This window comes from Achromobacter sp. T5-5 (assembly GCF_055397965.1).
This window is the reverse complement of the sequence record NZ_AP027919.1, coordinates 2,204,103-2,430,155: the sequence shown is the minus strand read 5'-3', so window position 1 is coordinate 2,430,155 and position 226,053 is coordinate 2,204,103. Positions and strand designations below refer to the sequence as shown.

Below are 226,053 nucleotides of genomic sequence, written 5' to 3'. Positions count from 1 at the left end.
CGCGAACAGGCACTGCGGCGACAGGGTCAGAAGGTCAGGCTCTTGAATTCGCGCGTGGCGGCGGTCAGCGCCTGCTCGGTCGGCAGGCGCTCCATGGAGCTGGCGCCGTAGAAGCCGTGGCAATGCCTGCACGCGCGCAGCACGTGGACGGCATCGGCCGGCGTGGCGATCGGGCCGCCGTGGCACAGCACGATGATGTCCGGGCGCACCGCCAGCGCCGCGTCGGCGATGCGGTCGATCGCGCGCACGCAGTCGTCCAGGGTCAGGGCCGTCTCCGCGCCGATGGACCCGCCGGTGGTCAGGCCCATGTGCGCGACGATGATGTCCGCGCCGGCCTGGGCCATGGCCACGGCGTCGTCCTCATTGAAGACGTAAGGCGTCGTCAGCATGTCCTTCTGGTGCGCCAGCCGGATCATGTCGACTTCCAGCGCGTAGCCCATGCCCGTCTCTTCCAGATTGGCGCGGAAATTGCCGTCGATGAGCCCCACCGTGGGAAAGTTCTGCACCCCGGCAAAGCCCTGCCGCTTCAGGTCGTCCAGGAACACGTCGAAGTCGCAGAAGGGGTCGGTGCCGTTCACGCCGGCCAGCACCGGCGTCTTCTTGACCACCGGCAGGACTTCGCGGCCCATGTCCACGACGATCTCGTTCGCATTGCCGTAGGCCAGCAGGCCCGCCAGCGAACCGCGGCCCGCCATGCGGTAGCGGCCCGAGTTGTAGATCACGATGAGGTCGATGCCGCCCGCTTCCTCGCACTTGGCCGACAGCCCGGTGCCCGCGCCCCCGCCCACTATGGGCGTGCGGGCGCGCACCATGGCGCGGAACGTGTCCAGCAGTTCGTGACGGTCAAAACGCGGCATGGCGGCAATCCTCAATGTGCGGCAATTTCAAGAAAGTGGTCGACCGCCGTTCTGGCGAACAGCGGGTCGTTGATATGGCAGGGCACGCGGATCAGCCGGCGGTCGGCCGTCTGCCGCAGATTGGCCTCCAGCGCGGCGAACAGCGCGGCGTCGGCCTCCGGGTCCCAGAACGCCTGGCCTGGCGCATCCAGCGCGGACACGCCGCCCTCGGGGATCAAAAAGCGCACCGGCCCGTCGCAGCGGTTCAGCCGGTCGGCGATCCATTCGCCCTGGCGGGCGTTTTCCTCGATGGTCGTGCGCATCAGCGTGACCTGCGGATTGTGGGGATAGAACTGCCGGCCGCGATAGCGCTCGGGCACGGTGTCCATCGCGCCGAAGTTCACCATGTCCAGCGCGCCGCACGACCCGACATAGGGCGCGCCGGTGCGCGCCACCGCGCCGAAGCGGTCGTCGGTACAGGCCAGCACGCCGCCGAACAGGAAGTCGCAGACTTCGGTGGTGGTCAGGTCCAGCACGCCGGCCAGCAGGCGGCTGTCCAGCAGCTTTTCCATGGACTGGCCGCCCGTGCCCGTGGCGTGAAAGACCAGGCAGTCAAAGCGCGATTCCAGCAGCGGCGCAACCTGCTGCACGCAGGCGGTGGTGACGCCGAACATGGTGACGCCCACCGCGGGCCGGTCATCGTGGTCGGGAGCGGCCTGGGCCTGGCGGAACGCGCCGCCGATCGCGCCGGCCGCATTGGCCAGGACGCGGCGCGAAATGCGGTTCAGCCCCGCCACGTCGGTCACGGAGTACATCATGGCGATGTCCGACGGGCCCACATAAGGGGCCACGTTGCCCGAGGCCATCGTGGACACCATGACCTTGGGCGTGCCGATGGGCAGCGCCCGCATGGCGGGCGTGATGAGCGCGGTGCCGCCCGAGCCGCCCAGGCCCAGCAAGGCGCCGATTTCCGGGTTATTGGCCGTGTAGCGCTCGAACGCCAGGGCCATCGCCGCAATGGCGGTGCCGCGGTCGCCGGTGAAGACCGCGCCGGCGCCCTCGGGGTGGCTCCGGGCCACCTCCTGCGCCGACACCTGCGCCGCGCTGGGCGCGGCCGAGGTCGACACGTCCACCGACACCACGTCCAGCCCCTCGCGCCGAAGCAGGTCCACCACGTACTCGGCCTCTTGGCCCTTGGTGTCGTAGGTTGCGGCGACAAACACCCGCTGCCTGGTATGCGTCATGACTCCTCCGCGGGCGGCTACACTGCGTGCGCGCCTCGATATGTGAGGCCAAAGGCCCGTAGAATACAGAAATGAGACGAAAGAATCATACTGAGACGCCTGTCTCACGTCAAACCCGAACACCCGCCGAAAAGGCGCCCGCCCCGGCCGCCGGCACACGGCTGATCGCCCCCGCCAGCCCGCAGGCGGCGGCCAGCGGCGAACCGCCGCACGGGCCGCGCGCCCGCATGCGCAAGACGCTGCTCGACGCCGCCCATCGATTGATGGCGCAGGGCGTCACGCCCTCGGTCGCGGAACTGGCCGAACACGCGCAGGTGTCGCGGGCCACGGCGTACCGCTACTTTCCCAGCCAGAGCGCGCTGATCGCCGCCGTGGTCGACGAAAGCCTGGGCCCCATCCTGGCGTGGGACTCCGATGCGCCCGACGCCGCCGCGCGCGTCGATGAACTGCTGCGCTTTGCCTATCCCCGACTGGAAGCCCACGAGGCCCCGCTGCGCGCCGCCATCCTGGTTTCCTTGCAGCAGCACGCGCAGGCCAGCGCCGGCAAGGGCGGCGCCGAACCCAGGCTGGTGCGCGGCCACCGCGTCGACATCCTGAAGCGCGCCATCGCGCCACTGGCCGCCGACCTCACGCCGGCGCAACAGGACCGCGTGGCGCAGGCGCTGTCGCTGGTCTACGGCACCGAAGTGTTCCTGGTGCTCAAGGACATCTGGAAGCTCGATCTGCCCGAGGTCACCGACGTGGTCCGCTGGACCGCCAACGCCATCATCAAGCAGGCCCTGGCCGAGGCCGCGCCGAAAAAGAAATAGTTGCCCGGCGCGCTGCGCTGTCATTCCCCCGTCATTGCCCGTCTGCATAGTTGCGCCCTTCGCGGCATTGCGTGTTGCATGCCGCCATGACGTTGGAGCGTTGCAAATGCAGTTCGAAGTATCCCGCTTGCGGCGGGCCATCATGCCCTTGTCGCTGGCTTGCGTCACCTTGTTGAGCGCCTGCGGCGGCAGCGATGACGACGACGAGGTCGCGCCCGATCCCGCGCCGCCGGTGGTGACCGACCCCACGCCGCCCGCAGAGCAGCCCAAGCCGGTCGAGACCGGCGCGTGGTCCACGGGCGACCTGCACGTGCACACCTACCAGTCGGACGACGCGCAGGTCAGCCTGGAAAGCGCGTTGGACCAGGCGTTCGACCGCTACAAGCTGGACTGGGCCGCGATTTCGAATCACCTGCGCCTGTCCGCACGCGACCACACCGGCGTGAACCTGGCGGGCGGATCGATCCCGTTCTCGCAAGGCATGGCGCAGTACGAAGTGCCCTACATCAAGCAGGCGCAGGCCGCGGGCCGCTATGCCGGCAAGATCATCTTCTCGTCGTTCGAATGGGACATGCCCACGCACGATCACGTGAACATCGGCATCGGCTACGACGATCCGCAGTCGGCCAAGTCGCTGGAGGCCGTGGCCGAGTTCGAGTACCTTTTCACCAACCGCGATCCCAACCTGTTCGACCCGCTGCTGGTCTCGCGCCTGTCCGGTGAAACGCGTGCCTACACCACGCACGCCGACTCGCTGGCGGCGCTGAAGTGGCTGCGCGACAAGCATCCCGACAGCTACATGCTGCTGAACCACCCGTCGCGCTATGCGGGCAAGTACACCGTTGCCCAACTGCGCGAAATGCACGACCTGGCCCCGACCGTGTTCTTCGCGATCGAGGGCATGGTGGGCAACCAGATGGAGCCGGACCGCGGCGGCTACGCCACCGCCTACACCAACGCCTTCCTGCCCAACCGCACCTACGGCGGCGCCGACTACCTGGTCGCGCACCTGGGCGGCACCTGGGACGCGCTGCTGGGCGAAGGCCGTCGCATCTGGAACGTGGCCGACTCGGACTACCACTTCCGCACGGCCTCGGGCCTGTACAGCAGCGGCTACGCGCCCGGCGAATACGCCAAGACGCACGTCTGGAAGGACGGCGACGACATGGCCGCCGTGGCGGCGGGCCTGAAGAGCGGCCGCATGTTCGGCGTATTCGGCGACCTGATCGACGCGCTGGACTTCCAGGCCAAGGGCGCGGCCGGCGCGGCGCACATGGGCGGCGAACTCAAGGCGGCCAAGGGTGAAGAAGTGGAGGTCACCATCCGCTTTCGCAGCCCCGAGCGCAACAACTACGAGTACCCGATCGAAAGCGGCAATCCCACTTACGTGAAGCCCACGGTGCACCACGTGGACCTGATCGTGGGCGACGTGACCGGGCGCGCCGAACCGGGCACCGCCGAGTACGACAGCGACACCAACCCCACGACGCGCGTGCTGGCCCGCTACACCAGCGCCGACTGGACGGTGGACGAAGACGGCTACAACGTCATCAAGACCACCATCACCGCCGACAAGAGCCAGTACCTGCGCCTGCGCGGCACCAATCTTGGCGTGGACGTGGCCGGCGAAACCGCCGCGGGCGAGCCGCTGCCGGACGCAAAGATCGACCTGGCCGACAACGTGGCGCGCTTTAACGCCATCAATGCCCGCAACTACAACGACCTGTGGTTCTATTCGAACCCGGTGTTCGTGACGGTCGAGCAATGACCTGACGGCCGCGCGGCGGCGTCGCTGCTCGCGGCGCTGCCGCGCCGCGGCGCAGGCAAAAAAACGCCCGGCTCACGCCGGGCGTCTTGTTCAGGGCAACGCTTCAGCGCAACCCGATCACTGCAGCGTGCGCGTGAAGACGAACTTCCCATCCTGCCAATCCACCGGCACCACATCGCGCGGTCCGAACCGGCCTTCGAGGATGAGGCGCGCCACCGGGTTCTCGATCTGCTGCTGGATCGCGCGCTTCAAGGGGCGCGCGCCGAACACCGGATCGAAGCCCGAGCGGGCCAGTTCCGCCAGCGCCGGCTCCGTGACTTCCAGCCGCATCTCCTGCTTTTCCAGGCGTTCGCCCAGGCGGCGAAGCTGGATGCGGGCAATGGACTCGATGTGCTGCGCTTCCAGGCCATGGAACACGACCACTTCGTCGATGCGGTTCAGGAATTCCGGCCGCAGCGTCTGCTTGAGCTCGTCCCACACCACTTCCTTGACCACGTCATAAGGCTGCCCCGCCAGGGACTGGATGTGGTGCGACCCCAGGTTCGACGTCATGACGATGACGGTGTTGCGGAAGTCGACGGTGCGGCCCTGGCCATCGGTCAGGCGGCCGTCATCGAGCACTTGCAGCAGCACGTTGAACACGTCCGGGTGCGCCTTTTCGACTTCGTCCAGCAGCACCACGCTGTAGGGCTTGCGCCGCACGGCCTCGGTCAGGTAGCCGCCCTCTTCGTAGCCCACGTATCCGGGCGGCGCGCCGATCAGCCGCGCCACCGAATGCTTCTCCATGAACTCGCTCATGTCGATGCGGATCATGTGCTCTTCGGAGTCGAACAGGAACTCGGCCAGCGCGCGCGTGAGTTCGGTCTTGCCCACGCCGGTCGGGCCCAGGAAGAGGAACGAGCCATACGGCCGCGCCGGATCCGCCAGGCCCGCGCGGGAACGGCGGATGGCGTCGGACACCAGGCGCACGGCCTCGTCCTGCCCCACCACGCGCTTGTGCAGGAATTCTTCCATGTGCAGCAGCTTTTCGCGTTCGCCCTGCATCATCTTGGACACGGGAATGCCCGTGGCGCGCGAGACGACTTCGGCGATTTCCTCGGCGCCGACGCGCGTGCGCAGCAGGCGGGGACGGGACTCGTCGCCTTCGGCGTTCTCCGCAGCCTCGGCGGCGCCCACTTCGGCGGCCTTCAGGCGCGCTTCAAGATCCGGCAGCTTGCCGTACTGCAGCTCGGCCAGCTTGTCGAACTGGCCCTTGCGCTGCAGCTCCGCCATTTCGGCGCGCACGCTGTCGATCTCTTCCTTGATGGCCTGGGTGCCCTGCACCGCGGCCTTCTCGGCCTTCCAGATTTCCTCGAAGTCGTTGTACTCGCGCTGCAGCTTTTGCAGCTCGTCCTCGATGACGGCCAGGCGACGCTTGGAGGCGTCGTCCGTCTCCTTCTTGACCGCCTCGCGCTCGATCTTGAGCTGGATGATGCGGCGGTCCAGCTTGTCCATCACTTCCGGCTTGGAGTCGATCTCCATGCGGATGCGCGCGCCGGCCTCGTCGATAAGGTCGATGGCCTTGTCCGGCAGGAAGCGGTCGGTGATGTAGCGGTGCGACAGTTCCGCCGCGGCCACGATGGCCGGGTCGGTGATCTCGACGCCGTGGTGGATTTCATAGCGCTCCTGCAGCCCGCGCAGGATGGCGATGGTGGATTCCACGTCGGGTTCGTCGACCAGCACCTTCTGGAAGCGCCGCTCCAGCGCCGCGTCCTTTTCGATGTACTTGCGGTATTCGTCCAGCGTGGTCGCGCCGATGCAGTGCAGCTCGCCGCGCGCCAGCGCCGGCTTGAGCATGTTGCCCGCGTCCATCGCGCCCTCGGCCTTGCCCGCGCCCACCATGGTGTGCAGCTCGTCGATGAACACGATGTTGCGGCCGTCGTCCTGGCCCAGCTCCTTGAGCACGGCCTTCAGGCGTTCCTCGAATTCGCCGCGGAACTTGGCGCCCGCAAGCAGCGCGGCCAGGTCCAGCGACAGCACGCGCTTGCCGCGCAGGGTCTCGGGCACTTCGTCGTTGACGATGCGCTGCGCCAGGCCTTCGACGATGGCGGTCTTGCCGACGCCGGGCTCGCCGATCAGCACCGGGTTGTTCTTGGTGCGGCGCTGCAGGATCTGGATGGTGCGGCGGATTTCGTCGTCGCGGCCGATGACCGGATCCAGCTTGCCCTGGCGGGCGCGCTCGGTCAGATCCAGGGTGTACTTGGCCAGGGCTTCACGGTTGGCCTCGCCTTCCGCGCCGGAGACGTTCTCGCCGCCGCGCACGGCGTCGATCGCGGCTTCCAGGGCCTTCTTCTGCAGGCCCGCGTCGCGCAGGATGCGGCCGGCCTCGCCCTTGTCGTCGGCCAGGGCCAAAAGGAAGAGCTCGCTGGCGATGTACGTGTCGCCACGGCGCGCGGCTTCCTTGTCGGTCCGGGTCAGCACGCCCTGCAGGTCGCGGCCGACCTGCACGTTGTCATCGCCTTGCACCTGCGGCAGGGCCTTGAGGGCCGTTTCCAGCGCCGGGCCAAGCCGGTTGACGGCCACGCCGGCGCGCGCCAGGAGGCTGCCGGCGCCGCTGTCGGCATCCGACAACAGGGCGGACAACACGTGGATGGGTTCGATGTAGGGGTGGTCGTTGCGGGCGGCCAGACTTTGCGCGTCGGCCAGCGCTTGTTGGAACTTGGTGGTGAGTTTGTCGAATCGCATAGTGGTCGTAGTGGCTTGTGGGGAGCCTGACCGATACGTGCCGGCTGGCTCGATAACCTGAATATGCGGCCGGATGAGACAATTTCAACACCCCCGGCCGCCCCATGGTCGTCTTCGACGTGCAGCAGCGAACTAAGCAATGAGCATATACGTTTTTGTGTACGGAACCCTACGCGCGGGCGAAATCAACGACCTCGCCCGGGCCGCCGCTGCGCGGGGACTGCCGCCGGCCCGCCATGTCGGCCCGGCCACCGTGCCCGGCATGCTGGTCGATTTTGGCGAATGGCCCGGCCTCATCCCGGTGGACGATGGCCGGCGCGTCCGGGGCGATGTATTCCAGGTGGAACCGGCGCTGGTCGCGCTGATGGACGAGATCGAAGAATACGAGCCCGGCAAGCCCTGCTGCTTCGTGCGCAGGACGGTGTGCGCCCGCCTGGAAGGCCCCGGCCACACCGGGCTGCTGCCCTGCGAGTACTACCCCATCGACCCCGCGTGGCGGGCCCTGGCCGTCGATATTCTCGGGGACGACTGGATCGCCCACCGGCTTTCTAAGACCAGCTCCGAGGCCCGGTAAGACACCCGTAGTAACAACGGACTACAATAGACGCCTGTCTCGTGCTCCACACCCGTTCCGGCGCCCGCCGCGCAATGGGCACTCTAAAGGTCATCGTATGCAAAAACGGGTACCCATTGCCCCTGATGCCGCCCACTGTTCCACGTGCATGCTGGGCCACGTCTGCGTTCCCGTGGGCATGGCAGCCGCCGAAGTCGAAAAGCTGGACGAACTGGTGAAAGAGCGTGTCCGCGTGGAAAAGGGCAAGACGCTTTATTCGCTGGATCATCCGCTGGACGCCGTCTATGGCGTGCGCTTCGGCAGCCTCAAGACGCAGCTCGAAGACGCCACCGGCCAGATCCAGATCACCGGCTTTCACCTGCCGGGCGAAATCGTCGGCATGGACGGCATGCTGGATGGCAAGCACGTGTCGGCCGCCGTGGCGCTCGAAGATTCCGAGGTCTGCGTCATCCGCCTGAACGAAGTCGACCGCGTCGCCTCGCACCTGCCGTCGCTGCAGCAGCAGTTCCGCCGCCTCATGAGCCGCGAGATCACCCGCTCGCACCAGATGCTGGCCTCGCTGGGCTCGATGCGCTCCGAGCAGCGCCTGGCCGCCTTCCTGCTGAATCTGTCGCAACGCTACGCCTCGCTGGGCTACTCCTCCACCGAATTCGTGCTGCGCATGAGCCGCGAAGAAATCGGCAATTTCCTGGGCCTGACGCTGGAAACGGTGAGCCGCCTGTTCTCGCGCTTTGCGCGCGACGGCCTCATCAAGATCAACCAGCGCGAAGTCCGCATCCTCGACCTGCCGGCGCTCAAGCAACTGCTGGGGCACGAAGGCTGCTGAGCGGCCGCCGCGCCATGCGCCGCGCGCCCGCCGCGTTCCTCTCCCGCGCCGCCCGGGCGGCATCCCTGTCGATCGTTGCCCTGCTGGCGTGCGCCGCGGCGCACGCGCAGGTGCCGCTGCCCGATCCCTACGACTACGACGAGGCCACGCCCGCGCCCCGGCGCGCGGCGCCCCTGCGTTGGCAGGCGGTTGAGCTGGGCCGCCCGGGCCACCGCTACAAGATGCCGGTCTACGCCAACCGGGACCTCGCCAAGGACGACCTGGGCGGCATCCGGCAGGTGCTTATCGTCATCCACGGCGTCAAGCGCGACGCCGACCAATATTTCGAGACCGCCGCGGCCCTGGTCGCCGCCAATCCCGCCCGCGCACGCGACACGCTCGTGCTCGCCCCGCGCTTTTCGGGCGCGATCGACTCCGGATTCGCCGGCATGGCGGCCTGGCGCAAGGCCAGCTGGGAAGACGGCGAAGACAGCGTCCAGGCCGCCGGCCGGCCCGCGCCGGTCAGCTCGTTCCAGGTGCTCGACGACCTGCTGCGCAGCTTGGACGACCGCAAGCGCCTGCCTGCCCTGGCTGGCCTGGTGCTGGCCGGACATTCCGCGGGCGCGCAGCTCGTGCATCGCTACGCGGTGCTGAACAACGTGGACGGATCGCTGCGCCGCGACGGGCTGGCCCTGCGCTATGTCATCGCCAATCCATCCTCCTACCTGTACCTGACCAACGAACGGCCGCGCCCCGACGGCAAGGGTTACGCCCGCTACGAACGCGGCATCTGCCCCACCTACAACCAGTACAAGTACGGCACGGACAAGCTGCCCGCCTACGCGCGGGAGACCGACGATTCGCGGCTCTTCGTGCGCTACGCGGCGCGCGACGTGGTCTACCTGCTGGGCGGCGCCGACAACAACCCGGAACACCGGCTGCTGGACAAGGCCTGCGGCGCCGAAGCCCAGGGCGCGACGCGCCTGGCCCGGGGCACGGGCTACGTGAGGTACGAGCACGTGCTGGCGGCGCGCGGCGCCAAGCCGGTCGCGCTGCGCCACACCAGCTTCGAGGTCGGCGGCGTCGGCCACGACGGCAAGCGCATGTTCGGGTCGATCTGCGGCGTGCGGGCGCTGCTGGGCGAAGACGCCGAGGCGGGCAGCGCGGCCGCGGCCTGCGACGTCATCAAGCCGCGCGGCCAGTAGCGCCGCCGCCATCACCTAGGGAAACTCCGGAGCCTGCCGGCTTGACACCCGCTCGCTGCAGGCCTAAAAGTTAACCTTATGGTTAAGTTAAATGACGACAAGCTGGATGCCATCTTTTCCGCGCTGGCGGACGGCACGCGGCGGCGGGTGCTTGCGGACCTGGAAAGGGGGTCGGCGTCGGTCAGCGCGCTGGCCCAGCCCCACGCGATGTCACTGCCCGCGTTCATGAAGCACCTGCGGGTGCTGGAAGCGGCCGGCCTCATCGCCCGGGCCAAGGATGGCAGGGTCGTGAGCTGCACCTTGTCGGCCGAACCCATGCGCGCCGCCGCCGATTGGCTCGGCCGCTACGAAAAGTTCTGGACCGGACAACTGGATTCACTGGCGCGGTATCTCTATCACGAAGAGGAAGTCCACCCATGGAAAACCGAATCTCCCCCCTCGAACTGCGGCTCCAGCGACGGTTCGACGCCCCCGTCGAGCGCGTCTGGCGCGCCTGGACCGACCCGCAAGCGCTGATGCGCTGGTTCGGTCCGGCGGGCACCCAGCGCGTGCTGCTGGCCGAGACCGACGTCAGCGTGGGCGGCGCCTACCAGGTGGGCTTCGTCACCGCGGACGGCGGTGAACACTACGCCAGCGGCCGCTACCAGGAAGTGGAGCGCCATCGCCGCCTGGTGTTCACCTGGGCCTGGCGCGACACGCCGCAGGAAGTGTCGCTCATCACCTTGGAATTCACGGTCGACGGGACGGGCACGTCGCTCGCCTTCCTGCAGGCCCCATTCGTCGACGAGGCCACGCGCGACGGCCACGAGGACGGCTGGTCGGGCGCCATGGACCGCCTGGCAGAGCACCTGGCAGGCGCGGACTGACACCGGCCGTGAAAGGCGGGTCTGTCGCCGGCCTCGCATGAGGCCCTGACGCGCCCGCCGTTCGCGCCTATCCGGGCCCCGGGCCCGACACGCAAAGGAGCCGTACGATGCAAACTGATCATCCCGTCGTATCCCGCCACGAATGGACTCTCGCGCGCGACGCGCTGCTGCGGCGCGAGAAAGAACTGACCCGCGCCGAGGACGCGCTGACGCGCTCGCGCATGGCCCTGCCGTGGGTCAGGATGGACACGGCCTACACCTTCGACGGCGCGCACGGCCCCCAAGGCCTGGCGGACCTCTTCCAGGGGCACAGCCAGCTCATCGTCTATCACTTCATGTTCAGCCCCGATTGGGAGGACGGCTGCGTGGGCTGCTCGTTTCTGGCCGATCACCTGGACAGCGCGCTGATGCACCTGCGCCACCATGACGTCTCGGTGGTCGCCATATCGCGCGCCCCGCAGGCCAGGCTGGCGGCCTTCAAGCAGCGCATGGGCTGGAAGTTCGACTGGTATTCGTCCGAGCGCAGCGATTTCAACTTCGACTTCCAGGCGTCCGTGGCGCAGGCGGACGGCGCCGTGGAGGAGCGCCCCGGCGCCAGCGTCTTCTTCCGCGACCCGGACGGCGAGATCTTCCATACCTACTCAGCCTTCGAACGCGGCGTGGAGCGGCTGTCCGGGGCCTACAACTACCTGGACATCGCGCCGCTGGGCCGCAACGAAAACGGCCCGTACTTCGATGTGCGCGACTGGGTGCGCCACCATGACCGATACGGCGAAACCGCGCACGGTACGTGCCGCCACCAGGCCTAGGCGCGGGGCTGCGCCGGCCGCGGGCATGGCGAGCCTGTGGCTGGCCTGCATGGCCGCGATGGCCGCCGGCCTGTTGGTCGACACATGGCGCACGCCCGCCGCGCTGCTGGCCAGCGAATGCGGCGCGCCCGGCACGCTGGCGCAGCTTGCGTGGCGGCATGCCGCGCTGATGCCGGCGAGTTCCGCGGCCATGGCGTTGGCCGCCCTGCTGCCTTGGCCCGGTTCGCAAGCCAGGCTGGGCGAGCGCGCGCTGTGCGCCGTCCTCATGGCGATCGGAATGGTGCTGGGTGCGCGTCTGGGCGTTCAGACCGCGCTGAATGTGGACGCGTCGCCCTTTGCGGGCATGGTGCTGGGCATGGTTGCGGGCATGACCGCCGCCCTGATGCCCGTCGGCGCCCTCAGCGCCTGGCGCCGGTAAGCGGGCGCACGGGCGCGACCGCCGGTTCGATGGGCGCGGCGCCCGGCGCCTGGATTTCCAGCGCGCCGGTGGCCTGCGCCACGCACGGCAGGATCCAGCCTTCTTCTTTCTCGTCGCGCGACAGGCCGGGCCATTCGATGCCGTACGCCACGGAACCCTCCAGCATCAGGCACATGCAGGCCCGGCACGTGCCATTGCGGCACGAGCTGGGCAACTTGATCCCGGCCGCCTGCGCCGCCATCAGCACCGACGTGCCCGCCGGCGCGTCAAAGCGCAGGCCGGACGGCTGGATGAGCACGGGATGGGAAGCCATGGCCGTCGTGTCGGCGCGCGCCGCTCAGGCGGCGTGGTCCTGCCAGTCCAGCTTCCAGGCGCCGGACAGCACATTCTGCATCCACAGCACGCAGGTCAGCGTCTTGGCGTCGGTGACCTCGCCCCTGCCGCAAGCCTGGACCAGATCTTCGGGCCGCGTGCTGATCACGTCCAGGAACTCGTCCTGGTCGAGCTGGCGCTCTCCCGCCCGCAGGCCGCGCGCAAAGAAAATGTGGATGATTTCGGTGGAATAGGCGATGGCCAGGTGCAAGGCGCCCGCATGGGCCCACTGGCCGGCGGTGTAGCCCGTTTCCTCAAGCAGCTCGCGCTTGGCGCACACCAGCGGGTCCTCGCCCGGATCGAGCTTGCCCGCGGGGAATTCGGTCATCACGCGGCCGATGGGATAGCGGAACTGGCGCTCGAGCAGGACCCGTCCGTCGTCCAGCAGCGGGATGACCACCACCGCGCCCGGATGCACCACGTATTCGCGGATGCCGGTGTGGCCATTGGGCAAGCTGACGGTGTCGCGGCGGATCTTCAGGAAGCTGCCGTCGTACGGCGCCTCGCTGCTCAGGAGCGTTTCGACGAGATGGGTATCGGTTGGGCGGGTCATGAGGACGTCTGGATCAGGAGTATGCGCGGGACCGGCGCGGGCACGCCTGCGAGCTTACCATCGGCCCGCCGACCGCCGCGCAGCCCACCCCGTTCAGCCGAACTTTCGCGCCGCGTCCAGCGCCAGCCCGGCGCCGATGCTGCCGAAGAGATCACCCTCGACGCTGCGCGCCTCGGGCACCAGCCGGGACACGCTTTCGCGCAGGCGCGGCACGCGGCTGGAGCCGCCCGTGAAAAACACCGTATCCACGTCCGCCGTCGACACCCCCGCGTCGCGCAGAAGCTGGCCCACGGTGGTCTCGACTTTGTCGATCAATCTTCCCACGCAGGCGTCGAACGACGGGCGCGTCACCTCCACCCCCAGCTCGGGCGCGACGCGCGACAGATCGATGCGCGCGGCCGGCGCGTCCGACAGCGCGATCTTGGCTTCTTCCACCTGCACCGCCACCCAGTGCCCCGCCCGTTCCTTGACCAGGTTCAGCAGCAGGTCGATCTTCTGGCGGTCGCCGGCCTCGGCACGGATATAGGCGAAGTGTTCGGCCGCCTTGCGCGTATAGGCCTGGTTGATGGTGTGCCAGCAGGCCAGGTTGCCGTACTGGGTCGACGGCACATCCTTGCCGCTGCGCAACTGGCTGCCCAGCCCCAGCAGCGGCATGACGTGCGCCAGGCTCAATTGCTTGTCGAAATCGACCCCGCCGATGTGCACGCCGCCGTAGGCCAGGATGTCGTCGCGGCGATCGGGCTTGGCCGCGCGGTCCGGTCCCAGGCGGATCAGCGAGAAGTCCGACGTCCCCCCGCCGATGTCGATCACCAACACCAGTTCCTCGCGGCGGATCTGCGACTCGTAGTCGAATGCGGCCGCGAGCGGCTCGAACTGGAACTCGATGTCGGTGAATCCCACGCTGCGCGCTATCTCTTCCAGCGTGTCCTGGGCGGTCTGGTCCGCAGCCGGGTTGTCGTCCACGAAGAACACCGGACGGCCCAGCACGGCGCGTGTAAAGCCACGGCCGGCGGCCGTCTCGGCGCGCGCCTTCAATTCGGCGATGAAGCGCGTGAGCAGCACGCGGAACGGGATCGAGCGGCCCTGCACTTCCGTGGAACCGTCGATGAGCGAACTGCCCAGGAGGCTCTTCATCGAGCGCATCAGGCGGCCGTCATAGCCCGCCAGATAGTCGGAGATAGCCGCGCGGCCATAGCTGACCTCGGCGTCCTCGTCGTGAAAGAAGATGGCCGACGGCAAGGTGGTCTTGCCGTCCTCCAGCGCCAGGAGCGCGTGTTGGTCGGGACGGCTCCAGCCGACGGTGGAATTGGAGGTGCCGAAGTCGACGCCGCAGGCGGTGGGAATCATGGGAATTCAGGCGCTGAAAGCAAAACGGCGCACAAGTGTACCCGCTTCGGCTCCGCGCCCGGCCTTCCCCGGGGCTATTGCTGCTGGCGACGCTGCTCCAGTTCCCGCAGGCATTGCTCCACGCCGGCCTGCATCTGCGCGTTGGACACCGCGGCCCGGTCCGACACCTGGCGGCAGCGCTGGAACTCGGCCTGGCTGGCCGGCGTGTCGCGGATCACCACCGGCGGGGTCTCCGGCGTCACGGTCATGCGCAGCGTCGATGGCGGCGACAGGCTGCCCTCGCGGGAGGGGAACTGCATTTCCTGCGTGGCGGGCGCGGCGTTCTGGGCCTGCGCGGCGCCCGCCGCGCACAGGGCGGCAAGGAGGAAAGCGGTGATGTGGCGTTTTTTCATGGCGACCTCCGTTCGATAAGACGGCGCCCGGGCGGCGGGCCGACGGCCGGCCCCAGGGCGCGCCGCTTATGGTAGCCCCAGCCGCCCCGGGGCGTCGTGCCAAGACGCTACATGAGGCGCGCCAGATGTTTCCTGCCGTTTCCGGGACGCAGATCAGCGCCGGCGCGGGGTCTTGCGCAGCGGATCCAGCAGCGAAGACAGGCCGTTGTGGTCCAGTTCAAGCATGAGGGCCAGCAGGCGCCCCAGTTCACCGGGCGGAAATCCCTTGCGCGCGAACCACGCCAGATAGGCCCCCGGCAGATCGGCGATCAGCCGCCCCTTGTACTTGCCGAAGGGCATCTCGCGGGTCACCAGCAGGGACAGCAGTTCCGGATCCATCGCATTCACCGCGGCGAGGTTTCGAAAAGCGCGCGTTGGACGTCGATGACGATAAGAGCGGAGGTCATGGGGAATTCCATGCGCTCATCCCACCGTACCAATGCGCGGCTCGCACCGCACCGGGAAATTCACCGAGTTGGCGATGAAGCAGAAATGATGCGCGCGTTCGTGCAGTTTTTCCGCCAGCGCGACGTCGTCGCCAGCGCGGATCGTGACCTGGGGCCGCAGCGTGACCTGCGAAAACGCGCCGCCGCGCTCGGGGTCTTCGATCATCACACCCTGCGCCTCGTCGCGGTATGCCTCGACCGTCACGCCCTCGACCGCGCACAGGTGCAGATACCAGAGCTTGTGGCAGGCCGAGAGCGAGGCCACGAGCATGTCCTCGGGGTTCCAGCGCGACGGGTCGCCTCGGAACGCCGGGTCCGATGACCCCGGCACATCGGGCTTGCCCGCGGACTGGATGAGGTGGTCGCGGGAATAGGCCGCGTAGCCGGACGTGCCGGCGCCGGTATTGCCGGTCCAGTCCACGGTAACGGTGTATTGGTGTTCGCCCTTCATGCCTGTCGTCCCAGTCGGCGCGCCGGCGGCCCCATGCCGCCCTGTGCGCGCAAAGCAGGCCGAGCTTAGCGCAGGCGCGGGGCGCGCGGTAGCGGTTGGCGTGGCGTCGTCGCCTTACATCCCGTTTCAGCACGCCCCGGTTACTGTCCGTATCGTGGATACGCGTCTAGCCGCCAATCACCCGCCACACAGGAGCTCGCCATGATGAAAACCACCCTGACCTGCACCCTGAGTCTTGCGTTGCTTGCCGGCTGCGCCCCGTCCAAGCCCATCACCGCCCGCTCGGTGCCCGTGGACAATCACACCGCGCGCAACTCCCTGGACTGGGAGGGCAGCTACGACGGCACCCTGCCCTGCGCCGATTGCCCGGGCATCCGCATGCGCCTGACGCTCATGAAGGACGGCCGATACGAAAAGCTGACCCAATACCTGGACCGCCAGCCCGAACCGGAGATCGTGACCGGCACCTTCAGCTGGGAGTCCGACGGCAGCACGATCCGGCTCGACGCGGCGGGCGACAGCCAGCGTTTCTTCGTCGGCGAGAACCAGGTCACGATGCTGTACCGCGACGGCACGCGCCCCACCGGCCCGCTCGCCGGGCAATACATCCTGCGCCGCGCCCAATAGGCCATCGCACCGCGGAGGGCTTTGGCGCTATCCTCTCTGGCATCGACCGCGCCCGGCGGCGCGTCCCCTCCAGCAAGGAAGCCATGAAGACCGAATCCGAAATGCTCTCCGCCTTTGCTCCCACGGGCGTGCTGCGCGCGTCCATCAACCTGGGCAACCCCATCCTCGCCAACACCGATCCCGCCACCGGCCAGCCCGGCGGCGTGTCGGTGGACCTGGCCACGGAGCTTGCGCGCCGTCTGGACGTGAAGCTGGAACTTGTCGTGTTCAAATCCGCCGGCGAATCCGTCAACGCCGTCGCGGCAGAGCAGGCGGACGTGGGATTTTTCGCGATCGACCCGCTGCGTGGCGAGCAGATCGCCTTCACCGCGCCGTATGTCGTGATCGAGGGCGCCTACCTGTTGCGCGAGGATTCGCCCATCAAGAGCCGGGAAGAGGTCGACAGCAAGGGCCAGCGCGTCGTCGTGGGCAAGGGCAGCGCCTATGACCTGTATCTGACCCGCGAACTCAAGCAGGCCGAGATCTTCCGCGCCCCCACGTCGCCCGCCGTGGTCGACACCTTCCTGCAGGAAAACATGGAAGTGGCCGCGGGCGTGAAACAGCAGCTCGAAGCGGATGCCCGGCGGCTCGGCGGACTGCGCCTCCTGGACGGCCATTTCATGCTGATCCGCCAGGCCATGGGCGTGCCCAAGCGCCGCGGCGTCAAGGCCAGCGCCTACCTCTCGGCGTTTGTCGAGGCCATGAAGCAGTCGGGCTTCGTCGCCGATGCGCTGGCGCGCCACAAGATCCAGGGCGCCGCCGTGGCGCCGGTGGAGGCTGAGGCGAAGGCCTAGCCGCCCGCTGCGGGCGAGGCGTCAGCCAACATCTGGCGCAGCCGGAACTTCTGCACCTTGCCGCTGGGCGTCGTGGGCAAGGCCTCCCGGATCTCCAGGCGCTCCGGAATGTACTGGACCGCGACGCCAAGCCCCTTCAGAAAGCCCACCAGTGCGGCCAGCTCCAGTTGCTGGCCGCGCTTCAACGTGACGACGGCGCACGCCCGCTCGCCCAGCCGCTCATCGGGATAGGCGACGATGGCGGCGCTTTCCACCGCCGGATGACGATACAGCAGCGATTCGATCTCCACCACGGGGATGTTCTCGCCCCCGCGGATGATGACGTCCTTGCTGCGGCCCGTGATGCGCAGATACCCGTCCGCATCGATGCGCGCCATGTCGCCCGTGTCGAACCAGCCATCGGCGTCCGTCGCGTTGAGCTGCGGCCGCTTCAGGTAGCCGCCGAAGTTGGAAGCGGATCTCAACCACAGGCAGCCTTCCTGGCCCGCCGGCAGCACGGTCCCCGACGCGTCCGTGACCTTGATCTGCACCCCGGGCAGCGGCCGGCCGTCGGTGGTGCAGGCGCGCTCGTCCGCGTCCTCCGGCAGCGTCAGCGTGACCGCGCCGTTCTCGGTCATGCCCCAGGCCGAGATGATCTTGGCGCCCAGCGTGCGGCTCGCCTGTTCAACCAGGGGCCCCGGTATCGGCGCGCCCGCGCACAGAAAGGTGCGCAGCGTCGGCACCGGATTGCCCGACTGCGCCACCTCGCGCGCGATGTCGGTCAGAAAGGGGGTGGAGGCCATGCTGAAGGTGACGCCGTGCTCGCGCATCAACCGCGCGGCCGTCGCTGCGTTCCAGATATCCAGCGTCACGGCGCTGGCCTGAAGGTAGAAAGGCATCATCAGCCCGTACATGAAGCCGGTCTGGTGAGCCATGGGCGAACCCATCAGCACCACATCGTCCGGCCCCAGACGCAAGCGGTCGGCGTAGGCGGCGATGTTGGACAGGCACGTGTTGGCGGTGTGCATCACGCCCTTGGGCTCGCCTGTGGTGCCCGATGTGTACATGAGCTGCGTGACGTCGTCCGGACCGGGCCGGGAACGGGTCAGGATGGCGTGCGCATCCGGCTCGCGCTCCCAGGCCGGGTCGCTCAGCCGGGCCTCGAAGCTGTCGGGCCCCGCGCCGCCCACAACGATCACATGTTCCAGCGCGGGCACGGCCGCGCGCAGGCTCTCGACCATACCGGGGTAATCGAAGCCGCGAAAGCGATCCGGAATGATGAGCACGCGGGCTTCGCTGTGATGCAGCATGAACGACAGCTCGCGCTGACGGAAGATGTGCATCAGCGGATTCATGACCGCGCCGATGCGCGAGCACGCCAGGTACGTGACAACGAACTGCCAGCCGTTCGGCAACTGGCAGGCCACCACGTCTCCCCGCCCCACGCCCAGGCGCGCCAGCCCGACGGCCACCCGATCGGCAAGCAACGCCAGCTCGCGGCTGGTGAACTGCCTTGCCACGCCGTGCTCTGCCTGCACTGCGGTCAGGGCAATCTTGTCCGGCCGCGACGCCGCGTAATCGTCCAGCAGATCGTTGATCGTGCGGTCCGGCCACCAGCCGCGCGCGATGCTCTCGGCCCGGCGCGGCGCAATCAGTACGGCGTCGAATTCCATGGCTACGTCTCCCTTATGGTTGTGATGTCCGCTGTCACCCGCCCCACTATGCCGGCACCGCCCCGCGTCCAGCCCGATGGCGCGCGATGATGAGTTTCATGATCTGCGCGGTACCGTCCCCGATCTGAAATCCCAGCACGTCTCGCAGCCGCTGCTCCATCACGCCGCGGTCGTAGCCCCCGTGACCGAACGTCAGCAGGCACTGGTGCACCACGTCATACGCGAGCTTGGGCGCCCACCATTTGCACATGGCGGCCTGCGACCCGTGCGGCTGGCCCCGGTCCTTGAGCCACAGCGTCTGCAGGCACAGCAGCCGCGCCGCCTCGACCTGCGTGTCGCCTTCGGCAAGCGGATGCGACACACCCTGGAACGCGGACAGCGGCTTGCCGAACGCCTCGCGCTGCGTCGCGTAGTCCCAAGCCTCGTCCAGCGCGGCGCGCGCGACGGCCAGGACCTGTAAGCCGATGAGCGCCCGCGAGTAGTCAAAGCCCTGCATCACCTGCGCAAAGCCCCCGCCCTCCTCGCCCAGCAGGTGGTCGGCCGGCACACGGACGTTCTCAAAGAACAGCGACCCGCGCCCGATCGCGCGCTGACCATGGCAGTCGTACCGGTTGCGGGTGATGCCGGGCAGGTCCAGCGGCACGAGCACCGCGGTCACGCCGCGCGCGCCCGAGTCCGCCGGGCCGCTGCGGCCGAACACGACTGCGGCGTCGGCCTGGTCGGCCGCGGAAATGGATGCCTTTTCCCCGTTCAGCACGTAATGGCCGTCAACACGCTCCACGCGCAACTGCAGATTGGCGGCATCGGAGCCGCCACGCGGCTCGGTCAGCGCAATGGCCAGCAGCGCCTCGCCTTGCGTCAACCGTGCCAGCCAGGGCCTGGCGACGTCGGGGCGGCCATGCTGCGCCAGGATCTGCCCGTTCAGGGATGCGAGCAGATTCACGTACGACATGCTGAGGTCAGCGCGCGCCACCGCTTCATGGATGACGCCCGCCGCGAGGCACCCCATGCCTTGCCCGCCGCAAGCCTCGGGCAGTTCGGGGGCAATAAAGCCCATGGCGCCCATGTCCCGCATCAGGCCGCGATCCAGCACGCGCGTCCGGTCACGCTCCTGGCAACCCGGCGCGATGCGCCCGTCGGCAAAACGCCCCGCGTGTTCAGACAACGCGGACAGGTCCTCGTCGATATACGGATTCATGCCGTCTCCTTCGGGCTCGCCCTTCCGGGCGGCCCGCTGTTATTCCTCGCCCGTACACGACGGGCGCGTGGCCGCGGTGCGCCTACTTCGCGAACTGGCGGAAATCGGGCTTGCGCTTTTCCTGGAACGCGCGCACGCCTTCGCGCGACTCGTCGGTGTCGTAATAGAGCTTGAGCGCATACATGCCCATGCCGGCGATGCCGGCCTGGTGCGCCGTGTCCATGTTGAAAGACCGCTTGGCGATCGCGAGCGCAGTGGGGCTTTTTTCCATGATCTCGGCGCACCACCTTCCGATCTCTTCGTCGAGCTGCTCATGCGGCACCACCGCATTGACCAGCCCCATGGCCAAGGCCTCGGACGCGGGATAGCGGCGGCACAGGTACCAGATCTCGCGCGCCTTCTTTTCGCCGACCACGCGCGCCAGGTAGGCGGTGCCGTAGCCCGGGTCCACCGAGCCGACCTTGGGTCCGACCTGTCCGAATACCGCTTTTTCCGATGCGATCGTGAAATCGCAGATGGTGCACAGCACGTTGCCGCCGCCAATGGCATAGCCCTGGACGCGGGCGATCACCGGCTTGGGCACGTCGCGGATGGCATTGTGCAGTTCCTCCATCGGCAGCCCGATGGTGCCGCGGCCATCGTATTGGCCGGCATGGGCCGACTGGTCCCCCCCCGTGCAGAAGGCCTTTTCTCCGGCGCCGGCCAGCACGATCACGCCGATCTCGGGCGCATAGCCTGCGCGGTTGATGGCGTGGATCAGCTCGTCGCAGGTCCGGCCGCGGAACGCATTCATTTTTTCGGGGCGGTTGATCGTGATCCAGGCGGCGCCGCCGCGCACGTCGTACAGAATGTCTTCGTAGTTCATCATGGCTCCATGAAGGGAAGGTGGGCCGCGCGGCCTCAGCCGTTCATCGTCAGTCCGCCGGACACGCTGAGCACCTGCCCCGTGACGTAGGCCGCGTCGTCGCTGGCAAAGAAAAGGATTGCGCCGGGCAGATCATCGGGCTGACCGATACGGCCCAGCGGAATCGCGCGCGTAAAGGCTTCGACGAGCTTTTCGGGGTTGCCCGCGCCCTCCTTGTAGTCGGCAAACAGCGCCGTATCCGTCGGCCCGGGGCAAACCACATTCACGGTGATGCCCTGCCGCGCATGTTCGCGCGCGATGGTCTTGGAAAACGCCACGACGCCTCCCTTGCAGGCGGCATAGACCGCCTCGCCGGAAGACCCGACGCGCGCCGCGTCCGACGCGATGTTCACGATGCGCCCGGCCTTGCGTGCGGCCATGCCGGGCAGCACCGCGTGGTGCAGGTGCAGGGCGCCTAGCAGATTGATCGCGATGAGCCGTTCCCATTGCGCGGGCTCGGTCTTGGTGAAGGGCTTGAACACGTCCCATCCTGCGTTGTTGACCAGGATGTCGACCGGCCCCAGCGCCGACTCCGTTTGCGCGACGGCGGCATCCACCTGCGCGCGCTGCGTGATGTCGCAGGCAATCGCCAACGCGCGCCCGCCAGCCGCTGCGATGTCGTCCGCCACGCGCTGCGCGTGCTCTGCGTTGAGATCCAGGACCGCCACGGCGGCGCCTTCCTGGGCGAAGCGCCGGCAGGTAGCCCCGCCGATGCCGCCACCGCCGCCCGTCACGATTGCCGTTTTGCCCGCCAGTCTTTGCATGATTTCCTCTGCCCAGGTTGCTGGCTTGGTATCCTTGTCCCACTGATACGGAATCAAGCCGATATACGTAAACATGTTTACGCATATTAGAAGCAGCCCTACCCGCGATCAAGCACCGGACGCGCAAATAAGACCTATGACAAACCCTAATAAAAACACCGAAATAGCCCGAATGGAGCTGGCCAACCGGCTATTCTTCCGACTGTATCAATGTGCAAACATGCTGCATAAAACGGGAAGCCGCGCAGTGGAACACCTGGGGCTCACCACGCAGCAATGGGCCGTGCTGGGCGCCTTGTCGCGCCCCGAAGCCGAAGGCGGCATGAGTGTGGGCGATCTGGCGCGCTACCTCATGGTCAGCCGCCAAAGCCTGTCTGGACTGATCAGCCGTATGGAGCGGGACGGCCACATTGCCAGTGCGCCCGACGGCCGCGACCGGCGCTCTCGCCTGGTCACCATGACCGAACGCGGCCGCAAGGTGTGGACGCAGGACGCCACGCCCCGCATCCACGACTACTACGAAGGCGCGCTGGCGGAATTCTCCATGGGCGACCTCAGCCACACCCTGCACTACCTGCTCAAGCTGCTGGACAATATGCAGCAACTGGACCGGGACGTGGGACAGGAAGAGGCTCAGTAGCGGCGGGCACGGGTTCCACGAAGCGCAGCCGGCAAGCCCGCGCGACGCGGGGCCTGCCGACACGCTTGCCGGCGAACTGATCGCCAGGCTAGTGGCTGATCATCCACGGCCTCGCGCCCGCGAATGACTTGGCGCCGTCCGCCGACGTCCGGGTCTTGCCGCGCGAACGCGGGCCGGTGCAGCACCCGCAGTTCATGCCGTGCCCGCCGCGCGTGCTGCGCGGCTCGTTCGCGCTGCGCTCGTTGGCCGCCCGCGCCCGATTGACCGCGGAGGACAGCGCCGAAATCGCCGGCGCCCCGCCCACGATGCGGCCGGCCATCGCACCGCACTGCGGACACGCCGCCGGATCTCGCCACTGCGCCAGCGGCCGCAACGCGGCGAATTCCCCGCAATCCCCGCACGCATAGTCATACATCGGCATCGTCGTGTCTCCTAAAGGTCGCGAGACAGCGGCATGTCCACGCCGCCCTGGATGTGCTTGACGGGGCCCGACGCCGACGGCTGGATATCGAAATCGAAGATCTCCGTGGGCAGCCAGAGCGTGGCGCACGAGTTGGGAATATCGACGACCCCGCTGATGTGCCCTTGCACCGGCGCGCAGCCCAGCAGCGAATACGCCTGCGCGCCCGAATAGCCGAACTTCTTCAGGTACTCGATGGCGTTCAGGCACGCCTGACGGTAGGCGACGTTCACGTCCAGGTAATGCTGCTTGCCCGCTTCGTCGACCGAAATGCCTTCGAAGATCAGGAAGTCCTTGTAGGCCGGCGTGATCGGGCTGGGCTTGAAGATCGGATTCCTGATGGCGTACTTGTCCATGCCGCCCTTGATCAGCGACACACGCATGTGCACCCAGCCAGCCATTTCGATCGCCCCGCAGAACGTGATCTCGCCATCGCCCTGCGAAAAATGCAGATCGCCCACCGACAGCCCGCCGCCCTTCACATACACCGGGAAAAACACGCGCGCCCCGCGCGACAGGTCCTTGATGTCGCAATTGCCGCCATGCTCGCGCGGCGGCACCGTGCGCGCGCCCTCGCCTGCCGCCTTGTCGCGGTCCACGCCTTGCAGCGCGCCCATGTGCGCCGTCTTGGGCGCGGGGGGATTGGCCAGCGGCGGCACGCGATTCGGATTGGTGTCGATCAGCGCCTGCTCGCGCCGGTTCCACTCGTCCAGCAGCTTCCTGTCCGGCAGGCAGCCGATCAGGCCCGGATGGATCAGGCCCGCGAAACTGACGCCGGGAATATGCCGCGACGACGTGAACATGCCATGGAAATCCCAGATGGATTTCTGCGCGTGCGGAAAATGATCGGTGAGGAAGCCCCCGCCATTGTTGCGGCTGAAAAAGCCATTGAAACCCCACAGGCTGTCGGGCTTGGCGCCGATATCCAGCAGATCGACCACCAGCAGGTCGCCGGGTTCCGCGCCCTCCACGCCCACGGGACCGGACAGGAAATGCACGGTGGACAGATCCACATCGCGCACGTCGTCGGCGCTGTCGTCGTTCTTGATCGCGCCGCCCGTCCAGTCATAGGTTTCCAGAATGAAATCGTCCCCCGGCTTCACCCACACGGCCATCGGAATATCCGGATGCCAGCGGTTGTGGATCTGCTCGTTGTCGTAGGGGGATTGTTCCAGATCGACACTGATAAGCGTGTTGGTCATTCTCTTTCATCTCCGTCGTGACGAGTTGATAAAACAGAACTTCAGCCGGATACAGGTCCAAATGCACGTCCAAATCCCGTTGCGGGTTGGATCTTGGGATCGATTGAACCGTCAACGATGGTAGACGCGTTCACGCGTTTGGACATACTGGTTTTCCATGCAGTGGCAGCGCGCGTGCCGCCCGGCGCAACGGGGCCATTTCGCAGCAGTTATCATGCAAGCCACGCTTTCACGCACTACCAAGGTTTCATACGCATGGCCGCAATCCACCGCCCGTCCTTCGCCGCCCTCCTGATCATCGCCGTCTGCGCCAGCGCGCCCGCGATTGCCGCCGATGACTGCATCGCGCGGGTAGACGCGGAATTGGCCCGCATCGATCAGGCGCAGGACATCCAGCGCACGCGCGAGGCGGCCAACAACCTGGAGCTGAATCGGGAGTTGTGCCAGGGCCGGCTGGACCTGCTGGATGCGCGTTTTGCGCTAAGCGACGACTTCGAGGCTTGCCGGCGCAAAGGCGTGCAGTTCTCGGATCAGGTCACGCGCACGCTGACGGGCGCCTCCGACGATCTCACGGACATGAAGGCCTCGTGGATCCGGGTCTGCGGCCTGCAGATGAAGGACTGATCGGGGTGCGGGAAGCAGCCCGAAAAGGGGCTGCGGAATGATGGCAAAGGTTGCGACTGCGGCTGCAAAGGCAGCCACAGTGATCAGCGCCCGACGCCGCTTTACGCGGCCTTCTTCTCCACATCGCGCGGAAAGAAGATCGCGCGGCTCGGATCAAAGCCGTACAGATGCTCGTACTCCGGCGCGTCGGCCGCCAGCGCGAGCACCGATTCCAGGATGAAGTCCGCCTTGTCATCCGACAGGAGCGCGCTGAAATTCAGCCGCACAAAGCCGGGCTTTTCGATCTCGCGTCCATCCAGGATGGCTTGCCGCATCTGGAGCGACTGCGCCTCGTCGATATCCAGCAGGCGATGCACATAAGGCCCCGCGCACGCGCAACCGCCGCGAGCCTGGATGCCAAAGCGATCGCTCAGCATGCGCGTCACCAGCTGTTGATGCACGAAGCCGCCCTTGCCGTCGCGAACCCGGAACGAAAAGATCGGCAGACGATGCGCGGTCAGCGAGCCCAGCAGCTCCAGACGCTCCGCGCCCTGCCACGCCGCCAGCGCGCGCTGCACGAAATGCGCATGGCGCTGCTGCATGAAATCGGCGCCCAGCGCTTCCTTCACCAGGACGACCAACGCGGCGCGGATGTCTCCCACCACATTCGGCGTGCCCGCTTCCTCACGCGATTCCAGGCTGCCGCTGTAATCGTGCCCCACGGGCGACACGAACTTCACGGTGCCGCCGCCGGGCCAGGTCGGCGTCGTGTCGCGCACCGCATCGCGGCGCACGATGAGCACGCCCGACGCGCCGGGACCGCCGATGAACTTGTGCGGTGAAAACACGATGGCGTCGATCTGCGCATCGGCCGCCGGCGACATCCGGACCGGCAGGTACGGCGCGCCGCCCGCATAATCCCACAGCATCTTCGCGCCACTGGCCTTCACGAGCCGCGTGATGCCCTCGACGTCCGCCACGATGCCTGTCACGTTCGACGCCGCCGACAGCGCACAAACGACCAGCGTGTCCTCAGTCGTTTTCAGCGCTTGCGCCAACTGCGCCAGATCGGGACCGCCTTCCGGGCTTTCTTCCAGCTCGACGATGTCCGCGCCGCATTCGCGCCACGGCAGGATGTTCGAATGATGCTCATAAGGCCCGATGATGACCCGCACCTTCCGGCCCGCGGCCACCGCCGCGTCCACGCCGAACAGATGCACAAGCCGATTGATGCCCGCCGTTGCGCCCGATCCCGAGAAAATCACCGCATGCGCATCGCTCGCGCCACAGCACCGCGCGATCGCCGCGCGCGCCTCGCGCCGCAGGCGCGTGATGAAGCCGCCGCAGTACGAGGCTTCGGTATGCGAGTTCGCGTAGAACGGAAGCACCTGTTCAAGCACGAAGCGCTCCACCTGCATCAACGCGCGGCCAGAGGCAACGTAATCCGCATAGACAAGGGGCTTGGCGCCGAACGGCCCGTCAATGCAGGCGTCCTTGCCGATCAATCCGTCAGCAAGCGCCGCGGCCACATCCGGGGTTTTCAGGCTGTCTTGGAATTGCTGCAACGGCGAAACGGAAGTGCGCACCGGAGCCGCGGGGAGAGGCATATTCATGGGGAGATCACATCAGGAACAGTTCGCAACTATCATACGATGGAAGCACCAGATAAAACATCACCGTTTTTTTGCTTAAATTCCGCCAAAACGGGTCAAATGAACGACGCAATGGAAAAAATAGACAAACTTGATCTAAGCATCATCGCCTGCCTGCAAAAAGACGGATCCCTGTCCCAACGCGAGCTTGCCGATCGGGTCGGCCTGTCGCAGAACGCCTGCTGGCGCAGACTCCAGCGCTTGAACGCCTGCGGCATCATCCGCGGTACGCGCGCGGAGGTCAGCCTGGTCGAACTGGGCCTGGACCTAACAGTATTCGTCATGATCCGCACCAGCCACCACGCCAAGGCCTGGGCCGACGGCTTCCGCGAGCACGTCGAACGCCTGCCCGAAGTCACGGAGTTCTATCGCATCGGCGGAGACTGGGACTACCTGATCAAAGTCGTCTGCCGCGGCATGGCGGGCTATGACCGCTTCTATCAGAAGCTGATCACGGACTTCGAGTTGTCGACGGTGACGGGGTTTTTCAGTATGGAGGCCATTATTGAAAACCGGCCGCCGGATCTGCGGATGCTGGAGGAATGAGGCCGGGTCCGTCTAAACCCTGCTCCAGATTGCCGCTTGCGTCTTGCGCAACGTTGACCGGCCATCTCGTCACGGACATTAATGTTAGTCGTGGAAGCTTGCGGGTTCGCGGCATTAGTCCCGTGGACCTATCCAGCGTTGCAGGCGATAGCATAACCACCAGGACCGTGGGGGGAGACCTTCACCTATCTCAGCGCCCTATCCACATAGCTGGAACTTACTAAGTTTCGAGAAGCTTGAATCAGGCCAATGTCTAAGGCGCCTCGATTTTTCTTGGCCCCGGCAGAGCTTTGATTGCGTCATCTGCGACTTCCACCGCTCCAGTTCCTTTAACACCTAGCATTAATTAATTAATAACTTTTCCACCCTCCTCCTATCAGCAGACCGGAAGAAAACCTCGAACTCGTGTTCCTGATCGCCGCCCCAATCAAGAGCGGAGTCTCGCAATATCTCAAGATAAACCTTCAAATCTTCTTCTGGCAAGCCTGGCAAAGCCTCATGTACGAGAACGAGCTTGCGATATGGAATCCATGCGAGATCCCTCAAACAGTCATACAAGGCATCCCAATTAAAACCAAAATACCCCGGAAACCAAAGAAGGTAATACAGGGACTTCAAAAGTTCATCCGAGATAGAGAGATTTGGATCAACACGTACATAGAAAACTTCCGCCGCATCATACGACGGAGATTTATCCAAGAATTTGAATGGCAGCATTTTCACAACTCTCAATTTTTTATCGGAATAAATGTCTTGTAGTGATCGGCTGTGTAATACATTTCACCACCTTTCCCAACGACTATTCGCTGAGGGCCTGGGCCCGAGACACCAGGAGTTGGATGTACGTACTCCGTATAATATCCCGCTGGCTTTTTCGGCAAGTCTCCACCGCGATTCTGAAATATAGAACCATCATTTCGATGCGGGAACGATCCACCTGACTTTATCCTATCCAAGGTTGGACCAAGATCAACAGTCCCTTGGAATACCTGGCCCGTTTTTTGATCAACGACCTTAACGCCATCGATGAAGCGAATTGGCTCTTTTGGACCACCCACCTTCCCAATATCAAGCGCCTTATCCGCCTTCGCGAATACATGTATCGCTTCACCGCCCTTCTTGAGCATGCCACCAACCACCGGCACAAGACCGATCGCAGCAAAATAGCGATTCGCCTCGTCTCCTGTCGCCGCCTTACCGGTCACCAGTTCATACAGCGCACTGGCGTTTGACACACCCGGAGCCAAATCTAACACCGCCTGCGCAAGCGCGTCGCCTTTCTCCTTGGTCAGGTCGGGATAATGGGCCAGCGTAAGCACTTCGTCGTACGACGCCGTCATTCGGTCAGCGTCAGCCCAACCTGCCTGCAAGCAGCTCGTGTCATTGCCGCATTGCCCTTCCAAACGCCCCACAAGCTCGGCCTTCATCCGGGCGACCTTGTCGCGGTTCCTGTACTGGCTGTTGTTCTCCACCTCTATGCGCGCCGCTATCTCAGCCGGCACCGCTGCTGCGGGATCAATCGACGCAGCAATGCCTGCGACGACGCTGCTTATCAGATTGACGCGCGCTTGTGCTTCCTCAGGAGACAGGTCCTTGCCATTGGCTCCATCCATGCTCTCCAACAGTTTGCTTAGCACAACGCCCGAAAGCGCGCCTGCGCCACCTGCGCCACAAGATGCGCTTTGCGCAGCCGCTCCTGCGCAGCCCAATACCGCATGCAGCGCGGTATGCCCGATAGACCCCTCCCCGCCCAGAGCACCGCTCAACTCCTTAACTTTGGCCGCGCCCAGTGTTTGCAGGTAATTGACCGCGGCGGCCTGGATTAACTGGCTGGTGCCACCGGTCACATTTCCACTGGCCGCCCCCAGAATGACCGTCGCCCACTGGCTGTAGGTGCCCTGGGCGCCCCAATTGCTTTCCAAATCCGCGTATTCCTGAGCCGCTTTAGCGCGCTCCGCGTACGAAAGAGACTCGTCTTCCGAACGCTCCTTCGCGTCTTGGATTTCCTCGGCGCGATTCGCCATGAACTGCCCGACCTGCCGACTAGCCTCCCCAACAACCTCAAACCCCGTCCGAATCTCCTTCTCATCAAATATCGGATCCAGGCTGTTCAGCGTGTCCTTGGTGTCACGGTTCAACCCCGCAATCACCTCTGCCACCGTCTGCCCCGTCAGCGCCTTCTGCCCCGCCTCGTCAGCGATGACGATCGTGCCGCCGCTGATCCCGCTAAGCGTGGTCGAGCTGGCTTCTCCACTGGCTCCAGCCACCACCGGCGCGCCCATGCTCACCCCGTTCGAGCTGGGCAGGTTGGAGTTGGGCGTGGCCTTGCTTCCGCCCGCGACTTCGCCCTTGCCGTCGGTGCCGATGTTGCTCTTGTCCAGGCCATCGTCGTTGCCGCCGCCAAAGCTCACGCCACCGCCCAGTTGGATGGACTGGCCTTCGTAGCTGGCGTGATTCTCGATGTCGCGGCTGGTGAGGGTGCCGGTGATCAGGACGTTCTTGCCGTCGGCGACCGCTTTGTCGCTGCTGGCGATGACGCCGCCGATCAGGCCGGTGTTCTTGGCGACATCGAGTTGGAAGCCGCCATCGCCCGCCCACAGGCCTGACTGCTCAGTAACGCTGGCGTATTGGCTGTTGGTCTTGGTGTTGCCGTAGTTGCCGCTGACCGAGCTGGCGCCATAGCAGATGGGAGGAATGCACAGGCTTATCTGCACGCCCACGCTGCGGTCGCGCGCCGTGTAGTTGCTGATGTCCTGCAGGCTTTCGATGGTGAGGTCACCGCCCACCGTGGCCAGGATCCGGTCGGCGCTCGCTTGCGCGCCGCGCAGGACCGTGTCGCCGCCGGAGTTCATGGTCAGCACGTTGCCGGCCTGCACGTGCGTGTTGTTCCACGTCAGGTCCTCGCCATTGCTCTTGCTCTTGCTGCCGCCCGCGCCCAGGTTGATGCTGAAGCCGTTCTGGGTTCCCCCAATCGAGAAGCCCACGCCAATGCTGGCGCTGCTGCTCTTGCCGTCGATCTTTTGGCTGGCGGTGTTCTGCTGGGCGGTGAGCAGGATGTCGCCTTGCGCATCCAGGACAATGTTGCGGCCCGCGGCCAGGTCAGAGCCCGACACGATGATGTCGGACTTGTCGCCCTTGCCGGCAGCGATGATCGTCATATCGCGGCCCGCTGATATGGCTGCGCCGCTTGCGGTACTGCTTTGGCCGGTGCTGGTCTGGCTGGCGCTGCTGGCGCCCAGGTCGACGTTGATGTTGATGCCGCCGACCTTGGCGGGGTCTTTGGCTACCGCGTCGTAGGCATTCTTGGCCGCCAGGCCCGCCGCGACTGCCGCGATGGCCTGGAGGCGGCCATTGTTGGTCTCCTGGGCGGCCTCGCGCATGCGGTTGGTGCTCTGCACGGCGCTGACGACCGGATTGCTGGCGCTGATGGTTACGCCGATCTGGCTGCTCTCCTGGAACTGGCGATAGACGCTGGTGTCGTAGCTGCCTTCGATGGCGACTGACTGACCGGCCATGAGCAGATCCCGGCCTGCGCGGATATCGCTTCCGCGCACCAATACGTCCTCCATGGCGACGATAGAGACGTCACCCAGATGGCTGGTGATGGTGCTGCCGGCTGCGCTTGGCGTGCTGCTGCGCTCATCCAGGCTGCCGCTGCTGCTGCGCACCCCAACGGAAAAGCCGCTGCCCTCACGCCCCAGATCGCCCACCGTCTTGTTGCTATAGCTGCTGCTGTGGTCGCGCGTCGCGCTGCCCGTGTCGATGACGATCGATCCGCGGTTGGCCAAAAGGCCCACGTTGTTGATGGCGTCGATGGCCGATCCGGCGATGCGGATGTCGCCGTCACGGCTGTTCAGATGAACGCTGTTGCCGGTGATGAGCGATGAGGTCTGCCACGTGCCGGAGGACAATTCATCGGACTGCGCCGATTCGCTGCCGTAGGGGAACATCTTGACGCCGCTGGAATTGGGCCCGCCATCGATCGCGCGTCCAATGTCGCCCAGGCTCATGCTGCCTATCGAGAAGCTGGTGCTCTTGCTCGATTCCTCGCTGGTCTGATTTTGACGATTGTCGGAACCGACGACGGCGATGTTGCGCTGGGCATCCAGTACGACACCGCCCTGGGCGCGCAGGCTGGAACCGGAGATCAGAATGTCGCCATCCTGCGCCCGGCCCGAGGCATCGCGCGAACCGTTCCCGGTCGCACGAATCACGATATCGCCCGCGGCGCTCAGCGAGGAACCGCTACTTACCTGGCTGTACGAGTCGAACGCGCCGCCGCTCTTGCTGCTGCTGTAGGACAGCGACACCCCCGGCGTCGTAGCCCCGCTGTGACCGAGCTCTTGCGCCTTGGATTTGGCGGAACCTGCGGCGGACACGTTCTTGACGGTGTCCATCAAGGTGCCGACAACGGAAACTCCGAAGCCGCTTTGCTTGAGCGAGTACTCGCTGTGGGTGTTCTCGACATCGCGGCCGGCCACGATTGCAACGTTCTCGCTCTGGATATCGATGTTGCCCGTGCTGCCCGCGATATCGCCTGCAGCCTTGCCCGCCACGACGTCGCTGCCGGCAACCAGGACGTCCCGGCCAGCCGTCATGATGACATTTCCGCCCGTGGTGCCCAGGAGGCTGCGCGCGTCGCTCTGCGTCATCCCGTCGACGGTCTGCAGTGTCTTGGAATCGCTGCTCTTGTATGAAATGCCAAAGCCGCCGGAGGACAGGCCGCTTTTCTTCACGCGTTCGTAGTGGCTTTCTCCGTAGGCGTTGGTTCCCGCCGTCACCGACAGATCGCGGCCCGCGTCGACGATGAGATCCTTGCTGGCAAGAACCTGCGAGGCGTTGAGCGAGAAGTCCCTGCCGGCCTGGAGAACCGCCTCTTCCCCGCTGAAGGTCGACCCTTGCGCTCGAGTCCAGGCCATCGAGTCGGCCTGATGCGTGGTCTTGCTGGAGAGAAATCCGCGGGTTTTGTAGTGCACCTCGTCGTGGGCGGAGGCCGAGGCTTCTCCGGCGCCGATGTTGATGTCGCGGCCTGCTACGACACCCAACTGATTGCCGGCCATGACATCCGCTGCACGAGCGTTGAAGTCCTGCCCCGCAATCAGCGTGAGATTGCCGTCAGCGGCAATGACCGTCCCGACTTCGCTGCTGGTGCTCAGATCGTGGCGGTTCTTGCTATTGCGCACAAGCGATTCGTTATGGCTCTGCGTAAGCGTGGCAAGGTTGATATCCCGGCCCGCCTGCAGGCGCGCGTCTTCCGTGGCGGTGACTTGCGCCGCCGTCAGGTTGATGTCGCGACCGGCCTGCATGCTCAGGTTGCCCGCGTCCACACGCGATACCCCGGAGATGTACGAGCCCCACGAAGCGCCGTGGTTCTCGGATGCCGACGTGGAGGTCAGCGCGATGTCGCGACCCGCGGACAGCGCAACGTTGTCGCCCTTGATCAGCGACACCAGATTGATCAGGTCTTCGCGCGCGGCCAGGTCGACAATGGAACCTTGGATCAGTCCTCCGGCCTGGTTGACGATGTTGGCCGCCGTCATCACGGTGGCGTCGCGCGCGCCGATGGTGCCGCTGTTGTTGATGTCGCCGTCAGCCGCAAGCTTGACGTCGCGGCCGGCCATGAGGGTGCCGTCGCCCTTCAGGTCGCCTTCGCGCACCAACAGGTAGACCTGCGGGACCAGCACGGTCTCGGTGGTGCCGTCAGGCAGCGTGACGGTCTGCTCGACCAGCCAGACGAGGTCGGTGGTGAGCTGGCGCTGCTGGGCTTCGGTCAGCGCGACGCCAAGCTTGATGCCGTTTTCCAGGGCGAACCGGGCGCCGTTGGCAAGCAGTTGCTTGTACTGGCTGTCGTTGTCGCCGAAGCCTTCCAGGAAGCGCTGGCCGGTGGTGGCCAGGATCTGGTCGGCGACGAGTTTCTGTTCGTAGAAGCCGTCGCCCAGGCGGCGGGGCTGACCGGACGGCGTGAGGAATTTTGCGCCGGCGGGGATCATGGCGTTCAGGCCGCCGGGGTTGTTGCCCAGGCCGGCGTTGACGGAGCCGGAGGCGCCGCTGTTGCCGACGGGCGCGCCGGGCTGCTGCAGCAGGTCGAACAGGTAGTCGCTGGAGACGGTCGGGCGGTTGCCGACAAAGCGCGGGTCGGTGGCGACGACGTAGGGCGCATCGGGCGTGCCATTGACGGCGAAGAGTTGGCTGTCCGGGATGGTGGCCGGGTTGGAGACCGTGCGCACGACGTTGCCGCCAGGCAAGCCGATGCTGGCGATGAGAACCGGGCCGGGCGCCGTGGCGCCGCTGGCGCCGGGCGCGCCGCCGCTGAGTGAAACAGACAGGTTGCCGCCGGAAGTGCCCACAGGCAGTTCGATGGATTCCGCGGCCAGGGTTTGCGTGTAGGCGCTGGCGTATTCCTTGCGGTCGCTGTCGCGGGCCTGGGTGACAGTGGCGGTGCCGTTGCGGACGACGACGCGCTCGCCTGCGGCGCCGATGTTGTTGATGGCGGGACCGCTAACCGACAATGTGCCGCCAGCCGCGATCTGGCTCTTGTCGTTGTTGACGGTGCCGGTAAGCGTCATGGCCCCGCCCGACAGAATCTTGGCGGGATCCGATGACACCGTGCGGGTTTCGGTGACGGTTTCTTCGACTTGGTAATAGGTGAAAGTGCCTACGAGGCGGTTGTCAAAGTCAGCGTTGAATTCGCGGATGCGCTGGTCCAGCTCGATGTGCGGAGCTCGGAATGCAGCATAGGCATCTTCGTATGCCTGGCGACGCGCTGCCTCCGCCGCGCACGCTTCCGTGCCAAAGCACTCTCGCAGCGGCGGTTGCCACACCGGCATGGGTCCGGACGGCGGGGTTACGCCAAAAACGGCCCAAACTGGCGCATCGTTGCTGTAGAAGAACGACTCGGGAACGTCCGAACAATCGCCGCCGTTGTCTCCTCCCGAACACGCAACGGTTTGGGGGGTGAAGGTGACAGGGATGGGCGCAGTCTCGCCAGCCCGGCCTTTCTTGTTTGGCACGTAATCGAACGGCGGCCCATAACGCGACGCGGGATACTTGTCCGACGGCAACAGGAAGCGGCGCTCGGGATCGTCGTCCAACCATTCAGGGACCTTGCCGCACATGGGCGTTACCTGGTCGCAGAACCAGTTGGTTTCCATGTCGTACATGTCCGTCGACCCCTCCGGGGTCACGTACAGTTTGGGGACCGTGAGAACCGGCAACGTATGGCTGACGAAGTTGGTGTTGACGTTCTGCAGGGACGCGGCCGAGATTGCCGCATTGCCCGCTGCCTCGATGGTGGCCGACGCGTTCAGCAGCGATACGGCTTGGCCGATGGCCTGGCCGTTCGTATCCAGCGCACCGCCGATGCGCAGGTCGGCGCCTGCGTAGATCAGTCCATGCTCGCGATTGACGAGCGATCCGATGCCCAGATCCAGGTCGCCGCGCGATGCGATGACGGCGCCGCCGCCGGGGCCCGCGCCGTTGACCAGTTCGCCCGCGCGAATCGAGATGGTATTGCCGTAGATGCGCCCGAAGTTGTCGACGCGGCCGGCGGTGATGTTGGTCGCGCCGCCGTCGATGAGGCCCGAGTTGGTCAGGCCGTTGGTGACGTTGATGGTGTTGTTGCGCCCGGCCAGCAGTTCGCCGTCGGCCTGGTTGTTGAGCGAGGCAGCCGTGATGGTCAGGTCGCGGCCGGCGCTGACGGTGGCGCTGTTGTCCATGGCGCCGCCAACGGACATGCTCAGGTCGCGGCCGGCGGCGATGTCGCCGGTCTGGTTGAGCGAGCCCGTGTAGGTGAAGGACAGGTCCTGCGCGGATTGCAGGGCGCCCAGGCCTTGCAGGGCCTGGATCATGATGGCGAGGCGTTCACCGGCCATCACCTTGCCCTGGCTGTTCTTGAGCAGTGCGGCGTCTATCGTCGCATAGCGCTGGGCGGCGACTTCGCCGCCGGCGTTGTCCAGTTCCCCGGTGGTGATCGTGAGGTCCTGGCTGGCACTGAGGGAGCCGCCCTGGTTGTTGACGCGGTCGGCAACGATGGTGACCAGCTTGCCCAGCACGCCCTTGGGCGGCGCGGAAGCGGCGGTCAGCGTGGCGCTGTTGTCCAGGCTGGCGGCGTTCAGGGTCAGGGTTTCGTCGGCCTGGATGAGGCCGCCGCGGTTGTCGACGGCGCCGGCCGTGGCCAGGGTCAGGTCCCCGCCCGCCAGCGTGCCAGCGGCGTTGCCGACGCGGGCCGCTTCGATCTGCACGTTGCCGGCGGCGGCGATCAGTCCGGTGGTGTTGTCGAGTTCGCCGCCCAGTTTCAGCACGGCGTCGCCGGCGGACGTCAGTTTGCCGCCCTGGTTGCGCAGGTTGGCGGCGGAGATGTCGAGGCTGCCGCCGTGCAGCACGGCGTTGCGCGTGGCGATGTCGCCGGGCGAGGCCAGCGCGAGTTTGCCGATGGAAGACAGGTTGCCGGCGGACAGGTCCATGCCGCCCGCGGACAGGGTCATGTCCTTGCCGGCCGCGCTGATGCCCGGATGGGTGATGAAGGCGGCGGTCAGCTTGACGCTGCCGGGCAGGCTGAGCGCGCCGTCTTCGCCGACGCCCGCGATGAAGCGGCCGGCGTTGCTGAGCGCACCCGATGCGGTGGCGTTGGCGTCGCCGCCCGCCAGCACCGAACCGGTGTTGTCGAGGGTGGTTCCCGCCAGCAGCGTGGCTGCGCCCGCCGCCGACAGAATGCCGGCGTTCTGCAGCGCGCCGCCTGCCTGCAGGTCGATGGCGTCGGCGGCCTGGATGCGGGCGTCGGCGGTGGTCGCCAGATTCTGGTTGGCGGTGACGGTGACACTGCCCGCCTGCGCGGCGGCGATGCCGCCCAGCGTGGCGTCCGAGCCCGCGCGCAGCGTCAGGCCTTGCCCGGCGGCGGTCGATCCCAAAGCCTGCAGGGCGCCGCCGGCGGTGGCGGCCAACGCCCCGCCCGCCTGCTGGTTCGACGCGGCGCCCAGGACCAGATTGCCCCGCAGCGTTTCCAGCGTCAGGTCGCCCTGCAATGCCGCGACGGTGCCGTCCACGGTCATGTCGTCGCCGGCCGTGAGCGTCTGGGTGACGCCGGCCAGCATGCTACCTGCGGCGAGCAGCGTGTCTTGCGCCGTGGCGGCGAGCGTGCCGGCGGCTTGCGCCAGGCCCGCCGCGCCCACGGCCACGTTGCGGCCGGTCAGCGACAGGTTCGCGTCGCTGGCCGCCGTGCCATCCACCCGCGCATCGCGCGCGGCGGTCAGCATCATGTCTTCCACCGAGGCGAGCGCGCCGGCGGCAACCAGATCGCGCCGGGCTTGCGCCTTCAGCGTTCCCGCGGCCTGCACCTGCCCGCCCTGCTTGATGGTCAGATCGCGTCCGCCCAGCAGCAGGTTGCCCGCGGCGGCGTCGCCCAGCGCGGCCGCGGTGCCGCCCAGGCGCGCATCGCCTGTGGCCATCAGCGTCAGGCCGCCGCCCGCGACGATGACGCCGTCGGAGTCCAGGTCGCCGCCGGATCGGGCGGTCAGCTTCTGCGCGGCCTGCATGCGGCCCGCTGCGCCGACGCGCAACTGCCCGCCGGCGTCGGCCGTCAGGCCGCCCGCCAGCGCCGCCACCGTGCCGTCGATGCCGAGGTTGCGCGTGGCGGACAGGCTGGCGGGCGTGCCCGCCGTCACGACGCCGGTCACGAAGAAGTCCCGCGCCGCCTGGGCCTGCAGAAAGCCCTCGGCCCCCTGCCCCATGTCCGCGGTTCCTGCCGTGCCCGTCACGCGCAGGTCCTGGCCCGCGCCCAGAAACAGCTTGCTGCTGCCTTGCGCCAGGCCGGCCTGTCCGATGGTCAGGTCCGCGCCGGCTTCGGCGCGCAGGGCGCCGTTGGCGACCGTGGTGCCGTTCAGTTCGGCGTGGGTCCCCGCGGCAAGCCCGATGTCTGTTTCACCGGAGATGGTGCCGTCCGCCAGCAGCTTGCCGCCGGCCTGCGCGTCCAACTGCCGGCCCGCCTGCAGCACGCTGTCGCTGCCCAGCGTCATGTCGCCGCCGCTGACGGCCTTGAGCGTGCCCGCGTCGGCCAGCATCGTGCCGTCCACGCGCAGGCCATCCCGCGTGTTCACTTGCACGGATTGGCCCGCAATGAGCAGGCCTGCCAGCGATGCATTGCCCGCGGCAACCGTCACCGAACCGTCCGCTTGCAGCCGCGACGCAGAAGACGCCGCCAGGGCCTGGCCTGCCTGCAAGCGCAGATCGCCGGTGGCGAGCGTTTCGCCGTCCAACGCAAGGTTGCGCGCCGCCTGCAGCGACAGGTCTTTCAGCGACGTGACCTTGCCGAAGCTCTGCAGATCGCCGGCGGCGTTCAGGCCGACGGGGCCGGCCGCGGCCACCTGCGCTTGCGCGCCCACGGACACATCGCCGCCTGCGGAGACGTTCATGCCGCCGGACGCGGCCGAGACCGCGCCGTCGATCGCCAGCTTGCCGCCGGCCGTGAGGGCCGTCTCGCCGTTGGCGCGCAGCGCGCCGGCCAGCGCCATGTCGCCGCCGGCATTTGCGGCCACGGCGCCTTCGGCGTCCCATTGCGCGGGCGCGTCAAGCCGCAGGTCGCGCCCGGCGTCCAGGGCGAGGCGGCCCGTGACCGCGCCCTTGCCGGACACCTGGGCGTCGCGTCCCGCCATCAGCGACACGTCGCCGCGCGCGCCGACCAGGCCGCCCACGCGCAGGTCCGCGCCGGCGCGTATCGTCGCCGGTCCGCCCGACTGCAACTGGGCGGTAGCGCCCGTGGTCAGGTCCGCGCCCGCCTGCGCATGCAGCGCGCCGGCTGCCGTCACCTGCGCGGGCAGCGTCATGTCGCGCCCGGCCTTCAGGGCGATGCCGCCCTTGGCGGTCACCAGCCCGCTCGAATCGGCGCCGGCCTGCGCCGCGCCGCCGGATGCTCCAGACGCCCCGCCGTCCGTGACCGGACCGCCCGCGCCAGCGCCGCTTCCTGCCCCCGCGCCCCCCGACGGCGTTTCGCCGCCCGCCTCGGGCCCGGAGCCCGAGCCGCCGATGGCCGGCGGCGTCGCGCCCGGCGTGGACGCATCGCCGCCGATCCGCACATGGCGTCCGGATTCCATGCGCACGTCCTGGCCGCCCATCAGCAGGGAACCGCCCAGCGTCAGGTCCTTCCCGGCCGTTACTCGAAGCGCGCCCTGGGTCTGCAGGGCGCCTTGCGCGGCGACGATCACGTCGCCAAGAGCGTCCATATCGACTGCCCCGCCGGCGCCGACCGCGCCCTGGATCTGGGCGTCGCGTCCCGCCGAAAGCGCGACGCCGCCCGCAGCCTGCGCGACGCCATCCACGGCCAGATCGCGCCCGGCCGCCAGGCGCAGATCGCGCGCCGCCTGGACGGCGGCGCTGGGCGCAATGCGCACGTCACCCGACGCGCTGACATGCAGGTCGCCGGTCAAGGCCACCAGGTTGCCGCCCATGTTGACGCCCACGCCGGCCTCGGTGCCGATCAGCCGGATGCTGTTGGCGTACATGCCGCCCAGCGCGGCGGTGTCCAGCGCGACCACGGGCGCCGGGCCTTCGCCCGCCTGGGCCGACACCGCGCCGGTCGCATAATCCACGCGCGCGGCGCCCGCCGTCACGTTGAGGCGATCGGCCCAGACGCCCGCGTTGATTTCCAGGGTCCGGGCGATCAGGTCGACCTGGCTGGCGCTGGTTCCGTTCAGGCCTTCGCCTTCGACGCGGATCTTGCCCGCGGCCACCTCCAGCGCGATGCTGCCGTCAGGCCCGACATGGGGCCGTCCGGTGGTCAGGGTCGCGCGGTCCGAGTTCAGGAAGCCGCAGCCGTTGCAGGTAATGCCCGCCGGGTTTGCCACGATGACGTTGGCCCGGTTGCCCGCGACTTCCAGCGTGCCCATCAGTTGCGACGGATTGGGCGCGGTGACCTGGTTCAGGATGGTGGTGGCGCGCTGGTTGCCCAACATGACATTGCCGGCCACCTGGCCGGCAAGCTGCGTCTGGCTGGCGCCGCCGCTGTTGTTCAGCACCACGCCCGACGGCCCCACGTTGAACTGGGTGTAGCGGTTGTTGGAGACGCCGCCAGCCGACGGCGGCGCGATATTCACGACAGGAACGCCATTGCTGACGCCCACGATCGGCTTCTGCCCCGGGACACCCTTGTCGACCGAGATCGGCAGCGTTTGCGCCAGCACGGGCGTCCAGACCTGCGTATAGACGAGGGACCAGACAATCAACGAACGGAGCTTGGACATCATGCGCACCTGATGAGCAACATCTGATTTAGAACTCGAACATCACGGCCATCGCGAAGACGGTGGATGCGGTTTCGAGCGATTCGGGTTTCTTCAGCGGCCAGCCGGCCGACAGGTCATAGCTGGCATTGACGTAGGGAATGGAGAAACGACCGCGGACGCCGACGACAGCCCCGACCAGCGTGCGGCCGGACAGGTAGGCGGCGGATGGGCCGCCCACGCGTCCCACGTCCAGGCCGGCGTAGAGTTGCTGCCCGGGCAGGTCGGTCACCGCATCCAGGTTCCACGACAGTTCATTGCGCAATGTCCAGCCGTCTTCGGCGGCCAGCGTCATCTGCCCGTCGAAGCCGCGCACGGCGTAGCGGTTGCCGATGGTGAAGTAGTCGGCGGGCACGATGGCGGTCTTGGCGTGCTGGATCTGCCAGTTGGCCTGGTAGGCGAAGGGCTGGTCCGCCACCTTGAAGGGCAGGTACAGGCCGGCGTTGGCGGTGTAGAGGGTGCTGCGGCCGTTCCAGTCCGGGTCGCCGTAGACGTAACCGGGCTGGTCGGAGAACTGCGGCAGCGTGCCCCGCACGCCACCACCGATGTCCAGCACGGCCTGGCCCACGTAGTGGCGATGCCCGAAGCCGATCTCGTAGCCGGTGACGTCGCGGCGCTGTACGTCGATGGGAACGTCGTTCAACGTGCTTTCTGTGCGCTTGCGCAACAAGCTCACGGACAGGTTGCCTTTGTAGGCCGTGCCGCGATACGGCACGACCGACACGCCCGCCTGGATCTGCTTGGTGGTGCCGCCATAGATGATGGGATCTTCGAAGCCCGCGACGGTCTGGCGATACGTGGACTTGCTGGCACCCGTGAAGAAGGTCCAGTAGCCGAAGGGAATGCTGTAATTGACGGAGGCCGCGCGCGTGTGGGATTCCGTATCACGCCAGTGCGCATTGCTGTTCCAGGACACCGACAACTGGTCATACAGGAACAACGGAGAGTCGAGCGTCAGCCCGGCGTTGATCTGGTATTTTCCGACGCTATCCATCCCGCCGTTGTCACCGCCCAGATAGCCGTGCCAACGCTTGCCGGTGCCAGGTTTGATGAGAAGGTCGGAGTCGCCCAGCTCGGGACCGGGCACGATGTCGATGGCGGCATCGGCCTGGCTGCCCAGCCGGCGGATGGTCTCGATCGCCTGATCCAGGTCGCGCTGGTTCAATTCGCCGCCTGGTCCCGTGGGCAGCGCCGTGCGCCACCAACCGACGGTTCCCTCCCCCTTGACGGCCGAAATGCGGCCAGGCAGGTAGCGCAGCGTGACGGTGCCGGCCGCCAGGGACTGCTCCGGCACCACGACGCGCGCAGTGACTTGACCATTGTCGATGAGCCGACCGATCAGGTGTTCCTGCAGGGCGCGCAACCGCTGCCCGCCCACGCACTGCCCGACAACGTGCTGGGCAGCCAGGGCCAGCGCGCGGGGAGGCGGAGCGCCTTCCCAGGCGACTTCGCGCAAAGGGAAGCAAGGGGTTTCGGCTGGAAGATCAAGCCCGCGCGCGCGCTGCGCGGGCGAGGAGGACAGCGCGTCGGGGCGCTCGGCGGCTCGGGCGCGCTGGGCATCGACTTCCTGTTCTTGCCGGCGCTGGAGTTCCGTGGCCCGAAGCACGGCGTCCGGCGCCGTCTGCGCCACTGCGGGCCCGCCGACCGCCACCGCACACAACATGGCGGTCCACTGCAACAGCCAGAGCCTTGCTGCACGACAGGGCGCACCCGAACATCCGCTGAAGCGCCGCGTGCGGGGCGCTCGGTCAGCCGGCAACGCTGCTTTCGCCAATTCCCCTGTTCGAAGGCACAACCCACTTATCTGTTTTATCTGTTTTATCTGTTTTATCTGCCTTATCTGTCTTATCTGTCTTATCTGTTCGACGACGAATCGGATTCGCTTTATTTGTTGCATGTACGCATTCTTCGGACGTTTTTTGATGGAGCTGCGTGCTGGCGCATGCCGCCCCCCGGAGCCGCTGGCTTTGTAGACGGCCGCCCACCCCGACAAAAATCAGAACAATCCGAAAATGCGCCCCACTCCGGGTTATCCCGTATGTCCCCTAAATCAACAAATCATCAATAATTCGCCAACGTTTTATCGTCGATCCGTCCTTTCGCCTGTCTGCCCCATGCCTGTATCCGTCCGGGACGCCATCGTTTCCTCTTCCCATCTGGCTTCGTCCGCGCCCGAACTGTCCGAAGTCGAATTCGGCCTGATCATCGCGTCGCACGCCTTCAATCGCTGGATGGTGCGGTGCATGGCCTGTGCGGGCCTGCCCGAGCTGACGTCGCTGGACATCCTGGTGCTCAACCACGTGTTCCACCGCGGCCGCGGCAAGAAGCTGGCGGACATCTGCTTCACGCTGAATGTCGAAGACACGCACCTCGTCAACTATTCGCTGAAGAAGCTGGAACGGCTGGGCGTGGTGCAAAGCGCCAAGACCGGCAAGGAAGTGATCTACACCACGACCGACGCTGGCGCGGCCGCGATCCAGCGCTATGCCGAAGTGCGCGAGCAATGCCTCGTCAAGCCCTTCATCGACTCCCCCGCCGCGGATGAGGCCAGCCATCAACTGGCCAATACCCTGCGCGCCCTCTCGGGCCTGTACGACCAGGCCGCCCGCGCCGCCACCTCGCTGTGAGAATCCACGTTGTCTAGCACTACTGTTTCTTCTACCGCCCCGCTGCTGTCCGTGCGGGGCGTCTCGGTCGACTTCACCACCGAGACCGGCGAATTCCGCGCCGTCGACAACCTGGATTTCGATGTGCGGCCCGGCAGGACGCTGGCCATCGTCGGCGAGTCCGGGTCGGGCAAGTCGGTGACGTCGATGGCGATCATGCGACTGACGGACTACAGCGGCGGCCGCATCTCGACGGGACAGATCCTGTTTCGCGACGGCGACGACCGCGAGGTGGACCTGACCCAGGCCAGCGACGAGCAGATGCGCGCGATCCGCGGCAACGACATCGCGATGATCTTCCAGGAGCCGATGACGTCGCTGAACCCGGTGTTCACCATCGGCGACCAGATCGTCGAGGCCATCATGCTGCACCAGCAGTTGTCGCGTTCGGCGGCCCGCCAGTCGGCTCGCAAGCTGCTGGAGAAAGTGCGGCTGCCGGACGCTGAACAGTTGCTGGACCGCTATCCACACCAGTTGTCGGGCGGCATGCGCCAGCGCGTGATGATCGCGATGGCGCTGTCGTGCCAGCCGCGCCTGCTGATTGCCGACGAGCCGACCACGGCGCTGGACGTGACGATCCAGGCGCAGATCCTGAACACCATCCGCGAACTGCAGCGCGACCTGGGCACCGCGGTCATTTTCATCACGCATGACATGGGCGTGGTGGCCGAGATGGCCGACGATGTGGTGGTGATGCTGCGCGGCAAGAAGGTGGAGCAAGGCACCGTCGAAGACATTTTCAAGGCGCCCAAGCATCCGTATACGCGCGCGCTGCTGGCTGCCGTGCCGCGCCTGGGCAGCCTGACGGGCCGCGACCTGCCGCTGCGCACGCCGCAGACCGTGCTGGAAGGCGAGACGCTGCGCGAAGTGGGCGAAACCCGCGAGCAGGACACGGCCCGCTACGATGAGCCCGTGCTGCGCGTCGACAAGCTGACCACGCGCTTTGACGTGGGCCACAACCTGTTCGGCCGGGTCACGCATCGCGTGCACGCCGTTGAAGAAGTGAGCTTTGACGTCTACCCCGGCGAAACACTGGCCCTGGTGGGCGAATCGGGCAGCGGCAAGTCCACCATCGGCAAGACCCTGCAGCAGCTCGTGGCGCCCACGTCCGGCGCGGTGCGCTACAACGGCCAGGACATTTTCTCGATGGACAGCGCCGGCCGCCAGCGGCTGCGCCAGGAAATCCAATACATTTTCCAGGACCCGTACGCGTCGCTGGATCCGCGCAAGACCGTGGCCTTCAGCATCGCCGAGCCGATCCGCACGCACGGCCTGCTGTCCGGCGAGGACGCGATTGCGCGGCGTGTGGGCGAATTGCTGGAGCAGGTGGGCCTGAAGCCCGAGCACGCCCGGCGCTATCCGCACGAGTTCTCCGGCGGCCAGCGCCAGCGGGTGTGCATCGCGCGCGCGCTGGCCAGCAATCCCAAACTGATCATCGCGGACGAGTCCGTGTCGGCGCTGGACGTGTCGATCCAGGCCCAGATCCTGAACCTCTTGATGGATCTGCAGAAGGACCGCGGACTGTCCTATCTGTTCATCACGCACGACATGGCGGTCGTGGAAAAGGTGAGCCACCGCGTGGCGGTGCTGTACCTGGGCCAGATCGTCGAGCTGGGCACGCGCCGCCAAATCTTCGAATCGCCGCAGCATGCCTACACCCGCAAGCTGCTGGCCGCGGTGCCGGTGGCCGAGCCCGGCCGCCACATCGACACGTCCCTGATCGAAGGCGAGATTCCCAGTCCGGTGCGCCGCGTCGGGGATGAGCCCGCCATCGTTCCCCTCTTTGAAGTCGCGCCCGGCCACCAGGTCGCACGCGCCGCCTGAACCCCTTTTTATCCGTCGGTCCGACCCGATTCCCCGTCCCTGGAGGCGACCATGCAGTTCCTACGCACCACTTTCACCGCCACCGCCCTGACCCTGGCGCTGGGCGCCGCGCTGCCCTTCTCGACGGCGCACGCCGCCGGCACGCTCAACGTCGCCATCAACCAGGATCCGGGAAGCTGGGATCCGATCGACACCTTCGTGACGTTCTGGGGCTCGGTCGGCAGCAACCTGTATGACGGCCTGACCATGCGCGGCGCGGACCTGAAGCTGCAGCCGGGCCTGGCCACGAGCTGGGAATACCAGGACGACAACAAGCGCCTGCGCTTCAAGCTGCGCGAGGGCGTGAAGTTCCATAACGGCGAGCCCTTCAACGCCGAGGCCGTGAAGTTCACCTTCGAGCGCCTGCTGGGCGCGGAAGGCGCCAAGGGTCCGCAGAAGTCCAACTACGACTCGATCGGCGAGGTCAAGGTGGTGGACGAGTACACGGTGGACTTCATCCTGAAGCAGCCCGATCCGGTGCTGCTCACCAAGCTGGCCGGCTACGGCGCGATGATTGTCCCGCCCAAGTACATCAAGGAAAAGGGCGAGGATTTCTTCAACACGAACCCGGTCGGCACCGGCCCGTTCAAGTTCGAGAGCTATCAGCCCAAGGTCAACGTGACGCTGGCGCGCAACGACGACTACTGGGGCGGCAAGCCCAAGCTGGACAAAGTGGTGTACCGCTTCATCGGCGAGCCCGGCACGCAGGTCGCCGAGCTGCAGGCTGGCCGCATCGACATCGCCACGCTGATCCCGCTGGGCCTGATCGAAACCGTGAAGAAGTCGGGCAATGCCGACGTTATCTCGACGGGCGGTCCGGTGGCCTTCGCGCTGCGCTACAACACCAAGAACGGCATCACGCAGAGCCGCGACGTGCGCCGCGCGCTGATCATGGCGGTCGATCGCGACGCCATTGTCAAGCAGCTGCTGCTGGGCCAGGCCAAGACCATCGCCAGCTTCCAGGGCCCGCAGTCGTTCGGCTACAACCCCGAGCAAAAGCCCCTGCCCTTCAACCCCGCCGAAGCCAAGAAGCTGCTGGCTGCCGCGGGCGTGAAGCCGGGCGCCACGGTGCAGATCGACGTGCGCGGCAGCGATTCGAACTTCCGCGAAGTAGCCCAGGCCGTGTCGGGCTACCTGCAGGGCGTGGGCGTGCGCGCCACCATCAAGCCCTACGAAACCGGCGTGCTGCTCAACGACATCATCCCCGGCGGCAAGACCGGCGAGATGTGGCAGAACCAGTGGGGCGGCTGGACGTACGACTACGACAACACCGCGTACCTGATGTACCACTCGGGCCAGAAGTGGAACCCGTACGACAACGACGCCAAGCTCAATCAGATGCTGGAAGCGCAGCGCACGGTCTATGACGTGAAGAAGCGTGAAGCGATGCTGCAGGAGATCGCCGCGTACGTCGCCGATCAGGCGCTGGAGCTGCCGCTGTACAGCCTGAACACGATCGTGGGCGTGAACAAGCGCGTGAAGAACCTGGAGGTTCCGGGAGACATCCGCTTCCGCTTCGTCAACGCCAGTGTGGAGTAGTCCCCCCCCCGAAGCGCTTTGCGCTTCCCCCCCAGGGGGGCATGCCTGCGGACCGGCGGAGCCCGGATCCGCGAAGGAGACGCCCCCCCCGAAGCGCTGCGCGCTTCCCCCCAGGGGGCATGCCTGCGGACCGGCGGAGCCCGGATCCGCGGCATCCCACTGGGATAGCGCCTCGTTGAAGCATTGACGATGCTCGTTACAGCATTAACATTACCGATCCGCGACGGCGTAAGCCGGCGCGGCGCCTTATGACCGGATTTCTCATCAAACGCGTGTTGCAGGCGATCTTCGTGATCGTGGCCGTGACGCTGCTTGTCTCTTATGCCGTGCGCCTGACCGGCGACCCCGCGCTGATGCTCAGCCAGGGTTCGGGCAGCGTGACGGAGCAAGACCTGGCCAACATCCGCCAGGCGCTCGGGCTGAACCGGCCGTTCCACGAGCAGTACCTGTCGTACATGCAGGGCCTTTTGCACGGCGATTTCGGGCGCAGCTTCATGGGCGGCACGTCGGTCGCCAAGCTGATTGGCGATGCGCTGCCGGCCACGCTGATGCTGGCGTTCACGTCCCTGATCGTGTCGATCCTGATCTCGCTGCCGCTGGGCATCCAGGCCGCCATCAAGCGCGGCAAGCCCACGGACCAGGCCATCCGCATCCTGTCGCTGGTGGGACTGTCGTTTCCCAACTTCTGGCTGGCGCTGATGCTGGTGCTGCTGCTGTCGATCACGTTCCCGCTGCTGCCGCCTTCGGGATGGAGCGGGCCGGCGAGCCTGGTGCTGCCGTCGCTGACCATGGCGATCATCCTCAGCGCCACCAACATCCGGCTGGTGCGCACGACGATGCTGGAGACGCTGTCCGCGCAGTACATCATGGTGGCGCGCAGCAAGGGCCTGAAGGAACGCGTGGTGCTGTACAAGCACGCGCTGCGCAATTGCGCCATTCCGCTGATCACGTACCTGGGCCTGCAGTTCGGCGGCCTGATCGGCGGCATCGTCGTGATCGAGATGGTCTTCAACTGGCCGGGGCTGGGCACGCTGGCATTCGACGCCATTTCCGGCCGCGACTATCCGGTGCTGCAAGGCACGGTCACCGTGCTGGCCACCGTCATCGTCCTGGTCAACCTGATCGTCGACATCGCCTACGGCATCGTCGATCCCCGTATCCGCACGCGCTGAGCATCATGCAGACAACCACTTCCCCCGCCGCCCCGAAGGCCGTCAAACCGCGCAGCCGCTACCGCTCGCTGGAATTCGTGCTGGGCGCGCTGTTGACCGGCGTCATGGTCCTGCTGGTGCTGGCCTCGGGCTGGCTCTTTCCGGATGGCGGCGAATCGATGGACCTGGCCGGCCGCCTGATGGCGCCTTTCGCGTCCGCCGCCCATCCCTTCGGCACCGACCCGCTGGGCCGCGACGTGCTGGCGCGCGTGATCGTCGGCGGCAAGATCTCGCTGCTGGTGGGCTTTGCGTCCGTGCTGGGCGGCGCGCTGCTGGGCATCGTCATGGGCCTGATCGCGGGCTACTACCGCGGTTTCTGGGACATGATCGTCATGCGCTTTGCCGACGTGCAGCTCGCCCTGCCCTTCATCCTGGTCGCGATCACGTTCATCGCCATCCTGGGCGGGGGCCTGTTCAACGTCATCTTCTTCATGATCGTGTCGCAATGGGTGCAGTACGCCCGGCTGGTCCGCGCGCAGGTGCTGGCCCTGCGCGAGCGCGAGTTCGTGCTGGCCGCGCGCGCCTTCGGCGTGCGCGACCTGGCGATGATCCGCCACCACATCGTGCCGAACCTGCTGGGGCCGCTCGTGATCCTGATGACCCTGAACGTGGCCAACAACATCCTGCTGGAAAGCAGCCTGACCTTCCTGGGCCTGGGCGTCGATCCCATGATCCCGAGCTGGGGCGGTATGCTTGCCGACGGCCGCACGTATATGCAGACGGCCTGGTGGGTCAGCGTCTTTCCCGGCCTGGCCATCATGTTGACCGTGCTGGGCCTGAATCTGCTGGGCGACTGGCTGCGCGACCGCCTGGACCCGACCGGCAAGGTCTGAAATATCGATCCGGCCCGCGCGGCCGGAAGGAACACCGAGCATGACGTTGCTGGAAAAGACATTCGACCGCACGCTGGACGCGTGGACGCACGCCTACCTGTCGCCGGCCTGGCGCGGCGCGGTCGTGGAAGGCTGGCTGTTCGAGGACGTGGCGGCCCGCCGCGCGGCGCAGGCCCGGTTGGAACAGGCTGGCGTCAAGGCGCGCTTTCGCAGCGCCTACAAGCCCTTGCTGCATTACTTTCTTGAAGAGGTGGAGCGCGAGGGGCTGTTGTCGGCCGAGATCCGCTATCCACTGCACGAACATGCGCAGGCCAAGCGCTTCACGCTCGAGGCGTATCCGCTGGTCGCCCTGCTGCAGGGCGTGCGCGTGACCCTGCTGCCCGGCGCCGCCGACCTGCACTACGACGTCAGCCTGGCCTACGCCGACGGCCGCAAGGTCGACACCCGCGTGTTCGCGCCCAACGCGCTCGGGCACGCGCCCGACGGCACGCCGGAACTGTCGCCCACGGGCTGGCTGCGCGTGCGCGATGCGGACGGCGTCGTGCGGACCGATGCCGCGCAGGCCACCGAATACCAACTGCTCTTTCGCAGCATCATGGACACCGTCCGCAACCATGCGTGGGGCGCGCACGAGCCCTACTTCGACCGCCTGGAAATCCGCGTGGACCTGCCGGGCATCGACTTCGCGCTGCCGGTGGACGAGGAAATCGTCAGCACCTTCGAGGCGCTGCACGAGGACCTCTATTTCTCGCTGCTCGAGCACTTCCAGCAGCACTCGGGCCGCCCGTCCGGCGATCGCGGCCTGCAGCCCGGCCAGATCATTCCCGACATCCGACGCCACGACGGCGCGGCGCGCGTGCAGATGTCGGTGGAGACCTTCGCGCCCGTGGCGCCCGTAATCCCGTCGCCGCCCGCGCAGCCGCTGGCGCAGGCGCGCGAACCGCTGCCGGCCGCGCAGATCGCCGGATGCATGGCGGCATTCGGCGGCGACACCTTCCAGGCGATGTCCCGCCAGGGCCGTCCGGTGCTGGGCACCTACGTGCGCGGCCCGGGTCCGGCCGTCTTCATTTCCGGCGCGCAGCACGCCAACGAGACCTCGGGCGTCGTGGGCGCGCTGCGTGCGGCGCAGACCCTGGCCGCGCGCGGCGATGCGCATTTCGCGCTGATCGCGTCCGAGAACCCCGATGGCTACGCGCTCTTTAACCGTCTGCGCGAACAGCATCCCCGCCACATGCTGCACGCGTCGCGCTACAGCGCGCTGGGTGACGACATCGCGTACCGCGAGCGCGCGCCGTTCTTCGAACGCGATGGCCGGCACCAGGCGCACGCGATCAGCGGCGCGCAGCTTCACATCAACCTGCACGGCTATCCCGCGCACGAATGGACGCGCCCGCTGTCGGGCTACCTTCCGCGCCACTTCGAGCTGTGGACCATTCCCAAGGGCTTTTTCCTGGTGCTGCGCCATCATCCGGGATGGGCTGAACGCGCACGCCGCCTGATCGAAGGCGTCACCGCGCGCCTGGCCCGCAACGTGCCGGACCTGGTGCGGTTCAATGCCCGCCAACTGGAACTGTTCCACGCGCATGCGCTCGAAACGGGCTTTGACGTGCTGAACGGGATTCCGGTGCAGATCACGGAGACCGACCGCGAAGACCTGCCGATGGCGCTGATTTCGGAGTTTCCGGATGAAACGGTCTACGGCGACCGTTTCGTTTTCGCGCATACTGTGCAGATGGAAACCGTCCTGGCGGCCACCGACATCTATCGCGCAGGGCTTTAGCGGCCAAGGACCGCCATCGGCACACGACCTACAGAATCAATAAGAAATGAACATCCGAGAACGCAACCACGGCGACGATCTGGCCTTGGTGGATATCTGGCTCCGCTCGGTACGTGCCACCCATACTTTCCTTTCCGAAAAGGAAATCCAGGCCATGTACCCACAGGTGCTCAACACCTACCTGCCATCGGTGAGGGTCTGGGTCTGCGAGGACGATGCCGGCGAGGTGGCCGGCTTCATGGGCCTGGCCGGCAACAAGGTCGAGATGCTGTTCGTCGATGCCAACAAGCGCGGCAAGGGCGCGGGCCGGCGCCTGCTGAATTTCGCGCGCTCGCTGCACGGCACGCTGCTGGTCGACGTGAACGAGCAGAATCCGCAGGCGCACGGCTTCTACAAGCACTACGGCTTCGAGGACGTGGGCCGCTCGGCCTACGACGACGCGGGCCGTCCGTTTCCCATCATCCACATGAAGCTGCCGGGCTGATCGCTGCCCGGCGTTCGGGCGCTCGGGGCGTTCAGGGCTGCTGCGGCTCGTGCCGCGCGCGCCAGGCCTTCAATGCGTCCCGATAGCGGTCCATGGCTTCGTCGTAGAGGTCATAGACGCAGGGGATGCAGCCGCTGTGGCAGCATTCGTCGGGCGCGGGGCGCTCGGGCGCAACGGGCGGCGGGTCATCGGCGGGCACGGCAACGGGCGTTGCCGTGGCGCGGCCGGCGCCGGATTTGCCGGCAGTGGATTTCCTGGTGCTCATCGCGCCATGTTAGCGCCGCGCGGCTGGCGGCTCACACGCCTTCCAGCCTGCGCCAGTCCACGCGCCGGATTTCGTAGCAGACCTTGGGCTCGGGCGTGTCGCCAGTCATGCCGACGTAGCGCAGCCCGGTCTTTTCCATGACCCGCTGCGACGCCACATTGGACCGCAGCGCCACGGCGCCCAGCACATCCACCGGCAGCAGACGGAATCCCAGCGCGATCAGCGCGCGGGAAATCTCCGGCGCAAACCCCTTGCCCCAGCAGTCGGGATGCAGCGCATAGGCCAGCTCGACGCCCGCGCGGCCGGGCGACGTCGAGGCTTTCAGTCCCGCCCGGCCCGCGGGCAAGCCGGTGTCGCGGTCTTCCAGCACGTACATGCCGTAGCCGTGCTCGGTCCAGTGCACGATGTTCTGCGCCACGTAGCGGCGGCTGGACGCAGCGTCGCGCGTGCCGCCCATGGACTGCATCAGGTCGGCATTGGCGTGCATTTCGATCATGAACGGCAGATGCGCCTGCGACATGCGGCGGGCGCGCAGGCGCAGGGTCTGGAAATCGTCGGGAAACTCGGCGGACGGCATGGTTGTCGAGAGCGGTGGCGGACCTGCCGATCATACCGGCCCGGACGGCGCCACGCACTCCAGCCTAACCCTCATCCGCGCGGCCCGCTCATTGCGGCGGATAGGCCCGCATGGCCGCGGGCTGGTCGGCCTTGAGCGCATCCAGGATGCGCTTGCCGACGCGGCCATCCTGCGGCAGGTTGAGCCGCGCCTGCTCGGCGCGCACCGCGTCGCGCGTCTTGGCGCCGGGAATGCCGTCGGCCACGCCGATGTCATGGCCGCGGCCGTAGAGCTGTTCCTGAAGCTCCTTGATCTGCGCCCGCGACAGGCCGGGATCGTCGGTGGGCCAGGCGGTCGCGAGCGCCGGGCCGCCCTGCAGGCGGTTCAGCAGCAGCGACACGGCCAGGCCGTAGCGGCGCGACTGGTTGTAGTGCAGGATGGCGTCGAAGTTCACGGTGGCCAGGAACACCGGGCCGCGCGCGCCGGTGGGCGCAAACAGGTACGCCTGCTGGTCGTTGCCCGAAGGCAGCTTCAGCACCGAGCCGTCGCCCTGCTTGACGCCAGCCTGTGCCCATTGGGCGATGGTGCGGCGGTCTTGCGAGCCGACGTATTCGGCGTCGGGCTCGGGCGGAATCGCGGCGGCCAGTTCGGCGGGCACGCGCACCTCCACCACGGCCGGCAGGCCGTGCGTCCACTGGGCGCGGCGCTTGCGCAGGTGGTTGGCCGTGGAGGCCAGCGCATCGGGCAGCGAGTTGTAGAGATCGATGCGGCCGTCGCCGTCGCCATCGGCGGCCAGTTCGTAGAACGAAGTCGGGATGAATTGCGTCATGCCGAAGGCGCCGCTCCAGGAACCGACGAACTTGTCGGCGGGCACGGTGCCGTCGCGCAGCAGGCGCACGGAGGCGTAGGCGTTCTTTTCCCAGAGCGTCTTGTTCTCGGTGCACGCGCGGGTCAACCACGCGTTGAGCACGTCGGTCTTGCCGACCTGGCGGCCGTAGTTGGTTTCGATGCCGAAGATGGCGACCAGCGTGGCGGGATCGACCTGGTACTGCTGGCTGATGGCGCCAAGCTGGGCGCCGTACTTGCCCAGCACGGCCTTGCCGTCCTGCACACGCTCGTCGTCCACCGTCTTGGCGATGTAGTCCCACCAGCTTTCACGGCCTTCGGGCTGGCCCTTGGCCGAGGCGACGGTCGTGGGCAGCAGCGTGGCGTTGGCGGTGTACTTGTCCCAGTCCGCGACGGTCAGGCCGTTGGCCGTGGCGCCCTTGCGCAGCTTGTCGATGCACGCCTTGGTGTCGAGTTCGGTGGGGACGATGACAGTGGGCGCGGCGGCCGCAGCCGCGGGGGCCGCAGCGGGCGCTACAGGCGCGGCTGCCGGTGAGGTTGCGGGCGTGGCTGCGGCTGCGGGCGCAGCCGCAGCGGCCGGGGCCGGGGTGTCATCGAAGCTGCGCTTGGGCTTGAGGACCGGCTGCGGCTGTTCCGGCGCGGGCGTCTGGACGCGCGACCCGGTCGCCGACCCGGGCGACTGCGCCTGCGCGGCGCCCGCGGCGCCGGCGCTCAACGCAGCGGCCAGCAGCACGCGGGAAAAGCTGTCGATTCGAGGACGTAGGGAACTCTGGCGCATGGCTTTCCTGAAAAATCGAAGTCAGCCGGGATCGTACCGCGACCGGCGGCCGAAATCGAACCGGCGCCGGGCCCGGCGCGGCTCAGGCCGGCGCGAATCCCGCGGGCGGCGCGCGCAGCACGCGCCGGCACAGCGCCATCGCGATCAGGCTGAACAGCGCAAAGCCGCCCATCTGCCCCAGCATCACCCCTTCCGGCCCGCCCAGGCGAGCGCCCACCCAGACGAAGGGCACGGTGCCGATCGTGGCGCGCAGCCAGCCGATGACAGTTGAATACGTGGCGTATCCCAGGTTGTTGAACACGGCGATCGACACGAAGAACAGCGCATTCAACGCCCAGGCAAAGCTGCCGTAGCGGCAGAAGAAGACGATCAGGTCGCGCCCCGGTCCGGTGACCCGGAAGATGTCCGGCATCCACGGCGCCAGGATCGCCAGCCCGACCGCCGCCGAAAACCCGTACAGCAGCGCCCAGCGCGCCGCCAGGCCGGCGGTCTGCCTGACGCGGTCCCACTGGCCGGCGCCCAGGTTCTGCCCGAGGATCGGCCCGATGGCGCCGGGCAGCACGAAAAACAGCGAATACGCGAGTTGCAGCAGCCGGTCCACGACCGTGGCGCCCGCCAGCACGCTGGGGCCGAAGCTGGCATACGTGGACACGGTAAAGATCACCGCCGCCGGCGTGGCCAAGGTGGTCAGCGCGGCCGGCAGGGCGATGGCGCCGATCGCGGCCAGGTGCTCACGCAGTTGCTCGACCGCCGGCCACGCGACCAGGCGGTGCCTGCGAAACACCAGCCAGGCGCCCAGCGCCACGGTGGCCAGGCGCCCCGCGCCGCTCGCCCATGCGATGCCCACCATGCCGCCGTCCAGCACGAAGATGACGATGGGATCGAGCACGGCGACCGTGCCGGTTCCCGCCAGCAGCACCCACATGGATTGCCGTCCATGGCCTGCCGCGCGCAGCAGGTTGGACAGCATCATGCCGATGCCCATGACCACCGCGAACGGCGTGGTGATGAGCACATACGACAGCAGATGCGCGCGCACGTCCTCGGCCAGGCCGTTGGCGGCGGTAAACGGACCGATCGCGGCAAGAAACACCGCGCCGGCCGCCAACGCGGTGGCGGCCATCAGGATCAGGGACGCGCCCGCCAGCGTGCGCGCCCGGGCCGCGTCCTGCGCGCCCAACGCCCGCGACACCAGGGCCGCGCCGCCCACCGTCACGCCGATGCAGACGGCGATGATGGTGAACTGCGTCATGGACCCGAATCCCACGGCGCCCAGCACCGCCTCGTCCTCCAGCGTGCCCAGGTACAGCAGCGACAGGAATTCCACGGCAAACACGGCCAGCATGCTTGCCCAGCCGGTCAGGACCATCTCGAGGACGTGCCCGCCGAGCGGGCCGGACACGAAGCGGGCGTGCTGCGCGGTCGCGTTCAAAGGGAATCGCTATTTCGCGGACGCGGACGCGGGCGCCTGCCGCAACGCCTCAAGACGCTGCGCCGCCAGTTCGTAGCCCTGCGCCGCGGCCGCCTCGTACCAGCGCAGCGCCTCCTTCATGTCGTAGTGCTCCATGATGAGGCCCTGCATGTACTGGGCACCCGGGTTGCCGCGTTGCGCATCGGCCAGCAGCGCGCGGTCGGCCATGCCGTCGAGGCGCGGCGACTCGCCGTAGATGTGCACGTCGCCGCCCACCGGATGTCCGCCCAGCTCGCGCAGCGACGGCGGCGTCTGGTCAAAGAGCTGGCGCCAGAACAAGGCCACCAGCACGACGAACAGCGCGAAGAAGAAAGTCCAGGTGAAAAGTCGCTTTGCGGTCATGAGGCACTCGGTGATGGCAGGCGCACGCCTGCGCGGTTGAAGATTTCAAGCGGGGTCGGCGGCGGGCGCAAACCAGTATTGGAACAAATCGCTGTCGTTGGTGTACCAGGGCAACAGCATGCCAAGGGTGTCGGACTCGCGCTGCACGGTCACCAGCAGGCCGCCCGCCTCCTTGCGCAGGATCGCAACGTGGCGGCGCACGCCGATGGATTCATGCTGCCGCCAGTCCTGGCGCACGCTGACCCATAGACGCCCTTGCGTGCAGCCCGCCACGCGCTGGACCGTGTCGCGGGACGGAAGGCCAGCCTCGTCCGCCGACGCGGGCGGGATTGGACCGGCTTGCCGCAACGGCAGGCGCCCCACGGCCCGCGCGCCTTGGCCGTCCAGCGCCAGCACGTCCCAGCCCGCCGCGGTCCGGGAAAACGACACGGTGGCTTGTGGCGACGCGCGCCAGGGCGTGGGCGTCTCACGCAGGCCCGGCAGGTCCAGGGGGTAGGCCAGAAAGTCGCGCAGGTCGGCAAGCGATGCCGATCCGGCCTCCCCCGACCGGCGCTCGCCCTGCGCGCGGTAGGTACCGGCCAGATCAGGGCATTGCGCCGTGTCCGCGGGCAGGGTCACCAGCGTGCCTTCCTTGAATGGTGGCCATTTCACGGCGACGCCGTCCACCCGGGAGACGCCGCATGCGCTCAACGTTGCTGCGGCCAACACGGCGCCCGCGCATCGGATTGCACGTTGCGCGCGGCGCATCCTGGCATTCATGGCTTGTTCCTCCCGTTGCAGACCGATGCATGATCGCCGGCTGGCCGGCGGGCGAGGAACTATATCCGACTCCCGCAATGCCGCGGCCCGCGCCGCAATCCCGGACACACGGAAAGCGCATGGTCCGCGCCGGGCAAGCCGGACTGTACTACGATGCGCCAACCGCCCATGCATGCGCCCAGGCCGGTGGGCCAGGCATCCGCGCGCAGACATCAACACCGGCTGGCCGCGCCTGCGTCCGGCCGGGCCTTCCTTGCGACAACCCAGAGACCAGACATGAACCAGCCGAACGTTCCTTCGCCCTCGACCCCGCAGGACGCCGCCGCCCCGCCCTACGGCGCGGCGCCCCGGTCCGGCGCGCCGGACGGCCGCAGGAAGGTCACCGTCAGGACCATCGCCGACATGCGCCAGGCCGGCGAAAAGATCTCCATGCTGACCGCCTACGATGCGACCTTCGCCGCGGCCGCCGATGCCGCCGGCATCGACAGCATCCTGGTCGGCGACTCGCTCGGCATGGTCTGCCAGGGCAAAACCAGCACGGTCGGCGTGTCGCTCCAGGACATCGCCTATCACACGCAGTGCGTGGCCCGCGGCCTGGACAAGGCGAACGGCCACGCCTTGCTGGTGGCGGATCTTCCTTTCGGGTCCTACCACCAGTCGACCGACCAGGCGATGGCCTCCGCCGTGCGGCTCATGGAGGCGGGCGCCCATATGGTCAAGCTCGAGGGCGGCGGCTGGACCACCGAGATCGTCCGGTTCCTGGTCGAGCGCGGCGTTCCGGTATGCGGCCATCTGGGACTCACCCCTCAGACCGTTTCCGCGCTGGGAGGCTACCGCGTGCAGGGACGGGACGACGACGGCGCCGCCCGGCTCTTGCGGGACGCGGGCGAGCTCGACCAGGCCGGCGCCTCGATGCTGGTGCTGGAAATGATCCCGGCCCGATTGGCCGCCGAACTCACGCGCGCGATGACGTCCTGCGCCACCATCGGCATCGGCGCCGGCTGCGGCACCGACGGCCAGGTGCTGGTCATGCACGACATGCTGGGGCTCAACCTTGGCAAGATGCCCCGGTTCGTGCGCAACTTCGCGCAAGGCGCCGACGGCATCCAGGGCGCGTTCGCCGCCTACGTGCACGACGTCAAGGCAGGCGCGTTTCCGGTGGACGCGCAGCACGCCTGGTAGGCGGCGCGTTGCCAAGCGGCGGGCACCGGAGAATAATCGGCACATCATCCCTGTCGCCCGCGCCATGACACCGTTCCGAGGCAAACTCCGCATCCGTCACCTGGAAATCGTGCTGACCGTCTCCGAACTGGGCAACCTGTCCAAGGCGGCCGCGCAGTTGCACAGCACGCAATCGGGCCTGTCCCGCGCGATCGCCGAGATCGAGGAACTGGTGGGCGCGCGGCTGTTCGAGCGCACCGCAAAGGGAACGACCTGCACGCCGCTGGGCGACGCCATGTGCCGCCACGCGCGCCAGCTTCTGACCGGTTTTCGCAAGGCAGAGGTCGATCTGGCGGCGGTCTCGCGCGGCGATGAAGGCAGCCTGACGGTGGGGTGCTTCTCGATGTTCGCGGGCTGGCCCGTGGCGCAGGCGGCGCGCGACTACCGCGAGGCCCATCCGCGCATCACGCTGACGATCGAGGTCGGCACGCACGAGCGCCTGATCGAGGACCTGGACACCGGCGCGCTGGACGTGCTGATCAGCCGCTTTTCGTCCACCGTCAATCCGCAGATATACCGCTCGACCACCCTGCTGGAGGATCCCGTGGTGCTGGCCTGCGCCCCGCAGCATCCGCTCGCCCGGCAACCCGGCGTCACCCTGGCCGACTGCGTGTCCTACCCCTGGATCACCGCCCTGCCCGGCAGCCGCATCCGCGGCGAGCTCGAACTGTCCCTGCGCCAGGCTGGCCTGGCGATTCCGGATATGATCGGCGTCCTGTCGCTGGAATTCGGCCGCGAACTGCTGCTGGACGGGCAATACCTGTGGATGCTGCCCGGCAGCGTCGCGGCCGTCCGGCAGGCGCGCGGCGAACTCGCCGTGCTGCCGGCGCGGCCCGCCCTGCGCAAATCACCCCTGGCCGCCATCTGGCGGCGCGACCGCCCCAGCACGCGCCAGGCGCGCGCCTTCGCAGCCCAGCTCGAACGCACCATCCAGGCTGACGGCATCGCGCTTGCCGCCTGAGCCGCGCGCCGTCTTCCGACCACGCACCTTCTTTTTACCGGAGCTCCCATGTACGACTGGCTCAACGCATTGCCCAAGGCGGAACTGCACCTGCACCTGGAGGGCACGCTCGAACCCGAGCTGCTATTCAAACTGGCGCAGCGCAACGGCGTCGCGCTGCCCTGGCCCGACATCGAGGCCCTGCGCGGCGCGTACAACTACAACAACCTGCAGGAGTTCCTGGATCTCTACTACATGGGCGCGGACGTGCTGCGCACCGAGCAGGACTTCTACGACCTGACCTGGGCCTACCTGCTCAAATGCCGCGAACAGAACGTGGTGCATACCGAGCCCTTCTTCGATCCGCAGACCCACACCGATCGCGGCATCCCCTTCGAGACCGTGCTCAACGGCATCAGCCAGGCGCTCGACGACGGCCGCAAGCAACTCGGCGTGACCAGCGGCCTGATCCTGAGCTTCCTGCGCCACCTGCCCGAAGAACAGGCGATGCGCACGCTGGACCAGGCGCTGCCCTACCGCGACGCGTTCATCGCGGTGGGCCTGGACAGCAGCGAGCAAGGCTTTCCGCCGCGCATCTTCCAGCGCGTCTTCGACCGCGCCCGCGCGCACGGATTGCCGGCCGTGGCGCATGCGGGCGAGGAAGGCCCGCCCGAATACATCTGGGAAGCGCTGGATCTGCTGAAGGTGCTGCGCATCGACCACGGCGTGCGCGCGGCCGAAGATCCCAAGCTCATCGCGCGGCTCATCGACGAGCAGATCCCGCTGACCGTCTGTCCGCTGTCCAATACCCGCCTGCGCGTGTTCAGCCACATGCGCGAGCACAACATCCTGTCGTTGCTGGACGCGGGCGTGAAGGTCACCGTCAACTCCGACGATCCGGCCTACTTCGGCGGCTACGTCAACGAGAACTTCCACGCGCTCTACGAACACCTGGGCATGTCGCAGGCGCAGGCGCAGGCCCTGGCGGACAACAGCCTGGACGCGCGTATCGCCCGATAGCCTGCATAGCCATGCGCATTGCGCATGGCTATGTTCAAAACCGGAATGCCCGGCGCGGCGCTTTCCTCCCTACCATAGTCCGGCGGCTGCGGCGCCCGCCACGGCCGGACGATGCACAACAATGCAAGGGGGAAGCTCATGCGTGAATGCGTGAAGGCAACGCTGCGGGATGGCACGCTGGTCGGCGTGCGCGAGGGCGGCGTGTGCCGCTATGGCGCCATTCCTTATGCGCAGGCGCCGGTGGGCGACCTGCGCTTCGCGCCGCCGCAACCCGCGGCGTGGCGCGGCGAACTGGACGCCACGGGCACGGGGACCGTCGCGCCTCAGCTTGCGTCGCGGCTGCGCGGCGCCATGGGCGACTTCGACGCCCAGCAATCCGAAGACTGCCTGCACCTCACGGTCTGGACGTCGGCGGCCGATGGCAAGCGCCGCCCGGTCGTCGTGTGGCTGCATGGCGGGGCCTGGCAGAGCGGCGGCGGCGCCCTGGACTGGTACGACGGTTCCCGCCTCGCACAGCGCGGCGACGTGGTCGTCGTGGCCGTCAATTACCGGCTCGCCGCGCTGGGCTGGCTCTACGTGCCGGGGCAGACAGCCAATGCCGGCCTGCTCGACCAGGAAGCGGCGATCGACTGGGTGTGCGCCAACATCCAGGATCTGGGCGGCGATCCCGAGCACATCACGGTCATGGGCCAATCGGCGGGCGCATCGTCGATCTGCGCCATGCTGGCGCGCGCGCCGCGCTTCTCACGCGCCATCCTGCAGAGCGCCGCGCTGGGCCGTGGCTTTCGCAGCGCGCAGCAAGCCGATGCGCTGGGGCAGGTCTTTCTGCGCGCCGCCGGCGCCGATTCGCTCGCCGCGGCGCGCGAGCTGCCCGTTTCCGCGCTGTTGGCGGCGCAGCAGGCGCCCGAGGTCGTGCAGGCGCTGCGGGACGAAGGCAGCAGCCGCAGCCTGTTCGGCCCAGTGCTGGACGGCCAGGTGCTGCCTCAGGACATCGCACCGGCGCTGCTGAAGGCTGCGGGCCGCGCCGACGTATTGACGTGCTACACGCGGGACGAGATGGCCGCCTTCCCCGACCACGGCACGGATGCCGCAAGCCATGAAATGGGCGACGCGGTGTTCGGCGCGCCATCGCGGCTGTGGGCACGGCAGGCCGTCGCCCAGGGCCGCGATGCCTGGCTGGCACGATTCGACGTTGCGCCCACGGACCGTTTCGGCGCCTGCCACTGCATTGAACTGCCCTTCGTGTTCGGCTCCTTGCGGGCGTTTGCCGACGCCCCCATGCTGGCCGGCCTGTCCGCCGCGCACGGCGAGCAGTTGGAAAACCGGACACAGGCCGCATGGCTGGCGTTCATCCGGGGCGAGGCGCCGGACTGGCCCCAGGCGCCGCACCTGCAGATCCTGGCCTGAGGCGACTCGCCAGCCCGAGGCGCCGGCCTTGCCGCCGCGCCTTCTCAACAACGACACAAGGGGAATTCCATGTTCAAGCAAACCGCATTCGCACTTACGCTCGCGCTGCTGATGCCACTGGCCGCCACGGCCGCCTATCCCGAAAAACCCGTCAAGATCATCGTGTCCAATCCACCCGGCGGTCCCGTGGACGTCATGCTGCGCGTCCTCGCCAGCAAGCTTGGCGCGGCCTGGGGCCAGCCCGTGGTCGTGGAGAACCGGCCTGGCGCGTCGGGCATCATCAGCACGGGCGCGCTGGTGAAATCCGCGCCCGATGGCTACACGCTGGGCATGGTGGTGGCATCGTCCGTCACCATCGTGCCTTTCGCGGTGGACAGCCTGCCGTTCGACACGCAAAAGGACCTTCAGCCGATCTCACTGGTGGCGCGCACGCCGTTCATCTTCATCGTGCCCAAGGACAGTCCGCTCAAGACCTGGGAGGACTTCGTGCGCGAAAGCCGGGTGCGCAACCTCAGCGTGGGCTCTTTCTCGATCGGCACCGCGTTTCATCTGGTGTGGGAGCAGACGGCGCGCCGCGCCGACATCAAGGCGCTATACGTGCCCTCCTCGTCGTCCGGCAAAACGCAAAACGACCTGATTGGCGGGCAGCTCGACGTGGCCCTGGACGCGCCGTCCAGCTCCAGGGGCCTCATCGACAGCGGGCGCCTGCGCGCCCTGGCGATCACCAGCCCGCAGCGCTTCGGTGGCCTGCCCGACACGCCCACGCTGAAGGAGTCTGGCCTGGACTATGCGCCGCAGCCATGGATCGGCCTGATGGGCCCGGCGGGCATCCCCCGGGACCGCGTCGCGCAGATCCAGAAGGACGTGGCGGATATCCTGAAGGACCCGGCGATGAAAGCGCAGATGGAAACCCTGGGCATGATCCCGATCGGCAGTTCTCCCGAGGAACTGGCGGCCACGATAACGGCGGACCGCGCCGAGATGGGGCCGCTCATCAAGGAGCTGGGCATCCGGCTGCAGTGACGGGAAGCGCCGCGCGCCAAGCGGTCCTGCGGGCATCCCGCATTGACGCGCGGCCGGCCGCTCGCCTACAGTGGCCGGCAGCCTCGCGCGGCGCCCGCCGCGCCGCGCTTTCGAACCGCCTGCGGTCCGTCCGCCGGCCCAACTTTCCGGATACCCATGAACAGCTACCGTGTCGGCATCGCCGGCTTCGGCGCCATCGGCCAGGCCGTGGCGCAATCCCTGGATGCCGGGCTGCCCGGCCTGACGCTCGCCGCCGTCGCGGTGCGCGATCCCGCCGCCCCGCCCGCCTTCTCCTGGAACAACGGCGCGCCTACGTTCACCACCCTGGACGCCCTGGCCGACCATTGCGACGTTGTCGTTGAATGCGCCCCGGCCGCCGTGTTCCGCGACATCGCCGAACCCGTGCTGCGCGCCGGCAAGAAAATGGTGGTGCTCAGCTCCGGCGCGCTGCTGCGCCACGAAGACCTCATCGACCTCGCGCGCCAGCATGGCGGCCAGGTCATCGTGCCGTCCGGCGCCATCCTGGGGCTCGATGCCATCACCGCCGCGGCCGAAGGCGTCATCCATTCCGTCACGATGATCACCCGCAAGCCGGTGCGCGGCCTGCTGGGCGCGCCCTACCTCGTCGACAACAACATCGACATCGAAGGCATCACCGAGCCGCGCCTGATCTTCCGCGGGTCGCCGCGCGAAGCGGCCGTGGGCTTTCCGGCCAATCTCAACGTGGCGGTCAGCGTGTCGCTGGCCGGCATCGGGCCGGACCGCACCACGCTGGAAATCTGGGCCGACCCCTCGCTGGAGCGCAACCTGCACCGCGTCGAAGTCGTGTCCGACGCCGCCTCGTTCTCGATGGAAATCCAGAACATCCCGTCGGCCAACCCCAAGACCGGCCGCATCACCGCGCAAAGCGTCGTTGCCGCCCTGCGCAAACTGACCGGACCGCTGCGCGTCGGCACCTGAGCGCGCTCACGACGTAGAAATGGCCGCGGGAAGCGGCCGGTTTCATCCTGCGACGGCCCTCAGGCCGCCGCGCGCTGCAGGGTGTCCGAAGCGTCGGCTCGTCGCGCCGCAGGCATCGGGCCGACCTGCCAGCGGCCCGCGCCCTGCAGGTCCAGCCGGTGCGTATGAAACCCATCCAGCGTGCTGCGATGCCCCACGCTGACCAGCATGCAGTCCGGCAAGGCGCCGCGCAGCAGGCTGTACAGCATGTGCTCCAGGCCTTCGTCGGTGGCCGACGTTGCCTCGTCCAGGAACACGATCGCGGGCCGGTTGACCAGCACGCGCGCAAAGGCGATGCGCTGCTGCTCGCCCAGCGACAGCACGCGCGACCAGTCCTGCACCTCGTCCAGTCGCCCGGCCAGGTGGCCCAGGTTGACCTGGCGCAGGGCATCGGCCAGGCGCGCGTCGTCGGCCGGCTGCGCGAGGCCGGGGTACGCGACCGCGCCGCGCAGGTCGCCCAGCGGCAGATACGGGCGCTGGGACAGGAACAGCGCGGACTCGCCCTGCGGCCGCCGCACGGTACCCCGCGCATACGGCCACAGGCCCGCCAACGCACGCAGCAGCGTGGTCTTGCCGCTGCCCGACGGCCCCTTGATCAGCAAGGCCTGCCCCGGATGAAGCTGCAGGGTCAGGTCTTTCAGCAGAGAGGCCCCGTCCGGGCGCGACACGTCCAGGCCTGCGATGTCCATGCCGTCGGACTTGGCCTGCGTCTGCACCTGCGGCAGCGCGCGCGCCGCCTCGTTGGCATCCAGGAATCCGTTCAGGCGGTCCAGCGTGGCGCGGTACTGCGCGAACGCGTCATAAGAACTGCGAAAGAACGACAGCGACTCCTGCACCTGCCCGAATGCCTGCGAGGTCTGCATCACGTCGCCCAGCTTGATCGCGCCGCTGAAGAACCGCGGGGCCTGCAGGATGAACGGAAACACCACGGCGATCTGGCTGACCGACAGGTTGAAGCCGTCGAACTTCAAGCCCCGGTACACGCGGGCCCACAGGTTGGCGATGTAGGACGTGAAGCGGGTCCACAAGGTGGCGCGCTCGACTTCCTCGCCGCGATAGAACGCGACGTTCTCGGCGTTTTCGCGCAGGCGCACCAGCGCATAGCGGAAGTTGGCGGTCAGGCGCTCGGACAGGAAGTTCAGCTTGATCAGCGGCCGGCCGATCTTGAACGCGAGCCAGGTCGCGACGATGACGTAGAGGTAGACCACGAACACCATGGCGCGCGGAATTTCCACGCCGCCCAAGGACAGCGGCCCGGACAGGCCCCACAGGATGGCCGTGAAGGCGACCAGCGACACGATGGCGCTGAGCGCGCCGATGGCGAGCGTGCGCGAGCCGGTCACGAACTGGGCAATGTCCTGCTCGATCCGCTGGTCGGGGTTGTCGACGGGCTCGTCCAGAAAATGGCCGCGATAGTAGGCGCCGTTGCCCAGCCAGTCGCGCGTCAGGCGTTCATTCAGCCAGACCCGCCAATGGATGTCGAAGGCCTGGCCCACGTAGCTGTCGGCCAGGCTGCGCACCACGTGCACGGTGGCCAGCACCGCGAAGATGCCCAGAAAGCGCCAGAAGGCCACCTGGTCCAGCGCCTGCAGCGAACTGTAAAAGCCGTTGTACCAGAACGAAAACAGCACGGTCATGCGCACCGCGAACATCGCCAGGAACAGCAGCAGCGCCAGCGTGAGCAACGGCCGCCAGGAGCGGCGCGGCGTCAAATAGGGCCAGGCCAGGCGCCAGAACTTGCATCCCCAGACCGTGGTGCGCGCCAGCACCAGAGTGGCCAGCGCCAGCGCGACGGCCGACATGCCAAACGCGCGCGCAAGCCACCAGGCGCTTTCCGCAAGTTGCTGCTGCCAATTCAGATCCATGAGCCGGAACCCCACCAAGACGTTCCCGGTTAGACCCCATGGTCATGCCAAGTTCCGGCCGGAGGGTGCCCTTAAGCCTGGCTTAAGTCTTTTTGAATGAAGTTGAAGGCAGGATGAAAGGAGTTCGGCGCATCACCCCCGCTGCCCCAGGTCGAGATTGGCAAACATGTCCGCCAGCGTGGGCACGCTGCGCGCGGGCCAGATCGCGCTCAGGTCGAAACTGGGCAGGCGTTCGCCGTCGCGCACTTCGCAAAAGCGCACGCCGCGAAAGTCCATCGACCGGATCCAGCTTGGCAGCAGGGCCACGCCGCACCCGCCCGCCACGCAGGACAGCACCGTCAGCGTGCGGTTGGCCTCCTGCGCCACGTGCGCATCGTGGCCGCCCTTGCGCATGGCGTCCAGGATTTCCGCATAGAAGTTGGGCAGTTGCGACTGCGGGTACATCACCAGTCCCGCCTGCGCGATCTGCGCCATGGACACCTGGCCGTCGGCGCCCAGCTCGAATTCGTCGGGCACCGCCGCGACCAGCCGGTCGCGCAGCAACTGGCGCTCGCGCATGCGCCCGCCCACCGCCACGGGCGTGTGCATCAAGCCGATGTCGATCTCTCCGGTCTGCAGGGCTTCGGCCTGTTCGGCGTTGCTCATCTCGCGCAGGATGATGCGCACGCCGGGCGCCTGCCTGCGCATCTCGCGCAGCGCGCGGGGCAAGGTGTCGAACAGCGCCGAGGACACCAGTCCGACCGTCAACTGGCCCGCGCTGCCGCGCCCGATCTCCCGCGCACGCCGGGCCGCGGCGTCGATGCGCGCCACGCTGGCGCGCACGTCCTCCAGGATGGCCTGCGCGGCGGGCGTGGGCGTGGTGCCCTGGCGCGAACGCTCGAACAGCCGCACGCCCAGGTCCTTCTCCATGCGGGTCAGCGCCTGGCTCAGCGCGGGCTGCGCGATGCCCAGCCAGTCCGATGCGCGGCTGACGCTGCCGTGGTCGACCACGGCCAGAAAGTACCTCAGGTGCCGGGTTTCCATATCATTTCAATATATAAAATTCGATTTTCCAGAATGGAAAACTATACATCGACTTCCTAGAATGCCGACAAAAGAGCATGACAAAGTGCATCGCCGACTCTGAACCGGCATGCAGAACGAGGAGACCGATTTGCCCTCGCCCATTCCAGGCGCCGTCGACACCCACGCGCACGTCTTTCACCAGGGACTGGCGCTTGCCGACGCGCGCCGCCACACGCCCGACTACGACGCGACGCTGGCCGAATACCTGGGCCTGCTGGATACGTACGGCCTGACCCATGGCGTGCTGGTCCAGCCCAGCTTCCTGGGCACCGACAACCGCCACCTGACCGAGGCGCTGCGCGCCTGTCCCGCCCGCCTGCGCGGCGTGGCCGTGGTGGCGCCGGACGTTGCCGAATCCGAATTGCAGTCCCTGTCCGAGGCCGGCGTGGTCGGCATCCGCCTGAACCTCATCGGGCTTGAGCTGCCCGCCCTGCAGACGCCGGCCTGGCAGACGCTGCTCGCCCGCGTCAACGCGCTGGGCTGGCATGTGGAAGTGCACCTGCAGGCGGCGCGCCTGGACGGCGTGCTGCCCGCCCTGCTGGCGGCCGGCTGCCGCATCGTGGTGGACCATTTCGGGCGCCCGGATCCGGCGCTCGGCGTCCTGGACGCGGGCTTCCAGTACCTGCTCAAACAGGCGGACAGCGGCCGCGTCTGGGTCAAGCTGTCGGCGCCTTACCGCAACTGGACGGCCCCGGCCTGCGCCGCGTCGGGCCGGCTTGCCACGCAGCAGCTCCTGGACGCCTACACCCCTGAAAGACTGATGTGGGGCAGCGACTGGCCCCACACCGAACACCGCCACCTCGCGTCCTACCCCGCGGCCACGCAGTGGCTGGACGCCTGGATCGACGACCCCGCGCAACGACGCGCCGTGCTTGCCGACACGCCGTTGCGGCTATTCCAATTCCAAGGAGACACACCATGAACCCTCTCTTCAAACGCCTGGCGCGCCGCAGCGCCCTGTGCGCCGCGGCGGGCCTGCTGGCCGGCGCGGCCGGCGCCGCGCATGCCGCCTACCCCGAGCGCGCGGTGACGCTGGTGGTCACCTATCCGCCCGGCGGCACCGTGGACGTGGTGGCCCGCCTGATCGGCCCGAAGCTCGCGGCCGAACTCGGCCAGCCCGTCGTCATTGAAAACCGCGGCGGCGCGGGCGGCATGATCGGCGGCGCGGTGGTCGCCAAGGCCAAGCCCGACGGCTACACGCTGATGCTGGATGCGTCCAACCACGCCCAGAACCCCGCCCTGCACAAAAAGATGCAGTTCGACACGCTGGCGGACTTTGCGCCCGTGTCGCTGCTGCTGCGCGTGCCCAACGTGCTGGTCGTCACGCCCTCGTACGAAGTGAAGACCGTGGCCGACTTGATCAAGCTGGGCCAGCCCGGCGCCAAGGAGCCGGTGTACTTCGCCTCCGCGGGGCCCGGTTCCGCCCAGCACCTGGCGGGCGAACTGTTCAACCTGCTCGCCAAGACCCAGTTGCAGCACGTGGCCTACAAGGGCGGCGGCCCGGCCATGATCGACGTGATGTCGGGCCAGGTCCCGGTCATGTTCGCCAGCATGGGCTCGGCCTGGCAGCACGTGAAGAACGGCAAGCTGCGCGCCGTGGCCGTCGGCGGCACGCAGCGCTCCAAGACCGCCCCCGACCTGCCCACCATCGCCGAGTCCGGCGTGCCGGGCTACGAAACCTATGAATGGAATGCCGTGTTCGCCCCGGCCGGCACGCCGCCGGCCATCGTGGACCAGGTGTCGCAGGCGCTGGCCAAGGTCCTGAAGGACCCCGCCATCGCCGAACAACTGGCCGGCATCGGCGCCGAGCCCATCGGCTCCACCCCCGCCGAACTGGACACGTTCCGCCGCGCCGAGATCGAAAAGTGGCAGCGCGTCGTGAAGGAAGCCGGACTGAAGCTGGATTGAGTACTGCCGGGCCAGCACGGCCCGGAGACCGCGTAGCCGGTTTGCGGCGCTCCTTGGGGCGCCGTTTTTTTTGGGCCGCGAGCGCGGGGCTATCATGGCGGCTTGGACAGCTTTACCGCAGGAAATCGCAGGATGGACAAGATCCGGCTCGACAAATGGCTTTGGGCGGCGCGCTTCTACAAGACGCGCAGCCTGGCCTCGCAGGAAATCGGCAAGGGCCGCGTGTTCGTGAACGGGCAGCCCGCCAAGCCCGCGCGCGAAGTCGGCGCGGGCGACGTGGTCGCGGTGCGCAAGGAAGATCCCGCCGTGCAGGTGCGCGTCGTGGCCGTCAGCGGTGTACGCGGGCCCGCGCCGGTCGCGCGCCAGCTCTACGAGGAAACCCCGGAAAGCATCGCCGCGCGCGAGCGCGCCGCGGAAATGCGCCGCCTCGCGCCGGAGCCCGCGCTGGGCATCGAGGCCGGGCGCCCCACCAAACGGGACCGCCGGCTCATCGACCGGATGCGAGGGGAAGGCTGATGAAGCGCAGCGCCGCCGGCGGCCTGGTCTATTCCACCGAGTCCGGGCGCATGTGCCCGCAGTGCCGCCAGCCCATCGCACAATGCCTGTGCCAGGAGGCTGCGCGCGCGACGCCCGCCGGCGACGGCGTGGCGCGCGTTTCCCGCGAAACCAAGGGCCGGGGCGGCAAGAGCGTGACGCTGGTCCGCGGCCTGGCGCTGGCGCCCGACGCGCTCAACGCCCTGGGCAAGCAGCTACGCACCGCCTGCGGCTCGGGCGGCACCGTCAAGGACGGCGTGATCGAGGTGCAGGGCGACCACTGCGACCGCATCCTCGACGCGCTCGCCAAACAAGGCCACCGCGCCAAGCGCGCGGGCGGCTGAACCGGAACGACCCGAGATGATGGATATTCCCGTGACCGATGTCGCCAGCTGGCACGCCCATGTGTACTTCGACGCCGCCACCCGCGACGCCGCGTTCGCGCTGCGCGAACGCGTGGTCGACAGATTCGGCGGCAAGATGGAAATGGGGCGCTTCCATGAGCGCCCCGTGGGCCCGCATCCGCAGTGGAGCTACCAGATCGCCTTTGCGCCGGAACACCTGGCCGAGATCGCGACCTGGCTCACGCTGAACCGCGGCGCGCTCGACGTGTTCATGCATCCGAACACCGGCGATGCGCTGCGGGACCACCGCGATTGCGCCGTGTGGATCGGGCGCAGCCATGTGCTGAATCTGGCGGCGCTGGGCGGGTGACGCTGGGTCGGAAAAAACCACCCGCTCGTAGCCGGTTTATCACATTACACCGTCTCATTAGTTCCGGTCCGCCTTTAGAAGAACTCAAGCGCACGTTTCTCCAGCAGCCTGCAAGGCAAGCGGCGGTCGTCCTAAATAAGCAGGCTCGCAGTTGAGTTCGTTCCTGCCAAGAATCGGGACGGCTTTTTTTGTCCGCTTTCGCCCCCTCCTCCGTTTTCGCCCCCACAAAAAAGACACGCAATTGTTGATTGATGGCGTGCACCTGCCATACAAATTCTCGAATAAGGGCAGTATCGGCTGGCTTACCCACCAAATAATTCTCCCGCGCAATCCGTAGAATTCTGCGACTCTGCCGCGTGCGGCGCGAACCGCGCAATCCATCGAGATTCATTAATTCAAAATACTCGGTGAATAATGGTTCAGCGCATATCAGGGCAAGGCTGCACCAACCTTAGAACCATAAGATGCTGACCATCACTGACGAAGACAAGCACCTGTCCCTCCCTCTTAGCGGCCGCGATCCGTTGGGAACTCAGCCCATCTGGCAGCACCGCGCTCGTGACGTAGTTCCCCATCTGACCGCAGCCAGCCGACGCGCGGAGGGATTCCATATCCTGTTGGTTGCACTTGCGTGGTGGCCGGAATACGCAAGGCAATTCAACGCCTCAAAGAATGATCTGCCCAATTTTTTCATCCTGCTTGAACAGGCATTTGCACGGGCGTGCCGCACCGCGGAGATAGACTGGCTCCTTCCCGGCAGGCAGAGACTATATTCCGGAGCGCCAGGTCTGTGGATAGGCTTAGGCCCAGAGGCCCGCCTGCTCGATAACCAATCCGCCAACGGCGTCTGGGGCTTATATCGAGGGCCCGCGAAGCAGGCTGGCTTGATCACAGACGATAATCACATCGCTTCGGAAAGGCTGCTGCACGACATCCGCAGTAATTCACTGTTCATCAAAGATCTCTTCAGAGACATAGCGAAATTATTGCAGTCGCCTGCTGGGTTGCGCCTGTCGCTTGCAATAAGGAAAAACCATCGCCTCGTCGTCAGTTTTTCTGAACTCGTCAGGCGGCTGCCGTTCAGGGGACTCATCAAGAGCACATTCGTAACTCCAACGGACTCCCAGATAACTATCGACGTCGCGTCGCTTACGCTCACCCATCCTGCGACCGACATCGCTGAATTCGTCAAACAGGCGATCGCGCAGCTTCCCCAGCACAAAGAAACACTCACGAACATTGTTCGCTGTGAGCAGTTCTTGGCGACCCTCGACGCCGCCTTTGAATTCATTTGCTGCTCGGAATACACCGATTTGCGCCTGGTCGCCGCCGACATCCCGATCAACCTGAAACATCTGAGCGCCGCCAGCAACCTATTCCGCCAGTCAGGATCCTATTCGAACCTCGCCGCAAAGCGCGTGGAAGCACTGTTGAGCTTGAACTTGGACAGCAAGCTGGAGTTTGTCAAATCACTAATCGAACATCACGCCAATATCAGCCGAGCCCGACGCGTCGCTCCCTGGATATCCATCGAAGAAAACGGCAGGCTTGATTGCCGTCTGTCGCTCGATGCTCCCGCAGACTGGAACCTAGTTCCCGCCCAGGCTTGGCGATATACCTACTATCTGGGCGCGCTCAGTGATCTGCATATTCAGCTTGTATCCAAGGGAAAAAAATGAGCCTGTTGATCCGCGAGAGGCTCGCCTCCGTAGCCAAGGTCTTTGAAAAGCTCGAAGTCGCGCTATTTACGAGCTTCAATTTCAACGGCGATTTCTTCGAACAGAATGTACTTCCCGCGCTTTTCGGCGTTGAACCGCACGTGCCCCGCACAACGCGTAACCAGCAGGTGCATCGCGGGTTGCTGCAGACACAGGTCGGCGTGTTTTACGACCCTTCCCAATTGAAGGCCAGCCGCGAGCCGTTCCGCTACACGCAATACCCTGTTCTCGTGCCAGGAAGCCTGTTTCATCCCAAGAACATTTTCTTGATAGGACGTGATGCTGCGGGGACTCGGTGGCTATATGTCGCATCGTCGTCCGCCAACCTCAGCCTGTCCGGGTGGGGCCGAAACTGCGAAGGATTCGCTGATACTTGGGCGCATGCCCACAGCGAACAACCGGCGGAAGCGACCAAGCAATTCCTCGGCTGGTTGAAAGAGCAGGTAGGAAATGAAGTGGCCAACGACCCGCTTGGACAAGCACTTCATGCGCTCGAAGGGCTGCAAACGCGCAGAAGCAAGATGGCTCCGCATGGCGCCGATGGCGCGGATTCGACTGACCGGCGGGGCGTTAGCCTTTACTTCTCCCCAATGCACCGTTCAATGTGGGGCTTTATCAACGAAAAATATGGAGCAATATCTTCGCTTCGCGCGGCATCACCCTACTGGGGGGACGCAGAAGCGAGTGCGGCGGCGTTGGCGGGCATTCCGGTTTCACTAGTGGCGTCGCCGGCGCCGAAACAATTTATCCGAACCAATCTGGGCAAGGATACCGTTCAAGCGTTCGCGCAAGAAGACCACCGTCCGGACCTGCAGAAATGGACCGCGAAAGCGGGCCGCTTCTACCATCTCAAGCTGTATGAACTTTGCACGCACCACGGAATAGTCACCGGCGTCGGTTCCTGCAACTTCACGCAACGCGGCCAATTCTGGCTGGACAATGCCGGAGCTCGCGTCGGCAACGTGGAAAGCATGCTGTTTGATCTTGCCAAGTTCGAATGGCCGCCGACGGAGACATTGCCCGCCCAAGATCTTCCACCGACCAGTACTGATGAAGACGCCCCCCAACCGTGGCCCTTCTACGTGTTCGTTCAATATGACTGGAAGACCGCCCAGTATTCCTGGAAGCTGCAAGGCGAAATAGGGCAAGACTCCGTGGAATTGCAACTCGCCCGCCACCTTGCCCCTGTGCTCGTGTCGGCCAAGCAGTCCAAAGGAAAATTGAAAGCGGATCTGAAGGCGGATACCTTTCACCTCATTTGGCAAGAACACCGGCTGGAAGGCGCAGTTACCCAAGTCAACCTGGACAACTCCACGCGCCAATACGGAAAGCCGCTTAGCACCAACGACATTCTGGACGCCTGGAAAACGCGCACGGATCCTTCCGACGATGGACACGACGACGGCGGCGATACGCAGGAACCCGGCGACGAAGACGATGAAAAGGAAAAAAAGTCTGGCTCCGCCGCGGAATCCGATCCGTCCGCCGACACATTCGATTTCTTCCTCTTCTTCCAAGCAGCCAAGGCCTTTCGAATTGAACTAGAAGAGGCCGGCGACCGCCAGGATCGCATTCTCGACTTGCTGGCGGGAAGACCTGCCAGCGTGCGCGCATTGGCCATAGCCGTCCAGAATGGCAGTTTCCCGGGTGCCGCCAAATTAGTTGTGCTCGGAGAATGCTTGGCCCTGATCGCACCATTTCGACGACTGATCCCAATCGCTGCAATAGAGCGTGCGCTCAAATCCGAATTCAAAGCGCTCCAACGTGAGGTCGCTGTGGATCTGAAGGATGAATTGCGCGTCAGGAAGCTGGCGGACAATAGCGACAACATCCTCGACTGGTACATGACGAGACTGAAGAAGTAGGCACGACATGATCATCTCAACTAAAAACATCGAAGCGCTACTGGACTTCGGATGCCAACGCAAATTCAATGCGGGCGAATCGATGATCAGGCTGCAGACGGAAGGCGTTGCCGCGCTCTGCAACATCCTGCGCAAGCGTGGCGTTGCCTACCTTGCGGACGAAGTGGGCCTTGGCAAGACCATGCAGGCGCTGGGCGTGGCAGCATGGTTCATCAACCAGAATCCCGCCGCAAGGATTTTGGTGATAACTCCGCGCGAAAATGTGCAAGACGGGTGGAGAAAAGAGTTCGATCGCTTTAGAGAACTGGTGTGGAAGGGGGAACCAAGACTCCACATGGTGCAGCGTGGCAACCTGTGTAGCTGGCTGGCAGACCTTAAGAGATCTGAAGACGATGGCCTGCCGAGAATCGACTTGCTGCGTCATCCGAGCTTCACCCGGCCGATCTTCCTTCCGACAAACGAGACCGACTGGCGCGGCGCAGTTGCAAGGCTCGGCCTTACCCACATCGACACGTTTCCACAACATGTCCCGAGCGGTCCCGTCGAAGACCGAAGCTACCGGTTCAACACCGTATTTGCGACACGGGTGAATGCCTGGCTGGAGCAACAAGACATCGAATTCGACCTGATCATCGTCGACGAAGCCCAATGCCTACGCAACGAGAATCAGACCAACGACGTGCTTCACAATATCCTGGCTGGTAGGGGAAAAAATTGGCTCTTCCTGAGCGCTACTCCGGCGCACTCCGGAGTGGGTAACATTGCGACGATACTGAACAGGTATCCGGGAAAAGGCGAACTGATCACCCAGGACAAGCTGGCGGACGCCGGCAACTACAAGTCATTGCGACAAGTCTTGAAGCAATACATGATCCGCCGTCCCAGGACCTTTCAAATTGGCAAACGGACGCTTCACAAAACGGACTACCGCCACGAAGACCGAGAGTCGCTCGCCATCGCATGCGAGTCACCTCTTGGCATTCTTTCCGTCGCGCTGGTCCAGAAACGGCTGGTCGATCTGTTGGAAGGTCGCGGCAACCGATTCCGCAGCGGATATATGGCCTCCTTCGAGAGCCTGGAAGAGTCACTGCGTAATCATAAGCGGCGGCGGCAATCAGAACAGCGCGCACCGATCCAGGCGAGGGACGAGGCGCAGGATCCCGAAGCGCATCAGTCGGACTTTCACAACGAAGCACATGTGCGCCCCCAGGAAACCACGGCGCCGGATTCGGAACTTGTCAGCGCGCTGGCCGGCGACTTCCACAAGCAGTTCAACTTGACGCTGCCTCACCCTAAGGTGGATGCGGTGGAAGAAGATCTTTCACTTTACGCGTTGGGCGACAGAAGCAGCGGACTGGCTGGCGGCGTAAAGACGCTGGTGTTTTGCCGCCGGATCAGCAGCGTAAAGGTTCTACGACAGCGGATAATGCAACGGTATCTGTCGTCGATCGAAACCCGCTGCGCGACAGTGTGGAACGAGCCGTTGAACTGGGAAACGGGCTTTCCCGCCGTTGATGAGCCGGTCAACGAGCATTCCGAAGATGCTGGAATGCCTTACGAGACTACCGAAGCAGGCGAGGACGAAGACGACACCAACAAATTTCGGGTCGCTCTGCGCACCCAGAATTGGCTCCACAAATTCCGGGCGACGTTCGACGACGGACAGAGACATGCGCTGTTTTTCGAACAAAACTGGTTTTTGCGTCTATGCAGCGAGGGCGGTGTCACTGTGGACGACGCCGTCGCTCGCATACCACGCCCGCTTTGGCAAGAATCTCATGCTTTCGCAACTCGGAACGGCAAGCGCCACCGCCGCGCTCAGTTTCGATATCTGGTCTGGCATTGCCTGGACCGGCATGCCGATTCGGTCTTTCAGCTCTCGGATGAAAGAGCTGCCTTTTGGCGCGACGTGCTCCGCCACGTTTACGTCAAGGAAATCGCCGTGCATCAAGGAGAAGCCACGGAGAAGACTGACGACCGAGTCGACAAGAATCTGCTGGGCTTTGCGTCTCTCTGGGATCGCGTGGAGGAGTCTGAACAAGGGGAGAACCTTGCTCTCCCGGGTTCGAAAGTGGGGGAGACTTGCTGCAAGCTGCTCCTATGGAGGCAGGTAATCAGTTCGGTGCTTAGCCAGTATCTGCGGCTAACCGACACCCTGTTAGACCTGTGTTGCGCGGACAGGCAAGCTCGGAGACGTGGCGGAACGATGTTGGACGCCTTCGTGCGATGGCTGAACAGCGAAGATATTGACGCAGTGCGCCTGCGTGGCATCTGGCATGCATGGACGACCCAGTATGAACTGATCTTCTCGTCAGCTATAGGCGAGGCAATGAGTAGTAATTTGCAGCAACGCGCCGGCCAGGACGATTTCGATTTCCTCCATGCGCTGGATCCCGTCGTTGGCATCACTGGCGGAGGCGGCGGCAATAAGCGTGCGATTCAGCAGTTCAACACCCCCGGCATGCCCTACGTCATGATTGGGACCGACACCATCCGCGAAGGAGTGAACCTGCATCTATATTGTGATCGGGTGATGCACTACGGTCTGGCATGGACGCCCGGAGATCTGGAACAGCGAGTGGGTCGGGTAGATCGCTACTTCGGCCAAATCGAACGTCGCTTGACGGTGGCACCGAACGATGCGCCAAAACTGCACATTTCTTATCCGCACCTCGTCGATAGCGTCGAGCGCCAACAGATCGACGCTGTCATGCAGCGCAAACTTCAAAGCGATTCGGCTGTGGATGGAGCTTTTATCTCGACGCTCGCGAGCCATGGAGACGACGAGATTCAGATCGACGCCGTGACGCCCCGCAGAGCCACTGTCTTTGTCCCAACTATTGACAACAGCTTCGGCACGGCTCGGCACCTGCCAAGATGGGACCGACCCACTGACCAGATCTGACTGAACCCGGCCTCTCATCTTCACAATGGGAGGCCGGATACCTCTATGGCGCTCGCATCGCTACAGCGCCCGTCCCACGATCAACGAATCGATCGCCATCTGCGGATCGTCGCTCTTGCCTTCGTACGGCACGCGGCTCAGCACATAACGCATGGCGTTCAGCCGCGCGCGCTTCTTGCAGTCGGACTTGACCACGATCCAGGGCGCGTCCGCAGTGTCGGTATGCGCGAACATGGCTTCCTTGGCGCGCGTGTAGTCGTCCCACTTGTCCAGCGACGCCAGGTCCACCGGGCTCAGTTTCCATTGCTTGAGCGGATGCACCTTGCGCTGCATGAAGCGGCGGCGCTGCTCTTCCTGGCTGACCGAAAACCACAGCTTGATCAGGATGATGCCGCTGCTGACCAGGTGGCGCTCAAAATCGGGCGTCTGCCGCAGGAACGCAAGGTATTCGTCCTGCGTGCAAAAGCCCATCACGCGCTCGACGCCCGCGCGGTTGTACCAGGACCGGTCGAACATGACGATCTCGCCGGCGGTCGGCAGGTGCTGTACGTAGCGCTGGAAATACCACTGGCCCTTTTCGGTATCGGACGGCTTTTCCAGCGCGACCACGCGCGCGCCGCGCGGATTCAGGTGTTCCATCATGCGCTTGATGGTGCCGCCCTTGCCTGCCGCGTCGCGGCCTTCAAACAGGATCACGACGCGCTGGCCGGTGGCCTTGACCCAGGCCTGGAGCTTGAGCAGCTCGACTTGCAGCTGGTACTTCTGCTTTTCGTAATTGCGGCGCAGCATGCGGTGGCGGTATGGGTAGATGCCTTCGCGCCAATCCACCGCCAGTTCGTCGTCCGGATTGCGGCGCGAGCGAGGCGCCTGCCTATTGGCCTCGAGCAGCGCGCGATGCACGGCCTGCGCGTCGTCGGCAGACAGCTCGTCGATGACGCTGCGCAGGGCCTCATGGGCCTGCCCGGGCTCGCCGACCCGATAGCGGCCCGCAATGTCGGCCAGCACCGCCACGGTCTCCTGCCGCGCCGCGTCCTGGCGCGCGGCCACGCGCTTGCGGATTTCGACGACGGGTTCTGCGGCGGCGTTGGCGGCGGTCCCGGCGTCGGCCACGGTCCCGGCGGCGGGCTGCCCCTCGGGCGCGGCGTCAGGCGCCGCGGCGGCTTTCAAGGCCGCTTGGCTCCCGGCCACGGCCCCCGCGGAACGCTTGGCGGGCGCGCGGCGGCCGCTCGCCGTGCGCTTGGCAGCGCCCGCGGTGCCGGCAGCACGCTTTTCTGCGGTGGCGGCGTCTTGTTCGAGGGCTTGAGATGTCTTGTCGGTCATTGATCCTGTCCTTGCTGCGCATGATTGCCCGGCCAGGGCGGCCAGTCGCCGGCGACCCGTCAGGCAAAACTCCAACCCTAACGCGCCGCTGGGCGCGCGGCGTTGATGGGGATCAATGGTTGTAACATTTTTGCACCGACCCGCCCCCATTACACTGCGCGTTTCGTCACTCAGTTCGCACCGCCATGTGGTCATTCATCAGAAAATGGCTGGCCGGCCCGCCGGCGCCCGAGGATCCCTTGCGCGAAACCGTGCGGTTCGAAGACGCCGGCCTCACGCGGTCGGGCGAACTCGCGCGCGCCATGGGGCTGCAGGAGTTCTGGCCGTGGAGCGACATCCACGAATTCGGATTCCTGTTCACGCAGGCGATCTATCCGGACCCCTGGTTCGGCGATTACATGGAAGGCCTGTGGTTCGTGCGCGTGCCCAGCGACGGCGGCGGACTGATGCGGATGGATTTCGACGCCGCCGTGCTGGACGTCGACCATCTGCCCCCCGCCCTGCTGCGCAACCTGCCGGGGCTGGACTTGGAAGTCCTGCGGGCCGGCCTGGCCACCGCCGCGCGCGGCCCGCGCCACTTCGAGGGCGAAGGCGAATGGGTCGCCTGGCGGCGCGCTGGCGCCGATTGACGGGGCTGGAACGAGTCTTTACAGTCCAAGGGCCATATCCCGTTTTCGTGCGCGACATGACCCATCCGCAAGCGCCCGCCTCGACCGCCGGCCCGGCGGCCCCGGCAGCGAAGCCGCCTGAACCGGGCTGGCTCCTGAAAGCCGCCACCTGTCTGGTCTATTCCGGGATGCTGGCGTGGACGGTCTACAGCCGCCGTCCCGGCACCCTGCAGGAGGTCGCCATGCTGGCCGTGGGCAGCGCGCTCGTGGTGGCTGTCTTCCTGCTCATCGTCCTTGGCGTCTTTTCTCTCTGGAAGCGCTTTCGCACGCCGCGCAACCGGCTGCGCATCGTGCTGGGCACGGGCGTGTTCCTGCTGGCCGCCGTGGCCGCGCCCCTGGCCGAGCGCCATCACCAGGACCGGCAGCGCGACATCGCCAATGCCGAAATCCGCAAAGCCATCGACGCGTTGCGCCTGCAGGCGGGCGGCGGCAGCGGCGCGCCCGAGGACGTGCCCGACATCGACCCCGCGCCCAAGGCCTCGGGTCCCTACGGCGAAATGGAGCGGGCCCTGAAGACCGTGGCCGGCGAACGGCTGGCACAGCATCGCGCCTATCTGCAGGAACTGAAGGAGATCGGCCTGCCGCGGCTCTTCGACGCCAGCCGGCTGGCGCGCGACTCGGGCCTGATCGAAAGCCGCCTCATCCTGGAACAGGCGGAAAAGCTCGTGCCCGGCTACCGCCAGCGCAGCCTGGAGATATTGAACGCCATGCCCGCGTTGGTGCGTTCGCTGTCGATTTCCGATTCCGAAAAGGCGAAGATCCTGAAAGCGCTGCAGGACTCCCGGGCGGCCAGTACCGAGAAACTCACCCGCGTCTGGGACCTGGAGACGCGGATCCTGCGCGAATTCGGCCTGATGATCACGCTGCTCGATGACAACCGGCAGTTCTGGTATGCGGACCGGACCGAGCTGATGTTCGGCCGCGACGACGACCTGCGCCGCTTTCATCAGCACCAGGACGCCGTCAACCGCATGGCCCGCGAGCAGGAGCGGCTGGCGACCCAATCCCTGGCTGCCATGCCGCAGGCGCAACTGCGCTGATCCCCGCGGGCTGCCGGCCGCGCGCCGCGCCTTGCGCCGCCGCCTAGAAAGGCTTGACCACCACCAGCGTCACGATGGCCGCGGCCGCCAGGACGGTGAACGGCGCGTGCAGGTCCAGCATGGGCGGGCGGCGGTCGCTGCCGCCGGCCATGCGACGCAGCGATGCGCTTTGCATGCCCAGCAAGGCCGACAGGCTTAGCGCGAAAGCCACTTTGACCCAGATCCAGTTCATGGCGAACCAGCCGAAGGTCATGGCCAGGTGCAGGCCGATGAGCCAGGTGATGACCATGGCGGGGGTGGTGACATAGAGCGTCCAGCGGCGCAGGACGTGCAGCATCCTGCGCTCCTTGGGCGCCTCGTCGCCGGACTGCGGCTGCGAGGTCAGGAGGAACATGGACACGAAGAGCGAGCCCGCAAGCCAGGCCACGGCGGCCGCGACGTGGGCCATTTTCAGAAGTTGGTAGGTCATGGCCGGCATTATCGCCGCCCGCGGCCAGGGCGGCGCGCCGGGCCGGCGCGGGCGGCTTGCGCTACGGCAAACCCGCGCGCGTTCTGCGACGGGCGCGGGCCAATGCGTTACCGCGCGCCAGTCAGTTCGCCGTCTGCGCGGCAGGCGGATTTTCGGGCGATCCTGCGGCAGGCGATCCTGCGGCAGGCGACCCTGCGGCAGGCGCTCCTGCACCAGGCGCCCCCGCGGCTGACGCCCCCTCGGCAGGCGTTGCAGCGGGAGATGCCCCCGCCTCGGGCGACCCGGCCTTTGCCGCGCCATCAATGGACGGGGCCGGCGCCGCCGCAGGCGCGGCTTTCTCGCCGTCCGCGGCTGCCGGATTCAGCGTGTCCGCGGGCGCATCCGGCGACGCGACGGGTTCGGCCGGCGCGGGCGTCGGCTTGGGCGCGGCGGTCTTGCCGCGGGCGGGTGGCGGCTGGTGCGGCGCGGCGGCGGCCTGCGCATCCGGCAGGAAACGCTGCAGCAACTGGAAGAACCCGTCATAGAACTTGGGCCGCGTCACCGTCTGGCTGGCGGTCTTGACCAACGAGTCGTCGCTGCCGCCGAACGGCATGGACACCTGGCCCAGGACGCTCACGCCGACGCTGGCGGAATTGCCCGTGCGCTTGATCGAATAGCGGTCCTGCACGGCATTCGCAAAAACGGTCGCGCGCTCGTTCGAGCTGGCGTCCGACGCGCACTCGACGTTGAAGCTGATCTGCGTATGCTGCCCGTCCTCGCCTTCGAAATTCTTGTGGCCCGTGACGCGATTCGGTTCGTATTTGTCGATGTTGTATCCCTGGCTGAGCAGGGCCCGGCGCCCCGCGTCGCAAGCCGCGCTGCTGGCGGCCGAGAAACTGCGCGAGTAGGTGTCGCTCTGCGCGAAGTCCTCGCGCTCATAGACGGGCTTGGGGGTGGAACATCCGGCCAGGACGGCCGCCGCAAGGGCGGCCAGGGGAAAGGCAATACGGCGGGTGACGCGAGGCATGACGGGTCCTGCTCTGGGCAACGAGGTGCATTATGGGCCAGGATACAGGACCCGTTATTGGGGACGGGCCGCATTGGAGACAGGTTGAAACAGATTCCAGGGCGTCGGTTTCACACCCTCACACAGCGCACCTCATGTCCCGGCGCGACCGGCACGATGCCGGGCACGGCCTCCCGGCAGCGCGCCTCGGCGTAGGCGCAGCGCGGCGCGAAGGCGCAACCCGGCGGCAAGGCGGCCAGATCGGGCGGCGACCCCGGAATGGTCTGCAGGCGTTGGCCCTTTTGCATGGCGCCGTGCGCCCGGCCGTGCAGCAGGGCCTGCGTGTACGGATGGCGCGGCGCACGCAGCAGGTCCGCCAGCGTGCCCTGCTCCACGATGCGCCCGCCGTACATGACGGCGACGCGGTCGGCGATTTCGGCCGCCGCGCCGATGTCATGCGTGACGAAGACGATGGACAGTCCCAGCTCGCGTTGCAGTTCCCGCAACAGCAGCAGGATCTGGATCTGCACCGTGGCGTCCAGCGCCGTCGTGGGTTCGTCCGCCAGCAGCACCTTCGGCGAACACGACAAGGCCAGCGCGATCATCGCCCGTTGCCGCATGCCGCCGGACATTTCGTGCGGATAGGCCTGCAGCCGCCGTTCCGGACTGGGAATGCGCACGCGCTCGAAGAGCGACAGCGCCCGCGCGCGCGCCTCGGCCGCGCTCTTGCCGGTGTGCCGCCGCACCATTTCCTCGATCTGCCGGCCCAGCGTGTAGACCGGGTCCAGCGCCAGCAGGGGCTCCTGAAAGACCATGGACACCACCGGGCCGCGCATCGCGGCAAGCTCGCGCGCGTTCATGCCCAGCACGTCGCGTCCGTCGACGATCATCTCGCCGCGCATGCGGGTGCGGCGTGGCGGATGCAGGCGCATCAGCGCGCGCAGCGTGACGCTCTTGCCGGAGCCGGACTCGCCGATGAGCGCCACGGCCTCGCCGCGCGCCACGTCCAGGCTGACGCCGCTGAGCGCCTGCACCGTCTTGGCGCCCGCCTGGAAGGCGACCTCCAGGTTCCGGATGCTGACCAGGGGTTGTGCGGCGGGCGTCATGACAGGGCTCCAGAGGCGGCGTAGCCGGAATCGGGCTGATGCATGAGGCAGCGCACGGCGTGGCCGTCGTTCTGCGTCATGACGGGGGCCTCGCGCGCGCACGCGGCCCGCGCCTGCGCGCAGCGCGTGTGGAAGCGGCAGCCCGAGGGCGGATCGATGGGATTGGGCGGATCGCCCGACAGCGGCGCGGTCTCGGTGCGCACGCCGGGTTCGGTCGATGGCATGGACCGCAGCAGCGCCTGCGTATAGGGATGGCGCGGCGCGTCGAACACCTGGTCCACCGGCCCCAGTTCGACGACCTGGCCCAGGTACATGACCATCACGCGATCCGAGATGTACCGCACCACGTTCAGGTCGTGGCTGATGAACATATAGGTCAGGCCGAAATCGTCCTTCAGGTCCAGCAGCAGGTTCAGCACCTGCGCTTCCACGGACTTGTCCAGCGCCGACACCGCCTCGTCCAGGATCACGAGGCGCGGGTTCAAAGCCAGCGCGCGCGCGATGTTGACCCGCTGGCGCTGCCCGCCGGACAGCTCGTGCGGATATCGGCCCGCAAAGCGCTGCGCGTCGAGCCCCACCCTGCCCAGCAGGCTGCGCGCGGCGGTGATGGCCTCGCCCGCGCGGCTGCCGTGCACGCGCGGCCCGAAGGCAATGGAGTCCTCGATGGTCATGCGCGGATTCAGCGACGAATAGCTGTCCTGGAACACCATCTGCGTCTGCCGCCGGAATTCGCGCAGCGCCAGCGCGCGCGATCCGACCGCCACGCCGTCGAACACCAGCTCTCCGCGATCCTGCCCGATGAGCTGCATGACCAGCCGCGCCGTGGTGGATTTGCCGCAGCCGGACTCGCCCACCACGCCCAGCGTTTCGCCCTTCTTCACGTCGAAATCCACGCCGTCGACCGCGCGCACGGCGCCGCCGCCGCGTCGCGACAGAAAATCGCGCTTGAGCGGAAAGTGCTTGACCAGGCCGCGCACGCTGAGCAGCGGCTGCGCCGGTCCGCCCAGGTCCGGGTGCGCGGGAGGCCGCGCGTCGATGAAACCGTTCATTCCTTGACCTCCATGGCGGAGCGCAGTCCGTCGGACAGCAGGTTGAAGGACATGGACGTGATGAAGATCATCACGCCCGGCAGCGCGGCCACCCAGGGCTGGGTGTAGATCGCGGTGCGCAGGGTGTTCAGCATCAGCCCCCATTCCGGCTCCGGCGGCCGCACGCCCAAGCCCAGGAACGACAGCCCGGAGGCCAGGATCATCGACACGGAAATGAGGCTGGTCGAATACACGAAGATCGGGCCCAGCACGTTGGACAGCACATGTGCCCGCACGATGGTCAGCGGCGCCGCGCCGGAGGCCCTGGCCGCATCCACGTAGTCGCTGCGCCGCACCTGCGTGGTGACGCTTTCGGCCACGCGCACGATCTGCGGCACGAACACGATGGTGAGCGAGAGGATCGCGTTGAAGATGCCGGCGCCCAGCGTGCCGGACAGCGCGATGGCCAGCAGCACCGACGGGAACGCATAGAACACGTCCACCACGCGCATGATGAGGGTGTTGGTCCAGCCGCCCGCATACCCCGCCAGGATGCCGATCGCGCTGCCCACCACGAAGGCGGCGATGACCGGGACGATGCCCATGAAGAGCGACAGGCGCGCGCCCAGCATCAGGCGCGAGAGCATGTCGCGCCCCAGTTCGTCGGCGCCCAGCGGATAGCCTTCGGTGCCGATGGGGCGCAGGCGCTTGAGCATGGATGCCTGGAAGGGATCGGCCGGCGAGATCCACGGCGCCAGGATCGCCATGACGATCAGGGCCAGGATGAGTGCGCCGGCGGCCAGGGCCACCGGGTCGCGGCGCAACCGGCGCACGACGTTGGACCAGTAGCCGGGAGAGCGCGCGATGGGCGTCGCGTTCGCGGGCGCGGCCAGGCTTGCCACGGAATCGGTCATGATCTCAGTTCCTTTCGATGCGCGGGTCGAACAGGCCTTGCAGGATGTCGACCACCAGGTTCAGGACCACGAAGAACAGCGCCAGCACCAGGATCGTGCCCTGCAAGAGCGGCAGGTCGCGCTGGAAAATGGCCGCATTCAGCAGAAAGCCCGTGCCGGGCCAGGAGAACACTGTCTCGATCAGGATGGAGCCGCCCAGCAGGTAGCCCAACTGCAGGCCCATCACGGCCAGCGCCGTGGGCGCGCAGTTCTTCACGACGTGCAGGAACACGCCCAGGTCGGTCAGGCCGCGCGCGCGCAGGCCCACGACGAATTCCTGCGACAGGGTCTCGGCCACCAGCGCGCGGACGGTGCGCGCGATGATGCCCATCGGGATCACGGACATCGTGACCGCAGGCAGGATCATGTGCCTGAAATGCGCCCAGTCCGCCACCCATTCGCCCGAGCCGCCCGGCCCCGCGCCGGTTGGCGGCAGCCACATGAGCTGCGTCGAAAAGACGATGACCAGCACCATGCCCAGCCAGTAATGCGGCACGCTGACGCCGACGACCGACATGAACGAGGCAACGCGGTCCAACGGCGAGTTGCGGTAGTAGCCGCCCACGAAACCCAGGAAGGCGCCCACGACAAAGCCCAGCAGCGTCGCCAGACAGGCGAGCCGCAAGGTGTTGCCCACGGCGTTGAAGACTTCGGCGGCCACCGGCCGGCCGCTGGCGATCGACGTGCCCAGGTCGCCATGCAGCGCGCGCCACAGCCAGCCCGCGAATTGCTCGACCAGCGGACGGTCGAAGCCGTAGAGCTGCATCAGCTGGCGCTGCAGGTCCGCCGACGCATCGGGCGGCAGGATGGAGACCAACGGATCGCCGGGCGCCAGGTGGATGAGCAGGAAACAGAGCAGCGCGACCCCCACCATGATGGGCAGGGCATACACCACGCGCCGGAAGATGTAAGACAGCATAGGCGTCACCGGCTAGGGTCCGAAGACCGCTGGAGGAGCCGCGCGCGGCCCCCCGGGAAAAATGCGCCGGACACCTCGTGGCGAGGCGTCCGGCGCGTTCAAGGTCAGTCCATGGACATCGTGGCGATGTCGATGAACCAGCTCTTGGGCTGCACCACGCCCTTGACCTTCGGCGAGATGGCGCGCGGACCCACGTCGTGCGCGATCCAGACGAAGGGCGCCTCTTCCACCACGCGCGCATGCAGCTTGGCCAGGGCGGCGTCGCGCTCGGCGGGCGTGAAGGTCGTGCGCGCATCCTTGATCAACCCGTCGATCTCGGCATTGCCGAAATAGCCCCAGTTGTTGGACGCGGGCGGGAAGGTCTTGGTGCTGACGAAACGCACGATGGCGAAGAACGGATCCATGGCCGCGAAGCTGACGTTGATCGCATCGCTGCCATTGGCGGACGGATCCTTGGCGCCCTTGCGCCAGTTGGTGAAGAGCGTGTTCCACTCCACCACGTCAAAGCTCACGTCGAAGTAGCAGTCCTTCAGGTTCTGCTGCACGAACTCGTTCATGGGCAGCGGCTGCATCTGGCCCGAACCGGACGCGGACGTCTGCACCTTGACCTTGATGGGCTTGGCCTTGGAGTACCCCGCCTCGGTCATCAGCTTGCGCGCGGCGTCCGGGTCGTACTTGATGTCGAACTTGGGATTGCCCCACCACGGGTGGCCCGGCGGCACCGTGCCCTTGGGTTCACCCATCATGCCGCCCAGCAGCTGCTTGAGCTCGCCGCGGTTCACGCACAGGTTGGCGGCCTTGCGCACGCGAGCGTCCAGCCAGGGCGAGCCTTCCTTGAACGACAGTTGCCACGGCCACACATGCGGCTGTTCGTTGGAGTAGATGATGAAGCCGCGGCCCTTGATGGCCTCGAACGCATCCGGCGCGGGCGCCTCGATCCAGTCGACCTGGCCCGACATCAGCGCCGCGGTGCGCGAGTTGGCCTCGGGCAGCGGCAGCATCACCACGCGGTCGATCTTCGGCCGGCGCTTCTCGTCCCAGTAGCCGTCGAACTTCACGACTTCCAGGCGCTCGCGCGGCACGAACTTCGACATCTTGAACGGACCCGTGCCCGAGGCATCCGCCGCGAAGGCGGCCCACGCCTTCTGCGAACGCTCGGCCGCATCGGTCACCGACGCCGGGACCTCGGCCAGCTTCTTGTTCCATTGCGCCGGCGAGGCCATGTACAGATTGGTCAGGTTGATGGGCAGGAACGAATCCGGCTCGGACGTCGTCAGCTCCACCGTCAGGTCGTCGATCTTGCGCGCGGATCTCAGCGTCGGCATGCGCGAGGCCGTCACGCCGACCTGGCTGGGATCGAATTGCGGCGCGCTCTTGTCCAGCACCTTGCCCACGTTCCACACCACGGCGTCCGCATTGAAATCGGAGCCGTCATGGAACTTCACGCCGGGACGCAGCTTGAAGACCCACTTGGTCTTGTCCGCGCCGTCCACTTCCCACGACACCGCCAGCGCGAGGATGAGCACGCTGGGCTCATCCTTCTTGGAGAGGTCCCATTGGGTCAGCCCGTCGTACATCGGAATGCCGGTAAAGCGATTGCCCTCGAAGCCCTGGTCGGGCTGGCCCAGCGTGCGGGGGATGTCGCCCGCCGTCATGCCGATGCGCAGCACCTTTTCGGCGTGCGCCGCGACGGGCGCGAGCGCCCCGGCGCCTGCGGCGGCCAGCGCGATGGCGGCGGCCAGGGTTTTGATGCGGATACTCCGTGTCTGCATTGTGATTCTCCAATGTCTTGCATGGGGTAAAGCCGTGGGAGGAATCCAACTCTGGCGCGGCGCCTGCCCGCGAGCGCGCGGCGCACGTGCACAGAGTTAGTACACAAAGTTTGTGTAAGCAATATCCATGCCATATGAAGAGGCCGCAGGCGCCCCGAGACAAGGCAGACAAGGGGTCAGGGAATACCAGAACGCCGGGCGGACCCGGCCGCGGCACCAGGGCGGCGCACCGTGCGCCGCCTTGGTGCAGGCTGACGGATCAGGGAACGAGGCCGGCCTGCGCCAACATGGCGCGCAGCAGGACGTTGCATCCCGCTTCCAGGTGTTCGGGGCGCGCGTCCTCGATCTCGTTATGGCTGATGCCGTCCTTGCACGGCACGAAGATCATGGCGGTCGGCGCCACGCGCGCCAGATAGACCGCGTCGTGGCCCGCCCCGCTGACCACGTCCATGGCCGACAGCGACAGGTCGCGCGCACCGTCGCGCACGGATTGCACCAGAGCGGGCGCAAAAGGCTGCGGCGCAAAGTGCACCACCTGCTCGACCTGCGCCGCCACGCCGCGGGCCTGCGCCGCCTTCTCCGCCGCCGCCCGCAGGGCCGCGTCCATCGCCGACAGCGTGGCGTCGTCGGCCGCGCGCAGGTCCACGGTCATGCGCACGCGGCCCGGGATGACGTTGCGGGAATTGGGAAACACGTCCATCCAGCCCACCGTGCCGCGCGCATCGGGGGCATGCGCCAGCGCGATCTCGTTCACGGCATGCACCAGGTCGGACGCGGCCAGCAGCGCATCGCGGCGCAGCGGCATCGGCGTGGGGCCGGCATGCGCCTCCACGCCGGTCAGCACCACGTCGTACCAGCGCTGGCCCAGCGCGCCCGTCACGATGCCGATGACGGTGTCGGCGGCCTCCAGCACCGGCCCCTGCTCGATGTGCGCCTCGAAATACGCACCCACCCCGCCCGGTTGCGCGGGCGGCACGGCGTGCGCGCCGTCGTAGCCGATCGCGGCCAGCGCGTCGCGCACGCTCACGCCTTCCCGGTCCTGCTGTTCCAGCGCGTGCGCCAGCGTGAACGCACCCGCATAGACCCCGGACCCCATCATCACCGGCACAAAGCGCGAGCCTTCCTCGTTGGTCCACACCGCCAGTTCCAGCGGCGCCTCGGTCTGCACGCCGGCGTCGTTCAGCGTGCGCAGCACCTCCAGGCCCGCCAGGACGCCATAGTTGCCGTCGAACTTGCCGCCCGTGGGCTGCGTGTCGATGTGGCTTCCCGTCATCACGGCGGGCAGCGCGGGGTTGCGCCCCGGGCGCCGGGCAAAGATATTGCCGATCGCATCCACGCGGACCTCACAGCCGGCCTCGCGCACCCAGCGCACGAAGAGGTCGCGTCCCTGACGGTCCAGATCGGTCAGCGCAAGCCGGCAGACGCCGCCTTTTTCGGTCGCCCCGATGCGGGCAAGATCCATCAGGGACTGCCACAGGCGCGCGCCATCGATGCGCAGGTCGGCCAAGGTCTCGGATGCGGGGGCAAGGCTCATGTGAACTCCTGGTAGGGAAACGGCCGCGGCGCCACGGCCAGGCATGCGCACGATTCTGGGCTGTGTACCAGCGCCTTGCAAATACCGGCGTCTTGCGGCCTTTCTACTTGGAACCGGGGGCTTTACCAGATGGTCTGAACGTGCGGGTAATCGCGAATCTTCATGTCGGCAGAGATCAAAGGCACCGAATGATGCCGCGCCGTCGCCACAATGATGCGGTCGGCGGGATCCTTGTGGAAGTCCCCGGGCAGGTCCACGGATTGCACCGAAATTCGCACATCCACCGGAACAAACCGAATCGCTGGCACCTGGGCAACCGTATCCAGCCAAGCCTCTGCGTCCATGGTCAGTGCCAGACGTCCCGCCTTGGTCAACATGGCCACTTCCCATGCGCTGATGGCCGAAACCAGGATTTCGCCATCCTGCAGCTCAGCTTCGATCGCGTCGCGTGCGGGGCGACTCAACTGCGAGTCGCCCGCTGCCCACCACACCAGCGCATGGGTGTCCAATGCGATCATTGCGCAGCCTCCCACGCATCGTCGCCGACCGGAGACAAAGGGTCGTCAAACCGTATGACCGAGCCGCGCAGCACATCCAGCGGATCGCGCTTCGCCACGGCCCGATACGGCCGAATTTCAAGGGCAGGCCTGCCGTGGTCGGTCACGACAATGGGCTCCCCCGTTGCTTCAACCTGCCGGAAAAGTTCAAGCGCACGCGCTTTGAACTCGGTTTTGGAAACGTGCTGGCTATGCATGGCGCCCTCTCAGAAAATGGTCAGTTCAGGCGGTCATTTTATCAACAAATGACTATAACAAATAGTCATTTTATAGCCATTGCCCAGCCGGGCGTCATCGCCACAGGCCGGATCCGCGCCCCCTTCAGCGCGCGGCACGGCCCGGGGCCGGCGGTTTGTCCAGCGCCCCCAGGATCTCGGCCGCCAGCCGCACCCGGGCCTCGTTGGGATAGTTGCGGTTGGCCAGGATGACGATGCCAAGCTTGCGCGCGGGCACGAAGGCCACATAGGCGCCAAAGCCGTTGGTCGAACCCGTCTTGTTGATCCAGGTATCGGCCTGCGGCGCCAGGGGCGGCAGCAAGGCCTTGGCCGGATGGCTCTGGCTGTTCAGGGTGCCGGCGTTGGCGGTCAGCAGGGTATCCAGCGCCACGGGATACGGAAACTGCTCCCACGCCATGTCCTGCGTCATCCCGCCCACCTGGTAATAGCCGACGTGGGTATCCGCGATGGCGCGGCGCACGTCCTTGTCCAGCACGTCCATGTCCATGCTGGCCTCGACGTAGCGCAGCATGTCGCGCGCGCTGGATTTCACGCCGTAGGCCTCGGCCGCCAGCACGCCCGGATTCACGCGCACGGGCGCGCCCTGCTTGTTGTAGCCCTGCGCATACCGCGACGCCTTGGCCGCGGGCACATTGACATAGGTGCTGGACAGGCCCAGCTTCGGAAAGAGGTCTTTTTCCAATGCCTGCGCGAACGGCTGCTTCATGCTTGCCGCGGTAGCCACCCCCAGCATCCCGATGCTGGGATTGGCGTAGGTGCGCGTCGTGCCGGGCGCGTCTTCGGGCTTCCATGCCTTCAGGTACTGCATCAGCTGCGCGTCGTCGCGCACCGCGTCCGGCACCTGCAGGGGAAACCCGCCCGTCGTGTGCGTGGCCAGGTTCAGCAGGGTCAGCTTGGCAAAGTCGGTGCCGGCCAGCTCGGGCAGGTGCTTGGCCGGACTGTCCGTCAGCGCCAGCAGCCCCTTGGCCTGCGCGTAGGCGGCCAGCGTCGCCGTGAAGGTCTTGCTGATCGAGCCCAGTTCGAACAACGTGTCCCGGTTGACCGCGCGCCGCGTCTCCAGCGATTCCACGCCATAGGTGAAGAAGCGTTGCCGCCCCTGGTGCGTGACGGCGATCACCATGCCCGCGATGTCATGCTGGCGGATGACCGCGCGGGCCGCCTCGTTGATGACGCTGTCGATGTAAGGCAGTTCGGAGCGCCCGAAGGCCGGGCCGGACACGGCGGCAAGCAGGCCGGCGCAGACGACGCCGGCGCAGAAGTGTCTGCGGATGTTCATGCAAGGTTCTCGGGGTGGCGCCAGACAGCCGGCGGGACGCGCGGCGCGGCAATGCGGAATCGTACCGCGCCAAAGCCCCCCCTGATCGCGCGCCCCATGAAAGCGGGCGAAGCGACGCCCCCTGCCCTGAACGCCGCCCGGACCCTTGCCTCACGCCAGCGCAGGCTCGGCAAGCGGGACGGTGGCGGCATCCAACCCCGCCGCGCCGCCCTGAACCGCTGCCCCGGTGTCCTTGTAGACCTTGCCGTCCTTCAGGACCAGGACGATCCGGTCCGGATCGGCCAGCAACGCAAGGTTCTGTAGCGGATTGCCATCCACCAGGACGACATCCGCCATGTAGCCCGGCCGCAGCATGCCCAGCTCATCCGGCCGCTGCATGATCTGCCCGCCCAGTCGCGTTGCCGCCACCAGCGCCTCGACCGGACTCATGCCGATGTAGTCGACGAAATACTGGAGATCGTTGGCATTCGTGCCATGCGGCATCCAGGCAAAACCGTAGTCGCCGCCGGGCAGGATGCGTATGCCCCGTTTGTGCATCTTGCGCAGGCTCTCGGCCGCGATCTCGAGCTCGCGCTTGTAGCCCATGCGCTCGGCGACGGCGGGCGTGATGCCGTAGTCGGACGCGTGGTAGGCGGTGCGCACCAGCCAGCCGATGCCCGGGGCGACGAAGTGCTTGTCCTTGTTGGCCTCCAGCATGTCCAGCGCCTCGTCGTCCGCGAAGCTGGCGTGATAGATCATCTCGATGCCGTGGCGCACGCATTGCTTGACCGATTCGCTGGACCGCGCGTGCGCGGCGACGCGTTTGCCGTACCGCTTGGCCTCGTTCGCCAGCATGGCGATCTCGTCCTCGGCGAACGGCGACATCTCGGCCGGCAGGCCGGCGATGTACTCGCCCGAAAGGTTGATCTTCAGATGGTCGACGCCGTACTTGATGAAGGTGCGGACCGACCGGCGGATCTCCTCCGGGCCGCTGCACACGCTGCCAAAGCTCAGTTCCTCGAAGTGCATGTGGGGCAGCGTGTTGTCGCCCAGCGCGCCGATGGTCGTAATCTCCTGGCTGCCGGCCAGGTAGCGCGGCCCCGGACATTCGCCGGCCTCGATCGCGTTGCGCAGCACCACGTCCAGCCGGGGCTTGGCGGCGGCGGCGCCGATTGCCGAAGTCCACCCCATTTCCAGGTAGCGCCTGGCCACCCGCACGCACCATAGGATATGTTCTTCTGGCGGCATGAACTGGATGGCCGCCAGCGTGGGCTGGTCGTTCCAGGAAAAATGCGTGTGCGCCTCGGTCATCCCGGGCATGAGGAATCGGCGCTTGCCGTCGACGACGCGTGCGCCCTCGCGGCTGACCCGCTCGGGCAGGCGCGCGACCTCGGCGATGCGCGTGCCGTCCACCAGGACTTCGCCGTCGAAGACGTCCTCGCCGCTTCCATCGAAGACGACAACGTTGGTAATCGCAATTCTGGACATGAAAAGTCTCCTCGCGGCCCGTCGGGGGCCGGCATTCTTATGGGGGGGGAGCGTCGGAATGTTCCGAAAAGACCCTAGCCGGACCGGGCCGCGTGAAACGCCGCGAATGCCTCAGCGCAGGCCTGGGGCTGCTCAAACGTGGTCCAGTGGCCGCAGCCTTGCAGGATCGTGTGTCGGCTGCCTGCGATGCGCCCCGCCATGGCCTGCACGTTGACCGGCGGCGCGACGCCGTCTTCGTCGCCCGTGACAAGCAGCGCCGGAATGCCGAGGCGTTCGAAGTCCGCGGCCTGCGCATCGGCAAGCGCTTCGCAGCTCTGCGCATACCCCTCCGGCGGCTGGCGCATCACGCTTTCGCGCACGAGGGCCAAGACGGCGGGCTGTTGCGCCTTGGTGCGGCTGCTGGTGGCGCCCTTGACGATGGCGTCGGCGATCTCCTGCAATGCCACCTCGCCCTCCCGCGCCAACGCCGCCCGCGCGCGAATGCCGGGCCTGCCCGCATCGGGCGGCGAGGTCAGCGGGCCGAACAGGGCCAGCGAACGGACCTTGGCCGGGTGCCGCAGGGCAAGATGCTGGGCCACGATGGTGCCCAGCGAGTGCGCCGCGACATGCACGGGCTCACCGCCCAGTTCATCGATCACGCGTGCCATCGATTCGACATAGCCCTCGATCGACAAGGGCCGACCCGGCAACGGCGATCGGGCGCTGCCCGGCAGATCCGGGCGGATGACCTGAAAGCCCGAAAAGGCGCTCATCAGGGGGGTCCAGGTGTTGGAGGAACCGCCCAGCCCATGGATGCACAGCAGCGAGGGGCCTGCGCCGTCGATTTCGACCGAGAGGCCATTGATGATGCGCGTCGTCATGCCTGCTCCTGGACAAATGCGTTTTCGATGGCCCCCAGGCCATCGATCTCCACCCGCACTACATCGCCTGCCGCCAGATAGCGAGCGGGCTTCATGCCCATCCCGACACCGGCCGGTGTCCCGGTGGCGATCACGTCGCCCGGATAGAGCGTGATGCCGCGCGAAATCGTTTCAATCAGGGAGGGAATGTCAAAGATCATGTTTTCGGTAAGGCCGTCCTGCCTGAGTTCGCCGTTGACCCAGCAGCGCACGCGCGTCCTGGTCCCATCGAACTCATCCGCCGTGACGATCCAGGGGCCCATCGGACAGAAGGTGTCGAACGATTTGCCCATGTCCCATTGTTGGTGCCGCATCTGCACGTCGCGCGCGGTGACATCGTTAATGACGGTGTAGCCGAAGACGTAGTCCAGGGCTGCGCCGCGCGATATGTTCTTGCCCGCCTTGCCGATGACCACGCCCAGCTCGGCTTCGTAGTCGATCTGTTCCGACACGCCGGTTGGCAGCAGGACCTGGGCCCGAGGCCCCACCACGCATTCCGGCACCTTGGTGAACACGATGGGCCAGGATTGCGGGTCCGCATCGTTATCCTTGAAAACCGACTCGGAGAGCTCCTTGGCATGCGCATGGTAGTTGCGTCCGACGCACCAGAGATTGCGCCGCGGACGGGGCAAGGGCGCGCGCAGGACCACGTCCGCCAGCGGCAGGGGCGCGCCCGCCTCCGCAAGCCTGCCGCCCGCCGCAAGCAGGTCGATCACGGCCTGCACGCCGATCTGCCTGGCCGCGTTGTCAAGCGCCAGCGGCGTCACCGACAGGCCATCGCCCGACACCAGCCCGACGCCGGGCTCCCCGTTGAATACGTAACTTGCAATGCGCACCGCAGTCTCCTTCAAGCCTTTGAAAATCGGTCGGCAGACTTTCGCCACACCGGTAGGCACCACTGTAAAGACGGCACGGGGCCGGCGCTTATCGTCGAGTGCGGGAACTTATCGCAGAGTCAGATGGCGTGCTAGGTGAATACACCTAGCCCCTGCGGGTACCTGAAAACGTGTCAAGCGCCCCTAAAATTCCCGAAAAAGGCCGGGGCACAACGAGGCTCCCCGACGGCGATGAACGCGCTCATCGTCCGACCAAAACCATGGAGACAATCATGCAAGAGACGTATGCCTTGCACGAAGGCGCATTTGGCCGCGCGGTCGTACTCGAATTGCGGGGCGACCTGATCGCCCACGCGCATGCCGAGGTGCAGCTGGCGCTTTGGCTGGGCGGCTCCAGAGCCGAGGCCCGAGTCGGGTCGAAGCTGGTGCGCTACAACGAGCACCTTGCGCTGGGCACGAACACCTATGAATCCCACGACGCGCGATTGCTCGATCGCTCGGGGCCTGCGGTGTTCCTCGTCTTGTACATTGCCCGGCCGTGGCTGGACGAACGCCGCGCCGCCACCGGCCGGCCGTTTCAGTTCGCCACGCCCGGCGTGCCCATCGACGCAGCTGTCCGCCAGAGCTGCTGGAGCCTCCTGGACAAGATCGTCGCGCCGCTAGGCCACACGCGCGACGATATCGACGCCGGGGTGCAGGCGCTGCTGCAGGCGGCGATCGAATCCTCCTCGCAGGCCGGACGGCCGCCCGGCGTGGCGCCCCGGCCGCAAACGCTGGATCACCGGCTGCGCAGCGCCATCTCCTACATGCGCGAAAACGTCCACGAACCCGTTGCAGTGGAAGACATCGCGGCCAAGGTCGGCCTGTCGCGCGGCCATTTTTTTGCGTTGTTCCGCGACCAGCTCAACACCACGCCCCAGGTGTTCTGGAGCGCGGTCCGCGTGGAAGAAGCCGTACGCAGGCTTGTGCATCAGGAACAGCCGCTCACGTCGGTCGCCATGGACCTGGGCTTTTCCACTCCCGGCAATTTTTCGCGGTTCTTCCGCGATCACATGGGCGTTTCGCCCTCGCGCTTTCGGCGCGCGGCTTCAGGCGCGGCGCCGCACCTGCTGACCGGCGTTTCATGACGCGGGGCAGGTGGCAATGCCCCGCGGTGCACGGCGGGGCTCAGAGATGAATAGTCCCGCGCAGGTACAGCGCCGCCTGGCCGCTGATGACCACGCGCCCGTTGTCCTGCACCTCGCACACGAGCTGGCCCTTGCGCGCCCCGCCCTGCTGCGCGGTAAGCGTGCGCTTGCCCAGCCGCTGCGCCCAGTAGGGTGCGAGCGAGGTGTGCGCGGAGCCGGTCACGGGGTCTTCGTTCACGCCCACGCGCGGGCCGAACCAGCGCGACACGAAGTCGAAACTCGACGACGGCGCGGTGACGGCCACGCCGCGCACGTCGAAGGCCGCCAGCGCCGCGAAGTCCGGCTGCAGGCCGGCGATGAGCGCCTCGTCCTCGATCACTACCAGGTAGTCGTCGGTGCGGTACAGGGCCTGCGCGGCCGGCAGGCCCAGCGCCTGCAGCAGTCCGGGCGGGATCTCTTCGGCCTGCGGCTGTTTGGCCGGAAAGTCCATCGCCAGGCGGTCGCCCGCGCGCCGCACGCGCAGCTCGCCGCTGCGCGTGGCAAAGCGCAGCACGTCTTCGCCGGCGTTCAGTTGCTCGAAGAGCACATAGGCCGATGCGAGCGTCGCGTGACCGCACAGGTCGACCTCGACCGCGGGCGTGAACCAGCGCAGTTCGTACCCCTCGCCGTTGCGAACGAAGTAGGCCGTTTCGGACAGATTATTTTCTTCGGCGATGCGCTGCAGGATGTCGTCGGGCAGCCAGGCATCCAGCGGCACGACCGCCGCGGGGTTGCCGCCAAAGGGCGCGGCGGAGAAGGCGTCTACTTGATAGAGATCGAATTGGGGCATGATGAATCCGGGGAATGTGTCGCGCGCGCGGCGCCAGACCGCATTTTGCTACATTTGAGGCCCCTGCCCGGACGTGTGCAACAACCGCCGCGTTCCCCGGGCGGGCGGCAGAAGAAAACCGCTTTCGACCACGGACCGACCATGCGCCTACCGTTTGCCGTTTTTGCTCGCCCTCCCGGCATCCCGGGTTTGAACGCCCGCCGCCTGCTGCCCGCAATGGCCGCGATCGCCGCAACGGCCACGCTATTGGCCAGCGCGGGCGCGCAGGCGCAGCAATGGTTCGACGTGCCGCCGCGGCCGGACCACCCCAACGTTTCCATCCGGATCGGCGCCCTGCCCGACACCCGGCAGGCGTCCGGCAACGCCAGGGGCAAGATGGAACTGCGCTACACCGCCGCCCAGACCATCCCCGGCGCGGACAAGGGACGCGGCCGCTTCAACCGGTCGGTGACGGACGTGCTGTTCAATTGCCGCCAGTCGCGCGTGGGCTTTTTGCCGACGACCAGCTACTACATGGACGAAAGCCTGGTCGCCGCCATCAAGGACGAGGGCCTGGACGAAAGCCAGGTGCAATTCGTGCGCTTTCCCGACGGCAGCCCGCAGATGAAGGCATTGCAGGCCGCCTGCGGCAAATAACCCGCCTACGCCAGCCTCAGCGTGCCGGGCGCGCGCAGCGGCGCCGCGTCCTGCCCGCGCCGCGCGCCATCCTCGGCCAGCCGGAACACGCCCACCGCCCGCACCAGCTCGCGGGCCTGGTCCTGCATGGAGCCCGCGGCGGCGGCCGCTTCTTCGACCAGGGCCGCATTCTGCTGCGTCACCTCGTCCATCTGCGCGACGGCGCGGTTCACCTGGTCGATGCCGCTGGCCTGTTCGTGCGATGCGGCCGCGATCTCACCCATGATGTCGGTCACATGCCGGACGGCCGTGACGATCTCCTGCATGGTGGCGCCGGCGCCTTCGACCTGGCGTGCTCCCTCGCCCACCTTGCCGGCGGATTCCTCGATCAAGGCCTTGACCTCGCGCGCGGCCTGGGCGCTGCGCTGGGCCAGCGAGCGGACCTCGCCCGCCACGACCGCGAAGCCCTTGCCCTGCTCGCCCGCGCGGGCCGCTTCGACCGCCGCATTGAGCGCGAGGATGTTGGTCTGGAACGCGATGCCGTCGATCACGGATACGATGTCGGAGATCTTGTGCGAACTGGCAGAAATGTCCTGCATGGTGCCCACCACGGCGGACACCGCGGCGCCCCCGCGCACGGCGATTTCTGATGCGCTGGCCGCAAGCTGGTTGGCCTGGCGGGCGTTGTCGGCGTTCTGCTTCACGGTGGAAGCCAGTTCCTCCATCGAGGCCGCCGTCTCTTCCAGCGACGCCGCCTGTTCTTCCGTGCGGCTGGAGAGGTCGGCATTGCCCGCGGCGATCTGGCCCGAGGCGCTGGAGATCGTTTCAGACCCATTCCTGATGGCGCGCACCGCGCCCGCGAGCCTGTCCTGCATGTCCTGCAGCGCATGGAGCAGGCGCCCGGTCTCATCCTTGGAACCGGCCTCGATGCGCTGGCCCAGGTCGCCCCCCGCCACGGTTTCGGCTGCCTTGACCGCGCGCGCGAGCGGACGGGTGATGGATCGGCTGACCTGCCACGCAAACAGCGCGCCCAGCGCCAGCGCAAGGCCCGACAGCGCGAGGTTCAGGCGCTCGGCCTCCTCGATGACCGCGCGGCTGGCGAGGCCGGCTTCGTCCATGTCGGCGGACTGCTGGCGCGACAGCGCGATGATGTGATCCTGCAGGCTTTCCAGGGTGGGCAGGGTTTCTTGCAGCAGGCGCTGGCGGGCGGCCTCGCGCTCGCCGCTGCGCAGCATCGCGCCCACTGACTGGAACGACTTCACGTAGCGGCCCCGCGCCGCTTCCAGCGTGCGCAGCCGGTCGGTGGCGTCCGGCGTTTTCATCAAGGGGCGCAGCGTGGCCAGCGCCTCGTCGATGCGCTGGCGGTTGGCGTCGATCTGCTGGAACAGCTTGTCGGCGGCCGCCGGATTCGCGTCGACGAACAGTTCCAGGTTGAGCCGCGCATTGGCGCGCGTCGTCACGTCGACCGTCGAGATGGCGCTGGCCTTGATCCAGGTCTCCTGGGTGATCGTGCGGTTGATGTTGCCGATGCGTGAGAGCTCGTAGTGCGAAACGCCGGCCAGGGCCAGCAACAGCGCCAGCACGGCGCCAAAGCCCAGGGCCAGGCGCGAGCCGATGGCCAGGTTGACGAAATAGGTGCGGAGGGTCTTCATGGGGTCTTTCGTCCAGGAGCGTCGATCTCCAGTCATCGCCGTGCAATCAGGCACAGCGCCAGCACACGGAAATGTCATAGGCCATCGAACAAGGGAAAACCCTAGTGTATTGGTCCTGACACATTTCGCAAACATTTGCGTGACGGTTGTTTGCGTTCGGACAAAGACAACCAACTGCCTGCGCGCCACGGCGACATTGCTAAGATCGGCACAACGTCCCGCACCGCCCGGTGCAGCACTGGGAGACCCCGCATGAAACCCTTGGAAAATGGCGTGGATGTCGCACTGGCGACGCAGGCGGACGACACCCTGGTGCAGGCGTTCGCGCGCCTGCTGCCCCAGTTGTCACAGAGCGCGCCGCCCCTGTCCAAGGCGGACCTGGATGAAATCATCCATGCCCCGTGCAATCACCTGTTCATCGCCACGATGGGACCTGACCGGCGCATCGTGGGCACGCTGACGCTGGTGCACTTTCGCATTCCCACCGGCGTGCGCGCATGGATCGAGGATGTGGTGGTGGACACGCAGGCGCGTGGGCTGAAGGTTGGCATGGCGCTGACACGCGCGGCCATTGCCAAGAGCCGCGAACTGAAGGCCCGCACGCTGGACCTGACCTCCAATCCGGGACGGCTGTCGGCGCACCACCTGTATGAGTCGGCCGGCTTCGTGATGCGCGACACGCGCGTCTACCGCTACCAGGGCTGAACCGCCGCGGCTATTGGTAGCGTTCGCGATAGCCCACCGGCGACATGCCGCAGTACTTGTTGAAGATGTCGCGAAAGGCCTTGGTGTCGTTGTAGCCGACCTCGTACATGACCTCTGCGACGCTCTTGCGCGAGGTCTCCAGCCGCTGCTTGGCGGCCTCGACGCGCACGCGCTGCAGGTATTCGACGATGCTGTTGCCCGTGGCCTGGCGGAACCGGCGTTCCAGCGTGCGGCGGCCCAGCGCGTGGCGGCCGGCCAGTTCCTCGACCGTGATCTTTTCCGGATAGCGGCCTTCGATGTATTCCTGCACCGCGCGCACGATGTCATCGGCATGCGACTTCTGGCCCATGAAGACGGAAAACGGCAACTGGCTCTGGCGGCTCCAGTCCAGCTGGAAGTACTTGGCGCACCAGATCGCGGTGTCGCGGTCGGTGTATTTCTCGATCAGGTGCAGCACCAGATGCGCCGCCGAAAACGCGCCGCCGCTGGTGTAGACCCCGTTTTCGGCCAGCACCACGCGGTCGCTGGTCCACTGCACCGAGGGAAACAGGCTGGCATAGAGGTTCTGCGCCACCCAATGCACGACCGCCTGCTGGCCGTCGAGCACGCCGCCCGCCGCGAGCAGCGCGGCGCCGACGCAGAGGCTGGCGACCTCGCCCCCGTTGCGGTGATGGCGCGACAGCCATTCGATGAGTTCGCGATTGGACAGCACGGCGTCCGACACCGACCCCAGCAGCGGCGGCGCGATGCAGATGTCGATGTCGGTGGCGTCGGCCAGCACCATGTCGGCCACCACCTTGATGCGTCCTTCGTCCAGGCTGACCTCGCGCGTCAGGGCCAGCGTGCGCACGTGAAAGCGCGGCTCGCGGCCATGGGCGCGCAGGTATTCGTTGGCCACCATGAATCCGTGGCGCGCGGTTTCCAGGGACGCAATATTGGCCCCTTGTGGCAGCAGGAACGCGACGTTTTTCATGTCGCCAAGCATACCGCCGCAGGCTGACGCAATCCACCCGCAAGATTGTCGCAATCTCCTATCTGAAAGCGGCGCCGATCCCGATACAGTGGCACCAGCCGGTCCAGAAATCCGGACGGCGGCCCGGACGGCTTGCGGGCGTCCCGGCTCGAACCAGAACAACACGGACGTGAGGAGTGATCGATGGACAAATACATAGACGGTTTCCTGCTGTGCGTACCCAAGGCCAACCTGGAGACGTACAAGAAAATGGCGCAGCATGCCGAGGGCATCTGGCGCGAACACGGCGCGCTGGACTACCGCGAAGGCGTGGCCGACGACATCGACGGCGAAGGCTTTGCGTCGTTCAGCGCGGCGGCCGGCGCGCGCGGGGGCGAGGTCGTGGTGTTCGCCTGGATCCTGTATCCCAGCAAGGAAGACCGCAACCGGATCAACGCCAAGGTCATGGCCGACCCGCGCCTGGCGGACATGTGCTGCGAAGGCGTGTTCGACGTCAAGCGCATGTGCTGGGGCGGATTCGCCACCCTGGTCGGCAACTAGCACAACTCGCACGCAAGGCCCGCGCCGCGCACACCGCCGCGGCCGCGCGACAACCTGGAGACACATCATGGCCACCCAAGCAGTCAAGCCCATCCCCGACGGCATGCACACGCTGACGCCGCACATCGTGTGCGAGGGCGCGTCCGACGCCCTCGCCTTCTACAAGAAAGCGTTCAACGCCGAGGAGCTCATGCGGCTGCCCGGTCCCAACGGCAAGATCATGCACGCGGCCGTGCGCATCGGGGACTCGGTCCTCATGCTGATGGATGATTTTCCGGAATGGGGCAGCCTGGGGCCGAAGGCGCTCAAGGGCACGCCCGCCGTCCTGCACCTGTACGTGACCGACGCGGACGCCGCCATCGCGCGGGCCGTTGCCGCCGGCGCGCAGGTGACGATGCCCGCGGCCGACATGTTCTGGGGCGACCGCTATGGGCAGGTGGTGGATCCGTTCGGCCACCGCTGGTCGATCGCCACCCACAAGCAGGACCTCACGCCCGAGGAAATCCAGCAGAACATGGCGAAGATGGGCGCAATGGAAGGCTGCGGCGACCCGGCCAAGCGATAAGCGTGCGGGGCGGCCCGGCCAGGCGGCGCGCCGACCGGCCGCCCGCCTGCCCCAGGGCCAGCTACTTGGGCGCGGGTTGCGGATACGCGCCCAGGAAATCCAGCTTGCCGATCGGCACGCCCGCCTGGCGCAGGATGCCGTAGGCGGTCGTCACGTGGAAGTAGAAGTTCGGCAGCGCGAACGTCAGCAGGTAGTCATCGCCCTGGAACTCGGGCTTGAATTCGCCGAAGCTCAGCGTGATGCGGCGGCCTTCGGCGCCCTCGATCTGTTCCGGCGTCACGCTTTGCAGGTAGGCGACCGTGTCGGCGATGCGCTGCTGCAGTTGTGCGAGCGTGGTCTCGTTGTCCGGAAACTTCGGGGCTTCGCCCTGCGACAACCGCTGCGCCGCGAATTTCGCGGCGTCGCTCGCGCGCTGGATCTGGCCCGACAGCGGATACATGTCGGGCGCGAGGCGCGCGTTCACGAGCTGGGCAGGATCGATGCCCGCGGCCTGCGCGTGCGCGGCGGCTTTTTCGAGCAGCGCGGCCAGCACATTCAGGCCGCGGAGAAAGACAGGCACGGACGCCTGGTACATGGACAAGGGCATGGCGATGATTTCCGTCAGGGTGATGGGCCCGGCGCGCCGCGCTCCGGACGCCGCGGGACTGCCGCGATGTTACGCCGCGCCAGGGCTGGCTGGCCACCGGCAGCGTCGACATGACCATTCTTCGCGTCCGAACAATGCGCCGGGCCGTTCGGGCGCCGGCTGGAAAGCCCCTGACCCCGTCACCCTGGCATCCCTGCACCCGCCGTGACCGCCGCGCCCACGCGGCGCTGGGTCTGGAAGAACCGCCACACCAGCGCGGACGCATCCGGCCCGGTGCGCGCGTGATACCGCACGGCGGGGTCGCCGCCGCTCCACGCATGCTCCAGCCGCGTGATCTCGCACAGGCGCAGCACCGTCTTGCGGCCGCGCATCAGATCCACCCGGCGGTAGGCCTTTTCCGTCCCCAATCCCATCACCCGCTCGATCGGCAAGACATGCGGGTCAGGGGCATTCACGGCGCGGAACTGCTCGAACAGCTGCTTCGCATTGCGCGGGGCGACGGCCGGATCGAGCTGGCCGTGCAGGATCAGCACGGGCATGCCGAGCTGGAACACGGCGGGGTCCGCCACCGACGCCAACAGCGGCACCAAGGGCTTGATGCTGCCCCGGCGCATCGTGCCGATCCCGCCCGCCGCGCTGTGCGCATCGCCCACGACCGGTCCCGAGTGCATGGCCACCGCCGCGATCAGGCGGGGATGCCGCAAGGCGACCAGCGCGGCCATGCCCGCGCCGGCCGACAGGCCCGCCACGTAGACCCGCTCGGGGTCCAGGCCATGGCGCTCGACCTCGTTGCGGATCAGGGCCGCGATCAGGTCGGCCTCGGCGCCGCCGTGATCGTCGTTCGGCTGGAACCAGCGCCAGCAGCGCTGCACCTGGCGCGTCATGGACTGCTGCGGATACAGCACCATGAAACCGCCGGCGTCTGCCCACTGGTTCATGCGCGACCCTTGCGCGAACGCCGACGACGTCTGCCGGCAGCCGTGCAGCATCACGACCAGCGGCCGGCCGCCGGGCGTTTCCGTCAAGGGGGTATAGCGGGCGAAGGCCAAACGGCGTCCCGCGCCGTCGGAGAATTGGCGCGAGGCTTCCCAACGCCCGGCGCCCAGCGAGGCCGCGGCAGGCGCTGCCGCCCGCCCCGCCCCGGGCGCACGGGCCGTCTTGACTGCTTTGACTGCCTTGGCCGTCTTGCGCGCCGTCGTCGCGCGCTTGCGCGGCGGCTTGGGCGTGGCCATGCGCATCGCCGCGCGCTGCAGGCGCGAGATCTTTTTTGCCGCTTTGAAAAACAGACTGCTGAAACTGCGCGCCATGGCTGGGGCCTGTTCGGTAGATGCTGTTTGCCGCACGGCCCAGCGGGCCAAGGGGCGCGGCGCCGGACGGCAGTCGTCGCGGCCAGGCCGCTCCGCAAGGCGGATGCCTGGCGCCGGATGCGGGCGCCGCGCCGGCGATGCAGCCAGGGCGCCGTCTGTGCCACGGCGGTCCGCCAGGTGGGCCGCCAGTTCGTTCTCGTGTTAAATGTATCACAGAGTAACTAACCGGCCGCCCCGTGAACGGTCGGCCGCGGCCCGCGCCGTTTGCACCAGATCAAACCCGCGCCGCATCCGTCGACGCCAGGCCGCGCGCGCCCTTGAGCACCCGCGGCAAAAGGCCTATGGTGGACGACTTGTTCCAAGCAGGCGCCGATATGTTTCCCAACGACCGTCCCCAGACCCTGGGCGAAGAAATCGCCAACAGCATCAGCCACGGGCTGGGCGCCGCCGGCGCGCTGGCCGGCACGCCGCTGCTGATCGCGGCGGCCGCGCGCCAGGGCGATGCGGCCTTCATCGCCGGCGCCGCGGTGTTCGCGGCCTCGATGTGCCTGCTGTACCTGGCGTCCGCCATCTATCACGCGCTGCCCCGCTGCCGCGCCAAGCAGATCTTCAACGTGCTGGACCACTCGGCCATCTACCTGCTCATCGCCGGGACCTACACGCCGTTTGCGCTGGGCGCGTTGCGCGGGCCCTGGGGCTGGACCCTGTTCGGATTGGTCTGGGGGCTGGCCCTGCTGGGCGTGGGCCTGAAGGCCAGCAAGCGGCTCAACCGGCCCGCGCTGTCCACCGGGCTGTACCTGGCGATGGGCTGGATCGTCGTGATCGCCGTCAAGCCCTTGCTGGAGCGGGTGCCCTCGGGCGGCCTGTGGTGGCTGGTGGCGGGCGGCCTGGCCTACACGGGCGGCGTGGTGTTCTTCGTGTTCGACAACCGCTGGCGCTACAGCCATTTCATCTGGCATCTGTTCGTGCTGGCGGGCACGGTCTGCCACTTCTTCGCGGTCTTCTGGTACGCCGCCTGACGCGCGGCCGCCGCATCCGGCGGGCGTCGGGACGCGCTCGGCGACGCCGTCCACCGCGCGTTCGTCCATCCCGTCCGCCTGTCCCGTCCGCCTGCCCCGTCGGCTTATCCCGTCCGCCTATCCCGGACCCACCGATCCCGGCCCCGCGCCCGGCAGGCCGCCCTGCCGCGGTTCGGCCTGACGCAGGTATTCCTTCGGCGGCCGGCCCAGCACGCGCCGGAACATCGTGGAAAACGCCGCAGGGCTCTGATACCCGAAGTCCAGCGCGATCGCCGTGACCGGCTCGCCCTCCGCCAGGCGGGCCAGGGCCAGCACCACGCAGGCGCGCTGGCGCCATTCGGAATACGCCATGCCCGTCAGCCGCCGGAAGGTCCGGCTGAACGTACGCGCGCTCATGTGCAGGCGGTCCGCCCATTCCTGCGGCGGCAGGCGCGCATCGGGCGCCGCGATGAAAGCGCGGCATAGCGGCGCAAGCCGCTTGTCGCGCGGCAAGGGGATATGCAGCGGCAGCACCGCCGCGCGCTCGACCTCGTGCAGCAGCAAGGCAGCCAGCGCCCCGTCGCGGCCCCGCGGGTCATAGGCGGCGGGCATGTCCACGGCCTCCAGCAGCAGCGCGCGCAGCAGCGGCGACACCTCGATCACCTCGCAGGACTTGCTGCCCGCGCGCGCCGCGCCCGGCTCGATATAGGCGCTGCGCGTACTGACGCCCAGCATGCGGACCCGATGCGTCACGCCTGCCGGAATCCAGACGGCGCGTTGCGGCGGAACCACCCAATTGCCGTCGCGCGTGGCCACGTGCATGACGCCGGTGGCGCCGTAGAGCAACTGCGCCCGCCGATGGGCGTGGTCGGGCAGCAGTTCTCCCCGGGGATAGTCGTTGCCGATCGCGACCACCGGACGTGCGAGGCCGTCGTGCCGGTCGATATGGGTGTTGCGCATGGTGCATGCCGCGTTCGCGAGGCGGCGGCTTGGCCGAAACGAAAACATCATTGTCCCATCCTCGAAAGCGGGCCAGGCGCGGCGCCCCTATCGTGGCGGCTTTCCTGCAAGGAATGGCGGCATGTTCTACCTGGCGTTGGTCTTCATAGGCGGCCTTTGCGGCATCACCACGGTGCTCTTCGGCTTTGGCGGCGGCTTCGTGGTGGTGCCCGCGCTGTACGGGCTGCTGACGGCCATGCATGGCGCGGATGACGCAATCGGCCAGTCGGCGATGCACATCGCCGTGGCGACCTCCACATGCGTCATGATCGTCAGTTCGGCGTCTGCCACGCACAGGCACCTGCGCGCGGGCAACATCGTTCGCGACTACGTGTGGCCGCTGGCGGGCTACATTGCGGCGGGCGCCCTGCTGGGCGCGTGGGCCGCCACCCGCGTCGACGGCGGCTTCGTGCGCCATGCCTTCATCGCCTACCTGGGCGTGACGATCCTGGATTGCCTGTTGCGCCAGGGCTTCATGTCGCAGGGCGCAGGCGCGGCGCCGCGTGCGCTGGGCCGTGCGGCTACGATGGCCGGCGGCTTGGGCATCGGGGCGATTGCCGCCTTCCTAGGCGTGGGCGGCAGCGTCATGACCGTTCCATTGCTGCGCCGGCGCGGCTTGCCGATGGCCAAGGCCGCCGCCATGGCCAACCCGCTGACCCTGCCGGTCGCGCTCGCGGGCACGCTTGCCTACCTGGCCGCGGCGCACCAGGCGCCGCAGGCGCTGTCGCCGTGGATCGTCGGTTATGTGGACCTGCTGGCTTTCGCTGCGCTGGCGCTGGGATCGCTGGCCGGCATCCGGCTGGCCGCCCCGCTGATTCCGCGCATTGCCGACCGCCTGCACGCACGCGTCTACGTGCTGCTGCTGATCCTCGTGATGATCGGCATGATCGCGCTCTAGCCGCCCTTTTCGCAAAAACCTGCGGACACATCGCCGCCAGCAGCGACTACCAAACCGCGCAAAACGTTTCGGACGCGCGTCCTGGGGCCGCCCTGCAAGGGCTTGCCCGGCAAATGGTGGCCTGGCGACACAGGAAAACACATCGCGAAACTTGTGCCCGGCCCGCCCCGCTCGTCATCATGGTCGGACTTTCAACCGGAACTAGGAGATTTCATGCAGCGTTCCACTTATGGATTCCTGTCCGCCGCCATCCTGACGACGGCGCTGTCCGGTGCCCCTGCCCTGGCCCAGCAGGCCAGCCAGCCCCAGGCGCAGAGCCAGGCGCAGACTCAGGCTCAACCCGGCATGGCGCCCGCCGTGCGGCAGCCCACGGACCAGCAATTGCAGAAGTTCGCCTCGGCTTCGCAGAAAATCTCGGGCGTCGTCACCGAGTACCGCCCCAAGGTCGATGCCGCCAAGACCGACGACGCCAAGCAGAAGGTCGTCCAGGAAGCGGACGCAAAGATGGTGCAGCTGGTTCGCGCCGACGGCCTGACCGTCGAAGAGTTCAACGGCATCGGACAGGCCGTGCAGCAGGACCCGCAGCTCAGGGAGCGGCTCATGAAAATGGGCCCGGGCACGCCCGCGCCTCGCTGAGCGGCCTGCACACGCCGCCGTGGCCCCGCCGCGGCAAGGCGACGCGACCGCCTGCCCGGGGTACGCGGCGCCTCGCCCAGGGCGGGACACGTTTGCCGGCGATGGCCGAGCGGTTATCCTAGGCGCCAGACCCTTGTTTGGACGCCCTCCAGGAGCACCGCAACTTGACCCCGGAACTCACCCTCTACGATCTGGCCGGCGCGGATGCCGCGTTGCGCTTCAGCCCGCATTGCTGGAAGACGCACATGGCGCTGGCCCACAAGGGCCTGACAGCCGAGACCATCCCCTGGCGCTTCACCGAAAAGGAAGCCATCGGCTTCTCCGGCCAAAAGCTCGTGCCGGTGCTGGTGCACGGCGAGCACGTCGTGAGCGACTCCTGGCAGATCGCCTGCTACCTCGAAGACACGTTTCCCGAGCGGCCCTCGCTCTTTGGCGGCGATCACGCCCGTCCGCTCAGTCAGTTCGTGAATGCGTGGGCCGACACCACGCTGGTGCCCGTGCTGGCACGCCTGCTGCTGCCCGAGATCCACGGCCTGATCCACGACAAGGACAAGGACTATTTCCGTGCGACGCGCGAGAAGCGATTCGGCCGGCTCGAAGACCTGCCGGCCGGCTACGCGGACCGCATCGCCGAGCTGCGCGCCGCGCTGCTGCCCCTGCGCCAGACGCTGGGCAAGCAGCCCTATCTGGCAGGCAGCGCGCCCGGGTACGCGGATTATTCGGTCTTCGGGATGTTCATGTGGGCCCGTTGCACCAGCCCCTTGGCGCTGCTGGACGCGGACGACCCGGTGTACGCCTGGCGCGAGCGGCTGCTGGACGCATTCGGCGGGCTGGCGCGCCGCGCGGCGGTGAGACCGGCGGCGCAGGCGGCCTGAGCGCGGCGCGCGGCGCTCAGGCCTCACGCCGCGGGTCTTGACGCCGCGGGGCTTGACGCCGCAGGTCTTGACCCTTCACGTCTTGAGCCGATAGCCCGTCTTGAAGATCCAGCGCACGCCCACCAGGCAGGCCAGCAGAAACGCCACCGTCATGCCCACGCTGATCTCGACGCTGACGTCGGAGACGCCAAAGAATGCCCAGCGAAAGCCGCTGACCAGATACACGACCGGATTGAACAGCGTGACGGTCTGCCAGAACGGCGGCAGCATGTTGATGGAATAGAACGTGCCGCCCAGGAAGGTCAGCGGCGTGATGATCATGAGCGGAATGATCTGCAGCTTTTCAAAGCCGTCGGCCCAGATCCCGATGATGAAGCCGAACAGGCTGAACGTCACGGCGGTCAGCACCAGGAAGGACAGCATCCATAGCGGATGCGCCACCTCGAACGAGACGAACAGCCTTGCGGTCGCCAGCATGATGAGGCCCAGGATGATGGACTTGCTGGCCGCCGCCCCCACGTAGCCCATCAGGATTTCCACGTAGGAAATGGGCGCCGAGTGGATCTCGTAGATCGTGCCGGAAAAGCGCGGCATGTAGATGCCGAACGAGGCGTTGGCAACGCTTTGCGTCAGGAGCGACAGCATGATCATGCCCGGCACGATGAACGCGCCGTAGCTGACGCCGTCGATCTCGACCATGTGCGACCCGATGGCCGACCCGAACACGACGAAGTAGAGCGAGGTGGAAATCACCGGCGAGAGCACGCTTTGCATCAGCGTGCGCCAGGCGCGGGCCATTTCAAAGAGGTAGATGGCGCGAATGGCGTAGAAATTCATGATTGACCGTGCACCAGGCTGACGAAGATGTCCTCGAGCGAGCTTTCCGAGGTGTTGAGATCCGCGAATTCGATATTCAGGCGGCTCAGGTCCTGCAGCAGCCGCGAGATGTCGCCGCCACGCTCGTTGTCGTAGGTATAGACGAGCTTGTAGCCGTCGGCGGACAGGTCGAGCTGGTAGGCGTCCAGCGCCGTCGGGATGCCCGGCAGCGGCGCCTTCAACGTCAGCGCGAGCTGGCGCTTGCCCAGCTTGGCCATGAGCGCGTTCTTTTCCTCGACCAGGATGATCTCGCCGCGGCGGATCACCCCGATCCGATCCGCCATCTCCTGGGCTTCCTCGATGTAGTGCGTGGTCAGGATGATGGTGACGCCGCTTTCGCGCAGCCGCCGCACCATTTCCCACATGCCGCGCCGCAGCTCCACATCGACGCCCGCGGTGGGTTCGTCCAGGAACAGGATGGCCGGTTCGTGCGACAGCGCCTTGGCGATCATGACGCGCCGCTTCATGCCGCCCGATAGCGCCATGATGCGGCTGTCCTTCTTGTCCCAGAGCGACAGGTCGCGCAGGACCTTTTCGATGTAGGCGGGATCGGCCGGCTTGCCGAACAGGCCGCGGCTGAAGGTGACGGTGTTCCAGACGCTTTCGAAGGCGTCCGTGGAGATTTCCTGCGGCACCAGCCCGATCTTGGAGCGGGCCGCGCGAAAGTCCGTGACGATGTCGTGGCCGTCGGCCAGCACCGTGCCGTGGGTGGGATTGACGATGCCGCAGATGATGCTGATCAGCGTGGTCTTGCCCGCGCCGTTCGGCCCGAGCAAGGCAAAAATCTCGCCGCGCTGGATGTCCAGGCTGACGTTCTTGAGCGCCTGGAACCCCGACGCATATTGCTTGGATAAGCCTTGTACCGATATGACTGGCTGCACGCGAGCCCCCAACTTGACCATAGCCGGAGGATTTTACCCGCCGCGCAGCCCCCGCTTGTTCAACGTGGCGGAACGGTGTGTTTGGTTTTTGAGAAAACTAGAAGTCTTCGTCTTCTTGCACCTTGGGCATCAGGTAGGCCGTCAGCGCGCTGGACAGGCCGGCCATCACCCACAGGACAAAGAACGACACGGTGTAGAAACCCATCCGGCCCGTGGGGACATGTCCGAAGATGGTCACGTCCAGCGGGTCGATCAGGGCGAAGATCAGTGCGCTTCCCACAGCGGCGGCCAGAAAGGACGGCCACAGGATCCACATCAAAGATCGCAGTCCCATGCGTGAACTCCCCGGTTCAAGGTTTGGCGGCGGCCGGGCTGGCGTTCGGCGCCGCCCGGCCCTCGGCCGCGCTGGCCGCGACCTGTTCGATGACCAGTCCGCGCTTGACCACGCCCTCGCCGATGGGCTGGTCGGCAAACTGGGCCATGGCCAGATAGATCGTGATGAAGCAGCCCACCATCGCGGCGAACGGGCCGGCCATCAGGATCCACGGCCAGGGCTCGCGGTACCAGGGCTTGACGGGAGGGGCCGCATCCGCGGGGTCGAGGGTGATTCGTGCAGCGTTCATGTAGATATCCTTGTGGCGTTCAGGGCTAAGGGCCGCCCTACTCGGGCACATAGAAACTGGCGGGCTCGTCGGTTTCGACCGGCTGGTTGTCGCCGTCCTGCCCCCGGGCGCGCAGGGTGATGGGATGGGCGCCGGGCGTCGAGCCCGCCGGGGCGCGAATGACCATGGGCACCAGCTTGTTGGCGGCGGCTTCGACCTCGACGACGTCCGACCCCTGCTGGCCCGCCAGCACGGCCAGGTCCGGCATGCCCTCGGCCGACAGGCGCAGGCGCATCGGCACGTCCGACGTGTTGATGATCTGCAGCCGGTAGACGTTTTCGATCAGGCCGCCGGCGACCTCGCGGCCCAGCGCGCCGCGGTCCCGGATGACGTCGACGCGCAGCGGATTGCGCAGGGCCAGCGACACCACGAAGGCCACCGCCAGCGCCAGGATCAGCGTGCCATAGACCAGGACGCGCGGCCGCAGCAGGTGCGACCGTGCGCTCTTGGTGGACAGGCCATCCAGCATGGCGCGCTCGGACGTATAGCGGATGAGGCCCGGCTCGTACTGCATCTTGTCCATCACCTGCTCACAGGCATCGATGCACGCGCCGCAGCCGATGCACATGTACTGCAGGCCGTCGCGGATGTCGATGCCGGTCGGACAGACCTGCACGCACAGGCTGCAATCGACACAGTCGCCCAGCCCCGCGGCCTTGTGGTCCACCTTGCGCGAGCGGCTGCCGCGCGGATCGCCGCGGCGCTTGTCGTAGGTGACCACGAAGGTGTCCGGGTCGACCATCACGCTCTGGAAGCGGGCGTACGGGCACATGTACTTGCACACCGATTCGCGCATGAAGCCGGCGTTGCCCCAGGTCGCAAAGCCGTAGAACAGCATCCAGAACCACTGCCAGCCGCCAAGCTGCAGGGCGAACAGCTCATGCCCCAGCTCGCGGATGGGCGCGAAATAGCCGATGAAGGTCGAGCCCGTCCACCACGCCAGCGCGATCCAGAGGAAATGCTTGGTGAATTTCAGGCGGAACTTGTGCCAGGACCAGGGCGATTCATCCAGGCGGATGCGCGCGATGCGGTCGCCTTCGACCTTGCGCTCGATCCACATGAAGATTTCGGTGTAGACGGTCTGCGGACAGGCGTAGCCGCAGAACAGACGGCCGGCCACGGCGGTGAAGAGGAACAGCGCCAGCGCGGAGATGACGAGCAGCACGGCAAGATACACGACGTCCTGCGGCCACAGCACCAGGCCAAAGAGATAGAACTTGCGCGCCCCCAGGTCGAACAGGACGGCCTGGCGGCCGTTCCATTGCAGCCAGGGCAAGCCGTAGAAAATGAGCTGGGTAAGGAAGACGAACGCGATGCGCCAGCGGGCGAAGATGCCGCTGACGGATCGCGGATAGATCTTGCTGCGCACCCCCGCCAGCGTCTGTTCCAGGGTTTCCTGGCCCGGACGCGGTGGCCGCGTATGCGGCCGCCAGGGCGGCGGGTCACCGCCAGGCGAACTGCCGCCGACGCTTGCGGTTGACCCATCATTCATTTGCTGCTCCGTACGGTAAGTGCTGGCGGTATGGGGGGCCGCCGCGCGGCCCACCACCTACGTGCTGCGGTTTCACTGCTGGGCGGCGTCGGCGGGCGCCGCGGCGGCCTGCTTCTGCGGCTCGGCCTTGTTGGAAAGACCCCAGACCCAAGCCGTCAGGATCTTGATCTGCTCCGGCGTCAGGACGTGTTCGTGCGCCGGCATGCGGTTTTCGCGGCCGTCGAGAATGGTCTTGACGATGGTCGCCTCCGAACTGCCATACAGCCAGACGTCGTCCGTCAGGTTGGGCGCGCCCATGAGCGGATTGCCCTTGCCATCGACACCGTGACAGGCCACGCAGTAGGTGGCGAACTCGCGCTTGCCGCGGAACACGCGCACCGGATCGGCCGTCAGGCCCGACAGCGAACGCACGTATTGCGCGATGTCGCCGGCCATCTTGGGATCGATCGAGTCCTTCCAGGGCGGCATCACGCCAAGGCGCCCTTCCTTGATGGTCTGCATGATGGTTTCGGGCGAACCGCCATGCAGCCAGTCTCCGTCCGCCAGGTTGGGAAAGCTGGGGCCGCCCTTGGCATCGGAACCGTGGCACTGCGCGCAGGTGTTCAGGAAGAGGCGCTGGCCGATTTCTCGCGCGCCCGGATCCTGCGCGATCTGCGGGACCGACATGGTCTCGAAGCGCGCATAGATGGGGCGAACGGCTTCGGCCATCTTGGCCTGTTGCTGCGCCACTTCCTGCGCGCTGCTGAAGCCCAGCTTGCCCTGGTAGGCGCCCAGCCCCGGCATCAGGAACAGATAGCCCAGCGCGAACACGCAGGCCAGCAGGTACATCCAGGTCCACCAGGTGGGGACCGGATTGTTGAGCTCGGTCAGGTCGCCGTCCCAGACGTGGCCGGTGTCCTCGACCTGGCCGTTGGCCGGCATCGCGCTGAGCCAGCGGCGCTGCGTGTACAGCAGCCACAAGCACCACACCACCCCGCCCACCGCGACGATCGCGATGAAATACCCCCAGAAGCTATTGACGAAATCGCTCATGACCGATTCGCTCCATCTTGTTGTGCCTGACCGAATTCATCGGGCAGTGCGAACGGCAGCATGGCCGATTCGCGGTTGGCGCCCTGGCGGCCGCGCGAGCAGGCCCACCAGACGATGCCGAAAAAGGTTGCCATCGAGATGGCGGTGATGATTGCGCTCAGGTAGGCGACCATGGTCAGCCTCCCGTGGCCGCTTGCGCGGCAGGCTGCACGGCGGACTGCCGGGCCTTCTTGGCTTCTTCGGCCTTCTTGGCCTCTTCGGCCTGCTTGGCAAGCTGCGCCTTGCGCACACCCACGCCCAGCCCTTGCAGGTAGGCCACGAGCGCGTCTTCTTCCGTCTTGCCCTCGATCGCCTTGGGCGCCGCGGCGATTTCCTCGTCGGTGTACGGCACGCCCAGGGCGCGCAGGGCGCGCATGCGCTGGTCCACGTTCTGGCCCGTGAGGACCGTCTTTTCCAGCCAGGGATAGGCGGGCATGTTGGATTCCGGCACCACCTTGCGCGGATCGCGCAGGTGGATGCGGTGCCAATCATCGGAATAGCGCTCGCCCACGCGCGCCAGATCGGGACCGGTACGCTTGGAGCCCCACAGGAAGGGGTGATCGAAGACCGATTCCGCGGCGACCGAGTACGACCCGTAGCGCTGGACTTCCGCAGCCAGCGTACGCACCTGCTGCGAGTGACAGCCCACGCAGCCCTCGCGGATGTAGACGTCGCGGCCCATCAGCCGCAGCGGGCTGTAGGGTTCGACGCCGGCCACGGGCTGGGTGGTGCTGTGCTGGAAGAACAGCGGGATGATCTGGACCAGGCCCGCGAAGGAGACCACCAGGATGCTGGCGATGATCATCCAGCCGATGTTCTTCTCGAGGGTCTGGTGGGAAAAGAAGCCATGATTCTTGTTGGCCATGATGTCCTCGTCAGGCAGTGGCCGGCACGGCGGTCGCGGGAACCGGCGCACGCGCGGCTTGGGGTTCGTCTTGCGGAATGGCGGGGTTGACCGACTGCGCGCCGCGCACCGTCTTCCACACGTTCCAGGCCATGACGAACACACCGCACAAGAACAGGGTTCCACCCAGCAAACGGATCAGGTAGTACGGAACGCGCGTCTTCAGTTCCTCGACGAAGCTGTAGACCAGGGTGCCGTCCGAGGCCGTGTCGCGCCACATCAGGCCCTGCTGCACGCCGGCGATCCACATGGCGGCGATGTACAGCACCACGCCGATGGTCGCGATCCAGAAGTGCAATTCGATGGCCTTGACGCTGTACATCTTTTCGCGGCCGTACAGGCGCGGGATCAGGTAGTAGAGCGAGCCGAAGGAGATCATGGCGACCCAGCCCAGCGCGCCGGAGTGCACGTGGCCGATGGTCCAGTCCGTGTAGTGCGACAGCGAGTTCACCGTGCGGATCGACATCATCGAGCCTTCGAAGGTGGACATGCCGTAGAACGACAGCGCGGTGACCATGAACTTCAGGATGGGATCGGTGCGCAGCTTGTACCAGGCGCCCTGCAGGGTCATGATGCCGTTGATCATGCCGCCCCACGACGGCGCCAGCAGGATCAGCGAGAACGTCATGCCCAGCGACTGGGTCCAGTCAGGCAGCGACGTGTACAGCAGGTGGTGCGGACCCGCCCACATGTACGTGAAGGCCAGCGCCCAGAAGTGGACGATGGACAGGCGGTACGAGTAGATGGGGCGGCCGGCCTGCTTGGGCACGAAGTAATACATCATGCCCAGGAAGCTGGTCGTCAGGAAAAAGCCCACCGCATTGTGGCCGTACCACCATTGCACCATGGCGTCCTGCACGCCCGCGTAGGCGGAGTAGGACTTCCACAGCGTCACCGGCATCTCGATGTTGTTGAAGATGTGCAGGATGGCGATGGTGAGGATGTACGAGCCGAAGAACCAGTTGGCCACGTAGATGTGCTTGGAACGGCGCTTGATGATGGTGCCGAAGAACACGATGGCGTAGGCGACCCAGACCAGGGTGATCAGGATGTCGATGGGCCATTCGAGTTCGGCGTATTCCTTGCTGCTGGTAAAGCCCATGGGCAAGGTGATCGCGGCTGCGACGATGACGGCCTGCCAGCCCCAGAACGTGAAGGCGGCGAGCTTGTCGCAGAACAGGCGCGCCTGACAGGTGCGCTGCACGACGTAGTACGACGTCGCGAAAAGTGCGCTGCCGCCGAAGGCGAAGATCACGGCGTTGGTGTGCAGCGGGCGCAGGCGGCCGTAGCTGAGCCATGCGGTGTCGAAATTCAACTGAGGCCAAATAAGCTGCGCGGCCAGAAACACGCCCACAGCCATGCCGACTATGCCCCAGACTACCGTCATGAGCGCGAACTGCCTCACGACCCTGTAGTTGAAGGTATCGGACTTGCTTGCGATTGCGGCGCAATCGTTCATCACCCTTCCCCTAAAGTAACAAGAACTTCCAGGCTTCGATGATGGGACTAGTCACAGGAGTCGGCGTTGATTTGGATCAACCGGGATGCGACGCCCCGAACTTCGGCGCATAACCGCAACGCTTGAAGGGGTATCGGGGTGGCGCAGCGGCGTTTCCGGCGCCGCGCAGACGCTTCAGCGGCGGCCCGCGGCGGCGCTGTCGTCGTCGCGCAGGATGGCCGTGCCGGCATCCTCGGTATCGTCGTACTGGCCGTTGAAAACCGCCCACCACAGCGACACGCCGATGGCCAGCACGAAGAGCAGCGACAGCGGCAGCAGGAGATAAAGTATGGTCACGGCGCCGCCCCGAGCGCGGCGCCCGGCGCCACGCTGCCCGACCAGTCGCGGCGGCACAGGCGCCACGAGTTGTAGGCAACCGCCAGCGACGACAACAGCATGGTGATCGCGGCCAGCCAGGGCGTGACCCATCCGGCGAGCGCCAGCGGCGTCATCAGCAGATGCCAGACCAGCGAGCCGTACAGGTTCTGCCGCGCCTTGCGCCGCGCCTCGGCGAGCAAGGCATCCAGCGCCGCGTCCGGCAGGTCCGGATGCGCCGCCAGCGCGCTGTGCGCGGAGGCCATCGCGGTGGGCACGGCCATGGACATGGCGCAGGGACAGCTCATGACCAGCAGCGCCACCATCACGGGGATGCTGTGGGCCGGGTCGATGTAGGCCCAGCCCGCCGCGGCGGCCAGCGCCAACGCGACCTGGATCATGACGAAACGCGACGCCACGCGGTCGGCGCGCGCGCCCAGCCGCAGCCGTTGTTCTTCCACGCGGGCGTGGCGGCGGCCCGCCGCCCCCGCGCCGCCGAAGGACTGGCGCGCGCACAGTTCGAGGTAACGCGCGGTCAGCAGGAACGCCACGAACATCGTGACCGAATCGAAATAGACTTCGCCCCGGCCGGTCCATGTGGCGAGGACGCTGGGAATGAAGGCGGCGACGATGCCCAGCGCCACCGGCACGTCCATGCCCGCGCGCCCGGCGCGCAGATTGGCGCCGGCATGGCGCCAGATGGGCCATGCCGAATACAGCACGACCGGCACCGTCAGCGCAAAGCTGGCCCAGTTCATGAGGACGATGGCCCAGTCCAGGGTCTCGAGCGCATCCGCCGGCATGCTTTCGTGGCGCAGATAACCCGGCCACGCGAACATCATGACCTGCATCATCGCCAGCCAGGCGAGCGACAGGCGCACCAGCGCATGGCGGCGCTGCTGGCGGTCGGCATCGGGCAGGTTGGCCGGGACGGCGAAAATCGATTTGGCTCGCATGTGCCGATGGTAGCCAGCCCGGGTCCCGGGCGTCTTGATCTGAATCAAGGCGCCCGGGGCGATTTGCCGGCGCCCCGGGGGGCGATGCACCGGGGGTCGATGCACCGGGGGTCGATGCACCGGGGGTCGATGCACCGGGGGCCGATGCACCGGGGGCCGACGCACCGGGTGTCGACGCACCGCGAGCCCGGACGCCGCCCCATCCGTCCCTGCGCCCCATCCGTCCGGCCATGACCGATCTGGCCGGTGGCGTGCGCGGCTTGCGGCTGATACAAAATCATTCTGATGCCCCGCATTTATTTACCGAGGGGCCTGGCAGGCCTGGGCGCCGCGCCCTGGCCGCGTGTGCACGAACAAGGGGCCACGGTGACGTATCACCGGGCCCACGGTATGTGGAAGAACACCATGCGACGGCCCAATGGCGTTTTCGTGACCGGCACCGACACCGGTATCGGCAAGACCCTGGTGTCGGCGATCCTGGCGCGCGCCTGGAACGCCGACTACTGGAAACCGGTGCAGACCGGCGTGGCCGAGGAACCCGGCGACACGGACACCGTGGCGCAACTGGCCCGCCTGCCGCCGCAGCGGCTGCACCTGCCCGCCTACGTGCTGGAGGCGCCGCTGTCGCCTTGGGCGGCCGCCACCCTGGAAGACACGGTGGTCGACGCCACCAGCATCGTGCCGCCCGCGACGCGCGCCCCGCTGATCGTGGAAGGCGCCGGCGGGCTGTACGTCCCCATCGACGACACGCACATGATGATCGACCTGATCGCGCGGCTGGGCATGCCGGTGGTGCTGGCGGCGCGCAGCGGGCTGGGCACCATCAACCACACCCTGCTCAGCCTGGAAGCGCTCCGGCGGCGCGGCATTCCGGTGCTGGGCGTGGTGATGAGCGGACCCCCGTCGGCGGGCAACAAGGAAGCGATCGAGCGCTTCGGCGGCGTGCGCGTGCTGGCCGAGATCCCGCCGCTGCCGCGCGTCGACGCCGAAGCCGTGGACGCGCTGGCGCGGGACATCGCGCCGCTGGCCGACTGCCTCGCGGCACTGGACGGTGCGCCGGCCGAAGCGGGTTGAGCGCGCAGCGACAAGCAGACTGCGGCAACTACGTTCTTGCCAATTTTTGCCAAGCCTCCTAAGCTATGGCGATGGGCACCATGAACATTTCTTTGCCGGACTCGCTGAAATCCTTCGTTGACGAACAGGTCACCGAGCGGGGCTACAGCACGAGCAGCGAGTACGTCCGCGAACTCATCCGCAAGGACCAGGATCGGCTCCAGCTCCGAGGGCTGCTGCTGGCGGGCGCCTCGTCCGAACAGGCTGCCCCGGTCGACGCCGCTTACTTCGCCGGCCTGCGAGCCCGCGCCAGTAAGAATTCGGGCCCCGACTCCCAAGCGTGAAGGCCAAACCCGTCATCCCGCGTGTGCAGGCGAACGCGGATATCGACACCGCGATAGCGTATTACCTGAGCACGGCGTCCGAGCAGATTACGCTCGGGTTCATCGAGGCCCTGGAACGGGCGTACCTGCATCTCGCCCGCCACCCCGCGACAGGATCCATCCGATACGCGCTGGAACTGAACCTGCCCGGCCTGCGCTCCTGGCCGTTGACTCGCTACCCCTATCTGGTCTTCTACGTGGAACACCAGGACCATATAGATGTCTGGCGCATCCTCCATCAGCAACGGGACATCCCCGCGTGGGTGGAAGGCCCCGGCGCGGTGTAAATGCCACGCCGGGCAGGCCGGGACCCGCTCGCTCACTGCCGCGCCATGTCGATGAACGCCCGCAGCGCCGACGACACCCTGCGCTGCTTCGGGTAATACAGCATGAAGCCGGGGATCGTCTGGCACCAGTCGTCCAGCAGCCGCACCAGCGTGCCCGCCGCAAGCTGGGCGGTCACGTAGTTCTCCGGCACGTAGCCGATGCCGATGCCGTCGGTCGCGGCGCGCACCTCGGCGTGGACGTCGCTCAGGGCGATGCGCCCGGGGAAGTCGAATTCCAGCGTCTCGCCGTCCTTCGTGAACGCCCACTTGAAATAGCGGCCGCTGGGAAAGCGGTAGCGGATGCATTCGTGATGCATCAGGTCGGCGGGATGCTGCGGCGGTTCGCGCCCTTGCAGGTAGCCGGGCGAGACCACCACCACCGAACGCAGCGGCGGGCCGATGGGCACCGCCACCATGTCCTCGGGCACCGCTTCCAGCAGCCGCACGCCCGCGTCATAGCCCGATCCCACGATATCGACGAAGCTGTCGTCTTCGCCAATTTCCAGGCGGATGTCCGGATAAGCCGCGAGGAATCGCGCCGCCATGGGCATCAGCAGCAGGTACGAGGCCGCGCGCGAGGTATTGATGCGCAGCGTGCCGGCGGCCGCGCCGCGGAAGTGGTTCATTTCGTCCAGCGCATCGCCCAGGTCATGCAGCACGGGCTGCAGACGTTCGGCCAGGCGCTGGCCGGCGTCGGTCAGCGCCACGCTGCGCGTCGTCCGGTTGAACAGGTTCACGCCCAGACGTTCTTCCAGGTTGCGGATGGCGTAGCTGACCGCCGACGTGGACAGGCTCAGTTCCTCGCCGGCCTTGCGAAAGCTGGCTAGCCGGGCAACGGCCGCGAAGGCGGCCAGGTGGGACAGGTTGTCGAGCGGCATGATTATGCAAATTTATTCAATAAATCATGCCGAAATTCTAGCTTGAACGCCCACAAGCGCCGATTTATTGTTGCCGCCTGCTCAACAAATTCGCAAGAGGCCGTCATGATCCAAGCCCAAGGCTACGCCGCCCACAGTGCCGACACTCCCCTGGTCCCCTTCAGTTTCACCCGCCGCGAACCGGGCGATGACGATGTGCTGATCGACATCCTGTACAGCGGCATCTGCCATTCGGACCTGCACCAGGCGCGCGGCGACTGGGGCAATTCCATGTATCCCATGGTGCCGGGCCACGAGATCGTCGGCCGCATCGCGCAGGTCGGCAAGAACGTCTCCCGGTTCAAGGTGGGCGATTACGCCGGCGTGGGCTGCATGGTCGACTCGTGCCGCCACTGCAAGGCCTGCCGCCTGAACCTGGAGCAGTACTGCGAGGAAGGCGCCACCCTGACCTATAACGACAAAGCACGCGGCAGCGACCAGCTCACCTTTGGCGGCTATTCCGACCGGATCGTGGTGCGCGAGCATTTCGCCGTGAAGGTCTCCGACACCCTGGACCTCAAGGCCGTGGCGCCGCTGCTGTGCGCCGGCATCACCACGTATTCGCCGCTGCGCCACTGGAAGGTCGGCCCCGGCATGAAAGTCGGCGTCATCGGGCTGGGCGGCCTGGGCCACATGGGCGTGAAGTTCGCGCACGCCATGGGCGCGCACGTCGTGATGATCACCACCTCCGCCGACAAGGCGCGCGACGCGAAACGCCTGGGCGCGGACGAGGTTCTGGTCTCGCGCGACGCCGACGCCATGGCGGCCCACGCCAACTCCTTCGACTTCCTGCTGAACACCGTCCCCGTCAGCCACGACGTCAATCCCTACATGGCGCTGCTTGCGCTGGACGGCACCATGGCGCTGGTGGGCGCGCTGACGCCGCTGGATCCGATCCCTGGCGCCAACCTGATCATGGGCCGCAAATCGCTGGCCGGCTCGGCGATCGGCGGCATGGCGGAAACGCAGGAGATGATGGATTTCTGCGCCGAGCACGGCATCGTCAGCGACGTGGAGATCGTGCCGATCCAGGCCGTCAACGAGGCCTACGAGCGCCTGGTGAAAAACGACGTGAAGTACCGCTTCGTGATCGACATGGCGACCCTGAAAGACACGCGCGCCGCGGCGTAGCGGGCGGGTGCGCGGCCGGGCGGAAAAAAAGAGGGTGCCCGCAGGCACCCTGAATCCACCCTACAACAGCACCTGCAACTACACACCTGCAAACCGCAGTCAACAGCAGAAGAACGGCGCCCGGCGTTCCGCGAAACGGGCCGGGGCGGCCTGCCCCGGCCGCCGGGCGCCGCCGGCTTTACGCCGCCTTCTGCGACTTGCCGTGTTCAAACTGCGCTTCTTCCGTCGAGCCGGTCAGCGCGGTCGTGGACGACTTGCCGCCTTCGATCGTCTGGGTCACGGCGTCGAAGTAGCCCGTGCCCACTTCGCGCTGGTGCTTCACGGCGGTGAAGCCCATTTCGGCGGCGGCGAATTCCTTCTGCTGCAGTTCCACGAAAGCGCTCATCTGGCGGCGGGCGTAGCCGTGGGCCAGCTCGAACATGCCGTAGTTCAGCGCGTGGAAACCGGCCAGCGTGATGAACTGGAACTTGTAGCCCATGGCGCCCAGCTCGCGCTGGAACTTGGCGATGGTGCCGTCGTCCAGGTTCTTCTTCCAGTTGAAGGACGGCGAGCAGTTGTAGGCCAGCAGCTTGCCCGGGAACTGGCGATGGATGGCGTCGGCGAACTTGCGGGCATATTCCAGGTTGGGCGTGGAGGTTTCGCACCAGATCAGGTCGGCGTACGGCGCGTAGGCCAGGCCACGCGAGATGGCCTGATCGATGCCGGCGCGGGTGCGGAAGAAGCCTTCCACGGTGCGCTCGCCGGTGATGAACGGGCGGTCGTTCTCGTCCACGTCGCTGGTCACCAGGTCGGCCGCGTCGGCGTCGGTGCGCGCCAGCAGCACGGTCGGCGTGCCCATCGTGTCGGCGGCCAGGCGGGCCGACACCAGCTTGGACACGGCTTCGCGGGTCGGGACCAGCACCTTGCCGCCCATGTGGCCGCACTTCTTCACGGACGCAAGCTGGTCTTCGAAGTGCACGCCCGAGGCGCCGGCCTCGATCATGGCCTTCATCAGTTCATAGGCATTGAGCACGCCGCCAAAGCCGGCTTCTGCGTCCGCCACGATGGGCGCGAAGAAGTCGATGTAGCCTTCGTCGCCGGGGTTCTTGCCTTCCATCCACTGGATCTGGTCGCAGCGCGTCAGCGAATTGTTGATGCGGCGAACCACCTGGGGCACCGAGTTGGCGGGATAGAGCGACTGGTCGGGATACATTTCACCAGCCAGGTTGGCGTCACCGGCGACCTGCCAACCGGACAGGTAGATGGCCTTCAGGCCAGCCTTGACCTGCTGCATGGCCTGGTTGCCGGTCAGGGCGCCCAGCGAGTTCACGAAAGGTTCGCTGTGCAGCAAATCCCAGAGGCGGGTGGCGCCGCGGCGGGCCAGCGTGTGTTCGACGCTGATCGAGCCGCGCAGGCGGATGACGTCTTCGGCACTGTAGTCGCGCTTGATGCCTTGCCACCGGCTGTTTTCAGCCCAGTCTTTTTGCAGGTTGCGGATTTCGGTTTCGCGATTGCTCATTGTGATGCTCCTGGTCAGTGATGTGAGAACGGTTGGAACTTCAGAGAACGTCTTGGAACTTCAAAAACGATTCGCGTCTGGCGTTGCGTGAATCGTTGGAGAAAGTCTATGCCTCTGCTGCGGAGCAATGTGATGGCGAGTCTTATAGAAGACAAAAAATCTTCGCTATAAAAATCAATAGGTTGCAAAGACGATTTTGTATAATGAAACGCGATTGTCGTTTGTGAAATGGCGTGGCGCTGCTGCGCAGCAGGCGCTTTCACAATACGAGGGTTACATTTCACATCGCGGAAATTCGGGCCTTTTCCAAGCGCCTACAATGCCGTCATCCTCCCGGACTCCCCTTCTTTGCTATGACCCTGTCTCACGGCCCGCTCGGGCAGAGCGTGGCCTATGCCTCGCAATACGATCCCTCGCTGCTTTTTCCCATCGCGCGTGCGCACAATCGCGCGGCGCTGAATCTGCGCGACGACAACCTGCCCTTCCAGGGCGTGGATCTGTGGAACGCCTATGAACTGTCGTGGCTGGACGCCAAGGGCAAACCGCGCGTCGCCATGGCGACGTTCTCGGTGCCGGCCGACAGCCCCAACATCATCGAATCCAAGTCGTTCAAGCTGTATTTGAATTCGTTCAACCAGACCCGCCTGGTGAATTCGGCCGCCCTGCGCGGCCGGCTGGAACGCGACCTGAGCGCGGCCGCCGGCGCGCCGGTCGGGCTGGACTTCTTCCTGCCGCAGCGCTTTGCCGAGTTGCAGATGGGCGAGATGGACGGCATCTATATCGACAAGCTGGATATCGAGATCGACACCTACGAGCCCGCGCCCGAGCTGCTGCGCACCCGGCCGGGCGACGTGGTCGAGGAGACGCTCGCCTCGCGGCTGCTGAAATCGAACTGTCCCGTGACCGGCCAGCCCGACTGGGCCACGGTCCAGATCCGCTACCGCGGCGCCCCGATCGACCGCGAATCGCTGCTGCGGTACGTGGTGTCGTTCCGCCAGCACGCGGAATTCCACGAGCACTGCGTCGAACGCATCTTCAGCGACATCATGCAGGCCTGCGGTCCCGAGCAATTGACGGTGTACGCGCGCTATACGCGCCGAGGCGGGCTGGACATCAACCCGTGGCGCAGCAATTTCGAGGCCGCGCCGCCGGCGGACAGGCGGACCGTCCGCCAGTAACGCAGGCCCCGCCCAGCCAGACGGCCGCCCACAAGGGCGGCCGCGTTGTTTTTACTTGAGGAACGGCTCGGGCCGCGGGGTGTCGTCTTCGGACGGCGGCAGCACGGGGTATTGGATGACCGGCTGGTCGCCCGTGAGGGTCTTCAGGAAGGCCACGATCTGGCCGTTCTCTTCGGGCGTGAACGTGCGGCCCAGTTGCAGGCGGCCCATGACGTCCACGGCCTGCGTCAGCGTCGCCGCTTCGCCGTCGTGGAAGTACGGGTAGGTCAGGGCAACATTGCGCAGCGTCGGCACCTTGAAGTTGAAGCGGTCGGCGTCCTTGCCGGTGACCCCGGCGCGGCCTTCGGCCTTGTTCTCGGTGACGTAGGGCGTGACCACGCCCATCTTCTGGAACGAGTTGCCGCCCACCGCCACGCCGTTGTGGCAGGCCACGCAGCCGCTGTTCTTGAAGAGCGCGTAGCCGGCCGCTTCGCGCACGGTCAGCGCTTTCTCGTCGCCCTTGAGCCACTGGTCGAAGCGCGAGTTCGGCGTGACCAGCGTTTCCTCGAAGGCGGCCAGCGCGCTGGTCACCTCGCCGATGGTGATCTGGTCCTTGCCGAAGACCTGCTTGAACTCGGCGCGATAGCCCGGGATGGAGTTGAGCACCTGCACCGCCAGTTCGTGCGACGAGGCCATTTCCATCGGGTTCTCGATCGGGCCGCCCGCCTGCTCGCGCAGGTCCTTGGCGCGGCCGTCCCAGAACTGGGCGATGTTCAGGCTGGCATTGAGCACGGTCGGCGAGTTGATGCCGCCCTGCTGCCATTTGTGGCCGATGGACGCCTTCAGGTTGTCCGAGCCGCCCATGGCGAGGTTGTGGCAGGAATTACAGGAGATCGCGCCGGAACGCGACAGGCGGGGATCGAAAAAGAGCTTCTTGCCCAGTTCGACCTTGCCCGGGTTCTGGACCACGGCGGGTTGGATTGGCTGGATGGGTTCCTGCGAGGCGCTCCAGGCCTGCCCTGCCCACAGCGCCATGACGATGCCCGCCGCCAGCAGCATGCTTTGCTTTCTCATTTGCTTCTCCTGTGAATAACCTATTCGTGCTCAGGGTTATTACAGCGAGCAAGCGCCGCGGCGGCCTTGCGGGGCGTCAAGCCGCGCCGGCCGCCGCCTGCGGGCAAAACTGAAGTTTGACCGCGCGCAAGAAAACGCCCGCGCGGGCGGCGCGGGCGGAGGTCAGGCGTCAGCAGTCAGGGGCGGGGTGTCGGGCGTGCGGTGCCTGACGTCGGGCGTCAGGATCGCGCCATCGCCGCAGGCGCCGGCGGTTCGGCGCGGCGCGCCTGCACCGCGATCCACTGGGCCAGGAATGCCGCGACCGCGAACGCGACGCCTGCGCCCACCCACGGGCCCTGGCGCAGCCCGGCGTCCAGCAGCAGGCCAAAGGCCAGCGGCCCCAGGGCCGAGCCCACGTCCATGCCGGAGTACACCAGGCCGTAGACCGATCCGGTCGACCCTTTGGGCGTCACGCGGCGGATCAGCATGTCGCGCGACGGCGCGGCCACGCCCGAGCAAAAGCCCGCCAGGCCGACGACGGGCGCGGCCAGCACCGCGGGCACCATACCCAGCGCCAGCACAACCAGCGTCAAGCCCGCCAGGATCAGCGCCACCATGACGGTGCGCTCGGTGCGCGGATTGGCCGACACCAGGAAGCCGCCCGCCGCCATGCCCACGGCCGAGGCGACCATATAGCCCGACAGTGCGGAGCTGGCGGTGACCTTGGACAGGTCGTAAAGCTGGCCCAGCAGCGGAATCGTGTAGTTCTGCACCGACGACAGCGCGATCGACGTGCAGGCAAAGAACAGGAAGGCGCCCCAAAGCGCGGGGCGGGACAGCAGCGCGGTCAGCGTGGCCAGCACGCCCTCCTGCGGCTTGGCGGCGGGCTTCGCCGCACTGCCCGAGTCCCGGGCGTCGTCCCGGGCATCGGCCGGCGACGGGCCGCCCAGCAGGTCGCGTCCCAGCACGGTCAGCAGCAGCACCAGCGCCACCAGGCCGGCGGCGCTATAGGCCGCGACGCGCCAGTTGGCGAGCAGCGTGATGGTCGTGATGAAGACCGGCGTGAGCGCCCAGCCGAGGTTGCCGGTCAATCCGTGCGTCGAGAACGCATGGCCCAGCCGCGGCGCGGTGATGCGATGGTTGATGATGGAATAGTCCGCCGGGTGGAAGACCGAGTTGCCGATGCCGCCCACGACGGCCGCGGCCATCAGCATGGCGTAGCCGGTGGCCGACCCGATCAGCACGCCCGACAGCACGAAGCAGCCCAGGCCGAACCACAGCACCGGGCGCGCGCCGATCCGGTCGACCACGAAGCCCGAGGAGGCCTGGCCGATGCCGGACACCACGTAGAAGGTGGACACCAGCAAGCCCAGCCGGGCGAAGTCCAGCCCGAATTCCAGGCCCAGGGCGCCGTAGAGCGACGGCAGCACCAGCTGGAAGAAGTGGGACGAGGCATGCGCCACGCCGATGAGCAGGATGATTTTCCAATCGCGCCGGCGTACGGCGGCATCCGAGAGCAAAGTGTTGGCGGCGGTGGCGGTGTTCATTGCAAAAAGCCGCGGGGACGCGGCAGGATGCGCTCCGCCAGGGGCGGACCGCGGGTTGTCTCCGGCGACGCGCGGACTTGCGCCCGGGCGTCGTGTTCGTGGCGATTGCGGCGCGCGCGCCGTGCCGGATCGAGCCGGCGTATCGCTCTTGGATCGGTGTTACAGGGCCTTTTCGCGAATGGCGGGCCAGGCGCGCTGCAGGTAATACAGCATCGACCAGACCGTCAGCACCGCCGCGACGATGATCAGGATGTCGCCCAGCAGCTTCGTGTTGACGCCGTAGATCGACTGGTTGTACAGCAGGCACGGAATGGCGATCATCTGCGCGGCCGTCTTGAACTTGCCCAGCCGGTGCACGGCCACGCTGGCGCTGGCGCCGATCTTGGCCATCCATTCGCGCAGGGCGGAAATCGTGATTTCGCGGCCGATGATGATCAGGGAGATGAAAGCGTCGACCCGGCTGAGGTCGAGCAGCACGATCAGGGCGGCGCAGACCATGAGCTTGTCGGCCACCGGGTCGAGGAATGCGCCAAATGCCGACGTCTGGTTCCAGCGCCGGGCGAGCCAGCCGTCGAACCAGTCGGTCAGGGCGGCGATGATGAAGGCCCATGCGGCCAGGGTGTCGCGCGTCGGGACAGCCATCCAGCTTTCGGGCAGGTAGAACAGCCCGACCACCAGCGGAATCATGGCGATGCGCAGCCACGTCAGGATTATGGGAACGTTAATTGGCATAGTGTCCGTATGCTAACAGAGGGTTTCCACCCCCGAAGCGCCTTTGGCGCTTCCCCCTCAAGGGGGCGCCTCTGCGGACCGGCGGAGCCGGATCCGCGCGGCCCGGATTGCTCGTAGGGGCGGGTGGTTGAATGGGGGTGGATTGGAGAGGCGTCGACGTGGATCGGACCGCTAGGGCCGACAAGACGCCGAGCGTATCGGCGTGAAAGCAGGTTCCAGCATCGGCATTGATCGACGGCGGAGGTTACGCGGAGTGGCGGCATCTTGGTTGGCTCCAGCTTCAGCGCAGCGCCTCGTAAATGCGGATGGCCAGGTCCTGGGAGATGCCGTCCACCGACGCCAGGTCTTCGATGCTGGCGCGGGCGACGCCGGAGAAGCCGCCGAAGCGGGCCAGGAGGCGTTGGCGGCGGCGGGCGCCGACGCCTTCGATTTCTTCCAGGCGCGAGACGTTGCGGGTCTTGGCGCGGCGGGCGCGCATGCCGGTGATGGCGAAGCGGTGGGCTTCGTCGCGCACCTGGGCGATCAGCATCAGGGCGGCGGACTCGCCGCCCAGGGCCACCGGCGGGCGGCCGTCGGCAAAGACCAGGGTTTCCAGGCCGACCTTGCGCCCTTCCCCCTTGGCCACGCCCACCAGCGTCTGGATGTCCAGGCCCAATTCCGCGAACACCTGGCGCGCGACTTCGACCTGGCCCTTGCCGCCGTCGATGAGGACAAGCCCGGGCATTTGCGCGTCGCCGTCCGCCACCTTGGCGAAGCGGCGCGTCAGCACCTGGCGCATCGCCGCGTAGTCGTCGCCGGGGGTGATGCCGGCGATGTTGTAGCGCCGGTACAGCGAGGGCTGCATGTCGTGGTGTTCGAAGACCACACAGGACGCCTGGGTCGCTTCGCCCGCGGTGTGGCTGATGTCAAAGCATTCGATGCGCAGCGCGTCGAGCGCGGCTTCATCCGTGTCCAGGTCCAGGGCTTCGGCCAGCGCCAGCGTGCGGGCCGCGCGGGCGCCGGACTCGGTCAGCGCGCGGGCCAGCGCCATCTCGGCGTTCTTGGTGGCCTGCTCCAGCCACGACCGGCGGGTGCCCTGCGGCCGCGTCAGCACCCGCGACGGCCGGCCGCCCGACTGCTCGACCAGCAGCGCGATCAACTCGGGATCGGGCAAAGTGTGGGAACAGACCAGGATGGGGGGCATCGCGTTGTCGGTGTAATGCTGCGCCACGAAGGCTTCCAGCACCTGCGGCGCGGCCTCGCCCTCGGCGTGCGAGGGAAAGAACGGCTTGTCGCCCAGGTGGCGGCCGCCGCGCACCATCGCGAGGTTGACGCAGACCTTGCCGCCGGCAATGGCCACCGCAATGATGTCCGTGTCTTCCCCGCTGACGTTTTCCATGGTCTGCTGGTGCAGCACGCGCGCCAGCGAACCCATCTGGTCGCGCAGCGCGGCGGCTTCCTCGAACCGCAGTTCGCTGGACGCCTGCAGCATGCGGGCCTCGATCTCGCCCATGACGTCCTTGGCCTCGCCGTTCAGAAAGCGCACGGCGCGTTGCACGTCGCGCTCGTACTCGGCGGCTTCGATCGCGCCCACGCAGGGCGCCGAACAGCGCCCGATCTGGTGCAGCAGGCAGGGACGCGAGCGGTTGGCGAAGACGCTGTCCTCGCAGGTCCGCAGGCGGAACACCTTCTGCAGGATCTGGATGGTTTCGCGCACCGCCCAGGCGTTGGGAAACGGGCCGAAGAACTGTCCGCGCTTGTTGGTGGCGCCGCGGTAATACGCGATGCGCGGCCAGTCGTGGCCGGTGATGTGCAGGTACGGATAGGACTTGTCGTCGCGGAACAGGATGTTGTAGCGCGGCTTCAGGCTCTTGATGAGGTTGTTTTCCAGGATCAGCGCTTCCGCCTCGGAACGCGTCACCGTCACTTCCAGCCGCGCCACCTTCGCCACCATCTGGGCGATGCGCGGGCTGGACAGGTTCTTCTGGAAATACGACGAGACGCGTTTCTTCAGGTCGCGCGCCTTGCCGACATACATGACCTCGCCGGCCGCATCCAGGTGCCGGTATACGCCCGGCAGATGCGGCAGGTCAGACAGGAACGATTTGAGATTGAAGTCGTCGGGCATTCTGGTAACGGCTTTCGGCTTGCAGGGTGTCCCAGTCGGGCGCGTCGAAACGCGGCATCAGGCGCCGGATGCGCGCCACGGACTCGGGCGCGTGATCGAACGTCAGGCGCGACAGCAGGTCGTCCGCCAGGTCCGGGCGGTTGCACACCAGCACCATGTCGCAGCCCGCCCGCAGCGCGGCGTTGGCGCGGTCCAGGATATCCCCGGCGACCGATGCGCCTTCCATCGTGAGGTCGTCCGAGAACACGACACCATCGTAGCCCAGGCGCTTGCGCAGGATCTCCTGCACCCAGCGCTTGGAGAATCCGGCCGGGTGCTTGTCGACCTTGGGGTAGATCACGTGCGCGGGCATGACGGACGGCAGCACGGCGTCGCCCAGCCAGGCGTAGGGCGCGGCGTCGTCCTTCAGGATCTCGTCCAGCGTGCGCGGGTCCACCGGGATCTCGTGGTGCGAATCGGCGCCCACGTAGCCATGGCCAGGGAAATGTTTGCCGCAGGCCGACATGCCGGCCAGCGCCAGGCCCTGCACCAGCGCGCGCGACAGCATCGTCACCACACGCGGATCGTGGTGGAAGGCGCGGTTGCCGATCACCTTGCTGGCGCCGTAGTCCAGGTCCAGCACCGGCGTGAAGCTCATGTCCACGCCGCAGGCGCGCAGTTCGGCGGCCAGGACGTAACCGGCCTCGGTCGCCAGGCGCATCGCCTGCAGCGGATCGCGGTCCCACAACTCGCCCAGCGCGCGCATCGGCGGCAAGGCGGTGAAACCGTCGTCGCGGAACCGCTGCACGCGGCCGCCTTCGTGGTCCACCAGGATCAGCAGCGGCTCCTTGCGGGCCTTGTGGATCTGGCGCGTCAGTTCCGTGAGCTGGGCGCGGCTTTCAAAATTGCGGGCAAAGAGGATGACGCCGCCGACCAGCGGGTGGCGCAGGCGCTTCTTTTCCGCCTTCGTGAGCGTATATCCCGCCACATCGACCATCACGGGGCCGGGGGGCAGGACCGCCTTGTTTTGCTTCTTGGCCATGGAGGCTGTCCTTGTGTCTGTGTGCGGCAAGCCGGCCGGGACGGACCCGGACTCAGGGCTTGCGTTCGACCACCACGTACGCGGCGGCCATATCGGATTCATCGGTAATGGAAACGTGGGCCGCCCCGAATCGCTCGGCATACCAGGCCAGCAATTCGGGCGCGATCACCAGCACCGGACGGCCGCCCGGCGCGTTCAGCGTCTGCACGCGCCGCCACGTCATGGGCATGCGCATGCCCAGCCCGATTGCCTTGGAAAACGCTTCCTTGGCCGCAAAGCGGGTGGCCAGGAAACGCAGGCCCCGCACGGGATCGCGCGCGCGGCGGGCGTGGAACTTCTGGAGTTCCTCGGCGCCCAGGATCTTTTCGGCGAAGCGGTCGCCGTGGCGTTCGAGGGCGCGTTCGATGCGGTCGATCCGCAGCAGGTCCATGCCGATGCCGGCGATGGCGCCGGCGGGCGTGGCGGGGGAGTTGTCAGGCATGGGCGTCGTCGGCAGGCTGGCGGTCAAAACGGGTCATGGGCCCGCGTTCAAAGCCCGCGCAGCGCTTGCAGGCGCGCTTGCACCATCAGCGCCTTCATGTCGCGCACGGCCTTTTCCCAGCCGTCGAAGATCGCCTGCGCCACGATGGCGTGGCCGATATTGAGCTCGGAAATGCCGGCCACCGCGGCCACGGGCTTGACGTTGCCGTAGTGCAGGCCGTGTCCGGCGTTCACGCGCAGGCCGTGGCGCAGTCCTTCGGCCACCGCCAGGCGGATGCGCTGCAGTTCCGCCTCGGCGGCCTCGCCTTCGGCTTCGGCATAGGCGCCGGTATGCAGCTCGATCACGGGCGCGCCGGCCTTGGCCGCGGCGGCGATCTGCACGGGGTCCGGATCGATGAACAGCGACACGCGGATGCCGGCTTCGGTCAGCAGGGCCACGGCGTCGGAAACCGGGCCCATGGCGCCCGCCACTTCCAGCCCGCCCTCGGTCGTGAGCTCGGTGCGCTTTTCGGGCACCAGGCAGACGTCACTGGGTTTGACCGCGCAGGCGATTTCCAGCATTTCAGGCGTGACCGCGCATTCGAGGTTCATGCGGGTGCGCAACTGCGGGCGAATCGCATAGACGTCGGCGTCCTGGATGTGGCGCCGGTCTTCGCGCAGATGCAGCGTGATCAGGTCGGCCCCGGCGTCTTCGGCGCGCAGCGCGGCGGCGATCGGGTCGGGATACGCCGTGTGGCGCTGCTGCCGCAGCGTGGCGACGTGATCGATGTTTACACCAAGTTCCATCATTGCACTTTCGTTGTTTCTTCCCAGCCGCCGCCCAGCGCCTTGTAGAGCTCCACGCGGTTGATGAGCGCGGCCAGGCCGGTCTGCACCAGCGACAGTTGGGCGTTGAAAAAGTCCACCTGCGCGGTCTGGACCTGCAGGTAGCTGTCGATACCGTTGGTATACCGCAAATTCGACAACTCCAGCGTGCGCGCCGAGGAATCCTGCAACGCGCGCTGGGCGTCGAGCTGCGCCCCATACGTGGCCTCGCCCGCCAGCGCGTCCGACACCTCCCGGAATGCCTGCTGGATGGTCTGTTCGTATTGCGCCACCGCAATATTGTCGCGCGCCTTGGCCAGGCTCAGTCCTTCGCGGATGCTGCCGCCCGCAAAGAGCGGCGTCGTGATGGACGGCGAGAAGCTCCAGTAGCCCTGGCCGCCCTTGAACAGGTCGCCCAGCGACGGACTGGCCACGCCCAAGAGGCCCGTCAACGAGATGGTCGGGAAAAACGCCGCCCGCGCCGCGCCAATGTTGGCGTTGGCGGACAGCAGCTGGTTTTCGGCCGCGGCGATGTCGGGCCGGCGTTCCAGCAGGTCGGACGGCAGGCCGGACGGCACCGAGGCCAGCAGCTGGTCGCGCCCGAATTCGGCAGGCGCAGGCAGCGTGTCGGGCAACGGCGTGCCCACCACCAGCACCAGCGCGTTCATGGCCTGCGCGCGGGCGCGGGCCAGTTGCGCCAGGTCCGCCGAGGCCGTGTCCAGCAGGGACTTGGACTGGTTCAGGTCCAGCTCGGAGGCCACGCCGCCGTCGAAGCGGCGCTTGACCAGGTCATAGGATTCCTGGCGCGACGCCAGCGTGCGCTGGGTGAGGTCGAGCTGGACCTCGGCCGCGCGCAGGTTGAAATACGACTGCGCGACCGAGCCGACCAGCGAGATCTGCACGGTCTTTTGCGCCTGCTCCGTCGACAGGTATTGCTGATACGCCGCCTCGGACAGGTTGCGCAGGCGGCCGAACAGGTCGATCTCGAACGTGGTCAGGCCGATCCCGGCCTGGTACGAACTGCTGATCGAACTGGCGTCCGCGCCGCCCTGCCGCATGTTGGCCGGCAGATGCTGGCGCTGGCCCTGGATGCCGGCGCCGATGCTGGGCCATTGCGCCCCGCGCTGGATGCCGTACTGCGCCCTCGCCTCTTCGACGCGCTGCACCGCCACGCGCAGGTCGCGGTTGTTGACCAGCGCCAGCTCGATCAGGGCTTGCAGGCGCGGATCGCGGAAGAACTCGCGCCAGCCCAGGTCCGCGGCCGGCGTGCCCGCTTCCGGCACGACGTCGGAGGCCGGCTGCGTGCCCAGCGTGGTCGCACGCGAGTACGCGCCGTACTGCACCTTGGGCTGATCGGGCCACGTGGCGCTGATGGGCGCCTCGGGACGCTTGTAATCGGGAGCCAGCGAGCAGCCGGCCAACGCCACCGCCACCAGGGCGGACAAGGCGGTCTGTCTGAACATCAGGGCTTTCATTCCTTGCCCTCCTGGCCACCGGTCGGTTGTGCGGGTTGCGGCGTCGTGGGGGCCGCGGCCTGTTCGGCCTGCGCCTTCTTGGCGGCCTGTTCTTCCTCGAAGGCACGCAGCTCGGCGCCCAGCAGGCGCGGGCGCGTCTTGAACAAGCCCAGCACGACCACAAAGAACGTCGGGACGAAGATCACGGCGAACGGCGTGGCGGCCAGCATGCCGCCCAGCACGCCCAGGCCCACCGCGCGCTGGCTCGCGGCGCCGGCGCCGGTCGCCATCGCCAGCGGAATCACGCCCAGGATGAACGCCAGCGACGTCATCAGGATCGGCCGGAACCGCAGGCGCGCCGCCTCCACCGCGGATTCGTACAGGCCCATGCCGCGCGCGTACTGGTCCTTGGCGAATTCCACGATAAGAATCGCGTTCTTGGCCGCCAGACCGATCACGGTCACCATCCCGACCTGGAAGTACACGTCGTTGGACATGCCCAGCGCGCTGACCAGCGCCACCGCGCCCAGCATGCCCAGCGGCACCACCAGCATGACCGAGATGGGAATGGCCCAGCTTTCATACAGCGCGGCCAGCACCAGGAACACGACCAGCAGCGACAGGCCCATCAGGATGGGCGCCTGGTTGCCGGCTTGCCGCTCCTGGTAGGACAGGCCCGTCCACTCGTAGCCGAAGCCTTGCGGCAACTGCCCGACCAGGCGCTCCATTTCCGCCATGGCTTCGCCGGTGGTGTAGCCCGCGGCCGAGCTGCCGCCGATACGCATCGACTCGTAGCTGTTGTAGCGCACGACCTGCACCGGGCCCTGGACCCATTCGGCCGTCACGAACGTGGACAACGGCACCATCCCGCCCTGCGTGTTGCGCGCGTTCAGCTTGAGCACGTCGGAAAGCTGCATGCGGTACGGCGCGTCGGCCTGGACCCAGATGTTCTGCATCCGGCCCATGTTCGGGAACTTGCTCAGGTAGGCCGAGCCGACCGCCGTGGAGATCAGCGACGCGGCTTCGTTGAAGTCCACGCCCAGGGCGGCCGCCTTGTCGCGGTCGATGTTCAGGCTGAGCTGCGTGCCCGCCGCCAGGCCCGTGATGCGGACCTGCGACAGCACCGGGCTCTTCATGGCCTCGCCCATCAACTGGGCCGTGGCCGCGGCCAGCGCGTCGGTGCCGGCCGAACCGCGATCCTGCAGGCGCAGGTCGAAGCCGGTGGCGTTGCCCAGCGACGAGATGGCCGGCGGCACCAGCGTGAACACCTGCGCGTCATGGATGCCCATGAGCTGCTTTTCGAACGCCGTAAAGGCGATCGCGCCGGCGGAATCCTTGCGTTCCTTGCGGTCCTTGAAGTCCTTGAGCGTGGTGAACGCGATGGCGGCGTTCAGGCCGTTGCCGTTGAAGCTGTAGCCCTGCACGGCGATGATGTTCTCGACCGCCGGGATGCTCTGGAAGTACTTTTCGACCTGTTCGATGACCTCGACGGTGCGGTTGGCGCTGGCGCCGGTGGGCAGTTCGATGTTGCTGACCACATACCCCTGGTCTTCCTCGGGCAGGAACGAGGACGGCAGGCGCAGGTACAGCCAGCCCAGCAGCAGGACCAGCACCAGGAAGACCAGCATCATGCGGCCGCCCTTGTGCAGGATGCGCGACACCCAGTTCTGGTAGCCGTGGGTGGTGGCATCGAACTTGCGGTTGAACCAGCCGAAGAACCCCTTCTTGTCCTCGTGGTGGCCCTTGGGCACCGGCTTGAGGATCGTGGCGCACAGCGCCGGCGTGAAGGTCAGCGCCAGCAGCGCCGAAAAGAAGATGGACACGGCCATGGCGACCGAGAACTGCCGGTAAATCACGCCCACCGACCCGCTCATGAAGGCCAGCGGCAGGAACACGGTCACCAGCACCAGCGTGATGCCGATGATGGCCCCGCTGATCTGCGGCATCGCTTTCTTGGTGGCCTCCTTGGGCGGCAGGCCCTCGGTAGCCATGATGCGCTCGACGTTCTCGACGACCACGATGGCGTCGTCCACCAGGATCCCGATCGCCAGCACCATCGCGAACATGGTCAGCACGTTGATCGAGAACCCGAACGCCAGCATCACCGCGAACGACCCCAGCATGGCCACTGGCACCACCAGTGCCGGGATCAGCGTGTAGCGCACGTTCTGCAGGAACAGGTACATCACCAGGAACACCAGCACCATGGCTTCGGCCAGGGTGTGCAGCACCTGCTCGATCGACACCTTCACGTAGGGCGCGGTGTCATACGGCACGGAGTACTGGATGTTGCCCGGGAAGTACTTGGACAGTTCTTCCATCTGCTGGCGCACGCCCTGCGCCGTGGCCAGCGCGTTGGCATTGGGCGACAGCACGATGGCGAAGGCCGCCGTCGGCTTGCCGTTCAGGCGGGCGCCGAACTGGTAGTTGTCGGCCCCCACTTCGATCCGGGCGACGTCGCGCAGCAGCACCTTGGAACCGTCGGTATTGGCGCGCAGGACGATCCTGCCGAATCCGTCCACCGTGCTGAGCTGGCCGTTGGCCGTGACGGTGGCGGTGATGCGTTGCGATTCCGGATTGGGCGGCGCGCCGATGCTGCCGCCGGAGATCAGCACGTTCTGGCCGGCGATGGCGTTGTTGACCTCGGCCATGCTGAGGTTGAAGCCCACCAGCTTGGCCGGGTCCACCCAGATGCGCATCGCGCGCGGCGCGGCGAAGAGCTGGAACTGGCCCACGCCCGGCACGCGCGAAACCGGGTTCTGCACGTTGCGGGTGATGTAGTCGGCCAGCGCCGTCTGGTCCAGCGAGCCGTCGGGGGACGACAGCGTCACGATCATCAGGAAGCCGGTACTCGTCTGCTCGTACTGCAGGCCCTGCTGCTGCACCGCGCCGGGCAATTGCGCGATCACGTTGGACACGCGGTTCTGCACATCCACCTGCGCCAGGTCGGGATTGGTGCCCGGCGCGAAGGTGGCGGTGATGGTCGAGGTGCCGTAGGAATCGCTGACGGACTCGTAGTAGATCAGGCCCTTGGCGCCGTTGAGCTGGTCTTCGATGATGCTGGTGACCGACTCGGCCACTTCCTTGGCCGAGGCCCCGGGGTAGGTGGCGGTGATCGTGATGGCCGGCGGCGCCACGTCGGGATACTGCGCGACCGGCATGTTCGGGATGGCCAGCACCCCCGCCAGCAGAATGAATAGGGCAACTACCCAGGCGAAAATTGGTCGATCGATGAAAAATTGCGGCATGTGGGCTGACTCTGAAAGCGATGCTCACCAAAGAGGAACGCGGCGCCTGCTGCGCCGCGTGCCGCTTACGATTTCTGGCCTGCGGCCTTGTCCTGCTGGGCAGGCTCGGCCGGCTTGGCGCCGGGCTGCGGGGTGGATTCGGCGGGCTTGGCGCCGGCTTCGGCGGGCTTGGCGCCAGCTTCAGCAGGCTTGGCGCCCTGTTCCGCGCCTCCCCGGTTCCATTGGCTGACCTGAACCGGCGCGCCGGGACGAATCTTCTGGAACCCTTCCACCACGACCACATCGCCGGCCTTCAGGCCGCTGGTGATCAGCCAGTTGTTGTTCAAGGCGCCGCCGGTGGTGACCGGCACCTGCGCAATCTTGTTGTCGCGCACGAGCATCAGGCTCTGCTTGCCATCCGCCGTGCGCTGCAGCGCCTGCTGGGGAACCATCAGCGCGCTGTCGTCGAAGCCCTGCTCCAACCGAACCCGCACATACATGCCGGGCAACAGGATGGCGTCGGGATTGGGGACTTCGGCGCGCAGGTTTACCTGGCCCGTGGTCGGATCGACGGTGATGCCCGTGAACAGCAGCTTGCCGGGGTGGTCGTATTCAGTGCCGTCCTCGAGCACGACGGTTGCGCGGGCCGCATCCTGGCCGACCTGCTGCAGGCGGCCGCTGGCGAAGGCGCGGCGCAGCGCGGCGAGGTCCGTGGTGGATTGCGTGAAGTCGACGTAGATGGGGTCAAGCTGCTGCACCGTGGCCATCTGCGTGGCGGAGGTGGATTCGACCAGCGCGCCTTCGGTCACGAGCGGCTTGCCGATGCGTCCGGTGATGGGCGACGTGACGTCCGTGTAGCCGAGGTTGATGGCGGCGTTGTCCTGCGCGGCCTTCGCGGCCGCGACGGCCGCGTCGGTTTGGCGATAGGATGCCACGGCGTTGTCATATTCCTGCTTGCTGACGGCGTTGGCCTTGACCAGCGGCGCATAGCGGTCGGCCAGCAGCTTGGCGCTGAACAGGTTGGCCTGCGCCTGCTTCAACTGCGCCGTCGCCTGATCGTAGGCGGCCTTGTAGGGCGCCGGATCGATCTTGAACAGCAACTGGTTTTCCTTGACGTCGCCGCCCTGCTCGAACGCGATGCGTTGGACGATGCCAGTGACGCGGGCGCGGATCTGCGCGTCGCGCACGGCGTCCACGCGGCCCGGCAATTCGGAGACGATGGGCGCGCGCTGGGGCTGCACGGTGATGACGCTGACCTGTGGCATGCCCGGGTTCATTTGGGGTCTTTCACCGCACCCCGCCAACATCAGCGCGAGGACGCCACCGGAAAAAGCCAGACCCGAAAATCGTTTAGGCGAAAACCGCATTGAAACCCCCGCGTAGCGAAATGAACCGCGTCGTGAAATTGCGTCAACTCATGGCAGCCGTTCGATCGTGCCGGCAGGCAGGGATCAAAACATGACCAAGCGTCACCAACGACACGTGAATAGCCCAGTAATGTAACTCAGTTATTGGGGAAATCACGTACTTTCGGGCGTTTCGGGGGAACTTTCAGAAGTAATTCCGCAACAATTTTCTAGTCGGTGGACAGCTCCCGAAGGTTGCCGAGAAACGCGTAGCCGACCCCATGGACGGTGTGCAGCGGCAGCCGCAAACCGGCCTGCCGCACCTTGCCGCGCAGCCGGCAGATCGCGACGTTGAGGGACCGCATGTTCAGTCCGCTGCGGATGGCTTTGAGTTCATCGCGCACCAGTTCGCGGCGCGGGTTCTTTACCAGGCAGGCGAAGCAGGCGCGTTCGATCTCGGTGAGATCCAGGCGAGCGCCGCTGGGCATCTGCAAGGTCCAGCCCCAGTAGAGCAGGCTCCACCAGCCATCGGCGGGGTCATGGCCGGCGCCGGTCCGCCGGCGGGCTGGCGTCTGGATTCGACAGGCATCGCCGGCGGGCGCGTGCCGCCGGGCGGAACGCGGGCCCGCGAGACCGGGGGCAACGTCGGGGGCAAGATCGGCAGCAACATCAAGAGCAACATCGGGAGCAACATCGAGCGCAACAACGGCGGCAAGAACGGGTGCAAGAACGGGGGCATCCAAGACGGTTCTCCAAGGGGACGGCTGCCGGCATGCGGTGGCGGACGGTCCCGAAACAAGGTTGCGGTTTGTCCCGCAAGACTACCGCCAAGGCGCGGTCCCCAGCCTGCCGACGCTCACCTTTCAGACCAATCCTACAAACCGCCCGCAAGAAGCGGTGGCGCCCCCCGCGCCGTCATGAATGCTTGGTGCCGTTGCGATGGATATCGTGCGTGACGAAACAGCTGTCCTGCGTGGGACGGGCCAGGATGCCCGGTTTCTGCAGGGTGAGCCGGATGTCGGCGAGTCCCGATTCCCAGTGCTCGCGCATCGCCTCGGTGCCGAATTCGTAGTCCTTGGAGTAGCGCTCCAGGTGCTTGGCTTCGTAGATGAGGTTGATGATGTTGGTGGCCGGCGTGTGCGACAGCTTGCGGATGTCGGCAAGGTCCGGCGCCTTGCGATCGGCTTCGGGCAGGCGTTCAAGCAGACGTTGCAGGCCATGGCGCAGCTTGAGCACGCGCCGCAACTGGTCGGTGACCAGCCGGGTGCGGCTGGAATACTGGATGTCCTTTTGCCGTTCGGCCACTTCTTCCAGCGACGTGGGCAGGGCGCCGCGCGCGGGCCAGAGGTCCACCTGGAAGGCCAGGGTGTCGCGCATGTTTTCGGTGGTCAGCACCTGCGCGAGCGGCGTGTTGGACACGACGCCGCCGTCCCAGTAGTGCTGGCCCTCGATCTCCACGGACGGAAATCCCGGCGGCAAGGCGCCCGAGGCCATGATGTGCTCGGGTCCCAGCGTGCGCTCGGTGCTATCGAAGTACGCGAAATTGCCCGACTGCACGTTGACGGCGCCAAAGCTGGCCCTCACCGCGCCGCTGTTGAGCACATCGAAGTCCACGTACTGGCGCAAGGTATCGGCCAGCGGCGAGGTGTCGTAGAAACTGGTGGAGGCAGCCCCGCGTCCCCGGACCATGTAGGGAGGCGGAAAGCGCGGCTTGAAAAAGCCCGGCTGGCCCGTCAGCAGCGCCTGCAGCGCCGACACATGCCCGTTCATGGCAGGCGAGCCGAAGCCGAACGGAACACCCTCGAACATGCGCCCCAGCGACTCGCCCCACGGCATCGACGCAAACCCGCTGGGCCGGCAGATGCTTTCCCAGAAGCCGCGCAGGCGGTCGACCCGCTCGTCTTCCGGCGAACCGGCGATGATGGCCGCGTTGATGGAACCGATGGAGATCCCGGAAATCCAGGTGGGCCGGATGCCGGCCTCGTGCAGGCCCTGGTACACCCCCGCCTGGTACGACCCGAGCGCCCCGCCGCCCTGCAGCACGAGCGCAACGGTGTCGTAGTGCGGCATTTCCTGGGGGTCTTTGGGGTCTTTGGGGTCTTTGGCGTCTTCGGTGTCTTTGGTGTCTTCGTTGCGGGCCTTGGGGCGTACAGTCATGCGGCGTCCTATCACACTTGGTCCAACGCGGAATCCGATGCGGGTCTAGCGTTTGGTCTTGTCGGGAACCTGCGGCGCGGCAACGCCGGCGCGGAAGGGGTACTTGGCAAAGACTTCCGCCACGACCTTGTTCACGTTCTCGGACGACCCGGCGCTGGAGGGGTTCTGGATTTCACCCACGGCGACGCCTTCCCAGACCAGTTGCCGGCGGCGCGCGTCCACGAGATCGATGCTGAGCGTGCCTTCGGTGTATTGATAGACGTCGTCGCCCCACCCGTAGCCAGGCCAGCCGCCGTAGAAGCCCGCGCGGTAGCCGTAGTAGGGACCCATGGGCGCGGGTCCGGGCACGACCTCGGTCTGTTGCTGGAGCTTGGCGCCAAAATTGACCAGCAGGTCGGGATTGGTGGCACTGTATGTATAGCCGCGCATTTCCATCTGGCCGCGCGTGGCGCTCTTCAACCGTTCGGTCAGCAAGGTGTTGTAGCCCGCCTTGTCCGTACCCAGCGGCGTCATGTAGCCGAAAGTCCGGTACTGCGCAAAATCAGCCTGGTGGTCATAATCGCTCTTGACCGTGGGGCCAGAGGCGCAGGCCGCCAGTAATGCCGTCATGGAACCCGCCGTCAGCAATTTCAACGCTTTCATGTCGATCTCTCCGTGAGTTCAAGGCGAGAACATAGTGCCGCGAAGCCACCAAAGTTTCAACAGAATCTCATTCGCAACCCCGCCCACCGCGCAAGGGGTTGCGAAATGGCCGGTTCATGAGCACCCCGGCCACCCTCGCTCGCGCCGGTCCATTACACTTCCCGACGCTCCCTGCCATGGATAACGACACCCCCAAGACCATGCTCGAACTCGACGGCTCTATTTGGTTTCGCTCCGGCGCCCAGACCTGGGGCGGAAAGAACCGCATCGACCTGCTGGCGCAGATCGACGCCACCGGTTCGATCACGGCGGCGGCGCGCGCCGTGGGCATGAGCTACAAGGGCGCGTGGGACGCGATCGACGCCATGAACAACCTGGCCGGCGAGCCGCTGGTGCTGCGGGCGGCAGGCGGCAAGGGCGGCGGCGGCACGCGGCTGACCGACAGGGCGCGCCGCCTGATCGCGACCTTCCGGGCGCTCGAGGCCGAGCATCGCAAGTTCATGGACAACCTGACGCGCGCGGGGCTGGATGCCAGCGGCGACATCGACCTGATGAGGCGATTCATGCTCAAGACCAGTGCACGCAACAAGTTCCTGGGCACCGTCATCGAGATCCGCGAAGGCGCGGTGAACGACGAGGTGCTGCTGCGCATCGCCGGCGGCCATGCCGTCACGGCCACCATCACGCGGGAAAGCACGAAAGAGCTGGGCCTGGCGGTGGGCAAGGAAGCCATTGCGCTGGTCAAGGCGTCGTCGGTCATCGTCGGCGCCCCCGGCCCGGGCCTGCGGCTCTCGGCCCGCAACCAGTTGCTGGGCCGCATCGCCGAGCTGCGCCCGGGCGCGGTCAACACCGAAATCCTGATCGACATGGACGGCGGCGCCACGCTGGCGGCCATTGTCACGAACGAGAGCGCGACGGACCTGCAGCTCGACGTCGGCGCGCCGGCCGTGGCCATCTTCAAGGCATCCAGCGTGATCCTGGGCGTGCTGGACTAGCCTCTTCCCGCGGGCAGCCAGGGGGCCATGCGCCGCCCGGGCCGGTCAGAGCCCCACGCGTTCGTCGCCGCGGCCCACCCTGCCCTCGCGCACCTGGAACACCTCGTCGGCCAGTGCCTCCACATCCGCCGGATCGTGCGTGATCAGCAACATCGGCACGTCCAGCTGCCGTTGCAGCGCGTCCAGTTCCTGGCGCATCTTGCCGCGCAGTTGGGAGTCCAGCGCGGAAAAGGGCTCGTCCAGCAACAGGATGTCGGGCTGCAGCATCAGCGCCCGCGCCAACGCCACGCGCTGCTTCTGCCCGCCCGAGATTTCGTTGGGATAGCTGCCCACGATGGCGCCCAGCTCGAACGCATCCACCCAGCGCTGCGCCTCGCGCGTCGCCTCGCGCCGGCGCGGATTGAGCCAGCCGCGGCGCAGGCCGAAGGCGATGTTCTGCGCCACGGTCAGGTGGGGAAACAACGCATAGTCCTGGAAAAGGTAAGCCACGCGGCGCGACCGGGCCGGCAGGCAGATGCCGGCCTGGCTGTCGAACAGCACCCGGCCGTTGATCTCGATGCGCCCGGCGTCCGGACGCAGCAGCCCGGCCACGGCCCGCAGTGTCAGGCTCTTGCCCGCGCCCGACGGGCCGAACAGCGCGATGCGCTTGGCGGACGAACTGAATTGCACGTCCAGGTCGAATCTGCGGTCGCCCGACACCATGGTCTTGCGCACCTGGATGTCCACGCTCATCGCCCGCCTCCGTTGCGCTGGCCGGCGCCGATCGGCACGAGCTTGCCCGCGGCCAGCAGCACAACGACGCAGGTCACCGAGGTGACCAGCACCAGCATGTTGGCGGTGGCATCGTCGCCCGCCTGCACCGCTTCGTAGATGGCGACCGACAAGGTCTGCGTGCGGCCCGGTAGGTTGCCGGCGATCATGAGCGTGGCGCCGAACTCGCCCAGCGCGCGCGCAAAGGCAAGCAGCACGCCGGCGGCGATGCCGCGGGCGGCCAGCGGCAGCGTCACGCGGAAGAACACCCCGGCCTCGCCCACGCCCAGCACCCGGGCCGCGTTCTCGAGCTGGCCGTCGACGTTTTCGAACGCGGCGCGGGCCGACTTGAACACCAGGGGAAAAGCCACCACGGAGGCCGCGATCACGGCGCCCTGCCAGGTGAAGACCAGCTCGATGCCCCAGCCCGCCAGCGTCTCGCCGATGATGCCGCGCCGGCCCAGCAGCACCAGCAGGTAATAGCCCAGCACGGTGGGCGGCAGCACCAGCGGCAACGTCAGGATGGCATCGAGCAGGTCGCGGCCGGGCCAGCGCCAGCGCGACAGGCCATAGGCCGCGGCCGTGCCGGCAATGGCTGCCAATAGGGTGGCCCACCCTGCCACTTTCAGGGAAAGCAGCAGGGGAACCCAGACCGGATCACTCATCGATGCCTACGATTGAACGGGGACTCAAGGCTTCTGGAAGCCGTAGCGCGACAGTATCGCCTGGCCGGCGGGCGACAGCACATAAGCGACAAAGCTTTCGGCTTCCTTGGCCGCGGCCTCGCGCGTGGTCAACGCGATGGGATAGGTCACCGGCGTTTGCGAGGGCACGCGCACGGCGATCTTGACCTTGTCCGGCATGATGGCCGCATCGGTCGCAAAGACGAAGCCGGCGTCGACCTCGCCGCGCGCCACGTAGTCCAGGCTCTGGCGCACGTTCTGGGCCAGCACGCTCTTGGCCTGCACCGCGTCCCACAGGCCCGCGGCCTGCAAGGCCGCCTGCGTGTAGCGCCCCACCGGCACCGAGGCGGGATTGCCGTAGGCGATGCGTTTCACCTCGGCGCGCTCCAGATCCTTGAGCGCCGTGATGTTGGCCTTGCTGTCGGCCGGCACGATCAGCACGATCTGGTTGGCCGCAAAGTCCACGCGCGAGGCGGGCTTGACGGCCTTTTCCTCGACCGCCTTGTCCATCGCCTTCTGGTCGGCCGAGGCGAACACGTCCGCCGGCGCCCCCTTCACGATCTGCTGCAGCAGCACATCGGACGCGCCGAAGTTCAGGATTACCTTGGTGCCCGCGTGCGCTTTCTCAAAACCCTGCGCCACTTCCTTGAACGCGTTGGTCAGGCTGGCGGCGGCCGATACCACCAGCTCCCCGGCGCTGGCATGGGAGCTCCAGGCGGCGGCAAGCGCCAGAGTCAGCGCAGCGAGCGGGCGTTTGTACAACATGTCGTTCTCCAGGGGATAGGGGCGGTTCAGGATCGAAATATATCCAGGTATATAACGGTAGTCAATTTGCAGGGGCGCGGCGTTTACGAAATATCAAGGGCAGTGTTTGGCCGAACGGCGCCGTGCGATGTCAGCCGCGCGCCACGGTAGTGACGCGCACCGCTTCGGGGGCCAGCGCGGCGCGCAGGAAGTCCAGCGCCGCTTCAGGCCGGGCGGCGCCGCACATGAAGATGTCCAGGGCCGCGAACCGGTGCTCCGGCCAGGAATGGATGCTGATGTGGGATTCACTGAGCAGGATCACGCCCGTGACTCCCGCCCCTTCGCCGAAATGATGGAAATGCGCGCTGAGCACTTGCGCGCCCGCCGCGCGCGCCGCCGCGGTCATCTGCCGTTCCAGGGCGGGCGCGTCGGCCAGCAGGCCGGGCTCAACGCCGCGAAAGTCCGCCAGCACGTGCCGGCCCGGGGTGGCGTGCCCCGTCACTTGTGGGATCCGCCCGACGACCAGCCGGACCCGCCGGAATAACCGCCGCCCCAACTGCTGCCGCTGCCGCCGCCGACCAGGCGCGAGCCCGGCGCGCTGGCGCTGGTGGTGGCCAGCACGACCACCACGGCATAGATGGCATACAACACCTTGCCCTTCATGCTATTCATCCTTCCCTGTCAGCGTGTCGGCCAGGAGGGCCGGCACCCAGAGAAACGCCATCCCGACCAGGACCGGAATGAAGCGGCCGTCGAAGATGTTGTCAAAGTTCAGGAACACCAGGGCGATCAGCGCCGCCTTGGCCCATTTCCGGTAGCCGCCCGCCGCTTTGGCGGCAGCGCCCGCCATGGCCTTCTGCCGGTTGAGTTCGGGCCGGTTGAACCACTGGGCCAGTTGCGCCGGCGACACCGGCGCCGACGCCGACCACCCCAGTTCCTCGTCGCCCAGCTCGCGCGTGAGCTTCAGCGTGCCGACTTTGTAATCGGTGATGCGCGTGCTGTCGCCGACCTTGACCCGCCAGTTGAAGGCGCCCAGCGCCATTTCCACGCGCGAGGTGTAGTCGTACAGCTTCTGGTACAGCCGGTTGCGCCAGCGCACGCTGGTGGCGTTGTTGTGGCTGGGCCAGGTGTCGCAGACCTGCACGCGCTCCCACCCCTCTTCGGATTCCACCAGCCAGACGAATCCCTTGGCCGGGTTGAACAGCAGGTATTCGGTCCAGCTGGAGGGCTCTTCGGGATCGGGGTCGGCGCACTTCATGAGGCCGATGAGGGTGTAGTCCACGCCCTCCATCTTTGCGACCGAGCCCAGCGCCAGCGTGGCCCGGATCTTCTGCACCCGGCGCGCCTTTTCGATGACTTCTGCCGTGGGGCCCGAGCAATCGACGGCCGCCGCGCACGAGGGGCAGACCACGTTCGTGGCCATCGCGGCGACAAAGGTGATCGGCGCGCCGCAATTGGGGCAGTCCAGCGCCTTGATCTGGCCGCGGAAGCGTCCGGCGGTCTCCTCGACCTGCTCCTTGGTGCGCAGCGACCCGGCCTGCATGGCCGACAGGTCGAACGCCTTGCCGATGTAGAGCTCGGGCTGCGGGCCATCGGAAAAGTCCAGCGTCAGGAAGGCGTCCAGGCTGCGATAGTCGGCCACCTTGGCCTGCCAGCCGTCGCCCGGCACGAACGGCAGCTCGCCCTGGGCGCCGCCGGCCTGGCTGGTGCGCACGTCCGCCGCCACGAAGCGCTGTCCGTCCAGCTTGAACTCGTCGCCCGGCGCGATGTCCTCGAACGCCGGCAGGCTTTGCGTGGTCTTGGCCTGCCGCCGCCGCGTGACGGCGTACTGGCCCGAGGCGTCGGACAGCCAGCCATCGGTGCCATCTTCGAACCACAGGTACCACTCGTTCCAGAAGCCTTCGTCAAAGCGCAACTGGATGCGGCCGATGACGTCGAAGCGCTTGCCGTCGTGGACGCCCGCCGCGCCCAGGCACAGCGGCGAATAGTCTTCCAGGACCTCGGCCGCCTCGCCGATGCGTTTGACCGACTCGGCATCCTTGAGCAAGGTGCTGCGGCACGCGCCGCAGACCGCCATGACGGAAGCCGCGGACGTGAACTTGACTGGGGCGCCGCACTGCGGACACAGAACCTGCTGCATGGGGCCTTAGCTGGTGAGTTTCTTCAGCACGTCGGCCTTGGCCGTATCGTAGTCCGCCGCGGTGATGAGGCCCTTGTCCAGCAATTCCTTGAGCTGCTGCAGGCGCTGCACGGGGTCGGCCTGCGCGGGCTGGGGTTGTTGGGACGGCTGCCCGGGCTGCGGCTGGCCCTGCGCCGCGCCCAGCCCCTGCGCCATGGTCTGGCCCAGGGCCGCGCCGGCGGCCAGACCAGCGCCGATGCCCGCGATGCCGCCTTCGTTCTGCGCGGCCAGCGGGATGGACGTCGCGGTCTGGTATTGCGTGAACTTGCCCAGGTCGCCGGCCATGCCCATCGAGATCCGGGTGTCCAGCGCCTTCTGCAGTTCTTCGGGCAGCGACACGTTCTCGACGGTGAAGTTGTCGAGCTTGACGCCGTAGCGGTCGAATACGGGCGCGAGCTGCTCGGCGATGCTCTGCGACATCAGGCCCTGGTTGGCGGCCATGTCCAGGAACGGCACTTTGGCGCCGCCCAGCGCGGTCGTCATGGCGGCCACCACCATGTTGCGAAGCTGCGCCTCCAGGTCATCCACGGTATAGACGTCGCGCGTGCCGCTGATTTCGCGGTAGAACTTGCCGGGGTCGGAGATCTGGTACGAATACACGCCGAAGGCGCGCAGGCGCACCATGCCGAATTCGCTGTCGCGCAGGGTCACCGGCTGGGCCGTGCCCCAGCGGCGGCCAAGCTGCAGGCGCGTGCTGAAGAAAATCACGTCCGACTTGAAGGGCGACTCGAAGAGCTTGTCCCAGTTCTTCAGGTAGGTCAGGATCGGCAGCGTCTGCGTGGTCAGCTTGTACATGCCGGGGCCGAACACGTCGGCCACCTTGCCTTCGTTGACGAACACCGCCATCTGCGATTCGCGGACGGTCAGGCTGGCGCCGTACTGGATTTCAAAATCCTGCATCGGATGGCGCCAGGCGAGCACGCCGTCGCGATCCTCGTTCCATTGCAGGATGTCGATGAATTGCTTGCGAATGAATGAACCGAGACTCATGGAAAGTCCTCCTGTGTCGGATCGGATGGCGCGGCGGCCTCAGGTCAGGCAGGCGGCGTTGACGATGCCCGCCGCCAGGGAAATCGCGCCGAGCAGGCCACCCATGGCGATGTTGTTTTCCACGATGGCGTCGTTCATGCCACGTATGGCGTTGGCGACGACGACATACACGACGATCTGCACCGCCATCGCCGCCACGCCCCAGACCAGGAACATGACGAAGCTGGCGTGGATCGCGATGCTGGAAGCCAGCGTGAGGCTGAAACCGACCAGCGCGCCGCCGTAGGACATGGCCGCGGCGATGTTGCCCTCGCGGACGAGGTCGAATTCCTTGTAGCGCGTGACGGCCGTGTAGACCGCCGTGAACACGCCCAGCATGACGAGCGCCGAAACGATATAGATCAGATAGGTCACCGCCGGATGCATTGCTTCTCCCATTGCCAGCCTCCCAATTGCGCGCAGTATATACGTGGCGTTCGATATACTGCGAACGCATTTTTCGGCTCGGACACTCCATGCGCGACCGCGTTCTCATTCTCTCGGTATTAATCGTTGCATCCTGCGGTTTGGGCTACGAGCTCATCAGCAGCGCGCTCGCCAGCTATTTACTGGGGGATTCGATCCTGCAGTTCTCGTCGGTGATCGGGTGCTATCTCTTCGCCATGGGCATCGGTTCATGGTTGTCAAAATATGTAAGAGACGAAGACGTTCTGAATCGCTTCATCGACGTGGAGCTGCTGGTCGCGCTGCTGGGCGGGGTGTCCGCCGCGGTGCTTTTCCTGGTGTTCGCGTGGCTGTCCGCGCCCTTTCGCGCGGCGTTGTATGTCGGCGTCTTCATCATCGGCCTGATGGTCGGCATGGAGATCCCGCTGGTGATGCGCGTCTTCAACCAGCGCAAGGCGGAGTTCCGCGAGATCGTCAGCCGCGTGCTGACCTTCGACTACCTGGGCGCGCTGGCGGTGTCGCTGATCTTCCCCCTGCTGCTCGCGCCCAAGCTGGGGCTGCTGCGCACGAGCTTCCTGTTCGGCATCCTGAACGCCAGCGTGGCGCTGTGGACGACCTGGCTGTTCCGCGCCGAAGTCACCCGCCCAGGCGAAAAGGCCATGCGCGCCGGCGTGGTGATCGGCATCCTGGGGCTGGGTTTCGTGTATTCGGGCAGCATGACGGCCTGGGCCGAGAAGGGACTCTATGGCGATGACGTCATTCATGCCGAGACCACGCAATACCAGCGCCTGGCCGTGACGCGCTGGCACGACGACCTGCGCCTGTACATCAACGGCAATCTGCAGTTCTCGTCGCGCGACGAACATCGTTATCACGAATCGCTGGTGCACCCCGGCCTGCAGGCGCTGCCCTGGGCGCGCAACGTGCTGGTGCTGGGCGGCGGCGACGGCCTGGCCGTGCGCGAGATCCTGAAGTACAAGCACATCGAGCACGTCACGCTGGTGGACCTGGACCCCGCCATGACGAATCTCTTCTCGCGCTCCGAGCCGCTGGTCAAGCTGAACGAAGGCGCCTTGAAAGACCCTCGCGTGACGGTCATCAATGACGACGCGGGCCGCTGGCTGGAGACGCATGCCGAGGTCTACGACTTCATCGTGGTGGACTTTCCCGATCCGTCCAACTTCGGCCTCGGGCGCCTGTACTCGGTGCCGGTCTATCACCTGATGGCGCGCCACCTGGCCGAAAACGGCTACCTGGTCGTGCAGTCCACGTCGCCCTACTTCGCGCCGCGCTCGTTCTGGAGCGTGGACGCCACCCTCAAGGAAGCCGGCCTGAACACGTGGCCGTACCATGTGTACGTGCCGTCGTTCGGCGACTGGGGCTTCATCCTGGCCAGCAAGCGGCGCGACTACACGCCGCCCGAGACGCTCACCGTGGCCACGCGCTACCTCGACCCGGTCACCGTGCGCGAACTCTTTCACTTTCCCGCCGACATGCCGGCGTTGGCCATGCCGCCCAACCGCCTGAATGAGCAATCGCTGGTGCGCTACTTCGACGAGGACTGGCGCAAGGTGATCCGCTGATGCGGCGCCGCAGCTTCCTGCTGGGCGCCGCCACGGCCGCGGCCGCGGGGTCCGTGGGCTATTGGCGCTCGCGCATCGTCGAGACCACGCCCGACGTACGCTATCCGGGCATGCAGGCCGGGCACGCGCTGCGCGATGGCGCCGCCCTGCCGCAGCCGTCGGCCACGCGCCGGCACGAGGTCGCAATACTGGGCGCCGGGGTCGCCGGACTGTCCTGCGCCTGGAAACTGGCGCGCGAAGGCTTTACCGATTTCGTCGTGGTGCAGGGCCCGGAATTCGGCGGCAACGCGGCGGCCGGCCAGCGCGAGGGCCTGGACTATCCGCTGGGCGCGCATTACCTGCCGCTGCCCTCGCTGGCGTCTTCCCACGTGCGCGAGATGCTGGCGGACTTTGGCCTCATCGAACACGGCGCGGGCGAGGTGCGTCCGTATTACGACGAGTCCGTCCTGGTGCATTCGCCGCAGGAACGGCTGCTGCGCAACGGCCGTTGGGAAGAGCACCTGCTGCCCATGACCGGCGTGCCCGAAGCCGACGCCGCGCAGCATCGCCGGTTCCTCGAATACATCGAACGGCTGCGCACGCAAATGGGCAGCGACGGCCGCAAGGTGTTCAGCATCCCGCTCGTCCTGTCGTCGCGCGATCCGGCCTGGCGGGCGCTGGACAACCTGACCTTCAAGCAGTGGCTGGATCGCGAAGGCTATACCTCGCCCGCCCTGCACTGGTATCTGAACTACTGCTGCCGCGACGACTACGGCGCGCGCTACGACGTGGTGTCGGCATGGGCCGGGCTGCATTATTTCGCCAGCCGCGACGGCCATGCGGCCAACGCCGGCGAAGGCGCCGTGCTGACCTGGCCCGGCGGGCTGGCGGTCCTGGCCGACCGGATGCGCGACGCCATCACGCAACGGCTCGGCCACGCCGGCTGGCTGCTGCCGGGCACGGCGGCGCGCGTCGAGGAGCTGCCGGCCGGTCCGCGGGTCACGTGCCTGACGCCCGGACCGCAGGGCGCCCCCCGCGCCTACGCCATCCAGACCCGCCGGACGGTCTGCGCCATGCCGCTCTTCGTGGCGCAGCACCTGCTGCCGGACATCCGCGCGTATGGATACGACCCCGCGGCGCACGCCGCCCCGCACGCGGCCTGGATGGTGTCGAACTTCGTCATGGAAGGCTATCCCCTCGAAGCGCCCGGCGAACCCCTGTCCTGGGACAACGTGGTCTACCAGGGCGAGGCCCTGGGCTATGTGGTGTCCACCCATCAGTTGCTGCGGGTGGCGCGGTCCCCGCGCAGCGTGTTCACGGCCTATCACGCGCTGAGCGGCCAGGCGCCGCACGCCGCGCGCGACTGGCTGACCCGCGCCAGCCCGCAGGCGCTGCGCGACATGGCGGCCGTGGACCTGGTCGCGGCGTATGGCAAGGACTTCTGGCGCCACGCCCGCCAGTTGGAGATCACCGTGCGCGGCCACGCCATGGCTACGCCGGTCTGCGGCTACCTGTCCAATCCAGGGCTGGCCGCGCTGCGGGCCGTGGACGGGCCGGTGCTGTTCGCGCACGCCGACCTGTCGGGGTATTCGGTCTTCGAGGAGGCCTCATGGTGGGGCGTCCAGGCGGCACGGCGTATCCTGGGGCACCAAGAACAAGGATGAAAAAAGACATGGGCAATCACGTCATCGTGCTGGGCGCGGGCATCGTCGGCGTCTGCTGCGCGCTGGAACTGCGCCGGCGCGGCATGACGGTCACACTGGTCGACCGCCAGGAGCCGGGCATGGAAACGTCAATGGGCAACGCCGGCGTACTGGCCCGCAGTTCGCTGATGCCGTTCAATCATCCGGGGCTGTGGGGGCAACTGCCGCGCCTCTTGAAGAACGACACGGTCCAGTTCAGGTATCGCTGGCAGTATCTGGCCGCGAACCTGGGTTGGGCGACGCGCTTCCTGGCAAGCGCGCGGGCGTCCGTCTTCCAGGAAACCGCGCGCGCGCTGGACGGCCTGATCCGGCTGTCCGCGCCCGAACACATCAAGCTGCTGGACGAGAGCGGCGCGCGCCACCGGCTGCGCGATACCGGCTGGATCTTCCTCTATCGCAAAGAAGCGGCCTGGCAGGCCGGCGCGCTGGCGCGCCGCACCTTCGCGCAGTACGAAGTGCCGACGCGCGAACTGGCTCCCGCCGAACTCGCCGGACTGGAACCCGCGTTGTCGCCCATCTTTCCCCGCGCGCTGTGGATACAGGGCTCGTACTCGGTGGACGATCCGCATGAGGTCGTTGCGGCCTACGCCGACCTGTTCCGGCGCGAGGGCGGCGCATTCCAACGCTTGACCGCCAGCGCCATCCGCCGCGATGGCGGCGGCTGGACGGTGCAAGGGACGAACGCATCCGAATCCGTATCGGCCGACCGCCTCGTCGTCGCGCTGGGACCGTGGTCCAAGGCCTTGTTGAAAACGACCGGCATCGACCTGCCGATGGCGTTTGAGCGCGGCTATCACATGCACTACAGCGGACGCGAAGGCGCGCGCGTCACGCGCCCGGTGTACGACACGGGTGGCGGCTACGTGCTGTCGCCCATGGCGCGCGGACTGCGCCTGTCCACGGGGGTCGAGCTGGACGCCTGCGACGCGCCCGCCCGCCCCGTCCAGTTGGACCTGGCGGAACAGCGCGCGCGCGAAGCCTTGCCATTGGGAGAGCGCCTGGACGCCGCCGCCTGGCTGGGCCGCCGTCCCACCCTGCCCGACAGCCGCCCGATGATCGGCGAGGCGCCGCGCCATCCGGGGCTATGGCTGGCGCTGGGTCACCAGCACATCGGGTTCAGCACGGCGCCGGGAACCGCGAAAATCCTGGCCGAGCTGATGCGGGGCGGCGGCGGCGACCGCCATCGCGCGTTCCGGCCCGGCCGGTTTATCTAGCGCGATCACCCCAGCAAGAGCGCGTCGTCCGACAGCTTCTCGCCCCGCACCCGCTCGAACATGGCAAGCAGGTCCGGCACGTCCATGCCGCGGCGCTCGTCGCCCGACACGTCCAGCACGACCTGGCCCTGGTGCAGCATGACGGTGCGGTCGCCGACGTCCAGCGCCTGGCGCATGCTGTGCGTGACCATCATGGTGGTGAGCTGGTTCTCGGCCACGATGCGCGCCGTGAGCTGCAGCACGAAGTCCGCGGTGCGCGGATCGAGCGCGGCGGTGTGTTCGTCCAGCAGCAGGATGCGCGAGGGCTGCAATGCCGCCATCAGCAGGCTGACCGCCTGGCGCTGGCCGCCGGACAAGAGGCCGATGCGATCGGTGAGCCGGTTCTCCAGGCCCAGGCCCAGCGTGGCCAGACGCTCGCGAAAACCGTCTTTCATGGACGCCTTCACCGCGCGGCTGTAGCCGCGCGATGCGCCGCGCATCTGCGCCAGCGCCATGTTTTCCTCGATGGTCAGGTCTTCGCAGGTGCCCGCCATGGGGTCCTGGAACACGCGGGCCACGCTGCCCGCGCGCGCCCAGACCGGCTGGCGCGTCACGTCCACGCCGTTGATGTCGATGCGCCCGGAGTCGACCGGCAGGTCGCCCGACACGGCGTTCAGGAACGTGGACTTGCCCGCGCCGTTGGAACCGATCACGGTCACGAACTGGCCCGAGGGGATCTCCAGCGACAGGCCGCGCAGCGCGCGGGTCTCGATGGGCGTACCCGCGTTGAAGGTGATTTTCAGGTCTTTTGCGGACAACATATCAGCGCCCCTTCTTGCCGACCAGGCGGCGCTTGAGCATCGGGATGACCAGGGCGATCGTGACGAGCACCGCGGTGACGAGGTTCAGGTCCTGGGCCTTCAGGCCGATGAAATCGCTATTGAGCGCCAGGGCGATGAAGAAGCGGTAGACGATGGCGCCGATGATGACGGCCAGCGTCGCCAGCACCAGCTTGCGCGACGGCAGGATGCTTTCGCCGACGATGACCGCGGCCAGGCCGATCACGATGGTGCCGATGCCCATCGAAATGTCCGATCCGCCCTGCGTCTGCGCGAACAGCGCGCCCGCCAGCGCGACCAGCGCGTTCGACAGCGCCATGCCGCCCAGGATCATGCGGCCGGTATTGACGCCTTGCGCCCGCGCCATGCGGCCGTTGGAACCGGTGGCGCGCACGGCCAGGCCCGTCTGCGTGGCGAAGAACCAGTCCAGCGCCAGCTTGCACAGGATGACGATGACGATCAGGATCAACGGGCGGGCGACGTAGTCGGCAATCCCGCCCGGTTGCAGGATCGTGAAGACGGTAGGCTCAGTGATGAGCGGCACGTTGGGCTTGCCCATGATGCGCAGGTTGATCGAATACAGGGCGATCATCATCAGGATGCTGGCCAGCAGGTCCATGATCTTGAGCTTGACGTTCAGCCAGCCGGTGACCAGCCCCGCGGCCGCGCCGGCGATCGTGGCGATGATGGTGGCCGAAAACGGATCGGTGCCCGAGGCGATCAGCGTCGCACAGACCGCGCCGCCCAGCGGGAAGCTGCCGTCCACGGTCAGGTCCGGAAAGCGCAGCAGGCGAAAGGAGATAAATACACCCAAGGCCACCAGGCTGAAGATCAGCCCGATCTCCAGCGCGCCTAACAACGAGAACAATGACATGGGTCAGATCCAATCAGGTAAGAAACGAGCATATTAAAGAAGTGAAACGTGGGATTTCTTGCGTTCCAGGGTCAGTTTTACCCGAGCTTTCGCAACAAACGTTTCCCGCAACGCATTTTCTCCCGTTTCCCGCCCAGGCGTCCGCGCGCCGGCGGCGCCTGCGGATGCACGGACTTTCCCATGGAAAAACGCAAGAAAAACCCCGCCACGCCGGTCAGGCATGGCGGGGCGGATGTCGCGCCGGATTATTTCACGACCACCGCGGCCGACTTGATCAGCGCCTCGGGCAGCGTGACGCCCTGCTTGGCGGCGGCGCCCGGATTCACGTAGAGCTCCAGCTTGGAGCTGGTTTCAGACGGAATCGCGCCGGGCTTTTCGCCCTTCAGGATGCGCACGACGACCTTGCCGGTCTGCACGCCCAGGTCGCGGTAGTTGATGCCCAGGGCCGCGATGCCCCCGCGCTTGACGCTGTCGGTGTCCGACGCGATCAGCGGGATCTTGGCGTCGTTGCCCACCTTGACCAGCGATTCGTAGGCCGACACGACGTTGTTGTCGGTGTTGGTGTAGATGACGTCGACCTTGCCGATCAGGCTGCGCGCGGCGGAAGCCACGTCCACCGAGCGCGGGGCGGCGGCTTCGACCAGGCTCATGCCCGACTTGGGCAGGATTTCCTGCAGCTTCTTGACGACCACGACCGAGTTCGCCTCGCCCGGGTTGTAGACGATGCCCACGCGCTTGGCGTTGGGGACGATCTTCTTGATGAGTTCGACCTGCTTGTCCAGCGCCAGCAGGTCCGACACGCCGGTCACGTTGGTGCCCGAGGCGTCCATGCTGGACACGAGCTGCGCGGCGACCGGGTCGGTCACGGCGGAATACACCACCGGCACGTCCTTGGTGGCCGCGACGACGGCCTGGGCCGACGGCGTGGCGATCGCGACGATGGCGTCGGGACGGTCGCCGACGAACTTGCGCGCGATCTGGGCGGCGGTGCCGTTGTTGCCCTGCGCGCTTTGATACTGCCACTTCAGGTTCTTGCCCGGCTCGTAGCCGGCTTGCTTGAGGGCGTCCTGCACGCCGTCACGCACGGCATCCAGCGCCGGGTGCTCGACGATGGCGGTGACCGCGACGGACTTCTGCTGCGCGGCGACCGGCGCGGCGATAGCCATCGCCAGCGCCATCGCGCCAACCGTCAGAAAATGTTTTTTTCCGATCAGCATATGTTTGCTCCTTGAACCCTGGTATTGCTTGTTGAATGTGCCGGTATCTTCATGGCCGGCCGCGGAATGTGCCATCCGTTCGGCCTGCCATAAAGCCGTATAGTCTAACGTGCCGCCTGCCAAATGGCGTGGGGGGAATCCCTGTAATGGTGCATGCATACAGGCTCGCCCCGCCATGGGTCAGCGGCGTGAATATACTGAAAACCGCCGGTCAAACGCCGTTCATCCCGTTTCGCGCGCCCGCCGGCGGTATCCCGAGGCCAACCATGATCAAACGCGCATTGGGCCGATCCGGCCTGCAGGTTCCCCCGCTCACTTTCGGCGGCAACGTTTTCGGCTGGACCGTCGACGAGGCCGGCACCTTTTCGCTGCTGGATGCGCTGGTCGACGCGGGGCTGAATTTCATCGACACCGCCGACGTGTATTCCCGCTGGGTGCCGGGCAACCGGGGCGGCGAATCCGAAACGCTGATCGGCAAGTGGCTCAAGCGCTCGGGCAAGCGCGACCAGGTCCTGATCGCGACCAAGGTCGGCATGGAGATGGGGCCTGGCGAAAAGGGCCTGTCCCCCGCCCACATCCGACGTTCGCTGGACGCGTCGCTGGCCCGCCTGCAGACGGACCACGTGGATCTTTACCAATCCCACCAGGACGACCCGGACACGCCGCTGACCGACACGCTGGGCGAATACGCCAAGCTGATCGAGGCGGGCAAGGTGCGCGCGATCGGCGCGTCCAACTACACGGCCGTGCGCCTGTCCGAAGCGCTGATCGCCAGCGAGCGGCACAGCCTGCCGCGCTACGAAAGCATCCAGCCCGAGTACAACCTGTACACGCGCGAGCCCTTCGAGTCCGGGCTGCAAAGCTTGGTGAAGACGCAGCAGATGGGCACGATCAATTACTACGCGTTGGCCAGCGGCTTTCTCAGCGGCAAGTACCGCGGGCCCGATGACGCGGCCAAGAGCGCGCGCGGCGGGAAGATCGTCGAGAAATACCTGAACGACCGCGGCTACCGCATCCTGAAGGCGCTGGACGAGGTGTCCGAGGACGCCGGCTGCACGCCCGCGCAGGCCGCGCTGGCCTGGCAGATCGCGCAGCCGGGCATCACCTCGCCCATCGTCAGCGCCACCTCGCTCGCCCAGCTGGACGAACTGGTCAAGGCCGCCAGCCTGACGCTGACGCATGACCAGCTGGCCCGGCTCAGCCAGGCCAGCGAGTGGCGCTGAGGCATCAGTCCAGCGTGACGCCGGAGTCCTTGACCACCTTGGCCCAGCGCGTGACCTCGCTGTCGACGAACTTGCCGAACTCGGCGCCCGTCAGCGTGGGCACGCCCGAGCCGTTGCCCGCCCAGGTCTCCTTCAGCTTGGGCGTGTTCAGGGCCTTGGTGATCTCGGCGGCCATCTTGTCGACCGCTTCCTTGGGCGTTCCCGCGGGCGCCCAGATCGCGTACCAGGTCGACACGGTGTAGTTGGGCACGCCGGCCTCGGCGGCGGTGGGCACGTCGGGCAGCGAGGGCGAGCGTTCCTTCGCGGCCACGGCCAGCGGCTTGATCGCCCCGGCGCGGATGTGGCCGGCCGACGAGCCGAGGCCGTCGAACGCCAGGTCCACCTGCCCGCCGATCAGCGCCGACAGCATCGGGCCCGCGCCCTGGTACGGCACGTCCACCAGCTTGATGCCCGTCTGCATCGCAAACAGTTCGCCGGCCAGGTGGTGCGTGCTGCCCTTGCCCGCCGTGCCGAAGTTGATTTCCCCGGGGCGCTTCTTGGCGTAGTCGATGAACTCCTGCAGGGTCTTGACCGGCAGCTTGCCCGCGTTGATGACGACGACCTGCGGCGGCTGGGCCACCAGGGCGACCGGCACGAAATCCTTCTGGATGTTGTAGCTCAGGTTCTTGTAGAGGGAAGGCGCCAGCGCATGGTGCGCGCCGCCCATGAAGAAGGTGTAGCCGTCGGGCTTGGCCTTGGCCGCAACGCCGGCGCCCACGGTTCCACCCGCGCCGCCCTTGTTGTCGATGACCACCGTCTGGCCGAGCTGCGTGGTGAGCTGCGCGGCCAGCGGACGGGCGAAGGTATCCGTGCCGCCGCCCGCGGGGAACGGAACGATCAGCGTGATGGGCCGCTCGGGCCATTGCGCGGCGGCAACGCCGCCGAAACCCAGGGCTGCCACGGCGAACACGGCCGCGGCGGTGGTGCGATATTTCATTTTGTCTCCTCTTGCTGCATCGGGGGACGGCGCCTGTTTTTTGGCGTCTCGTCGCTGGAATATTTTTCTTGTTGAATGCGGCTGGCAGGTCTTGCGGGGCACTGGATGGGGATGGGTCTCCTTGCTGTCGTCGGGTCGTCGGGTCGTCGGGAAGCGGGCTGCAAAAAAAACTGAAAAAATGCCGGTCCCGCGGGACCGGCATGAACGGGGCTACAGCGCCTTGTAGGTCTCGCGCAGCACGTTCTTCTGCACCTTGCCCATCGTGTTGCGGGGCAACTGGTCGATGATGTGCACGCGCTTGGGCACCTTGAAGTTGGCGATGCGCGACTTCAATTCGGCCTGCATGGCCGACGCGTCCAGCGACGCGCCGTCCTTGGGCACCACCACCGCCACCACGGCCTCGCCGAAGTCCGGGTGCGGCACGCCGATGACCGCCGACTCCGCCACGCCGGGCATGTCGTCGATCAGCGTCTCGATTTCCTTGGGGTAGACGTTGTAGCCGCCGGAGATGATGAGGTCCTTGCTGCGGCCCACGATGGACAGGTAATCGGCGGGCACGTCGCGGCCGGCCGACTCGCCGCCCCAGCGGCCCACGTCGCCGGTCTTGAACCAGCCGTCGTCGGTGAACTCCTCGCGCGTCTTTTCCGGCATGCGCCAGTAGCCCGAGAACACATTGGGACCGCGCACCTGCACATTGCCAATCTCGCCCGGCGCCAGCGCGACGCCGGCATCGTCGACCACCCGCACCTGCACGCCCGGCAAGGCGCGGCCCACGGTGCCGGCCAGGCGTTCGCCCTGCGCGGGATCGTAGGGATTGGAGGTCAGCATGACGGTTTCGCTCATGCCATAGCGTTCCAGGATGGCGTGGCCGCTGCGCGCCTTGAAGTCCGAGAACGTCTCGGCCAGCAGCGGCGCGGAGCCCGAAATGAAGAGGCGCATGTTGGCGCAGACCTCGCGGTTAAAGCGCGGGTCGGCCAGAAGGCGCACGTAATACGTGGGCACGCCCATCATCACCGTGCTTTGCGGCAGGTAGTGCAGCGCCTGGTCGGCATCCAGCTTGGGCAGCCAGATCATCCGCGCGCCCGCCAGCAGCGCGCCGTGCGACGCGACGAACAGGCCGTGCACGTGGAAGATCGGCAGCATGTGCAGCAGCACGTCGTCCTCGCGCCAGCCCCAGTACTCATGCAGGACGCGCGCATTGGCGGCCAGGTTGCCATGCGAGAGCATCGCGCCCTTGCTGCGGCCCGTGGTGCCCGAGGTGTACAGGATCGCGGCCAGGTCGTCCGGCTTGCGCGGCACGGTCTTGAACGTCTGCGACAGGCCACCCGCGGCGTCGAGCAGGCTGCCGGTGCGGTCCTCGTCCAGCGTGTAGACGTGCGCGCAACCGGCCTTGTCGGCGGCCCGCTTGACCCAGTCCAGGTTCTTGCTGGCGCAGACCACCACCGAGGGCTCGGCGTTGCCCAGGAAGTATTCGATTTCGGATTCGCGATAGGCCGTGTTGAGCGGCAGGTACACCAGGCCCGCGCGCAGCGTGGCCAGATACAGCAGCAGGGCTTCGGGCGACTTTTCGACCTGGACGGCGACGCGCGCGCCGTCGGGCAGGTCCAGCGATTCCAGCAGGTTCGCCAGGCACGCGGTCGCGCGGTCGATGTCGTCCCAGGTGTATTGGAGGTCGGGCGTTTCCAGCGCGACTTTGCTGCGGTCTTTGGGAAAGCCGCCTTGCAGGACAGCATATAGGTTGGCGTTGCTCACCTGTCTAGTCTCCGGAAAAGGAAGGGTCTTCGCCGGCCAGGAAGGCGCGCACGCCTTCTCTGTGGTCCCGGCTTTCGGCATAGGAGAAATAATCGCGATACTCGTCCTCGGTCAAGGCGGCGCCGGTGGCGAGCCTGGCGGACAAGCGCTTGTTGATGCGGGCGGCCAGCGGCGCGCCCTGGGCGATACGGTCGGCGCTGCGGCGGGCCGCCTCGGCCACCTGGCCGTCGTCGACGATACGGGTCAGCAGGCCCAGTCCGCGCGCCTCTTCGGCGCCGAACACGCGGCCTTCCAGCAGGATGGCCAGCGTCGCGGCCCGGCCGGCCAGCGCCAGCAGGCCGCGCATTTCATCGGGCGCCATGGGAAAGCCCAGCCGGTTGATCGGCACGCCGAAGCGGGCCGACGCGCCGGCGATGCGCAGGTCGCACTGGCTGGCGATTTCCAGCCCGCCGCCCACGCACACGCCCTCGATCTGCGCAATGACCGGTTGCGGGCATTGCGCCACGGCCTGCAGGGCGGGCGCCAGGATCTCGCGGTGGTAGCGTTGCACGCCGGCCATGTCGGCGCGCACGGCAGGAAACTCGCGGATGTCGGCGCCGGCGGCGAAGTTGCCGCCTTCGCCGCGCACGATCACGCAGCGCAAGGCGTCCTCCTGCGCGATGCGCGTGAAGACCTCGCGCAGTTCGCGCCACATGCCCACCGTGATCGCATTCAGGCGCCCCGAGTGCGATAGCGTCACCCAGGCCAGCGGCCCCTCGCGCTCAAACCGCACCTGGCCGTGGCCAGCCACGTTCTCCGTCATGTCCCCTGCCCTTGTTGTGGTTGATATTGTCTGCCGCCGTGTTTCCGGCAGTCAGGCCACGCGCCCCACGCCGCGGCTGATCTGCGGCTTGCCGTCGTTCAGGCGCTGAAGATTCGTGTCCAGCTCGTCCAGGTCGTACAGGTAATTGACCATCATGGCGCAGGACTGCTTGAGCCCCTTGGGCGACGTATCCGCCGCCCAGTTCAGGCGCTCGATGCGCGCGCCGTTGCCCAGGTGAAAACGCGCCACTGCGTCCACCGGCAGTCCGTTCTTCATGGATTGCAGATAGGTGGCGGCCAGCCGGAAGCCCGCGCGCTTGACCACGTCGGACGTCTGGCCCTGCGCGGCCTTGGCCAGGCGCGCAACCCAGCGCTGCCCGTCCGGCACGCCTGCGCGCTTGCTGTCCTTGGCGCGCGTCTTGTCTTCGCGCACGATGGCCTCCACCGCTGCCGCATCCAGCTTGCCCAGCCAGTCGGTGAATCCGGGAATGGGCGACAAGGTGGCGAACGCCTTCAACTTGGGCAGTTCTTCGAGCAACTGCTCGACCACGCGCTTGAGCAGGAAGTTGCCGAAGCTGATGCCCTTCAGGCCGGGCTGCGTGTTCGAGATGGAATAGAAAATCGCCCAGCGCGCCTTGTCCAGGTCCTGCGGCGGCAGGGTGCTGTCCAGCAGCACCTGCACGTTGTCGGCCATCTGGCTGGCGAAGGCCACTTCCACGAAGATCAGCGGCACGCCCGGCATCTGCGGGTGGAAGTACGCATAGCAGCGGCGGTCGGGCGCCACGCGGTGGCGCAGGTCGTCCCAGGATTTGATCTCGTGGACGGCCTCGTAGAGGATCAGCTTTTCCAGCAGCGACGCCGGCGAATCCCAGGTCAGCGGACGCAGTTCCAGCAGGCCCACGTCAAACCAGGCCGAGAGCAGCCCTTCCAGTTCCTTGTCCAGCGCCTGGATGCCCGCCACCTGCTTGCGCCAGCGCAGCATGTCAGCACGCAGGTCGACCAGGAAACGCAATCCCTGGGGCTGGGCGTTGAACCGCTTGAACAGGCGCACGCCTTCGCCGCCATCGCCGGCGTAGGTGGCGCGGATCTGCGCCAGCGCGGCCAGCATCAGCCGGCGGTCCTTGCCGTCGGCGGCGGTGTATTGCTCGCACCAGCGGCGCGCCAGCTTGTTGGCGGCTACGTCGGTCAGGCGGGCCTCGAACAGGCGCCGCACTTCGGATTCGCTGGGCAGGCGTCCGCGGTCCCACAGCCGTCCCAGCCGCGTGATGAGGCTGGCGCTTTCGGCCGCGGCAGCGGCGTCGACGAGGTCGGCTTCGGGCTCAGGCGTGCGTGCGCCGCGCGCGGGCGCGAGATTGGCGGGTGCGGACATGGGCGGGCTCCTCGATAACGATGGGATCGGACGGCGCCGCATCGGCGGCGTCTTCGTTGCTTAGTGCGCGCAGCGCTTCAAGCTGGCGCATCAAGTGCGTGTGCGCCAGCGCCTGCGCGGCGTCGGGGTCGTGGGCCTTCAGGGCCTCGAAGATGGCGAGATGTTCGGCGCAGGACTCGTCGATGCGGCCGGGCCGCGACAGGCTGCGATGGCGCGACAGGCTCAGGACCTTGCGCAGGTTGCCCACCATGTCGGACAGCCATTGATTGCCGGCCAGGGCCTGCACGGCCTCGTGGATCAGGTAATTGGTTTTGTAGTAAGCGTCGATGCGCCCCGCCTTGGCGTGGCCCGCCAGCGCGGCATGCAGCGGTTCCAGCTCGGCGAGCTGCGCGTCGCTGGCCTTGCGCGCCGCCTCGAAGGCGCAGCGCCCTTCCAGCATGGCCATCAGCGGAAAGATGTCTTCAAGATCCTGCAAGGACAGCTCATTGACGAAGCAGCCGCGCCGCGGTTCCAGCCGGACCAGGCCTTCGGTGGCCAGCACCTTCAGGGCCTCACGCAAGGGCGTGCGCGAAATGCCCATTTCGCCGGCCAGCCGCAATTCGTCGATCCATTCGCCGTTTCGGAGCGCGCGCGCATGAATCATGCCGCGCAGGCGGTCCGCGACTTCCAGGTACAAGGCTTGCCGGACGATGGGATGGCTCAGGCTCATGGGCTGACGGCGCGGGTGACGCCGTAATTCATAATTATGAATAAGGCCATGATAGACCTGGGCGGGAAGAAAGGTAAACCCCGGGCGCCTCGGTACCTTCCCTAACAGGAAGCTGACAATCCGGGGTTAAGACGCCAACCCAGAACCCGTGATACTGAAAATCGGGCGGAAGTAGGACTGAATTAAGACTAAACTCAGTCCGATCTCGCCTAACATGCCGGAGTCCAGTCCATGAAATACTCCACCCAAGTGAAACCTATCTCCTACCTCAAGAGTCACGCGGCTGAAATCGTGACCACGTTGACCGAGACCCGGGAGCCGCTGCTCATCACCCAGAACGGAGAGGCCAAGCTTGTCGTCATGGACGTGCAGAGCTTCGAGGAGCAGGAGCAGGCCATGGCGCTGCTTCAACTGCTGGCGGGCGGCCGTAAAGACATCGAAGAAGGACGCGTCAGGCCGGCGACGGACGTGTTCGCGCAGATTGAATCGTTGGACCGGGATGATGCGGAATGAGCCGGACGGTGGTCTTTCTGCAATCGGCCGCCGATGATCTGCACGAAATCCGCCACTACGTCAGAAAGCACTTTTCCCATGCGGTGTGGTTGGATTCCTATGCCAAGATCAAGACGGCGATTCTGAATCTCGAACAGTTCCCGCAAGCGGGGCATCCACTCCCGGAGCTGCCTGCGACCCACTTCCTGCAAATAATTGCCGTCAAAAATCGGGTTATCTACGAAGTCGTGGGAGACAAGGTGTACGTCCACCTTATCTGCGACAGTCGCCAGGACTTCAAGATCAAGCTTGCCCGGCGGCCGCTCAGGACCCTGCACCCCTGAAATCCTCTAGAAGTGCAGAACCCCGTCGACCGCATGGCGCGTCAGTGAGCGCGCCCACCGGCGCGCCGGCAGCCCGTACTTGCTCTCCACCACCTCCGCGCGGGCCAGCAGCTCCGCCGGCGTGATCGCCAGGCGCGGGCCGGAAAAGGCCAGGACGATCTGGTTGCCAGCTTCGACTTCGGGCAGCAGCACGATGCGGTCCTCGAACGCCTTGGACAGGTTGTCGATGTTCTTGCCAAAGCTTTCATGACGGCCGAACAGGTTCACGGCCAGGATGCCGACCTCGCCCAGCACGCGGCGGCAGTCGCGGTAGAACTTCACGCTGTCGCGCACCGGCCCTTCAGCCGCGGCGTCGTACAGGTCGACCATCAACACGGGGCAACGGCCGGCGTTGAGCGGATCGGCCACCCACGCGCCAGCGTCGGCATGTTCGACCTGCAGCCGGTTGGCGCCGGGCAGACGGAAGAACATGTGGCAGGCGGCGGTCACGCGCGGATTCCATTCCACCGCCAGCAGCGGAACGCGCGTGTGCTTGGCGCAAAAGCGCGCGAGCGATCCGGCGCCCAGGCCCAGCATGCCGATGGCCTCTTCCTTGGGCGGTTCCAGGAACAGCAGCCAGGCCATCATCTGGGCGGTGTACTCCAGCACCAGGTCGGCCGGGCGCTTGATGTGCATCGCGCCCTGCACCCATTCGGTGTTGAAGTGCAGATAGCGCACGCCGTCCACTTCGGAAAGCGTGGGCTGGTCGAGTTCGGAGGGAAAGTTGGATTTATGCATGGGCGCGATTGTAGGCCCGCCGCCCCGGGGCCGGCGGCTACGCCGCGGCTGCCCAGATGCGCTCCAGCAGGTCCGGGCCGGCGCCGCAGCCGGGACCTCGCGGGCCGATGCGCGCCCCGCGGATCAGATCCGCTCGAAGATCGCGGCGATGCCCTGGCCGCCGCCGATGCACATGGTCACCAGCGCATAGCGCCCGCCCACGCGCTGCAGCTCGTGCAGGGCCTTGGTGGCGATGATGGCGCCGGTGGCGCCGATCGGGTGGCCCAGGCCGATGCCGCTGCCGTTGGGGTTCACCTTGGCCGGGTCCAGCTTCAGTTCGCGCGACACGGCGCACGCCTGCGCGGCGAATGCTTCGTTGGCTTCGATGACGTCAAGCTGGTCGACGGTCAGGCCGGCCCGCTTGAGGGCGGCCTGCGTGGCCGGCACGGGGCCGATGCCCATGATGTCGGGGTCCACGCCCGCATGCGCGTAAGCCACCAGGCGCGCCAGCGGCTTGACGCCGCGCTTGGCCGCCACCGACGCGTTCATCAGGACCAGCGCGCCCGCGCCATCGTTCAGCCCCGAGGCGTTGCCTGCCGTGACCGAGCCGTTTTCCTTCTGGAACACGGGCTTGAGGGTGGCCAGGGTGTCGACCGTGACGTCGCGGCGCACGTGCTCGTCGGTGTCGAACACGATCTCGCCCTTGCGCGACTTGATCTTGACCGGCACGATCTGGTCGCGGAAGTAGCCCGCGTCGATCGCCGCGGCGGCGCGTCGATGCGATTCGGCGGCCATGGCGTCCTGGTCCTGGCGATTGATGCCGAAACGCGCCGCCACGTTCTCGGCCGTGACGCCCATGTGCATCTTGCCGAACGGATCGGACAGCGCGCCGGTCATCATGTCCAGCATGACGCTGTCGCCCATCCGCGCGCCCCAGCGCTGGGCCGGCGCGATGTACGGCGCGCGGCTCATGCTTTCGGCGCCCGCGCCCACCGCGATCTCGGCGTCGCCCAGCATGATCGTCTGCGCCGCGGACACGATGGCCTGCAGCCCCGAGCCGCACAGGCGGTTGACGTTGAAGGCGGGGGTTTCCTTGGAGATGCCGGCGTTCATGGCGGCCACGCGCGAGAGATACATGTCGCGCGGCTCCGTGTTGATGACGTGGCCGACGGCGACATGGCCCACCTCATCGCCCGAGACGCCCGCGCGCTCGAGCGCGGCCTTGATGACGGTGGCGCCCAGATCGCAGGGCGGCACGTCTTTGAGCGCGCCCCCGAAATCCCCGATGGCGGTGCGGACGGCCGAAGCAACGATGACTTCATTCATGGTGTTTCCTCCTTGTGGTGCGTTTCGTATGGTGCAATGCATTTGATGACGTGCATTCCATCATACTGCCCGCCCCTTGCGCGTCGGCCTCATCCTTGCGGCTTGCGCGCGGCGCGGCGCGCGATGAACTGGTCCACGGCGTCGGCGTGCGCCTGCGTCTTGTGGGCCAGCGCCTGATAGGCCGCCGACAGTTCCAGCAAGGTGTCCAGCCGCACATGCTGGCTTTCGCGCAGCAGCCGCTTGGTCAGCCGCACCGCGTCCGGCGAATTGGCCGCCATGCGCGCCGCCAGCGCATGCGCGGCGGGCAGCAGCTCGCCTGACGGCACCACGCGCGATACAAGCCCCCATTGCAGCGCCGTGGCCGCATCGATCGCGTCGCCGGTAAAGGACATCTCCGCCGCGCGCGCCTGCCCGATCAGCCGTGGCAGGAACCAGGCGCCGCCGTCGCCCGGCACGATGCCCAGCTTGACGAAGCTTTCGGCAAACGTTGCCTCCTGCGCCGCGATGCGCACATCGCACATGCACGCCAGGTCGCAGCCCGCGCCGATGGCCGGGCCGTTCACCGCGGCGATGGTCGGCACCTCCAGCGCGTACAGCGCCAGCGGCAGGCGCTGGATGCCGTGACGGTATTCCTGGCGCAGCGCCGCGCTGCCCACCTCGGGGCGGATCTGCCGCTGCATGTCCTTGACGTTCCCGCCCGACGAAAACACGCTGCCCGCGGCGGTGACGATCAGCACGCGCACCGAGTCATCACGCTCGATGCGCGCGAATTCGGCCAGCAGTTCATCGACCATGGCGCTGCCCGTGAGCGCGTTGCGGGTCGCCGGATCGTTCAAAGTCAGGGTGACCACCCCGTCGGCGCTCTGTTCAACCTGTACCAGCTCTGCCATGCCTGCTCCTTCTTCAATCGCAACAATCACTGTTTCGGGATGCCGGCGCGCTGGGCGGCCTCATCCCATTTGCGGATCTCCTGGCGCTGGAACTCGCCCAGCTCCTTGGGGCCCACCGGAAACACCTCCCAGTTGGTGCGCGCCAGGAACTCGGCGGCGTCGGGCGTGCGATAGATCGCCAGCAAGGTGTCGGCCAGCGCATCGATGATGGGCGCGGGCGTTTTGGCCGGCGCGAAGGCGGCCGTCCAGTTCACCATGTAGTAGCCCGGAAAGCCCGATTCCTGCAAGGTCGGCGTGTCGGGCGAACTTTTCAGCCGGCTGTCCCCGGTGACGGCCAGCAGCCGCATCCGCCCGCTCTGCACGAAGGGGATCACGGCGCCATAGTCCGCGAACACGAAGTCCACCTGCCCGCCCGCCAGGTCGGTCAGCGCGGGCGCCGCGCCGCGATACGGCACGTGGTTGGCCTTGACGCCGCCCATCGACAGGAACAGCTCCGTGGCGATCTGGTACGAGGCGCTGCCGCTGCCATAGTTCAACGCCCCTGGCCGCTGGCGGGCGGCATCGACCAGATCCTTCACCGACTGGTAGGGCGCGTCGGACTTCACCGCCAGCGCCATCGCGCCATAGCCCAGCCGCGCCACGGGCGCGAAATCCTTGACCGGGTCGTAGGGCAGGTTCTTGTACATGGCGGCGTTCGTGGCCACCGGCGAATTGCTGGCCAGCAGCAGCGTGTAGCCGTCGGCCGGCGCCGTGGCCACGGCCTGCGCGGCGATGAAACTGTTGCCGCCGGGCCGGTTCTCCACCGTGACCGCCACGCCCAGCTTTTCCTCCATCTTCCTGGCCACATAGCGCGCGTTGCTGTCCGTCCCGCTGCCCGGCGGGAACGACACGATCAGCCGGATCGGCTTGTCGGGGTAGGCGGCCAGCGCCACCGTTGCGGGCTGCGCCAGCCACACGGCGCCTGCCAGCGCCGCCAGGCGTATCACCTTGTTCATGCTGTCTCCTTTGTTGTGTGCCGCCCGGTCCGCGCGGGGCGCGGCAGGGCGTGGCATGAAGCGTAGGCACGCAGGCAGGTGACGTCTAATATTAATTTTTGCGCGGGTGATATCCCTGCCGTATCGGCGCCCCGCCGCGCCCCTGGGCGCCGCCGTCGATACGAAACACATATCGCAAATCCAAAAAATAATATTGGACAGCTTTCAGCGCGCTCCCGGATAGTGAGCCCCGGCGCCTGTCGCGGCGCCTTTGTCCGACCCGGAGCGCCCGATGATCGATACGCTGGAACTCACCGCCATTCCCCCCGAGGACGAAGCCTTGCGCGCCGAGGTGCGCGCCTTCCTGGCCGATACGCTGGACGGCCTGGAACCCGACGAACGCGCCCGCTCGTGGATGGGCTTCGACGCGGGCTTCAGCCGCCAGCTTGCCGAGCGCGGCTGGCTGGGACTGACGCTGCCGCGCGAATACGGCGGCGCGGCGCGCGGCCACTTCGCGCGCTTCGTGCTGTCCGAGGAACTGCTGGGCGCGGGCGCCCCCGTGTCCGCCCACTGGATCGCCGACCGCCAGAGCGCGCCGCTCATCCTGAAATACGGCACGCCAGCGCAAAAGGATTTCTACCTGCCGCGCATCTGCGCCGCGCAGGCGTTCTTCTGCATCGGCATGAGCGAACCGGGCTCCGGCTCGGACCTGGCCAGCATCCGCACGCGGGCCACGCCCGTGTCCGGCGGCTGGCGCCTCAACGGCAGCAAGATCTGGACCACCAACGCGCACCGCTCCCACTACATGATCGCGCTCGTGCGCACGTCGGGCACCGCCGACGACCGGCACCAAGGCCTGTCGCAGGTCATCGTGGACCTGTCGCTGCCCGGCGTGTCGGTGCGCCCGATCGAGGACCTGGCGGGCGACGCGCATTTTTCCGAGGTCTTTTTCGACGATGTCGCGCTGGCCCCCGATGCGCTCATCGGCGAGGAAGGCGCGGGCTGGGCGCAGGTCAATGCGGAGCTGGCCTTTGAACGCAGCGGACCCGAGCGCCTGTACTCCAGCATCGCGCTGCTGGAATGCTGGCTGGCGCACTGCCGCGAGGCCGAGGCCGACGCCGCCGACCGCGCCGCGCTGGGCAGCATCCTGTCGCAGATGGCGGTGTTGCGCGCCATGTCGCTGGCGGTGGCGGGCAAGCTGGCGGCGGGCCTCAGCCCCGCCACGGAAGCCTCGCTGGTGAAGGACCTGGGCACCGAGCTGGAACAGGCCATCCCCCGCCTCATCGGCGATACGCTGGGGCGGCATCCGCAGCGGCCCGTGCCCTTGCCGCTCTTGCGCACGCTGGCGTACCTGGACCAGGTGGCGCCGACGTTCTCGCTGCGCGGCGGCACCCGTGAAATCCTGCGCGGCATCATCGCCCGCGGCCTTGGCCTTCGATAAGGACGACCGTCATGGACAACATTTTTGGCGACGCCGCCGAACGCCTCTTCGCCCAGACCTGCACGCCGGACGTGATCCGCGGCGCCGAGCAGGGCCAGCCGCAGGCCGCCGCCTGGCAGGCCTGCGAGGACGCCGGCTTCGCGGCTGCGCTGGTGCCTGAGGAACAGGGCGGCGCCGGACTGGGCCTGGCCGACGCCCTGCCCATCGTGCTGGCGGCCGGCCAGCACCTGTGCCCCTATCCCATCGCCCACACCCTGCTGGCCCGCGCCTGGCTCGCCCGCGCGCGGCGGCCGCAGGCGTCGGGCGCCGTCGCGCTCGCCCCGCACGGCCTCGCGATCGACGGCCAGCGCATCGCCGGCCTCAGCGTGCCCTGGGCACGCTGCGCCGATTACGTACTGGCCGGCATCGATGGCCAGGCCTGGCTGCTGCCCATGCAGGCGGCGCGCGTGGAGCCCGACGGGGTGCACGGCAGCCTGGACGCGCAGGTTTCCTGGGCGCGGGCCGATGCCGAGCGCATCGACGGCGCCGCGCCGCTGGACACGCTGGCGGCGGCCGCCTGCGCGGGCCTCATCGCCGGCGCCATGGACCGGGTGCTGACGATGACGCTGGACTACGCCAACCATCGCGCCCAGTTCGGCAAGCCCATCGGACGCTTCCAGGCGGTGCAGCAACAGATCAGCGTCATGGCCGAACAGGTGTGGGCCGCGCGCATGGCGGCGCAACTGGCCTTCCAGGGCGAGGACGGCCTGCCGCGCCCCCTGCTCGCGGCGCTGGGCAAGGCCCGCGCCAGCCAGGCCGTACCGCTGGTCGCCGACATCGCGCACGCCGTGCACGGCGCCATCGGCGTCACCGAGGAATACGACTTGCAGCTTTACACGCGCCGGTTGCGTGCATGGCGTCTTGCGGCCGGATCGGAATCCCATTGGCACGAACGCATCGGCGCCGATGCCCTGGCCAGCAACGCGGACGCGCTGACCTACCTGCGCACGGCGCTGTACGCCAAGGAAGCGCAATGAGGGCGGAGATAGGTGGCGAGATGCGCGACAAAATTCGGGACGAAATGCGCGACGAAATGGGCCTGAACATCGGCGTGGACCTGGGCCAGGACCTGGGCCAGGACCCGCGCGGCGACCTGCCGCTGTCCGGCGTCCGCGTGCTGGACCTGAGCCGCGTGCTGGCCGGTCCCTGGTGCACCCAGACGCTGGCCGACCTGGGCGCCGAAATCTGGAAGATCGAAGCGCCCGGCCAGGGCGACGACACGCGCGGCTGGTCGCCCCCCGACGTCGATGGCGAATCCACCTACTTCATGTGCGCCAACCGCAGCAAGGCGTCGATCGCCGTCAACCTGAAGCACCCGGAAGGCCAGCGCCTCGTGCGCGAGCTGGCGCGCGAGGCCGACGTGCTCGTCGAGAACTACCGGCTCGGCGCCCTGGACGCCTTTGGCCTGGGCTATGAAGACCTGTCTGCGCTCAACCCGGGCCTCGTGTATTGCTCGATCAGCGGCTACGGCAGGACCGGGCCGCGCGCGGACGAGCCGGGTTACGACTTCGTGATCCAGGCCGAAAGCGGACTGATGTCGATCACCGGCGAGCCGGGCGGCGCGCCGATGAAGCTGGGCGTGGCCATCACGGATCTCGTCACCGGCATGAACGGCGTACAGGCGATCCTGGCCGCCCTGCTGGCGCGTGCGCGCAGCGGGCGCGGGCGCGGGCAGCACATCGACCTGGCGCTGCTGGACGGCGCGGTGTCCGTGCTGGCCAATGTCGGCGCGGGCTATCTGGCCGCGGGTCAGACGCCGCGCCGGCTGGGCAACGCGCACCCCACGGTCGTGCCCTACCAGATCTTCGCGACCCGCGACGGCTCGTTCGCCCTGGCGGTGGGCAACGATGCGCAGTTCGCCCGGCTTTGCGACCTGGTCGGCCGGCCGGAATGGCGCGACGATCCAGCCTATGCCACCAGCCGCGCGCGCGTGCTGCACCGCGAGCGGCTGATCCCGGAGCTGGAACGCATCTTCGCCGGCGAGGACACCGCGCATTGGCTGCGGACCGTGCGCGCGGCCAGCATTCCGGCTGGCGCGGTGCGCAGCGTGGACGAGGCGCTGGATGCGCCCGAGATCGCCGCGCGCGGGCTGGTGGCCGACACGCCGGACGCCCGCCATGGCACGCTGCGCCTGTTGCGCTCGCCCCTGCGCCTGCTCGGCACGCCGCCGCGCGAACCGGCCGCGCCGCCGCGCCTGGGCGAACACACCGACGCGGTGCTGGCGCGCGTGCTGGCGCTGGACGACGCCGCGCTGGACCGCCTGCGCGCGCAAGGCGCCATCGCCTGACCCGATCGGGATCCGCCGCCCCGCCGTATCATGCGGCGTCTTCCCCGCCTGGAATTCCGCCATGGATTTGCGCCATCTCCAGCAGTTCCTCGTCCTTGCCGAAACGCTGAACTTCCATCGCGCCGCGGAAAAACTGCATATGTCGCAGCCGCCGCTGTCGGTGTCGATCCGCAAGCTCGAAGCGCAGGTGGGTGCGGCGCTGTTCGTGCGCGGCCGCCAGGGCGTCAAGCTCACGGAGGCCGGGCTGGCCGCGCTGGATGAGGCGCGCCGCGCCCTCTTCCATGCCGAGCAGTTCCGGCTTGCCGCCCGCGCCGGGGCGGCAGGCGAAGGCGGCACGGTGCGCATCGGATTCGTGGGGTCGGCCACGCACGACGTGCTGCCGCGCATCCTGCCGCGCTTTCGCGAACGCTATCCGGGCGTCACGGTGGTGCTGCGCGAGGCCACATCGATCCGCATCATGCAGGAACTGGAGGAAGACACGCTGGAAGTCGGCATCGTGCGCGTGCCGGTGGCGATGGGATCGAGCGTGCGGCTGTCGCCGCTGACGACCGAGACCTTCGCGCTCGCCGTGCCCAAAGCGCACCCGCTGGCGCGGCGCAGCCGCGTGCGCCTGACCGATCTGGCGCAGGAGCCGTTCATCATGTACACGGCCACCGAAGCCGCGGGACTGCGCATGGCGGCGATCAATGCCTGCCAGTTGCGTGGCTTCACCCCGCGCATCACGCAGGAGGCGGTGCAGGTGCAGACCCTGCTGAGCCTGGTCGAGAGCGGACTGGGCGTGGCGCTGGTGCCCGCGGGGGGCCGGCGCCATCCCGGCACCGGCGTGGTCTACAAGGCGCTCGCCGACTTCCCCGCCGGGGCATCCATCGGCATTTCGCTGGCCTGGAATCCCGCCACCGAGCGCAGCGCCACGCGCAATCTGCGCGAAATGGCCGGGCTGGCGTTTCGCGACAAAAACCCGAAATAGCCGCCCCGCTTGCGGCAATGCCGCGGGCAGGCTTAGGATGGAGCATGGTCACGCGGCGGCAACCGGCCGGATTTCCGGTCCGGCGCCGGGGCGGACGTTCGAACCTCGTCACCGATTCGGGAGCACATCGTGAAGACAGTTGCTGAGCTTCTCAGGGAAAAAGCCAATCACGCCGTCGTGACGGTGTCGCCGGACTCGTCGGTGTTCGACGCCGTCAAGACGATGGCCGACCGCAGCATCGGGGCGGTGGTGGTGGTGGAAGGCGAGGTGGTGCTGGGCATGCTGACCGAACGCGATTACGCGCGCAAGATCGTGCTGCAGGACCGGTCATCGCGCACGACCAAGGTGCGCGACATCATGACCGACTCGGTGTATTACGTCAGCCCGACAGATACGCGGGAACACTGTATGGCCATGATGACCGAACGGCACTTTCGCCATCTTCCGGTCATCGAGAACGACAAGCTCATCGGTCTGCTGTCCATTGGCGACCTGGTCAAGGACGTGATGAGCGAGCAGAAATTCATCATCCACGAACTCGAGCGCTACATCACGGGCGAACGCGGCTGACGGGGTGTTGCCTGGCGTGTTGCCTGCATGAAGGCCGGCGGCGCACGCCTCTGCGCGTCCCGCCGGGCCCCGCCGCACCTAGCCCGCCGTCAAGATCCTCGACGCCGGCACGATCAGGCCCAGGCCGGCGGCCAGCAGCAGGAAGAACACCATGCGCTTGACGGTCTTCATCGAATTCTCGGTGCTGTAGCGCCGCGCAAACCACGTCACTCCGATGACGATCGGCAACGCCTGCAGGCTCAGCCAGAACGACGACGCCGTGAAAGCCCCCTGCCCCGTCACTAGCGCCAGGCGCACCGTGGCGTTGAGCGAGAACAGGATGAGCAGGCTGTTGCGGATGGTGGCCAGCGGCAGCGGCTGGCGGTACAGGTGATAGACCATGGGCGGGCCGGCGCTGGAAAAAAGCCCGCCCAGCACCCCCGACACGCCGCCGAAGAACACGCTGGAAGCGCGGGAGGAAAGCTGCGCCAGCGGCTGGGTGCGGGCCACGAGCAAAATGGCGCAAGCCAGGATGGTGATGCCCAGGAGCAACTGCAGCAACACCGCCATGGACCCGCTGATCCACGTCAACGCGGCCACGCCCACCCCGACACCCGCCAGGCTGCTGATCGCGGCCGGCGTCAGCAAGGACCAGTTCACTTGCGGCCGGGCGCGCAGCAGCGTCACGGCGGCATTCGCCAGCGACAGCACGCTGACCACGTTGGCCACTTCGGACACGGTGGCAAGCTGGAACACGCCCGACAGGCCCAGCAGCACCAAGCCGAACGCAAAGCCGGTCATCGTCTGCGCATAGGTGGCAAGCGCCACGCAAGCCAGAAACAGCAGATGTTGATAGATGCTCATGCGGGGGAGCCAGACCTCGGCTCGGCCCGGCTGCGCGCCAGGGCGGCAGTGAGCGGATCGACGGGAGACGGCGTGGTAACGGGTTAACGGGTTAACGGGTTAACGGATTTTTGACGCCGGGCATCATAGCACTGGCCGCAGGGGCCGACCGCAAGGCCCCCTTGCCCCCGCGTCGGGGTTGCACGGACGGGGCGATTGCACACATTTGGTCACAAGTTGATGCGCTCCCGCACCGCGTCCACAGCGGGACGCCGCTATCCTTGCCGCCCGGCTAGCCCGACATGCCCGCCCCCGCCGCGCCATCCCGGCCCGCGCCTGGGGACCGCACGCCCGCCCCGCGAGAATGACGCCCAAACAGACCACGATCAACACGGTGACGCTGACCTGCTCCACCTGCGGCAGCGCCCAGTTCACCAAGCTGGACACCAACGAATACCAGTGCAGCCACTGCCACGCGGTCACGCTGGTCGAAGACAACGTCGCGCAGCGGCTGGAAAAGATCCTGCGCAACATCCAGAGGCCGCGTTCCGCGCCCATGAAGCCCATCGCGGTCGCGGCGATCTCGGTGGCGATCGTGGCCGGCGTCCTGGTTCCCCTGGCCGTCGGGTTGCTGGGCTCGCGCCCGGCGCCCTCGCCCGGCCGCAGCGCGGAACCGCCCATCGACGCCGCGCGGGTCAAGCTGACCGACGTCCAGGAAATCAAGGCGCGCGGCCGCACGCAACTGGTCATGATGGTGCGCAACGAGACCGGCCGGAAGATCGACGTGCCGCGCGTCACGGCGTCGTTCTTCCAGGGCGACCTGTCGCTGGCGACGGTATCCGGCTCGGCGCCCGCCCGCTCGCTGGAGCCGGGCGAATACACCCCCATGACGATCGCCGCGCCCGCCAAGGCGTTCAGCCGCTACGACCTGCAGGTCGGCACGCCGTCGCCCGCCCGCGGCAGGAACAATGACGTGGCCGCCAGCAAGGTGCAACTGGTCCGCAATGACGGCACTTACCGTCTGGTCGGCCTGATTCGCAACCGGGGGGCCAGCCCGGCCGGCAGCACGCAGATCACCGTGATGCTGTACGGCGCCGACGGCAGGCTGATCGGCACGGGCAACGGCTACGCCACGGCCAGCCCCCTGGCCCCGGACGCGCTGACGTCCTTCGACGTGCGCTGCGAGATGCTGCGCGACGGCGAGGTGGCCTCCTACGACTACATGGTGCAAAGTGAAAGCTGACCAGAACGCTGCCCCCGGCACGACCCGGCGCCTGGCGCGGCCCGCCCTGGCCGGCCTGGCGCTGATCCTGTTTGCCGCCGGCGGATACGCCGCCTGGAAGTACACGGCCCTCGGGCCCGCGCGCCAGCCGTCCGGGGCCGCGGTCACGGCCAGCGCCGCACCGCCGGCGGCCGAGCCGCCCGCCAGCCGCATCGTGCGCGTCAGCCCCGCCAATACGCGCGTCATCGGCCACGTGCGCCTGACCACCGAAGAGCTGCTGGACCCGGATTTCGCCCTGTTCGATGCCGCCGCGCTCAAGCTGTCGGCGCCGCGCCGGTTGCTCGACGAAATCGAGCGTCCGGTCCTGTATGCGGAACTGGTCAACACCAGCGACCGGTACGTTGCCCTGTCGCCCCGCGCCGAGATCGCGGTGTTCGACGGGTCGCGCCAGCTCGACCTGCGCCAGTCCTGGTCCCTGCCCACCCACCTGTACCCCGGCGAGCGCGTGCCGGTGGCGCTGACCGGGCGCGTGGAACGCTATTCGGAAGTCAAGACGAACTGGCTGCCGGCCAAGCGCGCGGCCCTGCCCGGCCCCCGCCCCGCGCTTGCCGTGACGGTGGAAAACACCGAGGCCGGCATCGGCACCGGCACGCTGAACTTCAGCTACCGCTTCCGTTACAAGTACGTGACCGTCCACGGCCGGGTTCGCAACGACAGCGCCGACGACGTCGACACCGTGCGCGTGTGGGTCAGCCTGTACGACGCCCAGGACCAGATCACAGGCGCCACGTTCAAGGAGCTGCGGCTGCCGCGCCTGCCGCCCGGCGACAGCGCGCCGTTCGAGGTCGACGTCAAGCAGTACGGGGGCAATTTCGCCCGCGTGGGCGTGGTCTACGACGCCAGCACGCCCTGAGCGGCCGGCCGCCCCCAATCGGTCAGGACGCCCTGATCCCCCGGCGGCCCGCGCGGCCGCCGTTTTGCGCGGCGCCTCTGGCCGCGCCGTCGCCCCCGAGCAACAGCGGCAACGAGCAAGTCTTATATAAGATATAAGACATTTGCTTGCCGCCCCCACTTGCTTCTACAATTCCGGCCGACAACCCTTCTTCCAACCCGACTTTGAGCAGGCCTCACATGCTGGATACTTACCGCCAACACGTTGCCGAACGCGCGGCTCTGGGGATTCCCCCGCTGCCCCTTACGGCCAAACAAACCGCCGAACTGATCGAACTGCTGAAGAACCCGCCCGCCGGCGAAGAACAGAACCTGGTCGAACTGCTGACGCATCGCGTGCCGGCCGGCGTGGATGACGCCGCCAAGGTCAAGGCTTCCTACCTGGCCGCCGTGGCCCTGGGCAAGGAAGCTTGTGCGCTGATCAGCCGTGCCAAGGCGACGGAACTGCTGGGCACGATGCTCGGCGGCTACAACATTGGCCCGCTGGTCGAACTGCTGGACGATGCGGAAATCGGCACCATCGCCGCCGATGCGCTCAAGAAGACCCTGTTGATGTTCGACGCCTTCCACGACGTCAAGGAAAAGGCCGACAAGGGCAACGCCAACGCCAAGTCCGTGATGCAAAGCTGGGCCGACGCCGAATGGTTCACCAGCCGTCCGGAACTGCCGGAAAGCCTGACCATCACGGTCTTCAAGGTCCCCGGTGAAACCAACACCGACGACCTGTCGCCCGCCCCCGACGCCACCACCCGTCCCGACATCCCCATGCACGCGCTGGCGATGCTCAAGAACAAGCGCGACGGCGCCGCATTCGAACCCGAAGAAGACGGCAAGCGCGGCCCGGTCAAGTTCATCGAATCCCTGAAGGAAAAGGGCCACCTGGTCGCCTACGTGGGCGACGTGGTCGGCACCGGCTCCTCGCGCAAGTCGGCCACCAACTCGGTGCTGTGGTTCACCGGCGAAGACATCCCCTTCGTCCCGAACAAGCGCTTTGGCGGCGTGTGCCTGGGCAACAAGATCGCCCCGATCTTCTACAACACGATGGAAGACGCCGGCGCCCTGCCGATCGAACTCGACGTGTCCAAGATGGAAATGGGCGACGTGGTCGAGCTGCGTCCCTATGAAGGCAAGGCGCTCAAGAACGGTGAAGTCATCGCCGAATTCGAAGTCAAGTCCGACGTGCTGTTCGACGAAGTGCGCGCCGGCGGCCGCATTCCGCTGATCATCGGCCGCGGCCTGACCGCCAAGGCGCGCGAGGCCCTCGGCCTGGCGCCGTCCACGCTGTTCCGCCTGCCCAAGGACCCGGTCGACTCCGGCCGCGGCTTCACGCTGGCCCAGAAGATGGTCGGCCGCGCCTGCGGCCTGCCGGAAGGCCGCGGCATCCGCCCGGGCACCTACTGCGAACCGAAGATGACCTCGGTCGGCAGCCAGGACACCACCGGCCCCATGACCCGCGACGAACTCAAAGACCTGGCCTGCCTGGGCTTCTCGGCCGACCTGGTGATGCAGTCGTTCTGCCACACCGCCGCCTACCCCAAGCCCGTGGACGTCAAGACGCACCACACGCTGCCTGAATTCATCAGCACCCGTGGCGGCGTGTCGCTGCGCCCCGGCGACGGCGTGATCCACTCGTGGCTGAACCGCATGCTGCTGCCCGACACCGTCGGCACCGGCGGCGACTCGCACACCCGCTTCCCCATCGGCATCTCCTTCCCCGCCGGCTCGGGCCTGGTGGCCTTCGCCGCCGCCACCGGCGTCATGCCGCTGGACATGCCGGAATCGGTGCTGGTCCGCTTCAAGGGCAAGCTGCAACCCGGCGTCACCCTGCGCGACCTGGTCAACGCCATTCCGCTGTACGCCATCAAGCAAGGCCTGCTGACCGTTGCCAAGCAGGGCAAGAAGAACATCTTCTCCGGCCGCATCCTCGAAATCGAAGGCCTGCCCGACCTGAAGGTCGAACAAGCCTTTGAACTGTCGGACGCTTCCGCCGAACGTTCGGCCGCCGGCTGCTCGGTGCGTCTGAACAAGGAACCGATCATCGAGTACATCAACAGCAACATCGTGATGCTCAAGTGGATGATCGCCAACGGCTACGAAGACGAGCGCACGCTGGGCCGCCGCATCAAGGCCATGGAAGCCTGGCTGGCCGATCCCAAGCTGCTGGAACCGGACGCCGACGCCGAATACGCCGCCGTCATCGAGATCGACCTGGCCGACGTGCACGAGCCCATCGTGGCCTGCCCGAACGACCCCGACGACGTCAAGACGCTGTCGGAAGTCGCCGGCGCCAAGATCGACGAAGTGTTCATCGGCAGCTGCATGACCAACATCGGCCACTTCCGCGCCGCCTCCAAGCTGCTCGAAGGCAAGCGCGACATCCCGGTCAAGCTGTGGGTCGCTCCCCCGACCAAGATGGACGCCACGCAACTGACCGAGGAAGGCCACTACGGCGTCTTCGGCACCGCCGGCGCCCGCACGGAAATGCCGGGCTGCTCGCTTTGCATGGGCAACCAGGCGCAGGTGCGTGAAGGCGCCACCGTCATGTCGACCAGCACCCGCAACTTCCCGAACCGCCTGGGCAAGAACACCAACGTGTACCTGGGTTCGGCGGAACTGGCCGCCATCTGCTCCAAGCTTGGCCGCATCCCGACCAAGGACGAGTACATGGCCGACATGGGCGTCATCAACAAGAGCGGCGACCAGATCTACCAGTACCTGAACTTCGACAAGATCGCCGACTACAAGGATGTTGCCGACGTGATCGAAGTCTGATCGCTGCGCGCATCGCAGGCCTGACGGCCTGACGACGGCCCCGGTGCAATCGCCCGGGGCCGTTTTTTTTGCCTCTGTCCGGGCATTTAGGGTCGGCGCGCGGCCTGTATAACGAAACGTTTCAATACAATCTCCGCACGCGGCCGCGACTCGGCCGCCATGGCCGGGGAAGCCCTGGCGCATTTTTCCTGGAGGAAGCCTGCCAATGATCCGGCTATTGCCGCCGACGCTGTTGCTGACGCTAGCCGGCTGCGCCACCGCGCCGCCTTCGAATCCCGACAATATCTGCGCCATCTTCCGCGAAAAGCCGGAATGGCACGACGCGGCGCTGAACGTGCAGAAGAAATGGGGCGCGCCGGTGCCGGTGCCCATCGCCATGATGTATCAGGAGTCCTCCTTCAAGCATGACGCGCTGCCGCCGCGCTATTACTTCCTGGGCATCATCCCGTGGGGCCGCGTGAGCTCGGCGTATGGGTATGCGCAGGCCAAGGATGAAACCTGGGCCGACTACAAGCGCGAAGCGGGCGGCTGGACGTCCAGCCGCGACAACTTTGCCGACGCGCTGGACTTCATGGGCTGGTACATGACCAAGACCCAGCGCATCAACGGCATCTCGAAATGGGACGCCTACGGGCAGTACCTGAACTACCACGAAGGCTGGACCGGCTACCGCAACCGCAGCTACGACCGCAAGGCGTGGTTGAAGACCGTGTCGCAAAAGGTGCAGGCGCGCGCCGAGAAGTTCACGGCGCAGTACAAGAGCTGCGAAGCCAGCCTGTCGCGCGGCGGATGGTTGTGGTGAGGCGCGCCTCTCCCCGCTGACGACGCAAAAAAATCCCGGCGCGGGGCCGGGATCGGTGGAGCGATGATGCGTGCGGGCCAGGCCCGCGTCGATCAGAAGTCCATGCTGGCCGACAGCGAGAACGTGCGCGGGCCGCCCAGGACGAGATAGCCGTTGCCCGGATAACCGCCCACCGACGACCAGTAGTTGCGGTTGGCGATGTTGTCCACGCGGGCACGCAGGGTCACGACGTGGCCGTCCACGTCCATCATGTAGCGCAGACCGGCGTCAAAGCGCGTCCAGCCGGGCACCTTGAGCGTGTTGGCGTCATTCGCATAGGACGACCCCGTGTAGACCACGCGGCCATCGATCGCCAGGCCTTCCACGCCCGGGATATCCCATTCCACGCCCATGTTCGCCTGGAAGCGCGGCACGCCGATCACGCGGTTGCCGTCCAGCGAGGCCGTGCCGGTCGAAACCTGCTTGGCGTCCAGCCACGTCAGGCCGCCCAGCAGGCGCACGCTGCGCACGGGCTCGCCGAACACGGTCAGTTCCACGCCCTGGTGGCGGTCCTTGCCCGAATTGGTCAGCTCGTTGTTGGCGTTGTAGGCCGCGCGCGGCTTGTCCGTCGAGAAGTACGCCAGGCCGGCGCCCAGGCCTTCCCGTTCAAACTTCACGCCGACTTCCTTCTGCTTGGACACGAAGGGCGGCAGGCTCTGGCCCACGTTGGGCACCGGCTTGCCGCCTGCCGTCGCGGGCGCGGTCGGACCGGCGACCAGGGCTTCGATGTAGTTGGCGTACAGCGAAACGCTGGGCGCGACCTTGACCACCAGGCCAAACGCCGGCGAGTTGTGGCTGGCGTCGTAGGCGCCGCTTTCATTGCCGGTGTTGTACGCGTAGTCGCGCTGCGACATGCGTTGATGGCGGATACCGGCCGTGAACAGCACCTTATCGTCCAGGAAGGACATCGTGTCGCCGATGGCGTAGCTGCTCAGGCGCGTGCGGCCCTGCAGCGCGGGGTTGTCCAGGTCGTTGCCGCGCAGCGCGGAAGCGCTGAAGGCAGGCTTGTCGTAGGAAATCGGATCGTAGATGTTCGTGGGGAACGTGTTGCGAAAGTCCATCACGTACGCGTTCTTCTTCTTCAGGTCGAAGAAGGAGGCGGACACGACGATCTCGTGGCCCACGGGGCCGGTCTGCGCCTTGGCGCGCAGGCCCAATTCACCGGTGTTGACGCTGTCTTCGCGCGTGTTGTCGAAGCGGTAGAAGGTCCCGTCGCCGGTGCTGCCATTGGTGAGCGTGATGTTGCCCAACGAGTTGGCTTCGTCGCTGCGGCGCATGCCGAAGGCGCCATATACCGTCAGCTTGTCGCTGAAATCGTGTTCGGCGCGCACGGTGCCGAAGACGTCGCGCTCATTGGAATAAGACCAGGGCTGCGCGTAATTGGAGCTGGCGTCCGGGGCGTCGGGCACCGTCGTGACGCCCGCGCCCAGGGTCACGTTCGGACGCGGGCGCTTGAGCTTGTTTTCCTGCCAGCCGATGTCGGCCGACAGGCGCGTATTCGCCGACCGCCAGTCCAGTCCCAGCGACACCACGCTGGTGCGGGAATGCTCATCGTCGATGCCCGTGTCGCCGCTGCGCTGCGCTGCGTTCAGGCGAATGCCGGTGCTGTCGTCCGGGCCGAAGCGGCGGGCGATGTCGGTCGACAACAGGAACTGGCCGCCGCTCGACACACCCGTGGTCACGCGGGTGAGTGGTTCGTTGGGCGCGCGCTTGGGTACCAGGTTGATCACACCGCCAATACCGCCGCCGCCGGGCGTCGCGCCCGTCAGGAACGCCGTCGCGCCGCGCAGCACTTCCACGCGCTCGAACAGCTCGGTAGCGATGTACTGGCGCGGCAGCAGGCTGTACAGGCCGTTGTAGGCCACATCGTCGGAGCTCAGGATGAAGCCGCGAATGAAGTACGACTCCTGGAAATTGCCGAAGCCGCGCGCCACGCGCACGCCCGCGTCGTTCTGCAGCACATCCCCCACGCTCTTGGCCTGACGGTCCTGGATCAGTTCGTTCGTATAGCTAGTGACGCTGAACGGCGTGTTCATGAAATCTTCCGTGCCCAGAATGCCGACACGGCCGCCGCGCGCCACCTGCCCGCCCGCGAAGGGCGCCGACAGGCCACCGGCCGACGCATCCGCGCTGGCCTCGACGCGGATGGCGTCCATCGAGGTCACCGGGCTGGTGGTCGTGGCGGATGGGGTCTGGGGTGCGGTCTGGGCGTGGACGGCGCCGAAGCACGGCAGCGCGGCTGCCATGCATGCAAGAGTTCGAATTTTCATAACGGGACGCGGTAGGGCGGAGTGGATCCGCGTTGCGGGGCAGATCCGCAAAATCCCGCGCTGAACCGACGTGGCGTCCGGAAGAACCGGCGCCAGCAAAGCCCGTTCGCCCTGGGGTCTTGAGGTCTAACGCCGCAGATGTTACCAAAAGAGAATCGTTCTCATTGATTCTTTTATGAAGAAACAGCCCTCGCCCGTTGCGGCATGACAACACAATGCTCCGGCGGGCGGATGCGGCGCCCGCCGCCCGAACCGCTAGGCCGCCGCGTCCTCGCGCTCCAGTTCGGCCTGGATCTCGGCTTGCGCTTGCGCCTCTTCGGCCTGGTAAGCCGCCAACGCCTGCTCCAGCGACCCCAGTCCCTGCTGCGCCGGCATGCCCTGGCCCGCGGCGGGAAGGTCGACCGCCGGGCCCGCGATCAGCACGAAGTGCGAAGGCGCGCATCCCGCCATCAGCAGCAGCACCCCTTCTTCGCCGTCCGGCTGCGCGGTGGCGGCCACTGCCCAGCCCGTCCGGACCACCGCGAAATCCGGATCGCCGCCCGCCACCTTGGGCAAGGGATTCGCGCCCCGGCGGCAATGCCTGGCGCGCACGCCCAGATCGCCGTGGATCGCGGTGATCCAGGCGTTCCAGCCTGGCTGCAACGGCACCAGCGTGGTCGCCCCGGGGCGCAATTGGCCGTCCAGGATCAGCAGCGGCGCGGGCGTTCGCAGCGGCGACTCGCTTTCCCCGTGCTGGCCCGATACCACGCGTATGCGCCCGGAAGGGCTCTGGATCACGGGAATCTCCGCGGTGCGCAGCAGCGAAGTCGAGGGCGCCTGCGATTTCAGATCACCCGGCAGGTCCATGAAAATCTGCAGACCGTGCAGCCTGGCTTCTCCCACGGGACGCTGCGCATGCACGAGGCCGCGCCCCGTCTGCGCCCAGTACAGGTCGCCCGCGCGGATGTCGCGGCTGTCCGCGGCGCCCTCCAGGTTCTGCAGGACGCCCGTGCTGTCATCCAGCAGCAGCGTTGCCGCGCTGATGCCCGCATGCGAGTGCGGGCCAAATGCCGGCCCCGTCATGACGAAATGGTCCACCAGCACGACCGGCGACACGCTCGTCGAAAAATCGGTATGGCGAAACTGCCGGATCTCGCACGAGTCGCCCTGGGACTTGATGGCGCCGGGGACAACGGCGCTGAGCTTAAGAGTCAAAAAAAACGCTACCTGAGTAATGGCTGAATGCGGCCACAGCTTATGCGTTCCCACAATCGGACAGTAGACGCTGATTTCAGGAATAATTGTCCTGTCCGACAGGACAATTGCCACGATTCCGCCCCGTTTTCCCTATTAAAACGCTGTATGCCTACCTACATTCACCGCGTCGATGACCTGCTTTTATTCAATGAAGTCGTCGAAAAAGGCGGCTTTTCCGCAGCCGCACGTGTGTTGAATATGCAACGTTCCAAGCTCAGCCGCCGGGTTGCGGACCTGGAAACCCGGCTGGGACTGCGGCTGCTCCAGCGCAACACGCGCCGCGTCTCGCTGACGCCGATGGGCGAGCAGGTCTACGCCCATGCGCAGGCCCTGGCCCGGGAAGCGCGCACCGTCTATGACCTGGCTGCGACCGTGGGCGACGCGCCCGCCGGCTTTCTGCGCATCACCGCCCCCTCGCCCCTGGCGGTGACCGTGCTCGGCGGCCTCGTGGCGCGGTTTTGTCTCGCCCACCCCAACGTGCGCGTGCTGCTGGACACGCGGGATCAGATCATCGACCTGATCGCCGAAGGCTATGACCTCGCATTCCGCGCCCAGGCGTCGTCCCTGACCGACTCGCGGCTGAACGCGCACGAAGTCGCGCCAGCGCCCTTGGTGCTGGTCTGCAATCCGACCATGGCAGCCGCCGCGCCCCGGCATCCCCGCGATCTGGCGGCAATGCCCCTCCTGGCGCTCGCCACGCAGGACGGCCCGCGGACGTGGCGCTTCACGGGCCCGTCGGGTGAGACCGAGTCCGTGGAATTCCAGCCGCGGTGCCTGAGCAGCAACATGGACGCCCTGAGGGCGATGGCCTGCGCGGGCCTGGGCGTGGCGCTGGTGCCCCGCTACCTGTGCGCCGCCCAATTGGACTCGGGCGAACTCGCGCAGGTCCTGCCCGCCTGGGTCGCGCCGCCCGCACGCATCCACGCCGTCATGCCGGCGCGCGGCGGCGAGCCGCTGGCGCTGCGGCGCTTCCTGGAATATGCGGCGGCGGAGCTTCCCGCGCGCCTGGCCTGAGCCCCGATTGCGGACACGGGGTATTGCAGGCTTTGCGCGCGTCCGCCAAAGTAGGGGCTTCGCCGTATCCGGGCCTGGCCGGCGCGAAACCAAGGGCCGGAACTTTGACGCGCCAGACAAGTCTTATATAAGATATAAGACACAAACCAAGATATAGCCCCTCGGCAAACTTGTCCCTGAGACAATGACAAACGCGCCGAAACGCTTGAAAATGCCGCCTTCAGCTGGGCAAAACCACGGAGTCCATCATGCCGCACAACACCCTAGACACACTCAAGAATTTCAAGATCGGCAACAAGTCCTGTCAGTACTACTCGCTGCCGGCGCTGGGCAAATCGCTCGGCATCGACGTGCAGCGGCTGCCGGTCTCCATCCGCATCGTGCTGGAGTCCGTGCTGCGCAACTGCGACGGCAAGAAGGTCACTGAAGAACACGTCCGGCAGCTCGCCAACTGGCAGGCCAACGCCAAGCGCGAAGATGAAATTCCCTTTGTGGTCGCCCGGGTCGTGCTGCAGGATTTCACCGGTGTGCCGCTGCTGGCCGACATCGCCGCCATGCGTTCGGTGGCCGACAAGATGGGCAAGAGCCCCAAGAGCATCGAGCCCCTTGTGCCCGTGGACCTGGTGGTGGACCACTCGGTCATGATCGACTACTTCGGCACCAAGAACGCGCTGGACCTGAACATGAAGCTGGAGTTCAAGCGCAACCAAGAGCGCTACCAGTTCATGAAGTGGGGCATGCAGGCGTTCGACACCTTCGGCGTCGTGCCCCCGGGCTTCGGCATCGTTCACCAGGTCAACCTGGAATACCTGGCGCGCGGCGTGCACCAGGACAAGCAGAACAACGTCTACTACCCCGACTCGCTGGTGGGCACCGACAGCCACACCACCATGATCAACGGCATCGGCGTGGTCGGCTGGGGCGTGGGCGGCATCGAAGCCGAAGCCGGCATGCTGGGCCAGCCCGTCTACTTCCTGACGCCCGACGTGGTGGGTGTCGAGCTCAAGGGCCAGTTGCGCGGCGGCGTCACCGCCACCGACCTGGTGCTGACCATCACCGAAATGCTGCGGCGTGAAAAGGTCGTGGGCAAGTTCGTCGAATTCTGCGGCGAAGGCACCGCCAGCCTGACCGTGGCCGAACGCGCCACCATCGGCAACATGGCGCCGGAATACGGCGCGACCATGGGCTTTTTCCCGGTCGACGAACGCACCATCGACTACTTCCGCGGCACCGGCCGCACCGAAGAGGAAATCGCCGCCTTCGAAGCCTACTTCAAGGCGCAGAAGATGTTCGGCATTCCCTCGGCGCAGGACATCAATTTCACCAAGCTGCTGACGCTGGACCTGGCCACCGTCGCGCCCTCGCTGGCCGGCCCCAAGCGCCCGCAGGACCGCATCGAAATCGGCAACGTCAAGAACACCTTCATCGACCTGTTCTCCAAGCCGGTTGCGGAAAACGGCTTCAACCAGCCCGCCGAAAAGCTGGACCAGACCTTCACCACCAGCGCCGGCACCAAGATCAAGAACGGCGACATCCTGATCGCCGCCATCACGTCCTGCACCAACACGTCCAACCCCAGCGTCCTGCTGGCGGCCGGCCTCTTGGCCAAGAAGGCCGTGGAAGCCGGCCTGACCGTGCCCAAGCACATCAAGACCTCGCTGGCGCCTGGCTCCCGCGTGGTCACCGAGTACCTGACCAAGACCGGCCTGCTGCCGTACCTTGAAAAGCTGGGCTTCGACGTGGCGGCCTATGGCTGCACGACCTGCATCGGCAACGCGGGCGACCTCACCCCGGACCTGAACGAAGCCATCACCAGCAACGACCTGATCTGCTCGGCCGTGCTGTCGGGCAACCGCAACTTCGAGGCCCGCATCCATCCGAACATCAAGGCCAACTTCCTGGCCTCGCCGCCGCTGGTCGTGGCCTATGCGCTGGCTGGCACCGTCACGCGCGACCTGATGACCGAACCGGTCGGCCGCGGCAAGAACGGCGACGTGTGGCTGGGCAACATCTGGCCGACCACCGAGGAAATCAACGCCCTGCTGAAGTACGCGCTGGATCCCGAAGCCTTCGAGGCCAACTACGGCCAGGTCAAGAGCAATCCCGGCAAGCTCTGGGAAAACATCAAGGGTGTCACGGGCGATACCTACAACTGGCCCGATTCCACGTACATCGCCGAACCGCCCTTCTTCGAAGGCTTCGGCATGACCCCGGGCGCGATGCCCACGGTCAAGGGCGCGCGCGCGCTGGGCGTCTTCGGCGACTCGGTCACCACCGACCACATCTCGCCGGCCGGTTCCATCAAGGAAACCTCGCCCGCGGGCAAGTGGCTGAAGGAGCACGGCGTCATGAAGGCCGACTTCAACAGCTACGGTTCGCGTCGCGGCAACCATGAAATCATGATGCGCGGCACCTTCGCCAACGTGCGCATCAAGAACCTCATGATCCCGTCGCTGCCCGACGGCAGCCGCTTCGAAGGCGGCGAGACCCTGTTCCAGCCCACCGGCGAACAGATGTCGATCTACGACGCGGCCATGAAGTACGTGGCTGCCGGCACCCCCACCGTGGTGTTCGGCGGCGAAGAGTACGGCACCGGCTCCTCGCGCGACTGGGCCGCCAAGGGCACCCAACTGCTGGGCGTCAAGGCCGTCATCGCCCGCAGCTTCGAGCGCATTCACCGCAGCAACCTGGTGGGCATGGGCGTGCTGCCCCTGCAGTTCAAGGGCGGCGACAGCGTCCAGTCGCTGGGCATCACCGGCGAAGAAACGTACGACATCTCCGGCCTGGAAAACGGCATCAAGCCGATGCAGGACGTGACGCTGACGATCACGCGCAAGGACGGCTCCAAACAGGACGTGACCGTGCTGCTGCGCATCGACACGCCGATCGAGGTCGATTACTACCAGCACGGCGGCATCCTGCCCTTCGTGCTGCGTCAGTTGCTCGCGGCCTGATCCTCGACGGTTGCAGCGCAGTACAAGCGCCCCGGGACCTTGCGGTTCCGGGGCGTTTTTCATTTATGGCACTGCCCGGTGTCTGACACCCAGGAGAGATGACCGTCAGCTTGCCCAGCGTCTCATGGGTGTCAGACACCCCTAGGAAAGACGACCGTCAGCTTGCCCAGCATCTCCACGGGTGTCAGACACCCATTCAAAGATCAATCGAACTGATAAGCGTCCATCGCCAGCGCGCCGTACGACACTTCATCGTTCAGTCGCGTTGCCGCCGGCCCGCCCGCCCCCAGCGCCACGTACAACGGCATCAGGTGGTCGTCGTGCGGATGCGCCTGCAGGGCACCCGGCGCCTGCGCCTGCCAGTCCAGCAGCGCGGGCACGTCATGCCCGGCCAGCTTCTCGGCATACCATGCCTGAAAGCCCGGCACGTAGTCCACCGCCGGCGCGTTCTGCGGCATGCGGATGTGGCGCAGGTTGTGCGTCAGCGACCCCGATCCGATGATCAGGATGTCTTCGTCGCGCAGGGGCGCGAGCGCGCGGCCCAGTTCCAACTGCCCGGCCGCATCGCGGCCCATGTCCAGCGAAAGCTGCACGACGGGCACGTCCACGTCCGGATACAGGTATCGCAGCGGCACCCAGGCGCCGTGGTCGAGCGGACGCCGCGGATCCCGGTCCGCCGCGATGCCGGATTGCGACAGCAGGGCCTGCACGCGCGCGGCCAGTTCCGGCGAGCCCGGCGCGGCGTATTGCAGCGTGTAGAGTTCGGGCGGAAAGCCGCCAAAATCGTGCCAGGCGACTTGCTGGTCGCGGGTGGACAGCGCCAGGCCCTCGCCCATCCAGTGCGGCGAGACCACCAGGATGGCGCGGGGCTTGCGGCCCTGCGCGGCGCTCCAGTCCGCGAGCGCCGGACCGGTCTTGCCGGGTTCGACGGCCAGCATCGGAGAACCATGGGAAACGAAAAGCGTAGGCCAACGCATGGCGGTGCCTCCAGGAATGTATCGATGCCATCATTTTCGGCCGATTCAATCCAGCAATAAACCCCCGGCACGGAGATAATCTGTTGCCAACACAGCATCAATACAGCACCAATCAGGCGCCAAGTGCCCGCCGCGCGATTGAGGCGACCCAGCCGGCCAGCCCCCCCGCCATCCGCCATGGGATGGGCGGCCGCCCCGCCGCAGGTGCCGGGCGTTAAACTACGTCGTTACACACTGAATGGACGTTCCCCGAAAGTTATGGCCCGATCCCGCAGCCAATCCGCTCCCCGCATGACCCGTGAGGCCACTCGTCTGGTCGCGCTTGCCCAGGCGTTGAACCGCTCGGGCAGCCGTGTCGAAGACGTGTTCTGGGAGACCCAGCTTGGCGAAGCGATTCCGAAGCTGCTCAAGGCAAGCCAGGACGCCCCGCTCGAAGCGGCGCTGGACCACCTTGCCCAAAGCGACGTGGGCGCCTACGAGGTCTTGATCGAACAGGCAGAAACCCTGTCCGAATCGATGAAGATCGAGAAAAACGGCGTCCGTTACGACGTGCTGCTGATCGTCGCGCCCATCGTCGCCTGGACCCGCTACGCCATTCCCACCGGCCCCATTTCCGCCAGCGCCCAGCAAGCCCTGCTGGCGCAACTGCACGGACACGTCCTTTCCAGCACGGCCCGCACCGCGCTGATGCCCGTGCTGGTCAGCGTGGACCAGATGCCGCGCACCTTCTCCGAAACCTGGCAATGGCTCCAGCGCCTGGGGTCGCAGGCACTGGGGGCAGAAACCACCAAGCCGGCGCTCAACACGGACACCGAGACCGCCAACATGCTGGCCGACACGCGCTACATCGTCGGCGCCGTGGCCGTGGCCGAAGGCGCACCGATCTTCCGCTGGCAGGAACACGTGGGCGACGCCGAGGCAAGCCGCGACGCCTGCCTCGCGCAATGGGCCGCCCAGGCGCAGCCCACCCTGGCCGCCCTGCTGCCCGGCTGCGGCTTCGAAACCCTGCTGCCAGACGCCTACTACGTCAGCAACCGCGAAGCCGATCGCCAGGTGCGTCCGCTGTCGCTGCGCGCGGCGGTCAGCTGGCTGGAGGGCGCCGTCAACCTGGAAGCCTCGCAACTGCGGGCGGTCGTGGCCGGCTGCGGCGAAGGCCGTATCGACGAATACCGCATCGGCTTCACGGCGCGCAACAGCAACGACGTGTACTACGGCTGCGTCTGGCCCCTGTACGGCCGCGAGGAAGACGTGGTCATGGACGAAGGTCAGCCGGACGTGGTCGACGAAATCGCGGCCCTGCTCAAGGAATACGGCGTCACCGACGTGCGCCGCATCCCCGGGGTGCTGCCGCCCGAGTACTGCGAAGACTGCGGCGCGCCCTACTTCCCGAATCCCCTGGGCGAACTGGTGCATGCCGAATTGCCCGAGGACGCCGAAGCGGCCCCCGCGCAGTTTCACTGAGCGGCCATGCAAGCGGACATCTTCTGCCGCGTCGTCGACAATTACGGCGACGTCGGCGTGTGCTGGCGCCTGGCGCGCCAGCTTGCGCGCGACTGCGGCTGGGACGTGCGCCTGTGGGTCGATGACCTGGAAAGCTTCGCGCACATCCAGCCCGGCCTGGTCCCCACGGCGTCCCGCCAGCGGCTGGCCGGCGTGGACGTCCTGCACTGGACCGACGCGCCCGATCCGGCGCTCTGCGCGCGCGACGTGGTGATCGAAGCCTTCGCCTGCGATCCGCCCGCGACCTTCATCGAGTCGATGCGCCGCACCCACCCGGTCTGGATCAACCTGGAATACCTGAGCGCCGAATCCTGGGTCGAAAGCTGCCACGGGCTCCCGTCGCAGCGGCCGGACGGCCTGGTAAAGCATTTCTTCTTTCCTGGCTTCACGGCCGCCACCGGCGGCCTGCTGCGCGAGCCCGGGCTGTCGGCCGAACGCGATGCGTTGCAGGCGTCGGCCCCGCTTCAGGACAGCTTCCTGCGCGCGGTGGGTGTGCCGGAAGATGCGCTCGCCCTGCGGCAGGCGGGCGCCCGCACCGTGTCCCTGTTTTGCTACCCGTCCGCCCCGGCCGCCGAACTGGCCCAGGCCCTGGCGGCCGACCCGCGTCCGACCGTCCTGCTGGTCCCGCAGGGCGTGGCCCCGGCCCTGGAGTCGGCCTGCGGAGCGCCCGGCGCGCCCCGCGTGGTCCGCCTGCCCTTCATCGCCCAGCCGGACTACGACCGGCTGCTGTGGTGCGCCGACCTCAATTTCGTGCGCGGCGAAGACTCCTTCGTCCGCGCGGCCTGGGCCGCGCGTCCGCTGGTCTGGCAGATCTATCCCCAGGAAGAAAACGTCCACCTGGAGAAGCTGGACGCCTGGCTCGCCCGCTATCCGGCCCCGGAACCGGCGCATGCGCTGATCCGGGCCTGGAACCAGCCCCAGCCCGGCCGCACCGCGGCAGCCTGCGCCGACGCGCTGGCGCTGGCGGCGTGGCAGGCCTGGCTCGACGCCGCCCGCCAGTGGGACGCCTGCCAATCGGCGCTGCCCGGCCTGGCCGAAAATCTGGCTGTTTTTTGCACAGAGTTGGCCAAGAAACGCTAGAATAGAGAGTTTTCTGAGTTGCCCTGAATCTGTCGGGCCTCAACTATGACGCCTCCCGGGGTGTGCACAAGTCCATTGCGGCTTTTGCTAACACGGCGAGCGCACCCATCACCCCCGGAGTTTTATCGATGAAAACCGCTCAGGAATTGCGAGTCGGCAACGTGGTCATGGTCGGCAAGGATCCCCTCGTGGTCCAGAAGGCCGAATACAACAAGTCGGGCCGCAACGCGGCCGTCGTCAAGCTGAAGTTCAAGAACCTGCTGACCGCCTCGGCCAGCGAATCGGTCTACAAGGCTGACGAAAAGTTCGAAGTCGTCCAACTGGATCGCAAGGAATGCACGTATTCCTACTTCGGCGACCCGATGTACGTCTTCATGGACGAAGAGTACAACCAGTACGAAATCGAAGCCGAAAGCATGGGCGACGCCCTGAACTACCTGGAAGAAGCGATGCCCGTGGAAGTGGTCTTCTACGACGGCCGCGCCATCTCGGTTGAACTGCCCACCACCATCGTTCGCGAAATCACCTACACCGAACCCGCCGTCCGTGGCGACACTTCGGGCAAGGTGACCAAGCCGGCCAAGATCAACACCGGCTACGAACTGAACGTGCCGCTGTTCTGCGCCATCGGCGACAAGATCGAAATCGACACCCGCACGAACGAATACCGCAGCCGCGTCAACAACTGATCCGGCCCAGCACAGAAAAGCCAGACCTTGCGGTCTGGCTTTTTTTTCGGCCGGCGGACGGCCACGCTAAGTGAGTGCCGGGCCGATTCGAGAAAGAAGCCGTTCGATCACGTCGCTGGCCTGCCGCTGCCGCAACATCCTTGCCTCGCGCTGCTCTGGCTGGTCGCCCTCACCCAACTCGAACTTGGCGACCGACACGGGACCGTCCTTGCGATAACCCTCGGCGGTCGCATCGCTCGCGAAGCGACTGCGCAGGATCGCCAACGAGGCGTCCACAACGCCCCTATGCCTGCCCTCGCGCTCCTTGTGAAACGCCGCAGCCACGGCATCCAGTCCTTCGGACGCATGCTCGATGCAATAGACCAGATCGTGGGCATCCTTGCGTTCGAAGCGCTGATCGAATGCAAACACCTTCAGACAGGTAAAGCTCACCAGGTTCGCATGCTTGATCCGTTCTGTGGCGATTCCATTGCCGCCCAATAGTTCGGCCTGAATCTCGGTGACTTGATGAAGGTCGAAAACAATGGACGAATAGGGAATGTTCAACGCAGAGATCGTGCCATCGGTCGGCAATGGCTGTACCTTGCCGCCGGCGATCTCCGGCGCGTCCGCCAGCAACTCCAACACCATCAGCGCGCCATGTTCAGTGCGGGTCTGCCACCGCCAGGACAACTTTGCACCGGCGGCGTTCTCGGCTCGCTCGAAGCCCATCTTCTTCAGGTTGTCTTCGAGTGTGTGATACGCATCGGTGTCGGCCAGGATCTGCAGGTCGATCACGAGGTCCACGTCCAGCGTTCCAGCGTGCGCAGGCACAACCGGGGGACGAGCCGCAACGAGATATCGCGGCGTCAGCCCCCCGATCAGATAGATCGAATCTTTCCACGGTCCCAGTCCCCGCAGCAACGTCACAAGGAGACGTTCGCAATCCGTCGTGTACTGGTCGCTATAGCCGTCCAACGTCGCGGGCTTTGCCATCAGAAACCGATCCTCTCCTGGCGCAGGTGCTGGGCCATTTCCTTGGCGCGGCCTTCTGCCTGCAGGAGATCGAGATACACCTGGACCGGACTGGCCAGCCAGACATCGCCAACGTGTCGCCGGAAAAGCAGCGCTCCGGCCGACGTCGAATCGATGACCGCGAGGTTCGCGCCTTCATTGACGACACGCGCGCCCAGCTCGGCCATTGCCAACTCGGCGCCAGGTCCGGGCTGCAGTCGAACGCGCACCTGGGAAATACCGGACAAGAACGGCGCATAGCGCTGCGCAGCCGCTTCGTAGCTCACCGCGTAAGCCACCCGATGCGCATCGCAAGACTGAGCGAGCCGTTCGATCAACGCATCGGACTTCAGAGCGGGCACAAAATACCGGCGCTGCGCCGGCGCCGGCTGCGTGGCGACCTGCTTTGCCCACGCATCGAGCAACGCAGCCGGCTCGCGGAGATGGCGCGTCTTATTGGGCCCTTGCCCACGCGACTCCAGCCAGTCGAACCGCTCCAGCTGACTTAACACGTCCGAGGCGGTAGATGGCGCCACCTGCGCACGGCCGGCCACGTCGTTAACGCCAAACCATTTATCGTGATCGTCCAGAAGGGCGTGCAAGACCTGGGCACGCCGCGACGAGAACAGCGACCGAACCGACTTGTCCAGCACCTTCGGCGCCGGCCTGTCGATGTAGATGAAGGCACCCGCCGCCGGCAGGAACAGGCTTCCGCCGCTATCGAAGTAACCGACCCGCTCGCTTCTGAGCAGTTCTTTCGCTCCACTTGATAGCGACTCCGCCACCAGCAGAGGCTGGACATCGGCGTTTTGGCCCGGCTGTAGCGACCTCAATTGCCACAGCCATTGACGCGCATCCCGGGGATAGACGGACTTCTTGACCTCGATCAGCAGAACGACCGACTTGCCCGCGACCTGCAGATCGATCCTGGCATCGACAGGGTTGGCGCCTTGCACCTCAGGTGCTGCCCGGGTCGACGCCACGCGCACGTCAGGCAACGCCTGGAGTGACTCCAGGAGCTGTCCGATCAACGCCTGTCCCGCCACGATAGATCTCGTCATGAGGGCCGTAATCTCTGCTCAATGCACGTCGGAAATGTCACGAATGACGGGAATGTCGGGAATATAGCGAATATTCGACAAAATTCATATATTCGCTGAGCAGCGAAAAACCAAGAAACCGTGGATAAGCAGGTCTCACGGGTCTGGCGGGACCGGGGATCGAACGTGGCGTTCTGCTGGCGGCCAGGCGACCGATTGCCACGCCCGACGCCCTACTGCAGGCGTTCGTCGTCCAGGAAATCCGGCACGGCCATGACCTCGATGCCGTCTTCGGCCAGGGATTCGCGTTCTTCGCGGGTGGCGGTGCCGCGGATGGGGCGGTCGTCGGCGTCGCCTTCGTGGATGCGACGGGCTTCCTCGGCGAAGCGCGGTCCGACGTTTTCCGTGTTGCGCATGAGCGTGCGCACCTGCCGCATGACGGCGGCCTGGAGCGCGGCCATTTTTTCGGCGTCCGAAGCGCCGGCGGGCACGACGGGCTGCGCGGCGGGCGCGTGCAGGTGCGCCACGTTCAGGCGCGGGGCGGACAGGCGTTTGGTGATGGTCGCCGATCCGCAGACCGGACAGGTGACGAGGCCACGCGCCTGTTGCGCGTCGTAGTCTTCGTGCGAGCCGAACCAACCTTCGAAGACGTGGTTGTGGTCGCACTGGAGGTCAAAAACTTTGAGGGCCATGGCATCAATATGGAGTTCTGCATCCAGAATACAAGATCTGGCGCATGACGGCCGGCCGGCTGCCGGCCGCATGCTCAAACAAGACCGAAGCACAGGGCCGAAGCACAAGACCGAATCGCAAGCCCACCGCACCAGACCGCCCCACCGCGCAACGGCGGCAAACGGCGCCGGCAGCGACGACGGGCAAACCGCCCCGCCCCGCTGGAAGTCGGACGAAACGACGCCAGGCGTTCCGTTCAGGCCGTTTCCGGCGGGCCGAAATGCAGCCGCGGCACCGCGGCCAGCAACCGCCTCGTGACCTCCTGGCGCGGCGCCAGCAGGACCGATTCGGCCTGGCCCAGTTCGACGATGCGGCCCTTGTCCATGACCGCGATGCGATCCGCCAGGTATTCGACCACGCCGAAATTGTGCGTGATGAACAGGTAGGCGATGCCCAGCTCGGCCTGCAATTCGCGCAGCAGGTCCAGGATCTGCGCCTGCACCGAGACATCCAGCGCGGACGTGGGCTCGTCGCAGATCAGAACCTTGGGTTCGACGGCCAGCGCGCGCGCGATGGCGATGCGCTGGCGCTGGCCGCCCGAGAATTCATGCGGATAGCGCGTCAGCGTGTTGGCGGGCAGCCCCACCCGCTCGATGAGCTGGGCCGCGTGCTTCTCACGGGCCTGGCTGCTCATGTCGCGCTTGAGCGATGCCAGCCCCTCGTCCAGGATCTCTCCGATGCGCATGCGCGGGTCCAGCGACGCATACGGGTCCTGGAACACGATCTGGATGTCCTGCCGCAGCCGCTGGAGCTGGCGACGGTCGGCGGACAACAGGTCCTGCCCCTGCAGCATGGCGCGACCGGCCACGTGCGCGCCGTCGATCAGGCGCAGCAGCGCCTTGCCCGTGGTGGTCTTGCCGCAGCCGGATTCGCCCAGGAGCGCCAGCGTTTCGCCGGCCCGCAGCGTGAACGTCACGCCGTCCACGGCCTTGACCCAGGACACGATGCGGCGCAGCGGCCCCTTGCGCACCGGGTAGTGGACCTTCAGGTCCTGCACGTCCAGCACCACGCCCGCGGGTCGCGGCTGCGCGCCCTGCCGGCCTTCCTGCGCGGCGGCCGCGCGTCCCTGTTCGGTCAGCGGCACGCCGCGCTTGTCGAACGTGGGAATGGCCTCGAAGAGCTGGCGGGCGTAAGGATGCCGCGGCGCGTGGAAGAATTCCTCGGCGCTGGCGCTTTCGACGATCTCGCCGCCGCGCATCAGCGCGACATGGTGCGCCACGTTCTTGACCACCGCCAGGTCGTGGGTGATGAGCAGGACGGCCATGCCCATCTCCTGCTGGATGCTGGCCAGCAGGTCCAGCACCTGCGCCTGCACCGTCACGTCCAGCGCGGTGGTCGGCTCGTCCGCGATCAGCAGCACGGGCTCGGCCGCCAACGCGATGGCGATCATGACGCGCTGCTTCTGGCCGCCGGAGAACTGGAAGGGATAATCGTCGATGCGGCGCTCGGGCTCGGGGATCCCGACCCGGCGCAGCCAGTCGATGGCGCGGGCTCGCGCCGCGCCGCCGCGCAGGGGCGTGTGCGCGGTGAGCGTCTCGATGATCTGGTCGCCCACGCGCATGACCGGATTCAGGCTGGTGGACGGCTCCTGGAAGATGATGCCGATGCGTCCGCCGCGCACCCCGCGCATGGCGCTTTCGGGCAGGCGGTTGAGGTCTTCGCCGTCCAGGTCGATCTGCCCGCCGACAATACGGCCGGCGTCCGGCAACAGGCGCAGCAGCGCCAGCGCGGTCATGCTCTTGCCGCAGCCGGATTCGCCGACCAGCGCGAAGGTCTCGCGCTTTGATATGGCCAGCTGCAGGCGCTTGACCGCATGCGTCATGCCGCTTTCGCCCGCGACGTCCACGTCCAGGCCCTGCACGGTCAGCAATGGCGTGTCGTGGCTCATGGCGCCTCCCCGGTCTTGGAGGCGCGCGCGTCCGCCGCCAGCATCGTGCCCGGACGGCGGCCCATGAAGCCCAGGCGCGCCAGGCGGCTGGGCTTGAAACGCCGAGTGCGCGGATCGAACGCGTCGCGCACCGCGTCCGCGAACAGGTTGGCGGCCAGCACCAGCGCCAGCATGAAGATGAAAGCGGTCATCAGGTTCCACCAGATCATGGGATCGCGCGACATTTCCAGGCGCGCGCCGTCGATCATCGAGCCGAAGGAATTCATGCTGGGATCCACGCCGATGCCCAGGTACGACAGCACGGCCTCATACAGCACGAGGCCGGAGAACTCCAGCACCACGGTAATCAGCACCAGATGCGCGACATTGGGCAGCAGGTGGCGCGTCATGATGCGCCAGTGGGACACGCCGAAGGCGCGCGCGGCCTGCACGTATTCCAGTTCGCGCAGCTTCAGCGTTTCGGCCCGCAGCAGGCGGCACAGACCCGCCCAGCCCGTCAGGCCCAGGATCATGCACAGCAGGAACAGCCGCAGGTCGGCGCGGGCGGCCGAGGTGTCGAAGAGGTCCGAATGGTTGTCGATGTACACCTGCATCATCAACGCGCAGGCGGCCACCAGCAGCACGCCGGGGATCGAGGTGATGGTGGTGTACAGGTACTGGATGGCGTCGTCGACCTTGCCCTTGAAATAGCCGGCCGCGATGCCGAAGACGATGGCCGGCGGCAGCATCGCCAGCGTGGTGAGGCTGCCGATGACCAGCGCCGTGCGGATGCTTTTGAGCGCCTGCCACAGCACGTCGTTGCCGATGCGGTCGGTGCCCAGAGCATGGTAGCCGCTGGACAGGCCCGCCAGCGCGCCCACGGCCAGGCACAGCAGCGCGAAGGTGATCGCCATGGCGCGCCATGGGATGTCGGCGCGGCCGGCGAGCAGTTCCTCGGCGGCATGGGAGGCGGAGCCGGTGGCGCGCGCCAGGCAGGCGAACAGGATGACCGCGCCGGCCAGCGCGACCGCCAGCCCGGCGGCCAGTCCCCAGCCCAGCCGCATGACGATGTCGCCGGCGCGCTCCGAATCGGGATCGGTCAGGTGCTGCGCCGCGCCGCGCAGCCGCGGGTAATCGCGCACCGGCTTGTCGTTCACCAGCATGGTCTCCTTGGTGAACTGATGCGCGGCCAGCGGTTCGGAATAGGTTTTCTCGGGCCGGGTCAGCACCGTGCCGGCCAACAGGCCATCCAGCGCGGATTGCACGGCCGGCGCGTAGACCGGCGGGGCGTCGGCCGCCGCGCCCGGCGCGGGCGGCAGCAGCGGGCGATAGTGCACCGAGTCCAGCAGGCCGACCACCGAAAAGGCGACCAGGATGACGACCGAGCACATGGCGGGCGTGTCGCGGGCCACGCGCGCCCAGGTGGCGCGCAGGTTGGCACTGCGGCGCACGCGCCAGATGTAAGCCAGCGCGCCCGCCACCATCAGCCACAGCGCGATATCGGTCCAGAGAAAGACGAACTTGGGCATGGCGGCTACTCGAAACGCACGCGGGGGTCGGCCAGCGTGTAGGAAATGTCGGCCAGGATCAGCCCCACGATGTAGAGCGCCGCCCCCAGGAACACCATGGCGCGCACGATGGAGAAGTCTTGCGCGTTGATGGCGTCGATGGTGTAGCTGCCCAGCCCGGGGATGCCGAAGAAGGACTCCGCGATCAGGCTGCCCATGAACAGCAGCGGCAGTGCGGCCACGGTGCTGGTCAGGATGGGCAGCATGGCGTTGCGCAGCACGTGGCGAAACAGCACGACGCGCTCGGCCAGCCCCTTGGACCGCGCGGTGCGCACGTAGTCCTTGCCGATCTCTTCGAGGAAAAGGGTGCGGTAGAAGCGCGCTTCGGGTCCCAGCCGCGACACGATGGCGACCAGCACCGGCAGCGCCAAGAACTTGACCACGTCCAGTCCGCCCGAATAGCCCGAGAACGGCACCAGCCGCAGCAGCTTGGCAAAGACCCACTGGCCCGCGATGATGTAGAACAGGCTTGATATCGACAGCAGCATCACGCACAGCACGACGCCCCAGAAGTCCAGCCGCGTGGCCCGGAAATACACCAGTGTGAGCGAGAACACGATGCTGGCGAACAGCCCCAGGAAGAACGTGGGCACGGCCAGCGCCAGGCTGGGCCCCATGCGCGTCTTGATCTCGCGGCCGATGTCGCGGCCGCCGTCGGACGAGCCGAAGTCCATGACCAGCAGCGGCACCGAGCGCTGGTAGAACACGGTCTCGGTGAGCCGCCCCGCGCCCTGAGCCTGGGCGTTGAAAAAGAGCGGCTTGTCGTAGCCGCGCTCGGCCTTCCATTTTTCGACGGCGTCCTGGCTGACGCGCTGCCCGCCGATGGCCAGCCGCGCCATGTCGTCCGGCGTGTTGACCGCGAAGAACAGGATGAAGGTGAAGAGATTGACGCCGATCAGAATCAGCACGCCATACAACAGCCGGCGTATCACATAGCCGATCATGATTGATGCTCCTTGCGTTCAGGCGGCACGAACGCCGTCTGGCGCTCGCGCCGCTTGAGCGCCACGTACGAAGGCCAGATCGCCAGCACCAGCAGCAGGATGAAGACGCCGATGGGCCACCAGATGGGCGAGTTCCATTCGTCGATCTTCTGCTGCCGCAGCGCCGGGTCGATCTTCATGTATTGCAGGGTATTGCGCACCATCTGCGTGGGCTTGGCGTTGCCGACCCACTGCTGGTAGGCGCCGCCGGACATCGGGAAGTAGCCGAACATCCACGGCGCGTCGCGCTGCACGATGGCGATCATCTCTGCGATCAGCGCGGCCTTTTCGGGGCCGTCGTCCAGGAATTTCATCTGCTCGAACAGCCGGTCGAACTCCGGGCTGGAATAGTTGGCGGCGTTCTCGCCCCCGCCCTTGGCCTTGGCGTTCGGGCCGTAGAGCAGGAAGAGAAAGTTCTCGGCGTCGGGGTAGTCGGCGTTCCAGCCCCACAGGAAGAGCTGCGCGGACCCGCGCAGCATCTTGTCCTGAAAACGGTTGTAGTCGGTGGCCCGCACGTCCAGCTGCACGCCGATCTTGGCGAGCTGGCGGCGCATCCAGTCGAACTGCGGGTTGGACCCGCCGCCGGACATGGAATCGAAATACAGCACCAGCGGCGCGCCCGTCTGGGCGTTGCGGCCGTCGGGATAGCCGGCCTCGGCGAGCAGGCGCTTGGCAACGTCGATGGACTTGCGCACCGGCTTGCCGTCGACCAGGTCGTAAACCACCGGGTTGATGCCCTCGGGCGGTTCGCGGTAGCCCAGCACCCCCGGCGGCACCGGCCCGTAGGCCACGGACGCCTGGCTGTTTTCGAACACCGCCACGTATTCTTCCCAGTCGAAGGCGATGCTGATGGCCTGGCGCAGCTTGCGGTTGCGCGCTTGTTGTTCGGGCGTGTCGCCCTTGCCCACCACCGGGTCCAGCCAGTTAAAGCCCATGTACCAGTTCGCGGTCTCGACCGTGGTGGGCAGCTTGATGCCGTGCTCCTGGTACTTGCGCGCCTTGTCCTGGCTGTCGCCTGCCGCCACCAGCATGGCCACGCCGTATTCGCCGCGCTCGATCTGCGGCACGTCGTAGTAGCCCTGCATGAACTTGCCGGTCAGCGGAATGGCTTCCTTTTCGACGCTGAACTCGGCGCGGTCGATGAAGGGCGTGGGCTTGCCGCAATCGGCCAGGAGGCCCGCCGCCTGGTCGCCGGGCTCGCCTTCGCAGGGATAGGGTTCGCCGTGATAGTTGGGATTGCGGCCCAGCACGTGGCGGCGGTTCTGCAGCGACTCCACCAGCATGTACGGCCCGGTGCCTACCGGCCAGGTGTTCAGCGAGAGGTCGTGCGCGGCCATGCCGGGCTGGCTGTAGAAGCGGTCGGCCTCCCACGGGATGGGCGCGGTGAACGTCATGGCCAGCCAGTACTTGAACTGCGGATACTTGCCATCGACGCGGATGCGCAGCGTGTGCGGATCCAGGGCCTCCACGCCTTTGAAGCCGTCGTCTTCACGCAGATCCAGCCACGGCAGCGTGCCGGCGCCGCCGGGCATGTCGCGCCGCAATTCCTGGTCGCGCTTGCGCAGGCGGTCGCCGTAGTCTTTCAGGCCCTGCACGTGCTCGGACATGAGCGAATAGATGGGCGACACCACGCGCGGGCTGGCAAGGCGGCGGAAGGCATAGACGTAATCGTCGGCCGTCAGCTCGCGCGTGCCCGTCAGCGGGAAATCGGGAATGTAGAACTTGTCGTCCAGTTCGCCGGGGGCCAGCGGGTAGTACGCATAACTGCCGTCCGGCTTGCGGGCAAAGGCGGGATGCGGCGCGAAACGGATGCCGGGCCGGATCTTGATGTCGTAGATGCTTTGCGCGATCTGCTCGCCGGGCGCGTCCGCGGGCAGCGTATTGCCCTGGGCGTCCAGGTACACCGGCGGGTCGATCGAGGCCGCCGCGCGCGGCACCAGTTCATAGGGCCGCTTCAGGTAGTGATACCCGTAGAGCGGCTCGTAGATGTTGTAGGTGTAGGGGGTTTCGTCGCCGGAATAGGAGCTGGCCGGGTCCAGGTACTTGGGAGAGCGTTTGACGAACGCGGAATAAAGCGTGTTCTGGCTTTCTGCGCCGGATGGATACGGGCTGTTGATGGGGCTTTCTTGCGAGCAGCCCGCCAACGCCAGCGACAGCGACAGCAGCATGGCCGACGCCCAGAGCCGCTTCATTACACCCATGGAAACCTTCCGTTCGTTTCGTAGCGTCAGAGGATAGCAAACGCGGGGCCCCGCCAGTACCCTGGCATCCACCTAGGGCCGGCGCGGGACTGGCTGGCGGCGACGGCCCGGCTGGCCGCTTTCAGCCGCATTGGCGCTGCCGCCAGCAGTCATAGCGCCATTTCCAGGGTTGCGTGGCGTCCGGGCGCGCCCACAGCCCGCGCCCGGCCGCCTTGGCCTGGCGTTGCAGGTCGGGCATGGCCTTGTCGCGCAGGTAGTCGCCCTTGCGGGCCGTGTAGGCCCAGGCGTAGCCGGCCTCGACCTGTACCCGGTTGGCGGAGCGGCCGTCCTCCAGGATCAGCGCGCAGACGTCACGGCCATACTGGTCCTGTTCATAGCATTGGGCGGTGAGCGTCTTGCCGGCCACGAGGCTGGCCAGGTGCTTGCGCGCGGCCTCGGCGTCGGGCTGGCCGGGCTGGTCGGCGCCGTGGCCCTCTTCGGGCGCGTCGATGCTGTCCATGCGGATACGCCGCTGGCCGTCCGGCGCGCGCAGCGTCACGGTATCGCCGTCCGCCACGTTGACGATCGTGCCGGTGAGCATATAGCTGCCCTGCGGCACCCCGCCTGCCGCCGCGCCCGGGGCTTTGCCCGGCGCCGGGGACGCGGGCGCCTGCGCGCGCCCGGCCGGGCGCTGCGAACCGGGATCCTGCGGCTGCAGCCAGTTGATGAGTGCGCCGGCCGCCGCGAGGATCAGGGCAACGACGAGGGCGGTCAGCTTGCCGCCGCCGCGAAAGGGAGGTTTGCCACGCACCGGCCAGACTCCATATTCAAGAACGCAGGGAGTTTGCCACAAGCCGGCTGCGGTATCGGGGGCACCGGTGGCGTTCGGGGGTGTCTGACACCCATGGCACACCGCCGCAAACCCACGTTCGTCGCCTCAGGGTGTCAGACACCGGGCGGCTCAAAGCCAGCCGGATTTCCGGAACCGCCAATACAGCACCGAGCACACCGACGTGATCACGCCCAGCGTGATGGGATACCCCCACGGCGACTTCAGTTCGGGCATGAACTCGAAATTCATGCCGTAGATGCCGGCGATGGCGGTGGGCACGGCCAGGATGGCGGCCCAGGACGCCAGCTTGCGCGTCGTGTCGTTCTGTGCGGCCTGCCCGATCATCAGGCTGGCTTCAAACGCGAAGGCCAGCGACTCGCGCAGCGAATTGAACAGCTCGTCCACGCGCAGCACGCGGTCGGCCACTTCGCCGAAATAAGGCCGCGCGTGTTCATCGACGGCGGACATCTCCACGCGCGCCAGACGGCGGCAGATCTCGGCCAGCGGCGAGACGACGGTATGGATGCGCAGGAGGTCCCGGCGCTGCCGGTACAGCCTGCGGATGTCGGCGTCCTTGGCGCCGCGGATCAGCAGCTTCTGCTCGGCGCCTTCCACCACGCTTTCGATCTTGACCGCCGCCGCGACATAGCGGTCCACCAGCCAGTCCAGCAGTTCGGACGCCACGTAGTCGCTGCCGCGCTTGAGCAGGTCGGGCGAGGCCTCCAGGCGCTCGCGCAAGGGGCTGTGGCCGGCGGTCGCGCCGCGCCGCACCGTGACCAGGAAGCCGTCGCCGATGAGGAACTGCGTCTCGCCGAAGATGGGGCGCTCGGCCTCGACCTCGACCGTGGCGGCGACGATCAGGATCATGTTGCCGTAGTCGATGATCTTCGGGCGCCGGTGCGCTTCCAGCATTTCTTCCTGGTTCTTGTCACAGGCGCCCAGCTCGCGCGCCACCTTGGCCAGCGTGTCCGGATGGGGATTGCGCAGGCCGATCCACAGCATGCTCTGCCCCTGCCGCTGGCTGACGTACTGGCCGGCTTGTTCAATGGGAACTTCGCGGTCACGCCGTCCGTTCACGTAGGCGATCGACGCCACGACCTCGCCCTTGGGCGCGTCGGCGGGCTGCTCTTCACTAGACATAGACATCCTCGGACAAATCGATCCCTGCCGCACAGCATGTGTTTATCGGCCGATGATAGCCCAGCCCGCCCGCGGACCGCGGGTTCAGAAGAGGTTGCGCACCCGTTTGGCCACGTCGATGCGCGGGGCCTGCGGCTCGCGCGGTTCGGCTCGCCCGGGGGGCAGATCGGGCAGCTTGGGCAGGTGGTCAAAAAGCGGCAGCATGGCGTTGGTGATGAAGCGCGTGCGCGACCCGTAGACGTGGCGGTCGCCCATGCCGGTCTGCTGGTGCACGTAAAAGCGCTGCGGCACGACCAGCTGCAGCCGTTCCCTGGCCCGCGTCATGGCCACGTACAGCAGCCGGCGCTCTTCTTCGATCTCGTCGGCGGTGCCGGTGCTCATGTCGGACGGAATGCAGCCGTCCACCACATTCAGCACGTAGACCGCCTTCCATTCCTGGCCCTTGGCGGAATGGATGGTGGACAGGATCATGTAGTCCTCGTCACGCAGCGGTGCGCCGGATTCGTCGCTGGTGGCGTCGGGCGGGTCCAGCGTCAGTTCGGTCAGGAAGCGCTCGCGCGACGGATAGCCCGAGGCGATGCGCACGAGCTGGTCCAGGTCAGTCTTGCGCACGCGCGCGTCGTCGTACAGGCGTTCGAGCTGGCCGCTGTACCAGCGCAAGGCCAGGTCCACGTCGGCGGGCCACTTCAACGTGGGGTCGCACAGCGCGGCGTACGTGTCGGCAAACGCGCCCCACTCTTCCTGGGCTGCCGCCCCCGGCTTGAATTCGCGCAGCGTGCGCAGCGGCTCGGCGGACGCGGACATCGCGTCCATCAGCTTGCCCGCCGTCGCCGGCCCAATGCCGGGCATCAGCTGCGCGACTCGGAAGCCCGCCATGCGGCCGCGCGGGTTCTCGGCCCAGCGCAGGATCGACAGCAGGTCCTTGACGTGCGCCGCTTCCAGGAAACGCAACCCGCCGAATTTCACGAAGGGGATGTTGCGACGGGTCAGCTCCAGTTCCAGCGCGGCGCTGTGGCTGGCGGTGCGAAACAGCGCCGCCTGCGACTTGAGCGTCGCGCCGCCCTCGCGCTGGGCCAGCACCTGGTCGGCCACCCAGCGCGCCTGCCCGGCTTCGTCGCTGACCGTCACCAGCTCGGGAAGCTGCGAGGATTTGCGGTCGGTCCACAGGTCCTTGGCGTAGCGTTCGGTGGCCTGCGCAATCACGGCGTTGGACGCGGTCAGGATGGGCTGGGTGGAGCGATAGTTGCGATCCAGCGTGATGACGCGCGCGGGCGCGGGGAACTGGTTGGGAAAGTCCAGGATGTTGCGCACCGTGGCCGCGCGGAAGGAATAGATGGACTGGGCATCGTCGCCCACCACCGTCAGGCCGCGGCCGTCGGGCTTCATGGCCAGCAGGATGGCCGACTGCAGGCGGTTGGTGTCCTGGTATTCGTCCACCAGCACGTGATCGAAGCGCGCGCCCACGTCGGCCGCGATTTCCGGGTCCGACATCATTTCGGACCAATAGAGCAGCAGGTCGTCGTAGTCCAGCACCTGCTGGTCCTGCTTGGCCGCGACGTACGCGCGGAACAGGGTCTTCAGTTCGTCTTCCCATTGGGCGCACCACGGAAAGGCGGTCTTGAGCACATCGCCCACCGGCGTCTGGCTGTTCACCACCCGCGAATAGATAGCCAGGCAGGTGCCCTTGAGCGGGAAGCGCGACTTGGTGGAAGACAGCCCCAGTTCATGGCGCACCATGCCCATCAGGTCTTCGGCGTCGCCCCGGTCGTGGATGGTGAAGGCCTCGGACAGGCCGATGCGCTGCGCGCAATCGCGCAGCAGCCGCGCGCCGATCGCATGGAAGGTGCCCGCCCACGGCAGCGACGGCGCCTGCTGCGAGGACCGCAGATTCATCACCCGCTGCAGCACCGAGCCCACGCGCCGTTCCATCTCTAGCGCCGCGCGGCGCGAAAAGGTCAGGAGCAGCATGCGCTGCGGATCCGCGCCGTTCAGGATGAGGTGCGCGACGCGGTGGGCCAGCGTGTTGGTCTTGCCGGACCCCGCCCCCGCGATCACGAGCAAGGGGCCGTCATCGCCTGGCGCGCCGGCCACGCCGAACTCGGCCGCCTCGCGCTGGGCGGGGTTCAGGTCGGCCAGCGGGTCGGGACGTTCGGCCGGGCGGCCGGCGGGCCGTTCGTTGTCGGAGGATTCGGTGAGATGAGCTTGGTCTGGCATGTCGCGGTGCCGCAGCGCTACGGCCGCAAAAAAGGAAGGAGCCAGGGTCTGGCTCCGGATGAACACTGTATATTTATACAGAAATTTTGGATTTTCGTCTGATACGCCTCGGCGCCATGGCTGATTCCCCCCGCATCCTGACCGGCACCGCCTCCTGGACCGACCCCACCCTGCTGGCCTCGCGCCGCTTCTATCCCCCCGAGGCGCGCAGCGCCGAAGCGCGGCTGCGCTTTTATGCGTCGCGCTTTTCGCTGGCGGAGGTCGATTCCAGCTTTTACGCGCTGCCCACGCCGGAAAACGCCTACCTGTGGGCCACCCGGACGCCGGACGACTTCGTCTTCAATATCAAGGCCTTTCGGCTATTCACCGGTCACCAGACGCCGCTTTCGGCCCTGCCCGGCGACATCCGGCGCGAGCTGGCGGACTGGCCGGAGCCGGTGCTCTACCACGACCAACTGCCGCCCGACCTGCGTGACGAACTCTGGCGGCGCTATCAGCTCGCGCTGGAGCCGCTGCGGCTGCCGGGCAAGCTGGGCGCGGTGCATTTCCAGTTTCCGCCCTGGATACGGCGCGACGCCCGCGGCAAGGCGCGCGTGGCGGACTGCGCGCGGCGCATGGAAGATCACCGGGTATCCGTGGAGTTCCGGCACCGCAGTTGGTTCGACGGCCCCGCCGCCACCGCGGACACGCTGGCCTTCGAACGCGACCTAGGCGTGGTGCATACGGTCGTGGACGCGCCCCAGGGCTTTGACAACACCGTGCCCGCGGTCTGGGAAAGCACGCATCCGGATATGACGCTGCTGCGGCTGCACGGGCGCAACGCGGCGACCTGGAACGCGTCGGGTCCGGCGTCGTCGGGACGATTCCAGTACGAATACTCGGAAGAAGAGCTGGCCGAACTGGTTGCCCGGTTCACCCGGCTGGCGTCACAGTCGGCCCAGGCGCACGCCGTGTTTAACACCAACTTCGAAGACCAGGGCATGCGCAACGCCGCGGCCTTCGCGTCGGCGCTTCGGCTGCCGGGCGTGTAGCGGGCATTAGGTAGGTGTCTGACACCCGCAGAACCCATCTTCGATCCACGCCGGTGCCACAAGGGTGTCAGACACCGGTCGCGGCCAACGCTGGCTTTCGCGCCACTTCCGCCAGGCTTTCCAGCAGCACCTCGAACTTGCGCGCGATGTCGTGCTCGGGCACGCAGGCGTAGCCCAGCAGCAGGCCAGGCCGCCGCCCCTCGTCGTTGACGTAGTAGCGCGACAGCGCCCGCGTCAGCACGCCCTTGCTGCGCGCCACCTCCACCACGCGCAGGTCGTCCATGTCCGGCGGCAGCGTCAGCACCAGGTGCAGGCCGGCCATGCTGGCGTCGCGGTGCAGCCAGTCCGGCCCCAGCCGCCGTTCGATCAGGTTGACCAGCATGGCGCGGCGGCGCCCGTACAGCATGCGCATGCGGCGGATGTGGGCCGCGTAATGCCCTTCGGAAATGAAGGTCGCCAGCGCCGCGTGCGTCATCAGGTGCCCTTCCCGGTACAGCTCTGCGTGCGCGGCCTGGAACGCCGCGGTCAGGGCCTTGGGCAGCACCAGGTAACCCACGCGCAGGCCCGGGTACAGCGTCTTGCTGAAGGTGCCCATGTAGATCACCGGCGCATCGGGCTCCAGGCCCAGCAGCGAGGCGATCGGCCGGCCCGAGAAGCGGAATTCGCTGTCGTAGTCGTCTTCGATGATCCAGCTTGCGCTCTGGCGCGCCACCGCCAGCAACTGGCGCCGGCGCGCCAGCGACATGACGGGCCCCAGCGGGTACTGGTGCGACGGCGTCACGAAGATGAAGCGCGGCGGCGTGCCGGGGGTATCGGGCAGGCGCATGCCTTCTTCGTCAACCGGCAGGTGCACGGTGCGCAGGCCGTTGGCCTGCAGGATGGTGCGCGCGCCCCAGTAACCCGGGTCTTCGACCCACGCGGTCTCGCCCGACTCGCCCAGGATGCGGGTGGTCAGGTCGATGGCCTGGTGCGAGCCTTCGGTGATGATGATCTGCTCGGGGTCGCAGTCGATCGACCGCGTCAGCGCCAGATGCTGCGCCAGCGCCTCGCGCAGCGCGGGCAGGCCGCCGCCGTACGAATAGCTCAGCAGGTCCGGCGACGGATTGCGCCACAGCGCGCTGTGGATGCGGCCGAATTTTTTGTGCGGGAACTCGGTCAGGTCGGGCACGCCCGGCATGAAGGCGCCCCACTGGTAGGGCGAGGCCGACGCGCCGTCCACGATGGCCGCGCCGCGCGGCGACAGGGCCGGACGCGCCTGCGCCTGCTGCGCCTGGCGCGCGCGCCGGCCGCTGGCCAGGTAGGAATCGGGCACCGACGCGTTGACGAAGGTGCCGTTGCCCTGCCGGCTGCGGGTATAGCCTTCGGCCAGAAGCTGGCTGTAGACGTGGACGACGGTGTTGCGGGCGATGCCCAGCTCGGCCGCCAGGTCGCGCGTGGCGGGCAGGCGCGAGTCCGCGGCAATGGATCCATCCAGGATGGCTTCGCGGATGCCACGGTACAGCCGCTTGTTCATGGGCTCGCTGGCGCCGTCGGCCAGACGCAGCAGCAGCAGATCACCGACGATGGACCGCAATTGGTTCTACCTGATTTATCAAAGTGGTTCCCACAAGTGGGGCCATCGTAGCATTAAATAGGTGCTTTACCGCCCATCACTCTCATCGAGACCGAGATGAAGAATCAGGATCTGAATACCCGCCGTTCCCTGGCCACGCCGCGCGGCGTTGGCGTCATGTGCGACTTCTATGCCGTGCGCGCGGAAAACGCCACGCTGTGGGACGCCGAGGGCAAGGAATACATCGATTTCGCGGGCGGCATCGCCGTCCTGAACACCGGCCACCTGCACCCGAAGGTCAAGGCCGCGGTCGCCGCGCAACTGGACAACTTCACGCACACGGCCTACCAGATCGTGCCGTATGAAGGCTATATCTCGCTGGCCGAGCGCATCAACCGCCTGGCCCCCATCGACGGCCTGAAGAAAACCGCCTTCTTCACGACCGGCGTCGAAGCCGTCGAAAACGCCGTCAAGATCGCCCGCTCGGCCACGGGCCGCTCCGGCGTCATCGCCTTCTCGGGCTCCTTCCATGGCCGCACGATGCTGGGCATGGCGCTCACCGGCAAGGTCGCCCCCTACAAGCTGTCGTTCGGCCCCATGCCCGGCGACATCTATCACGTGCCGTTCCCCAACGCCACGCAGTCAATCAGCGTAGCCGATTCGCTCAAGGCGCTGGACCTGCTGTTCAAGGTGGACATCGATCCCAAGCGCGTCGCGGCCATCATCATCGAGCCCGTGCAGGGCGAAGGCGGCTTCAACATCACGCCGCCCGAACTGATGACGGCGCTGCGCAAGGTCTGCGATGAACACGGCATCCTGCTGATCGCCGACGAAGTCCAGACGGGCTTTGGCCGCACCGGCAAGCTGTTCGCCATGGAACACCACAGCGTGCAGGCCGACCTCATCACCATGGCCAAGAGCCTGGGCGGCGGCCTGCCGATCTCCGGCGTGGTCGGCCGCGCCGACGTGATGGACGGTCCCGCCGCGGGCGGCCTGGGCGGCACCTACGCCGGCAACCCGCTGGCGGTCGCCGCCGCGCATGCCGTGCTGGACGTCATCGCCGAGGAAAAGCTGTGCGAACGCGCCACCCAGCTGGGCGACAAGCTGCGCGCGCACCTGGAAGGCCTGCGTGGCAAGGTGCCCGGCATCGCCGACGTGCGCGGCCTGGGCTCGATGGTGGCGCTGGAACTGAACGACGCGGCCGGCAAGCCCGACGCCGAAGCGGTCAAGCGCGTGCAACAGCGCGCCATCGAGAAAGGCCTGATTTTGCTAAGCTGCGGTGTGTATGGGAACGTCCTGCGCTTCCTGTATCCCTTGACCATTCCCGACGCCCAGTTCGCACGCGCGCTGGATATCCTGTCCGAGGCGCTGGCCGCCTGAGGCGACAGGCCCTGAATAACCGGTTATTCGGCCGGCAGGAACAACGATTGCGGGCGTAGCAGGTGGGGCGGCTTGATGACCAGGCCGCACGCCTGCCGCGCCCGCAGTCGCTTGGCTCGCCGCGCCTTTCAAGGAGACTCCCGACATGACAGCATTGACCCATCCCCTCTCGCGTCCCGACCTGCTGCGCGACGCCTGCTACATCGACGGCAAGTGGGTAGGCGCCAACGGCGGCGCATCCATTCCCGTGGACAACCCCTCCACCGGCAAGACCATCGTGTCGGTGCCCAAGCTGGGCCGCAAGGAAACCGAACAGGCCATCGCCAGCGCCCAGGCCGCGCTGCCCGCCTGGAGCGCCAAGACCGGCAAGGAACGCGCCGCGATCCTGCTGAAGTGGGCGCAGCTCATGATGCAGAACCAGCAGGATCTGGCCGCCATCATGACGTCCGAACAGGGCAAGCCCGTCACCGAAGCCGCGGGCGAAATCGCATACGCCGCCTCGTTCCTGGAGTGGTTCGCCGAAGAAGCCAAGCGCATCGACGGCGACATCCTGCAAAGCCCCAAGGCCGGCCAGCGCCTGATGGCGCTCAAGCAGCCCATCGGCGTCACCGCCGCGATCACGCCCTGGAACTTCCCCGCCGCCATGATCACCCGCAAGGTCGGCCCCGCGCTGGCCGCCGGCTGCACCATGGTGGTCAAGCCCGCGCAGCAGACGCCGCTGACCGCGCTGGCGCTGGCGGTGCTGGCCGAGGAAGCCGGCGTGCCGGCTGGCGTGTTCCACGTCATCACCGGCAGCTCGCGCGACATCGGCGCGGCCCTGTGCGAAAGCGACGTCGTGCGCAAGCTGAGCTTCACGGGCTCGACCGAAGTCGGCCGCACGCTGATGGAGCAATGCGCCCCCACCATCAAGAAGCTGTCGCTGGAACTGGGCGGCAACGCGCCCTTCATCGTGTTCGACGATGCCGACCTGGACAAGGCGGTCGACGGCATCCTCGCCTCGAAGTACCGCAACGCCGGCCAGACCTGCGTGTGCGCCAACCGCATCTACGTGCAGGCCGGCGTCTACGAAGAAGTCGCCAAGCGCCTGGTCGCCAAGGTCAACGCCATGAAGGTGGGCGACGGCTTTGAAGACGGCGTGACGCAGGGCCCGCTGATCGACCGCAACGCCGTGGAAAAGGTGCAGGAGCACATCGCCGACGCCACGGCCAACGGCGCCAAGGTCATCGCCGGCGGCAAGCCGCACGCCAAGGGCGGCACGTTCTTCGAACCGACCGTCGTGCGCGACGTCACGCAGTCCATGCGTTTTGCCAGCGAAGAGACCTTCGGCCCGGTGGCGCCGCTGTTCCGCTTTGACGCCGAAGACGAAGTCATCGGCATGGCCAACGACACCATCTTCGGCCTGGCCGCCTACTTCTTCACCCGCGACTACGCCCGCATCTGGCGCGTGTCCGAGGCGCTGGAATATGGCATCGTCGGCATCAACACCGGCCTCATCTCCAACGAGGTCGGCCCCTTCGGCGGCGTGAAGCAGTCGGGCCTGGGCCGTGAAGGCTCCAAGTACGGCATCGAAGAGTACCTGGAGATCAAGTACCTCTGCGTCGACCTGGGCGCATGATGTCCGGCGCGCGCGTATCGACCACGCCATGTGGCCGATACGCGCGCGCGCTTCATTCGGATACGCTCCAGGCATGGTAGATTTGCGCGTTCCCTGGACGAGTCCGTATGAGCAGAACCTTCACCCTTGAGGACACCCGCAAGCTGGCGGCCATCCTGGCGGAAACCGCGCAAACCGAGGTCATGCCCCGCTTTCGCAACCTGCCCGAAGGCTCGGTGCGCGGCAAGACCTCCGTGCGCGACCTGGTCACCGACGCCGACGAAGCCGCCGAACGCCTAATCGCATCGCGCCTGGGCAAGCTGCATCCCGGCGCCGTGCTGATCGGCGAGGAAGCCTCCGCGCGCAATCCCGCCCTCTTGAACATGCTGGTCGACGCCGACCTGGCTTTCCTCATCGATCCCATCGACGGCACGCGCAATTACGTCGCCGGCCTGCCGCTCTTCGGCATGATGATCGCGGCCTGTCATCGCGGCGACGTGATCGCCGGCGTGATCTACGACCCGGTCAGCCGCGACAGCGCGCTGGCCGTGCGCGGCGAAGGCGCCTGGCTCGAATATGAAGGCGGCCGGCGCGTCCCCCTCACCGTCGCGCCTCCCGCGCCTCCCGAAGACATGGACGGGTTCATCTCCACCGGCGCCCTGCCCGAGCCGCTGCGCACCACCGTCAACGGCAACCTCTCGCGCCTGGGCAGCACGGCCAGCCTGCGGTGCGCCGCGCACGAGTACCGCATGCTCGCGGCCGGCCACTGCCATGTCTCGCTGTACAACCAGCTCACCGCATGGGACCACGCCGCCGGCTGGCTGCTGCACCGGGAAGCGGGCGGCTACGCCGCGCATTTCGACGGCTCCCCCTACAAGCCCACCCATCGCACCGGCGGACTGCTGTACGCGCCGGACGCAGGAAGCTGGCACGCAGCGCGCAAGGCGCTGCTCGGGGACGCATCGGAAGGCATCGAAACGTGACAGAGGCTTGACAGAACCGGATCCGCCACCCCTGAAAATATGGGGTTATCCCTAGGAGTTATCCCCAGTTCCTGTGGACAACCCTATGGAAAGGTCTGTAACCGGCCGAAAAAAACGTTGCCCGGCAAGCACTTGCTTAGACCGGTCAACAACTTCCCGCCCCACCCGGCAGGGCGACCGCCCCCTACAGCGACTCCAGCGCCAGCGCGCAGGGCTGCTCCACCTTGAGGGTCAGGAGGCTGTCGGCGCGGGTGCGGCCCAGGTTGATGGCGGCAATGGGAATCCCGCTGCGCGAGGCGGCGGTCACGAAACGGTAGCCCGAATACACCATCAGCGACGAGCCCACCACCAGCACGGCGTCGGCGCCCTCCAGGCCCGCGTTGGCCCGGTCCACGCGCTCGCGCGGCACGGTTTCGCCGAAGAACACCACATCCGGCTTGACGATGCCGCCGCAGCGCGGACAGGGCGGCACGGCAAAGCGCGAAAAGTCGTGGCCATCGAGATCGGCGTCGCCATCGGGCGCATCGCTGGCCTCGAATTTCATCCAGTCCGGGTTCAGCGCGTGCAGCGCGTCCTGCCAGTCGTGGCGGCCGCCGCGCCAGTCGCAATTCATGCAGCGCACGGCGTCCAGCCGCCCGTGCAGGTCCACCACGTCGTGGCTGCCGGCGGCCTCGTGCAGGCCGTCGACGTTCTGCGTCACCAGGATGGACACATGGCCGCGCGCCTGCAGGCGTGCCAGCGCAAGGTGCGAGGCATTGGGCCGCACCTGCCCGAAACGGCGCCAGCCCACCATGCTGCGCGCCCAATAGCGCGACCGGGCCAGCTCGCCGCCCATGAAGGTCTGCAGCGTCATGGGCTGCTGGCGCTTCCACTCGCCGTCGATGTCCCGGTAATCGGGGATGCCGGAATCGGTGCTGACCCCTGCTCCGGTCAGGACGAACAGCCGGGGGTGGCGGTCGATGAAGCCGCGCAGCGCGGCCAGCTCCGAATGTGCGGTATCCAATCCTCGATTCTCCACGTGGTGGCGGGCGGTGTTCAGCCGCCCAGGCCGCAATCCGGCATGTCGCTGACCAGGCTGGCCTGCGTGACGTTGCTGCCCGGCGGCACGCTGCGCGTGAGCCAGACGTTGCCGCCGATGGTCGAGCCCTTGCCGATGGTCACCCGGCCCAGGATCGTCGCGCCCGCATAGATGACCACATCGTCCTCGATCAGCGGGTGGCGCGGCAGGCCCTTCTTGAGTTCGCCGTTTTCGCCGGGCGGAAAGCGCTTGGCGCCCAGCGTGACCATCTGGTAGAGCCGCACGCGATCGCCGATGATGGCGGTCTCTCCGATCACAACGCCGGTGCCGTGGTCGATGAAGAAGCTGCGGCCGATGGTGGCGCCGGGGTGGATGTCGATGCCGGTGTCCGCGTGCGCGATTTCAGCCACGATGCGCGCCAGCATCGGCACGCCCAGGCGGTACAGGACATTGGCGAGGCGGTGATGGATCATGGCCACCACGCCCGGATAGCACAACAGGACTTCGTCGACGCTGTGCGCCGCGGGATCGCCCTGGTAAGCGGCCATCACGTCCAGGTCGAGCGCCGCGCGCAGCGCCGGCAGCTCGGCGCCGAACTGCCGCACGATGTCGATGGCGCGCTGCTGCGTGTGCGCCAGCAGCGTGGGGTCGTCGCGGTTCACGTACTGCAGTTCCAGCCCGACCTGGTGCAGCAAGGCATCCAGCGCGGCGCCGATGGTGTGGCCCACGTAGAAGTCCTCGACCTCTTCGCGCAGGTCGATGGGCCCCAATCGCATCGGGAACAAGGCGCCACAGAGACTCTTGACGATCTGGCGCAGGCTTTCCTGCGACGGGAATTCACGCGCGCCGGCGTCGTCGCGCAGGCGTCCGCGCGGGCCGCGCCAGGCGACGCGCGCCTCGCGCAGGCCGGACACGATGCTGTCCAGGTTCCAGTGCGCGGTGGGCAGGTAGGTGGGGCCGTTCATGGCCGAGCTCCCGAAAGGGAGCCGGCGGATCGGACGGAGGGATGGATCTCGAACATGGAGTTTGCCTCGCTGACGATGCGAAGCCCCCGGCGGTGCGCCGGGCAATGCTGCTTCGCAATATTTCCGTCAACTGTAACCGCTCCGGCGCATCGGCTGGAAGTCATCCGATATGGCGTTGGGGTTTTGCGGCGTGCGCGCTCGGTGTGCGCATCATGCGGCGGCCGGTTCCACCTCGTACCCCTGCGGGTTGCCCTGTTGCCAGCGCCAGCCGTCCGCGCACATGGATTCCACGTCGTAGGTGCTGCGCCATCCCAGCAGCGACGCCGCCAGCGCGGGGTTGGCCCACATGCGCTCGACGTCGCCCGCGCGGCGCGGCAGGACCCGCAGCGGGATCTTGCAGCCGTTGACCCGTTCAAACGCGCGCACCAGCTCCAGGACGCTGGTGCCCTGCCCCGTGCCCAGGTTGACGGCGACAAAGCCGGGATGGGCGTCGGCATAGGCCAACGCCTGCACGTGTCCGCGCGCCAGGTCCATGACGTGCAGGTAATCGCGCACGCCGGTGCCGTCAACGGTGTCGTAGTCGTCGCCGAACACGCGCAGGAAGGGCTGGCGTCCCACCGCCACCTGCGTGATGAATGGAAAGAGATTGTTGGGCAGGTCGCGCGGACTTTCACCGATCAGGCCGCTGGGGTGGGCGCCGATGGGGTTGAAGTAGCGCAGCGTGACGACGCTGAACGCCGGACTGGCCACGCACAGGTCGCGCAGCATGTCCTCGACGATCAGCTTGGTCCGGCCGTAGGGGTTGGTCGGCGCCAGCGGATGGGCCTCGGTGAACGGCAGGTACTGCGGTTCACCATAGACCGTCGCCGACGAGCTGAACACCAGCCGCGACACGCCCGCCTCGCGCATGGCGCTCAGCAGCACGAGCGACCCCTGCACATTGTTGTCGTAGTACTTGAGCGGGTCCGCCACCGACTCGCCCACCGCCTTGCAGCCGGCCAGGTGCAGCACGGACTGCACCGGCATGCCCCGGGCCGCGGCATCCGCCAGCACCGAGGCCACCAGGCCCGGCGTGCGGATGTCGCCTTCGATCAACGGGATGGGCGCGCCGCAAAGCTGCTCCACGCGGCGCACGGCCTCGCGGCTGCCGTTGCTGAAGTTGTCCAGCACCAGCGGCCGCAGGCCGGCCGCGAGCATCGCCACCAGGGTATGCGTGCCGATGTAGCCTGCGCCGCCCGTCACCAGCACGTGCGTGTCCGGCATGTCCGCGCTCCGTCAGAGATGGGCCGTCATGCCCGGCACCCACGCATGGCGGGGACGCGGCGCCTGCGCGTGGCTGCGGTAGCGGTCGATCCAGTACGACGTCGACGCATCGTGGCCCCAATCGACCACGCCCGCCGACACCGGCACCGCCAGCTCGCGCTCGATGCCGCTGGCCAGCCGCTTGCCCAGTTCCACGCCATATTGGTCGAACGGGTTGATGCCCCAGACCACGCTCTGCACGAACACCTTGTGCTCGTACAGGGCCAGCAGCGCGCCCAGGCCGCGCGGATCGAGCTGGCGCAGGACGATCAGGGTAGACGGCCGTCCGCCCGGGTGCACCATGTGGTGCGCCAGGCTGAGCGCGCGCTCCTGGTCGTCGATGTGCGCCACGTCCAGCAGCGCCTGCTCCAGGCTCTTGCCGCGCAGCAGCGCCTGACGCTGCGCCAGGCAGTTGGCCAGCAGCATGCGGTGCGCGTCGGGACTGTCGGCGTGGCCCTGCAGGCTGGCGATGAAGTCCACCGGCGCGCCTTCCTCGCTCTGGTGCAGCCACTGGAAGAAAGTGTGCTGCCCGTCGGTGCCCGGCATGCCCCAGATGATGGGCGCCGTCGGCACGCCGACCGCGGCGCCATCGCCCGCGACGCGCTTGCCCAGCGATTCCATCTCGAGCTGCTGCAGGTAGGTCACCAGATGCAGCAGGCGCGCGCTATAGGCGGCGACGTTCAGCGAATTGAATCCCAGCACGCTGCAATTGACCAGCCCGGCCAGCGCCAGCTGCACCGGCGCGTTGGAGGCGAACGGGGCCTGCTTGAAGTGCTGGTCCATGGCCTCGGCCCCGGCGCGCATGCCGATCAGCACGTCGGCGCCCACGGTGAGCGCAATCGACAGGCCGGCGACCGACCACACGGAATAGCGTCCGCCCACCCAGTCGCACATCTTGAAGACCTGGCTGGACGGCACGCCCAGCGCGCGGGCGGCCGGGGCGTTGGCGGTCACCGCCGCCAGGTGGTCGGACACGTCGGCCACGCCGCCCTGCTTGAGCCACGCGATCGCCGCGCGGGCGTTGTGCAGGGTTTCGGACGTGGTGAACGATTTGGACGACACGACCACCAGCGTGCGGCGCGGGTCCAGCCCGGCCACCGCGTCATGGAAGGCATGGCCGCAGATATTGGACACGAAGCGGATCTGGCGGCGCTGCAGCGGTCCGCCGAAGGCCTGCACCGCCAGGCGCGGCCCCCAGTCGCTGCCGCCGATGCCGATGTGCAGGACGTTGGAAAAATCGGCCGTCTGGTCCACGCGCCGCACGAAGTCGGTCATGCGCGAATACTCGCAGACGGAGTCCGCGTCCTGCCCTTCCGGCTGTTCGCGCGTGCGCCCGGCCCGCAACGCGGTATGCCATGCCGCCCGGTTTTCGGTCCAGTTGACCGGCTCCCCGGCAAACAGCGCGCGTCGCGCCTCGTCCAGTCCACGCGCCTGCAGCAGCGCCTGTCCGGCGCTGTCCAGCGCCGCAGACTGGCGCTGCATGGTCAGGTCCACGCACAACCCTGCCGCTTCGATCACCTTGAGCGCGCTGGCGTCCAATTCGGCGCTTTGCGCGGCCTGCGCGAAAGCCACCCACTCCGGGCTGTCCGCCAGCCCGGAGTCTGCCCTTAACGCCTCAATCGCCTGTTGAGCCTTTCCCATCGCGTGATGCTCCTTAGAACGGTAAACGAATGTGAGGTGCAATGCGCTTGAACGCCTTGCGGAAGTCCTCCTCGATACGAGCCAGTGCGGCCACGTTGTCTCCTTCGAACCGGAGTACCACCGTCGGCGTGGTGTTGGACGGACGCGCGAGGCCGAAGCCGTCGGCGTAGTCCACACGGATCCCGTCGAGCTCGTTGATCGACACTGCACCGGGGAATTCCCCTTGATCGCGCAGCGCCTGCACCAGCTCGACGCCTTCGGTGGTTTCCAGTTTCAATTCGGGGGTGGCGCAGGACTGCGGCAAGCTTTCCAGCAAAGCCGAGGGGTCCGGCGCCGACGACAGGATCTCCAGCAGGCGGGCGGCGGCATAGATGCCGTCGTCAAAGCCATACCAGCGCTCCCTGAAGAAAATGTGGCCGCTCATCTCCCCAGCAAGTAGCGCTCCCGACTCGCGCATCTTGGCCTTGATCAGGGAATGTCCCGTCTTCCACATGGTGGCTTTGCCGCCCGCCTCGGTGATGGCGCGGGCCACGTGGCGGCTGCACTTGACGTCATAAATGACCTCGGCGCCCGGGTTGCGCGCCAGCACGTCGCGCGCAAAGAGGATGAGCTGGCGATCCGGCCAGATTATCTGTCCCGATTTTGTCACCACCCCGAGGCGGTCGCCGTCGCCGTCGAATGCCAGGCCGACCTCGCAGTCCGAATAACGCAGGCAATAGATCAGGTCCTGCAGGTTGTGCGGGTCGGCCGGATCGGGATGGTGGCCGGGGAAGGACCCATCCACCTCGCAGAACAGCTCCGTCACTTCGCAGCCCAGCGCGCGGAACAGCGCCGGCGCCACCGCGCCCGCCACGCCGCTGCCGCAGTCGATGGCGATCTTCATGGGACGGGCCATGCGGATGTCGCCCACCAGGCGCGCCGCGTAGCAGGGCGTGATCTGCATCTGCGTGCGGCCGCCGGGCGTGGCCGCCGCCTCGATCGGCAGGCGCATGGCATCGCGCAGGGCGGTCAGGCCCTCGCCATACAGCGACCCGCCTTCCATCACGATCTTGAAACCGTTGTGCGCGGGGGGATTGTGGCTGCCCGTCACGGCGATGCCGGTGCCGGTGTCCATCAGCCGCGTCGTGAAATACACCATCGGGGTGGTCGCCATGCCGATGTCGATGACGTGCATGCCGGCCGAGCGCAGCCCGGCCTGCAGCGCCGCGGAAAGCTCCACGCTGCTCAGCCTGCCGTCCCTGCCCACCACGATCGACCGCGCCCCCTGCTCGCGGGCCTTGGTGCCCACCGCCATCCCCAGGCTGTGGGCAAACCTTGCATCCAACTCGTCCGGCACCGTCCCGCGTATGTCATAAGCCTTGAAAACCGCATCCAGGATTTGCGGCGTTTCCCACCCAAAAGTTCCATGCATGCCAGTTTCTCCGGGTGGCGTTCACTTGGGACCGTTCTGTTTCAAATCGCCGTAGTACGCCGCGCGGGAGTATCGATAACCACCGTACTTGGAGCGGAAGCCGAAGCGCTCGGGCAGCAGCTTGAGACCGTTGAACAGCACACCGTCCACCGGCGCGCCCGCCTGGATCAGGCGCTTGGCCGTCTCGCGGATCTCGCCCACCGTGTTCATGCCCGACCGCACCACCACCATGACCGCGGCGGCATGCGTGCCCACCACGGCCGCGTCCGGAGACGACAGCACGGGCGCCGTGTCCAGGATCACCATGTCGTACTGCGTCGCCAGTTCACGCAGGGTTTCGCCGAACACCGGCGAGGCCAGCAGCTCGGAAGGATCGAAGGTGACGGCGCCCGTGGCAATGAAGTCCACGCCCTCGGACACGCTGTGCTTTCTGACGCGGCTGAGCGGGATCGTGCCGGTCAGCACTTCGAACAGGCCGTCCTCCTTCGGCACGCCGAAGTAGCGGTTGAGCTGACCCTTGCGGAAGTCGGCATCGATCAGCAGCACGCGCTTGCCCACGCCGCCCTGGATGAAGGCGAAATTGGCGGACAGGAAGGACTTGCCCACGCCCGCCACCGGACCGGTGAACATGACCATGTTGTTGGTGGACTGGCGCAGCGACGCCTGCAGCACGTTGCGGAAGGACCGCAGGCTTTCGATGGGCGGCGAGTTGCCCTGGCTCTGGGCCAGCAGCGCCGGCACGGTGGCGTTCTTGCGCCGGCTGCGGCGCCACAGCTTGTCCTGCACATCGCTGTACGGAATGGCGGCCAGCACCGGCAGGCCCGTGTGGCGCTCGACGTCTTCCGGCTCCGACAGGCCGCCGAACAGCGCGTTGCGCACGAACGCGCACAGCATCGCGAAGATCAGCCCGATGGCCGTGGCCACGCCGATGATGATCGCGGCCTTGGGGCGGACCGGCTTGTCGGGCTGCACGGCCGCGTCCAGGATGCGCACATTGCCCACCTTGCCGGCGCGGATCAGCTTGAGTTGCTGGGTGTTGTTGAGCAGCGCGGTGTAGAGCTCGGTGTTCACGCGCACGTCGCGCACCAGGCGCACCACGTCCTGCTCCAGGTCGGGAAGCTGCCTGATGTTGTTGCCCAGGCGGTTGACGTCGCCCGTCAGGGACGCGATCTGGCGGTCGATGCCCACGATGCTGGGGTGCGTCGGCGCAAAGCGCGTGATGAGTTCCTGGCGCTTCTGGCGCAGTTCCATCACCCGGGTCTGCGCGTCCACCGATTGCGCGAGAATCAGCTTGGCCTCTTCGCTCAGGTCGATCGTGCCGCGCTTGTTGCGCAGCGCGTTGTACTTGGTTTCCGCGGCATCCAGCTCGGACTTGAGCTGCGGGAGCTGCTGCTCAAGAAAGGCCAGCGACTTCTCGGCCTGCGCCGACTTGCGATTCACGTTCTGCTGGACATATTCCTGGCCGATCTGGTTGAGCACCGCCGTGGTCAGCGCGGGATCGTTGCCTTCCAGCGTGACGCCGATCACGCCCGAGGCGCGGCCGCGCTCGAAGATGCCCATGCGCGCCTGCACGTTCTCGATCGCCGCCAGGCGCGAACTGCGCGACACCGTGAACTCGGTGCCCGGCCGCCCCGACAACGCATCGACGTGCACATCCATCGCCCCGCCGCCCGGCAGCAGGAAGCGCTCGGGCTTGCCCACCGTGCCGGTGAAGGTGGCGCCGGTCAGCTTGTCGCTCAGCGTGTAGCGGCCCTCGCCCAGGGTGGTCACGCGAAACGGCTTGCCCAGCCATTCATCGGGCACGTCCAGTTGCGAGATCGCGATGGACTCGCCGCCCCAGGCGTAGCCCCCGCGCGGCAAGCCGGACGGATACGGCAGGCTTTCATAGCGCTGCGCCAGCCACTCGCCCACCACCGGGAAGTAGCGCGGCTTGGCGTGGATGTAGAGCAGGAACTTGTCGACGGCCGGGCCGACGACCATGCGCGAGCGCAGCACTTCCATTTCACCCGACGTTTCCGCCTTGGTATCGAACATCGACGACACATCGCCCAGCAGGCTGCGCGCCTGCCCGTTCGGAAGCTCCTCTTCAACCTGCACGATGATGTCGGCCGAATAGACTTTGGGCGTCACCATCACATACGCCAAAGCGCCGAGAAATGCGAGCAGGGTGATCCCAATGATCATCCATCGGTTGGAGAAAATGGCATCCACGTGGGACGACAAGGGGGTTTCCTGTTGACGGGCCGGGACGGACGGCTCGAAAGATTCGATGGGCAACGACATGCAGCTCTCCAGGAGAGGGCGCCGCCGCGGTTGCGGCGCCCCCAAAGGCGGTTTTTGAGGCGGACTACTAATCGATGGACCGGACGGTCTGTACGGTTTGCGCGCTCGGGAACAGGTTGCTGATGAAGCGGTTCCACCGCACCAGGCCGGCCGAATCCACGAACACGACATCCTTGGGTTGCAATTCAAACTTGGCGCCCACGGCCAGGGCCTGCGGCGACGCGGCATTCAAGTGGTAGACCAAAGGCTTTGCCTCCTCCGTGCCGCGCACGACGAATATTTGTGAGGTATCGGCCGTGATCTGGTTCGGCCCGCCTGCCAGGCCCAATGCCTCGGTCAGCGACATGCGTCCATCGCGCATGACGGAAGCACCGGGGATGAACACTTCGCCCATCACGAATACTTTGCTGTCGTCGCGCGGCGTGACTCTCACGATGTCCCCTGGCTTAAGCATTACCTGGTTCAGGTCCTGGCCGCGCTCGATCAGCGCGGGAAGGTTCACGCGAGTACGCCGGCCATCGCGGATCACATAGACCGCGCTGCGGTCGCCGGTCGGCAGAATGCCTCCGGCCCGGTTGAGCGCCTCCAACAGGGTCATGGGAACATCGTTGATCGCAACCGTGCCCGGCGTCGTCACCTCGCCATCGACAAAGATGCGCTTGCTGCGAAATCCCAGAACGCGTACGGTGATCTGCGGGTCCTGTATGTACTTGCTCGAACTATTCACTATGAGATTGCGAGCCTGAAGTTCCGTCAACCCCGCCACTTTCAGCAGTCCCGTATACGGAAACTGGATATATCCCGAGGATGAGACCGTATAGCCCGGAATGCCCGAGGCGGTATCCCCGATGGCTAGTTCCGTTGCCGCAGACCCGATGGCGTAGGTTTGCGTCGGAAGCACGAGTTCGGGGTGATCCCACACGACGATGGAGAGGATATCTCCCGGCCCGATGAGGTAGGGTCCCGGCTTGCCGATCAGGTGGCTGACGCCTTCGTTGTCCAGCAGCGCCTCGCGTGCGCGCTGCTCTTCGAGAACGAGGGATGGCGTGATCTCCTTGATGACGGCCTTGGAGTCCGGATCCAGCGGGTCTGCGAGGTGGTTCGCGCTGAAAGTCATACCGGGAGACAAGGCGCAAGCGCCCAGCGAGGACACGAGCGCGATAGCGGCTATGGCTCGGCTCAACGTTCCGAAAAATGTAGTCATGGCAAATCCACAGTGAATGACTTCGTTGCTTGGAAAGGAGCCCGATGCGTAACGGGTTGCGACATTCCACACTCTTTTCCTAGGCCCGCACATTCGACGGATGCCTTAAGCCTTCTCCTACACCGTTTGGAGGTTTCGGGTAGGCGGCGCACTCAATAAGATTTTGTCGGTAGCCACATGCTTTGCGGCACTGCACAGTTTTTGCTTGGCGCAAAGCGCTCCCTTCCGAACAGGAGTGCGCGATGGACCCGTCCCAAACGGACACGTCGGCAAGATTCAGCGGGACAAGCTATCTCTATCGCTTGCTCGACGCCGCGATCGTCATCACCTGCGGCCTGACCGCCACCGGCTTGAAATTCTCGGATGAAGCCCTGGCGGATCCTCCGCAGATTCATCTGTTCCTGATCTACCTGTGCGGCCTGGGCGCGATCGCGATCTTTCCGGCGTTCCGCCTGTACGTGTCCTGGCGCGGGCGCCTGCTGACCGACCTGCTGGTGCGCAGCATCGCCGCGTGGGCCACCGTGTTCGCGCTTGGCATCTTCGTCAGTTTTCTCATGCACCAGACCGGCGCGATATCCCGCTTATGGGCTGCAACCTGGTTCGGCATGACGGCGCTGGCGCTGGCCGGCGTGCGCGTCGCCGTCTATACGGCGCTGGGCGCGGCGCGCGATCGCGGCCTGGACAAAAAGCGCGTGCTGCTCGTGGGCTTTGGCGCGCTGGGGCACGACATGTGGCGCCGGGTGGAGAAGTACCGCGAGGCCGGCTATCAGATCTCGGGTATCTACGCCGAACCGCATGAGATCCTGCCGCCGCAGGTCCGCCGTCTGCATGGCCTGGAAAACCTGAGCGACTTCGTGCGCGAGAACAAGGTGCGCGAGATCTGGATCGTGCTTCCGATGGAGGCGGGCCAGGAACTACGCGAAGTGCTGTATCACCTGCGCAACGACCTGGTGGATATCCGCTGGATTCCCGATGTGATGTCGATCCAGCTGTTGGGCCACCGCATCGGCGAATTCCTGGGACTGCCCGCCATCCAGCTCAACAGCCTGCCCGCTGCGGGCGTGCGCGGCTGGGCCAAGGAGGCGTTCGACCGCAGCTTCGCGCTGTGCGCGCTGATCGGCCTGGCGCCGGTGATGCTGACGGTGGCCCTGCTGATCAAGCTGACCTCGCGCGGCCCGGTGTTCTTCACGCAGCCGCGGCTGGGCGTGGACGGCAAGGTGTTCCACGTCTACAAGTTCCGCACCATGACCGTGCACCAGGAACAGGGCGTGGTGACGCAGGCCACGCGCAACGACAGCCGGGTCACGCGCATCGGCGGCTTCCTGCGCCGGACCAGCCTGGACGAATTGCCGCAGTTCCTCAATGTGCTGCGGGGCGACATGTCGGTGGTGGGCCCGCGTCCGCACGCGCTGGAGCACAACGAAATGTACAAGGACCTGGTGCAGCGATACATGATGCGCCATCGCGTCAAGCCGGGCATCACCGGCTGGGCGCAGGTCAACGGCTTTCGTGGACAGACCGACACGCTGCGCAAGATGAGCGACCGCGTCGAGCACGACATCTACTACATCCAGCACTGGACGTTCAGGATGGATCTGCTGATCATCGCCCGCACGGCGATCTCGGGATGGACGGGCCGCAATGTCTACTAAGCCGTTGGGATGGCCCGTGCATGAAGCGCCGGCGGCGCGCCGCGGCATGCTGGCCCGCTCGGACTTCCGCCAGGCGGTGGAGATGCTGCCCCTGGTGTCGATCGACCTGCTGCTGCGCGACGGGGCCGGCAACTACCTGACCGGGCTGCGCGCCAATCCCCCCGCCCAGGGCGCGTGGTTCGTACCTGGCGGCCGCATCCGCAAGAACGAGCCCCTGCGCGATGCGCTGCGCCGCATCGTCCAGGACGAGCTGGGTCTGTCGCTGCCCGATCTGGCCTGGACGCCGCGCGGCGTGTACGAGCATTTCTACGGCACCAACTTCGCGGGTGAAGCCGGACGCTCCACCCACTACGTCGTCCTCGCGTACGAGGCCGAGCTTTCCCTGGATACCGCAAGCCTTCCCCTGGCCCAGCACAGCGGCTACCGCTGGCTGCCCGGAGAAGCGATCGCCGCCGATCCCGGCGTGCATCCCTACACCCAGGCCTACTTCAAGGAGTGAGCGCCATGACCAACCCCCCTCCCCCGTACCGGGCAGTCATTCTTTGCGGCGGTTCAGGCTCGCGCCTGTGGCCGTTGTCGCGCGAACTGCTGCCCAAGCAGTTCATCCGTTTGACCGATGACCGCAGTCTGCTGCAGAACACCCTGCTGCGGCTGAGTTCGGCGGGCGCGCAGGCGCGGCCCATGCTCGTCTGCAACGAAGCGCACCGCTACATCGCGGCGGAACAGGCGCAGGAACTGGGGATCAAGGATGTCGAAGTCATCCTGGAGCCGTTCGCGCGCAACACGGCGCCCGCCATCGCCGCCGCCACACTGCGGGCGATGCAGGACGGCGAAGACCCGGTCATGCTCATCATGCCGTCCGATCATGTGCTGGAAGACGGCGAGGTGCTCAGCGCGGCCTTCACCCAGGCCTACGACGCCGCCCGCCAGGGCGCGCTGGTGACGTTCGGCATCAAGCCGACGGCGCCGCTCAGCGGCTACGGCTACATCCAGGCCGACGAGCCGGGCGCCATGGCCCCGGCACGCCGCGTGCGCCGCTTCGTCGAAAAGCCGTCGCCCGAGGTCGCCCAGCGCTTCATCGAGGACGGCGGCTACTACTGGAACAGCGGCATGTTCGCCTTCCAGGCGTCGGTCTTCCTGGCCGAACTGGGACGGCTGGCGCCCAAGATCCTTGAACACGCGCAGGCGGCCGTGGCCACCGGCCATGGCGACAACGGGCTGTTCCATCTGGACGGCCCGGCGTTCGAAGCCTGCCCCAGCGACTCGATGGACTACGCCATCATGGAGCGCACCGACAGCGCCGTGGTCATCCCGCTGGCCGCCTCGTGGAGCGACGTCGGGGCCTGGGACGCCGTCTGGGGCATCGCCCAGAAGAGCGTGGAAGGCAATTCCACCACCGGCGACGTCATGGTGGAGGACTCGCGCAACTGCCTCATCCATTCGACCAGCCGTCTGGTGGCGTCGGTGGGGTTGGACGACATCGTGGTCATCGAGACGGCCGATGCGGTCCTGGTGGCGCACAAGTCGCGTTCGCAGGACGTCAAGCGCCTGGTGGAGACGTTCAAGACCCAGCACCGCGCCGAACTCAACCACCACCGCGAGGTCCAGCGGCCGTGGGGGTCTTACGACTCGGTCGGCCAGGGGCCGCGCTACCAGGTCAAGCGCATCACCGTGAAGCCCGGCGCGCGCCTGTCGTCGCAGATGCACCACCATCGCGCCGAACACTGGATCGTGGTGTCGGGCACGGCGCGCATCTACAACGGCGACAAGCAGTACCTGCTGACCGAGAACCAGTCGACCTACATCCCGCTGGGCGAGATCCACAGCCTGGAGAACCCGGGGAAGATCCCGCTGGAGATCATCGAAGTCCAATCGGGCGCGTATCTCGGCGAAGACGACATCGTCCGTTTCCAGGACATCTACGGCCGTGTCTGAAGTTGATAAGCCCCCACGCCGCACTCGCTCCGCTCGCTTGCTGCCCCCCGAGGGGGCCGTCTTCGCCTTGGGGCGGCCCGGCGGCGAAGAGGTCCCTGCGGCTCGGGAGCCTTTCTGGCGCCCGGGCATGGCAAAGATCTGCCTGCCCGTGGCGGCCCTATTTTTCATCGTCCTGGTCACCGTCGGCAATCTCCCCGGGCTGGCGGCGGACATGTCCGATGCGTTCGGCGACAAGCGGCTGCACCTGGCCGCCTACGCCTTCCTGACCGGGCTGATCTACGTCTCCGTCAACCGGCGCCCCGCGCTGGTGGCCATGCTGGCGGCCACCGCCCTGGGTGCGCTGGATGAATCAATCCAGTCCTTTTTTCCGTATCGAGAGGCTGGACTCTTAGACCTTTTGGCCGATATCTCAGCGGCTGGTGCAACAGTAATCTCTTTGCACATTGGTACCGCAGCCATCGGCTCCTTTCGTGCAGTCACTAAGTCTTAAGGACACAACCATGCCAAAACGGGCACTGATTACCGGCGTAACTGGCCAAGACGGGGCCTATCTGGCGGAGCTTCTGCTGGCCAAGGGCTATGAGGTCCACGGCATCAAGCGTCGCGCTTCGCTGTTCAACACCGCGCGGATCGACCACCTTTACCAGGATCCGCACGACCAGCCCCGCAATTTCGTGCTGCACCACGGCGACATGACGGACTCGTGCAGCCTCATCCGCATCGTCCAGTCGGTGCAGCCGGACGAGATCTACAACCTGGCCGCGCAGAGCCACGTGGGCGTCTCGTTCGAGGAACCGGAATACACCGCCAACGCCGACGGCCTGGGCACCCTGCGCCTGCTGGAAGCGATCCGCATCCTGAAGCTGGAGAACAAGACGCGCTTCTACCAGGCGTCCACCTCCGAGCTGTACGGCCTGGTGCAGGAAACGCCGCAGAAGGAAACCACGCCCTTCTATCCGCGTAGCCCCTACGCGGCGGCCAAGCTGTACGCCTACTGGATCAGCGTGAACTACCGCGAAGCCTACGGCATGTATGCCTGCAACGGCATCCTCTTCAACCACGAGTCGCCCAAGCGCGGCGAAACCTTCGTCACGCGCAAGATCACGCGCGGCCTGGCGCGCATCGTGCTCGGGCTGCAGGAATGCCTGTACCTGGGCAACCTGTCCGCGCTGCGCGACTGGGGCCACGCCCGCGACTACGTCGAAATGCAGTGGCTGATGCTGCAGCAGGACACGCCCGAGGACTACGTCATCGCGACGGGCATGCAATACAGCGTGCGCGAGTTCATCAACACCGCCGCGCGCGAGCTGGGCATCCTGCTGGCCTGGGAAGGCGAGGGCCTGGAAGAAACCGCGACCGTGCTGTTCTCGCCGGTGCACGACGTCAAGGCCGGCCAGGTCATCGTGCGCGTCGACCCGCGCTACTTCCGTCCGACCGAAGTCGAAACGCTGCTGGGCGATCCCACCAAGGCCCGCGAGAAGCTCGGCTGGTCGCCCCGCACGACGTTTGCGCAACTCGTCAAGGAAATGGTCGAAGCCGACCTGCGGGATGCGCGGCGCGATGCGCTGGTCGAACAGAACGGCTACGAAATCTACGCCTACAAGGAGTAGCCCGCCATGACGAACCTGGACCAACGCGTGTTCGTCGCCGGCCATCGCGGCATGGTGGGCGCGGCGATCACCCGCGAACTGCACCGGCGCGGCTACAAGAACGTGCTGACGCGCAGCCGCGAGGAACTGGACCTGGAGAACCAGAACCAGGTGCACCGCTTTTTCTCGACCACGCCGGTCGACGTGGTGTACCTGGCCGCCGCCAAGGTGGGCGGCATCCTGGCGAACCAGACGCACCCGGTGGACTTCCTGTACAAGAACCTGATGATCCAGTGCAACGTGATCCGCGCCGCGTATGCGGCCGGGGTGCGCAAGCTGCTGTTTCTGGGTTCGTCATGCATCTACCCGCGCGAGGCGCCGCAGCCGATCCGCGAGGACGCGCTGCTGACCGGTCCGCTGGAATCGACCAACGAACCCTACGCCATCGCCAAGATCGCCGGCCTGAAGCTGTGCGAAGCCTATCAGCGCGAGCACGGCGCGCGTTTCATCTGCGCCATGCCCACCAACCTGTACGGCCCGCACGACAACTACGACCTGCACAGCAGCCACGTGCTGCCCGCCCTGATCCGCAAGTTCCACGAAGGCCGCGAGACCGGCGCGCAAACCGTGACGATCTGGGGCACGGGAACGCCGCTGCGGGAATTCCTGTACGTGGACGACCTGGCGCAGGCCAGCGTCATGCTGATGGAGCACCCGGACGCCGAGGGCATCTACAACATCGGCGCCGGCCAGGACATCTCCATCGCGGACCTGGCGCAGCTCGTGGCGCGCGTGGTGGGCTATGAGGGCAAGATCGTGTACGACACGTCCAAGCCCGACGGCACGCCGCGCAAGCTGATGGATTCCTCGCGCGTGCAGGCGCTGGGCTGGCGTCCGGAGATCTCCCTGACGCACGGCATCACGCTCGCCTACGGCCATTTCCTGCGCGAGCGCACGCAACAGCCGCTGCCGGTGGCCTGACGGCCGCGCCAGCATGACAGACAGGGTTTCCGATGCTTGGATTCGTGAAGAAACACATCGCCGGCAATGCTTCCTTCTGGGGGCTGGTGGAGTACGGCATCGGTCCCGTCGCGGCGCTGGTGGCGCTGCCCATCCTCTTTCGCCAGCTCGGCACGGTGGGCTTCGGCCAATATTCCATGATCATCGCGCTCGCCGGCTTCGGCAACGCGGCGAACCTGGGCGCGGCCGTCACCGCCACCAAGCTGGTCTCCGAAAGCATGCACGAGCCCGGCGGCGCCTATCGCGCGGCCGGCGTGAGCGTGTCGCTGATCGGCTGTGCGCTGGGCGTCGTGACGCTGGCGGCCATGCTGCTGTGGGGCGCCTTGTGGCTGGGCTGGCCCGAGGCCACCTTCGGCGGCGTGGCGGTGACGATGCTGGCGATGCCCGCGCTCGCCATCTACCTGACCCAGCAGTATGACCAGCTCTTCTCCGGCTGCCTGAAGGGCCGCGAGGACTTCCGGGCCACGGCGCTGTGCGAAGTCTTCAGCCGCACCGGCACCATGGCGCTGGCCTGCGCGGCCGCCTGGTACACGGCCTCGCCCACGTGGACGGGGCTGGCGCAGGCGGTCGGCCTTCTGATCGCGGGCAGCGTGAAGATGCGCGTGTTCTCGCGCGCCTACGATCGCTTCATCGTGCGCCCCGTGCGCGACCGCGGCGCCATGATGGCCGCCTTCCGGTTCTCGCGCTGGTCGTGGCTGAACAGCCTGAGCGCGCTGGCCTTCGGCTCGGTCGACCGGGTGCTGGTCGGCAGCCTGATGGGGCCTGCGGCGCTTGCCATCTATACCGTGGGCGTGCAGGTGGGCCAGATCATCCACACGGCGTCGGTCGCCATCTTCCAGAAGGCGATGCCGCGCGTGACCCGCCTGTCGGTCTCGCCGCCCTTTCCCGGCGCCGCCGAACGCGAGATCCGCCGCATGATGCTGTGGAACCTGGCGCTGTCGGCCAGCGCCACCCTGGCCGTGCTGGCGGTCAGCCAGCCGCTCCTGAACCTGCTGCTGGGCGACAACGTCGCCAGCGGCCACCTGGGCACATTCCAGTTGCTGATCGTGGCATCGGGCCTGCTTTCCCTGAATGCCGCGGCGCACTTTTCCCTCCTGGGGCTCGGCAACTCCCGCGCCGTCGCGATCCTGAACGGACTGGGCGGCCTGGCGATGCTGTGCGTCATGGCGGGACTGGTACACGTGGCGGGGGAACACGCCGCAGCTTGGGGCCGCATGGCCTACGCGGCGATCACGCTGGCCGGCGTGGCCCTCGCCATCCGTCAATCCCGCCCCGACTTTCCGGGCGCCATGCCTGCGGCCACCCGATAACCAACATGCTGAGGTCCTACATGCGCAAGCGCCATAACGAGTATTCACGCCAGCTCATCGACTTCGTCCGCGAGCTCCGCCCGCCAGCGCCCATCGCCAGCGGTCTGCTGCCCAAAGTGACCATCGTGACGCCCTCGTTCAACCAGGCCAAGTTCCTGGAGCGCACCATCCTGTCCGTCCTGAACCAGGGGTATCCGCGGCTGGAGTACATCATCATCGATGGCGGCTCCACGGATGGCAGCGTGGAGATCATCAAGAAGTATGAGCGTTACCTGACGTACTGGGAAAGCACCCCGGACCGCGGCCAGTCGCACGCCATCAACAAGGGCTTCGAGCGCGCCACCGGGGATTACGTGGGGTGGCAGAACTCCGACGACCTGTACTTTCCGGGCGCGCTGCGCAAGCTGGGCGCGGCGGCGGCGCGGGGCCGCGCGCCCATCGTCAGCGGCAACCTCTTCGTCGCCGACGCGGACAACCACATCTTCCGCAAGATCCACTACACCCCCGTCAACCGCGGCACGCTGACGGTGGTGAAAGCCTCGATCCCGAACCAGTCCGCCATCTTCCGCCGCGACCTGCTGCGCAAGTACGGGCTGCTGCAGGAGAGCATGCGCTATTGCATGGACCTGGAGCTGTGGAGCCGCCTGCTGCGCGAGGGCAAGAACCTGATCGTGCCGGACGCGCTGGGCGTGTACACCGCCCACGACGAGACCAAGACCGCGCTGATGCAGGACGTGCTGCTGGAAGAGCGCGAACAGATCGTCAGCCGCATCCGGCGCACCGAGCCGGGCCTGGGACGCCTGTTCGAGCTGTCCTGCCGCGCGTCCAAGGTGGCCGCGCATGCCCGGCAGGGGGACCTGACCTACTTGCTGGAAAAGCTGACGACCAAGATCTTCGGACGCGACGACTGGGCCTCGCACTAGGCCCGGCCATCAACGACACGGAACTGCAATGACCACGCGCCGCCGACTCTCCACCCTCCACCTCCTGGGCCTGTTCGTGTTCACCGCGCTGGCGCTGAACGACGACCGGTTCATCGTGGGGGTGGGCAGCTTCAAGCTGTCGCCGTTCGACCTGCTGTTCGTCGCCATGCTGGGCGTCAAAGCGCTCCGGCTGGCCGACCCGGGCGCCTACGCGCTGCCGCGCGGGGCGCTCGGCGTGCTGCTGGGCATCCAGGCCATTTCCGTGATCTACCTGCTGCTGGTGTCGATCGACCATCCCGGCATCCAGACCGGCGACGTGGCGCGCGACCTGCGCATCGTCTTCTACTTCCTGTGCACGCCGTTCCTTTGCTACAAGGACATCGACAGTCCCGGGGCGTACGCGGTGCTGCAGAAGTACATCGTGGCCGCCGGCCTGGCTGTGGCCACGCTGATGCTGCTGGAGCAGGCGCAGGGCTTCAGCGTGTCCAATCCGCTGCGCAACGTGCGCCTGGGGGTGTGGGCCATCCCGATGGCCGTGGTGTCGCTGCTGTACTTCCGGCGCACGCTGAACGTGACGGGCCCCAAGGCATATTTCCTGATCCTGTTCATGGTGATGGCGCTGGTGTTCTCGCTAAACCGCAGCCAGTACCTGCAGCTGGCGGTGTCCGTCATCATCGCCGTGCTGCTGGCGGGCAACCCCGAGATCCGCCGCCGCGCGATCATGATCTTCGCGCCCGCCACCATCGCCGGGGTGCTGATCTTCGCCAGCATCGGCTATCTGGACGTGCTGACCGATCGCATCTTCAGCGTTGAACGGCTGGACGAAGATTCCAGTTACGGCGCGCGCGTCCAGGAAATGGAAGGCCAGATGGACTACTTCGCCGAAAGCCCGGTCTTCGGCAAGGGAGCCGGCTTCCGCAGCTGGGTCATGGGCGAGAACGGCTTCGAGCTGAGCACGTTCGCGCACAACTCCTGGGCCTTCTACCTGATGAAGTTCGGGGTGGTGGGCACGACCATGATCATGCTGCCGCCCCTGCTCATCCTGCTGACCCTGTTCAGGCGACGCGAGCATCCCGGCCTGGAGATGCACCGGCGCTACCTCCTGGCGACGGCGCCGATCTATATCTTCATCGACTCGATGTCGGGCGGGCTGGCCTACGCGCCCAAGACCGCCTTTACCGGATTTCTGCTGTGCTATGCGCTGTCGCTGATGCGCAATGCGCAGATCATGCCCGTGCCCCGTAACGAACCGCCCGTTCCCAGCCCCCGCCCGGACGTCGTTCGCCGGGCGCCACCGCGAGTAATACCCCATGCCTGATGTCCTGTTTGTCGCACCGGACTTGCACGGCGGCGTCGGAAGATGCGTCGCCTTCATTGTGGATGCGTTGCCGGAACAGGGGGTGGACTCCGCCCTGTTCCTGCTGCGCTCCCGCAATCGCGAGTACCCCATCGCCAACCCCAAGGTCACCCGCGCCCTGCCCATCATCGAGTCCCCCACCAAGCTGCGGCTGATGCTGCCCGTGGCCTTTTTCAAACTGCTGCAGCATATCCGCCGCGACAAGCCGGCCATCGTGTGCTCGCACGGCCTGCTGTGCAACATGCTGGTCGTGCTGGCCAGGACGATCCTGCGCGGCAATTTCAGGACCGTGGCGTTCGAGCACAGCAGTCCGGCCATCCATTACGGCGCCTCGAAGATGCGGAGACTGAAATGCTGGCTGGTGAGCCAGACTTACCGCCGGCACGACGCGGTGGTGGGCGTGTCGCGCGGCGTCAAGGAAGACCTGGTGAGCATGTTTCCGCCGCTGCGCGGCAAGGTGCACACCATCTACAACGGCGTGCCGCTGGATAACGTGCGGCGGCAAGGCGCGCGGCCGCAGCCGGCCGGCGACGGAGATTCGCCGTATCACGTGGTGGCCGTGGGCCGGCTGGAAGCCGTCAAGGACTACGCCACGCTGATCGACGCCGCGGCCCTGCTGGACGATCCCCGCATTGCCTTCACGATCCTGGGCGAAGGCTCCGAGCATGCCGCCCTGCAAAAGCGCATCGACGAGAAGCCGTCGCGCACGCGGGTCAAGCTGGCGGGCCATATCGACAATCCGTTTCCGGTGATCGCCGGCGCCGGCGCGTTCGCGCTCACGTCGGTGCGCGAAAGCTTCGGGAATGTGCTGGTGGAGGCCCTGTGCCTGGGCGTGCCGGTGATTTCGACCGATTGTCCGCACGGCCCCGCCGAGATCCTGGACGCCGGCCGCTATGGCCTGCTGGTGCCGGTCGGCGACGCCGAGGCGCTGGCCGAGGCGGTGCGGCGCCTGGCCTATGACGGCGAAATGCGCGAGAAGCTGGCGGCCCAGGGCCCCGAACGCGCGGACGCCTTTTCCCTGGAGCGGCACTGCCGCAACGTCATCGAGCTCTTCCAGCCGCTCATGCAGCGCGGAACGCCCTGAACAGGACAGCATCATGCAGAAGATACCGGTTTCCGTCGTGGTGATGACGAAGAACGAGGAACGCAACATCGCGAAGTGCCTGAAGGCGCTGGTGGAATTCGACGAAGTCTTCGTGGTGGACTCCAACAGCACGGACGCCACCTGCTCGATCGCGACGGCGATGGGCGCGCGCGTGTCGAATTTCCAGTGGGACGGCAAGTACCCGAAG

General features: G+C 66.9%; 203 protein-coding genes (1 of these 203 cut by a window edge). 87 read left to right on the top strand and 116 right to left on the bottom strand.

The genetic code is table 11. The features are described 5' to 3' along the window. Positions 1-26 precede the first annotated feature (26 nt). Complete coding sequence (locus tag ACZ50Q_RS10900) at positions 27-857, bottom strand: phosphoenolpyruvate hydrolase family protein (RefSeq protein ID WP_092580147.1); 831 nt, start codon at positions 855-857, stop codon at positions 27-29. Between the two features lie 11 nt (positions 858-868). Then, positions 869-2,080, bottom strand: a complete 1,212-nt coding sequence (locus ACZ50Q_RS10895) for a Tm-1-like ATP-binding domain-containing protein (protein WP_464081501.1) — start codon at positions 2,078-2,080, stop codon at positions 869-871. A 161-nt stretch (positions 2,081-2,241) separates the two neighbouring features. Here ACZ50Q_RS10895 and ACZ50Q_RS10890 point away from each other — a divergent pair, with 161 nt between their 5' ends. Both ACZ50Q_RS10890 and ACZ50Q_RS10885 read left to right on the top strand, forming a co-directional pair. Then, a complete protein-coding gene (locus ACZ50Q_RS10890) occupies positions 2,242-2,889 on the top strand; it encodes a TetR/AcrR family transcriptional regulator (RefSeq protein WP_076522034.1) in 648 nt (215 codons plus the stop codon). Positions 2,890-2,995: 106 nt separating this feature from the next. After that, positions 2,996-4,657: a CehA/McbA family metallohydrolase domain-containing protein gene (locus ACZ50Q_RS10885; RefSeq protein ID WP_464081500.1), complete on the top strand. Its 1,662-nt coding sequence runs from the start codon at positions 2,996-2,998 to the stop codon at positions 4,655-4,657. A gap of 117 nt (positions 4,658-4,774) precedes the next feature. Here ACZ50Q_RS10885 and clpB read toward each other — a convergent pair whose 3' ends face one another. After that, complete coding sequence (clpB, locus tag ACZ50Q_RS10880; protein ID WP_076520283.1) at positions 4,775-7,381, bottom strand: ATP-dependent chaperone ClpB; 2,607 nt, start codon at positions 7,379-7,381, stop codon at positions 4,775-4,777. A 139-nt stretch (positions 7,382-7,520) separates the two neighbouring features. Between clpB and ACZ50Q_RS10875 the strand changes: the two genes are divergently transcribed. The 7 genes from ACZ50Q_RS10875 to ACZ50Q_RS10845 all read left to right on the top strand — a co-directional run bounded on the left by ACZ50Q_RS10875 (position 7,521) and on the right by ACZ50Q_RS10845 (position 12,058). Continuing rightward, a complete protein-coding gene (locus ACZ50Q_RS10875) occupies positions 7,521-7,955 on the top strand; it encodes a gamma-glutamylcyclotransferase family protein (protein ID WP_464081499.1) in 435 nt (144 codons plus the stop codon). Between the two features lie 97 nt (positions 7,956-8,052). After that, positions 8,053-8,781: a helix-turn-helix domain-containing protein gene (locus tag ACZ50Q_RS10870; protein ID WP_076520281.1), complete on the top strand. Its 729-nt coding sequence runs from the start codon at positions 8,053-8,055 to the stop codon at positions 8,779-8,781. Positions 8,782-8,795: 14 nt separating this feature from the next. Continuing rightward, positions 8,796-9,965 (top strand): hypothetical protein, encoded by a 1,170-nt coding sequence (locus tag ACZ50Q_RS10865; protein ID WP_464081498.1) that lies wholly within the window; start codon positions 8,796-8,798, stop codon positions 9,963-9,965. A gap of 78 nt (positions 9,966-10,043) precedes the next feature. Continuing rightward, positions 10,044-10,481 carry an ArsR/SmtB family transcription factor gene (locus ACZ50Q_RS10860; RefSeq protein ID WP_464081497.1) on the top strand — a complete coding sequence of 146 codons (438 nt, stop codon included), beginning with the start codon at positions 10,044-10,046 and terminating at the stop codon, positions 10,479-10,481. Continuing rightward, positions 10,382-10,831, top strand: a complete 450-nt coding sequence (locus tag ACZ50Q_RS10855) for an SRPBCC family protein (protein ID WP_464081496.1) — start codon at positions 10,382-10,384, stop codon at positions 10,829-10,831. The genes ACZ50Q_RS10860 and ACZ50Q_RS10855 overlap by 100 nt, the downstream gene beginning before the upstream one ends. Positions 10,832-10,938: 107 nt before the next feature. Continuing rightward, positions 10,939-11,640: a DUF899 domain-containing protein gene (locus ACZ50Q_RS10850; RefSeq protein ID WP_464081495.1), complete on the top strand. Its 702-nt coding sequence runs from the start codon at positions 10,939-10,941 to the stop codon at positions 11,638-11,640. Positions 11,641-11,665: 25 nt separating this feature from the next. After that, the gene (locus ACZ50Q_RS10845; protein ID WP_076520276.1) at positions 11,666-12,058 is read left to right on the top strand and encodes a hypothetical protein; all 393 of its coding nucleotides are present in this window, start codon (positions 11,666-11,668) and stop codon (positions 12,056-12,058) included. Here ACZ50Q_RS10845 and ACZ50Q_RS10840 read toward each other — a convergent pair. The 6 genes from ACZ50Q_RS10840 to ACZ50Q_RS10815 all read right to left on the bottom strand — a co-directional run bounded on the left by ACZ50Q_RS10840 (position 12,039) and on the right by ACZ50Q_RS10815 (position 15,658). Continuing rightward, complete coding sequence (locus ACZ50Q_RS10840) at positions 12,039-12,371, bottom strand: 2Fe-2S iron-sulfur cluster-binding protein (RefSeq protein WP_464081494.1); 333 nt, start codon at positions 12,369-12,371, stop codon at positions 12,039-12,041. The two genes, ACZ50Q_RS10845 and ACZ50Q_RS10840, sit on opposite strands and share 20 nt — an antisense overlap. Positions 12,372-12,395: 24 nt before the next feature. Further along, positions 12,396-12,983 carry an NUDIX domain-containing protein gene (locus ACZ50Q_RS10835; protein ID WP_092580126.1) on the bottom strand — a complete coding sequence of 196 codons (588 nt, stop codon included), beginning with the start codon at positions 12,981-12,983 and terminating at the stop codon, positions 12,396-12,398. A 93-nt stretch (positions 12,984-13,076) separates the two neighbouring features. Next, positions 13,077-14,330 (bottom strand): Hsp70 family protein, encoded by a 1,254-nt coding sequence (locus tag ACZ50Q_RS10830; protein WP_092580124.1) that lies wholly within the window; start codon positions 14,328-14,330, stop codon positions 13,077-13,079. Positions 14,331-14,404: 74 nt separating this feature from the next. Next, entirely contained in the window at positions 14,405-14,722 is a 318-nt protein-coding gene (locus tag ACZ50Q_RS10825; protein WP_092580122.1) for a hypothetical protein, read from the bottom strand. Between the two features lie 153 nt (positions 14,723-14,875). Next, positions 14,876-15,100: a DUF3820 family protein gene (locus tag ACZ50Q_RS10820; protein ID WP_076520271.1), complete on the bottom strand. Its 225-nt coding sequence runs from the start codon at positions 15,098-15,100 to the stop codon at positions 14,876-14,878. Between the two features lie 84 nt (positions 15,101-15,184). Beyond that, entirely contained in the window at positions 15,185-15,658 is a 474-nt protein-coding gene (locus ACZ50Q_RS10815) for an OsmC family protein (protein ID WP_076520270.1), read from the bottom strand. 201 nt (positions 15,659-15,859) lie between these two features. On the opposite strand from ACZ50Q_RS10815, the gene ACZ50Q_RS10810 reads away from it, so the two are divergent. After that, complete coding sequence (locus ACZ50Q_RS10810; RefSeq protein WP_076520269.1) at positions 15,860-16,285, top strand: copper resistance protein NlpE; 426 nt, start codon at positions 15,860-15,862, stop codon at positions 16,283-16,285. An 83-nt stretch (positions 16,286-16,368) separates the two neighbouring features. Next, a complete protein-coding gene (locus ACZ50Q_RS10805) occupies positions 16,369-17,118 on the top strand; it encodes an ABC transporter substrate-binding protein (RefSeq protein ID WP_464081493.1) in 750 nt (249 codons plus the stop codon). Here the strand turns inward: ACZ50Q_RS10805 and aliA are convergent. From aliA to badH, 4 genes are all read right to left on the bottom strand, one after another. After that, a complete protein-coding gene (gene aliA, locus ACZ50Q_RS10800; protein WP_464081492.1) occupies positions 17,115-18,770 on the bottom strand; it encodes a cyclohexanecarboxylate-CoA ligase in 1,656 nt (551 codons plus the stop codon). The genes ACZ50Q_RS10805 and aliA overlap by 4 nt on opposite strands. Positions 18,771-18,816: 46 nt before the next feature. After that, entirely contained in the window at positions 18,817-19,968 is a 1,152-nt protein-coding gene (gene aliB, locus ACZ50Q_RS10795) for a cyclohexanecarboxyl-CoA dehydrogenase (protein ID WP_464081491.1), read from the bottom strand. An 82-nt stretch (positions 19,969-20,050) separates the two neighbouring features. After that, a complete protein-coding gene (badI, locus tag ACZ50Q_RS10790) occupies positions 20,051-20,833 on the bottom strand; it encodes a 2-ketocyclohexanecarboxyl-CoA hydrolase (protein WP_076520265.1) in 783 nt (260 codons plus the stop codon). Between the two features lie 35 nt (positions 20,834-20,868). After that, entirely contained in the window at positions 20,869-21,636 is a 768-nt protein-coding gene (badH, locus tag ACZ50Q_RS10785; protein ID WP_464081979.1) for a 2-hydroxycyclohexanecarboxyl-CoA dehydrogenase, read from the bottom strand. 172 nt (positions 21,637-21,808) lie between these two features. Between badH and ACZ50Q_RS10780 the strand changes: the two genes are divergently transcribed. Then, positions 21,809-22,276 carry a MarR family winged helix-turn-helix transcriptional regulator gene (locus ACZ50Q_RS10780; protein WP_464081490.1) on the top strand — a complete coding sequence of 156 codons (468 nt, stop codon included), beginning with the start codon at positions 21,809-21,811 and terminating at the stop codon, positions 22,274-22,276. Between the two features lie 88 nt (positions 22,277-22,364). Here ACZ50Q_RS10780 and ACZ50Q_RS10775 read toward each other — a convergent pair whose 3' ends face one another. Next, complete coding sequence (locus ACZ50Q_RS10775; protein WP_464081489.1) at positions 22,365-22,697, bottom strand: FmdB family zinc ribbon protein; 333 nt, start codon at positions 22,695-22,697, stop codon at positions 22,365-22,367. A gap of 11 nt (positions 22,698-22,708) precedes the next feature. Next, complete coding sequence (gene fmdA, locus ACZ50Q_RS10770; RefSeq protein WP_464081488.1) at positions 22,709-23,938, bottom strand: formamidase; 1,230 nt, start codon at positions 23,936-23,938, stop codon at positions 22,709-22,711. Positions 23,939-24,193: 255 nt separating this feature from the next. Here fmdA and ACZ50Q_RS10765 point away from each other — a divergent pair, with 255 nt between their 5' ends. Further along, entirely contained in the window at positions 24,194-24,562 is a 369-nt protein-coding gene (locus ACZ50Q_RS10765) for a hypothetical protein (RefSeq protein ID WP_464081487.1), read from the top strand. Between the two features lie 101 nt (positions 24,563-24,663). Here ACZ50Q_RS10765 and ACZ50Q_RS10760 read toward each other — a convergent pair whose 3' ends face one another. After that, positions 24,664-26,154, bottom strand: coding sequence for an aminotransferase class V-fold PLP-dependent enzyme (locus tag ACZ50Q_RS10760; protein ID WP_464081486.1), 1,491 nt, complete (start codon positions 26,152-26,154; stop codon positions 24,664-24,666). 99 nt (positions 26,155-26,253) lie between these two features. Here ACZ50Q_RS10760 and ACZ50Q_RS10755 point away from each other — a divergent pair, with 99 nt between their 5' ends. After that, a complete protein-coding gene (locus tag ACZ50Q_RS10755) occupies positions 26,254-26,739 on the top strand; it encodes an Lrp/AsnC family transcriptional regulator (protein WP_464081978.1) in 486 nt (161 codons plus the stop codon). A 342-nt stretch (positions 26,740-27,081) separates the two neighbouring features. Here the strand turns inward: ACZ50Q_RS10755 and ACZ50Q_RS10750 are convergent, their stop codons facing one another. The 3 genes from ACZ50Q_RS10750 to ACZ50Q_RS10740 are packed head-to-tail and all read right to left on the bottom strand — an operon-like array spanning position 27,082 to position 40,671. Continuing rightward, positions 27,082-27,456: a barstar family protein gene (locus ACZ50Q_RS10750; RefSeq protein WP_464081485.1), complete on the bottom strand. Its 375-nt coding sequence runs from the start codon at positions 27,454-27,456 to the stop codon at positions 27,082-27,084. Positions 27,457-27,467: 11 nt separating this feature from the next. Continuing rightward, complete coding sequence (locus ACZ50Q_RS10745) at positions 27,468-38,972, bottom strand: hemagglutinin repeat-containing protein (RefSeq protein WP_464081484.1); 11,505 nt, start codon at positions 38,970-38,972, stop codon at positions 27,468-27,470. 25 nt (positions 38,973-38,997) lie between these two features. Beyond that, positions 38,998-40,671: a ShlB/FhaC/HecB family hemolysin secretion/activation protein gene (locus ACZ50Q_RS10740; RefSeq protein WP_464081483.1), complete on the bottom strand. Its 1,674-nt coding sequence runs from the start codon at positions 40,669-40,671 to the stop codon at positions 38,998-39,000. A gap of 451 nt (positions 40,672-41,122) precedes the next feature. On the opposite strand from ACZ50Q_RS10740, the gene ACZ50Q_RS10735 reads away from it, so the two are divergent. The 7 genes from ACZ50Q_RS10735 to ACZ50Q_RS10705 all read left to right on the top strand — a co-directional run bounded on the left by ACZ50Q_RS10735 (position 41,123) and on the right by ACZ50Q_RS10705 (position 49,384). Beyond that, complete coding sequence (locus tag ACZ50Q_RS10735) at positions 41,123-41,635, top strand: winged helix DNA-binding protein (RefSeq protein ID WP_063641272.1); 513 nt, start codon at positions 41,123-41,125, stop codon at positions 41,633-41,635. Between the two features lie 9 nt (positions 41,636-41,644). Beyond that, positions 41,645-43,498 (top strand): ABC transporter ATP-binding protein, encoded by a 1,854-nt coding sequence (locus tag ACZ50Q_RS10730; protein WP_464081482.1) that lies wholly within the window; start codon positions 41,645-41,647, stop codon positions 43,496-43,498. A 51-nt stretch (positions 43,499-43,549) separates the two neighbouring features. Next, positions 43,550-45,076, top strand: a complete 1,527-nt coding sequence (locus tag ACZ50Q_RS10725) for an ABC transporter substrate-binding protein (protein WP_464081481.1) — start codon at positions 43,550-43,552, stop codon at positions 45,074-45,076. Positions 45,077-45,324: 248 nt separating this feature from the next. Beyond that, entirely contained in the window at positions 45,325-46,248 is a 924-nt protein-coding gene (locus tag ACZ50Q_RS10720; protein ID WP_008160703.1) for an ABC transporter permease, read from the top strand. 5 nt (positions 46,249-46,253) lie between these two features. Beyond that, positions 46,254-47,120 carry an ABC transporter permease gene (locus ACZ50Q_RS10715; protein ID WP_076520251.1) on the top strand — a complete coding sequence of 289 codons (867 nt, stop codon included), beginning with the start codon at positions 46,254-46,256 and terminating at the stop codon, positions 47,118-47,120. Positions 47,121-47,160: 40 nt separating this feature from the next. Beyond that, positions 47,161-48,900: a M14 family metallopeptidase gene (locus ACZ50Q_RS10710; protein WP_464081480.1), complete on the top strand. Its 1,740-nt coding sequence runs from the start codon at positions 47,161-47,163 to the stop codon at positions 48,898-48,900. A 46-nt stretch (positions 48,901-48,946) separates the two neighbouring features. Then, positions 48,947-49,384 carry an acetyltransferase gene (locus tag ACZ50Q_RS10705; protein ID WP_464081479.1) on the top strand — a complete coding sequence of 146 codons (438 nt, stop codon included), beginning with the start codon at positions 48,947-48,949 and terminating at the stop codon, positions 49,382-49,384. Between the two features lie 31 nt (positions 49,385-49,415). Here the strand turns inward: ACZ50Q_RS10705 and ACZ50Q_RS10700 are convergent, their stop codons facing one another. The 6 genes from ACZ50Q_RS10700 to ACZ50Q_RS10675 form a co-directional block, all read right to left on the bottom strand. Further along, complete coding sequence (locus tag ACZ50Q_RS10700) at positions 49,416-49,649, bottom strand: oxidoreductase-like domain-containing protein (RefSeq protein ID WP_076520248.1); 234 nt, start codon at positions 49,647-49,649, stop codon at positions 49,416-49,418. A 31-nt stretch (positions 49,650-49,680) separates the two neighbouring features. Further along, positions 49,681-50,226 (bottom strand): GNAT family N-acetyltransferase, encoded by a 546-nt coding sequence (locus ACZ50Q_RS10695; RefSeq protein ID WP_076520247.1) that lies wholly within the window; start codon positions 50,224-50,226, stop codon positions 49,681-49,683. Positions 50,227-50,314: 88 nt separating this feature from the next. Further along, positions 50,315-51,829 (bottom strand): lytic murein transglycosylase, encoded by a 1,515-nt coding sequence (locus ACZ50Q_RS10690; RefSeq protein ID WP_464081478.1) that lies wholly within the window; start codon positions 51,827-51,829, stop codon positions 50,315-50,317. An 82-nt stretch (positions 51,830-51,911) separates the two neighbouring features. Continuing rightward, positions 51,912-53,261, bottom strand: coding sequence for an MATE family efflux transporter (locus tag ACZ50Q_RS10685; protein WP_464081477.1), 1,350 nt, complete (start codon positions 53,259-53,261; stop codon positions 51,912-51,914). Positions 53,262-53,270: 9 nt separating this feature from the next. Beyond that, positions 53,271-53,642, bottom strand: a complete 372-nt coding sequence (locus ACZ50Q_RS10680; RefSeq protein ID WP_464081476.1) for a sel1 repeat family protein — start codon at positions 53,640-53,642, stop codon at positions 53,271-53,273. Between the two features lie 45 nt (positions 53,643-53,687). Next, complete coding sequence (locus ACZ50Q_RS10675; RefSeq protein WP_464081475.1) at positions 53,688-54,293, bottom strand: hypothetical protein; 606 nt, start codon at positions 54,291-54,293, stop codon at positions 53,688-53,690. A 384-nt stretch (positions 54,294-54,677) separates the two neighbouring features. On the opposite strand from ACZ50Q_RS10675, the gene panB reads away from it, so the two are divergent. The 6 genes from panB to ACZ50Q_RS10645 all read left to right on the top strand — a co-directional run bounded on the left by panB (position 54,678) and on the right by ACZ50Q_RS10645 (position 60,972). Continuing rightward, entirely contained in the window at positions 54,678-55,583 is a 906-nt protein-coding gene (gene panB, locus ACZ50Q_RS10670) for a 3-methyl-2-oxobutanoate hydroxymethyltransferase (protein WP_464081474.1), read from the top strand. 64 nt (positions 55,584-55,647) lie between these two features. Next, entirely contained in the window at positions 55,648-56,583 is a 936-nt protein-coding gene (locus ACZ50Q_RS10665) for a LysR family transcriptional regulator (RefSeq protein ID WP_464081473.1), read from the top strand. 48 nt (positions 56,584-56,631) lie between these two features. Beyond that, positions 56,632-57,582: an adenosine deaminase gene (locus ACZ50Q_RS10660; protein ID WP_464081472.1), complete on the top strand. Its 951-nt coding sequence runs from the start codon at positions 56,632-56,634 to the stop codon at positions 57,580-57,582. Between the two features lie 150 nt (positions 57,583-57,732). After that, the gene (locus ACZ50Q_RS10655; protein ID WP_464081471.1) at positions 57,733-58,989 is read left to right on the top strand and encodes a carboxylesterase family protein; all 1,257 of its coding nucleotides are present in this window, start codon (positions 57,733-57,735) and stop codon (positions 58,987-58,989) included. 69 nt (positions 58,990-59,058) lie between these two features. Then, positions 59,059-60,012, top strand: coding sequence for a Bug family tripartite tricarboxylate transporter substrate binding protein (locus tag ACZ50Q_RS10650; protein WP_464081470.1), 954 nt, complete (start codon positions 59,059-59,061; stop codon positions 60,010-60,012). A 156-nt stretch (positions 60,013-60,168) separates the two neighbouring features. Then, positions 60,169-60,972, top strand: a complete 804-nt coding sequence (locus ACZ50Q_RS10645) for an aspartate dehydrogenase (RefSeq protein ID WP_464081469.1) — start codon at positions 60,169-60,171, stop codon at positions 60,970-60,972. 59 nt (positions 60,973-61,031) lie between these two features. Here ACZ50Q_RS10645 and ACZ50Q_RS10640 read toward each other — a convergent pair whose 3' ends face one another. Together ACZ50Q_RS10640 and ACZ50Q_RS10635 are read right to left on the bottom strand one after the other, a co-directional pair. Next, positions 61,032-62,876, bottom strand: a complete 1,845-nt coding sequence (locus ACZ50Q_RS10640; protein ID WP_464081468.1) for an ABC transporter ATP-binding protein/permease — start codon at positions 62,874-62,876, stop codon at positions 61,032-61,034. A gap of 132 nt (positions 62,877-63,008) precedes the next feature. After that, positions 63,009-63,899, bottom strand: coding sequence for a LysR family transcriptional regulator (locus ACZ50Q_RS10635; protein ID WP_092580064.1), 891 nt, complete (start codon positions 63,897-63,899; stop codon positions 63,009-63,011). Between the two features lie 109 nt (positions 63,900-64,008). Here ACZ50Q_RS10635 and ACZ50Q_RS10630 point away from each other — a divergent pair, with 109 nt between their 5' ends. The 8 genes from ACZ50Q_RS10630 to ACZ50Q_RS10595 all read left to right on the top strand — a co-directional run bounded on the left by ACZ50Q_RS10630 (position 64,009) and on the right by ACZ50Q_RS10595 (position 73,585). Then, positions 64,009-64,863 (top strand): amidohydrolase family protein, encoded by an 855-nt coding sequence (locus ACZ50Q_RS10630; protein ID WP_464081467.1) that lies wholly within the window; start codon positions 64,009-64,011, stop codon positions 64,861-64,863. After that, on the top strand, positions 64,860-65,849 hold the full coding sequence (locus tag ACZ50Q_RS10625; RefSeq protein WP_464081466.1) for a tripartite tricarboxylate transporter substrate binding protein: 990 nt from the start codon (positions 64,860-64,862) through the stop codon (positions 65,847-65,849). Before ACZ50Q_RS10630 ends, ACZ50Q_RS10625 begins: the two co-directional genes overlap by 4 nt. Before the next feature lie 132 nt (positions 65,850-65,981). Beyond that, complete coding sequence (locus ACZ50Q_RS10620; RefSeq protein ID WP_076520232.1) at positions 65,982-66,365, top strand: RNA-binding S4 domain-containing protein; 384 nt, start codon at positions 65,982-65,984, stop codon at positions 66,363-66,365. Continuing rightward, the gene (locus tag ACZ50Q_RS10615; RefSeq protein ID WP_464081465.1) at positions 66,365-66,727 is read left to right on the top strand and encodes a translation initiation factor Sui1; all 363 of its coding nucleotides are present in this window, start codon (positions 66,365-66,367) and stop codon (positions 66,725-66,727) included. The genes ACZ50Q_RS10620 and ACZ50Q_RS10615 overlap by 1 nt, the downstream gene beginning before the upstream one ends. Before the next feature lie 16 nt (positions 66,728-66,743). Then, positions 66,744-67,097 (top strand): DOPA 4,5-dioxygenase family protein, encoded by a 354-nt coding sequence (locus ACZ50Q_RS10610; RefSeq protein WP_464081464.1) that lies wholly within the window; start codon positions 66,744-66,746, stop codon positions 67,095-67,097. Positions 67,098-67,561: 464 nt separating this feature from the next. Beyond that, positions 67,562-68,776, top strand: a complete 1,215-nt coding sequence (locus ACZ50Q_RS10605) for a hypothetical protein (RefSeq protein WP_464081463.1) — start codon at positions 67,562-67,564, stop codon at positions 68,774-68,776. Beyond that, entirely contained in the window at positions 68,773-70,680 is a 1,908-nt protein-coding gene (locus tag ACZ50Q_RS10600; RefSeq protein ID WP_464081462.1) for a hypothetical protein, read from the top strand. The genes ACZ50Q_RS10605 and ACZ50Q_RS10600 overlap by 4 nt, the downstream gene beginning before the upstream one ends. 7 nt (positions 70,681-70,687) lie before the next feature. Then, entirely contained in the window at positions 70,688-73,585 is a 2,898-nt protein-coding gene (locus ACZ50Q_RS10595; protein ID WP_464081461.1) for an SNF2-related protein, read from the top strand. Positions 73,586-73,645: 60 nt separating this feature from the next. Here the strand turns inward: ACZ50Q_RS10595 and ppk2 are convergent, their stop codons facing one another. Continuing rightward, entirely contained in the window at positions 73,646-74,905 is a 1,260-nt protein-coding gene (ppk2, locus tag ACZ50Q_RS10590; protein WP_464081460.1) for a polyphosphate kinase 2, read from the bottom strand. Positions 74,906-75,090: 185 nt separating this feature from the next. Here ppk2 and ACZ50Q_RS10585 point away from each other — a divergent pair, with 185 nt between their 5' ends. Both ACZ50Q_RS10585 and ACZ50Q_RS10580 read left to right on the top strand, forming a co-directional pair. Beyond that, complete coding sequence (locus ACZ50Q_RS10585) at positions 75,091-75,534, top strand: hypothetical protein (RefSeq protein ID WP_464081459.1); 444 nt, start codon at positions 75,091-75,093, stop codon at positions 75,532-75,534. A 56-nt stretch (positions 75,535-75,590) separates the two neighbouring features. Next, positions 75,591-76,613 (top strand): hypothetical protein, encoded by a 1,023-nt coding sequence (locus tag ACZ50Q_RS10580; protein WP_464081458.1) that lies wholly within the window; start codon positions 75,591-75,593, stop codon positions 76,611-76,613. Positions 76,614-76,656: 43 nt separating this feature from the next. On the opposite strand, the gene ACZ50Q_RS10575 is transcribed toward ACZ50Q_RS10580, so the two are convergent. From ACZ50Q_RS10575 to ACZ50Q_RS10510, 14 genes are all read right to left on the bottom strand, one after another. Further along, positions 76,657-77,082, bottom strand: a complete 426-nt coding sequence (locus tag ACZ50Q_RS10575; RefSeq protein ID WP_231952119.1) for a CopD family protein — start codon at positions 77,080-77,082, stop codon at positions 76,657-76,659. Positions 77,083-77,203: 121 nt separating this feature from the next. Next, positions 77,204-78,088 carry a DUF2242 domain-containing protein gene (locus ACZ50Q_RS10570; protein ID WP_464081457.1) on the bottom strand — a complete coding sequence of 295 codons (885 nt, stop codon included), beginning with the start codon at positions 78,086-78,088 and terminating at the stop codon, positions 77,204-77,206. Between the two features lie 110 nt (positions 78,089-78,198). Beyond that, positions 78,199-79,173: an ABC transporter ATP-binding protein gene (locus tag ACZ50Q_RS10565; protein ID WP_464081456.1), complete on the bottom strand. Its 975-nt coding sequence runs from the start codon at positions 79,171-79,173 to the stop codon at positions 78,199-78,201. Next, positions 79,170-80,222: an ABC transporter ATP-binding protein gene (locus ACZ50Q_RS10560; protein WP_464081455.1), complete on the bottom strand. Its 1,053-nt coding sequence runs from the start codon at positions 80,220-80,222 to the stop codon at positions 79,170-79,172. The genes ACZ50Q_RS10565 and ACZ50Q_RS10560 overlap by 4 nt, the downstream gene beginning before the upstream one ends. Further along, complete coding sequence (locus ACZ50Q_RS10555) at positions 80,219-81,115, bottom strand: ABC transporter permease (protein WP_092580044.1); 897 nt, start codon at positions 81,113-81,115, stop codon at positions 80,219-80,221. The genes ACZ50Q_RS10560 and ACZ50Q_RS10555 overlap by 4 nt, the downstream gene beginning before the upstream one ends. A 4-nt stretch (positions 81,116-81,119) precedes the next feature. Next, positions 81,120-82,073, bottom strand: a complete 954-nt coding sequence (locus tag ACZ50Q_RS10550) for an ABC transporter permease (protein WP_076520223.1) — start codon at positions 82,071-82,073, stop codon at positions 81,120-81,122. A gap of 104 nt (positions 82,074-82,177) precedes the next feature. Further along, positions 82,178-83,845, bottom strand: a complete 1,668-nt coding sequence (locus ACZ50Q_RS10545; protein WP_464081454.1) for an ABC transporter substrate-binding protein — start codon at positions 83,843-83,845, stop codon at positions 82,178-82,180. A gap of 259 nt (positions 83,846-84,104) precedes the next feature. Then, positions 84,105-85,379, bottom strand: coding sequence for a Zn-dependent hydrolase (locus ACZ50Q_RS10540; RefSeq protein ID WP_464081453.1), 1,275 nt, complete (start codon positions 85,377-85,379; stop codon positions 84,105-84,107). 122 nt (positions 85,380-85,501) lie between these two features. Then, the gene (locus tag ACZ50Q_RS10535; protein WP_464081452.1) at positions 85,502-85,897 is read right to left on the bottom strand and encodes a type II toxin-antitoxin system VapC family toxin; all 396 of its coding nucleotides are present in this window, start codon (positions 85,895-85,897) and stop codon (positions 85,502-85,504) included. Next, on the bottom strand, positions 85,894-86,133 hold the full coding sequence (locus tag ACZ50Q_RS10530) for a type II toxin-antitoxin system Phd/YefM family antitoxin (RefSeq protein WP_076520219.1): 240 nt from the start codon (positions 86,131-86,133) through the stop codon (positions 85,894-85,896). The genes ACZ50Q_RS10535 and ACZ50Q_RS10530 overlap by 4 nt, the downstream gene beginning before the upstream one ends. Positions 86,134-86,257: 124 nt before the next feature. Further along, positions 86,258-87,448: an AMZ family class C beta-lactamase gene (gene blaAMZ / locus ACZ50Q_RS10525; RefSeq protein ID WP_464081451.1), complete on the bottom strand. Its 1,191-nt coding sequence runs from the start codon at positions 87,446-87,448 to the stop codon at positions 86,258-86,260. Between the two features lie 150 nt (positions 87,449-87,598). After that, positions 87,599-88,915: a metal-dependent hydrolase family protein gene (locus ACZ50Q_RS10520; RefSeq protein WP_464081450.1), complete on the bottom strand. Its 1,317-nt coding sequence runs from the start codon at positions 88,913-88,915 to the stop codon at positions 87,599-87,601. Between the two features lie 74 nt (positions 88,916-88,989). Then, on the bottom strand, positions 88,990-89,775 hold the full coding sequence (locus tag ACZ50Q_RS10515) for an alpha/beta fold hydrolase (protein ID WP_464081449.1): 786 nt from the start codon (positions 89,773-89,775) through the stop codon (positions 88,990-88,992). After that, a complete protein-coding gene (locus tag ACZ50Q_RS10510) occupies positions 89,772-90,650 on the bottom strand; it encodes a fumarylacetoacetate hydrolase family protein (protein WP_464081448.1) in 879 nt (292 codons plus the stop codon). Before ACZ50Q_RS10510 ends, ACZ50Q_RS10515 begins: the two co-directional genes overlap by 4 nt. A gap of 272 nt (positions 90,651-90,922) precedes the next feature. On the opposite strand from ACZ50Q_RS10510, the gene ACZ50Q_RS10505 reads away from it, so the two are divergent. After that, complete coding sequence (locus ACZ50Q_RS10505; RefSeq protein WP_464081447.1) at positions 90,923-91,777, top strand: helix-turn-helix domain-containing protein; 855 nt, start codon at positions 90,923-90,925, stop codon at positions 91,775-91,777. Between the two features lie 40 nt (positions 91,778-91,817). Here the strand turns inward: ACZ50Q_RS10505 and ACZ50Q_RS10500 are convergent, their stop codons facing one another. After that, a complete protein-coding gene (locus ACZ50Q_RS10500) occupies positions 91,818-92,606 on the bottom strand; it encodes a PhzF family phenazine biosynthesis protein (RefSeq protein WP_464081446.1) in 789 nt (262 codons plus the stop codon). 189 nt (positions 92,607-92,795) lie between these two features. Here ACZ50Q_RS10500 and ACZ50Q_RS10495 point away from each other — a divergent pair, with 189 nt between their 5' ends. Further along, positions 92,796-93,242, top strand: coding sequence for a hypothetical protein (locus ACZ50Q_RS10495; protein ID WP_464081445.1), 447 nt, complete (start codon positions 92,796-92,798; stop codon positions 93,240-93,242). A 5-nt stretch (positions 93,243-93,247) separates the two neighbouring features. Here ACZ50Q_RS10495 and ACZ50Q_RS10490 read toward each other — a convergent pair whose 3' ends face one another. Then, positions 93,248-94,873, bottom strand: coding sequence for a methyl-accepting chemotaxis protein (locus ACZ50Q_RS10490; RefSeq protein WP_464081444.1), 1,626 nt, complete (start codon positions 94,871-94,873; stop codon positions 93,248-93,250). Positions 94,874-95,125: 252 nt separating this feature from the next. Between ACZ50Q_RS10490 and ACZ50Q_RS10485 the strand changes: the two genes are divergently transcribed. After that, positions 95,126-95,578, top strand: coding sequence for a GNAT family N-acetyltransferase (locus tag ACZ50Q_RS10485; RefSeq protein WP_092581312.1), 453 nt, complete (start codon positions 95,126-95,128; stop codon positions 95,576-95,578). A 10-nt stretch (positions 95,579-95,588) separates the two neighbouring features. Here the strand turns inward: ACZ50Q_RS10485 and ACZ50Q_RS10480 are convergent, their stop codons facing one another. Further along, positions 95,589-96,563, bottom strand: coding sequence for a GlxA family transcriptional regulator (locus ACZ50Q_RS10480; protein WP_092581313.1), 975 nt, complete (start codon positions 96,561-96,563; stop codon positions 95,589-95,591). A gap of 171 nt (positions 96,564-96,734) precedes the next feature. On the opposite strand from ACZ50Q_RS10480, the gene ACZ50Q_RS10475 reads away from it, so the two are divergent. Together ACZ50Q_RS10475 and ACZ50Q_RS10470 are read left to right on the top strand one after the other, a co-directional pair. Continuing rightward, positions 96,735-97,091, top strand: coding sequence for a DUF1428 domain-containing protein (locus ACZ50Q_RS10475; RefSeq protein ID WP_464081443.1), 357 nt, complete (start codon positions 96,735-96,737; stop codon positions 97,089-97,091). 67 nt (positions 97,092-97,158) lie between these two features. Beyond that, a complete protein-coding gene (locus tag ACZ50Q_RS10470) occupies positions 97,159-97,656 on the top strand; it encodes a VOC family protein (RefSeq protein WP_464081442.1) in 498 nt (165 codons plus the stop codon). A 61-nt stretch (positions 97,657-97,717) separates the two neighbouring features. On the opposite strand, the gene ACZ50Q_RS10465 is transcribed toward ACZ50Q_RS10470, so the two are convergent. Further along, positions 97,718-98,242: a DUF1993 domain-containing protein gene (locus ACZ50Q_RS10465; protein ID WP_076520207.1), complete on the bottom strand. Its 525-nt coding sequence runs from the start codon at positions 98,240-98,242 to the stop codon at positions 97,718-97,720. Between the two features lie 179 nt (positions 98,243-98,421). After that, a complete protein-coding gene (locus ACZ50Q_RS10460) occupies positions 98,422-99,549 on the bottom strand; it encodes an extracellular catalytic domain type 1 short-chain-length polyhydroxyalkanoate depolymerase (RefSeq protein ID WP_464081441.1) in 1,128 nt (375 codons plus the stop codon). 374 nt (positions 99,550-99,923) lie between these two features. Here ACZ50Q_RS10460 and trhA point away from each other — a divergent pair, with 374 nt between their 5' ends. Beyond that, positions 99,924-100,568 carry a PAQR family membrane homeostasis protein TrhA gene (gene trhA, locus ACZ50Q_RS10455; RefSeq protein WP_076522029.1) on the top strand — a complete coding sequence of 215 codons (645 nt, stop codon included), beginning with the start codon at positions 99,924-99,926 and terminating at the stop codon, positions 100,566-100,568. A 117-nt stretch (positions 100,569-100,685) separates the two neighbouring features. Here the strand turns inward: trhA and ACZ50Q_RS10450 are convergent, their stop codons facing one another. Further along, positions 100,686-101,507: an AraC family transcriptional regulator gene (locus ACZ50Q_RS10450; protein WP_092581445.1), complete on the bottom strand. Its 822-nt coding sequence runs from the start codon at positions 101,505-101,507 to the stop codon at positions 100,686-100,688. Positions 101,508-101,628: 121 nt separating this feature from the next. Here ACZ50Q_RS10450 and ACZ50Q_RS10445 point away from each other — a divergent pair, with 121 nt between their 5' ends. The 3 genes from ACZ50Q_RS10445 (at position 101,629) to ACZ50Q_RS10435 (ending at position 103,955) form a co-directional block, all read left to right on the top strand. Then, positions 101,629-102,444 (top strand): sulfite exporter TauE/SafE family protein, encoded by an 816-nt coding sequence (locus ACZ50Q_RS10445; RefSeq protein WP_464081440.1) that lies wholly within the window; start codon positions 101,629-101,631, stop codon positions 102,442-102,444. A 213-nt stretch (positions 102,445-102,657) separates the two neighbouring features. Continuing rightward, entirely contained in the window at positions 102,658-103,080 is a 423-nt protein-coding gene (locus ACZ50Q_RS10440; protein ID WP_464081439.1) for a DUF4168 domain-containing protein, read from the top strand. Positions 103,081-103,244: 164 nt separating this feature from the next. Next, on the top strand, positions 103,245-103,955 hold the full coding sequence (locus ACZ50Q_RS10435) for a glutathione S-transferase family protein (protein ID WP_464081438.1): 711 nt from the start codon (positions 103,245-103,247) through the stop codon (positions 103,953-103,955). A gap of 75 nt (positions 103,956-104,030) precedes the next feature. Here the strand turns inward: ACZ50Q_RS10435 and ACZ50Q_RS10430 are convergent, their stop codons facing one another. The 11 genes from ACZ50Q_RS10430 to ACZ50Q_RS10380 all read right to left on the bottom strand — a co-directional run bounded on the left by ACZ50Q_RS10430 (position 104,031) and on the right by ACZ50Q_RS10380 (position 112,610). Further along, positions 104,031-104,792, bottom strand: a complete 762-nt coding sequence (locus ACZ50Q_RS10430; RefSeq protein WP_076520202.1) for an ABC transporter permease — start codon at positions 104,790-104,792, stop codon at positions 104,031-104,033. Next, positions 104,789-105,712, bottom strand: coding sequence for an ABC transporter ATP-binding protein (locus ACZ50Q_RS10425; protein WP_076522027.1), 924 nt, complete (start codon positions 105,710-105,712; stop codon positions 104,789-104,791). Before ACZ50Q_RS10425 ends, ACZ50Q_RS10430 begins: the two co-directional genes overlap by 4 nt. Before the next feature lie 97 nt (positions 105,713-105,809). Continuing rightward, positions 105,810-106,046 (bottom strand): hypothetical protein, encoded by a 237-nt coding sequence (locus ACZ50Q_RS10420; protein ID WP_076520201.1) that lies wholly within the window; start codon positions 106,044-106,046, stop codon positions 105,810-105,812. Positions 106,047-106,062: 16 nt separating this feature from the next. After that, on the bottom strand, positions 106,063-106,335 hold the full coding sequence (locus ACZ50Q_RS10415; protein WP_092581320.1) for a FixH family protein: 273 nt from the start codon (positions 106,333-106,335) through the stop codon (positions 106,063-106,065). 37 nt (positions 106,336-106,372) lie between these two features. Then, positions 106,373-107,866, bottom strand: coding sequence for a cytochrome c oxidase accessory protein CcoG (gene ccoG / locus ACZ50Q_RS10410; protein WP_092581321.1), 1,494 nt, complete (start codon positions 107,864-107,866; stop codon positions 106,373-106,375). A gap of 72 nt (positions 107,867-107,938) precedes the next feature. Further along, positions 107,939-108,898, bottom strand: a complete 960-nt coding sequence (gene ccoP, locus ACZ50Q_RS10405; protein WP_464081437.1) for a cytochrome-c oxidase, cbb3-type subunit III — start codon at positions 108,896-108,898, stop codon at positions 107,939-107,941. Further along, a complete protein-coding gene (locus tag ACZ50Q_RS10400) occupies positions 108,895-109,071 on the bottom strand; it encodes a cbb3-type cytochrome oxidase subunit 3 (protein ID WP_076520197.1) in 177 nt (58 codons plus the stop codon). The genes ccoP and ACZ50Q_RS10400 overlap by 4 nt, the downstream gene beginning before the upstream one ends. 2 nt (positions 109,072-109,073) lie before the next feature. Then, a complete protein-coding gene (gene ccoO, locus ACZ50Q_RS10395) occupies positions 109,074-109,802 on the bottom strand; it encodes a cytochrome-c oxidase, cbb3-type subunit II (protein WP_092581323.1) in 729 nt (242 codons plus the stop codon). Positions 109,803-109,812: 10 nt separating this feature from the next. Then, positions 109,813-111,300: a cytochrome-c oxidase, cbb3-type subunit I gene (ccoN, locus tag ACZ50Q_RS10390; protein WP_464081436.1), complete on the bottom strand. Its 1,488-nt coding sequence runs from the start codon at positions 111,298-111,300 to the stop codon at positions 109,813-109,815. A gap of 174 nt (positions 111,301-111,474) precedes the next feature. Next, on the bottom strand, positions 111,475-111,636 hold the full coding sequence (gene ccoS / locus ACZ50Q_RS10385) for a cbb3-type cytochrome oxidase assembly protein CcoS (protein WP_076520194.1): 162 nt from the start codon (positions 111,634-111,636) through the stop codon (positions 111,475-111,477). Next, a complete protein-coding gene (locus ACZ50Q_RS10380) occupies positions 111,633-112,610 on the bottom strand; it encodes a hypothetical protein (RefSeq protein WP_464081435.1) in 978 nt (325 codons plus the stop codon). The genes ccoS and ACZ50Q_RS10380 overlap by 4 nt, the downstream gene beginning before the upstream one ends. Positions 112,611-113,015: 405 nt before the next feature. Here ACZ50Q_RS10380 and bioD point away from each other — a divergent pair, with 405 nt between their 5' ends. The 3 genes from bioD (at position 113,016) to ACZ50Q_RS10365 (ending at position 114,333) form a co-directional block, all read left to right on the top strand. After that, positions 113,016-113,684, top strand: coding sequence for a dethiobiotin synthase (gene bioD, locus ACZ50Q_RS10375; protein WP_464081434.1), 669 nt, complete (start codon positions 113,016-113,018; stop codon positions 113,682-113,684). Positions 113,685-113,755: 71 nt separating this feature from the next. Beyond that, entirely contained in the window at positions 113,756-114,007 is a 252-nt protein-coding gene (locus ACZ50Q_RS10370; RefSeq protein WP_092581448.1) for a type II toxin-antitoxin system ParD family antitoxin, read from the top strand. Beyond that, positions 114,004-114,333, top strand: coding sequence for a type II toxin-antitoxin system RelE/ParE family toxin (locus ACZ50Q_RS10365; protein WP_464081433.1), 330 nt, complete (start codon positions 114,004-114,006; stop codon positions 114,331-114,333). Before ACZ50Q_RS10370 ends, ACZ50Q_RS10365 begins: the two co-directional genes overlap by 4 nt. 32 nt (positions 114,334-114,365) lie before the next feature. Here ACZ50Q_RS10365 and ACZ50Q_RS10360 read toward each other — a convergent pair whose 3' ends face one another. Further along, positions 114,366-115,250 (bottom strand): LysR family transcriptional regulator, encoded by an 885-nt coding sequence (locus tag ACZ50Q_RS10360; RefSeq protein WP_464081432.1) that lies wholly within the window; start codon positions 115,248-115,250, stop codon positions 114,366-114,368. Positions 115,251-115,355: 105 nt separating this feature from the next. Here ACZ50Q_RS10360 and ACZ50Q_RS10355 point away from each other — a divergent pair, with 105 nt between their 5' ends. Continuing rightward, positions 115,356-116,420 (top strand): NAD(P)-dependent alcohol dehydrogenase, encoded by a 1,065-nt coding sequence (locus ACZ50Q_RS10355; protein ID WP_076520189.1) that lies wholly within the window; start codon positions 115,356-115,358, stop codon positions 116,418-116,420. Positions 116,421-116,598: 178 nt separating this feature from the next. Here ACZ50Q_RS10355 and aceA read toward each other — a convergent pair whose 3' ends face one another. Further along, positions 116,599-117,918, bottom strand: coding sequence for an isocitrate lyase (gene aceA / locus ACZ50Q_RS10350; RefSeq protein WP_076520188.1), 1,320 nt, complete (start codon positions 117,916-117,918; stop codon positions 116,599-116,601). A gap of 353 nt (positions 117,919-118,271) precedes the next feature. On the opposite strand from aceA, the gene queF reads away from it, so the two are divergent. Continuing rightward, positions 118,272-119,096 carry an NADPH-dependent 7-cyano-7-deazaguanine reductase QueF gene (gene queF, locus ACZ50Q_RS10345; RefSeq protein ID WP_464081431.1) on the top strand — a complete coding sequence of 275 codons (825 nt, stop codon included), beginning with the start codon at positions 118,272-118,274 and terminating at the stop codon, positions 119,094-119,096. A gap of 51 nt (positions 119,097-119,147) precedes the next feature. Here queF and ACZ50Q_RS10340 read toward each other — a convergent pair whose 3' ends face one another. From ACZ50Q_RS10340 to ACZ50Q_RS10280, 13 genes are all read right to left on the bottom strand, one after another. After that, on the bottom strand, positions 119,148-120,149 hold the full coding sequence (locus ACZ50Q_RS10340; RefSeq protein ID WP_464081430.1) for a cytochrome-c peroxidase: 1,002 nt from the start codon (positions 120,147-120,149) through the stop codon (positions 119,148-119,150). 218 nt (positions 120,150-120,367) lie between these two features. Further along, positions 120,368-121,675: an MFS transporter gene (locus ACZ50Q_RS10335; RefSeq protein WP_464081429.1), complete on the bottom strand. Its 1,308-nt coding sequence runs from the start codon at positions 121,673-121,675 to the stop codon at positions 120,368-120,370. Positions 121,676-121,834: 159 nt separating this feature from the next. After that, entirely contained in the window at positions 121,835-122,407 is a 573-nt protein-coding gene (pgsA, locus tag ACZ50Q_RS10330) for a CDP-diacylglycerol--glycerol-3-phosphate 3-phosphatidyltransferase (protein WP_076520184.1), read from the bottom strand. A 280-nt stretch (positions 122,408-122,687) separates the two neighbouring features. Further along, on the bottom strand, positions 122,688-124,514 hold the full coding sequence (gene uvrC, locus ACZ50Q_RS10325; RefSeq protein WP_092581329.1) for an excinuclease ABC subunit UvrC: 1,827 nt from the start codon (positions 124,512-124,514) through the stop codon (positions 122,688-122,690). Continuing rightward, the gene (gene nagZ / locus ACZ50Q_RS10320) at positions 124,477-125,535 is read right to left on the bottom strand and encodes a beta-N-acetylhexosaminidase (protein WP_464081428.1); all 1,059 of its coding nucleotides are present in this window, start codon (positions 125,533-125,535) and stop codon (positions 124,477-124,479) included. Before nagZ ends, uvrC begins: the two co-directional genes overlap by 38 nt. 52 nt (positions 125,536-125,587) lie before the next feature. Then, complete coding sequence (gene acpS, locus ACZ50Q_RS10315) at positions 125,588-126,016, bottom strand: holo-ACP synthase (RefSeq protein WP_464081427.1); 429 nt, start codon at positions 126,014-126,016, stop codon at positions 125,588-125,590. Between the two features lie 47 nt (positions 126,017-126,063). Further along, a complete protein-coding gene (gene pdxJ, locus ACZ50Q_RS10310) occupies positions 126,064-126,804 on the bottom strand; it encodes a pyridoxine 5'-phosphate synthase (RefSeq protein WP_464081426.1) in 741 nt (246 codons plus the stop codon). Then, complete coding sequence (locus ACZ50Q_RS10305) at positions 126,801-128,294, bottom strand: efflux transporter outer membrane subunit (RefSeq protein ID WP_464081425.1); 1,494 nt, start codon at positions 128,292-128,294, stop codon at positions 126,801-126,803. The genes pdxJ and ACZ50Q_RS10305 overlap by 4 nt, the downstream gene beginning before the upstream one ends. Next, on the bottom strand, positions 128,291-131,521 hold the full coding sequence (locus ACZ50Q_RS10300) for a multidrug efflux RND transporter permease subunit (protein ID WP_464081424.1): 3,231 nt from the start codon (positions 131,519-131,521) through the stop codon (positions 128,291-128,293). The genes ACZ50Q_RS10305 and ACZ50Q_RS10300 overlap by 4 nt, the downstream gene beginning before the upstream one ends. A 65-nt stretch (positions 131,522-131,586) precedes the next feature. Continuing rightward, complete coding sequence (locus ACZ50Q_RS10295; protein WP_464081423.1) at positions 131,587-132,867, bottom strand: efflux RND transporter periplasmic adaptor subunit; 1,281 nt, start codon at positions 132,865-132,867, stop codon at positions 131,587-131,589. A 209-nt stretch (positions 132,868-133,076) separates the two neighbouring features. Next, positions 133,077-133,589: a winged helix-turn-helix domain-containing protein gene (locus ACZ50Q_RS10290; RefSeq protein ID WP_464081422.1), complete on the bottom strand. Its 513-nt coding sequence runs from the start codon at positions 133,587-133,589 to the stop codon at positions 133,077-133,079. Positions 133,590-133,761: 172 nt separating this feature from the next. Continuing rightward, a complete protein-coding gene (locus tag ACZ50Q_RS10285) occupies positions 133,762-135,003 on the bottom strand; it encodes a patatin-like phospholipase family protein (RefSeq protein ID WP_464081421.1) in 1,242 nt (413 codons plus the stop codon). 45 nt (positions 135,004-135,048) lie between these two features. Continuing rightward, a complete protein-coding gene (locus ACZ50Q_RS10280) occupies positions 135,049-135,645 on the bottom strand; it encodes a DUF4136 domain-containing protein (RefSeq protein WP_076520176.1) in 597 nt (198 codons plus the stop codon). 200 nt (positions 135,646-135,845) lie between these two features. Between ACZ50Q_RS10280 and ACZ50Q_RS10275 the strand changes: the two genes are divergently transcribed. Then, complete coding sequence (locus tag ACZ50Q_RS10275; RefSeq protein ID WP_464081977.1) at positions 135,846-136,640, top strand: TOBE domain-containing protein; 795 nt, start codon at positions 135,846-135,848, stop codon at positions 136,638-136,640. A gap of 45 nt (positions 136,641-136,685) precedes the next feature. Here the strand turns inward: ACZ50Q_RS10275 and ACZ50Q_RS10270 are convergent, their stop codons facing one another. From ACZ50Q_RS10270 to ACZ50Q_RS10235, 8 genes are all read right to left on the bottom strand, one after another. Beyond that, positions 136,686-137,372: an ATP-binding cassette domain-containing protein gene (locus ACZ50Q_RS10270; RefSeq protein WP_464081420.1), complete on the bottom strand. Its 687-nt coding sequence runs from the start codon at positions 137,370-137,372 to the stop codon at positions 136,686-136,688. Further along, a complete protein-coding gene (modB, locus tag ACZ50Q_RS10265) occupies positions 137,369-138,055 on the bottom strand; it encodes a molybdate ABC transporter permease subunit (RefSeq protein ID WP_092581339.1) in 687 nt (228 codons plus the stop codon). Before modB ends, ACZ50Q_RS10270 begins: the two co-directional genes overlap by 4 nt. Positions 138,056-138,079: 24 nt before the next feature. Continuing rightward, positions 138,080-138,838 (bottom strand): molybdate ABC transporter substrate-binding protein, encoded by a 759-nt coding sequence (gene modA / locus ACZ50Q_RS10260; protein ID WP_464081419.1) that lies wholly within the window; start codon positions 138,836-138,838, stop codon positions 138,080-138,082. A 130-nt stretch (positions 138,839-138,968) separates the two neighbouring features. Beyond that, positions 138,969-139,319, bottom strand: a complete 351-nt coding sequence (gene speD, locus ACZ50Q_RS10255) for an adenosylmethionine decarboxylase (RefSeq protein WP_092581341.1) — start codon at positions 139,317-139,319, stop codon at positions 138,969-138,971. Then, complete coding sequence (locus ACZ50Q_RS10250; RefSeq protein WP_464081418.1) at positions 139,316-139,480, bottom strand: hypothetical protein; 165 nt, start codon at positions 139,478-139,480, stop codon at positions 139,316-139,318. Before ACZ50Q_RS10250 ends, speD begins: the two co-directional genes overlap by 4 nt. 1 nt (position 139,481) lies before the next feature. Next, positions 139,482-140,957, bottom strand: a complete 1,476-nt coding sequence (locus ACZ50Q_RS10245; protein ID WP_464081417.1) for a DUF4178 domain-containing protein — start codon at positions 140,955-140,957, stop codon at positions 139,482-139,484. A 6-nt stretch (positions 140,958-140,963) separates the two neighbouring features. After that, a complete protein-coding gene (locus ACZ50Q_RS10240) occupies positions 140,964-141,986 on the bottom strand; it encodes an SPFH domain-containing protein (protein ID WP_464081416.1) in 1,023 nt (340 codons plus the stop codon). Positions 141,987-142,025: 39 nt separating this feature from the next. Continuing rightward, positions 142,026-142,412: a DUF350 domain-containing protein gene (locus ACZ50Q_RS10235; RefSeq protein ID WP_092581344.1), complete on the bottom strand. Its 387-nt coding sequence runs from the start codon at positions 142,410-142,412 to the stop codon at positions 142,026-142,028. Positions 142,413-142,501: 89 nt separating this feature from the next. On the opposite strand from ACZ50Q_RS10235, the gene ACZ50Q_RS10230 reads away from it, so the two are divergent. Genes ACZ50Q_RS10230 through ACZ50Q_RS10220 form a run of 3 tightly spaced genes read left to right on the top strand, consistent with a single transcriptional unit; the run spans position 142,502 to position 146,909 of the window. Next, a complete protein-coding gene (locus ACZ50Q_RS10230) occupies positions 142,502-144,013 on the top strand; it encodes a polyamine aminopropyltransferase (RefSeq protein WP_464081415.1) in 1,512 nt (503 codons plus the stop codon). Continuing rightward, positions 144,013-145,656: an NAD(P)-binding protein gene (locus tag ACZ50Q_RS10225; RefSeq protein WP_464081414.1), complete on the top strand. Its 1,644-nt coding sequence runs from the start codon at positions 144,013-144,015 to the stop codon at positions 145,654-145,656. Before ACZ50Q_RS10230 ends, ACZ50Q_RS10225 begins: the two co-directional genes overlap by 1 nt. An 8-nt stretch (positions 145,657-145,664) precedes the next feature. Beyond that, positions 145,665-146,909: an NAD(P)/FAD-dependent oxidoreductase gene (locus ACZ50Q_RS10220; protein WP_464081413.1), complete on the top strand. Its 1,245-nt coding sequence runs from the start codon at positions 145,665-145,667 to the stop codon at positions 146,907-146,909. 5 nt (positions 146,910-146,914) lie between these two features. Here ACZ50Q_RS10220 and ACZ50Q_RS10215 read toward each other — a convergent pair whose 3' ends face one another. The 3 genes from ACZ50Q_RS10215 to ACZ50Q_RS10205 form a co-directional block, all read right to left on the bottom strand. After that, complete coding sequence (locus ACZ50Q_RS10215; RefSeq protein ID WP_076520164.1) at positions 146,915-147,709, bottom strand: ABC transporter ATP-binding protein; 795 nt, start codon at positions 147,707-147,709, stop codon at positions 146,915-146,917. A 1-nt stretch (position 147,710) separates the two neighbouring features. Beyond that, the gene (locus tag ACZ50Q_RS10210) at positions 147,711-148,601 is read right to left on the bottom strand and encodes an ABC transporter permease (RefSeq protein WP_092581347.1); all 891 of its coding nucleotides are present in this window, start codon (positions 148,599-148,601) and stop codon (positions 147,711-147,713) included. Positions 148,602-148,846: 245 nt separating this feature from the next. After that, on the bottom strand, positions 148,847-149,818 hold the full coding sequence (locus tag ACZ50Q_RS10205; protein ID WP_076520162.1) for an ABC transporter substrate-binding protein: 972 nt from the start codon (positions 149,816-149,818) through the stop codon (positions 148,847-148,849). Positions 149,819-150,084: 266 nt separating this feature from the next. Here ACZ50Q_RS10205 and ACZ50Q_RS10200 point away from each other — a divergent pair, with 266 nt between their 5' ends. Next, positions 150,085-151,041 (top strand): aldo/keto reductase, encoded by a 957-nt coding sequence (locus ACZ50Q_RS10200; RefSeq protein WP_464081412.1) that lies wholly within the window; start codon positions 150,085-150,087, stop codon positions 151,039-151,041. A 4-nt stretch (positions 151,042-151,045) separates the two neighbouring features. Here the strand turns inward: ACZ50Q_RS10200 and ACZ50Q_RS10195 are convergent, their stop codons facing one another. The 5 genes from ACZ50Q_RS10195 to ACZ50Q_RS10175 form a co-directional block, all read right to left on the bottom strand. Continuing rightward, positions 151,046-152,017 carry a Bug family tripartite tricarboxylate transporter substrate binding protein gene (locus ACZ50Q_RS10195; protein WP_464081411.1) on the bottom strand — a complete coding sequence of 324 codons (972 nt, stop codon included), beginning with the start codon at positions 152,015-152,017 and terminating at the stop codon, positions 151,046-151,048. Between the two features lie 210 nt (positions 152,018-152,227). After that, positions 152,228-153,769 carry a malonate--CoA ligase gene (locus ACZ50Q_RS10190; protein ID WP_092581349.1) on the bottom strand — a complete coding sequence of 514 codons (1,542 nt, stop codon included), beginning with the start codon at positions 153,767-153,769 and terminating at the stop codon, positions 152,228-152,230. 4 nt (positions 153,770-153,773) lie between these two features. Then, complete coding sequence (locus tag ACZ50Q_RS10185) at positions 153,774-154,571, bottom strand: enoyl-CoA hydratase/isomerase family protein (RefSeq protein ID WP_464081410.1); 798 nt, start codon at positions 154,569-154,571, stop codon at positions 153,774-153,776. Between the two features lie 51 nt (positions 154,572-154,622). After that, positions 154,623-155,939, bottom strand: coding sequence for a malonyl-CoA decarboxylase domain-containing protein (locus ACZ50Q_RS10180; protein WP_464081409.1), 1,317 nt, complete (start codon positions 155,937-155,939; stop codon positions 154,623-154,625). Continuing rightward, complete coding sequence (locus tag ACZ50Q_RS10175) at positions 155,890-156,642, bottom strand: GntR family transcriptional regulator (protein ID WP_092581451.1); 753 nt, start codon at positions 156,640-156,642, stop codon at positions 155,890-155,892. Before ACZ50Q_RS10175 ends, ACZ50Q_RS10180 begins: the two co-directional genes overlap by 50 nt. A gap of 237 nt (positions 156,643-156,879) precedes the next feature. Between ACZ50Q_RS10175 and ACZ50Q_RS10170 the strand changes: the two genes are divergently transcribed. Both ACZ50Q_RS10170 and ACZ50Q_RS10165 read left to right on the top strand, forming a co-directional pair. Next, entirely contained in the window at positions 156,880-157,161 is a 282-nt protein-coding gene (locus tag ACZ50Q_RS10170; RefSeq protein ID WP_464081408.1) for a type II toxin-antitoxin system Phd/YefM family antitoxin, read from the top strand. Then, entirely contained in the window at positions 157,158-157,484 is a 327-nt protein-coding gene (locus tag ACZ50Q_RS10165; RefSeq protein ID WP_464081407.1) for a type II toxin-antitoxin system RelE/ParE family toxin, read from the top strand. Before ACZ50Q_RS10170 ends, ACZ50Q_RS10165 begins: the two co-directional genes overlap by 4 nt. A 6-nt stretch (positions 157,485-157,490) precedes the next feature. Here the strand turns inward: ACZ50Q_RS10165 and ACZ50Q_RS10160 are convergent, their stop codons facing one another. The 4 genes from ACZ50Q_RS10160 to ACZ50Q_RS10145 form a co-directional block, all read right to left on the bottom strand. Beyond that, a complete protein-coding gene (locus ACZ50Q_RS10160; protein ID WP_464081406.1) occupies positions 157,491-158,261 on the bottom strand; it encodes a class I SAM-dependent methyltransferase in 771 nt (256 codons plus the stop codon). 123 nt (positions 158,262-158,384) lie between these two features. Beyond that, a complete protein-coding gene (locus ACZ50Q_RS10155; RefSeq protein ID WP_464081405.1) occupies positions 158,385-159,566 on the bottom strand; it encodes an acetyl-CoA C-acyltransferase family protein in 1,182 nt (393 codons plus the stop codon). An 89-nt stretch (positions 159,567-159,655) separates the two neighbouring features. After that, the gene (locus tag ACZ50Q_RS10150; protein ID WP_464081404.1) at positions 159,656-160,456 is read right to left on the bottom strand and encodes a crotonase/enoyl-CoA hydratase family protein; all 801 of its coding nucleotides are present in this window, start codon (positions 160,454-160,456) and stop codon (positions 159,656-159,658) included. A gap of 26 nt (positions 160,457-160,482) precedes the next feature. Then, complete coding sequence (locus ACZ50Q_RS10145; protein ID WP_464081403.1) at positions 160,483-161,451, bottom strand: Bug family tripartite tricarboxylate transporter substrate binding protein; 969 nt, start codon at positions 161,449-161,451, stop codon at positions 160,483-160,485. A 271-nt stretch (positions 161,452-161,722) separates the two neighbouring features. Here ACZ50Q_RS10145 and ACZ50Q_RS10140 point away from each other — a divergent pair, with 271 nt between their 5' ends. The 5 genes from ACZ50Q_RS10140 (at position 161,723) to ACZ50Q_RS10120 (ending at position 166,734) form a co-directional block, all read left to right on the top strand. Next, positions 161,723-162,871 (top strand): acyl-CoA dehydrogenase family protein, encoded by a 1,149-nt coding sequence (locus ACZ50Q_RS10140; RefSeq protein ID WP_464081402.1) that lies wholly within the window; start codon positions 161,723-161,725, stop codon positions 162,869-162,871. Positions 162,872-162,882: 11 nt separating this feature from the next. After that, complete coding sequence (locus ACZ50Q_RS10135; protein WP_464081401.1) at positions 162,883-163,887, top strand: acyl-CoA dehydrogenase family protein; 1,005 nt, start codon at positions 162,883-162,885, stop codon at positions 163,885-163,887. Positions 163,888-163,907: 20 nt separating this feature from the next. Next, complete coding sequence (locus ACZ50Q_RS10130; protein ID WP_464081400.1) at positions 163,908-165,197, top strand: CaiB/BaiF CoA transferase family protein; 1,290 nt, start codon at positions 163,908-163,910, stop codon at positions 165,195-165,197. 61 nt (positions 165,198-165,258) lie between these two features. Next, a complete protein-coding gene (locus tag ACZ50Q_RS10125) occupies positions 165,259-166,164 on the top strand; it encodes a LysR family transcriptional regulator (RefSeq protein WP_076520143.1) in 906 nt (301 codons plus the stop codon). A 129-nt stretch (positions 166,165-166,293) separates the two neighbouring features. After that, the gene (locus ACZ50Q_RS10120; RefSeq protein ID WP_092581361.1) at positions 166,294-166,734 is read left to right on the top strand and encodes a CBS domain-containing protein; all 441 of its coding nucleotides are present in this window, start codon (positions 166,294-166,296) and stop codon (positions 166,732-166,734) included. A gap of 78 nt (positions 166,735-166,812) precedes the next feature. On the opposite strand, the gene ACZ50Q_RS10115 is transcribed toward ACZ50Q_RS10120, so the two are convergent. After that, a complete protein-coding gene (locus ACZ50Q_RS10115) occupies positions 166,813-167,577 on the bottom strand; it encodes a TSUP family transporter (RefSeq protein ID WP_464081399.1) in 765 nt (254 codons plus the stop codon). A 343-nt stretch (positions 167,578-167,920) separates the two neighbouring features. Here ACZ50Q_RS10115 and ACZ50Q_RS10110 point away from each other — a divergent pair, with 343 nt between their 5' ends. The 4 genes from ACZ50Q_RS10110 (at position 167,921) to ACZ50Q_RS10095 (ending at position 173,303) form a co-directional block, all read left to right on the top strand. Then, positions 167,921-168,799, top strand: a complete 879-nt coding sequence (locus ACZ50Q_RS10110; protein ID WP_464081398.1) for an FxLYD domain-containing protein — start codon at positions 167,921-167,923, stop codon at positions 168,797-168,799. Beyond that, positions 168,789-169,691 carry an FxLYD domain-containing protein gene (locus ACZ50Q_RS10105; protein ID WP_464081397.1) on the top strand — a complete coding sequence of 301 codons (903 nt, stop codon included), beginning with the start codon at positions 168,789-168,791 and terminating at the stop codon, positions 169,689-169,691. The genes ACZ50Q_RS10110 and ACZ50Q_RS10105 overlap by 11 nt, the downstream gene beginning before the upstream one ends. Positions 169,692-169,909: 218 nt before the next feature. Beyond that, positions 169,910-172,501, top strand: coding sequence for a bifunctional aconitate hydratase 2/2-methylisocitrate dehydratase (acnB, locus tag ACZ50Q_RS10100; RefSeq protein ID WP_092581365.1), 2,592 nt, complete (start codon positions 169,910-169,912; stop codon positions 172,499-172,501). A 205-nt stretch (positions 172,502-172,706) separates the two neighbouring features. Further along, on the top strand, positions 172,707-173,303 hold the full coding sequence (locus ACZ50Q_RS10095) for a transglycosylase SLT domain-containing protein (protein WP_092581366.1): 597 nt from the start codon (positions 172,707-172,709) through the stop codon (positions 173,301-173,303). Positions 173,304-173,395: 92 nt separating this feature from the next. Here ACZ50Q_RS10095 and ACZ50Q_RS10090 read toward each other — a convergent pair whose 3' ends face one another. Next, complete coding sequence (locus ACZ50Q_RS10090; protein ID WP_464081396.1) at positions 173,396-175,612, bottom strand: TonB-dependent receptor; 2,217 nt, start codon at positions 175,610-175,612, stop codon at positions 173,396-173,398. A 255-nt stretch (positions 175,613-175,867) separates the two neighbouring features. Continuing rightward, positions 175,868-176,806, bottom strand: coding sequence for a pirin family protein (locus ACZ50Q_RS10085; protein WP_464081395.1), 939 nt, complete (start codon positions 176,804-176,806; stop codon positions 175,868-175,870). Between the two features lie 147 nt (positions 176,807-176,953). Here ACZ50Q_RS10085 and ACZ50Q_RS10080 point away from each other — a divergent pair, with 147 nt between their 5' ends. Beyond that, the gene (locus tag ACZ50Q_RS10080) at positions 176,954-177,862 is read left to right on the top strand and encodes a LysR substrate-binding domain-containing protein (protein WP_464081394.1); all 909 of its coding nucleotides are present in this window, start codon (positions 176,954-176,956) and stop codon (positions 177,860-177,862) included. Between the two features lie 248 nt (positions 177,863-178,110). Continuing rightward, positions 178,111-180,816: an aconitate hydratase AcnA gene (gene acnA, locus ACZ50Q_RS10075; RefSeq protein ID WP_464081393.1), complete on the top strand. Its 2,706-nt coding sequence runs from the start codon at positions 178,111-178,113 to the stop codon at positions 180,814-180,816. A gap of 203 nt (positions 180,817-181,019) precedes the next feature. Here acnA and ACZ50Q_RS10070 read toward each other — a convergent pair whose 3' ends face one another. Beyond that, positions 181,020-181,793, bottom strand: coding sequence for a DODA-type extradiol aromatic ring-opening family dioxygenase (locus ACZ50Q_RS10070; protein WP_092581371.1), 774 nt, complete (start codon positions 181,791-181,793; stop codon positions 181,020-181,022). Positions 181,794-182,051: 258 nt separating this feature from the next. Between ACZ50Q_RS10070 and ACZ50Q_RS10065 the strand changes: the two genes are divergently transcribed. From ACZ50Q_RS10065 to efp, 3 genes are all read left to right on the top strand, one after another. Beyond that, on the top strand, positions 182,052-183,254 hold the full coding sequence (locus ACZ50Q_RS10065) for a DUF2863 family protein (protein ID WP_092581372.1): 1,203 nt from the start codon (positions 182,052-182,054) through the stop codon (positions 183,252-183,254). A 6-nt stretch (positions 183,255-183,260) separates the two neighbouring features. Beyond that, a complete protein-coding gene (earP, locus tag ACZ50Q_RS10060; protein ID WP_464081392.1) occupies positions 183,261-184,373 on the top strand; it encodes an elongation factor P maturation arginine rhamnosyltransferase EarP in 1,113 nt (370 codons plus the stop codon). Between the two features lie 128 nt (positions 184,374-184,501). Beyond that, positions 184,502-185,062: an elongation factor P gene (gene efp, locus ACZ50Q_RS10055; RefSeq protein WP_006220534.1), complete on the top strand. Its 561-nt coding sequence runs from the start codon at positions 184,502-184,504 to the stop codon at positions 185,060-185,062. 66 nt (positions 185,063-185,128) lie between these two features. Here efp and ACZ50Q_RS10050 read toward each other — a convergent pair whose 3' ends face one another. From ACZ50Q_RS10050 to ACZ50Q_RS10005, 10 genes are all read right to left on the bottom strand, one after another. Further along, positions 185,129-186,037: an antitoxin gene (locus tag ACZ50Q_RS10050; RefSeq protein ID WP_464081391.1), complete on the bottom strand. Its 909-nt coding sequence runs from the start codon at positions 186,035-186,037 to the stop codon at positions 185,129-185,131. Further along, a complete protein-coding gene (locus ACZ50Q_RS10045; RefSeq protein WP_464081390.1) occupies positions 186,037-187,116 on the bottom strand; it encodes a type IV toxin-antitoxin system AbiEi family antitoxin in 1,080 nt (359 codons plus the stop codon). Before ACZ50Q_RS10045 ends, ACZ50Q_RS10050 begins: the two co-directional genes overlap by 1 nt. Positions 187,117-187,328: 212 nt before the next feature. Beyond that, the gene (locus tag ACZ50Q_RS10040) at positions 187,329-187,787 is read right to left on the bottom strand and encodes a DUF1178 family protein (RefSeq protein WP_464081389.1); all 459 of its coding nucleotides are present in this window, start codon (positions 187,785-187,787) and stop codon (positions 187,329-187,331) included. A gap of 236 nt (positions 187,788-188,023) precedes the next feature. Continuing rightward, on the bottom strand, positions 188,024-189,715 hold the full coding sequence (locus ACZ50Q_RS10035; protein WP_464081388.1) for an ABC transporter ATP-binding protein: 1,692 nt from the start codon (positions 189,713-189,715) through the stop codon (positions 188,024-188,026). Then, positions 189,712-191,223 (bottom strand): ABC transporter permease, encoded by a 1,512-nt coding sequence (locus tag ACZ50Q_RS10030; RefSeq protein WP_464081387.1) that lies wholly within the window; start codon positions 191,221-191,223, stop codon positions 189,712-189,714. The genes ACZ50Q_RS10035 and ACZ50Q_RS10030 overlap by 4 nt, the downstream gene beginning before the upstream one ends. Before the next feature lie 5 nt (positions 191,224-191,228). Then, on the bottom strand, positions 191,229-192,206 hold the full coding sequence (locus ACZ50Q_RS10025) for an ABC transporter permease (RefSeq protein WP_076520124.1): 978 nt from the start codon (positions 192,204-192,206) through the stop codon (positions 191,229-191,231). Then, positions 192,203-194,446, bottom strand: coding sequence for an ABC transporter substrate-binding protein (locus tag ACZ50Q_RS10020; protein WP_464081386.1), 2,244 nt, complete (start codon positions 194,444-194,446; stop codon positions 192,203-192,205). Before ACZ50Q_RS10020 ends, ACZ50Q_RS10025 begins: the two co-directional genes overlap by 4 nt. 121 nt (positions 194,447-194,567) lie before the next feature. Then, a complete protein-coding gene (locus tag ACZ50Q_RS10015; RefSeq protein ID WP_464081385.1) occupies positions 194,568-195,236 on the bottom strand; it encodes a thermonuclease family protein in 669 nt (222 codons plus the stop codon). A gap of 150 nt (positions 195,237-195,386) precedes the next feature. Then, positions 195,387-196,397, bottom strand: coding sequence for a magnesium and cobalt transport protein CorA (locus tag ACZ50Q_RS10010; protein ID WP_464081384.1), 1,011 nt, complete (start codon positions 196,395-196,397; stop codon positions 195,387-195,389). Positions 196,398-196,481: 84 nt separating this feature from the next. Then, positions 196,482-198,611 (bottom strand): ATP-dependent helicase, encoded by a 2,130-nt coding sequence (locus tag ACZ50Q_RS10005; RefSeq protein ID WP_464081383.1) that lies wholly within the window; start codon positions 198,609-198,611, stop codon positions 196,482-196,484. Between the two features lie 116 nt (positions 198,612-198,727). Here ACZ50Q_RS10005 and ACZ50Q_RS10000 point away from each other — a divergent pair, with 116 nt between their 5' ends. Beyond that, positions 198,728-199,642: a DUF72 domain-containing protein gene (locus ACZ50Q_RS10000; RefSeq protein WP_464081382.1), complete on the top strand. Its 915-nt coding sequence runs from the start codon at positions 198,728-198,730 to the stop codon at positions 199,640-199,642. 67 nt (positions 199,643-199,709) lie between these two features. Here the strand turns inward: ACZ50Q_RS10000 and pdxR are convergent, their stop codons facing one another. Continuing rightward, positions 199,710-201,215 carry a MocR-like pyridoxine biosynthesis transcription factor PdxR gene (pdxR, locus tag ACZ50Q_RS09995; RefSeq protein WP_464081381.1) on the bottom strand — a complete coding sequence of 502 codons (1,506 nt, stop codon included), beginning with the start codon at positions 201,213-201,215 and terminating at the stop codon, positions 199,710-199,712. A gap of 96 nt (positions 201,216-201,311) precedes the next feature. Between pdxR and ACZ50Q_RS09990 the strand changes: the two genes are divergently transcribed. The 3 genes from ACZ50Q_RS09990 (at position 201,312) to ACZ50Q_RS09980 (ending at position 205,151) form a co-directional block, all read left to right on the top strand. Further along, positions 201,312-202,574, top strand: a complete 1,263-nt coding sequence (locus tag ACZ50Q_RS09990) for a 4-aminobutyrate--2-oxoglutarate transaminase (RefSeq protein WP_076520119.1) — start codon at positions 201,312-201,314, stop codon at positions 202,572-202,574. Between the two features lie 145 nt (positions 202,575-202,719). Continuing rightward, positions 202,720-204,189 carry an NAD-dependent succinate-semialdehyde dehydrogenase gene (locus tag ACZ50Q_RS09985; protein ID WP_076520118.1) on the top strand — a complete coding sequence of 490 codons (1,470 nt, stop codon included), beginning with the start codon at positions 202,720-202,722 and terminating at the stop codon, positions 204,187-204,189. Positions 204,190-204,296: 107 nt separating this feature from the next. Beyond that, positions 204,297-205,151 carry an inositol monophosphatase family protein gene (locus ACZ50Q_RS09980; RefSeq protein WP_464081380.1) on the top strand — a complete coding sequence of 285 codons (855 nt, stop codon included), beginning with the start codon at positions 204,297-204,299 and terminating at the stop codon, positions 205,149-205,151. 184 nt (positions 205,152-205,335) lie between these two features. Here the strand turns inward: ACZ50Q_RS09980 and ACZ50Q_RS09975 are convergent, their stop codons facing one another. The 7 genes from ACZ50Q_RS09975 to ACZ50Q_RS09945 all read right to left on the bottom strand — a co-directional run bounded on the left by ACZ50Q_RS09975 (position 205,336) and on the right by ACZ50Q_RS09945 (position 214,975). Next, a complete protein-coding gene (locus ACZ50Q_RS09975) occupies positions 205,336-206,154 on the bottom strand; it encodes an NAD-dependent protein deacetylase (protein ID WP_464081379.1) in 819 nt (272 codons plus the stop codon). Positions 206,155-206,186: 32 nt separating this feature from the next. Continuing rightward, entirely contained in the window at positions 206,187-207,134 is a 948-nt protein-coding gene (gene epsC / locus ACZ50Q_RS09970; RefSeq protein WP_076520115.1) for a serine O-acetyltransferase EpsC, read from the bottom strand. A gap of 210 nt (positions 207,135-207,344) precedes the next feature. Next, on the bottom strand, positions 207,345-208,397 hold the full coding sequence (galE, locus tag ACZ50Q_RS09965; RefSeq protein WP_464081378.1) for a UDP-glucose 4-epimerase GalE: 1,053 nt from the start codon (positions 208,395-208,397) through the stop codon (positions 207,345-207,347). A 12-nt stretch (positions 208,398-208,409) separates the two neighbouring features. Continuing rightward, positions 208,410-210,077, bottom strand: a complete 1,668-nt coding sequence (gene pgi, locus ACZ50Q_RS09960; protein WP_076520113.1) for a glucose-6-phosphate isomerase — start codon at positions 210,075-210,077, stop codon at positions 208,410-208,412. A 13-nt stretch (positions 210,078-210,090) separates the two neighbouring features. Next, on the bottom strand, positions 210,091-211,488 hold the full coding sequence (locus ACZ50Q_RS09955; RefSeq protein WP_092581387.1) for a phosphomannomutase/phosphoglucomutase: 1,398 nt from the start codon (positions 211,486-211,488) through the stop codon (positions 210,091-210,093). Positions 211,489-211,509: 21 nt separating this feature from the next. After that, a complete protein-coding gene (locus ACZ50Q_RS09950) occupies positions 211,510-213,771 on the bottom strand; it encodes a GNVR domain-containing protein (protein ID WP_464081377.1) in 2,262 nt (753 codons plus the stop codon). A 67-nt stretch (positions 213,772-213,838) separates the two neighbouring features. After that, a complete protein-coding gene (locus tag ACZ50Q_RS09945) occupies positions 213,839-214,975 on the bottom strand; it encodes a polysaccharide biosynthesis/export family protein (RefSeq protein ID WP_092581389.1) in 1,137 nt (378 codons plus the stop codon). A gap of 242 nt (positions 214,976-215,217) precedes the next feature. On the opposite strand from ACZ50Q_RS09945, the gene ACZ50Q_RS09940 reads away from it, so the two are divergent. The 11 genes from ACZ50Q_RS09940 to ACZ50Q_RS09890 all read left to right on the top strand — a co-directional run. After that, positions 215,218-216,627 carry an undecaprenyl-phosphate glucose phosphotransferase gene (locus ACZ50Q_RS09940; RefSeq protein WP_076520109.1) on the top strand — a complete coding sequence of 470 codons (1,410 nt, stop codon included), beginning with the start codon at positions 215,218-215,220 and terminating at the stop codon, positions 216,625-216,627. 46 nt (positions 216,628-216,673) lie between these two features. Then, on the top strand, positions 216,674-217,126 hold the full coding sequence (locus tag ACZ50Q_RS09935) for a GDP-mannose mannosyl hydrolase (protein ID WP_464081976.1): 453 nt from the start codon (positions 216,674-216,676) through the stop codon (positions 217,124-217,126). A gap of 5 nt (positions 217,127-217,131) precedes the next feature. Further along, positions 217,132-218,562 carry a mannose-1-phosphate guanylyltransferase/mannose-6-phosphate isomerase gene (locus ACZ50Q_RS09930; protein ID WP_092581390.1) on the top strand — a complete coding sequence of 477 codons (1,431 nt, stop codon included), beginning with the start codon at positions 217,132-217,134 and terminating at the stop codon, positions 218,560-218,562. A gap of 127 nt (positions 218,563-218,689) precedes the next feature. Continuing rightward, on the top strand, positions 218,690-219,052 hold the full coding sequence (locus tag ACZ50Q_RS09925) for a VanZ family protein (RefSeq protein WP_092581456.1): 363 nt from the start codon (positions 218,690-218,692) through the stop codon (positions 219,050-219,052). A gap of 10 nt (positions 219,053-219,062) precedes the next feature. Further along, positions 219,063-220,172, top strand: coding sequence for a GDP-mannose 4,6-dehydratase (gene gmd / locus ACZ50Q_RS09920; protein WP_076520106.1), 1,110 nt, complete (start codon positions 219,063-219,065; stop codon positions 220,170-220,172). A gap of 6 nt (positions 220,173-220,178) precedes the next feature. Continuing rightward, positions 220,179-221,132 carry a GDP-L-fucose synthase family protein gene (locus ACZ50Q_RS09915; RefSeq protein WP_464081376.1) on the top strand — a complete coding sequence of 318 codons (954 nt, stop codon included), beginning with the start codon at positions 220,179-220,181 and terminating at the stop codon, positions 221,130-221,132. A 44-nt stretch (positions 221,133-221,176) separates the two neighbouring features. Then, positions 221,177-222,481 (top strand): lipopolysaccharide biosynthesis protein, encoded by a 1,305-nt coding sequence (locus ACZ50Q_RS09910; RefSeq protein ID WP_464081375.1) that lies wholly within the window; start codon positions 221,177-221,179, stop codon positions 222,479-222,481. A 5-nt stretch (positions 222,482-222,486) separates the two neighbouring features. Next, a complete protein-coding gene (locus ACZ50Q_RS09905) occupies positions 222,487-223,404 on the top strand; it encodes a glycosyltransferase family 2 protein (RefSeq protein WP_464081374.1) in 918 nt (305 codons plus the stop codon). A 28-nt stretch (positions 223,405-223,432) separates the two neighbouring features. Beyond that, a complete protein-coding gene (locus ACZ50Q_RS09900; protein WP_464081373.1) occupies positions 223,433-224,722 on the top strand; it encodes an O-antigen ligase family protein in 1,290 nt (429 codons plus the stop codon). An 82-nt stretch (positions 224,723-224,804) separates the two neighbouring features. Continuing rightward, a complete protein-coding gene (locus ACZ50Q_RS09895) occupies positions 224,805-225,845 on the top strand; it encodes a glycosyltransferase (RefSeq protein WP_464081372.1) in 1,041 nt (346 codons plus the stop codon). Positions 225,846-225,858: 13 nt separating this feature from the next. Then, positions 225,859-226,053, top strand: partial view of a glycosyltransferase family 2 protein gene (locus ACZ50Q_RS09890; protein WP_464081371.1) — the 5' portion only. 693 nt of this gene lie beyond the right edge of the window; 195 of the gene's 888 nt are visible here — the first part of the coding sequence; it begins with the start codon at positions 225,859-225,861; the stop codon falls past the right edge of the window.

What these genes read in the sequence shown, in the direction of transcription:
- bioD (WP_464081434.1), top strand. Translation starts at nt 113,016, where the DNA reads ATGCGACGGCCCAATGGCGTTTTCGTGACCGGCACCGACACCGGTATC.
- ACZ50Q_RS10165 (WP_464081407.1), top strand. Translation starts at nt 157,158, where the DNA reads ATGAGCCGGACGGTGGTCTTTCTGCAATCGGCCGCCGATGATCTGCAC.
- ACZ50Q_RS10505 (WP_464081447.1), top strand. Translation starts at nt 90,923, where the DNA reads ATGCAAGAGACGTATGCCTTGCACGAAGGCGCATTTGGCCGCGCGGTC.
- ACZ50Q_RS10360 (WP_464081432.1), bottom strand. Translation starts at nt 115,250, where the DNA reads ATGCCGCTCGACAACCTGTCCCACCTGGCCGCCTTCGCGGCCGTTGCC.
- ACZ50Q_RS10035 (WP_464081388.1), bottom strand. Translation starts at nt 189,715, where the DNA reads ATGAGCCACGACACGCCATTGCTGACCGTGCAGGGCCTGGACGTGGAC.
- modB (WP_092581339.1), bottom strand. Translation starts at nt 138,055, where the DNA reads ATGAGTGATCCGGTCTGGGTTCCCCTGCTGCTTTCCCTGAAAGTGGCA.
- ACZ50Q_RS10030 (WP_464081387.1), bottom strand. Translation starts at nt 191,223, where the DNA reads ATGCCCAAGTTCGTCTTTCTCTGGACCGATATCGCGCTGTGGCTGATG.
- ACZ50Q_RS10535 (WP_464081452.1), bottom strand. Translation starts at nt 85,897, where the DNA reads ATGATCGCATTGGACACCCATGCGCTGGTGTGGTGGGCAGCGGGCGAC.
- ACZ50Q_RS10380 (WP_464081435.1), bottom strand. Translation starts at nt 112,610, where the DNA reads ATGCGAGCCAAATCGATTTTCGCCGTCCCGGCCAACCTGCCCGATGCC.
- ACZ50Q_RS10000 (WP_464081382.1), top strand. Translation starts at nt 198,728, where the DNA reads ATGGCTGATTCCCCCCGCATCCTGACCGGCACCGCCTCCTGGACCGAC.
- ACZ50Q_RS10005 (WP_464081383.1), bottom strand. Translation starts at nt 198,611, where the DNA reads ATGCCAGACCAAGCTCATCTCACCGAATCCTCCGACAACGAACGGCCC.
- ACZ50Q_RS10025 (WP_076520124.1), bottom strand. Translation starts at nt 192,206, where the DNA reads ATGATCGGCTATGTGATACGCCGGCTGTTGTATGGCGTGCTGATTCTG.
- ACZ50Q_RS10205 (WP_076520162.1), bottom strand. Translation starts at nt 149,818, where the DNA reads ATGCTGATCGGAAAAAAACATTTTCTGACGGTTGGCGCGATGGCGCTG.
- ACZ50Q_RS10605 (WP_464081463.1), top strand. Translation starts at nt 67,562, where the DNA reads ATGCTGACCATCACTGACGAAGACAAGCACCTGTCCCTCCCTCTTAGC.
- ACZ50Q_RS10610 (WP_464081464.1), top strand. Translation starts at nt 66,744, where the DNA reads ATGATGGATATTCCCGTGACCGATGTCGCCAGCTGGCACGCCCATGTG.
- ACZ50Q_RS10620 (WP_076520232.1), top strand. Translation starts at nt 65,982, where the DNA reads ATGGACAAGATCCGGCTCGACAAATGGCTTTGGGCGGCGCGCTTCTAC.
- ACZ50Q_RS10635 (WP_092580064.1), bottom strand. Translation starts at nt 63,899, where the DNA reads ATGGAAACCCGGCACCTGAGGTACTTTCTGGCCGTGGTCGACCACGGC.
- ACZ50Q_RS10500 (WP_464081446.1), bottom strand. Translation starts at nt 92,606, where the DNA reads ATGCCCCAATTCGATCTCTATCAAGTAGACGCCTTCTCCGCCGCGCCC.
- ACZ50Q_RS10215 (WP_076520164.1), bottom strand. Translation starts at nt 147,709, where the DNA reads ATGTTGTCCGCAAAAGACCTGAAAATCACCTTCAACGCGGGTACGCCC.
- ACZ50Q_RS10475 (WP_464081443.1), top strand. Translation starts at nt 96,735, where the DNA reads ATGGACAAATACATAGACGGTTTCCTGCTGTGCGTACCCAAGGCCAAC.
- ACZ50Q_RS10600 (WP_464081462.1), top strand. Translation starts at nt 68,773, where the DNA reads ATGAGCCTGTTGATCCGCGAGAGGCTCGCCTCCGTAGCCAAGGTCTTT.
- ACZ50Q_RS10740 (WP_464081483.1), bottom strand. Translation starts at nt 40,671, where the DNA reads ATGTTGTGTGCGGTGGCGGTCGGCGGGCCCGCAGTGGCGCAGACGGCG.
- acnA (WP_464081393.1), top strand. Translation starts at nt 178,111, where the DNA reads ATGCCGCACAACACCCTAGACACACTCAAGAATTTCAAGATCGGCAAC.
- ACZ50Q_RS10145 (WP_464081403.1), bottom strand. Translation starts at nt 161,451, where the DNA reads ATGAACAAGGTGATACGCCTGGCGGCGCTGGCAGGCGCCGTGTGGCTG.
- uvrC (WP_092581329.1), bottom strand. Translation starts at nt 124,514, where the DNA reads ATGCCCGACGACTTCAATCTCAAATCGTTCCTGTCTGACCTGCCGCAT.
- ACZ50Q_RS10485 (WP_092581312.1), top strand. Translation starts at nt 95,126, where the DNA reads ATGAAACCCTTGGAAAATGGCGTGGATGTCGCACTGGCGACGCAGGCG.
- ACZ50Q_RS10550 (WP_076520223.1), bottom strand. Translation starts at nt 82,073, where the DNA reads ATGCTGTCTTACATCTTCCGGCGCGTGGTGTATGCCCTGCCCATCATG.
- ACZ50Q_RS10755 (WP_464081978.1), top strand. Translation starts at nt 26,254, where the DNA reads ATGAACGACGCAATGGAAAAAATAGACAAACTTGATCTAAGCATCATC.
- ccoN (WP_464081436.1), bottom strand. Translation starts at nt 111,300, where the DNA reads ATGAACGATTGCGCCGCAATCGCAAGCAAGTCCGATACCTTCAACTAC.
- ACZ50Q_RS10180 (WP_464081409.1), bottom strand. Translation starts at nt 155,939, where the DNA reads ATGTCCGCACCCGCCAATCTCGCGCCCGCGCGCGGCGCACGCACGCCT.
- ACZ50Q_RS10445 (WP_464081440.1), top strand. Translation starts at nt 101,629, where the DNA reads ATGTTCTACCTGGCGTTGGTCTTCATAGGCGGCCTTTGCGGCATCACC.
- ACZ50Q_RS09935 (WP_464081976.1), top strand. Translation starts at nt 216,674, where the DNA reads ATGCTGGCCCGCTCGGACTTCCGCCAGGCGGTGGAGATGCTGCCCCTG.
- badH (WP_464081979.1), bottom strand. Translation starts at nt 21,636, where the DNA reads ATGCAAAGACTGGCGGGCAAAACGGCAATCGTGACGGGCGGCGGTGGC.
- ACZ50Q_RS10095 (WP_092581366.1), top strand. Translation starts at nt 172,707, where the DNA reads ATGATCCGGCTATTGCCGCCGACGCTGTTGCTGACGCTAGCCGGCTGC.
- ACZ50Q_RS10585 (WP_464081459.1), top strand. Translation starts at nt 75,091, where the DNA reads ATGTGGTCATTCATCAGAAAATGGCTGGCCGGCCCGCCGGCGCCCGAG.
- ACZ50Q_RS10080 (WP_464081394.1), top strand. Translation starts at nt 176,954, where the DNA reads ATGCCTACCTACATTCACCGCGTCGATGACCTGCTTTTATTCAATGAA.
- ACZ50Q_RS10840 (WP_464081494.1), bottom strand. Translation starts at nt 12,371, where the DNA reads ATGGCTTCCCATCCCGTGCTCATCCAGCCGTCCGGCCTGCGCTTTGAC.
- ppk2 (WP_464081460.1), bottom strand. Translation starts at nt 74,905, where the DNA reads ATGACCGACAAGACATCTCAAGCCCTCGAACAAGACGCCGCCACCGCA.
- ACZ50Q_RS10540 (WP_464081453.1), bottom strand. Translation starts at nt 85,379, where the DNA reads ATGAGCCTTGCCCCCGCATCCGAGACCTTGGCCGACCTGCGCATCGAT.
- ACZ50Q_RS10245 (WP_464081417.1), bottom strand. Translation starts at nt 140,957, where the DNA reads ATGCAGCAGGTTCTGTGTCCGCAGTGCGGCGCCCCAGTCAAGTTCACG.
- ACZ50Q_RS09990 (WP_076520119.1), top strand. Translation starts at nt 201,312, where the DNA reads ATGAAGAATCAGGATCTGAATACCCGCCGTTCCCTGGCCACGCCGCGC.
- ACZ50Q_RS10865 (WP_464081498.1), top strand. Translation starts at nt 8,796, where the DNA reads ATGCGCCGCGCGCCCGCCGCGTTCCTCTCCCGCGCCGCCCGGGCGGCA.
- ACZ50Q_RS10530 (WP_076520219.1), bottom strand. Translation starts at nt 86,133, where the DNA reads ATGCATAGCCAGCACGTTTCCAAAACCGAGTTCAAAGCGCGTGCGCTT.
- ACZ50Q_RS09985 (WP_076520118.1), top strand. Translation starts at nt 202,720, where the DNA reads ATGACAGCATTGACCCATCCCCTCTCGCGTCCCGACCTGCTGCGCGAC.
- ACZ50Q_RS09980 (WP_464081380.1), top strand. Translation starts at nt 204,297, where the DNA reads ATGAGCAGAACCTTCACCCTTGAGGACACCCGCAAGCTGGCGGCCATC.
- ACZ50Q_RS10875 (WP_464081499.1), top strand. Translation starts at nt 7,521, where the DNA reads ATGAGCATATACGTTTTTGTGTACGGAACCCTACGCGCGGGCGAAATC.
- aliB (WP_464081491.1), bottom strand. Translation starts at nt 19,968, where the DNA reads ATGAATCCGTATATCGACGAGGACCTGTCCGCGTTGTCTGAACACGCG.
- pgsA (WP_076520184.1), bottom strand. Translation starts at nt 122,407, where the DNA reads ATGCCAATTAACGTTCCCATAATCCTGACGTGGCTGCGCATCGCCATG.
- ACZ50Q_RS10280 (WP_076520176.1), bottom strand. Translation starts at nt 135,645, where the DNA reads ATGAAAGCGTTGAAATTGCTGACGGCGGGTTCCATGACGGCATTACTG.
- ACZ50Q_RS10270 (WP_464081420.1), bottom strand. Translation starts at nt 137,372, where the DNA reads ATGAGCGTGGACATCCAGGTGCGCAAGACCATGGTGTCGGGCGACCGC.
- ACZ50Q_RS10185 (WP_464081410.1), bottom strand. Translation starts at nt 154,571, where the DNA reads ATGACGGAGAACGTGGCTGGCCACGGCCAGGTGCGGTTTGAGCGCGAG.
- ACZ50Q_RS10115 (WP_464081399.1), bottom strand. Translation starts at nt 167,577, where the DNA reads ATGAGCATCTATCAACATCTGCTGTTTCTGGCTTGCGTGGCGCTTGCC.
- ACZ50Q_RS10645 (WP_464081469.1), top strand. Translation starts at nt 60,169, where the DNA reads ATGAACAGCTACCGTGTCGGCATCGCCGGCTTCGGCGCCATCGGCCAG.
- galE (WP_464081378.1), bottom strand. Translation starts at nt 208,397, where the DNA reads ATGCCGGACACGCACGTGCTGGTGACGGGCGGCGCAGGCTACATCGGC.
- ACZ50Q_RS10110 (WP_464081398.1), top strand. Translation starts at nt 167,921, where the DNA reads ATGACGCCCAAACAGACCACGATCAACACGGTGACGCTGACCTGCTCC.
- ACZ50Q_RS09900 (WP_464081373.1), top strand. Translation starts at nt 223,433, where the DNA reads ATGACCACGCGCCGCCGACTCTCCACCCTCCACCTCCTGGGCCTGTTC.
- ACZ50Q_RS10900 (WP_092580147.1), bottom strand. Translation starts at nt 857, where the DNA reads ATGCCGCGTTTTGACCGTCACGAACTGCTGGACACGTTCCGCGCCATG.
- ACZ50Q_RS10715 (WP_076520251.1), top strand. Translation starts at nt 46,254, where the DNA reads ATGCAGACAACCACTTCCCCCGCCGCCCCGAAGGCCGTCAAACCGCGC.
- ACZ50Q_RS10285 (WP_464081421.1), bottom strand. Translation starts at nt 135,003, where the DNA reads ATGACTGTACGCCCCAAGGCCCGCAACGAAGACACCAAAGACACCGAA.
- ACZ50Q_RS10660 (WP_464081472.1), top strand. Translation starts at nt 56,632, where the DNA reads ATGTACGACTGGCTCAACGCATTGCCCAAGGCGGAACTGCACCTGCAC.
- ACZ50Q_RS10805 (WP_464081493.1), top strand. Translation starts at nt 16,369, where the DNA reads ATGAAGACCGAATCCGAAATGCTCTCCGCCTTTGCTCCCACGGGCGTG.
- pdxJ (WP_464081426.1), bottom strand. Translation starts at nt 126,804, where the DNA reads ATGATGGAACTTGGTGTAAACATCGATCACGTCGCCACGCTGCGGCAG.
- ACZ50Q_RS10220 (WP_464081413.1), top strand. Translation starts at nt 145,665, where the DNA reads ATGGGCAATCACGTCATCGTGCTGGGCGCGGGCATCGTCGGCGTCTGC.
- ACZ50Q_RS10885 (WP_464081500.1), top strand. Translation starts at nt 2,996, where the DNA reads ATGCAGTTCGAAGTATCCCGCTTGCGGCGGGCCATCATGCCCTTGTCG.
- acpS (WP_464081427.1), bottom strand. Translation starts at nt 126,016, where the DNA reads ATGCCTGACAACTCCCCCGCCACGCCCGCCGGCGCCATCGCCGGCATC.
- ACZ50Q_RS10480 (WP_092581313.1), bottom strand. Translation starts at nt 96,563, where the DNA reads ATGCTTGGCGACATGAAAAACGTCGCGTTCCTGCTGCCACAAGGGGCC.
- ACZ50Q_RS10700 (WP_076520248.1), bottom strand. Translation starts at nt 49,649, where the DNA reads ATGAGCACCAGGAAATCCACTGCCGGCAAATCCGGCGCCGGCCGCGCC.
- ccoO (WP_092581323.1), bottom strand. Translation starts at nt 109,802, where the DNA reads ATGGCCAACAAGAATCATGGCTTCTTTTCCCACCAGACCCTCGAGAAG.
- ACZ50Q_RS10705 (WP_464081479.1), top strand. Translation starts at nt 48,947, where the DNA reads ATGAACATCCGAGAACGCAACCACGGCGACGATCTGGCCTTGGTGGAT.
- ACZ50Q_RS10160 (WP_464081406.1), bottom strand. Translation starts at nt 158,261, where the DNA reads ATGCATAAATCCAACTTTCCCTCCGAACTCGACCAGCCCACGCTTTCC.
- ACZ50Q_RS10765 (WP_464081487.1), top strand. Translation starts at nt 24,194, where the DNA reads ATGGCCGCAATCCACCGCCCGTCCTTCGCCGCCCTCCTGATCATCGCC.
- earP (WP_464081392.1), top strand. Translation starts at nt 183,261, where the DNA reads ATGCAAGCGGACATCTTCTGCCGCGTCGTCGACAATTACGGCGACGTC.
- ACZ50Q_RS10845 (WP_076520276.1), top strand. Translation starts at nt 11,666, where the DNA reads ATGGCGAGCCTGTGGCTGGCCTGCATGGCCGCGATGGCCGCCGGCCTG.
- ACZ50Q_RS10665 (WP_464081473.1), top strand. Translation starts at nt 55,648, where the DNA reads ATGACACCGTTCCGAGGCAAACTCCGCATCCGTCACCTGGAAATCGTG.
- ACZ50Q_RS10680 (WP_464081476.1), bottom strand. Translation starts at nt 53,642, where the DNA reads ATGACCGCAAAGCGACTTTTCACCTGGACTTTCTTCTTCGCGCTGTTC.
- ACZ50Q_RS10810 (WP_076520269.1), top strand. Translation starts at nt 15,860, where the DNA reads ATGATGAAAACCACCCTGACCTGCACCCTGAGTCTTGCGTTGCTTGCC.
- ACZ50Q_RS09940 (WP_076520109.1), top strand. Translation starts at nt 215,218, where the DNA reads ATGGACCCGTCCCAAACGGACACGTCGGCAAGATTCAGCGGGACAAGC.
- ACZ50Q_RS09915 (WP_464081376.1), top strand. Translation starts at nt 220,179, where the DNA reads ATGACGAACCTGGACCAACGCGTGTTCGTCGCCGGCCATCGCGGCATG.
- ACZ50Q_RS10815 (WP_076520270.1), bottom strand. Translation starts at nt 15,658, where the DNA reads ATGAAGGGCGAACACCAATACACCGTTACCGTGGACTGGACCGGCAAT.
- ACZ50Q_RS10050 (WP_464081391.1), bottom strand. Translation starts at nt 186,037, where the DNA reads ATGGCAAAGCCCGCGACGTTGGACGGCTATAGCGACCAGTACACGACG.
- ACZ50Q_RS10625 (WP_464081466.1), top strand. Translation starts at nt 64,860, where the DNA reads ATGAACCCTCTCTTCAAACGCCTGGCGCGCCGCAGCGCCCTGTGCGCC.
- ACZ50Q_RS10545 (WP_464081454.1), bottom strand. Translation starts at nt 83,845, where the DNA reads ATGCAGACACGGAGTATCCGCATCAAAACCCTGGCCGCCGCCATCGCG.
- ACZ50Q_RS10470 (WP_464081442.1), top strand. Translation starts at nt 97,159, where the DNA reads ATGGCCACCCAAGCAGTCAAGCCCATCCCCGACGGCATGCACACGCTG.
- ACZ50Q_RS10775 (WP_464081489.1), bottom strand. Translation starts at nt 22,697, where the DNA reads ATGCCGATGTATGACTATGCGTGCGGGGATTGCGGGGAATTCGCCGCG.
- ACZ50Q_RS10745 (WP_464081484.1), bottom strand. Translation starts at nt 38,972, where the DNA reads ATGATGTCCAAGCTCCGTTCGTTGATTGTCTGGTCCCTCGTCTATACG.
- ccoG (WP_092581321.1), bottom strand. Translation starts at nt 107,866, where the DNA reads ATGAATGATGGGTCAACCGCAAGCGTCGGCGGCAGTTCGCCTGGCGGT.
- ACZ50Q_RS10895 (WP_464081501.1), bottom strand. Translation starts at nt 2,080, where the DNA reads ATGACGCATACCAGGCAGCGGGTGTTTGTCGCCGCAACCTACGACACC.
- ccoP (WP_464081437.1), bottom strand. Translation starts at nt 108,898, where the DNA reads ATGAGCGATTTCGTCAATAGCTTCTGGGGGTATTTCATCGCGATCGTC.
- ACZ50Q_RS10135 (WP_464081401.1), top strand. Translation starts at nt 162,883, where the DNA reads ATGGACAACATTTTTGGCGACGCCGCCGAACGCCTCTTCGCCCAGACC.
- modA (WP_464081419.1), bottom strand. Translation starts at nt 138,838, where the DNA reads ATGTTGTACAAACGCCCGCTCGCTGCGCTGACTCTGGCGCTTGCCGCC.
- ACZ50Q_RS10850 (WP_464081495.1), top strand. Translation starts at nt 10,939, where the DNA reads ATGCAAACTGATCATCCCGTCGTATCCCGCCACGAATGGACTCTCGCG.
- ACZ50Q_RS10040 (WP_464081389.1), bottom strand. Translation starts at nt 187,787, where the DNA reads ATGGCCCTCAAAGTTTTTGACCTCCAGTGCGACCACAACCACGTCTTC.
- ACZ50Q_RS10225 (WP_464081414.1), top strand. Translation starts at nt 144,013, where the DNA reads ATGCGGCGCCGCAGCTTCCTGCTGGGCGCCGCCACGGCCGCGGCCGCG.
- nagZ (WP_464081428.1), bottom strand. Translation starts at nt 125,535, where the DNA reads ATGGCCAAGAAGCAAAACAAGGCGGTCCTGCCCCCCGGCCCCGTGATG.
- ACZ50Q_RS10420 (WP_076520201.1), bottom strand. Translation starts at nt 106,046, where the DNA reads ATGGGACTGCGATCTTTGATGTGGATCCTGTGGCCGTCCTTTCTGGCC.
- ACZ50Q_RS10870 (WP_076520281.1), top strand. Translation starts at nt 8,053, where the DNA reads ATGCAAAAACGGGTACCCATTGCCCCTGATGCCGCCCACTGTTCCACG.
- ACZ50Q_RS10465 (WP_076520207.1), bottom strand. Translation starts at nt 98,242, where the DNA reads ATGCCCTTGTCCATGTACCAGGCGTCCGTGCCTGTCTTTCTCCGCGGC.
- ACZ50Q_RS10565 (WP_464081456.1), bottom strand. Translation starts at nt 79,173, where the DNA reads ATGACGCCCGCCGCACAACCCCTGGTCAGCATCCGGAACCTGGAGGTC.
- ACZ50Q_RS10200 (WP_464081412.1), top strand. Translation starts at nt 150,085, where the DNA reads ATGATCAAACGCGCATTGGGCCGATCCGGCCTGCAGGTTCCCCCGCTC.
- ACZ50Q_RS09955 (WP_092581387.1), bottom strand. Translation starts at nt 211,488, where the DNA reads ATGCATGGAACTTTTGGGTGGGAAACGCCGCAAATCCTGGATGCGGTT.
- ACZ50Q_RS09905 (WP_464081374.1), top strand. Translation starts at nt 222,487, where the DNA reads ATGCTGAGGTCCTACATGCGCAAGCGCCATAACGAGTATTCACGCCAG.
- ACZ50Q_RS10725 (WP_464081481.1), top strand. Translation starts at nt 43,550, where the DNA reads ATGCAGTTCCTACGCACCACTTTCACCGCCACCGCCCTGACCCTGGCG.
- ACZ50Q_RS10130 (WP_464081400.1), top strand. Translation starts at nt 163,908, where the DNA reads ATGCGCGACAAAATTCGGGACGAAATGCGCGACGAAATGGGCCTGAAC.
- badI (WP_076520265.1), bottom strand. Translation starts at nt 20,833, where the DNA reads ATGAACTACGAAGACATTCTGTACGACGTGCGCGGCGGCGCCGCCTGG.
- ACZ50Q_RS10195 (WP_464081411.1), bottom strand. Translation starts at nt 152,017, where the DNA reads ATGAAATATCGCACCACCGCCGCGGCCGTGTTCGCCGTGGCAGCCCTG.
- ACZ50Q_RS10210 (WP_092581347.1), bottom strand. Translation starts at nt 148,601, where the DNA reads ATGTCATTGTTCTCGTTGTTAGGCGCGCTGGAGATCGGGCTGATCTTC.
- acnB (WP_092581365.1), top strand. Translation starts at nt 169,910, where the DNA reads ATGCTGGATACTTACCGCCAACACGTTGCCGAACGCGCGGCTCTGGGG.
- ACZ50Q_RS10630 (WP_464081467.1), top strand. Translation starts at nt 64,009, where the DNA reads ATGCAGAACGAGGAGACCGATTTGCCCTCGCCCATTCCAGGCGCCGTC.
- blaAMZ (WP_464081451.1), bottom strand. Translation starts at nt 87,448, where the DNA reads ATGAACATCCGCAGACACTTCTGCGCCGGCGTCGTCTGCGCCGGCCTG.
- ACZ50Q_RS10070 (WP_092581371.1), bottom strand. Translation starts at nt 181,793, where the DNA reads ATGCGTTGGCCTACGCTTTTCGTTTCCCATGGTTCTCCGATGCTGGCC.
- pgi (WP_076520113.1), bottom strand. Translation starts at nt 210,077, where the DNA reads ATGGGAAAGGCTCAACAGGCGATTGAGGCGTTAAGGGCAGACTCCGGG.
- ACZ50Q_RS10150 (WP_464081404.1), bottom strand. Translation starts at nt 160,456, where the DNA reads ATGGCAGAGCTGGTACAGGTTGAACAGAGCGCCGACGGGGTGGTCACC.
- ACZ50Q_RS09945 (WP_092581389.1), bottom strand. Translation starts at nt 214,975, where the DNA reads ATGACTACATTTTTCGGAACGTTGAGCCGAGCCATAGCCGCTATCGCG.
- ACZ50Q_RS10340 (WP_464081430.1), bottom strand. Translation starts at nt 120,149, where the DNA reads ATGAGAAAGCAAAGCATGCTGCTGGCGGCGGGCATCGTCATGGCGCTG.
- trhA (WP_076522029.1), top strand. Translation starts at nt 99,924, where the DNA reads ATGTTTCCCAACGACCGTCCCCAGACCCTGGGCGAAGAAATCGCCAAC.
- ACZ50Q_RS10125 (WP_076520143.1), top strand. Translation starts at nt 165,259, where the DNA reads ATGGATTTGCGCCATCTCCAGCAGTTCCTCGTCCTTGCCGAAACGCTG.
- ACZ50Q_RS10450 (WP_092581445.1), bottom strand. Translation starts at nt 101,507, where the DNA reads ATGCGCAACACCCATATCGACCGGCACGACGGCCTCGCACGTCCGGTG.
- aliA (WP_464081492.1), bottom strand. Translation starts at nt 18,770, where the DNA reads ATGGAATTCGACGCCGTACTGATTGCGCCGCGCCGGGCCGAGAGCATC.
- ACZ50Q_RS10275 (WP_464081977.1), top strand. Translation starts at nt 135,846, where the DNA reads ATGCTCGAACTCGACGGCTCTATTTGGTTTCGCTCCGGCGCCCAGACC.
- ACZ50Q_RS10595 (WP_464081461.1), top strand. Translation starts at nt 70,688, where the DNA reads ATGATCATCTCAACTAAAAACATCGAAGCGCTACTGGACTTCGGATGC.
- ACZ50Q_RS10555 (WP_092580044.1), bottom strand. Translation starts at nt 81,115, where the DNA reads ATGACCGATTCCGTGGCAAGCCTGGCCGCGCCCGCGAACGCGACGCCC.
- ACZ50Q_RS10440 (WP_464081439.1), top strand. Translation starts at nt 102,658, where the DNA reads ATGCAGCGTTCCACTTATGGATTCCTGTCCGCCGCCATCCTGACGACG.
- ACZ50Q_RS10355 (WP_076520189.1), top strand. Translation starts at nt 115,356, where the DNA reads ATGATCCAAGCCCAAGGCTACGCCGCCCACAGTGCCGACACTCCCCTG.
- ACZ50Q_RS10615 (WP_464081465.1), top strand. Translation starts at nt 66,365, where the DNA reads ATGAAGCGCAGCGCCGCCGGCGGCCTGGTCTATTCCACCGAGTCCGGG.
- ACZ50Q_RS10140 (WP_464081402.1), top strand. Translation starts at nt 161,723, where the DNA reads ATGATCGATACGCTGGAACTCACCGCCATTCCCCCCGAGGACGAAGCC.
- ACZ50Q_RS10045 (WP_464081390.1), bottom strand. Translation starts at nt 187,116, where the DNA reads ATGACGAGATCTATCGTGGCGGGACAGGCGTTGATCGGACAGCTCCTG.
- ACZ50Q_RS10010 (WP_464081384.1), bottom strand. Translation starts at nt 196,397, where the DNA reads ATGTCTAGTGAAGAGCAGCCCGCCGACGCGCCCAAGGGCGAGGTCGTG.
- ACZ50Q_RS10065 (WP_092581372.1), top strand. Translation starts at nt 182,052, where the DNA reads ATGGCCCGATCCCGCAGCCAATCCGCTCCCCGCATGACCCGTGAGGCC.
- epsC (WP_076520115.1), bottom strand. Translation starts at nt 207,134, where the DNA reads ATGAACGGCCCCACCTACCTGCCCACCGCGCACTGGAACCTGGACAGC.
- ACZ50Q_RS10235 (WP_092581344.1), bottom strand. Translation starts at nt 142,412, where the DNA reads ATGCATCCGGCGGTGACCTATCTGATCTATATCGTTTCGGCGCTCGTC.
- ACZ50Q_RS10690 (WP_464081478.1), bottom strand. Translation starts at nt 51,829, where the DNA reads ATGCGCCAGAGTTCCCTACGTCCTCGAATCGACAGCTTTTCCCGCGTG.
- ACZ50Q_RS10430 (WP_076520202.1), bottom strand. Translation starts at nt 104,792, where the DNA reads ATGAATTTCTACGCCATTCGCGCCATCTACCTCTTTGAAATGGCCCGC.
- ACZ50Q_RS10720 (WP_008160703.1), top strand. Translation starts at nt 45,325, where the DNA reads ATGACCGGATTTCTCATCAAACGCGTGTTGCAGGCGATCTTCGTGATC.
- ACZ50Q_RS10370 (WP_092581448.1), top strand. Translation starts at nt 113,756, where the DNA reads ATGGGCACCATGAACATTTCTTTGCCGGACTCGCTGAAATCCTTCGTT.
- ACZ50Q_RS10750 (WP_464081485.1), bottom strand. Translation starts at nt 27,456, where the DNA reads ATGCTGCCATTCAAATTCTTGGATAAATCTCCGTCGTATGATGCGGCG.
- ACZ50Q_RS10695 (WP_076520247.1), bottom strand. Translation starts at nt 50,226, where the DNA reads ATGCCGTCCGCCGAGTTTCCCGACGATTTCCAGACCCTGCGCCTGCGC.
- ACZ50Q_RS10155 (WP_464081405.1), bottom strand. Translation starts at nt 159,566, where the DNA reads ATGAATGAAGTCATCGTTGCTTCGGCCGTCCGCACCGCCATCGGGGAT.
- ACZ50Q_RS10460 (WP_464081441.1), bottom strand. Translation starts at nt 99,549, where the DNA reads ATGGCGCGCAGTTTCAGCAGTCTGTTTTTCAAAGCGGCAAAAAAGATC.
- ACZ50Q_RS10580 (WP_464081458.1), top strand. Translation starts at nt 75,591, where the DNA reads ATGACCCATCCGCAAGCGCCCGCCTCGACCGCCGGCCCGGCGGCCCCG.
- ACZ50Q_RS10650 (WP_464081470.1), top strand. Translation starts at nt 59,059, where the DNA reads ATGTTCAAGCAAACCGCATTCGCACTTACGCTCGCGCTGCTGATGCCA.
- ACZ50Q_RS10300 (WP_464081424.1), bottom strand. Translation starts at nt 131,521, where the DNA reads ATGCCGCAATTTTTCATCGATCGACCAATTTTCGCCTGGGTAGTTGCC.
- ACZ50Q_RS09950 (WP_464081377.1), bottom strand. Translation starts at nt 213,771, where the DNA reads ATGTCGTTGCCCATCGAATCTTTCGAGCCGTCCGTCCCGGCCCGTCAA.
- ACZ50Q_RS10020 (WP_464081386.1), bottom strand. Translation starts at nt 194,446, where the DNA reads ATGGGTGTAATGAAGCGGCTCTGGGCGTCGGCCATGCTGCTGTCGCTG.
- ACZ50Q_RS10560 (WP_464081455.1), bottom strand. Translation starts at nt 80,222, where the DNA reads ATGAACGGTTTCATCGACGCGCGGCCTCCCGCGCACCCGGACCTGGGC.
- ACZ50Q_RS10240 (WP_464081416.1), bottom strand. Translation starts at nt 141,986, where the DNA reads ATGAGTCTCGGTTCATTCATTCGCAAGCAATTCATCGACATCCTGCAA.
- ACZ50Q_RS10855 (WP_464081496.1), top strand. Translation starts at nt 10,382, where the DNA reads ATGGAAAACCGAATCTCCCCCCTCGAACTGCGGCTCCAGCGACGGTTC.
- ACZ50Q_RS10825 (WP_092580122.1), bottom strand. Translation starts at nt 14,722, where the DNA reads ATGAAAAAACGCCACATCACCGCTTTCCTCCTTGCCGCCCTGTGCGCG.
- ACZ50Q_RS10860 (WP_464081497.1), top strand. Translation starts at nt 10,044, where the DNA reads ATGGTTAAGTTAAATGACGACAAGCTGGATGCCATCTTTTCCGCGCTG.
- ACZ50Q_RS10575 (WP_231952119.1), bottom strand. Translation starts at nt 77,082, where the DNA reads ATGACCTACCAACTTCTGAAAATGGCCCACGTCGCGGCCGCCGTGGCC.
- ACZ50Q_RS10490 (WP_464081444.1), bottom strand. Translation starts at nt 94,873, where the DNA reads ATGAAGACCCTCCGCACCTATTTCGTCAACCTGGCCATCGGCTCGCGC.
- ACZ50Q_RS10710 (WP_464081480.1), top strand. Translation starts at nt 47,161, where the DNA reads ATGACGTTGCTGGAAAAGACATTCGACCGCACGCTGGACGCGTGGACG.
- ACZ50Q_RS10515 (WP_464081449.1), bottom strand. Translation starts at nt 89,775, where the DNA reads ATGACGACGCGCATCATCAATGGCCTCTCGGTCGAAATCGACGGCGCA.
- ACZ50Q_RS10760 (WP_464081486.1), bottom strand. Translation starts at nt 26,154, where the DNA reads ATGAATATGCCTCTCCCCGCGGCTCCGGTGCGCACTTCCGTTTCGCCG.
- ACZ50Q_RS10250 (WP_464081418.1), bottom strand. Translation starts at nt 139,480, where the DNA reads ATGAAGGGCAAGGTGTTGTATGCCATCTATGCCGTGGTGGTCGTGCTG.
- ACZ50Q_RS10415 (WP_092581320.1), bottom strand. Translation starts at nt 106,335, where the DNA reads ATGAACGCTGCACGAATCACCCTCGACCCCGCGGATGCGGCCCCTCCC.
- ACZ50Q_RS10780 (WP_464081490.1), top strand. Translation starts at nt 21,809, where the DNA reads ATGGAGCTGGCCAACCGGCTATTCTTCCGACTGTATCAATGTGCAAAC.
- ACZ50Q_RS10295 (WP_464081423.1), bottom strand. Translation starts at nt 132,867, where the DNA reads ATGCGGTTTTCGCCTAAACGATTTTCGGGTCTGGCTTTTTCCGGTGGC.
- ACZ50Q_RS10830 (WP_092580124.1), bottom strand. Translation starts at nt 14,330, where the DNA reads ATGATTCCCACCGCCTGCGGCGTCGACTTCGGCACCTCCAATTCCACC.
- clpB (WP_076520283.1), bottom strand. Translation starts at nt 7,381, where the DNA reads ATGCGATTCGACAAACTCACCACCAAGTTCCAACAAGCGCTGGCCGAC.
- ACZ50Q_RS10305 (WP_464081425.1), bottom strand. Translation starts at nt 128,294, where the DNA reads ATGAAAGCCCTGATGTTCAGACAGACCGCCTTGTCCGCCCTGGTGGCG.
- ACZ50Q_RS10570 (WP_464081457.1), bottom strand. Translation starts at nt 78,088, where the DNA reads ATGCCTCGCGTCACCCGCCGTATTGCCTTTCCCCTGGCCGCCCTTGCG.
- aceA (WP_076520188.1), bottom strand. Translation starts at nt 117,918, where the DNA reads ATGAGCAATCGCGAAACCGAAATCCGCAACCTGCAAAAAGACTGGGCT.
- ACZ50Q_RS10735 (WP_063641272.1), top strand. Translation starts at nt 41,123, where the DNA reads ATGCCTGTATCCGTCCGGGACGCCATCGTTTCCTCTTCCCATCTGGCT.
- fmdA (WP_464081488.1), bottom strand. Translation starts at nt 23,938, where the DNA reads ATGACCAACACGCTTATCAGTGTCGATCTGGAACAATCCCCCTACGAC.
- ACZ50Q_RS10090 (WP_464081396.1), bottom strand. Translation starts at nt 175,612, where the DNA reads ATGAAAATTCGAACTCTTGCATGCATGGCAGCCGCGCTGCCGTGCTTC.
- efp (WP_006220534.1), top strand. Translation starts at nt 184,502, where the DNA reads ATGAAAACCGCTCAGGAATTGCGAGTCGGCAACGTGGTCATGGTCGGC.
- ACZ50Q_RS10835 (WP_092580126.1), bottom strand. Translation starts at nt 12,983, where the DNA reads ATGACCCGCCCAACCGATACCCATCTCGTCGAAACGCTCCTGAGCAGC.
- ACZ50Q_RS10400 (WP_076520197.1), bottom strand. Translation starts at nt 109,071, where the DNA reads ATGGTCGCCTACCTGAGCGCAATCATCACCGCCATCTCGATGGCAACC.
- ACZ50Q_RS10520 (WP_464081450.1), bottom strand. Translation starts at nt 88,915, where the DNA reads ATGTCCAGAATTGCGATTACCAACGTTGTCGTCTTCGATGGAAGCGGC.
- ACZ50Q_RS09925 (WP_092581456.1), top strand. Translation starts at nt 218,690, where the DNA reads ATGGCAAAGATCTGCCTGCCCGTGGCGGCCCTATTTTTCATCGTCCTG.
- queF (WP_464081431.1), top strand. Translation starts at nt 118,272, where the DNA reads ATGACCCTGTCTCACGGCCCGCTCGGGCAGAGCGTGGCCTATGCCTCG.
- ACZ50Q_RS10640 (WP_464081468.1), bottom strand. Translation starts at nt 62,876, where the DNA reads ATGGATCTGAATTGGCAGCAGCAACTTGCGGAAAGCGCCTGGTGGCTT.
- ACZ50Q_RS09930 (WP_092581390.1), top strand. Translation starts at nt 217,132, where the DNA reads ATGACCAACCCCCCTCCCCCGTACCGGGCAGTCATTCTTTGCGGCGGT.
- ACZ50Q_RS10335 (WP_464081429.1), bottom strand. Translation starts at nt 121,675, where the DNA reads ATGAACACCGCCACCGCCGCCAACACTTTGCTCTCGGATGCCGCCGTA.
- ACZ50Q_RS10170 (WP_464081408.1), top strand. Translation starts at nt 156,880, where the DNA reads ATGAAATACTCCACCCAAGTGAAACCTATCTCCTACCTCAAGAGTCAC.
- ACZ50Q_RS10230 (WP_464081415.1), top strand. Translation starts at nt 142,502, where the DNA reads ATGCGCGACCGCGTTCTCATTCTCTCGGTATTAATCGTTGCATCCTGC.
- panB (WP_464081474.1), top strand. Translation starts at nt 54,678, where the DNA reads ATGAACCAGCCGAACGTTCCTTCGCCCTCGACCCCGCAGGACGCCGCC.
- gmd (WP_076520106.1), top strand. Translation starts at nt 219,063, where the DNA reads ATGCCAAAACGGGCACTGATTACCGGCGTAACTGGCCAAGACGGGGCC.
- ACZ50Q_RS10820 (WP_076520271.1), bottom strand. Translation starts at nt 15,100, where the DNA reads ATGGATCCGGAACTGCTGTCCCTGCTGGTGACCCGCGAGATGCCCTTC.